The organism is Paraburkholderia phenazinium (assembly GCF_900100735.1).
Lineage (GTDB): Bacteria > Pseudomonadota > Gammaproteobacteria > Burkholderiales > Burkholderiaceae > Paraburkholderia > Paraburkholderia phenazinia.
In genome coordinates, this window is record NZ_FNCJ01000001.1 from 172,259 (window position 1) to 402,944 (window position 230,686).

Annotated in this window: 207 protein-coding genes, 3 tRNA genes and 6 pseudogenes (2 of these 216 cut by a window edge); 113 read left to right on the plus strand and 103 right to left on the minus strand. The window is 61.8% G+C overall.

What is annotated here, in order from left to right; all coding sequences use genetic code 11:
• From BLQ92_RS00770 to BLQ92_RS40500, 5 genes are all read right to left on the minus strand, one after another.
• Positions 1–160, minus strand: partial view of an NAD-dependent epimerase/dehydratase family protein gene (locus BLQ92_RS00770; protein WP_090680569.1) — the beginning only. Its footprint begins 557 nt before the window's first position; only the first 160 of its 717 coding nucleotides appear in the window; its start codon is at positions 158–160; the stop codon falls past the left edge of the window.
• Positions 157–345: a hypothetical protein gene (locus BLQ92_RS00775; RefSeq protein ID WP_090680571.1), complete on the minus strand. Its 189-nt coding sequence runs from the start codon at positions 343–345 to the stop codon at positions 157–159. The genes BLQ92_RS00770 and BLQ92_RS00775 overlap by 4 nt, the downstream gene beginning before the upstream one ends.
• 11 nt (positions 346–356) lie before the next feature.
• On the minus strand, positions 357–1,220 hold the full coding sequence (locus BLQ92_RS00780; protein ID WP_090680573.1) for an oxidoreductase: 864 nt from the start codon (positions 1,218–1,220) through the stop codon (positions 357–359).
• A gap of 57 nt (positions 1,221–1,277) precedes the next feature.
• Entirely contained in the window at positions 1,278–1,850 is a 573-nt protein-coding gene (locus BLQ92_RS00785; RefSeq protein ID WP_090680576.1) for a TetR/AcrR family transcriptional regulator, read from the minus strand.
• Positions 1,851–2,262: 412 nt separating this feature from the next.
• Positions 2,263–2,814, minus strand: a complete 552-nt coding sequence (locus BLQ92_RS40500) for a hypothetical protein (RefSeq protein WP_244896605.1) — start codon at positions 2,812–2,814, stop codon at positions 2,263–2,265.
• On the opposite strand from BLQ92_RS40500, the gene BLQ92_RS00790 reads away from it, so the two are divergent.
• Positions 2,777–4,444 carry a hypothetical protein gene (locus BLQ92_RS00790; protein ID WP_244106029.1) on the plus strand — a complete coding sequence of 556 codons (1,668 nt, stop codon included), beginning with the start codon at positions 2,777–2,779 and terminating at the stop codon, positions 4,442–4,444. The genes BLQ92_RS40500 and BLQ92_RS00790 overlap by 38 nt on opposite strands.
• Positions 4,445–4,464: 20 nt before the next feature.
• Here BLQ92_RS00790 and BLQ92_RS00795 read toward each other — a convergent pair whose 3' ends face one another.
• The 3 genes from BLQ92_RS00795 to BLQ92_RS00805 are packed head-to-tail and all read right to left on the minus strand — an operon-like array spanning position 4,465 to position 5,606.
• A complete protein-coding gene (locus BLQ92_RS00795; RefSeq protein ID WP_090680581.1) occupies positions 4,465–4,839 on the minus strand; it encodes a DUF190 domain-containing protein in 375 nt (124 codons plus the stop codon).
• A 42-nt stretch (positions 4,840–4,881) separates the two neighbouring features.
• On the minus strand, positions 4,882–5,265 hold the full coding sequence (locus BLQ92_RS00800) for a hypothetical protein (protein ID WP_090680584.1): 384 nt from the start codon (positions 5,263–5,265) through the stop codon (positions 4,882–4,884).
• Positions 5,262–5,606, minus strand: a complete 345-nt coding sequence (locus tag BLQ92_RS00805; RefSeq protein WP_090680587.1) for a DUF190 domain-containing protein — start codon at positions 5,604–5,606, stop codon at positions 5,262–5,264. Before BLQ92_RS00805 ends, BLQ92_RS00800 begins: the two co-directional genes overlap by 4 nt.
• Positions 5,607–5,903: 297 nt before the next feature.
• Between BLQ92_RS00805 and BLQ92_RS00810 the strand changes: the two genes are divergently transcribed.
• From BLQ92_RS00810 to BLQ92_RS00840, 7 genes are all read left to right on the plus strand, one after another.
• Positions 5,904–6,125: a hypothetical protein gene (locus BLQ92_RS00810; RefSeq protein ID WP_244106028.1), complete on the plus strand. Its 222-nt coding sequence runs from the start codon at positions 5,904–5,906 to the stop codon at positions 6,123–6,125.
• A 243-nt stretch (positions 6,126–6,368) separates the two neighbouring features.
• On the plus strand, positions 6,369–6,815 hold the full coding sequence (locus BLQ92_RS00815; RefSeq protein WP_090680588.1) for an SRPBCC family protein: 447 nt from the start codon (positions 6,369–6,371) through the stop codon (positions 6,813–6,815).
• Positions 6,816–6,967: 152 nt separating this feature from the next.
• The gene (locus BLQ92_RS00820; RefSeq protein ID WP_244106027.1) at positions 6,968–7,609 is read left to right on the plus strand and encodes a phospholipase D family nuclease; all 642 of its coding nucleotides are present in this window, start codon (positions 6,968–6,970) and stop codon (positions 7,607–7,609) included.
• 438 nt (positions 7,610–8,047) lie between these two features.
• Positions 8,048–9,406, plus strand: a complete 1,359-nt coding sequence (locus BLQ92_RS00825) for a tyrosine-type recombinase/integrase (RefSeq protein ID WP_090680592.1) — start codon at positions 8,048–8,050, stop codon at positions 9,404–9,406.
• Between the two features lie 1,093 nt (positions 9,407–10,499).
• Complete coding sequence (locus BLQ92_RS00830; protein ID WP_090680595.1) at positions 10,500–14,420, plus strand: NERD domain-containing protein kinase family protein; 3,921 nt, start codon at positions 10,500–10,502, stop codon at positions 14,418–14,420.
• Positions 14,417–16,252 (plus strand): methylation-associated defense system protein MAD7 family protein, encoded by a 1,836-nt coding sequence (locus tag BLQ92_RS00835; RefSeq protein WP_090680597.1) that lies wholly within the window; start codon positions 14,417–14,419, stop codon positions 16,250–16,252. The genes BLQ92_RS00830 and BLQ92_RS00835 overlap by 4 nt, the downstream gene beginning before the upstream one ends.
• A complete protein-coding gene (locus tag BLQ92_RS00840; protein ID WP_090680600.1) occupies positions 16,239–21,167 on the plus strand; it encodes an ATP-binding protein in 4,929 nt (1,642 codons plus the stop codon). Before BLQ92_RS00835 ends, BLQ92_RS00840 begins: the two co-directional genes overlap by 14 nt.
• A gap of 584 nt (positions 21,168–21,751) precedes the next feature.
• Here BLQ92_RS00840 and BLQ92_RS00850 read toward each other — a convergent pair.
• The 5 genes and pseudogenes from BLQ92_RS00850 to BLQ92_RS00870 all read right to left on the minus strand — a co-directional run.
• Positions 21,752–21,972 (minus strand): annotated as a pseudogene (locus BLQ92_RS00850) (transposase domain-containing protein); the annotation flags it as partial.
• The gene (locus BLQ92_RS00855; RefSeq protein ID WP_090680602.1) at positions 21,969–22,850 is read right to left on the minus strand and encodes a hypothetical protein; all 882 of its coding nucleotides are present in this window, start codon (positions 22,848–22,850) and stop codon (positions 21,969–21,971) included. The pseudogene BLQ92_RS00850 and the gene BLQ92_RS00855, both read right to left, overlap by 4 nt.
• Positions 22,851–22,916: 66 nt before the next feature.
• The gene (locus tag BLQ92_RS00860; protein ID WP_090680604.1) at positions 22,917–24,095 is read right to left on the minus strand and encodes a restriction endonuclease subunit S; all 1,179 of its coding nucleotides are present in this window, start codon (positions 24,093–24,095) and stop codon (positions 22,917–22,919) included.
• The gene (locus BLQ92_RS00865) at positions 24,092–25,636 is read right to left on the minus strand and encodes a class I SAM-dependent DNA methyltransferase (protein WP_218133026.1); all 1,545 of its coding nucleotides are present in this window, start codon (positions 25,634–25,636) and stop codon (positions 24,092–24,094) included. The genes BLQ92_RS00860 and BLQ92_RS00865 overlap by 4 nt, the downstream gene beginning before the upstream one ends.
• Before the next feature lie 104 nt (positions 25,637–25,740).
• The gene (locus BLQ92_RS00870; RefSeq protein WP_090680610.1) at positions 25,741–27,882 is read right to left on the minus strand and encodes a DEAD/DEAH box helicase family protein; all 2,142 of its coding nucleotides are present in this window, start codon (positions 27,880–27,882) and stop codon (positions 25,741–25,743) included.
• A 488-nt stretch (positions 27,883–28,370) separates the two neighbouring features.
• Here BLQ92_RS00870 and BLQ92_RS41035 point away from each other — a divergent pair, with 488 nt between their 5' ends.
• From BLQ92_RS41035 to BLQ92_RS00915, 10 genes are all read left to right on the plus strand, one after another.
• A complete protein-coding gene (locus BLQ92_RS41035) occupies positions 28,371–28,502 on the plus strand; it encodes a hypothetical protein (RefSeq protein WP_280517425.1) in 132 nt (43 codons plus the stop codon).
• The gene (locus BLQ92_RS00875; RefSeq protein WP_244896607.1) at positions 28,495–28,959 is read left to right on the plus strand and encodes a complement resistance protein TraT; all 465 of its coding nucleotides are present in this window, start codon (positions 28,495–28,497) and stop codon (positions 28,957–28,959) included. Before BLQ92_RS41035 ends, BLQ92_RS00875 begins: the two co-directional genes overlap by 8 nt.
• 98 nt (positions 28,960–29,057) lie before the next feature.
• Positions 29,058–30,023 carry a DUF932 domain-containing protein gene (locus tag BLQ92_RS00880; protein WP_090680613.1) on the plus strand — a complete coding sequence of 322 codons (966 nt, stop codon included), beginning with the start codon at positions 29,058–29,060 and terminating at the stop codon, positions 30,021–30,023.
• 73 nt (positions 30,024–30,096) lie between these two features.
• Positions 30,097–31,092, plus strand: a complete 996-nt coding sequence (locus BLQ92_RS00885) for a YqaJ viral recombinase family nuclease (protein ID WP_090680615.1) — start codon at positions 30,097–30,099, stop codon at positions 31,090–31,092.
• A gap of 19 nt (positions 31,093–31,111) precedes the next feature.
• Positions 31,112–32,044, plus strand: coding sequence for a recombination directionality factor (locus BLQ92_RS00890; RefSeq protein ID WP_090680617.1), 933 nt, complete (start codon positions 31,112–31,114; stop codon positions 32,042–32,044).
• Positions 32,041–33,120, plus strand: coding sequence for a hypothetical protein (locus BLQ92_RS00895; RefSeq protein WP_090680621.1), 1,080 nt, complete (start codon positions 32,041–32,043; stop codon positions 33,118–33,120). The genes BLQ92_RS00890 and BLQ92_RS00895 overlap by 4 nt, the downstream gene beginning before the upstream one ends.
• Positions 33,121–33,222: 102 nt before the next feature.
• Positions 33,223–33,531: a hypothetical protein gene (locus BLQ92_RS00900; RefSeq protein ID WP_090680624.1), complete on the plus strand. Its 309-nt coding sequence runs from the start codon at positions 33,223–33,225 to the stop codon at positions 33,529–33,531.
• A gap of 50 nt (positions 33,532–33,581) precedes the next feature.
• The gene (locus BLQ92_RS00905; RefSeq protein ID WP_090680626.1) at positions 33,582–33,965 is read left to right on the plus strand and encodes a hypothetical protein; all 384 of its coding nucleotides are present in this window, start codon (positions 33,582–33,584) and stop codon (positions 33,963–33,965) included.
• The gene (locus BLQ92_RS00910) at positions 33,962–34,255 is read left to right on the plus strand and encodes a hypothetical protein (RefSeq protein WP_090680629.1); all 294 of its coding nucleotides are present in this window, start codon (positions 33,962–33,964) and stop codon (positions 34,253–34,255) included. The genes BLQ92_RS00905 and BLQ92_RS00910 overlap by 4 nt, the downstream gene beginning before the upstream one ends.
• A gap of 1 nt (position 34,256) precedes the next feature.
• On the plus strand, positions 34,257–34,886 hold the full coding sequence (locus tag BLQ92_RS00915; RefSeq protein WP_090680631.1) for a cysteine peptidase family C39 domain-containing protein: 630 nt from the start codon (positions 34,257–34,259) through the stop codon (positions 34,884–34,886).
• Here the strand turns inward: BLQ92_RS00915 and BLQ92_RS00920 are convergent, their stop codons facing one another.
• A complete protein-coding gene (locus tag BLQ92_RS00920; protein ID WP_090681830.1) occupies positions 34,887–35,216 on the minus strand; it encodes a helix-turn-helix domain-containing protein in 330 nt (109 codons plus the stop codon). It lies immediately after the preceding gene.
• 269 nt (positions 35,217–35,485) lie between these two features.
• Here BLQ92_RS00920 and BLQ92_RS00925 point away from each other — a divergent pair, with 269 nt between their 5' ends.
• The 4 genes from BLQ92_RS00925 (at position 35,486) to BLQ92_RS00940 (ending at position 38,844) form a co-directional block, all read left to right on the plus strand.
• Entirely contained in the window at positions 35,486–35,743 is a 258-nt protein-coding gene (locus tag BLQ92_RS00925; RefSeq protein ID WP_090680633.1) for a GntR family transcriptional regulator, read from the plus strand.
• 62 nt (positions 35,744–35,805) lie between these two features.
• The gene (locus BLQ92_RS00930) at positions 35,806–37,794 is read left to right on the plus strand and encodes a cell wall anchor protein (protein WP_090680635.1); all 1,989 of its coding nucleotides are present in this window, start codon (positions 35,806–35,808) and stop codon (positions 37,792–37,794) included.
• 149 nt (positions 37,795–37,943) lie between these two features.
• Entirely contained in the window at positions 37,944–38,546 is a 603-nt protein-coding gene (locus tag BLQ92_RS00935) for a hypothetical protein (RefSeq protein ID WP_090680638.1), read from the plus strand.
• Between the two features lie 31 nt (positions 38,547–38,577).
• Positions 38,578–38,844 (plus strand): hypothetical protein, encoded by a 267-nt coding sequence (locus BLQ92_RS00940; protein ID WP_176860721.1) that lies wholly within the window; start codon positions 38,578–38,580, stop codon positions 38,842–38,844.
• Between the two features lie 331 nt (positions 38,845–39,175).
• Here BLQ92_RS00940 and BLQ92_RS00945 read toward each other — a convergent pair whose 3' ends face one another.
• The 8 genes and pseudogenes from BLQ92_RS00945 to BLQ92_RS00980 all read right to left on the minus strand — a co-directional run bounded on the left by BLQ92_RS00945 (position 39,176) and on the right by BLQ92_RS00980 (position 47,175).
• Positions 39,176–40,141 (minus strand): hypothetical protein, encoded by a 966-nt coding sequence (locus BLQ92_RS00945; protein ID WP_143016486.1) that lies wholly within the window; start codon positions 40,139–40,141, stop codon positions 39,176–39,178.
• Positions 40,129–42,033 (minus strand): ORC-CDC6 family AAA ATPase, encoded by a 1,905-nt coding sequence (locus BLQ92_RS00950; RefSeq protein ID WP_090680645.1) that lies wholly within the window; start codon positions 42,031–42,033, stop codon positions 40,129–40,131. The genes BLQ92_RS00945 and BLQ92_RS00950 overlap by 13 nt, the downstream gene beginning before the upstream one ends.
• Entirely contained in the window at positions 42,030–43,289 is a 1,260-nt protein-coding gene (locus tag BLQ92_RS00955; protein ID WP_090680648.1) for a metallophosphoesterase family protein, read from the minus strand. Before BLQ92_RS00955 ends, BLQ92_RS00950 begins: the two co-directional genes overlap by 4 nt.
• A 37-nt stretch (positions 43,290–43,326) precedes the next feature.
• Positions 43,327–44,175, minus strand: coding sequence for a DNA adenine methylase (locus tag BLQ92_RS00960; RefSeq protein ID WP_090680649.1), 849 nt, complete (start codon positions 44,173–44,175; stop codon positions 43,327–43,329).
• A 358-nt stretch (positions 44,176–44,533) separates the two neighbouring features.
• Positions 44,534–45,253, minus strand: coding sequence for a Type 1 glutamine amidotransferase-like domain-containing protein (locus BLQ92_RS00965; RefSeq protein ID WP_176860722.1), 720 nt, complete (start codon positions 45,251–45,253; stop codon positions 44,534–44,536).
• Positions 45,254–45,437: 184 nt separating this feature from the next.
• Positions 45,438–45,809 carry a VOC family protein gene (locus tag BLQ92_RS00970; protein WP_090680657.1) on the minus strand — a complete coding sequence of 124 codons (372 nt, stop codon included), beginning with the start codon at positions 45,807–45,809 and terminating at the stop codon, positions 45,438–45,440.
• Positions 45,810–46,029: 220 nt separating this feature from the next.
• Positions 46,030–46,737 (minus strand): annotated as a pseudogene (locus tag BLQ92_RS00975) (transposase); the annotation flags it as partial.
• Between the two features lie 12 nt (positions 46,738–46,749).
• Positions 46,750–47,175, minus strand: coding sequence for a DUF5677 domain-containing protein (locus BLQ92_RS00980; protein ID WP_244896615.1), 426 nt, complete (start codon positions 47,173–47,175; stop codon positions 46,750–46,752).
• A 31-nt stretch (positions 47,176–47,206) separates the two neighbouring features.
• Here BLQ92_RS00980 and BLQ92_RS00985 point away from each other — a divergent pair, with 31 nt between their 5' ends.
• The gene (locus BLQ92_RS00985; RefSeq protein ID WP_176860724.1) at positions 47,207–47,584 is read left to right on the plus strand and encodes a hypothetical protein; all 378 of its coding nucleotides are present in this window, start codon (positions 47,207–47,209) and stop codon (positions 47,582–47,584) included.
• Between the two features lie 502 nt (positions 47,585–48,086).
• Here BLQ92_RS00985 and BLQ92_RS00990 read toward each other — a convergent pair.
• From BLQ92_RS00990 to BLQ92_RS01070, 16 genes and pseudogenes are all read right to left on the minus strand, one after another.
• Positions 48,087–49,142, minus strand: coding sequence for a S1 family serine peptidase (locus BLQ92_RS00990; RefSeq protein WP_143016488.1), 1,056 nt, complete (start codon positions 49,140–49,142; stop codon positions 48,087–48,089).
• A gap of 268 nt (positions 49,143–49,410) precedes the next feature.
• A complete protein-coding gene (locus BLQ92_RS01000) occupies positions 49,411–50,175 on the minus strand; it encodes an HNH endonuclease (protein WP_143016489.1) in 765 nt (254 codons plus the stop codon).
• Positions 50,176–50,356: 181 nt separating this feature from the next.
• Positions 50,357–51,130, minus strand: a complete 774-nt coding sequence (locus BLQ92_RS01005) for a hypothetical protein (protein WP_176860725.1) — start codon at positions 51,128–51,130, stop codon at positions 50,357–50,359.
• 62 nt (positions 51,131–51,192) lie between these two features.
• Entirely contained in the window at positions 51,193–51,477 is a 285-nt protein-coding gene (locus BLQ92_RS01010; RefSeq protein ID WP_090680668.1) for a hypothetical protein, read from the minus strand.
• A gap of 161 nt (positions 51,478–51,638) precedes the next feature.
• Positions 51,639–52,868, minus strand: coding sequence for a YagK/YfjJ domain-containing protein (locus BLQ92_RS01015; protein ID WP_244896609.1), 1,230 nt, complete (start codon positions 52,866–52,868; stop codon positions 51,639–51,641).
• Positions 52,869–53,417: 549 nt separating this feature from the next.
• Positions 53,418–55,118 carry an AAA family ATPase gene (locus BLQ92_RS01020; RefSeq protein WP_090680671.1) on the minus strand — a complete coding sequence of 567 codons (1,701 nt, stop codon included), beginning with the start codon at positions 55,116–55,118 and terminating at the stop codon, positions 53,418–53,420.
• Positions 55,105–56,232, minus strand: a complete 1,128-nt coding sequence (locus BLQ92_RS01025) for a hypothetical protein (protein WP_090680674.1) — start codon at positions 56,230–56,232, stop codon at positions 55,105–55,107. Before BLQ92_RS01025 ends, BLQ92_RS01020 begins: the two co-directional genes overlap by 14 nt.
• Complete coding sequence (locus tag BLQ92_RS01030) at positions 56,233–56,517, minus strand: DNA-binding protein (RefSeq protein WP_244896611.1); 285 nt, start codon at positions 56,515–56,517, stop codon at positions 56,233–56,235. It lies immediately after the preceding gene.
• A 359-nt stretch (positions 56,518–56,876) separates the two neighbouring features.
• On the minus strand, positions 56,877–57,773 hold the full coding sequence (locus tag BLQ92_RS01035; RefSeq protein WP_143016490.1) for a hypothetical protein: 897 nt from the start codon (positions 57,771–57,773) through the stop codon (positions 56,877–56,879).
• Positions 57,774–58,085: 312 nt separating this feature from the next.
• Positions 58,086–58,220, minus strand: a pseudogene (locus BLQ92_RS40505) (preprotein translocase); the annotation flags it as partial.
• Between the two features lie 370 nt (positions 58,221–58,590).
• Positions 58,591–58,905 carry a hypothetical protein gene (locus tag BLQ92_RS01045; protein ID WP_090680680.1) on the minus strand — a complete coding sequence of 105 codons (315 nt, stop codon included), beginning with the start codon at positions 58,903–58,905 and terminating at the stop codon, positions 58,591–58,593.
• Positions 58,906–59,177: 272 nt separating this feature from the next.
• Positions 59,178–59,250, minus strand: a tRNA-Ala gene (locus tag BLQ92_RS01050).
• Positions 59,251–59,314: 64 nt separating this feature from the next.
• Positions 59,315–59,617, minus strand: a complete 303-nt coding sequence (locus BLQ92_RS01055; protein ID WP_244106056.1) for a c-type cytochrome — start codon at positions 59,615–59,617, stop codon at positions 59,315–59,317.
• Between the two features lie 65 nt (positions 59,618–59,682).
• Complete coding sequence (locus tag BLQ92_RS01060; protein WP_090680685.1) at positions 59,683–60,474, minus strand: BON domain-containing protein; 792 nt, start codon at positions 60,472–60,474, stop codon at positions 59,683–59,685.
• A 20-nt stretch (positions 60,475–60,494) separates the two neighbouring features.
• Positions 60,495–61,082 (minus strand): phosphoheptose isomerase, encoded by a 588-nt coding sequence (locus BLQ92_RS01065; protein ID WP_090680688.1) that lies wholly within the window; start codon positions 61,080–61,082, stop codon positions 60,495–60,497.
• Between the two features lie 182 nt (positions 61,083–61,264).
• Positions 61,265–61,723: a YraN family protein gene (locus BLQ92_RS01070; protein ID WP_090680690.1), complete on the minus strand. Its 459-nt coding sequence runs from the start codon at positions 61,721–61,723 to the stop codon at positions 61,265–61,267.
• Here BLQ92_RS01070 and rsmI point away from each other — a divergent pair.
• Positions 61,722–62,639: a 16S rRNA (cytidine(1402)-2'-O)-methyltransferase gene (gene rsmI / locus BLQ92_RS01075; protein ID WP_090680692.1), complete on the plus strand. Its 918-nt coding sequence runs from the start codon at positions 61,722–61,724 to the stop codon at positions 62,637–62,639. The two genes, BLQ92_RS01070 and rsmI, sit on opposite strands and share 2 nt — an antisense overlap.
• A 129-nt stretch (positions 62,640–62,768) precedes the next feature.
• Here rsmI and BLQ92_RS01080 read toward each other — a convergent pair whose 3' ends face one another.
• On the minus strand, positions 62,769–63,371 hold the full coding sequence (locus BLQ92_RS01080; RefSeq protein WP_425194885.1) for a septal ring lytic transglycosylase RlpA family protein: 603 nt from the start codon (positions 63,369–63,371) through the stop codon (positions 62,769–62,771).
• A 626-nt stretch (positions 63,372–63,997) separates the two neighbouring features.
• On the opposite strand from BLQ92_RS01080, the gene BLQ92_RS01085 reads away from it, so the two are divergent.
• The 3 genes from BLQ92_RS01085 (at position 63,998) to BLQ92_RS01095 (ending at position 65,848) form a co-directional block, all read left to right on the plus strand.
• Complete coding sequence (locus BLQ92_RS01085) at positions 63,998–64,642, plus strand: MBL fold metallo-hydrolase (protein ID WP_090680696.1); 645 nt, start codon at positions 63,998–64,000, stop codon at positions 64,640–64,642.
• Positions 64,639–65,301, plus strand: a complete 663-nt coding sequence (locus BLQ92_RS01090) for a 3'-5' exonuclease family protein (protein WP_090680699.1) — start codon at positions 64,639–64,641, stop codon at positions 65,299–65,301. The genes BLQ92_RS01085 and BLQ92_RS01090 overlap by 4 nt, the downstream gene beginning before the upstream one ends.
• A 76-nt stretch (positions 65,302–65,377) precedes the next feature.
• Positions 65,378–65,848 carry an Lrp/AsnC family transcriptional regulator gene (locus BLQ92_RS01095; RefSeq protein WP_175771998.1) on the plus strand — a complete coding sequence of 157 codons (471 nt, stop codon included), beginning with the start codon at positions 65,378–65,380 and terminating at the stop codon, positions 65,846–65,848.
• A gap of 100 nt (positions 65,849–65,948) precedes the next feature.
• Here the strand turns inward: BLQ92_RS01095 and BLQ92_RS01100 are convergent, their stop codons facing one another.
• From BLQ92_RS01100 to BLQ92_RS01110, 3 genes are all read right to left on the minus strand, one after another.
• Positions 65,949–67,160 carry a cation diffusion facilitator family transporter gene (locus tag BLQ92_RS01100; RefSeq protein WP_090680701.1) on the minus strand — a complete coding sequence of 404 codons (1,212 nt, stop codon included), beginning with the start codon at positions 67,158–67,160 and terminating at the stop codon, positions 65,949–65,951.
• A gap of 269 nt (positions 67,161–67,429) precedes the next feature.
• Entirely contained in the window at positions 67,430–67,732 is a 303-nt protein-coding gene (locus BLQ92_RS01105) for an H-NS histone family protein (protein ID WP_090680703.1), read from the minus strand.
• 389 nt (positions 67,733–68,121) lie between these two features.
• Complete coding sequence (locus BLQ92_RS01110) at positions 68,122–68,787, minus strand: HugZ family pyridoxamine 5'-phosphate oxidase (RefSeq protein WP_090680706.1); 666 nt, start codon at positions 68,785–68,787, stop codon at positions 68,122–68,124.
• Between the two features lie 216 nt (positions 68,788–69,003).
• Between BLQ92_RS01110 and BLQ92_RS01115 the strand changes: the two genes are divergently transcribed.
• Together BLQ92_RS01115 and BLQ92_RS01120 are read left to right on the plus strand one after the other, a co-directional pair.
• Positions 69,004–70,215, plus strand: a complete 1,212-nt coding sequence (locus tag BLQ92_RS01115) for an MFS transporter (RefSeq protein ID WP_090680708.1) — start codon at positions 69,004–69,006, stop codon at positions 70,213–70,215.
• Between the two features lie 256 nt (positions 70,216–70,471).
• Positions 70,472–72,124 (plus strand): collagen-like triple helix repeat-containing protein, encoded by a 1,653-nt coding sequence (locus tag BLQ92_RS01120; RefSeq protein WP_090680710.1) that lies wholly within the window; start codon positions 70,472–70,474, stop codon positions 72,122–72,124.
• A 182-nt stretch (positions 72,125–72,306) separates the two neighbouring features.
• Here the strand turns inward: BLQ92_RS01120 and BLQ92_RS01125 are convergent, their stop codons facing one another.
• From BLQ92_RS01125 to BLQ92_RS01135, 3 genes are all read right to left on the minus strand, one after another.
• Positions 72,307–73,317 carry a cupin-like domain-containing protein gene (locus BLQ92_RS01125; protein ID WP_090680713.1) on the minus strand — a complete coding sequence of 337 codons (1,011 nt, stop codon included), beginning with the start codon at positions 73,315–73,317 and terminating at the stop codon, positions 72,307–72,309.
• A 137-nt stretch (positions 73,318–73,454) separates the two neighbouring features.
• A complete protein-coding gene (locus BLQ92_RS01130; RefSeq protein WP_090680716.1) occupies positions 73,455–74,600 on the minus strand; it encodes a branched-chain amino acid ABC transporter substrate-binding protein in 1,146 nt (381 codons plus the stop codon).
• A 420-nt stretch (positions 74,601–75,020) separates the two neighbouring features.
• On the minus strand, positions 75,021–76,127 hold the full coding sequence (locus BLQ92_RS01135) for an NAD(P)H-dependent flavin oxidoreductase (RefSeq protein WP_090680719.1): 1,107 nt from the start codon (positions 76,125–76,127) through the stop codon (positions 75,021–75,023).
• A gap of 245 nt (positions 76,128–76,372) precedes the next feature.
• Here BLQ92_RS01135 and BLQ92_RS01140 point away from each other — a divergent pair, with 245 nt between their 5' ends.
• A complete protein-coding gene (locus BLQ92_RS01140; protein WP_090680721.1) occupies positions 76,373–77,071 on the plus strand; it encodes a dienelactone hydrolase family protein in 699 nt (232 codons plus the stop codon).
• Between the two features lie 15 nt (positions 77,072–77,086).
• Positions 77,087–78,577 carry an amidase gene (locus BLQ92_RS01145; RefSeq protein ID WP_090680724.1) on the plus strand — a complete coding sequence of 497 codons (1,491 nt, stop codon included), beginning with the start codon at positions 77,087–77,089 and terminating at the stop codon, positions 78,575–78,577.
• Between the two features lie 27 nt (positions 78,578–78,604).
• Here the strand turns inward: BLQ92_RS01145 and BLQ92_RS01150 are convergent, their stop codons facing one another.
• The 4 genes from BLQ92_RS01150 to BLQ92_RS01165 all read right to left on the minus strand — a co-directional run bounded on the left by BLQ92_RS01150 (position 78,605) and on the right by BLQ92_RS01165 (position 82,973).
• Positions 78,605–79,894 carry an MFS transporter gene (locus BLQ92_RS01150; RefSeq protein ID WP_175772093.1) on the minus strand — a complete coding sequence of 430 codons (1,290 nt, stop codon included), beginning with the start codon at positions 79,892–79,894 and terminating at the stop codon, positions 78,605–78,607.
• A gap of 253 nt (positions 79,895–80,147) precedes the next feature.
• Positions 80,148–80,459: a high-potential iron-sulfur protein gene (locus tag BLQ92_RS01155; RefSeq protein WP_090680727.1), complete on the minus strand. Its 312-nt coding sequence runs from the start codon at positions 80,457–80,459 to the stop codon at positions 80,148–80,150.
• 114 nt (positions 80,460–80,573) lie between these two features.
• Entirely contained in the window at positions 80,574–81,680 is a 1,107-nt protein-coding gene (locus BLQ92_RS01160; RefSeq protein WP_090680728.1) for an NAD(P)/FAD-dependent oxidoreductase, read from the minus strand.
• Positions 81,681–81,995: 315 nt separating this feature from the next.
• Positions 81,996–82,973: an AAA family ATPase gene (locus tag BLQ92_RS01165; RefSeq protein WP_090680730.1), complete on the minus strand. Its 978-nt coding sequence runs from the start codon at positions 82,971–82,973 to the stop codon at positions 81,996–81,998.
• 325 nt (positions 82,974–83,298) lie between these two features.
• Here BLQ92_RS01165 and BLQ92_RS01170 point away from each other — a divergent pair, with 325 nt between their 5' ends.
• Positions 83,299–83,790 carry a hypothetical protein gene (locus BLQ92_RS01170; protein WP_090681836.1) on the plus strand — a complete coding sequence of 164 codons (492 nt, stop codon included), beginning with the start codon at positions 83,299–83,301 and terminating at the stop codon, positions 83,788–83,790.
• 28 nt (positions 83,791–83,818) lie between these two features.
• Positions 83,819–84,616, plus strand: coding sequence for an endonuclease/exonuclease/phosphatase family protein (locus BLQ92_RS01175; protein WP_090681838.1), 798 nt, complete (start codon positions 83,819–83,821; stop codon positions 84,614–84,616).
• Between the two features lie 44 nt (positions 84,617–84,660).
• Here the strand turns inward: BLQ92_RS01175 and BLQ92_RS01180 are convergent, their stop codons facing one another.
• A complete protein-coding gene (locus BLQ92_RS01180) occupies positions 84,661–85,629 on the minus strand; it encodes an aldose 1-epimerase (RefSeq protein ID WP_090680732.1) in 969 nt (322 codons plus the stop codon).
• 296 nt (positions 85,630–85,925) lie between these two features.
• On the opposite strand from BLQ92_RS01180, the gene BLQ92_RS01185 reads away from it, so the two are divergent.
• The 6 genes from BLQ92_RS01185 (at position 85,926) to BLQ92_RS01215 (ending at position 93,371) form a co-directional block, all read left to right on the plus strand.
• Complete coding sequence (locus tag BLQ92_RS01185) at positions 85,926–86,978, plus strand: LacI family DNA-binding transcriptional regulator (protein WP_090680735.1); 1,053 nt, start codon at positions 85,926–85,928, stop codon at positions 86,976–86,978.
• Between the two features lie 115 nt (positions 86,979–87,093).
• The gene (locus BLQ92_RS01190; protein WP_090680738.1) at positions 87,094–88,116 is read left to right on the plus strand and encodes an ABC transporter substrate-binding protein; all 1,023 of its coding nucleotides are present in this window, start codon (positions 87,094–87,096) and stop codon (positions 88,114–88,116) included.
• Between the two features lie 319 nt (positions 88,117–88,435).
• The gene (locus tag BLQ92_RS01195) at positions 88,436–90,061 is read left to right on the plus strand and encodes a sugar ABC transporter ATP-binding protein (protein ID WP_090680741.1); all 1,626 of its coding nucleotides are present in this window, start codon (positions 88,436–88,438) and stop codon (positions 90,059–90,061) included.
• Complete coding sequence (locus BLQ92_RS01200) at positions 90,051–91,085, plus strand: ABC transporter permease (protein ID WP_244106025.1); 1,035 nt, start codon at positions 90,051–90,053, stop codon at positions 91,083–91,085. The genes BLQ92_RS01195 and BLQ92_RS01200 overlap by 11 nt, the downstream gene beginning before the upstream one ends.
• Positions 91,086–91,143: 58 nt before the next feature.
• Complete coding sequence (locus tag BLQ92_RS01205; protein WP_090680743.1) at positions 91,144–92,103, plus strand: ABC transporter permease; 960 nt, start codon at positions 91,144–91,146, stop codon at positions 92,101–92,103.
• 497 nt (positions 92,104–92,600) lie between these two features.
• On the plus strand, positions 92,601–93,371 hold the full coding sequence (locus BLQ92_RS01215; RefSeq protein ID WP_090680748.1) for a ferredoxin--NADP reductase: 771 nt from the start codon (positions 92,601–92,603) through the stop codon (positions 93,369–93,371).
• Positions 93,372–93,547: 176 nt separating this feature from the next.
• Here BLQ92_RS01215 and BLQ92_RS01220 read toward each other — a convergent pair whose 3' ends face one another.
• A complete protein-coding gene (locus tag BLQ92_RS01220; RefSeq protein WP_090680751.1) occupies positions 93,548–95,398 on the minus strand; it encodes an acyl-CoA dehydrogenase in 1,851 nt (616 codons plus the stop codon).
• A 587-nt stretch (positions 95,399–95,985) separates the two neighbouring features.
• On the opposite strand from BLQ92_RS01220, the gene BLQ92_RS01225 reads away from it, so the two are divergent.
• From BLQ92_RS01225 to BLQ92_RS01280, 12 genes and pseudogenes are all read left to right on the plus strand, one after another.
• Positions 95,986–96,900 carry a sensor histidine kinase gene (locus tag BLQ92_RS01225; RefSeq protein WP_090680753.1) on the plus strand — a complete coding sequence of 305 codons (915 nt, stop codon included), beginning with the start codon at positions 95,986–95,988 and terminating at the stop codon, positions 96,898–96,900.
• 10 nt (positions 96,901–96,910) lie between these two features.
• The gene (gene rqpR / locus BLQ92_RS01230; RefSeq protein WP_090680756.1) at positions 96,911–97,567 is read left to right on the plus strand and encodes a response regulator transcription factor RqpR; all 657 of its coding nucleotides are present in this window, start codon (positions 96,911–96,913) and stop codon (positions 97,565–97,567) included.
• Positions 97,568–97,860: 293 nt separating this feature from the next.
• Positions 97,861–99,300 carry a branched-chain amino acid transporter BcaP gene (gene bcaP / locus BLQ92_RS01235; protein WP_090680759.1) on the plus strand — a complete coding sequence of 480 codons (1,440 nt, stop codon included), beginning with the start codon at positions 97,861–97,863 and terminating at the stop codon, positions 99,298–99,300.
• A gap of 281 nt (positions 99,301–99,581) precedes the next feature.
• Positions 99,582–100,088 (plus strand): (2Fe-2S)-binding protein, encoded by a 507-nt coding sequence (locus BLQ92_RS01240; RefSeq protein ID WP_090680763.1) that lies wholly within the window; start codon positions 99,582–99,584, stop codon positions 100,086–100,088.
• A gap of 10 nt (positions 100,089–100,098) precedes the next feature.
• The gene (locus BLQ92_RS01245) at positions 100,099–102,480 is read left to right on the plus strand and encodes a xanthine dehydrogenase family protein molybdopterin-binding subunit (RefSeq protein ID WP_090680765.1); all 2,382 of its coding nucleotides are present in this window, start codon (positions 100,099–100,101) and stop codon (positions 102,478–102,480) included.
• 15 nt (positions 102,481–102,495) lie between these two features.
• Positions 102,496–103,293 (plus strand): FAD binding domain-containing protein, encoded by a 798-nt coding sequence (locus BLQ92_RS01250; RefSeq protein ID WP_090680767.1) that lies wholly within the window; start codon positions 102,496–102,498, stop codon positions 103,291–103,293.
• A 28-nt stretch (positions 103,294–103,321) separates the two neighbouring features.
• Entirely contained in the window at positions 103,322–104,218 is an 897-nt protein-coding gene (locus BLQ92_RS01255) for an AAA family ATPase (protein WP_090680769.1), read from the plus strand.
• On the plus strand, positions 104,215–105,498 hold the full coding sequence (locus tag BLQ92_RS01260; RefSeq protein WP_244106024.1) for a vWA domain-containing protein: 1,284 nt from the start codon (positions 104,215–104,217) through the stop codon (positions 105,496–105,498). Before BLQ92_RS01255 ends, BLQ92_RS01260 begins: the two co-directional genes overlap by 4 nt.
• The gene (locus BLQ92_RS01265; protein ID WP_090680771.1) at positions 105,489–106,064 is read left to right on the plus strand and encodes an SRPBCC family protein; all 576 of its coding nucleotides are present in this window, start codon (positions 105,489–105,491) and stop codon (positions 106,062–106,064) included. The genes BLQ92_RS01260 and BLQ92_RS01265 overlap by 10 nt, the downstream gene beginning before the upstream one ends.
• Positions 106,037–107,062, plus strand: coding sequence for an XdhC family protein (locus BLQ92_RS01270; protein ID WP_090680774.1), 1,026 nt, complete (start codon positions 106,037–106,039; stop codon positions 107,060–107,062). The genes BLQ92_RS01265 and BLQ92_RS01270 overlap by 28 nt, the downstream gene beginning before the upstream one ends.
• Positions 107,063–107,284: 222 nt before the next feature.
• Positions 107,285–107,590 (plus strand): annotated as a pseudogene (locus BLQ92_RS01275) (type II toxin-antitoxin system RelE/ParE family toxin); the annotation flags it as partial.
• Between the two features lie 52 nt (positions 107,591–107,642).
• A complete protein-coding gene (locus BLQ92_RS01280; RefSeq protein ID WP_090680776.1) occupies positions 107,643–107,975 on the plus strand; it encodes a helix-turn-helix domain-containing protein in 333 nt (110 codons plus the stop codon).
• Positions 107,976–108,038: 63 nt separating this feature from the next.
• On the opposite strand, the gene BLQ92_RS01285 is transcribed toward BLQ92_RS01280, so the two are convergent.
• Positions 108,039–108,779, minus strand: coding sequence for a PepSY-associated TM helix domain-containing protein (locus BLQ92_RS01285; RefSeq protein WP_175771995.1), 741 nt, complete (start codon positions 108,777–108,779; stop codon positions 108,039–108,041).
• Between the two features lie 240 nt (positions 108,780–109,019).
• Here BLQ92_RS01285 and BLQ92_RS01290 point away from each other — a divergent pair, with 240 nt between their 5' ends.
• On the plus strand, positions 109,020–110,930 hold the full coding sequence (locus tag BLQ92_RS01290) for a DUF3857 domain-containing transglutaminase family protein (protein WP_090680779.1): 1,911 nt from the start codon (positions 109,020–109,022) through the stop codon (positions 110,928–110,930).
• A gap of 32 nt (positions 110,931–110,962) precedes the next feature.
• On the opposite strand, the gene BLQ92_RS01295 is transcribed toward BLQ92_RS01290, so the two are convergent.
• Complete coding sequence (locus tag BLQ92_RS01295) at positions 110,963–111,991, minus strand: serine/threonine protein kinase (RefSeq protein WP_090681846.1); 1,029 nt, start codon at positions 111,989–111,991, stop codon at positions 110,963–110,965.
• A 70-nt stretch (positions 111,992–112,061) separates the two neighbouring features.
• A complete protein-coding gene (locus BLQ92_RS01300) occupies positions 112,062–112,274 on the minus strand; it encodes a hypothetical protein (RefSeq protein ID WP_090681848.1) in 213 nt (70 codons plus the stop codon).
• Between the two features lie 465 nt (positions 112,275–112,739).
• Here BLQ92_RS01300 and BLQ92_RS01305 point away from each other — a divergent pair, with 465 nt between their 5' ends.
• A complete protein-coding gene (locus tag BLQ92_RS01305) occupies positions 112,740–112,925 on the plus strand; it encodes a hypothetical protein (protein WP_090680782.1) in 186 nt (61 codons plus the stop codon).
• Here BLQ92_RS01305 and BLQ92_RS01310 read toward each other — a convergent pair.
• Together BLQ92_RS01310 and mgrA are read right to left on the minus strand one after the other, a co-directional pair.
• Positions 112,908–113,990, minus strand: coding sequence for a fatty acid desaturase family protein (locus BLQ92_RS01310; protein WP_090680785.1), 1,083 nt, complete (start codon positions 113,988–113,990; stop codon positions 112,908–112,910). The genes BLQ92_RS01305 and BLQ92_RS01310 overlap by 18 nt on opposite strands.
• A gap of 166 nt (positions 113,991–114,156) precedes the next feature.
• On the minus strand, positions 114,157–115,200 hold the full coding sequence (mgrA, locus tag BLQ92_RS01315) for an L-glyceraldehyde 3-phosphate reductase (RefSeq protein WP_090680787.1): 1,044 nt from the start codon (positions 115,198–115,200) through the stop codon (positions 114,157–114,159).
• Positions 115,201–115,472: 272 nt separating this feature from the next.
• On the opposite strand from mgrA, the gene BLQ92_RS01320 reads away from it, so the two are divergent.
• Positions 115,473–115,679: a DUF3185 family protein gene (locus BLQ92_RS01320; RefSeq protein WP_090680791.1), complete on the plus strand. Its 207-nt coding sequence runs from the start codon at positions 115,473–115,475 to the stop codon at positions 115,677–115,679.
• Between the two features lie 40 nt (positions 115,680–115,719).
• Here the strand turns inward: BLQ92_RS01320 and BLQ92_RS01325 are convergent, their stop codons facing one another.
• Positions 115,720–116,490, minus strand: coding sequence for a phytanoyl-CoA dioxygenase family protein (locus BLQ92_RS01325; protein ID WP_090680793.1), 771 nt, complete (start codon positions 116,488–116,490; stop codon positions 115,720–115,722).
• Positions 116,491–116,942: 452 nt separating this feature from the next.
• On the opposite strand from BLQ92_RS01325, the gene BLQ92_RS01330 reads away from it, so the two are divergent.
• Positions 116,943–117,296, plus strand: a complete 354-nt coding sequence (locus BLQ92_RS01330; protein ID WP_090680796.1) for a hypothetical protein — start codon at positions 116,943–116,945, stop codon at positions 117,294–117,296.
• Between the two features lie 480 nt (positions 117,297–117,776).
• A complete protein-coding gene (locus tag BLQ92_RS01335; RefSeq protein WP_208449328.1) occupies positions 117,777–119,009 on the plus strand; it encodes a Fic family protein in 1,233 nt (410 codons plus the stop codon).
• Between the two features lie 82 nt (positions 119,010–119,091).
• Here BLQ92_RS01335 and metK read toward each other — a convergent pair whose 3' ends face one another.
• Entirely contained in the window at positions 119,092–120,279 is a 1,188-nt protein-coding gene (metK, locus tag BLQ92_RS01340) for a methionine adenosyltransferase (RefSeq protein WP_090680802.1), read from the minus strand.
• A gap of 277 nt (positions 120,280–120,556) precedes the next feature.
• Between metK and BLQ92_RS01345 the strand changes: the two genes are divergently transcribed.
• The 9 genes from BLQ92_RS01345 (at position 120,557) to hslU (ending at position 130,198) form a co-directional block, all read left to right on the plus strand.
• A complete protein-coding gene (locus BLQ92_RS01345) occupies positions 120,557–121,441 on the plus strand; it encodes a lipid A biosynthesis lauroyl acyltransferase (RefSeq protein ID WP_090680805.1) in 885 nt (294 codons plus the stop codon).
• Between the two features lie 132 nt (positions 121,442–121,573).
• A complete protein-coding gene (gene dapF / locus BLQ92_RS01350) occupies positions 121,574–122,437 on the plus strand; it encodes a diaminopimelate epimerase (RefSeq protein WP_090680807.1) in 864 nt (287 codons plus the stop codon).
• A gap of 97 nt (positions 122,438–122,534) precedes the next feature.
• Entirely contained in the window at positions 122,535–123,248 is a 714-nt protein-coding gene (locus tag BLQ92_RS01355; protein ID WP_090680810.1) for a DUF484 family protein, read from the plus strand.
• 39 nt (positions 123,249–123,287) lie between these two features.
• A complete protein-coding gene (gene xerC / locus BLQ92_RS01360) occupies positions 123,288–124,211 on the plus strand; it encodes a tyrosine recombinase XerC (RefSeq protein WP_090680813.1) in 924 nt (307 codons plus the stop codon).
• Positions 124,212–124,312: 101 nt separating this feature from the next.
• Positions 124,313–125,515 carry a class I SAM-dependent rRNA methyltransferase gene (locus BLQ92_RS01365; protein ID WP_090680815.1) on the plus strand — a complete coding sequence of 401 codons (1,203 nt, stop codon included), beginning with the start codon at positions 124,313–124,315 and terminating at the stop codon, positions 125,513–125,515.
• A gap of 174 nt (positions 125,516–125,689) precedes the next feature.
• The gene (locus BLQ92_RS01370; protein WP_090680818.1) at positions 125,690–126,778 is read left to right on the plus strand and encodes a CobW family GTP-binding protein; all 1,089 of its coding nucleotides are present in this window, start codon (positions 125,690–125,692) and stop codon (positions 126,776–126,778) included.
• Between the two features lie 729 nt (positions 126,779–127,507).
• A complete protein-coding gene (gene dksA, locus BLQ92_RS01375) occupies positions 127,508–127,927 on the plus strand; it encodes an RNA polymerase-binding protein DksA (protein ID WP_090680821.1) in 420 nt (139 codons plus the stop codon).
• Positions 127,928–128,305: 378 nt separating this feature from the next.
• The gene (gene hslV, locus BLQ92_RS01380) at positions 128,306–128,842 is read left to right on the plus strand and encodes an ATP-dependent protease subunit HslV (RefSeq protein WP_074301083.1); all 537 of its coding nucleotides are present in this window, start codon (positions 128,306–128,308) and stop codon (positions 128,840–128,842) included.
• 9 nt (positions 128,843–128,851) lie between these two features.
• Positions 128,852–130,198 carry an ATP-dependent protease ATPase subunit HslU gene (gene hslU / locus BLQ92_RS01385; RefSeq protein ID WP_090680824.1) on the plus strand — a complete coding sequence of 449 codons (1,347 nt, stop codon included), beginning with the start codon at positions 128,852–128,854 and terminating at the stop codon, positions 130,196–130,198.
• A 117-nt stretch (positions 130,199–130,315) separates the two neighbouring features.
• Here hslU and BLQ92_RS01390 read toward each other — a convergent pair whose 3' ends face one another.
• Together BLQ92_RS01390 and BLQ92_RS01395 are read right to left on the minus strand one after the other, a co-directional pair.
• The gene (locus BLQ92_RS01390; RefSeq protein ID WP_090680827.1) at positions 130,316–130,858 is read right to left on the minus strand and encodes a response regulator transcription factor; all 543 of its coding nucleotides are present in this window, start codon (positions 130,856–130,858) and stop codon (positions 130,316–130,318) included.
• Complete coding sequence (locus BLQ92_RS01395; RefSeq protein ID WP_090680830.1) at positions 130,855–132,165, minus strand: ATP-binding protein; 1,311 nt, start codon at positions 132,163–132,165, stop codon at positions 130,855–130,857. The genes BLQ92_RS01390 and BLQ92_RS01395 overlap by 4 nt, the downstream gene beginning before the upstream one ends.
• A gap of 101 nt (positions 132,166–132,266) precedes the next feature.
• Here BLQ92_RS01395 and BLQ92_RS01400 point away from each other — a divergent pair, with 101 nt between their 5' ends.
• Complete coding sequence (locus tag BLQ92_RS01400; RefSeq protein WP_090680832.1) at positions 132,267–133,913, plus strand: tetratricopeptide repeat protein; 1,647 nt, start codon at positions 132,267–132,269, stop codon at positions 133,911–133,913.
• 15 nt (positions 133,914–133,928) lie between these two features.
• Here BLQ92_RS01400 and BLQ92_RS01405 read toward each other — a convergent pair whose 3' ends face one another.
• Entirely contained in the window at positions 133,929–134,159 is a 231-nt protein-coding gene (locus BLQ92_RS01405) for a cysteine-rich CWC family protein (RefSeq protein ID WP_090680835.1), read from the minus strand.
• Between the two features lie 288 nt (positions 134,160–134,447).
• Here BLQ92_RS01405 and argB point away from each other — a divergent pair, with 288 nt between their 5' ends.
• From argB to BLQ92_RS01450, 8 genes are all read left to right on the plus strand, one after another.
• On the plus strand, positions 134,448–135,347 hold the full coding sequence (gene argB, locus BLQ92_RS01410; protein ID WP_090680837.1) for an acetylglutamate kinase: 900 nt from the start codon (positions 134,448–134,450) through the stop codon (positions 135,345–135,347).
• A 225-nt stretch (positions 135,348–135,572) separates the two neighbouring features.
• The gene (locus tag BLQ92_RS01415) at positions 135,573–136,373 is read left to right on the plus strand and encodes a pyrimidine 5'-nucleotidase (RefSeq protein ID WP_090680840.1); all 801 of its coding nucleotides are present in this window, start codon (positions 135,573–135,575) and stop codon (positions 136,371–136,373) included.
• Entirely contained in the window at positions 136,340–137,029 is a 690-nt protein-coding gene (gene slmA, locus BLQ92_RS01420) for a nucleoid occlusion factor SlmA (protein ID WP_090680841.1), read from the plus strand. Before BLQ92_RS01415 ends, slmA begins: the two co-directional genes overlap by 34 nt.
• Before the next feature lie 94 nt (positions 137,030–137,123).
• The gene (locus tag BLQ92_RS01425) at positions 137,124–137,699 is read left to right on the plus strand and encodes an HdeD family acid-resistance protein (RefSeq protein ID WP_090680844.1); all 576 of its coding nucleotides are present in this window, start codon (positions 137,124–137,126) and stop codon (positions 137,697–137,699) included.
• A gap of 269 nt (positions 137,700–137,968) precedes the next feature.
• Positions 137,969–139,114, plus strand: coding sequence for a homoserine O-succinyltransferase MetX (gene metX / locus BLQ92_RS01435; protein ID WP_090680848.1), 1,146 nt, complete (start codon positions 137,969–137,971; stop codon positions 139,112–139,114).
• A complete protein-coding gene (gene metW / locus BLQ92_RS01440) occupies positions 139,111–139,719 on the plus strand; it encodes a methionine biosynthesis protein MetW (RefSeq protein ID WP_090680850.1) in 609 nt (202 codons plus the stop codon). Before metX ends, metW begins: the two co-directional genes overlap by 4 nt.
• A 14-nt stretch (positions 139,720–139,733) precedes the next feature.
• The gene (locus BLQ92_RS01445) at positions 139,734–141,128 is read left to right on the plus strand and encodes an AmpG family muropeptide MFS transporter (protein WP_090680853.1); all 1,395 of its coding nucleotides are present in this window, start codon (positions 139,734–139,736) and stop codon (positions 141,126–141,128) included.
• Positions 141,110–142,357: a M48 family metallopeptidase gene (locus BLQ92_RS01450; RefSeq protein ID WP_090680856.1), complete on the plus strand. Its 1,248-nt coding sequence runs from the start codon at positions 141,110–141,112 to the stop codon at positions 142,355–142,357. The genes BLQ92_RS01445 and BLQ92_RS01450 overlap by 19 nt, the downstream gene beginning before the upstream one ends.
• Positions 142,358–142,372: 15 nt before the next feature.
• On the opposite strand, the gene BLQ92_RS01455 is transcribed toward BLQ92_RS01450, so the two are convergent.
• The 5 genes from BLQ92_RS01455 to gatC form a co-directional block, all read right to left on the minus strand.
• Positions 142,373–143,152, minus strand: coding sequence for an exodeoxyribonuclease III (locus tag BLQ92_RS01455; RefSeq protein ID WP_090680858.1), 780 nt, complete (start codon positions 143,150–143,152; stop codon positions 142,373–142,375).
• Positions 143,153–143,228: 76 nt separating this feature from the next.
• On the minus strand, positions 143,229–144,065 hold the full coding sequence (locus BLQ92_RS01460; protein ID WP_090680861.1) for a PPK2 family polyphosphate kinase: 837 nt from the start codon (positions 144,063–144,065) through the stop codon (positions 143,229–143,231).
• Between the two features lie 180 nt (positions 144,066–144,245).
• Positions 144,246–145,721: an Asp-tRNA(Asn)/Glu-tRNA(Gln) amidotransferase subunit GatB gene (gatB, locus tag BLQ92_RS01465; protein ID WP_090680865.1), complete on the minus strand. Its 1,476-nt coding sequence runs from the start codon at positions 145,719–145,721 to the stop codon at positions 144,246–144,248.
• Between the two features lie 4 nt (positions 145,722–145,725).
• Positions 145,726–147,225, minus strand: a complete 1,500-nt coding sequence (gene gatA, locus BLQ92_RS01470; protein WP_090680868.1) for an Asp-tRNA(Asn)/Glu-tRNA(Gln) amidotransferase subunit GatA — start codon at positions 147,223–147,225, stop codon at positions 145,726–145,728.
• 59 nt (positions 147,226–147,284) lie between these two features.
• Positions 147,285–147,584: an Asp-tRNA(Asn)/Glu-tRNA(Gln) amidotransferase subunit GatC gene (gene gatC / locus BLQ92_RS01475; protein ID WP_090680870.1), complete on the minus strand. Its 300-nt coding sequence runs from the start codon at positions 147,582–147,584 to the stop codon at positions 147,285–147,287.
• Between the two features lie 375 nt (positions 147,585–147,959).
• Between gatC and BLQ92_RS01480 the strand changes: the two genes are divergently transcribed.
• From BLQ92_RS01480 to rodA, 5 genes are all read left to right on the plus strand, one after another.
• The gene (locus BLQ92_RS01480) at positions 147,960–149,003 is read left to right on the plus strand and encodes a rod shape-determining protein (protein ID WP_004189550.1); all 1,044 of its coding nucleotides are present in this window, start codon (positions 147,960–147,962) and stop codon (positions 149,001–149,003) included.
• 151 nt (positions 149,004–149,154) lie between these two features.
• Positions 149,155–150,300, plus strand: a complete 1,146-nt coding sequence (gene mreC, locus BLQ92_RS01485) for a rod shape-determining protein MreC (RefSeq protein WP_090680873.1) — start codon at positions 149,155–149,157, stop codon at positions 150,298–150,300.
• Positions 150,297–150,809, plus strand: a complete 513-nt coding sequence (gene mreD / locus BLQ92_RS01490) for a rod shape-determining protein MreD (protein ID WP_090680875.1) — start codon at positions 150,297–150,299, stop codon at positions 150,807–150,809. The genes mreC and mreD overlap by 4 nt, the downstream gene beginning before the upstream one ends.
• A 156-nt stretch (positions 150,810–150,965) precedes the next feature.
• Complete coding sequence (gene mrdA, locus BLQ92_RS01495) at positions 150,966–153,374, plus strand: penicillin-binding protein 2 (protein WP_090680878.1); 2,409 nt, start codon at positions 150,966–150,968, stop codon at positions 153,372–153,374.
• A 10-nt stretch (positions 153,375–153,384) separates the two neighbouring features.
• Positions 153,385–154,533 (plus strand): rod shape-determining protein RodA, encoded by a 1,149-nt coding sequence (gene rodA, locus BLQ92_RS01500; protein WP_090680881.1) that lies wholly within the window; start codon positions 153,385–153,387, stop codon positions 154,531–154,533.
• Positions 154,534–154,650: 117 nt separating this feature from the next.
• Here rodA and BLQ92_RS01505 read toward each other — a convergent pair whose 3' ends face one another.
• From BLQ92_RS01505 to queC, 5 genes are all read right to left on the minus strand, one after another.
• On the minus strand, positions 154,651–155,358 hold the full coding sequence (locus BLQ92_RS01505; RefSeq protein WP_090680884.1) for a tetratricopeptide repeat protein: 708 nt from the start codon (positions 155,356–155,358) through the stop codon (positions 154,651–154,653).
• A complete protein-coding gene (locus tag BLQ92_RS01510; RefSeq protein ID WP_090680886.1) occupies positions 155,355–156,137 on the minus strand; it encodes an HpcH/HpaI aldolase family protein in 783 nt (260 codons plus the stop codon). The genes BLQ92_RS01505 and BLQ92_RS01510 overlap by 4 nt, the downstream gene beginning before the upstream one ends.
• Positions 156,138–156,289: 152 nt before the next feature.
• The gene (queD, locus tag BLQ92_RS01515) at positions 156,290–156,733 is read right to left on the minus strand and encodes a 6-carboxytetrahydropterin synthase QueD (protein WP_090681849.1); all 444 of its coding nucleotides are present in this window, start codon (positions 156,731–156,733) and stop codon (positions 156,290–156,292) included.
• A 9-nt stretch (positions 156,734–156,742) separates the two neighbouring features.
• Positions 156,743–157,375 (minus strand): 7-carboxy-7-deazaguanine synthase, encoded by a 633-nt coding sequence (gene queE, locus BLQ92_RS01520; RefSeq protein WP_090680889.1) that lies wholly within the window; start codon positions 157,373–157,375, stop codon positions 156,743–156,745.
• Positions 157,376–157,460: 85 nt separating this feature from the next.
• Entirely contained in the window at positions 157,461–158,195 is a 735-nt protein-coding gene (gene queC / locus BLQ92_RS01525) for a 7-cyano-7-deazaguanine synthase QueC (RefSeq protein ID WP_090680892.1), read from the minus strand.
• Positions 158,196–158,391: 196 nt separating this feature from the next.
• Between queC and BLQ92_RS39155 the strand changes: the two genes are divergently transcribed.
• Entirely contained in the window at positions 158,392–158,583 is a 192-nt protein-coding gene (locus BLQ92_RS39155; protein ID WP_143016491.1) for a hypothetical protein, read from the plus strand.
• A gap of 4 nt (positions 158,584–158,587) precedes the next feature.
• On the opposite strand, the gene BLQ92_RS01530 is transcribed toward BLQ92_RS39155, so the two are convergent.
• The 9 genes from BLQ92_RS01530 to def all read right to left on the minus strand — a co-directional run bounded on the left by BLQ92_RS01530 (position 158,588) and on the right by def (position 167,571).
• A tRNA-Phe gene (locus BLQ92_RS01530) sits at positions 158,588–158,663 on the minus strand.
• 98 nt (positions 158,664–158,761) lie between these two features.
• Positions 158,762–159,451: a response regulator transcription factor EsaR gene (esaR, locus tag BLQ92_RS01535; RefSeq protein ID WP_090680895.1), complete on the minus strand. Its 690-nt coding sequence runs from the start codon at positions 159,449–159,451 to the stop codon at positions 158,762–158,764.
• Positions 159,452–161,869 carry a sensor histidine kinase gene (locus tag BLQ92_RS01540; RefSeq protein ID WP_090680896.1) on the minus strand — a complete coding sequence of 806 codons (2,418 nt, stop codon included), beginning with the start codon at positions 161,867–161,869 and terminating at the stop codon, positions 159,452–159,454. It lies immediately after the preceding gene.
• Complete coding sequence (locus tag BLQ92_RS01545) at positions 161,859–162,449, minus strand: DUF4390 domain-containing protein (protein WP_090680899.1); 591 nt, start codon at positions 162,447–162,449, stop codon at positions 161,859–161,861. The genes BLQ92_RS01540 and BLQ92_RS01545 overlap by 11 nt, the downstream gene beginning before the upstream one ends.
• Complete coding sequence (rsmB, locus tag BLQ92_RS01550) at positions 162,446–163,873, minus strand: 16S rRNA (cytosine(967)-C(5))-methyltransferase RsmB (protein ID WP_090681851.1); 1,428 nt, start codon at positions 163,871–163,873, stop codon at positions 162,446–162,448. Before rsmB ends, BLQ92_RS01545 begins: the two co-directional genes overlap by 4 nt.
• Before the next feature lie 375 nt (positions 163,874–164,248).
• The gene (gene htpX, locus BLQ92_RS01555; RefSeq protein WP_090680902.1) at positions 164,249–165,106 is read right to left on the minus strand and encodes a zinc metalloprotease HtpX; all 858 of its coding nucleotides are present in this window, start codon (positions 165,104–165,106) and stop codon (positions 164,249–164,251) included.
• A gap of 107 nt (positions 165,107–165,213) precedes the next feature.
• Positions 165,214–165,873 (minus strand): LysE family translocator, encoded by a 660-nt coding sequence (locus BLQ92_RS01560; RefSeq protein WP_090680905.1) that lies wholly within the window; start codon positions 165,871–165,873, stop codon positions 165,214–165,216.
• Positions 165,874–166,052: 179 nt separating this feature from the next.
• Entirely contained in the window at positions 166,053–167,036 is a 984-nt protein-coding gene (fmt, locus tag BLQ92_RS01565) for a methionyl-tRNA formyltransferase (protein ID WP_090680908.1), read from the minus strand.
• A gap of 31 nt (positions 167,037–167,067) precedes the next feature.
• Positions 167,068–167,571 carry a peptide deformylase gene (gene def, locus BLQ92_RS01570; protein WP_090681852.1) on the minus strand — a complete coding sequence of 168 codons (504 nt, stop codon included), beginning with the start codon at positions 167,569–167,571 and terminating at the stop codon, positions 167,068–167,070.
• A gap of 244 nt (positions 167,572–167,815) precedes the next feature.
• Between def and dprA the strand changes: the two genes are divergently transcribed.
• The 3 genes from dprA (at position 167,816) to BLQ92_RS01585 (ending at position 172,354) form a co-directional block, all read left to right on the plus strand.
• Positions 167,816–168,994, plus strand: a complete 1,179-nt coding sequence (gene dprA, locus BLQ92_RS01575) for a DNA-processing protein DprA (RefSeq protein ID WP_090681854.1) — start codon at positions 167,816–167,818, stop codon at positions 168,992–168,994.
• A gap of 79 nt (positions 168,995–169,073) precedes the next feature.
• Entirely contained in the window at positions 169,074–169,451 is a 378-nt protein-coding gene (locus BLQ92_RS01580) for a thioredoxin family protein (RefSeq protein WP_090680911.1), read from the plus strand.
• 230 nt (positions 169,452–169,681) lie between these two features.
• Positions 169,682–172,354, plus strand: a complete 2,673-nt coding sequence (locus BLQ92_RS01585) for a DNA topoisomerase III (protein ID WP_090680915.1) — start codon at positions 169,682–169,684, stop codon at positions 172,352–172,354.
• 128 nt (positions 172,355–172,482) lie between these two features.
• Here the strand turns inward: BLQ92_RS01585 and BLQ92_RS01590 are convergent, their stop codons facing one another.
• A complete protein-coding gene (locus tag BLQ92_RS01590) occupies positions 172,483–173,580 on the minus strand; it encodes a LysR family transcriptional regulator (protein WP_090680918.1) in 1,098 nt (365 codons plus the stop codon).
• Positions 173,581–173,932: 352 nt separating this feature from the next.
• A complete protein-coding gene (locus tag BLQ92_RS01595) occupies positions 173,933–175,789 on the minus strand; it encodes a phosphoenolpyruvate carboxykinase (GTP) (RefSeq protein ID WP_090680921.1) in 1,857 nt (618 codons plus the stop codon).
• 377 nt (positions 175,790–176,166) lie between these two features.
• Between BLQ92_RS01595 and BLQ92_RS01600 the strand changes: the two genes are divergently transcribed.
• Positions 176,167–177,180 carry a D-2-hydroxyacid dehydrogenase family protein gene (locus BLQ92_RS01600; protein ID WP_090680924.1) on the plus strand — a complete coding sequence of 338 codons (1,014 nt, stop codon included), beginning with the start codon at positions 176,167–176,169 and terminating at the stop codon, positions 177,178–177,180.
• Positions 177,181–177,244: 64 nt separating this feature from the next.
• Here BLQ92_RS01600 and BLQ92_RS01605 read toward each other — a convergent pair whose 3' ends face one another.
• Both BLQ92_RS01605 and BLQ92_RS01610 read right to left on the minus strand, forming a co-directional pair.
• Positions 177,245–178,111: a patatin-like phospholipase family protein gene (locus tag BLQ92_RS01605; RefSeq protein ID WP_090680927.1), complete on the minus strand. Its 867-nt coding sequence runs from the start codon at positions 178,109–178,111 to the stop codon at positions 177,245–177,247.
• 33 nt (positions 178,112–178,144) lie between these two features.
• Positions 178,145–178,549: a PaaI family thioesterase gene (locus BLQ92_RS01610; RefSeq protein WP_074263033.1), complete on the minus strand. Its 405-nt coding sequence runs from the start codon at positions 178,547–178,549 to the stop codon at positions 178,145–178,147.
• 200 nt (positions 178,550–178,749) lie between these two features.
• On the opposite strand from BLQ92_RS01610, the gene BLQ92_RS01615 reads away from it, so the two are divergent.
• Positions 178,750–178,825, plus strand: a tRNA-Lys gene (locus tag BLQ92_RS01615).
• Between the two features lie 198 nt (positions 178,826–179,023).
• Here the strand turns inward: BLQ92_RS01615 and BLQ92_RS01620 are convergent.
• A pseudogene (locus BLQ92_RS01620) lies at positions 179,024–179,602 on the minus strand (virulence factor); the annotation flags it as partial.
• A gap of 134 nt (positions 179,603–179,736) precedes the next feature.
• Between BLQ92_RS01620 and BLQ92_RS01625 the strand changes: the two are divergent.
• From BLQ92_RS01625 to BLQ92_RS01640, 4 genes are all read left to right on the plus strand, one after another.
• Positions 179,737–180,018, plus strand: a complete 282-nt coding sequence (locus BLQ92_RS01625) for a CppA family protein (RefSeq protein ID WP_090681855.1) — start codon at positions 179,737–179,739, stop codon at positions 180,016–180,018.
• Positions 180,019–180,056: 38 nt separating this feature from the next.
• Positions 180,057–180,464 (plus strand): DUF2471 domain-containing protein, encoded by a 408-nt coding sequence (locus BLQ92_RS01630; RefSeq protein ID WP_090680930.1) that lies wholly within the window; start codon positions 180,057–180,059, stop codon positions 180,462–180,464.
• A gap of 93 nt (positions 180,465–180,557) precedes the next feature.
• Entirely contained in the window at positions 180,558–181,217 is a 660-nt protein-coding gene (locus BLQ92_RS01635) for a PadR family transcriptional regulator (RefSeq protein WP_090680931.1), read from the plus strand.
• A complete protein-coding gene (locus BLQ92_RS01640) occupies positions 181,214–182,563 on the plus strand; it encodes an FAD-dependent oxidoreductase (protein ID WP_090680934.1) in 1,350 nt (449 codons plus the stop codon). Before BLQ92_RS01635 ends, BLQ92_RS01640 begins: the two co-directional genes overlap by 4 nt.
• A 6-nt stretch (positions 182,564–182,569) precedes the next feature.
• On the opposite strand, the gene BLQ92_RS01645 is transcribed toward BLQ92_RS01640, so the two are convergent.
• From BLQ92_RS01645 to BLQ92_RS40510, 6 genes are all read right to left on the minus strand, one after another.
• Positions 182,570–183,352 (minus strand): ABC transporter substrate-binding protein, encoded by a 783-nt coding sequence (locus BLQ92_RS01645; RefSeq protein WP_090681858.1) that lies wholly within the window; start codon positions 183,350–183,352, stop codon positions 182,570–182,572.
• Between the two features lie 76 nt (positions 183,353–183,428).
• A complete protein-coding gene (locus BLQ92_RS01650) occupies positions 183,429–184,583 on the minus strand; it encodes a pyridoxal phosphate-dependent aminotransferase (protein WP_090680937.1) in 1,155 nt (384 codons plus the stop codon).
• A 385-nt stretch (positions 184,584–184,968) separates the two neighbouring features.
• Entirely contained in the window at positions 184,969–186,369 is a 1,401-nt protein-coding gene (gene dbpA, locus BLQ92_RS01655) for an ATP-dependent RNA helicase DbpA (protein ID WP_090680940.1), read from the minus strand.
• A 33-nt stretch (positions 186,370–186,402) separates the two neighbouring features.
• The gene (locus tag BLQ92_RS01660) at positions 186,403–186,603 is read right to left on the minus strand and encodes a hypothetical protein (RefSeq protein ID WP_090680942.1); all 201 of its coding nucleotides are present in this window, start codon (positions 186,601–186,603) and stop codon (positions 186,403–186,405) included.
• Positions 186,604–186,698: 95 nt separating this feature from the next.
• A complete protein-coding gene (gene cadR, locus BLQ92_RS01665) occupies positions 186,699–187,130 on the minus strand; it encodes a Cd(II)/Pb(II)-responsive transcriptional regulator (protein ID WP_090680945.1) in 432 nt (143 codons plus the stop codon).
• A 49-nt stretch (positions 187,131–187,179) separates the two neighbouring features.
• Entirely contained in the window at positions 187,180–187,536 is a 357-nt protein-coding gene (locus BLQ92_RS40510; RefSeq protein WP_244106021.1) for a hypothetical protein, read from the minus strand.
• Positions 187,537–187,593: 57 nt separating this feature from the next.
• Between BLQ92_RS40510 and BLQ92_RS01670 the strand changes: the two genes are divergently transcribed.
• The 4 genes from BLQ92_RS01670 to BLQ92_RS01685 all read left to right on the plus strand — a co-directional run bounded on the left by BLQ92_RS01670 (position 187,594) and on the right by BLQ92_RS01685 (position 192,493).
• Positions 187,594–189,702, plus strand: a complete 2,109-nt coding sequence (locus tag BLQ92_RS01670; RefSeq protein WP_244106020.1) for a heavy metal translocating P-type ATPase — start codon at positions 187,594–187,596, stop codon at positions 189,700–189,702.
• Between the two features lie 104 nt (positions 189,703–189,806).
• Positions 189,807–190,118, plus strand: a complete 312-nt coding sequence (locus tag BLQ92_RS01675; protein ID WP_244106054.1) for a double zinc ribbon domain-containing protein — start codon at positions 189,807–189,809, stop codon at positions 190,116–190,118.
• A 396-nt stretch (positions 190,119–190,514) separates the two neighbouring features.
• On the plus strand, positions 190,515–192,035 hold the full coding sequence (gene adh, locus BLQ92_RS01680; RefSeq protein WP_090680954.1) for an aldehyde dehydrogenase: 1,521 nt from the start codon (positions 190,515–190,517) through the stop codon (positions 192,033–192,035).
• A 65-nt stretch (positions 192,036–192,100) separates the two neighbouring features.
• Positions 192,101–192,493: a DUF779 domain-containing protein gene (locus BLQ92_RS01685; RefSeq protein ID WP_090680957.1), complete on the plus strand. Its 393-nt coding sequence runs from the start codon at positions 192,101–192,103 to the stop codon at positions 192,491–192,493.
• Positions 192,494–192,499: 6 nt separating this feature from the next.
• On the opposite strand, the gene eutC is transcribed toward BLQ92_RS01685, so the two are convergent.
• From eutC to eat, 3 genes are read right to left on the minus strand one after another with little or no spacing between them, the layout of a single operon-like run.
• Positions 192,500–193,294 carry an ethanolamine ammonia-lyase subunit EutC gene (gene eutC / locus BLQ92_RS01690; protein WP_090680960.1) on the minus strand — a complete coding sequence of 265 codons (795 nt, stop codon included), beginning with the start codon at positions 193,292–193,294 and terminating at the stop codon, positions 192,500–192,502.
• Positions 193,291–194,685 carry an ethanolamine ammonia-lyase subunit EutB gene (locus BLQ92_RS01695; RefSeq protein WP_090680962.1) on the minus strand — a complete coding sequence of 465 codons (1,395 nt, stop codon included), beginning with the start codon at positions 194,683–194,685 and terminating at the stop codon, positions 193,291–193,293. The genes eutC and BLQ92_RS01695 overlap by 4 nt, the downstream gene beginning before the upstream one ends.
• A gap of 44 nt (positions 194,686–194,729) precedes the next feature.
• Positions 194,730–196,133: an ethanolamine permease gene (gene eat, locus BLQ92_RS01700; RefSeq protein ID WP_090680967.1), complete on the minus strand. Its 1,404-nt coding sequence runs from the start codon at positions 196,131–196,133 to the stop codon at positions 194,730–194,732.
• 294 nt (positions 196,134–196,427) lie between these two features.
• On the opposite strand from eat, the gene BLQ92_RS01705 reads away from it, so the two are divergent.
• Complete coding sequence (locus tag BLQ92_RS01705) at positions 196,428–197,282, plus strand: AraC family transcriptional regulator (protein WP_090680969.1); 855 nt, start codon at positions 196,428–196,430, stop codon at positions 197,280–197,282.
• Positions 197,283–197,635: 353 nt separating this feature from the next.
• On the opposite strand, the gene BLQ92_RS01710 is transcribed toward BLQ92_RS01705, so the two are convergent.
• A complete protein-coding gene (locus BLQ92_RS01710; protein WP_090680971.1) occupies positions 197,636–198,214 on the minus strand; it encodes a hypothetical protein in 579 nt (192 codons plus the stop codon).
• A gap of 406 nt (positions 198,215–198,620) precedes the next feature.
• Between BLQ92_RS01710 and BLQ92_RS01715 the strand changes: the two genes are divergently transcribed.
• From BLQ92_RS01715 to BLQ92_RS01735, 5 genes are all read left to right on the plus strand, one after another.
• Complete coding sequence (locus BLQ92_RS01715; protein WP_090680974.1) at positions 198,621–199,991, plus strand: reverse transcriptase family protein; 1,371 nt, start codon at positions 198,621–198,623, stop codon at positions 199,989–199,991.
• A gap of 192 nt (positions 199,992–200,183) precedes the next feature.
• Positions 200,184–201,638 (plus strand): DUF3375 domain-containing protein, encoded by a 1,455-nt coding sequence (locus BLQ92_RS01720; protein WP_090680976.1) that lies wholly within the window; start codon positions 200,184–200,186, stop codon positions 201,636–201,638.
• Positions 201,639–201,640: 2 nt separating this feature from the next.
• Positions 201,641–202,288 carry a DUF4194 domain-containing protein gene (locus BLQ92_RS01725; RefSeq protein ID WP_090680979.1) on the plus strand — a complete coding sequence of 216 codons (648 nt, stop codon included), beginning with the start codon at positions 201,641–201,643 and terminating at the stop codon, positions 202,286–202,288.
• Positions 202,281–205,655 carry an ATP-binding protein gene (locus tag BLQ92_RS01730; protein ID WP_090680982.1) on the plus strand — a complete coding sequence of 1,125 codons (3,375 nt, stop codon included), beginning with the start codon at positions 202,281–202,283 and terminating at the stop codon, positions 205,653–205,655. The genes BLQ92_RS01725 and BLQ92_RS01730 overlap by 8 nt, the downstream gene beginning before the upstream one ends.
• The gene (locus BLQ92_RS01735) at positions 205,652–206,830 is read left to right on the plus strand and encodes a Wadjet anti-phage system protein JetD domain-containing protein (RefSeq protein ID WP_090680985.1); all 1,179 of its coding nucleotides are present in this window, start codon (positions 205,652–205,654) and stop codon (positions 206,828–206,830) included. The genes BLQ92_RS01730 and BLQ92_RS01735 overlap by 4 nt, the downstream gene beginning before the upstream one ends.
• A gap of 43 nt (positions 206,831–206,873) precedes the next feature.
• On the opposite strand, the gene BLQ92_RS41320 is transcribed toward BLQ92_RS01735, so the two are convergent.
• Positions 206,874–206,960 carry an immunity protein Imm33 domain-containing protein gene (locus BLQ92_RS41320; RefSeq protein ID WP_425194891.1) on the minus strand — a complete coding sequence of 29 codons (87 nt, stop codon included), beginning with the start codon at positions 206,958–206,960 and terminating at the stop codon, positions 206,874–206,876.
• A gap of 128 nt (positions 206,961–207,088) precedes the next feature.
• Between BLQ92_RS41320 and BLQ92_RS01740 the strand changes: the two genes are divergently transcribed.
• Positions 207,089–207,472: a hypothetical protein gene (locus BLQ92_RS01740; protein ID WP_244106019.1), complete on the plus strand. Its 384-nt coding sequence runs from the start codon at positions 207,089–207,091 to the stop codon at positions 207,470–207,472.
• Between the two features lie 39 nt (positions 207,473–207,511).
• Here BLQ92_RS01740 and BLQ92_RS39160 read toward each other — a convergent pair whose 3' ends face one another.
• Both BLQ92_RS39160 and BLQ92_RS01750 read right to left on the minus strand, forming a co-directional pair.
• Positions 207,512–207,751: a hypothetical protein gene (locus tag BLQ92_RS39160; protein WP_143016492.1), complete on the minus strand. Its 240-nt coding sequence runs from the start codon at positions 207,749–207,751 to the stop codon at positions 207,512–207,514.
• A 14-nt stretch (positions 207,752–207,765) separates the two neighbouring features.
• The gene (locus BLQ92_RS01750; RefSeq protein ID WP_090680990.1) at positions 207,766–208,269 is read right to left on the minus strand and encodes a hypothetical protein; all 504 of its coding nucleotides are present in this window, start codon (positions 208,267–208,269) and stop codon (positions 207,766–207,768) included.
• A gap of 458 nt (positions 208,270–208,727) precedes the next feature.
• Here BLQ92_RS01750 and BLQ92_RS01755 point away from each other — a divergent pair, with 458 nt between their 5' ends.
• From BLQ92_RS01755 to BLQ92_RS01790, 8 genes are all read left to right on the plus strand, one after another.
• Positions 208,728–211,526: a type VI secretion system Vgr family protein gene (locus BLQ92_RS01755; RefSeq protein WP_425194890.1), complete on the plus strand. Its 2,799-nt coding sequence runs from the start codon at positions 208,728–208,730 to the stop codon at positions 211,524–211,526.
• Between the two features lie 22 nt (positions 211,527–211,548).
• Positions 211,549–213,738 (plus strand): T6SS effector phospholipase Tle3 domain-containing protein, encoded by a 2,190-nt coding sequence (locus BLQ92_RS01760; protein WP_090680993.1) that lies wholly within the window; start codon positions 211,549–211,551, stop codon positions 213,736–213,738.
• Positions 213,735–215,363, plus strand: a complete 1,629-nt coding sequence (locus tag BLQ92_RS01765; RefSeq protein ID WP_090680996.1) for a type VI lipase adapter Tla3 domain-containing protein — start codon at positions 213,735–213,737, stop codon at positions 215,361–215,363. Before BLQ92_RS01760 ends, BLQ92_RS01765 begins: the two co-directional genes overlap by 4 nt.
• A gap of 3 nt (positions 215,364–215,366) precedes the next feature.
• A complete protein-coding gene (locus BLQ92_RS01770; protein ID WP_143016493.1) occupies positions 215,367–215,885 on the plus strand; it encodes a hypothetical protein in 519 nt (172 codons plus the stop codon).
• 98 nt (positions 215,886–215,983) lie between these two features.
• Positions 215,984–216,244 carry a PAAR domain-containing protein gene (locus BLQ92_RS01775; RefSeq protein WP_090681001.1) on the plus strand — a complete coding sequence of 87 codons (261 nt, stop codon included), beginning with the start codon at positions 215,984–215,986 and terminating at the stop codon, positions 216,242–216,244.
• Positions 216,245–216,363: 119 nt separating this feature from the next.
• A complete protein-coding gene (gene tssF, locus BLQ92_RS01780; protein ID WP_143016494.1) occupies positions 216,364–218,214 on the plus strand; it encodes a type VI secretion system baseplate subunit TssF in 1,851 nt (616 codons plus the stop codon).
• A gap of 85 nt (positions 218,215–218,299) precedes the next feature.
• A complete protein-coding gene (locus BLQ92_RS01785) occupies positions 218,300–219,268 on the plus strand; it encodes a hypothetical protein (protein WP_175771960.1) in 969 nt (322 codons plus the stop codon).
• 61 nt (positions 219,269–219,329) lie between these two features.
• Positions 219,330–219,593, plus strand: a complete 264-nt coding sequence (locus BLQ92_RS01790; protein WP_090681008.1) for a hypothetical protein — start codon at positions 219,330–219,332, stop codon at positions 219,591–219,593.
• Positions 219,594–219,680: 87 nt separating this feature from the next.
• Here BLQ92_RS01790 and BLQ92_RS01795 read toward each other — a convergent pair.
• The 4 genes and pseudogenes from BLQ92_RS01795 to dnaA form a co-directional block, all read right to left on the minus strand.
• Positions 219,681–220,016 (minus strand): annotated as a pseudogene (locus BLQ92_RS01795) (DUF4172 domain-containing protein); the annotation flags it as partial.
• A gap of 174 nt (positions 220,017–220,190) precedes the next feature.
• Positions 220,191–222,662, minus strand: a complete 2,472-nt coding sequence (gyrB, locus tag BLQ92_RS01800) for a DNA topoisomerase (ATP-hydrolyzing) subunit B (RefSeq protein WP_090681011.1) — start codon at positions 222,660–222,662, stop codon at positions 220,191–220,193.
• Positions 222,663–222,776: 114 nt separating this feature from the next.
• Positions 222,777–223,880, minus strand: coding sequence for a DNA polymerase III subunit beta (dnaN, locus tag BLQ92_RS01805; protein WP_074301176.1), 1,104 nt, complete (start codon positions 223,878–223,880; stop codon positions 222,777–222,779).
• A 280-nt stretch (positions 223,881–224,160) separates the two neighbouring features.
• A complete protein-coding gene (gene dnaA, locus BLQ92_RS01810; protein WP_090681014.1) occupies positions 224,161–225,753 on the minus strand; it encodes a chromosomal replication initiator protein DnaA in 1,593 nt (530 codons plus the stop codon).
• Between the two features lie 382 nt (positions 225,754–226,135).
• Here dnaA and rpmH point away from each other — a divergent pair, with 382 nt between their 5' ends.
• The 4 genes from rpmH (at position 226,136) to yidC (ending at position 228,834) form a co-directional block, all read left to right on the plus strand.
• Positions 226,136–226,270: a 50S ribosomal protein L34 gene (gene rpmH, locus BLQ92_RS01815; protein ID WP_004198824.1), complete on the plus strand. Its 135-nt coding sequence runs from the start codon at positions 226,136–226,138 to the stop codon at positions 226,268–226,270.
• A 14-nt stretch (positions 226,271–226,284) separates the two neighbouring features.
• Positions 226,285–226,785, plus strand: a complete 501-nt coding sequence (gene rnpA / locus BLQ92_RS01820; RefSeq protein WP_090681017.1) for a ribonuclease P protein component — start codon at positions 226,285–226,287, stop codon at positions 226,783–226,785.
• Positions 226,786–226,914: 129 nt separating this feature from the next.
• Positions 226,915–227,145, plus strand: coding sequence for a membrane protein insertion efficiency factor YidD (gene yidD, locus BLQ92_RS01825; protein WP_074262996.1), 231 nt, complete (start codon positions 226,915–226,917; stop codon positions 227,143–227,145).
• 30 nt (positions 227,146–227,175) lie between these two features.
• Positions 227,176–228,834, plus strand: coding sequence for a membrane protein insertase YidC (yidC, locus tag BLQ92_RS01830; RefSeq protein ID WP_090681019.1), 1,659 nt, complete (start codon positions 227,176–227,178; stop codon positions 228,832–228,834).
• 141 nt (positions 228,835–228,975) lie between these two features.
• On the opposite strand, the gene BLQ92_RS01835 is transcribed toward yidC, so the two are convergent.
• Positions 228,976–229,383, minus strand: a complete 408-nt coding sequence (locus BLQ92_RS01835; RefSeq protein WP_090681022.1) for a transcriptional regulator — start codon at positions 229,381–229,383, stop codon at positions 228,976–228,978.
• Between the two features lie 352 nt (positions 229,384–229,735).
• On the opposite strand from BLQ92_RS01835, the gene mnmE reads away from it, so the two are divergent.
• Positions 229,736–230,686: the 5' portion of a tRNA uridine-5-carboxymethylaminomethyl(34) synthesis GTPase MnmE gene (gene mnmE / locus BLQ92_RS01840; protein ID WP_090681024.1), read on the plus strand. The gene runs 450 nt beyond the window's last position; 951 of the gene's 1,401 nt are visible here — the first part of the coding sequence; its start codon is at positions 229,736–229,738; the stop codon falls past the right edge of the window.

The window sequence follows — 230,686 nt, forward strand, 5'->3', positions numbered from 1 at the left end:
CGAACAGGTCGCGGTGGACGATTTCGTGCAGGCGTGGGTCCAGTTGACCGGTGGGCGAGCGTCCCACCGTCTGCACGGACTCGACGTCGCCGGCTCGCAGGCATTCGCGCAGCACGCCCTGTCCCACCATGCCGGTCGCACCAAACAACAACACTCTCATGACAGATGCTCCGTTTGGGTGCTGGGCCTACGAACCTTGGTCAGCGTTTCAGAGATGTCCCACAGGCGCGCAGCGACCGCGAGGTCCCGCGCTCGCGGCGCGATCATGGCCACGCCCGGTGAGCCCGCGATCACCGCAAGACGCCCGCTCTGGCGAGGGATGTCGTCGGTGCTCCAGTTAGCCATGTTGCTCGTCCTCAGGGTTGCGGGAACTCAGGCAGCGCCGCCGGGGCGGCAAAATCCGTCGCCAGACTGACCTGGCGCCATGTTTCGCCGCTTGCTACGCGTGCCTTGTCGGCTGCCTCGAAATACTGCAGGGCGTCGCTGCCGAGCAGCAGATGTACCGGAGGTTGCTCGTGATACGCAAGCTTCAGCACAACCTCGGCCACTTTCGCCGGGTCGCTCGTCTCGTTGCCGGCGTGCTGGCCGAGCAACTGAACGATCGCGCCAACAGAAGGAGCATAGTCCTCCAGGATGTCCGGCACCGCGCTGCCTGCTTCGATAGCCCACTCGGTTTTCATGCCGCCCGGCTCGACGGCGGTGACCTTGATGCCGAGCGGCGCCAGTTCCTGGCTCATCACCTCGGTGAAGCCGCTGACAGCCCATTTGGCCGACTGATACGCGCTGAAGCCGGGCATGCCGATGCGGCCGCCCACCGACGAAATGTGGATGATGTGGCCACTGCGCTGCTGCCGCAGGACGGGCAAGGCCGCGCGCGTGACGCTGACCACGCCGTAGAAGTTGGTGTCGATCTGGGCGCGGAAATCTTCCTCGCTGGCCTGCTCGAACGGGGCGAGGTGGCCGAAGCCTGCGTTGTTGACGACCACGTCGAGGCGCCCGAACGCGTCCACTGCCGCTTGCACGGCAACGCGCGCAGCGGCGGAATCGGTCACGTCCAGCGCGACTGCGCGCACCTGCTCGCCGAATCGCTCGACCAGATCCGCGAGGTGGCGGGGATCGCGTGCCGTTGCAACCACGCGCTCGCCCGCCGTCAACGCCGCTTCGACGATGTTGCGCCCGAGTCCGCGAGCGCTACCGGTAACCAGCCAGACTTTTGCCATGATGCATTCCTCTCCATTAGTTGAGTGCTTAATCACTCATTTACCACACAAAAACCTTCAAGTTTTGGCGACGGCATGCCAGAACGCCTCGAAGCCTGCGTCGCGGTAGCGCCCCGCCTGCGCGGGATCGCGTTCGATAAATTCCATCGTGGTGTCCGCGAGCGACCCCATGATCGCCGCCACGAAGGCCGGCGGCTGATCGCGCAGCACGCCACTGGCAATGCTCGTCTCCATCATCTCGCTGACGTCGGCAAATGCCTCCAGGCCAATCGCCCGGGTCTGCTCGCTCAGGCGGTCGGAAACCGCCAGTTGGGTGACGGCCCGGCGCTTGTCCGGAAAGGCGACGCCCCAGTCCACGTATTGCTGCCACACATACCGCGCGCGCTTCTCGACGCTCTCGGATTTCGGGTAGGCCGCCATCATGACTTCACGCATGTCGGACTTGATGTCGAGATACAACTCGTTGAGCAGCACGTCCTTGCTTTCGAAGTAGGTAAAGAGCGTGCCTTCCGCCACGCCCGCGACCTTGGCGATCCGCGCGGTGGGCGCGCCGAGCCCCTGCTCGGCGATCACCTGAGCGGCTGCGGCAAGGATGGCGTTGCGTTTGTCTTCGCTTTTCGGACGGGCCATGCGAGATACTGATTCGACGCAATAAATGAGTGACCACTCAATCTTAATCACCTGAATCGGGTTGTTCAAGGGAAATTTTGCGAGGGCGCGTTTGCGAGGGCGTGATGACGATCCGTCCTCCGATCGTTTCATCTGCTCGACGGTGCGCATGGCGCGAGATGAAAGACACTTGAAATGTCCTGATGATTCAGCGCTCGCATCCCCACAGATATTTAGGTGTGCATCACAAAAAAGTGGCACACCAATTTCTCCTCAAAACTCGAACTCACGCAGGCGATCCGTATAGCGTTTGACCCTCGTTTCACAGGCATGGTGCATCTTTTTGCCGTGAAATCGCGAAATTGTTCATACGTTACAGCTAGTTACGTCTTTTCTGCAGACCTAAAAAATTTCATTCGGTAGGATTCACCCGTCAAAAAACGAACCACCCCAAACATCGGTCAGTTCGGGCGGGCGGCGCGCCAAGCGTTCGTATCCCGCGTTTCGAGCCGCCGATATCTGCGGGCAGCGATCGCCTGAGGCTGCGCCTCGGCATCGCCTGTCTGAAGTCAAACCCGATATTGGTTCGCGCGGCCACGCATCTGATGCGAGGCGCCGCTCGTCCGGTATTCATACTTTGCTCCTTACAGATGAAATACCCTTCGTTACTGCTTTCTTCCTTGTTACTAGTATTGGCCGGCTGCGGCGGCGGTGGCGGCGGTTCCGGCAGCGGCAACAGCGCCACGGCGAACAACGGCACGGGCTCCACCGCTAACGGCAGCACGGCTGCGGGCTCCAGCACCGCGAACGGCACCACTCTGGGCACCACGTTGACCGCCAACACCCAGGCTGGCCAAACGATGACCTGCCAGGCACCCAGCAGCGCCAGCGCGGCCGCAGGCAGCGCACTGATTTCCGCCGATACGCCGAGCGCCGACGCCACCCGCATGTTCGCGTCCGGCAGCACCTTCCAGCTTGCATTCACGACCAACGCCCCCTCCGCCGACAAAGTGAACTGGACTGTCAGCGACCAGCTCGGCAATGTCGCGGCGAGCGGCAGCTTCCCGGTTGCAAGCGGCCCGGTCACCAGCACACTCAGTTGCACCTCGACGCTTGCCGGCTATTTCGCGACGGCCGCGACGCTGGCGGCTAACGGCGGCCAGTTGCCTGAGGCAGGCACCCGCCCCACCGGCATCGCCACGTTCGGCGTGCTGCCGAACCTGTCCGGCGTCGTCCCCGCGGTGACCTATGCGCATCAGGACGAGCACCGCTTCGGCATGCAGGGTGAGAACGACAACGGCCCGCTGCTCGCCGACCTCGGTATCTCGTCGACGATCGACAACCGTCAGCTCTCCACGATGGAGCCGAACGCAGCAAACACCTTCAATCCGGCCGCCAACAACCTCGACCCGTTCTATACGTCGGGCCAGGTGATGCGCCTGATCCGCCTGGACGGCATCCCCGCCTGGGCGAGCCCGACCGGCGCGTTCGAAGACGACACCAATCCGCCGACGAGCCTTTCGTACTACCAGAACTACATGAGCCGGGTGGGGACGGAATCCAATACGATTCGCACTACGTATTTCCCGAACCAGTCGAACAACTACTACCAGGTGACGTGGGAGCCGAACCAGTTCTGGAACGATACGGACGCCAATTTTGTTGCGCTGTATCAATCGGTTTATCAAGGCATCCACTCTACCGATCCGCACGCGGTCGTGATGGGTCCGACCGACGCGTTCCCGTCGCTGACGACCACGCGCCTGCAGCGCATCGCATCGCTTGGCTTCGGCAACTACATCGATGGCATCTCGACGCACGGCTACTACGACGCGGGCACCTCGCCCTCGCATCCGCCTGAGCGCCTCGCCACCGACCCGAGCCCGGCGAACGCCGCCAACGCGTTGATGAACGAGATCCGCAACCTGCGCGCGGAAATGGTGGCGGACTACAAGCCTGGGATGAAGCTGTTCCAGACCGAGGTGGGCATCAGCTATGACCTCGGCAGCTCGTACGGCCCGAATTACCCGACTGGCAACATCCTGTACGCGCAGGCAGCAGTGGTGGCGCGCACGCACATCATCCTGCTGGGTGAAGGCGTCGACCAGACCTACGTGTTCTACGGCGCGGACTATCCGGGCGAAGTGGGCTACGGCACGTTCTTCGACCTCGCCGATGCACAAGGCGCGTTCGGTGCGACCAACATCAGTCCGAAGCCGGCCGCGATGGCAGTAAGCGCGCTGACGCACGTGCTGGACGGCACCAATACGCTGGGGCCGGTCAACGGCACGCCGTCGGGCGTCTACGCGTACTCGTTCCAGCAGCTTGGCAACGGTTCTGTGATTACGGCGCTGTGGACCCACAACAATAACGTGTGGAGCGCGAGCACGGGCTTCAGCGCGACGTATAGCGTGCCTTACAGCCTCGCCGTCGATGCGCCGGGCACCAGCGGCACCGTGAAGGTCATCGACATGATGGGCAACCCGCTGTCGATGAGCTACACCAACGGCACACTGACGCTCAACCTGACGGAAGCGCCGGTGTATGTGGTGTCGAACAACGCGACGGTTGCTAAAGCGAATGTGACGACGCCGGCGGGGTACGTGGCGAACTAGGCGCGCGGCAATGCGCTGCGTCAGCCTTGTGTGGACGGAGGCTGACGTGGCGCGTGCGCGGGTTTGTCCGGGTTTGGCAGGTCGCCTGCGATCATGCCGAACTCGACCGGATAGCGTACATAGAACACATGGACCCGCTCGGTGCGGACAATCTCCAGCAACCGTTCGGCTTCCTCTGCGGTCACCGCCAGAATGATCTGTAGCGGTTGATCGGTGAGTTTGAGCACATGGGCAGCATGACGTGCGCCCGCATGACCGACGCCCTCGGCGCAATTGATCACGGTCGCGCCGCAGATGCCCAGTTCGCGAGTTTTCTGCAGCAACCATTCACAGACGGTCTGATGACCGTGTCTACGGTTCTTCTCCGTGTAGAACGTCAGTTGATAGCCGTTCATGGCTGTCTCTTTCCCCGCTTCACCGGCTCTGCTGCATCTATTTCATTCTAGTGCATGGGTACCGCTGCGCTCGATGTTGCGGTGCGGGATATGGCGTGCGTATTCGATCGCCTCGGCGAGCACGGCGGCGATTTCGGCAATGCGGTCGCGCGTGATGCGGATTTCGATCCATTCGCTCATCGGCGCCTTGCCGTATGGCTGAAACGCGAAGGCGCGGCCCGCGTCGACCAGCGCGGCGGCGCGCCTGGCCGGGAGCTTGATGCCGATGCCGCTGCCGTATACGCAAAACGCCATGTGCGCGCCGACAAAGGCCGCGGGGCAGCCGAACATCGCGCCCTCATGCACCGATGCATCGATATCCCTGACCTGGGCGAACGCAACATCGAACAAACCCCGGTCATGCAATAGTCTTGGGAGACCCTTCATGGTTGCTCTCCAAAAATCGGTTCGTCCATGCCAAGCACTTCGTATTCGACGGGACAGCGCGTGTAGAAGAGTCGCACGCCGCCGCGGCGCAGGTCATCGAGCAGCGCATCAATACGCGCATCGTCGGCCGCTACCGTCACCACGACCGGTTGATCCACCAGTTCAAAAAAGCGCTCCGCGTGGTACTTGCCGTGCACGTCGATGCTCTCGCTGACTTCGATCACAGTCGCGCCCTCGATGCCCGCTTTGGTGACCTGAGTCAGAATCCACTCGACGAGCGTCATGCGAGCCTTGCGATGGCTCTGATTGTCCGCAAACACGGTCAACTGACTGCCTTTCATGGGGACCTCCATCGCCGCCGGTTGCTGACTCGTGGCCCTGTAGATAAGGATAGGAAATGGATCGGCACTGCGCACGAAACGAACTCGCCGTTCAAAAATATTGACCACTTCGGGGAGCCGGCCAACATGGCCCGCAGTGCTTACCGTGCGGTACTTTAGAACCTCGAACCGTACTGGATTGGGGCGCTGGGTACGAAGAATGCTGGGTCTCGCTTCGTGTGTCCCACTCACTTCAGCATAGACAGGAACATATCCGCCTGAAGCACGTCAGGACATATCGCCAAGGCGTTCGCGCATATGAACGCCGACCCCACGCTTGCCCCCATGCTCAAGGCGATGGGCACATGGTCAGTGCGGGTAGTGGTATTTGTCGCTGCGCTAAGCGAGGTGGATGTCGAGTTCGCGCAACGCAAGGATGTGGATGCGGCGATTGGGGAGCTCAAGAAGCTGGTGGCGGATGAGCCTCGGGTATTGACTGGGACCACGCTGGCGCCGGTTGTTTCGGTGGCGGCGCAGTGATGAGGGTGATGGGATGCGCCGACCAGCGGTGAAGAGTGCAAATTATGCGTAACCTATAAAAAAAGCGCCAGATGTATATTTTAATTGCTTCATGGCATCTATCTCAACGCTCTGTGTACCATAAACGGCAGGAAGTTGAGGATCATGCTTCCATAGGCCAGCTTGCATGCCCACGTGTCGATTCCACTGCCCCTCACGCGTCGTATAGGATCGGAGGACTGCCCTCCGCTTCTGGAGTCAATCATGCCGGGACAAACCATCCACCTTCATCGCGTGGTCCGCTCCACGCCCGAGCGTATCTATCGCGCATTCCTCGACGCCGACGCCCTGGCCAAGTGGCTTCCACCGAATGGGTTTACCGGCAAGGTCCATCAATTGGACGCCAAGGTGGGTGGCGGCTATCGGATGTCGTTCACGAATTTCAGCAACGGCATTAGCCACTCGTTCGGCGGGGAGTATCTCGAGCTGGTGCCGCACGAGCGCATTCAGTACACGGGTAGGTTCGACGACCCTGGCTTGCCGGGAATGATGCAGACCACGGTGTCGCTGCGAGCGGTGTTTTGTGGGACTGAGCTTAGCGTCGTTCAGCAAGGGATTCCGGAGGTGATACCCACCGAGGCGTGCTATCTCGGATGGCAGGAGTCGCTTGCATTGCTGGCCGCGCTGGTGGAGGCGGAAGTTCGTCAGTGAATGCACCGGCGGGGCTCCCGGTCCTCACACACCCTCTGCAAGGCGAGCTTCAAAAATTAGGCCTGGTAGCCAACAGTGCCGAGCTAAATTGCCCGCCCCACCTTCGCGCATTCACAACGGCTACACACGCACATATCATGTGTAGCTGCTCCATGAACACTGCGGCTTTCGAGCGTCGCCAATGCACCGATGACCTTAATGCTCCCGCTTATGCGGCATCCGCAATAGCCGCATCTAGCGGTCAAATACAGTTACCGGCAATGAAAAAAATCGTAGCAGTCCTCCTTGTTTCCCTGGCGTCTACCATCGCCTTTGCTATGCAGCCGCTGCCGTCGAACGCAGCATTCGACACCGGGTTTTCCCCTGACGGTAGCGCGCTCAATGTGGTCGTGAAGGGCATCGAAAGCGCCCGCGCTTCGATCCTGGTTGCCGCCTACACCTTCACCAGCAGGCCGGTCGCCACGGCCCTGCTCGCCGCGCAGCGTCGTGGCGTGAAGGTTGCGGTAATCGCGGACCGCGCGCAAAACAGCAAGAGCTATTCGTCCGTATGGTTTCTGGCGAACCAAGGCGTCCCCGTTCGCCTCAATGATCGTTACCAGGACGAGCACAACAAGTTCATGGTGATCGACGGTCTGCATCTTGAAACCGGGAGCTTCAACTACTCGGCGGCCGCCGCGAACAAAAACGCCGAGAACGCTGTCCTGCTATGGAACGTGAAGCCTCTAGCCGAGCGCTACACGGCCGAGTGGCAACGCCTGTGGCAGGAGAGCGCCGATCTGAAACCAGCGTATTGAGAAAGTTGTAGCAAGCGCAACCGAGCCTTTGAAATGTTCGATGCGGATGAGGTAATCGAGACATATATGCCGACTGGGCCGGCTATATGCGAGGGCATGCGGCGAGTGATGATGGCAGAAATTTGGCACGCACGAAGTGCAAAAACCCCCTCCCAAATGCAAAACAACGCACTACACCTCGAGGTGTAGTGCGTTGTTTCTAAAGCGATTCTTGGTGGGAGGAGGAGGATCGAACTCCCGACCTTCGCATTGCGAATACGAACAAGTCGACATTTCTTGAGGTAGATTCGCGCTGACAAAATTCAGTAAGTCATTGTATTTTAATGACTAGTGTCTTGCCTATCTTTCCATCAATGTTGATTCACATACCTTCATTGCCGCATAATCCGGTTACATGGCGGTTACACGAGGTTGCCGCCTTACGAACAAGGGGGTTAGGTGGCGAAGGTAAACTTCACTGCGGCTCGGGTAGAGGCGCATCGCTGCGAACAGGGTAAGTCGCAGTCGTTTCTTTGGGACAGCAAGACTCCCGGGCTCGGCTTGCGAGCCACAGCTGGCGGAGCCAAGGCTTACATTTTCCAAGGGAAGATCCATGGCTCGACCGTGCGGATTACGATCGGCGATCCGAGGAGCTGGACGATCGACCAGGCTCAGGAGCGAGCGCGTAGTCTCCAGACGCTTATTGACGGCGGTGTTGATCCGCGAGAACAAGAGGCAGAGCAGAAGGCCGCACACGAAGCCCGGCAGGCAGCGAAGCGCCGTCAGGACGTAACTGTCGGCGAAGCGTGGGAGCATTACTTGGAGCATCTGCGAACAAAGATCTCGCCCAAAACGAAAAAGCCGCGGTCGGAGAGATACATCCTCGACCATATCAACCTCTCGTCGCCCGGCGGAGGTATTGCAAAACGCGGCGGCAAAGAAAAAGTGCGGGGACCATTGGCTCCGCTCATGCCGCGCAGGTTGACCGAGATCACGGCAACATCCATGTCTGAGTGGCTCGAGGTCGAAATACCCCGGGGACCAACGAATGCTGGCCATGCGTTCGGCCTTTTCAAGGCGTTCATTCGGTGGTGCGACACTCACGAGACGTACGCGGGCATCATCCCCCAAGAGGCCTATGCTTCGCCAAAGGTCAAGGGCATTCTCCCTCGCAGCGCCGCGAAGGACGACTGCCTGCAGCGCGAGCAGCTGTCTGTTTGGTTTAGCGCAGTACGTGGTATCGCAAATCCAGTCATCAGCGCATACCTGCAAGGCCTTCTGATCACCGGAGCCCGTCGGGAGGAGCTAGCCGCATTGCGCTGGGAAGACGTGGACTTCCGGTGGCGGAGCATGACGATGAACGACAAAGTGGAAGGTACCGGCGGTCGGACTATTCCGCTCACTCCGTACTTAGCAAGCCTATTGTTGAGCCTTCAACGACTGAACGAGATCCCTCCCAACAACCGTCAAATCGCGCGTCTTGCACAAAGGGGCGAGCAGTGGGAGCCGTCCGAGTGGGTGTTCGCCAGCAAGACCGCGTCGGATGGGAAGATTGCTGAGCCGCGTCATGCACATAATCGCGCGTTGGCCCCGACAGGTTTGCCTCACCTTTCGCTGCACGGCCTGCGCCGATCATTTGGCACTCTGTCGGAGTGGGTCGAGGTTCCCGTCGGCGTTGTCGCTCAAATCCAAGGGCATAAGCCGTCCGCAATTGCTGAGAAACACTATCGGCGTCGCCCTCTTGATCTGCTACGCATGTGGCATGACAAGATTGAGGTGTGGATGCTCGAGCAGGCGAAGATCAAGTTTGAGCCCTGAAGCAGTGCACGGTGTGCCTCTTCAGCCACTGTTTCCGGCGTCAAGCGGCCCTCGGATGCCACCACCCAAGGCTGCCCCAATGTTTTTTCGCGACTGCCCTCGCCATAAAAGCGGAGGATCGAACTCCCGACCGCGATACAGGTAACCGTCGCCCGAATTGAGAAGACGAAGATGCCCCCAAAAATGCCCCCAACTTTGCTTCCCTGCCCCAACTTATCCGCCACGCTCCGGGGCACATAGAACGTTTTCAGATAGCATCCGCGTTAGGGCTGTGCCCCCGCAGCAAAACTCGTAAGACTCTTAATCTGTAGGTCGAGTGTTCGATTCACTCACGCCCCGCCAAAGAAATCAAGCACTTAGCCTAGGCATTGCGACTGGTGCTTTTTGCTTCCTGGCATCCGTGTAACCGCCGTGTAACCGGATTCGGTCAATTTGTCAGCCGAGTCTCTCTACGCTATCACTCCAGCAACGCGAAGACTTTCGCCGTCGCGATGCAGTTGGCGCCCATAGCTTTTCGCGCGGTCCTCAGTCGGTTGATCTGAAGTGCTCTCGATTCCGGTATGAACGGCTTGCGACGATCCCCACCGCCGCAATCCCGCGCTCGACGAAAGAATTCTTTTGTATGGCCGATAACCACCAAGGGGGCCTGGTCAGTACATGGCCGGGGTGGTCTCCTCCATAGCCATAGATTTCTCGGCAAAAAATCCAATCGTTACAGACGTTATTATTTAGTCGCCTCCTTAATCGCACACTCTTATACTTGTCGTGCACAGAGCAACATCGCGCGGCTGAAATTCCGACCAGACGGTGACGATTTGCCCGCTGCGCTGTAAGACGCGATGTCGTTGTTGGATTGCGCACTGCACTTGGTGCTTGAACTCTTCACATTGCGCGGGTATCCGGCAAGTTGTGTTCCAAAGGGTGCCCGCTTTCGGGTTACTTGTAGGGCAGCAACGGTCGGGGGCTGCTGGTCACGACAAACAGCAAGAGGCCAGAAGCTGACGCGCGACAATCGCGGCCCGGGTTACACCGACCCAAGACAGCACATATAAAAGGGGGCAAAGAAGTGCCAGTTCGCCACATACCATGCGGGATGCCTGTCAACGAAAGTGAATGCAAAGCCATCGAGCTATTGAAATCTAAGTTGCAGTCCCATGCTGACAGCTGGGTAATGCTGTCGAATCTTCATCATCATTCTCACGCAGCACGACTGTCCGATGAGATTGATCTGGTCTTGATCGGTTCGCGGGGCGTGATCGTGTTGGAGATCAAGCACTGGGACCTTGGCTATATCAAGTCCAACGCGATAACGGCGGACGCGGAGGCTGAGCGCATTAACGATAAAGCTAAACGAATCGCGGGCAAACTTCGGAAGGGCGGCAGAGAGAGCGGTTTTGTCACGGCCAAAATGCTACTGACCGCCGGAGGCACCGGTGTCAGCGGTGGCCAACGGCAACTCATTCGTGGGGTTCCTGTATTTGGCCTTTCTGAATGGAAGGAATTGATCGAAACTCCCGGCGTGGCAGTCTTCACGCGGCAGCAGAGTGAGGAAGCGGCGCGACTCATCGAACCTCATAGCAAGCCGGCACTGACGGGGCAGCTTAGACAATTTGGCGGACTCATCAGCCTCGAAAAAATCAGCCCGACCACCGAGTCGTTTCATCGGGTTTACCGGGGACAGCACCCCAGCCGACGCGACAAGGTCGTCTTGCACCTGTTTGACCTGTCAGCCAGCAGCGAAAAGCAGCCAAAAGACCTCGCGCGGCGTGAGTTTGATGTGATCCAGCAATGGCAAAAATCCCCCTTCGTGCCCAGCCTGCTGGATTCGTTTCAGGAAGCAGAGCAATACCCCGGAGAGCTGTGTTATTTCTCCCTTGTAGATTCCGATGCGCCGACCTTGATAAAGCGAAGTGAAGATGAAGAGTGGAGCCGCGATGAACGGATCCGCTACACACAAGACGCCCTGCGCGCCGTGCATGGTTTCCATTACCCCGAGGATTCGCAGCTACCCGCACTCGTGCATCGTAATATCACTCCGGAAACACTGCGTGTTCGACACAACGGCAAGCCCTTGTTCACGGGCTTTAGCTTTTCGCGCATCGCAGATGCACAGACAATCTCGCCCACTGATGCCCAACATTCGGTAGATCAATGGGCCGCCCCCGAGGTCCGCCGTGGTGGGCTTCCATCGGCAGACGCCCGTTCGGACGTCTACTCACTCTGCAAATCTCTGAGTATTTTATTTGCTGGTGACACCAATGCCGACTGCGAGGCCAGAACTTTACTGAGTATGGGCTGTGAGGAAAATGCTCAGAAGCGTGTGTCGCCGTTGGAGCTGGCGTCGGCCCTGGAATGCCACACATCCCCAGGTCCCAAAGCCAACAGCCCGCAACTCCCCGCCGCGGAGTTTTGGGACGAAGGTACGGTAGTGCCTTTTCAAAGCACGCGCTACAAGATTGTTAGCCGTCTCGGCAAGGGTGGGATTGGACAGACCTTTAAGGTGGTGGAACTGGCAGCAAACTCCGACGAACGTTTCGGAACCTACGTCGCCAAGGTCATTCAACATGAGGCAGATGCTATCGTCGCGCTGCACGCCTACCGAAAGGTGCGTGCTTACACCATACATCGCAATCTTTCTGCGTTGCACGAAATCGCTCCCGCATGGGAAGGGAATCGCTTTGTCGCCCTGCTGAAATGGGTTGAAGGTGTGCCGCTTCATGACCTGACCGGTGTGCTTGAGATATATCGCGAGGAACTGGCAGAGCCATCGGTCGAGGCACTAGCCCTACGCTGGGTGAAAGACCTGTGCGCGGCACTTTGGCAACTGCACCAAGTACGGCTGGTGCATGGCGATGTCAGCCCACGCAATATCATCGTGGAAGGCGGCAACGTGGTGCTGACCGATTACGATACCGTTGCCGATCAGGCCAGCGTGCCGCGCACGCATCATGCCTGGTATGCCAGTGATTCAGTGGAAGCACGCGCGGCCATCACGACCAGTGATGATCTGTTCGCGCTTGCCGCGTGCTTCTTTCACGTGATTTTTGATCGCGAGCCTTTTTTGTTTGGGGCCATACGCCGCAAGAATCAGGGCCTCAACTGGGAAAACATCGAGGCTGCCGAAATACCGCAGCTGCGGAAATTTCTGGATCGGGCCACCCATCCCAACCCACAACAACGCTTCTTGGATGCGCGTGACGCGTTGTCGTTCCTGACCGCCGAGGTGAAGACCGGTGGACCCAGCTCAGTGACACCCTCGCCGCCCCTCACTACCTTGAGCGCTCAAGTCGTTGACCGGCTCAATGACTTGCTGAGCGCCTATCCAGGCTCGCGCTACGGCAATGCAGAGACACGCGGCTTGGACTCTGACTTTGCCGCGCAAACCTATGTGGAAACCGGACTGGATCAGGCACTAAAGCAGGATGTTCAGGCCGCTAACGTGGATTTGATCGTGCTCTTCGGTAACGCTGGCGACGGCAAGACCGCGTTCCTGCAAAACCTCGCGAAGGAAGTCAGCGGCGATCTTATCCCATCGCAACAGCGCCTATGCGAAAGGCGGCTTGAAGCCGGACGCATGTTCAAGGTCAATCTTGACGGCTCGGCGGCATATCAGAATCAGAGTGCTAACCAGATTCTTGAAGCGTTCTTCAAACCCTTCCACACCTTGGCCCCCACGCACAATTCCACTCATGCCATCGCCATCAACAGCGGAAAGATGTTGGAGTGGTTAGACGAGCGCGACGACGACACCCCTTTCACCGAGCAGTTACGCGACTCGCTGTTTGGCTCCGAACGCAATTTCAAGGGGTCCCCCAACCCGCGCCTGCGCCTAATTGACCTCAATCACCGCTCACTGGTTGGCGGCATCAACGAAGGGAAGATCAGCACGCAGTTTTTGGATGCGTTGCTGGATCGCTTTCTGGGCACCCAGCTCAAACAAGACCCTTGGTCGGTCTGCGCTTCGTGTTCGGCGCAACATCGGTGCAGTGCGCGAGCCTCTATTCTGGAATTGCGCGACGCCCAACATGGCGCGCGCCTGCGGCGACGACTGGCCGATGCCCTACAAGCCTGCCACCTCCGCGGTGAAATCCACATCACCGCGCGTGAACTGCGCGCGGCCCTCGTGTTTATTTTCTTCGGTGTGCATGACTGTCAGGAACTGCATGACAACCCGGAACTCACGCCGGCACCCTACTGGGATCGAGTCTTTGCGGCTGAAGGCCCCGCCAGCGCCCAGCGGCAAGGTGAGTTGCTCAAGGAACTGGCTCGCTTCGACCCCGCACTCGACGCCAACCCCATCGTAGATAGGCAATTACTCGCGCAGCATGCAGCAGCTGTGCCGGGCACAGCGGATCGTCTGGCCTCAGCCCGCCGTCGCGCCTACTTCGAGTGGAGCGAGGCGGACTTCGCGCAGTTGCAGCTCTCTTCCGATGCGCTGCCACTGCACGGCGCACAGCATTTGGATCGCTTTCGTCTCGTGCCCCTAATGAGTGAACAAGAGCAACAGACGCTTTGCCACGCGCTGTGTCAAGGCATTGCGCGCCTAGAGAATTTGCCGGATCTGGCACACACCCGCTCCGAGGGGCTTCCATTGCGCCTTACCCCGCGCACGCCCACCGACAGCGCCTTCTGGGTGTTCAAGCCCTGGGCGCGGTTCACGCTTACTGCGCCGCTGCCCCCCGCGACGCAAGGGCTCGAAGTGCTGCACACGCATCTGGTGCTCACGTATCGCTATGCCAATGGCAGCGAAGAGCACCTTCCTATCGGCCTTGAACTGTTCCATCTGCTGCTTGAACTCAAGGATGGGATGCAGCTTTCGGGCATAGGACAGGAAGGTGTATTCGCCCATCTGGAAATCTTTGTACAGCGTTTGGCGCAGGAAGACAGCCGCGAACTTTGGGGCTGGCACCCGGAGGCCGATTCAGAGGTGATGCGGCTGCGGATTAGCTTGCAAGACGGTCGGCAAACGCTGATTCGTGAGCTGGCTCCTCAACTGATCCGGGAGCGCGCATGAGCAAGACCGCAAAGACCATTGTGGAAGATGTTCTGAGCCCGGCGCGCACACGGGAGCTCTGGACAGCCAATTACCTGCCTGCGCTTCCATTCACTCCGCAGGGCTTTGAGATCGGTGCCTTGCTCCCGGCCATGCTCTACATGGCTCGCTGGGGGCACCGACGCGGCAAGGGCGCATTCCGTGAGACCTTCGGACTGTTGAAGGACGGCAATCCCCAGCCCCCCAGCACGCAGGATGTCGCCGCGGGCCTGCTGAGTAAGCATCCGCAGGGCTTCGTCGGATTTGAGGATAAAACCGGGCTGGCCCAACTAGCTGATCTGCTGCTGAGCTATTGTCTGGAAAACAAGGGGCATGAGGAAGGGCATGAATCGCCAGTGCAGCGCATCTTTGCCACCCATTACCTGTCTAGCCATGTGGACTTGCCGGAATCGGTAGCCCATCTACGTGGGGTGCCGGAATTGTTGACCGCCTTGCTCTCGTGGACCGGACACGGCGAATACATCGAGCCCGGCAATAGCGGGCTGGGCCGGTTTGTCGTAGGTGATGGCTTTCAGAGTAACCCTCTTCTGAAGCTATTTGCACGACATATGTCAGTGCGCGGCACTCGCGTCTCTGATCTGGGTTCTGACAACTTTGACGAAGCTGCTGCCGACGATCTGGGCATCGACGAACTCTTGGCAGCGCGCATTGCACAAGCCTGCGGTCATGCCCCTGAAAAAGCGAGGGGAAGGGGAGAGACGGATCGCATCCCGAACCGCTGGCCGATAGCCGATGCCGCCGCCAAGCACCTGCGCGGAGACCTGATGAGCTTCATTGAAGTGTATGGGCAGCAGATGCCGCGACAGGCGTTCTTGCCGATGCTGGAGGCGGGTATCGCGTTGGGTTTGACCAACATTCTGCTCAGCACCACGACCTGCCTGTTTGAGTGGGAACGTTGCGGGAGGGTGCCGAGAGAAAAGGACGGCAGTCAAGCGCCTTGGTCACTTTTTGTGGATGCCTCGCTTGGGCAAGACAAGGCGTTGCGCGGTGTGTCGGAGTCAGTGATGTCGGAATGCGCCGCTCGCTACGAGCGGGTGCCGGTAATTCTGATGCAAATTCGCCTACTGGACGAGCGCGCCCGCTTTGACCGTAAGCTGAAAAGCGAACTTCCGTCGCCTTTTCCGGATGCACGTCCCCGGCTGGATTTGCTCGGAGCATTGCTACACGAGCGCCATGAGCGCGCAGATTCGATCCTGAAAGACCTTGATGAAAATTGCCAACGTCTGGCCGAAGCACTCACTGCTGCGGAGGAAGCATCAGGAACGGTGGAAACACTCCAAGTCACAAGCAGCGGTGTTGTCCAGCGGCTGGCGCAGGCCTTGGTGGATTTGATTGGGGACAAACAGCAAGGTTCGAACTTCCGCAAAGCCCTCGACGATTCGCTGATGACCGACCGCCCCAACGGCCTCGCCATTAAACGTCGCGTCCAGCGCACTGAAGACGGACGCAAGAGGTCCGTGGACTTGCGCGCCATCGTGCTGACCAACCCTATGCTGGATTTCCTAGTGCATCGGCATTTACGTAAAGACGGCAAAGGCCAGCCGGAACAGGTGCTCTCACTCAAGAAGTTTCTTGAAATCCTGCGCCTTCGCTACGGCCTTTACGTTGATCGCGAGCCGCCCGGCATCTCGGTGCCGCAAGACCTATTGCGCGCTAACAAACTGTGGCTGGAACGTCGCCTGCGGGATCTCGGCCTGCTGGTCGGGGTCAACGACGCTGAATCGATGAAGCAGCTACGCCCTCGCTTTGAGGTATCGACCGTGATGGAAGGAGAAGCAGATGCCGCTGCCTAGCAATGCCACACCGCTCTTGGCGAATGCGTTCAAGAAGCTACTGGGCCGCGCGACAGCCGGGAGCATGGCGTTTGTTCGCTGCTTGCCCGCCGAAGCGGTCATTGCATTGGCGGCTGATCCGCTGTTCGATGTGGCGCCCTGGAAAGTCGCTGCCGTTACCGATCACGCCGATGCGGCAACGCGCAGAATCACTGCGGATGTGGCTGTGGAATGGCGTGAAGACAAGGCCGACCCGGTGTTGTTGCTGGTAGATACTGAGACTGCCGGCGCCGGGATGGACGGCATCTACAGTGCAGCGCGCGAACTGGCCGAACCGCAATTGTTCGACACCTGCCTTCGGCTAGCGCACGAGAGCGTGCCTTATGGTTGTAAGCGTTTTGCCGAAGCGGCGCGAAAAAAGGCGCGGCGGACTGCGCGCAACCAATCGCTTTCGCCTTGGCAGGAGTTTTCCTACCTCTGCCGAGCCCGAGCGGGGCAGCACCTGCTGGGAGAAGCCCTGCCCGAGCTGGGTCTGTGGCCTATAGATACCGAAGAACAGGTGGAGGAAGAGGACATCGACCGCGCGGCCCGACTGGTGGAGCGCTTACTGCCGCGTCAGGGCAGCCGACTCTCCCCCGACGCCCGCGTCGCCGCTTTGCAACTACCCAACGAACAGGCGGATGACGCCCGCGAATTGGTGAAGTTCTTGAGCGAAGCCGAGCGCCTCACTCGCCTGGATGCCCTGAAGTTGTTGGAATCCAAAGAAAATCTATGGATCAACCGATTGCAGCCAGGAGTGTTTGAAACCCAGTCGCTGCTAAGCATTAGCTGGGTTCCATGGCGCGGCAAGACCGGCAGACGGCTGAACTGGTCTGGGCTGACGGAGAACGCTGACCAGCGGCTGGAATTGCGCCTCAAGGCCGACTACGCCAACGGCGATGACCCCAAGGATCGCGCCCGATTGGAAGTGCGTTGGAAATCAGACCCGGCGAGCTTGCCCAAGGGTGCCGTGGATTATCAGATTGAGATTCGCGCCGGCAACGATGTGCTGGCCGAAAAAGCTATTAGCCATGCAACTAAGCCTGATCAGCGCTGCGTATTCGTGCAGGACGACTTCGTCGAGTTGGATGAGAATTCGCGTTTCGAAGCGCAGGTCCTGATCCGCGCGCTGGCGGGTGATGGTGGCGAAGCGGACGACAGCCCCTACCGTGCCGTTAGCGAGGAGTTCGTAATTTGTTTTGGCGAGCGCGAAGCTGCCACCAAAAACAGCACTGGCACGGTGTATCCCACACTGGCCTTGGCCGTTGTGCAGATCGCGCCCGATGCAGCGGCATTCGACGTTATCGCCCGGAGCATCAGCAGCGTACAGGTATTCAGTCGCGACAAAAAGGGCTTCATAACGTGTCGACATGAAGGCAAGTCGGCGCGGGTGCTGTGCCCCAATTTGCTTCTCGACTTAGCGAACGACTGGGCGACACATGGCGGTGTGCCCGGCCGCTGGAGGGTGCGGGTGCGTGCCGATGGTACCGCTGCGGCCAAGCCGGATTTTCTCAAAATTGAGTTGGGTGTAGATGCAGGTGGCGAACGGTTTTCGCAAATTTCGACCGCATTCTGTAGATGGCTGGCGCAGTCCAGCAACGGGCCGCTCGCGGTGCTCTACTCTGACCAGAAGCTAGTGACGGATTACGTGAATGCCGCCACGGCCTGGTGGGAGACAGCCGCGCCGGAGGTTGCTTTGATGCATACGCTTGAAGTGATGAACGTGGCGGACCAGCGGATTGGTTTGATCGTGTTGCCCACACATCCGCTCCGTGTGGCTTGGCAACAAGGGTTCGACATGCTTGCTTTTCAGCATTGTTACGACGGAGGCGTCAAGCCCGCGCGAGTAGCCAAGCTCTTGTCTGCGTTATCCGGTTCGCAATATCCCGCCATGCTGCCGGGCCTAGAAGGCGGGCCGCCCTTTACATATGCGGACAGCTTGGGCTTCCATGCGGTGGCGATGACCACCGTGGATGATGCTGAGCCCAAAGCAACGGTCGCCTTACTATCTCGACTCTTGGCCGACGGCGACGCGCAGGACGAAGAATGGGTGGCGCCCTCCGTGGGCAAAAGCGCGGCAGACCTCTTGGGTGGGGAAATTGCAAGCTATCTGACGCTGCACCCCGATACACGACGGGTTGCTTTGCACGCCCTGCGTCCGGGGGACGGCATGTCGGTGGCAAGGGCTTTGGGGGCGGCGCTTCGCCGTGTGGAACGGTCCGACGATGTGGAAGATCAGGAATCGCTGAACGAGCTCGGCAAACGAGCTTTCCAGCTTGATCTGTATCCCGCAGATGCAGGACGGCATTCCTGTGGTCAATTTCTTTCGACTACTGCCGCGCGTCGTCGGAGCGGAGCGGGTTCTGTCCCAGAGGCAGATCGCTGGCTGTTGGAGAGCGTCCGTCGTCCGGGTGATGTAACCCTGCCTCGATTGGCTTGGGCACGCCGCACAGTCTCGGTGCCCCAAACGCCCGCGCACTTGGCGCTTGCGTTTGATTTTTTATCAAGCCGACTCGAATGTCGACCCGTCGAGTGCCTCACTAAAGGGTTGTTAGAGGTGCACGGCCTGGCGCTAACACCCGAACGCTTGTTTGAGCCCAAGCCGATTCCGCGCTGGATTTCGGTGGTGCCGACCAACCCAGACGGCGAGAAACACCCGGCCAACAGGGTGTATTCCGAGCGTCTCGTCAAGGCGCACTCTGCGCTGATGAAGGCGGTTGCACGCAATCTGGGCGGCGGCCCAGATGATTGGCCAGTATTGGTGACGGAGGTCACTCCCGATCAGGAAGATGCGCTCGCCCGCTTGCATCACCTGTGCGATTGGGTCGTATCAGTGGACCGCCACGCTGGGGCAGAGTATTTCGATTCGCCACGCGATTTGCCACGTTCATACGACGCATACCTGATCGACTGCGTCCCAGAGCGCGACGATCTCGGGTTTCTGCAACTGATTACCTCGACCAGCTCGCTGGACGAAATCAGACGTTTGCTTGACGCCGCGCTAGGCGAGATGGGGCTTTCCAGCAGCCCAAAAAATTGCGAGCTACTGCTGAATGCCTTGAAATCGCTCAGCGGGCGCTTGGCACTGCGTCTGACCACCGCCGGCACTACGATTCCGGAGTTGGTGGCACTTGCCATGGTGCAGAATCATTGCGCCAGTGCCGATGAAGCCGACGCCACCTTCCCGTCTTTGCGCAGTGGATTTTTTGTGCCGTTGGACGATGTCCCTGAACTGCTGAAAGGCGTGGGCGAAACTCGACCTGACACTGCTCAACGCGCTGATTTGCTGTATGTGACAACTGCCAGCAAACGCGGCGGCATCCGCTTTAGCCTGGTGGAAGTGAAGTTTCGGCGTTATCTGAAGACTGCGCGCAGCACCGATGTAACCGATGCCATCACGCAACAACTCGAAGCCTCGGGCAAGCAGTGGGAGGCACTCTATGGTCAAACAACGATGCCACTGGAAAAGACCATTCAACGTGCGCGGTTGGCAAGGGTGCTGCGCTTTTACTTGCACAAGGCCAGACGCCATGATCTATCACAAGAAGCCGCTGAGCGTATAGGTGTTGAGATTGATCGCTTGAGCAAGGAGGCGGCGAGCTACGAACTGATCAGCATGGCTGAGCAAGCCCGCCCCAGCATCGGTTTCGTGCTGTGCCCCGAATACACAGCACCGGAAGCAACGCGTATCGACGCAGATGGCAAAACGGAAATTTGGCTATTCGGGCCACGAGCCTTGCAAGTGCCGTCGCGCACGCCGCCCGGCGATCAGGCGACTTCAGCTCTGCACCATACGACGCCGACTGCAGCAGGTTCCTCGCCGATGGCTGAGACTGCCGAGCCACGCACTATCCCGTCCAACGGAGCCCACATCGTTCTAGGCGAGCAACTATCGAACGAGGAAAAGGTGATCTGGCAAGTGAGCACCCAAGGCAACCCGCACCTGCTCATCGTCGGCTTGCCCGGCATGGGCAAAACCACCTGCCTGATTGAACTTTGTCGTCAGTTGGTGGAAGCAAGGATCGCTCCGATTGTGTTCTCGTACCACGAAGATATAGATGAGAAGCTTGATGCCCTGCTGCCGGGAAAACTCAAGGCGGTCAACTACGCAGGCTTGGGCTTCAACCCCCTCCAGGTAGTCGGCTCAAGCCCGCTCGCCTACATGGATAACGTCGCGACGCTGCGAGACATTTTTGCCACCATCTTTCCGGACTTGGGCGATGTGCAGCTCGGGCGTATTCGTGAAGCGCTCAAGCAAAGCTATACCGATCGAGGGTGGAGCAACTCTAGCAGTGGAACCATTCCACCATTCAGCGCCTTTTTTGACATCCTTCGGGCGGAGGTCAAACCGGATAAAGGGGTCATGTTGCGCCTGAACGAGCTAGCCGATTACGGCTTTTTTTCGTCTACCAGCGGCAACGCCAGCCTCCTCGACGCCAATGACGCCGCCATCGTCAAGATCCACGGGACGCAGAACGAACTCTTGCAAAGAGCCTTCGCCTCTTTCGTGTTGCACAACCTGTATCAAACCATGTTCAGGCGTGGCCCGCAGGACCGAATTACTCACGCCATTGTGTTCGACGAAGCACACCGGGCAGCCAAGCTCAAGCTGATCCCAACTATGGCCAAAGAGTGCAGGAAATTTGGTTTGGCTCTAGTCGTGGCTTCGCAGGAAGTAAAGGACTTCGACGATTCGATGTTTACCGCCGTGGCCAGTTATCTGGCGTTAAGAGTCAACGAATCCGATGCCAAGAAAATGGCGCGAGTGATGGCACCCTCCGACAAAATCGCGTTGTATGCGGACCGGATCAAGCAAACGGAAAAGTACACGGCGTGGTATCTAACTGAGGGAATGAAGGCACCAGTGAGTACCAAACTTTCTACGCTCAAGTCGTAGCTTGCTCGCGACTTTCTCACGGAGCCTTTGGATTCGAGTCCAAGTTTTATCCTGTGACGCCGCGCACCTAGACGTAAGCGCCTCGCTTGGACCGTTCGGTTTTTTCTGGACGAGGCGGTGCGAAGCGGGACACGCTATCTCCTTTGAGCATTTTGCGTTACCCGGTAACGAGTTCGGATATATCGTTATCGGGCAACAACGACGTGTAGAAACCCATGGCACAAACAACAGCTGAGCGGCAGGCCGCCTTCCGGGCAACGCGGACGACGGCTGGAAGCGACGGCAATGGGGAGCGGCGGCTTGATATGTGGATGACCTCTGAAGCTGGAGCCGCTGGTAGTGCGGGCGGACGCGGCGATCGTGCGCAGGCTCGATCCGGACTCAGCAGAATGGGATGCCTACTTCCAGGTTACCCGGTAACGCACCAGCGTTACCGGGTAACGAACTGCTTTCCCGGGTACGGTCGGCTGCCCGGCTCGGCGCACGTGAGCCATACCGGGTAATCGAGGGATGCTGTCTACCGCTGCCTTTCAACCAGTCGGAGTAGTAGGTTGGGATGCGTTCTGTAGGTCTGCGGCAACGCGTCAGGGCAGCAATTCGTCAACGCGGTTGATTGGATGATCGGCAATACAGGTCAGCACGTGGCATAGGTAAGCGCGCGGGTCGATGCCATTGAGTTTGCCCGACGCGATCAGCGAGTACATCGCCGCCGCCCGCTCGCCACCGCTGTCGGAGGCGGCAAAGAGGAAGTTCTTCGACCCAGGGCCACACAACGCGGCGCACTTTCGGCGATGTTGTTGTCTACGGTGCGCCCAGCAGCATGTTGTTGAGCGCCGTCTTGCTGGGGACCTCGTTCTCTGCGATCATCCGCACGAGCACCCGTTGCAGGATGTTGAACGTCTGAACGAGGTGCGTCGTGTTGTGCTTCGGTTTTCCGTGCGCCGCGGCGGACCGTTTGTCGTACAGGTCGAAAATCTCGCGTTGGAGGGCAAGCCGCGCTTCACCGGGCCGATGCACGTACGACGCGATGAGCACCGACACGCGGAACCGCAGTTCCGAGGTCGAGGGCGAGAACAGCGCCTCAAGCGCGCCCCACAGCGACACGAGCGTCAGCGCGTGATGCGGGACGAACGTGGACAGTTCAAACGCTTCCATCGCCAGGCGGAAGTCCGCGTGCGATGCCATCAGCGAAACCGCGTTCGACCAATGTTTGCGCACCCACTCGAGGTGCGCCGCGTCATTGCCGGGGTTCACCAGCGCCAGTTCGACGTATTGCTTCGTGGATTCGACGGGCGTGAGCCGGATCTCCTGATCCGGCATTGACGCAACCTCGGAAAGCGAATGGCTCGATTGAACGAGGAACCGGATGGTTGGATCGACGCAAAGCCGCAGCACGCTCGTGATCGTGCGCGCGACGTCGTACGGCGTCAGATCGCCGGGCGGTTTGTAACCGCTCGGGATGACCAGTTCCGCGTGAACGTCGAACCCGTCATGGCGGGTCATCGTCTTCCAAGGTGCCGGGTGGTGCTTGCCAGGCGCCTCGGGCGGGTTGAACGCCATCGTGTACGAACTCATCAGGTGCGCATACGTGCGACGCAGGACGAGACCCTGACCAAGGTCGACCTCGCACCGGTCGGGCGGCAGGTTCAGGCTGGTGAGCCCGGCGTAAAAGGCGGTGTTCATACTCGATGGTCGTGCGGTGTTTGTGCCGCCCGCGGTGTCATGGGTTGAACCCTTCCTAGGCAATTCCTAGGCAGGGAAACACTGTGCCATCAGAGCGCGGAACGCCGCCTCGGCTTTCTCGAGCGACCTGCGCTGCTGTGCCGCCAGATCGGCGAGCGCCTGGCATTGTTCTTCGAACGTCTTTTGCAAGTGCTCCGGCGGCACGGGAATGCGAAACGCCTTCAACTCTTTGCTATTGATGTTCGATTGGCCGATCGCGCCGCGCGCCGTCGCGAAAAGCACCCGTTTCATGTGCGCGGAGTTCATGAACGCCCACACGTAGGTCGGAGACACGATCGTCCGGTCCACACGAAGCCTGATGAAGTACGAGGCGAGGATGGCAGCGGTCGAACCGTCCCACAGCCCTGTCTTGCCTACAAGCTCTTTGCTGTTGGTACGGTTGAACAGGATGTCGCCTTCGAGCAGTTTGAACCGGTCGATTTCCTCCGGCGGAAGCGACACATATTTCAGATCACTGAGTTCGAGATCCCCTGCGTAGGTCACGTTGCCCATCCGGATCATCGGCAAGCCGACCTGCTCGCTAGACGACTTCGCGCTGCTGCCGTAGTCCGCCGCCGTGATGACGTCGCCGAGCGTGGACATCGGCCAATCCTTCGGATTGGTCGCCGGATCACCGAAGATCCCCGCAAAGGTCGCAGGTACAAGACCCGCCACAACGCGCTGCGCGTCTCTTCGCAGTCGCACAATGCCGTCCGCCCGCGAAAGCAAATCGACTATCTCGCGCTGCTTTGCTTCCGAACACATCGGGACCGGAAGGCTTTCCAGGAAGCCCGACCGCAAACTATGAACAGTCGCGCCTTTCTTGACGCCTTGCTGGATGGTGAATGTAGCGCGTGCGCGCAGGAACCAGTACACGTAGTCCGGATCGATCTTGCTAGCGTCAGGCGTCAGCGCCTTGATGTCCTGGTTGAACGCGAGGGGGCGTGCCGCCTGAGCCACGGGCAACGTGTGGGCGAGGATTCCGGAACGCACGACCACGAGAATCGTCTTCGCAGGAACGAGGCTCGTCGCCGAGTTCTCGATCGCTTCCGTCGTTATGTGGTCCGCAGCATCCTGAATCAGGCTGCTCTTCATGTCCTTTGGTGACACCCAAGGAATGTCGCCCAGCCAGAAGGCGGCGTTTGCCTTGCTTGGGGTGCCGCCGTGCCGGATGGCGCACAGGTCTCGCAACGGCTGGGTGGTCATCGAATGAACTCCGCCCACGCCGTGCTCAGTGCCTGAACCTCCTCGACGATCTCGTTTTCTAGCGCCGCCAGTTCGTCAAGCAGTTCCTTCGGATCGCGATGCGCGACGGCCGTGTGGCTCTGCGGACGGTATTGCCCCGCCGACAGTTTGAACTCATTGGCGCGGAGGGTCGCTTCGTCAGCGAACCACCACTTCGCCCCCCACTCATTCCCCTCGCCACGATTCTGCCACTCGGTGAGCTTCGCATCCCGATCGCGGAATACGTTCGCCAGGTTGGGCAGGTCGTCGGCCTCAATGGGAACGTCGTGATTCGCGTCCATTTTGTAGCCGTCGTTGTCCGCGTGCATGAACAGGACGTTCTCCGTTCGGCCGCCCTTTCGGAAGAAGAGCACAGACGTCTTCACGCCGGAATATGGCTGGAAGACACCGCCCGGCAATGACAGGACCGCATCGACACGGTTGTTCTCGACCAGTTGGCGCCGCAGTTCCTTGTGCGCGCCGGTCGAACCGAACAACACGCCTTCGGGGACGATGACACCGCACCGGCCACTGGGGCGCAGGCTGTCGATCATGTATTTCAAGAAGAGCAGTTCGGTCGCCGTGCTGCTACCAACCTTCACGTCTTCGACCACCCGGTCCTTGTCCACCCGACCGGCGAAGGGTGGGTTGGCGAGGATCACGTGATAGCCGTCCTCCGGCAGACCCAGCGCCTCCTTTTGCTCGCGCTCGATGGTCGTCGTCAGCACGTTCCGAAGCCGTACCCGCACATTGGGCAGACCGCGCAAGATCAGGTTCATCGTCGCGAGGTGGACCATCTTCGGATCGACGTCGTTTCCGTAGAAGGTGGCGTTCTGCAGAGCGGTGTTTTGCGCGATCGACAGACGGTCGCCCGCACCCCGCCGTTGCTGCTTGCCGTCCATCTCAACCGTCTCAATCGCATTGGGCGACGAGTTCGCCACACGGATGTGGTTGTAGGCGGCGACAAGGAAGCCGGCTGTCCCTGCCGCCGGATCGTAGACGGTTTCCCCGATCTTCGGATCCACCATTTCGGTGATAAGCCGGATCACGTGCCGGGGAGTGCGAAACTGACCCAGTTCGCCGGCCTGCTTGATCTGCCGCAGAACATGTTCGAAGAGGTCGCCCTTCGTGTCGGCGTCGGCCGCGTCAAGCCGCAAACCATCCACAAGGTTGATCACCTGCGTCAGGACGGTCGGGTCCGTGATGTTCAGTCGTGCGCCGTCCATGAAGTTGTGCGCCGCGCTTTCGCCCATTTCTGCGAAGAACGGAAACACCTCGTCGCGCAGGTAGCGTACGAGCGTTTCGCCGGACATTGCCTTTGCCCACACCGACCATTTGAAGCGATCGCGCGGAATGGTGTCCTTGCCTTCGTCGGCATTGAGCGGGTTCTTGACGATCCACTCGCCAGCGAACAGGCTCTGGTATTGACGTTTCAGAACGCGCGCTTTCTGCGCGTTCTCGGTGTCGATGCTTTCGATCAGGTAGAAGAAAAACAGGAACGACAGTTGTTCCGCGTTTGACACCGGATCCGGATAACCGCCACCGAATAGGTAATCTCGAATCTGGTCAATCGACCGCCGCATGTTCGGCGTTAATGGCATAGGTCCTACCTTGCGTATTGTTGAGGTTAGTGCGCGACCGGTTGGTCGCTTAGAGCGTCAGGAGCGCTCGAATCGTCGATGGGAAAAAGCGCGGCGTTGAGTGAGGCGATGAGGTTTTGTACTGCCTCGCTCGATCCGAAGACCCGCTCTGCCTCGCGCAGCCCCCCCATCTGCGAAAACGTGTGAAAAAGCGCAAAGTGTTCGGGGAACACCTCTGCGAGGCCGTCGGCGTTGGCGCGGATCTGCGCGCCGAGGATGCGCAGCCAGCGGTCCTGTTCTGCCGTCACGGTCTGCTGCAACCGCCACGCTTCGAAGCGGGCACCCAGTTCTTCGGCGCGCTGCCGCGAGGCCTCCGGGAACTGCATGTTCCCATCTTCGTCCATGGTGATCCACTCGCGCGTGGTCGGGTCGATGTGATCGTCCACGTCCAGCGACAGCAGGCGCGTCGGCTCGTACTTCTTCGTTTGCGGCGTCTTCGATACCACGATGCCGCCCTCGCCGACCGCATCCTCGTCGCCGTGGTACGCCACCACGCCCACGAAGTCGAAGATCGTGAAGACCGGCTTGTTCTTCGCCTTGCGGGTGCCGCGGCCGCGCATTTGCTGGTACAGGATCGCGGAACGCGTGAAGCGTGCGAACACTAGGTTCACTACGTCCGGGCAGTCAAAACCCGTGTCGAGCATATTGACCGACACAAGGATTTGCGGGAACTGCTCTTTCTTGAACCTCTTGATCTTCGCCATCGCGTCGACCGTATCGTCCGGCCCTGCGCCCGACACCACGTAATCGGCGATGCGCACGTCCGGCGACGGCTTTTTGTCCGCGAACTCGGCATCGAAGAGGTTCGCCAACGTCTCGGCGTGCTTCTTGTTGACGGCGAAAACAATGGTCTTGCCGATCAGTGGCATCCGCAGCACGCCCTTGTGGTCCGTGAAGCCGTTCTGCAACACGTCGCGGAACTCGCGGACGATCGCGCGGTTGCGTTCGGGAATCGTGAAACGGCGCTCGAGCGCGGCCGGGTCGATCATGATCGGGTCGCGGTTCGCAAACAGTTGCTCGAACTCGGCGGAGGTCTCGTCGTCCATCGCGGACCAGTCGAGATCCTTGCGATTCACTTCGAACCCGCCTTCCGCAGCCGTTTTCACGGTTTTCGCCGCGTAGACCTGATACGGCACGAGCCAGCCGTCCTGAATAGCGTCTTTCAGTTTGTACGAGAAGGTCGGCTTATCGACCTCGAAAAACCGCAACGTGTCCCGCACAAACTGCTTGTCTTCCTCGTCGGCCTGCGCGTCGTCGAGGTTGGCGACGCAGGGCGTGGCCGTCAGGCCGATCTGCACGCCATCGAAGTATTTGAGAATGCCGGACCACTGCCCATAGATGCTCCGGTGGCACTCGTCCGAGATGATCAGATCGAAGTAGCCGGACGAATACTCGGTGTAGACGTTGATCATGCTTTGCAACGTCGTCACGGTGATCCGCTTCTCGTCCTGGAACCGGCGGCCCGCGCGCAGGACGTACGCCGGGTAGTCCGTCAGGTGTTCCGCGAACGCGTCTTCCGTCTGTTTCGCCAACGGGATGCGGTCCACCAGGAACAGCACGCGCGTCACCGCGTTGGCCTCGAAGAGCCGTTTGATCAGGGCGGCTGCCGTCCGCGTCTTGCCGGTTCCGGTCGCCATTTCGACCAGCAACTTGCGCCGGCCCTGCTGCATTTCCTCGCAGAGCTTGTCGATGCCCTTGGTCTGATAATCCCGCTCCACGATCTTCTGGTCGATCGGCACGGACAGCAGGTCCTTGCGGACGGTCAGGCTCGCGAAGCGGCGTTCGAGATCGTCTTGCTTGAAAAACGTCTTCACCGGATGCGGGAAGGCTTGCTTCTGCCACTCCCAAAAGAGCACTTCGGCGCCGTTGGTCAGAAAGATGTACGGGACTTTCAGGTGCTCCGCGTAGCGCTTCGCCTGCGCCGCCGCGTCTGCTGGGTTCGTCGTGAAGCGCTTGGCTTCGACGACAGCCAGCGAACGCCCATGCCGGTCGCATAGAACGTAGTCGGCACGCGTGCCGTCCGGCATCACCAACTCGTACCGCACCTGCGTCGGGTCGGTGGTCTTCCAACCCTGATCCGCCAGCAGGGCGTCGATCAGCACCCGGGAAAACGCTTCGTTTGTTGTCATGTCCTTGAGCCGTTGGGACTTTTGTCTATTTTAAGGGTGCGCGTAACGGGGCGGTAAGATTTTTCCCTGTCGGCGGTCCGCCAGTGTGGATCGTCGGCAAATCCGGGACGGGTGTGCGAGTTGCGAGCGCGTGGTTTGCCGACTCTGAGGCCACTGGCGCTGCGATGCAGTCCGAGATAGGTCAGCGCGTCGCTGCCGACACCAAGAATTTCGCAACGGGAGGGGCTTTGATTCTTCGCTGCAGCCCGATCGAAGTGGCACCGGTGAGTTGGACTACCGGAGCGGCTGCAATTAATGCAAGAGCAGCCATTGGATGCTTGGGGTTCGAATGTCTGAAAAGGGAACTGAGCCGGATGCCATAGCCGCATACCGGCCACCAGTCCCGATTCAAAATAAAAATAGACCTACATCACCCCACCGAGCGCGGCTGCAGCCTGTCGCTCCGCCACTGCAATTTCTCATTGGCGAACCCCATCAGGAGTGTCGTGATGCCCACCACCTCATCCCCCTTCGAATATCTCATCGTGTTCGGCATCGTTTTCGTGGCCGGCGTACTGACATCGGTCGGCTTCCGCCACTACACCGAGAAAGTCCGCCGGGAGGCCATGAGCCATGCATAACCCGCACCTACCTCATGATTCATTTGACCCAGACGAGCCGTACCAGGCCGGGCGCGCAGACGAACCGTTCGAACAGCGCTTCGCGCCACCGCGCGACAGTTCAGCCGCGTCGTCCGGCCCTGTGCCACACTGCCCGAAATGCCAGTCCACCCGCGTCGATGCGCGCAATCTGGCACGCAAGACGGGCGGTGCGATCGGCACCCTCGCCGGAATCACGAGCGGCATCGCGTTCGCATTGTCCGGTGCGGAAGCGGGCGCCACGGTCGGTCTGCTGGCCGGTCCTGCTGGCGCTGTCTGCGGCGCGATTGCGGGAGCCGTGATTGCCGGCCTGATCGGCGGTGCAGCAGGCTGCGCCACGGGCTCCGTCTTCGGCGAAGTCGTTGACGAAAAGGTACTCGACAATTTCCACTGTCACGCCTGCGACCACACCTTCAGCCGCGGCAAACCATCTGCCTGACCTGTAGTTCTTTCCTTCCGCAATTCCGCCATTCTTTCACTTCATCCGCATCTGCCTGGCCGCGTGCCGGGCTTTATGCCGTTTACAAGGAGCTATTCATGCATCTCGTTCAATCAATGGCATTTGTCGGCGACACCCCTTGGCACGGCCTCGGCAACCAGCTCGCCCCGAACCAACCGCTGGAAGTATGGGCCAAGGCCTCTGGCATGGACTGGAAGATTGAGGAATCCGAAGTGCGCTTTGTCGCGGGCACTTCGGGCCTTGGCTCCATCCACGCTTTCCCTGAACAGAAGGTCTTATACCGCTCGGACACGAAGGCACCGTTATCGGTCGTCTCCAGCCGCTATCAAGTCGTTCAGCCCGCCGAGATCCTGGACTTTTACAAAGACCTCACAGATGTGTCGGGCTTCGAACTCGAAACAGCCGGCGTGCTCAAGGACGGCAAGAAGCTGTGGGCGCTCGCCCGCACCGGCCAGAGCACAACGCTCAAGGGCAAAGATCAGGTGAACGCGTACTTGTTATTGGCGACTGCCTGCGACGGCACATTGGCGACCACAGCGCAATTCACGTCGGTGCGCGTCGTCTGCAACAACACGCTCTCCATCGCACTCGGGAACGACAGTACCGGCGCAGTGAAGGTACCGCATCGCAGCCAATTCGACGCCCAGGCCGTCAAACGACAGCTTGGCATTGCAGTTTCTTCCTGGGACTCTTTCATGGTCCGCGTGAAGGCACTCTCGGAACGTAAGGTCAGCGACTCCGCAGCCGAAACGTTTTTCCGGCGGGTCCTCACGTATCCGGCGGGCGGACCGAACATGCCGACACCGGCCATCAACGACAGTGCGATCAAAGCAGTGCAGACGCTCTACGCCGGTCGCGGCAAGGGCGCCACGCTGCCGTCTGCATCCGGTACGGCATGGGGGTTAGTGAATTCCGTCACGGAGTTTGTAGATCACCAGCGCCGTGCACACAGCGACGATCACCGGCGTGATGCAGCATGGTTCGGCGCAGGCGCCACCATCAAGCAGCGCGCATGGGACGAGTCCATGAAGCTCGTCGCATGAGCCCGTTTGCGTTACGGCATACACGCCCGGTCGGGATTCCTCCCACCGGGCGCTTTTCTTTGTGGAGGCGTTCATGTCTCAATCTGAAACAGCTGGATCCGGCAAAAACCGTCCGCCATTGCGTCTCGTGGAAACGCGAGACCTGAACCGTGACGACTGGCTCGCCGTGCGTAGGACCGGCATAGGAGGCTCCGACGCAGCGGCTGCCGTGGGACTCAACCCGTATCAGTCGCAGCTGGAGCTGTGGCTCGACAAGACCGGGAGGGACGCCGGCCTGCTACGGCCCGATCCGACAGACACAAGTGAACCTGTCTACTGGGGTCATTTGCTCGAGCCGATCGTCGCTGCGGCCTACACGCAGCAGACAGGTCGTCGTGTCCGCAAGGTCAATGCCGTCCTTCAGCACCCGACGATCCCTTTCATGCTCGCGAACCTCGATCGCGAGATCGTCGGCGTGCCGGGAGTGCAGATCCTCGAATGCAAGACCGCAGGGGAATTCGGCGCACGGCTCTGGCGCGAGGGCGTACCGGAATACGTGCAGTTGCAGGTGCAGCATCAGCTTGCGGTGACAGGAAAGCAGGCGGCGGATGTCGCGGTGCTGCTCTGTGGTCAGGCGCTTGAAGTCCATCGCGTCGCTCGTGACGACGGGCTCATCGCCAGGTTGATCCAGCTCGAGGCGCAGTTCTGGGAATACGTGACGAGCGACACCCCGCCGCCTGCGGACGGAAGCGAATCTGCCGACCGGGCGTTACGGCACCTGTATCCGGGCAATACCGGCACGGTGGACTTTACTGACGACCGTCGCCTGTCTGCGGCCTTCGCCGATCTGGTTGCCATCCGGGCCGAGATCGAGGTGCGCGAACAGCAGGAAACGTTGCTCAAGCAAACCATCCAGCAGGCCATGGGCGACGCATCCCGGGCGCGGTTCGAGGGCGGCGACGTCTCGTTCAAACGTAGCAAAGACTCGGACGGCATCGATCTGAAACGGTTGCTGGCCGATCACCCCGAGCTTGAACCGCAATACGCCATCAAGAAACCCGGCTCACGCCGGTTCCTCATTTCCGTCTGAGATACACAGGAGAGTAATCATGCTCAAGGGTCTAGCCATCACGCCGCCAGTCATCGGGCGGATTTCCATTGGCCGCGTCGTTGAAAAGAACGGCAAACGCCTGCCGGAGAAGGACGACCAGTTCACGATCACGAGTCAGGTGCAAAACCGGGACGGCTGGGTCCTGCACCCCGTCAACGAGTCGCTACGCAAAGCCAACACCGGCAAGCTGCGCGCGATCCCGATCCGGTTCATGTTCCGCGACCCCGCTCTGAACCTGCGCGCCGAGTATTCGCTGTTTGACCGCGACACCGGCAGACCGGTCTGCGTGGGCAATGGCGAAATGTGCAAACGGACCGGTGACAACGGCATCGAAAGCTTGCCCTGTCCGTCGCCAGACGGCTGCGCATTCGGTCAGGCGGGTGGCTGCAAGCCGTACGGGCGGCTCAATGTCGTGATCGGGGATGAAGACGAGTTGGGTAGTTTCATCCTGCGCACTACCTCGTACAACTCGATCCGGTGTCTCGCCGCCCGTCTTCATTACTTCAGTGCGGTGTCGGGCAACCTGCTGGCGTGCCTGCCGCTCGAACTGAAGCTGCGCGGCAAATCCACTACGCAGAGCTTTCGCACCGCAGTCTATTACGCGGATCTCGGGGTACGGGCGGGCAGTTCGCTGGAAGACGCACTCGCGCAGGCGCAGGAACTCGATGCGCGACGGCGGGAAGCCGGGTTCGATCAGACAGCGCTCGATGCGGCGGCGCGCGCAGGCTTCGCGAACGGTGCATTCGAGGACAGCCCCGACGAGCGGGCAGCGGTCACCGAGGAGTTCTACCCCGATGCCAGGACCGATCGTCAGGGGGCAACACAGGGTGCGACGGATGCGGGCACGACCGGTACGTCCGCCCCTGCGTCCTCGACGCTGCGCGAGAAGCTGGAGCGCAAGGCGGTGCTGCTTGGCGGAGCGACGGCATGACGGTGCCAGCCCGCCTGGCGTGCGTGCTTGCAGTCGGCGCAACGGCCACCGCGCTCAGCCTGTCGGTTCTGGCAGGCTGGCAGCGTGGGGGTTCGCTACCCGAACGGGTCGTGTGGGTCGCGGTCGGCGTCGTGCTGGTCGTCAGCGCGCATCTGCTACCCGCGCTCATCCGGCACATGCCGATCTCCGTGCGCGCAACAGGTAGCCTGCTATGGGTCGCGTGTCTGGCGACTGCCTGTTATGGCCATACCGTCTTCTTCGTGCTCGCCCAGCAGCACGCCGGAGAACGGCGGGCATCGACGGCAATCGCTGCCGGCTTTCCGCAGACCGGTCGCAGTCTGACCGCGGTAATGTCGGAACGGGCAACGGTCACGCGTCAGCTTGCGTTCGCGCGGATGCAGCGCTGTGCACAGGACTGTCCGGCACTGGAAGCACGTCGCGTCACGCTGGCGGCGAAACTCGATGCGCTCGATGCGGCACGCGACGACATCCGGCGTCGTCAGGCTGAGGACGACCGGGTCACGGCGCAGCGTGACGCGTTACGGGCCGATCCGGTCACGTCGCGACTCGCGGCGTTACTCGGCACGACTACCGCTCATGTCGATCTGCTGTCGGGGCTCGCGTTCGCTGCGGTCCTGGAAGGCGTCGCGTGCCTGTTGTGGATAGTCGCGCTGCGGTCATCACCCCTGCCCGCTCCAGTTGTCACCGCGACTCCGCCAGTCGTCGCGCCGCTGCCGGAACCAGTCGTTGACGTGACTCGCGTGACCCAGCCAGCAGTAACGGCAGTCGCGGCAGTGATGTCCGGCCACACATCGTCGACCGTTAGTTGCGAAACGGTGAGTAACAGTCACGAGACGCCGGACGCCCCCCTCTCGCAGCTACCCGTCGCGGATGCTGTTGACGTTGACGTGACGCAGCTCGTCCATGACATCGCGGCTGGTCGCGTGCGCGCGACGGTCGCCGATATTCGCCGCCATCTTGGTTGCTCCCAGGCCAGGGCAACTGCACTACGTCGACAGCTCGTCGAACGCAACGTGACGGCATACCCCAACGCGCTCGCTTCGCAAGCACGGTAGTCCCCTCGGACGCGTCCGGCGTCTTTCCTCATTCCCTTGTTTCAGCGACCTCGCATCCGGCTCTGTCCGGAGGCACACCCTCGTCCTTTATCTGGAGAACCCATGTCTGAAACCCGTTTCATCCATCTCCCGCCGCGCCCTTGCCCCTTACTGACAGGGATCGGTGTCGTGGCAGGCATCACGGCGATCAGCATCGCCGCTGCCCTGTGCTACGAACAGTACCGCAAGCGCGAACTGGTGCGTTCGCTCGCGTCCATGCCGTATGTAGCGTGCATCGCACCTGCGCTGAACACCAATGCCGCAATGCTACTCGCTGAGCTTGGGCGGTCCATCCCGTCGCAAGCCGTAACACTCCACCGACCTATGCCGACGCCCTTCGTCGGCGTTCTCTCAATTAACAGAAGCACGTAGCCGGTCACAACGCCGGAGGCCCATGCCCGTCTATTTTCTGGAGATTCCACATGAATCAAACCGCACGTCTGAAGCCGCTGTTTCATCCAGGCAAGCTGCTCATCACGCCCGCTGCGCTTGCTGCATTGCGCTCGAACGGCGTTCCCGTCATTAGCGTCATGCTGCGTCACATTGCTGGCGACTGGGGCAGCGTTTCCGATAACGATAAAGAACAGAACGACCTGTCGATCGCCGCAGGCCTACGCCTGCTGTCGATATATCGCCTGCCTGATGGCAACCGGATCATCGTGACCACGGAATGGGACCGCTCAACTACCACCGTCGAGCGGCTCGACGAAGTCGTAACCGCTCAGCGCGCTCAATCGGTGTCGACAACCCGACGCAGCTATCCAGCGTGGCCAATCGCGCAATACGTCCAGGAGGCCCATTCATGAGCCTCGATACGAAGAACGGTCCACGCTTTCCGATGGGCAAACCGGTTATCACACCAGCCGCGCAGGACGTACTCGATGCAGCGGGAATCTCGGGAGTTTTACTGCTCGCGCGCCACATTCGTGGCGACTGGGGCGATCTTTCCGTGGAAGACCTCGCCTCGAACGAACTGGCCTTGCTGACCGGTAAGCGTCTGCTGTCAAGCTATGCGCTACCGGGAGGCGGGAAGGTATGGATCATCACCGAAGCGGATCGCTCGGTCACGACGATCCTGCTGCCCGACGACTACTGACATGCTGATCCAGAAATTTCATCCAGGCATCCGCCTCGGCCAGCAGCCCGCACTCATTGATTCAGGCAACCCGCTCTTCAGCCGGCAGGGACATTGGGACGGCGGCAGCACCCTGCATTGCGTCGCAATGGCGCTTGCCATGCTCGGCAAGCTGTCCGATCCGGTTCATCTGCCGTATCACAGGACCGGCAATGAGGCCGCTGTATGGGATCACGCCTGGCAGCATTACCTGCACGGACTGACGCTCCCGGAACTGGCAAGTTTTATCGCTGAGCTGAATCTCGGCATCCGCACCGCAACGTGCATAGCCAGGGGAACGGAACTGGTGCGCTTTGCCGGACGCGAACTCGGCGCAGGTCGGCCCGTCGTTATCGGCTGGGGCCAGCAGCATCCGGTGAAGTGGCATGCCGCGCTCGTGACCGGCATCGAAGGAACCCGGAAACAGCGTGCCTTCACACCCCACGCGCTGTTGCTGCTCGACCCGGCGGGCAATGCCCCGGTACTGGCAGGATACAACGCCCGTATCGACGTGCGCGGGCGTGGCCGGCCGCGCTATCTGTCGCCGGACGCTACACGCGACATCACGTTCGCAGGCGCGCTGTCGGTCCGCAACGTCACCGCGCCTCCGTAGTCAGCGCAGGCGGCTGCGTTTGATCTCGGGCGGCGTCGCCGCGTTCGCGCGGCGCGCGCCGGTCGGCTTCAGCGACACACCGTCCAGCGGCACAAACAGTTCAGCAAGCGTCACATTCAGCGCATGGCAGATGTTGGCCAGCGTCTCGACGGACGGATTCGCAATGCCGCGTTCGATCGCCGAGATGTAGGTCCGGTCGACATGCGCCTCGAAAGCGAGCGTTTCCTGCGATTTGTCGGCTTCGTGCCGGCACTCCTTGATCCGCTTGCCAAGAGCAATCGAGATCGGGGCAGGACGGGCGGCGGGAGGTGGTGAGCGCTTGACGGTCATGGCGTGCAGGATGCCCACCTGTCGACTGACTATCGACGTAATAAACACTTCATTTGTTGTAGCATTTACTCTTCAGTAATACGATTCTGGGCCGATATACAGGCGATTGGACATGTGGGCGGCACCTGCCCGCGCGCCCCACTTTGTCGAGTAAACACTACAAAACAATGATGGCCTCGGGCGTCGCAGGGCGTGACTGGACGCTTTAGTGGTCCTGTCGCTCATCGCGAATGGCGCTCCCGGGCTTCTCATCCAGAGGAAAACAATCCATGAATTCATTGCGTTACCTGAACGTAACCCCGCAGTGCGGTTCGACCTGCAGTGCCATTGTCGCCGCACTGGAAACGGCCATACGCGCCGGCCAGACCCTGGCAGGCGATGTACTGCCCTCCCAACGCCTGATGGCCGACTTCATGGGTGTCCATAACAACACCGTCAATCGCGCCATGCGGGAAGCTGCACGACGTGGTCTCGTCAGTGCACGCACCCGCCTCGGTACGACGGTTATTGCCCGGCCAAAGACGTAATACCAGCGGCACTCGCCGCTTCATCGCCGTAGTACATACCAACCATCAAGGACTAAAGAAGAATGAAAATCCGATCCAATACGGGGATCGCACGGCTCGCGCTGTGCGCATCCATGAGTGTCATTCTCGCCGCGTGCGGCGGCGGCGGCAGCAGCGCGTCATCGCCGTCTGGGGCGAGCAGCCAGCCGACGACCGCCGCGGCAACAGCCATGACCGGAACGGTCGCGATCGGCACGGCCATGATCGGGGCGACCGTCACGGTCACGGATGCGGGCGGCAAGAGCGCAACGGCTACTTCCGGAGCGAACGGCACGTACAACGTCTCGCTGTCCGGACTGACTGCGCCATTCCTGATAACCGCGACCGATCCATCAGGTGTGTCGGGTACGCTGTATTCGGTGGTCGCCAGCACCAGTACGGCCAGCGGCGCGCCGGTGACGGCGAACGTGACGCCGCTGACGACGGCTGTCGCCGCCCTCATGACCCAGTCGGGTAATCCGGCCGCGCTGGCAGGTAACGCATCGGCCATCACCCCGTCTGCCATTACCGCGGCGGAAGCCACCCTCGACGCCGCGATCGCCCCGATCCTCTCGGCCAACAGCGTGGCGGCCAGCTTCGATCCCATCGGCACGACGTTTAGCCCCAACCAGACTCGCGCAGATGCCGTGATCGATTCCGTCGCAGTCACGCCTTCGGCATCGGGTGCGGGTCTTCAGATCACGAGTCTTGCGAACCCCGATACGGCGATCCAGCTCAGCTCCAGCACGACCGTATCCACGGCACTCGCAGCGCCCACCACACCAGCAAACTATCTGGCGAGCCTGCAAACTGCACTGGCAGCCTGTGCGTCGGACGTCCAGGGCGGTGCCACTGACACATCGGACAGCAACTGCACGTCTGCAATCGATGCGACTTACCTGAACAACGGCATCGGCACGGGCGTCGCCGGCTTCGAGAAGCGTCATACGCTCTTCGTCAAGGGCACGATGCTGACCGGCATCAAGACGGTAGCTTTCCTGCCCGCCGGTACGCTCGCCGGCATCAGCAATCCAGCTGCGCTGGTCTATCTGCTGATGACCGATCCGGACGGCATGCCCGACTTCGGCATGGATTACGTGCAGCAGTTGCCCAACGGCCAATGGGACATCATCGGCAACCAGCTGCAGGACAGCACCTACATCGCGTCGTTCCTCGGCCGTGTCCAGTACACGGATTCAGCGGATGCGTCCAATGCGCACTACGAGTCGGGTCTCGACATTCAGATTCCGTCTTCGGTGACGGTCAGCAGTACGACCACGGGCGTCGGTTCTGCCGTGGTGACGGGACCAGGCCTGCCCGCCAGCGGTTTGTGGTTCCAGACCGCAGGAAACGGCACGGGAGCGGGCTATCTGGAAATTCCGACAGGTATGCTTGCCGCACCGCTCACGAGCACCGGCAATCGAGTGAATGGCGGCATGTCCACGACCTACAAGTGGGCATGGGCACCGATCTCGGGCAGCACGACTTCGTTCTCGCCCAACGGTCTGCCGGAATATGCATCATCTTCTCAGGACGTCTCGACGATCACGAATTTCGGCGTTTACACAGTCACGCTGTACGACACGACCGGCACCGAGATCCGTTCGGAACAGATCCAGAACATCGCCCACAACTATGCGGCGGCGGCAGGCAGCACGGTAGCCTGGCAGACATTAGGCACCGACGTGATCGCGAATTACCTGACGCCGGGTGGTTCCGGTACGCAAAGTGCACCGGGCACGTCCGCTTCGCTCGATTGGACGATTCCGGCCAGTTCGTTCTATCCGAACTTCTGGGCATCGATCAACTCGCTCGGCGCCGCCCAGACCAGCATACCGGCCACCACGTATGACGCGACCGTGTGGGGATCGAGCAGCGGCAACACACCTTCGCCGCTTACCTTCAATACGTCGTTCACCGATGTGCTCACTTCAACTGCAACCGCGACGGCAGAGGAGGCCGTACAGGTTCAGCTCGGCTGGCAGGCAGATGGTGAGTATTACGTTAACTCCTGGCAGTACGGCAATCCGTAAGCAGCCATCCTGTCATCTTAGTCGTCCATCTCTCAGGAGGGGTTCGCAGTCGAAAACGAATCCCTCTTTCTTCGTATCAACCCATTTAGCCGCCGGTCGCGTAAGCGCAGTCGGCTATCGCTTCATTACTTTCGCAGGAAATCAAACCCATGAAGACAATTCACACGAAATCCGCATGTCTCGCGCTGTGCGCTTCACTTGCCGTGCTGCTCGCTGCCTGCGGAAACAGCACGCCAAGCGAATCCGATGCGAAACGAGCCGTTCAATCGGCGCTTGGTGATTGCAAATATGTCGAGATGTCCGATTTCAATCGGGTTAATGGCGTCGAAGATAGCGATGATCGCCATTACCAGGTCGAGGTGCAGTACAACCTGACCCTTAAAGCCGCTAGCGACCAAAGGGACAAGCTGGAGGCGTGGACAAAGAAGACGTCTGATCGCCAGGATCTACTCAGGCAGGAAATGCAGATTCGGAAGAACGATTCAGACAACGGTAGCAATGCCGCTGACGATCCGACACTGAAGGACGATGAGCAGAAACAGGCGGCACTGTATCAGGAACTCGTCTCGGGTTACGGCCCGAGAACGTTCCGCACAGAATTCGACCAAGCCTGTCCGAATTTCCCAGGTGATGTCGCCCGTGATCTTTTCAACAAGGTCAACGGTCCTGGATTCGACGGTAAGAACACCCTTCAGTTCCACTATACGCTGGGCATGATCAAAACCGATAACGGTTGGCAGCTGGATCGCTGACGCTGGGAAGGGTATCGCTGCCGCCTTGCTCGTGCTCGCAGGCACAGTCGCGCACGCACCTGAGACGTCGCCCTGGAGCCGCGCCCGCATCAACGAACTGATCGATACGTTGCTCGCGCTTGCCGTGGTGCACGGCTTTGAGCAGTCGGATGCGTTAGGCGAAATGCTAGCCTCTGGCATCTCCAGTAAACGGATCTGGACGATCGCCGAAATCGCATTCATCGAAGTGCCGCTCTCCGAGATACTCGATGCCATCCGGCGCACCCGCCTCTATACGGATCTGCAAGACCCTACGTGAGGCAAAAATAGCGGGGGACGATCGAAGGGACGGCATAGCCAGGTGCGCGTTGCGCACCTGGCGTGCAAACTCTTCTTCTTTTTTAAGATGGCACCGGCGATTACAATAATCGCTCCAGTTTCCGCAGTCGACCCAAAGCAGAAGTTCGGATGTGCGCTCACCAACGACTGCTACGCAGCAAATCTCAGTCGGTCGGTGCCACTCATCGTGCTTACTGCGACAGACCCACTGCGGTCATTGAGGCGCGAGCCAGAATGCAGTTTCAATGACCGGTCTGTAAGCGTAGGCCGTCGGCGCACCGGCGGCTAGGTCGAAGTGTCGACCGCGACGGCTACGCCTTGGCGGCAGATTCCGAGAGGGACTCGATGCGGCAGCCCATGATCACCGCATGAAGCGATGGCTGGCTCATGTCGGAGCTGCTGGTGTTCTCGCCATCGACGAACCAGACTGCGGCCTCATCGATGACCATCGCAACCAAGAGTGACAGTCCAAAGAAGATCTTGGGGCCGAATGGCAACAAGATCGGGCGTGCCACGTTGCGCATGCCACGCACCAACGACAGCAGCGTGTGATAGGCATCGACGGGTGACAGCACCTCGTATTCCAACTGCTTGGTCTTACGTTCAAGCAGTAGCTCCTTGTTCTGGGCCTGGACCTCGCGGAGGTATTTCTCCTCCGGAGAAGTGGGCACGAAGAGCCATGTGCCGCCCGGCTCTAAATACTCCGCTGCACCGATGGCTTTGCCTTTCTCATAGCCGAGGGCGATGACCAACTCGATCGGATTGTCCGGCGCGGCTGTCCAGCCAGCGAACTCGCTGTTCACCGGGGCGATGCGCCGAACGGCCGTCGACCAGTTCACCGGCGGCTTCACGAACCGCGCGAGGCTGTAGGTGATCTGCAGCTCGACGGGACCCTCCTTGGCCAGATCCTTGACCGCAGCAAAGAGGGCGCCGATGTGCTGCCGGGCTAGGCATGACAGGTCGATAAGGATTGATGCGACGCCATTCGCATCACGCGCCAAGGTGCGGACCGTGTCACACGCTGCGGAGCAGGTCAGCTGCTCGACCTGTTGACGGCGCAGCGACTTGGTGGCGGTGGTTGCAGGAGTGTCGCAGACGGCAACGACCCGCGAGCCGCCGGCGTCGATTTCGTCCTGCAGTAGATTGAGCATGTGGCTGCGGCGCGAACCAGAGTCCGCGGCAATGACCACTAGGGACAGTGCCTCGCTCAGGCTAGCTGTAGGCCCTGTACCCTCGATTCTCTTTTGGCTCAGGTTGCGGACAGCTAGTTCGCCCATAGGTCTCCCTGGATCAACTGCCCGGCTGGATTGGCGGTCGGATCGTCTTGGCTGATCGGTGTTTCCGGCTTGGCCTCCAAGATGGTCGAGAGCGATACCGACTTCGATTTCCGCATCGGCAGTTTGAAAACCGGGGCGAGCAAATAGGTCAGACGGAACCGCAAGCCACGCAGGGTGCGGAATCCACCGACGTCGGCAGCGATTTGGTAGCAGACGATTGCACCATGGTTCACGGCGATTCTTAAGGCATGTTCCACGTCGTCGCTGACGCGCTCATCAACAACGAACGACATGGGCGGGTCTTCGACGAAAGTCGCCCTGACGAGCCGGTTGTGGAAGTAGTCACCGATCTTGGACAGCACGTCGTAGACTGGCGTGGACGTTTTGATAGAGCCAAATTGCTCGTTGGCGACGGACTGCAGCATTTCAGCGTAGCGTTGGCAGTTCCATTGCACCCCTGCAGTCTGCTGCGGCGTTGGCACCGGGAACTGGACTTGATCATTGTTTGACATGATCCGCGTGATGAGACCGATCAACCAGCGCGGATTACCCTCGCTGATCGCCGCGATGGACTCCCAGCCGGAGTAGGCCGTGTTGAATGGCTTTACGCCCCGCTTCTTCCCAACACTCTTGCCCTTGTAGGCATTGCGGAAGGCCACCAGTGGCGCGATCTTGCGCAGGGTATTGCCGTGGAGATCGCTGGGCTGCATTCCCAACTCACGCGACACGTCGATCTGCTTGCGGCGCAGGAACTCCAGAAAGGTCGGATCTTTCTCGGCCAGCGCTTGGAACTGCTCCGTCACCCGTTTCTTATCGCGGCCTGTTAGGGTAAACAGGTCGATCTGCGCGGCGTCTTCGCTATCGTCGACCACTGCGTAGGCCGAGGTGCCGAAGACCTCACTCGGCATTTTGCCGGCGAGCGCAGGGTAGATACTGCTGCGCGACAGAAACACCTGCTGGCAGAACTCGATGGCCTCGGTTTTGTCCGCATACCAGAGCTGGACCTGTTGCACGTCATTGTTCTGGCTGGGTGGGGCACTGCCCTGCTGGTCGTAGAGTAGGTCTGGGCCGCAAGGAGCTAGTGCCACCTTCAAGAGGAGCTTTTGCGCGCCACTCGCGCGCATCGCGGCCAGCACAGTCTTCTGCAGGTGCATGGGCGCCACCTCGAATTCGTCGAGCAGTAGACACCAGCGGTGATCCGGCCTGCGATAGGTCGCATCAAAGGCCTGCAGCGCCTGCGAGGCGGACTCCAGCATATCGATGCCCAAATATTCCTGAGTTGGGGTACCAGTGAGCTTAAGCTTGGCCCGTAGCCGGGTGTCGCGTTTGATATCGAGCAGCCGTTCCCTAAGGGCATCGACCAGGCTGGCCGGGGATAGCGATACCGGCTGGACTTTCCAAAGCTTCGCAATCGTCGCTATGACCCGTTCTAGGTCAGCCTGTGTCGGCTTGCCCCTTGCAGTTTCGGCGCTCGGTTCAAGGCGAAGCACGGGGTTCAGTGCCACATGCCGGTCTATGCCGATCGCCACGGAGAGCAGCACGTGTGTGACAAAAGCAGCCTCAGAGAACAAGATGCCGACGGTCTCGTCTTGGCCAGCCTCGATCAGCGATTCGAGCATCGTGCCCCAGGCGATATCCGAGGGAACGTAGACTCCGGTGTAGCCAACCGTCTGTTTGTATAGCTCGGCGGCGGAGCCGGTCCACGCTTCCTGGCCTTCCACGCTGAGCATCTTGAACAGCGTCGTCTTGCCGCCGCCTCGCGGGCCTACCAGCACCGAATTCCAAGCGCCGGCCAACTGGGTGAACTTCGTGGATGGCACAAACGTCCTTGCCACCTCGGCGTAGGACATGGCCTTGGCGTTGAAGGGTTCGAGGAAGGTTTGGCGACTCATGATGCTGCCTTTTCAAGCTTCGTCCACTGGCCGCCCTTGCTGTCGACGTGGATATGCAAGCTGTGCCGCGCGCGCAGGCGCTGGCGAACTTGGTTGCGGGCCTCAGGAGGCAGTAGGTCGGCGTCAGGCACTCTGCGAATTACTTCGCTCCAATCCATGGGCAGTGGCGACAGCGCCGCGATATCAGTGATTACGCGCCCCGCATCTCGTGCGCCGAAGGTCGCGCCGTCGTAGATGCCGTCACCGTCCGGTCTGGCCGCCTCCCAGCCACGCCCGGTGAACCAGTCCCAGGTTCGGAACCGGCCCGTCAATCCGCGAGATTCCAAGCGGACCTTGAGCAGGTAGAACTGGTTCCTCACGGTGCCCTTGACTTCCTCAATGTGGATGGCCAAGCTGGCGGCGCCGAAAACGACGGGCTGAAGGCCGCTGCCTGACGCCTGCCCCAGTCGAGCCTCATGCTTGTGACCATGCACGACCAGCCAGTCGCCCTGGTCGGCCAACAGCTTCAGCAGTTCCTGTCCATTGTCGATGAAATCGTGGGCACCGGCACCATCCTGGGTATATGACTCCGGGGGGTGATGCATGATGGCCACGCTGATCCTATTGGGATCGCACTGCGTCAGCGCGACCTTGAGTTCGTCGACGGCCGAGGGCGGAAAGGTGCCCCGCTCATGCTCGAACTCGTCGTGACCGTGCTCGCTACAACTGTTCACGATCAGTATCTGATACTTCGCTGCCGTCACTAGCAACAGGCTGGCACCGAAATAGCGGACGCGGTGATCCCGCCCCTGCTGGTGATCTATGTCGCCGCGGGTCACGGATGGATAGGGCGGGCGCAGGCACTTGAGCTGTTCGAACGGGCCGTAGCCGGCTTTGAGGTTGCGGATCACCGCCTTCTTAAACATCTCGTCTTGGCTACGTGACGTCACGTCGTGGTTGCCTGTGGCACTGACAACGTGCTCGCAGTTCATGCGCTCGCCCAAGTCGACCAGGTGCTTCCATCCGGCAGACAGCGTGGTGGCGCTGTTCTGGAAGGCAATGTCGCCCGGACACAGAATCGCGTCGGCTTCCAGTCCTTGGGCAGCGACCAACTGTTCGAGCCCTGCCCATGGGTTGGTGGTTGGAAGGTCGCTGGCCAGCTCACCGCTCTTCTTGATCTTGAGATGGGATCCGTGCTCTTCGGTGAAGTGCGGATCGCCCAAGATCGCGAAAACGGCCTCAACTGTGCCTTTCTCTTGCTCGGTAACGTTCTCCAAGACAACGCGCTCCCTTGAATATTGGTTTGTCGGGATGCTAACCGCACGGCCAGTCGTAGTTCGACAGCAGAACCTCGTCGGCCGATCTCCGGGCCGACGTGAAGCCTGCGACGTTGCGCGCAACAGTGAGATCACGGCGTCGCCACTTCCTGAGGCCTTGCAGCACGGTCGTGGCCGGGGAATAGGACAGCAGGATCTTGGCACCGCGGCGATCAGCAGACCGCAGTGCGGCAATCAGGCGACGCTCGTCCTTCTCGCGGAAGGCATCGCAGCCGTACTCGCCGCGGTCCCGTTTGTCACCCAGGGCGTAGGGCGGGTCGAGGTAGACAAAGTCACCGCTTCCAGCCTCGGACAGAATCTCTTCGAAGTCACTGCAGCGCAGCTCAGCCGCCTTCAGTCGCCCAGCGAACGCCTTGAACGCATCGAGGTCGGGCATGAAGAGGTGACCTTTGCCACGCGCCACGTTGAACTGGCCTGCGCGGTTGGTCCGATACACCCCATTGAAGCAGTAGCGGTTGAGGTAGACGAACTGTGCTGCGCGCTCGAAAGCGTTCAGGCGCGCGCGCGGGATAGCGCGGATCGCATAGTAGTCGTCCGGGGTGTCGCCCAGCATGGAGGCTCGTTCCCACACAGCGCGCGGGTAGCGCTGAACGATGCGATAGGTCTCCATCAGCGACTCGTTGAGGTCGCCAAGGATCGCGTTGTCCGCGCCCAGGCGCAAGAACAGCACGGCCGAGCCTGCGAAAGGCTCGATGTAGCGCTCAACGTCGTCGGGTGCAGCCGCGAGCAACACCGGAAGCAGCTTCTTCTTGCTGCCAGCCCAGCGAAGCAGTGGCTCGACCGCACCTGCGGCGCCAGGATTCACCACGGTGGATTTGGCTTGCATAACCCGGGATTATGTGCACGTAAATTTTGATTATGCAAGCGTCGTTTGCCGTTTCCTTCGCTGACGCCACGGTAGTGTAGAAGCGCTGGTACCTGTCTTGAGAGTGAAGCAGTTTGACGAATAGACGATCGTTGAATGACTGCTGGTCGTCGTTGCTGCTATTCGGGCCGGCGGCTGCGAGTGACTCATGGCAGTCTAAAGCGGTCAGACAAGAATAAATGCTGACCGGCAGCTTCTGGCCGCGTGCCGCCTCATGCAACTGGCATACACCACGTCACCGCCGTCTGGTTGCGATCGGCAGTACGCGACCCGAAGCGGTCCTTGGAATTTCTCCAAAACGGACACTTGATCTGTGGCATTAGCCGCCAATTTGTTTGATCGGTAATGCTGTCTCAATCACCTTATCGCCTTCGCGGTAAGCTTGATACGCAGTAGATCCTGATCGCCAAGAAAATACAGTGTCGAGAGACGTGCCGACATACAAGGCAGCCGCAAAGTCATCGATGGCAATCGAAGGCGGGATTTTTCCGGCCAGTTGGGCCGCATGTAACGTCTCACGTTTCTTTGGATCGCCGCTGTAATGAACGGCGCAGCCGCCTGGCAGCAGTCCCAGGCAGTCAAGTGGACGATAAGCAGCACCCCAGAACGAATCGGTTAGCCCCGCCTCGAACCAGCACATTGCGCCTGCACTCATACCCGCGAGCAGCACGCCACGCTCCCACGCCTCCCGCAAGACCGTATCAAGCCCCCACTGACGCCAGACGGCAAGGGCAGATTTAGTATTTCCGCCACCGACGTAAATAGCGTCCTGCTCAAGCAGCCTTGTGCGGAAGTCGGCGACGAGAATCGACCTTGAATCGGGTTGCCGAAAGAAAGCAAGATGAGATGTTTCACAGCCCATATTGCCGTAGGCAGCGTGGAATTTGTCGAGATGCGCGGGAAGGTCTCCGCTGGGCGTGGCCAGATAACAGATACGTGGTCGAGCCTTTCCTGTGAGGCTCATGACATGCTCGTCGATAGGCGATCGAGCGTCCTCCATCATAAATCCGCCGCCACCTATGGCAAGAATACGTCGCATTGATGTTCCGGTCATTGACTGTCGTTTGTCTCGTAAAACATTAGATATTCAAGGCCCGATTGTCGACAGAGTAGGTGGCCGTATCGAGCGGCTCATTGTGGCCGGCCCCCGCCTGTCGGCGATCGGCAGCACGCGATCCGCATGGGGATGGTCGAGTCGCTTGATACCAGTTCGTCATAGTCATCTAATCAGCTTGGGAAAGCTGAAAGACGTTTCCCTCGGGGTCCTCTCCGTCGCACATCAATTGGGCGAAGCCATCGTAGCGTTTCAGGTCACGCATCTGAACACCCGCACTTAACAGTTTCTCGCGCAACTCGGATAGCCGTGACTCCACCGAAAAGACGATTTTTGCGTTCGACGTGTTGGGGTGATTTGGTAGCTCGCGATAAGGCTCACCAACTCTGTGGAGAGCAATCTCAATCTCACCGGCTTTCAGCACAGCCCATTCGTTTTCGATTTCTTCGGCGACCGGAAACCCGAAATGGGTCTGATAGAAGGACTTCAGCAACTCAACATCGCGGACAAAAAGTATCAACCTGGACATGAGAACCGGCATTGGACTCTCCTATATGCTGAGATTGGCGACTCTCCCGGATTGTCGTCGATTTTGATGGAGCAGTCGACGGGCCGCTCCTGGCCCAGAGCGTGTCAAAACGCTGAGTCACCGGGAATTAACGAAACCTGTCTTGCCGCAGGTCTCGACTTTTCGATTGCGGCGATCCGAGCGTCAAATCACAGCGGAAGTACTGCGAAGGCGCAGCACCTCCCAACAGGCCTCACGCCCGCATCGCTGTCATCAACGATTCTGAACCGAGTAGCTTGATCACTCGCTTCATGTTGTACGCAAGCACGTGCAAGCTCATTTCTGTGCTCAAGCGCTCGATGGTCCGTGTCAGGAAATGAGTGGCGCCCATCCATGCCTTGATTGTCCCGAACGGATGCTCGACAGTCTGTCGCCGGATGCGCATCATCTCAGGTGCATGATCAAGTCGTGCCTGCATCTCATCGAGAACAGCTTCGTGTTCCCAGCGTGTCACGCGACGTTGAGGGCCTGGAGTGCAGTCCCCCTTTAGCGAGCATTGCTGGCAATTTGAACTCCAGTATTTACTGATCTTCAGACCGCGCTCAACAGTTGAGAATCGCCAGATTAGCCGCTGGCCCGCCGGGCACCGATATTCGTTCGTCTGTGTGTTGTAAATGAAGTCATCCTTGCCGAAGCGTCCATTAGCCGTTGCGCTCGATGTCACCGGTTTCGCAACGAACACGCTTATTCCGGCCTCATGGCATGCGAGTATTTCTTCGCTCTTGTAGTAGCCCCGATCCGCAACTGCAGTGAGCTTGTCGACGGCCATCTCTGTACGGGCAAGCTTCGCCATCGACGTCAACTGATCACGATCGATGCCATCATTGGTAACGACGTGCGCGACGATCAGGTGGTGCTTTGCGTCAACCGCAGTCTGCACGTTGTACCCGACAACGCCTGATGCACACACGCGTCATCGGGCTCCAAGCGAAACCATCCTCTCGACGAATCCGGGATCCTCGGCAAGCGCCCCCATGTAAAACGCCGTTTCAAACACATTGCGTGCGATAGTTCGCGCCTCAACGAACATGCCACGCTCCGAGAGCAAGATTACGCCTTCAAAGGAACTTATCGCCCGCAGCAAGAGGGCCGTTAACGTCAGTTCCTGATCTGATGTGGCCGCTCCGCTGGTCTCTCGTGCTAGCTCCAGCGCCAAGTCTCGTAGTCGAGCGGCGTGGTCAAACAACGCACAATTTTCCTCTTTGTTGTCCTTGATCCAGTCGTTTATGGCTGGATTCAAGAAGCCTTCGCCACGAAGGTTCATATAGTCCCCAAGGGATTTCTGACAGATGAGATCAACGCCTTGCATAGCTCCAGTATTCGTTCCGAAAGGCATCATCTGCAGCAAGGGCTCCGACCGCACCTTTTCAATGTTCTTCGAGGAGCACACGGGCCTCCACATCGACGATCAGAGGTACCGCGGGTCCGGCACCTCGAAAGCCAACCGGATGCGAGGTTTCTGGACCGTCGAACCGGATCACGTGGTCGCCAGAGTGTTGCTCGCGATGATCGCACATGCGACCGAGTATGAATGCGTTCCTGCGGACATGGACGACGCCCTATTTGCCGATGTTCACCGGATCATCGCGCGGCTCAATCAGAACCCGTCGAGCCCTGTCCCGGAGGTGGACGCTTTCACCGCGAGCGTCAACGAACTGGACTTCGAGGCGGCAGCGAAACACATCCGGACCGCGATCGAGCAGAACGAGCCAGCCACGGCCTGGATCGCCTGCACGTGTTTTCGATGAAGTTCCTGCGCACGAACTGCGAACGCCGTGGCATCGAAGTCGCCCGGGACAAACCGCTGCACAGCCTTAATCGATCAGGTAACGCAACGGCACCGCCAGTACTACAGTCACGGCCAGCAACCACGCAGGCTGACATCCGTTGATGAAACGCTTCCACAGGCCGGTAGATGAGAAGCGCGCGGTCGTGATCTTTCCGCCCACCGGGTACGAGGACTGGCTGGGATGCCGGAACCCCGACGGAGCGCCATCCTTCTCCTCGTTTTATCCGGCGGAAACGATGCGTGCCGAGCCGTACCCGCTACCGCCGCGGAACCCGCCGCCTGGACAGGCGGACAGCTCGCAACCGTCGCTACTTTGCTGACCCGCTCAAACGAGCGGCCATATGAGGACACGTTCATCAGTGGTGAACCGCTCTTCTCCCGACCGAAAAGCGCGCCGGTGGGCCGAGGCTAGCTCAACACATCAAGCGATGAAGGCGTCTGCGTCAAAGGACACATGCGGCCTAAAGGCGCTCCAGCGTTTCGCGCATTTCTTCCGCAAGGCTCGCATCCACCTGCTCTAGCACTTTCGCCACGGCCCACCAGTTTTTGGCGCGGAAAAATTCGGTGTGCAGAAAGCCCGATTGGATACCGATGACGCGCATGTTCGATTCGGCTGTCCATACCTTGTTATCGGACTCAACAAACTGCCAGACAGAGCATCCACTCGTGCCACGTAGGTCAGGCGTCTGGACCTGATTGCCTGACCGCTTTTCTGACGCTGTCTTCGCATAGTCGAAGAATAGGTCAAGCTCCTTGACTACAGGTTTCTCTGCGTGTGCGGGAGCCTGAGGCAGCATGTGTGAATATGCTTGGAGGAAGCGGCCTTTGATGTTCCCCTCTCTCACCCACGCGTGCTTCTCGTCGTCACTAGGGTACCCTGCTAGCAAGTATTCGGCGCCGGGGTTTGCCATCTCCGGTCGACCCACATTCGCCAACGACAAAAACTGCCAGCCCTTCTTCAGTTGACCGATTGTCTCTGGCGATTTGAGCTCCATCGCAGCGACGTCTATGTGTTCCTCGGTTGGAAGGCAGAGATCGAAGTTGCCGAATGTATAAAGCGCTCCTCCCCTTCGGTCACCTGGGTACGCGAGTTGCCGTCGGTATTCGTCCGACAGGGGTTCAAAAATGTGACGGGCCGTTATCAGAAAATAGCGACCTCCAATCTCGAACAGCGAGCCCGAAGCATACGTTGCGGATCCCTTTTCAGCGTGGTCGAAGATGATCGGGACGGTCACGCTTTGGGTGAACTGTTCAATTAGAGACGTCTTGTCCATATGGTCAGGAATGGGGTAGTTAATTTGATAGTGCAATCTATAGCCCACCCGCGCACGGCGCACGCCGTGAGTGGAGTAAGTTTGACTCTGGTGCTCCACCCGACAATTTGGGTTCCAGTGCGGCAGCTCCCACTTCAATGCTGAGGCGCGCGCGGGCACGAACAATACCCGTCGTCCAATGTGCTCGTAAACAGCAACTGGCGACAACGCGAGATGCGTCGGGCGATCGCTCCATCCGGTCACGAACCGACAGAACACCGTATGGGCTAAGCATTAAGCGCACGCTCCGGATCATAGCTGTGCTTGAAGTCCTAGATTGAGCTATTGTCGAGTAAGAGGTAAATCGGCCCCTCCAACTGGTAGCCGAACGCGTAGTGTTTAACAAACCGCATGGCCTGATCGAAAAAGGTCCCAAGCTCTTTGTCAGACCGACCACTCATCATTGCTGTAATCTCGTCTATCAACGCCTGCTTCGTTTGCGCTGGTGCTTCGAACCTTCCAGCAGCGGCCGTCACTTTCCTTTCTTATGCTGAGCTACCATCGGACCATGCACATCAAACAATGCACGTTTAACGCGCCGAAACGTTGAGTCGGGGAGAGATCTACCCGTTAGCTCTTGATATGCCTGAGAGACGTTTGGGGCCAGCAAGACGGTTGCCGAATCGTTTCCCACGTCGAAGCGAAGGACTCTGCGATCAAGCAGGAGATGCAAGTCCGAGCGCAACAAAATTGCATTGTCGACGAATTCGTCCCCTCCAACATCAACACCTCGAATGTGCGCGGCCTGCAACACTTCGGGTTGCTCTTCACCGGATAACACGCAGCGTCGGTCCAAGCCTAAAAGGAACTCCCGAAGCGGATCCTGCTTCGGCCTAGCCGCCCGGGATACCAACTGTACTTTCCGCCCTCCCGAATTTCCTCGGTACAGCACCTTCACTCGAAACGGGCCAATACGACGCTGGTGCGCGTTGTCATACCACTGGGCGATTCCTTGCCTCTCCGAATGCCTCCACGTTATAACTGAAGTGCCCCAAGTCTTGACTTCCTTCTTGACGCTTTCGTCTGTTTGAGCTTCTTTTCGGTAATGCAGGCGAAGCTCAACATCATCGCCCTGACGAGTGACCGTGGAGGTCGTAACGTAGGTGACGATTTTTCCTTCGACAATCCATTTCTCGAACGTTCCGTGAACGGCCGTCTCGTTAGTAACGTTTGAAGTGTCGATCTGAACGAACTCTGTTCCGTATTCCCATGAGATCTCTAATCCCTCGCCCAGCACATTCGGCTCCTTAATTTTTAAGTTTTCGATTCGCTCATTCCCGAAGACGAACGACGCTAGCTGCGCACTGGCCTCCTGAAACGCCTGTTTCCCCAACCGGAACTATGATCTGCCGAGCCTCCGCTCAGCCCTTCTTGAGACGACAGTTCGCTCGCCACGCCCCCGGACGATCCGGATCGTTCTAATCGGCAGAGTCATCGTGCTTCTTTTGTCTCCAGCACGACGCGACAAGTCCTTCGTCGCTCAGCACGTACAAACGCGACCATATGGCAAGCCAGAATTGAAACGTGACCAGCCACCGGGCACTCATGACCTTCCCGATTGACGACGTCCGTTGCCTAGGCCAACTGGAGGAGAACCGCCAGTATTCTGCGATGTTGCCTTTTGCATAGCGGATTTCGTTGCAATTCCACCAACGGCCCCATCGATAAACCCAGCAATCGTTCAAAAGCCAGTTTTGCATCAGATGTCCTTCAAGCGAATCCTCCAGTTCCCGTGACCGTCCATCGGGATAGTGAATGCTGCAATTTCTGAGCTGGTACGAATCGATGGTAAAGAACACGCCATGCTCTGATCGCTCAAGGACGTCCAGGCTTGGAACGCTGGACAGTGCGCGAACAATTGGACGGCGGTCAACGCGGTGAAGGCGGATCGGCTCTTGATAGCGGATACCGCTGCCCACTGCTTCGAATACTAGGTTTACCGCTTCAATTTCGCTATCGGTAGCTCGAAAAGCGATTCGCGAGGTTCGAGGCTCGGGGTCTGCCGGTTGCGCAAAATACAAGGAGTATTCAAGTTCGTCGCCCAGCGGGCTCCAATGAGCACCCAACCTGTGACGCTTGGCCCAGAGTTCGTGCGATAGGCGATAGGTCGAAAGTAGAAGAAACTTGGTGATCCGGTCGTAAAGCCACCTCACGACGGAGCGAAGTGGCCCGAGTGGAATATGAATAGCCATGGTTGCAGCGCTTGATCCTTGGAGTAACAGACGTTGCGACAATTGAGGCTCACATTCCCTGCTTACTTCGAGCGATACCACTTCGCGACCCGGTATCCGGCATAGCCCAGACCAGCTGCCACAACAACAGGAGCGGCAGCGGTGATGACAATTCCGGCAGCCATACCGCCGCCCACCACGCTACCAATTGCCGCGAGGCCTGAGGTAATTCCCGCAGCGCTCAAGCCCGCGGTACCTGCAGCGGACACGACGGCAACTGCACCACCCACACCAGCGGCAGCGCCGCCGACGCCACCAACCACCGCGCCCGCCGTTTCAACGACAGCGTCGTTTTCCTTTACCGACATTTCCCATCTCCCAGAAATTAAACCGTATCGCTTGATTGCGTTGACGTGGCCGGCATCGCCGAGCCACAGCTCATCATCAGCAAACCCTCTGCTAATGACCGTATACGGCGGAATTCGAAGAAACTTGAGACGGGCACAGCAGGTAGCTAATACAGGAATGTTTATATGAGCGCGGTCGGCAGCCCTTTCACGCCTTTTCGCGGCCGTCCCGGACCACCCAGGCGTTTCTTGCGGATTCTGCCCTTCGTCAACAGCTTTGACTTTACCTTGGGCTTCACCCTCACGCGCTGACCATCCTTGGTGAAATACCATCCCGCATATCGAGCGAGCGTCCTGACTTGCGACGGCTTACTGCCATTGATCCGCCCCACCGCCCATCGCCCCTGCTTTTTCAGTTCCTCTTTCTTCGGATTGATGTGGCAGTTGTGAACATAGCCACGGTCCTTCGTGATCTTCTTCCAGTACCGCTCGATGCGCCTCACCCAATACTTGATGCTCTGCACCTTCTGGCCATCGAAGAAGAAGATGCAGTGAAAGTGGTACGGACCATCATCCGAGCGTTCGAGCTTCACGATATAGCCGATCATGTGCTCGAATAGATCCTTGTCGACGCCGTACGGGTTATTGAAGAACGTCGCGCGGTCTCTCAATGCGATTTCCACATCGATTCTTGCCCTGTTCTCCGCCAGCTTCGCTCGCTCGCGCTCCGCATCTTGCGGCGCGGTCCAGGCGCTCGCATCGCCCATCTCCCAGGCCGTACGCACAAGGGTGGCGTCTTCATTCGGCGCTACCGTCAGATAGCCCATATCGACCCGTACCGCTAACATCTTCGAGTACTTCCTGGCTAATTGCACAACGTATTTCCGGATTGATTTTTTCTCATCTTTCAATACGGCCTTCCAGTCAGCCATTTTCTTTTTGACGTTACCGGCTATCGCCTCACATCGTAGAAACGCTACAAAATCGTTGAACACCTCCGCTTCGCACAATCCCTCTTCCAGATTCCATCTCGCACCTTGAAATATGCAGTGTCCGATTTTAGGATGCTTGCGAAAGCACTCAAAGAACAATTCAAGATCCGGACTGTAAGACTGGCCTTTCCAGTATAGATCCATGAACTGATGGCATTGACGGTAAAAGCTCGCGAGATGCGATGCGTCCGTCACCTTCTTTCGCTTTCCATTTTGCTCGACATCGAACGGCATCAATTTCGAGTACAGCACTGCATCCATGAACTTGATCAGCCGCTTGAACAGCCAGCCGTAGTCACCCGTTTTCCACGTCCGGTCTTCTTTGGTTCTGTGACCGAAGCATACGTCTTCTTGCTGGGCAAGCTGCTGGAATGTTTGATCAAGTATGTCCTGCTTCTTTTCTAGGATAAAGTCATTCATAGCAAATTTTCCTTTCTCTTTTACATGATTTAAAGTTTTCCCTTGTGATGAAGGTAGCATTATCGAAGAATGAATTATAAAATCAACACCTCCAGTAAATACAACCAATGATCTCACTAGTTACCTAAATTCACTACCGGATTAAACACAGGCATTCCATGCACACGTAGTCGAGAAAGTGGAAAAGATCGATCATTATTCACCACATAATGATTAAGAGTTGTCCCGACATTTTTTACCTGAAGGCATAAAACGAATTCATCGACTGGACGCCCAATCCAGTGCGATGCACCCGTGAATTCGATACATGCCAAGCTGCACCCTGACGGGCTAGATGTGCAAATGGGCTGAGGGCAATCCTGCTGGACGGCCAGAACAGCGCTGCAGACTATGGCCTGAAGCAGGTATGTTCAGATCGAAGATCGCCGCAACCGTGACGACGCGAAACTGGTTACGTTCGGCACACGTCGATCTACGAACCACAAAGCAAAGGAACCATGCCCGCCCTCCCGGATTCGAGGACGGGCATGCACCGATGGACGCCGCGCTTTACTGATTGCCGGAAATACAGTTCGGAAGTTCTGCCCAGAGCGCATTAAACAATTGTTGCCGTTCGGGCCGAGTCAGATCACCTTCGTATCGTCCGGTCACCAATTCAACGGCGTCGCCATAATAAATCACGGCTTCGTCGTCTTCGCTACCTGTAGGTGGAGGACGACGTGCGATCTCGCGTTTAACATCATCCAACGCATACCCGAGAATTGCAGCGACCATGCCGTCTTGCGCCTGCGGCTCTTGCAGCGCGCCGCGACAATCACCCACGCTCGCTTCACCAGCGATTGATGCGGTCGGCAGTGGCACACCGGCAAGCTCCCGGTACTGCCCAACTTGCCCAACTTGCTCGGGTTGTTCAACCTGCCCATGTTGCTCAAGTTGCTCACCGAATCGCGGCGTCGAGAACGCGCCATTCACCGGCATCGGGTATTGCGGCGGCATCGCCGGCGGATATTGCATATACGGCGCTTGCGGCGAGGGGTAGCCCACAGGCGGGGCATATGCGTGACCAAGCGGATAGGGCGAGTTGGGCATGAATGGAGCCACACCCGGCGTACCCAACGGGCTCAAACCGCTCGCCGGGTCGGGCTGGCCGAACGGAGCTGAAGCACGGCTATTCAACGACCAGCACCAGTGATGCATGCCGGCTGGACGGAACTTGTTCACCCCCATTTCGTCAGACGCCCGCCGAACGGTTGCCCATGACAGACCCGCATCACGAACTAGATGGGCGATCTCGTCGGTCGGCCTGGGGCCACCCGCAAGCAGGCTCGTCAGGAAAGCGGCAGCCTCCTGTTTACGGTCCTCGCGACAGGGAGCGCTACCGCCTTCGGCATCCCCAAGAATCTCCCGCGGCGAGCCCTCAAGCGGGCCATCCCAAGTGACCTTCGAGCTGTCTGCGACGAGCCCTGGGACGATCGGAACCCCAACCTGATCGATATGGTAGGCGAAGCCGCCCTCCACCGGACCGAGGTTAGACTTGGCGCGCACGAGCACACTGCGAGGGGGGCCGTCCTCACCTCCGCTCTCGTCTCGCGCCACGATCCACGCGATGCGCGACAATGCACCGATCGCCACACTGCCGTTGACGCGCTCAAGCGGATCTTTCTTTTTTGAGCCCTTGTTGACATGCGTGAGACCAAGGATCGCACAACCGGTGCGTTCGGCTAGCGCGACCACTGGATCAAGCGCCTTTCGTACGCGGCTATTGTTGTTAGATGCCGGAATCGCATGGGCGATCGAGTCGATGATGATGAGGACAACATCGCCGCGCTGGGCTACTGCGGCTTCCAGTCCCGGCAGATCGGTCTCAAAGTCGAAAGCACGATTACGGCCGCGCTCTTTCCTGCCATACAGCACCAGGACATGACGCAGATCAGCACCCGCTGCGACGAGGCGCGGCATGACCGTATCTTCCACGCCGTCCTCGCAAGTCCACATCACAACGGTCCCCAAGGGAGCAATCGTCCCGTCCGGCAAGGTGCCGCCACGTGTAAAGGCTGCGCCAATGGCGAGCGCCAGTGTGGTCTTGCCCGTCGATGGCGGCCCGGCGAGGATGTGGAACTTGCCTCGAGCGAGCCAGAACTTCCACAGCCAGAGAATCGGCAGCATCGGGATTTCGCTGGCGGGCACGAGATCGACACCGTTTCCGCCACCATTGAAGTTTCCGCCACCCATGAAATTAGCGACCTGCATGTTGCCCCCCGCTGTTCTGGATGATCACCGCACGCAGCGCCAGCAGTTCACGGCGCAGCTTGACCGCCGTCTCCTGGGCGCAACCGAGGTAGTTCCGGATATCCGCAACAGTTGCCTTGACCTTGCCTTCCGAGACGTCGCGCATCAGATGCATGAGCTGGGTATCGATCTCGTTATCCGGGCAGCAGGGCGTAATACGGTTGTCGGCATGCAAGGCCTTGTCCGCCTCAACGGGCACACGCTCCACGGTAGTGGCAGCGACGGCAGCAGCGATCACGGCGTCACCACCGCGACGGCGCACGGGCATCACCAGGTACCAGCCAAGGACACCAATACCGTCGAGCACGCCCGCGTACAAGAGGCCGAGGAGCAGGCTCACGCTCGTTTTGCCCAGTCCCGTCAGGTCCGAGAGTCGCGCCGTTACCGGATCGTCGCGCATCGTGTCACGCAGTTGTTGCGTCCGCTCGACCAGTACCGCCTGACGATCTTCGGCCGCTTCGCGCCGCTTTGCTTCGTCAGCTTCGATCGCGAGCGCATCGAGCATCGCAGTAAGCGTCGTGCGGCGCAAATGCTCGCCGGTGCAATTGCCGTGGCAGGGGTGAATCTCCAGGAGGGACAGCATCTTGCGCGCGCTCGCCTGATCCTCGGTGATGGCCATCAGGCTGCGCCCCGGCGTGTCAGGCAGCGGTACAAGCATAGCGTCTGGCACGCTTTCGGCCCTCCGCGCGCCCGCATGCTGCTGTGCCAGTTGGAAGAACGAGATCTGGCTGCTAAGCGTGACCGCCAGACCTGCCGCACACAGGACAGCCACGGCGCCACGCACCGCGAACAACTGTCCACGGCTCAGCGCAGGCAACAGATGCAGGCCAGCAACCGTCACGACCGGAAGAGCCGTGCAAGCCAGCCGTTCTGCGAGCGAACCGCCACGCTCCAGGCCCGAGAGCGCCGCGATGTAGAGCGACGTCGCCGTTGCCGTGCCCGCCAGAGTCACTTTTGCAGCTTGCAGCGAATTGCGTTTCACCAAGGAGAACGACGCACGGCTGTCGCCTGCATGGTTGCCCTCGTTATCGGCCGCGGATGCGCGATTGAAGAACGGTCGAATGAGCGCGGCCATTTAGATTACCTCGCCGCGCAGAAACATCTCGACGGCCTCTGCGTCCCACATCAAACGGCGGTTGGGCAGTTTGACGGGCCTCAGGCCGAAGTACGATCCCGTCTGTGAATAGCGTTTGCGGACCGACTGCGCGTGCAGGCCCATCGTATCGGCGAACGCTTCGGTCGTGAGGTAGCTGTTGTGCTCGGCCGGCGCCCACTGCGGTTGAGCCGGTGCGGCTGCGACGTGCCCCGTGATCTGATGCGGATTTTCGGCGATGACCGCCTTGTTTGCGTTGCTCAGCATGAACCTCTCCATAAATAGCGAAATGTCGTTTCGCGCTTTGAGGAGCCGCAGAGCCGGTCAACGTCGACGACCGTCAAGCGCTTTCGCTCCACAAATTTCAGCGCAATACGAACTTTATGGAACACTTTCGGCTCGGTCGCCTCGATGTACGCGAATGTTCGCGGTCGAGCGCCATCAGACCTGAAAGAGGCTATGGGAAAGGAAAAAAGGGATGTGGGAAGAGCTCACGCCGAAGCTGGAGGAAGTTCAGTGAGGAGGCAATCTTCAGAGTGCCGGGGTGACAATGGCTTGGCGGGATAAAATTTGGGGCAGATTTCTCCACCCCAATCCGAAAAAAGCGATGCCGGTGTGCCGGACTACTATCGTGGAGCGAAGTGTTTTGCTTTTAGTCTATTCAGTTGCACACGCAACGAGTCCCGTTTGAGGATATACAGGCTTTCGTCTTCCATCCTGACGGGCAGCGTTTTGCCGGGGACGTACTCCTTATTCAACCTGTCGATCGCGCCTCGATCAAGCAAGATGCGGATCACGCGGGGGAATACGACCTCGATAGCGTAACGGTCCTTGCCCTCGGAAACTGCTTCGCGTTGCGCCTCGACAATGTCCGCAGCCAGCGGATGCCAGCTACCATCGTCCCCGATATCGGTCAGCTTCTGAAACGACTCCACGATGCCAGTCGGAAGGATAGCCTTGTTCGACGCGATTCCGTGCAGCTTCAGGAATGCATCAAGCCAAATCCGGTCAAAGAAACGGATCTCTTCATTCCAGCATAGCTCTTCGAGCCATGCCACAAAAACCACCGGATCGAGTTCCAGCAGGTACTCGTTTTCATCCTCGCATTTAGTGTCCCAATGCTTGAGCACCCTTCTTGCATCCAGAAAGCGCGTTGACCCGGTCGTCGCAAGCATTTCACCGTCAAGTCCGCGCAAATGCTTCAGGTTACTCTCCGGGATGCTTTCCTCGCCAGCTTCGTCTATTTTCCATAGACCTTGAACCAGCTCTTCAAATTGCTTCACCCAGAACGACGGAGGTCTCTCCGAATTTTCAGAGTCGTCGGGAGCATTGGTCCAGTATTCCGTTGGAACAATTCCCGACAACAGCAAGGCCCCCATGATCGGAGTCCATTTCCCGAAGTCGTAGTAGTAGAGCTTCGCCGCGTGGTCCACCTTCAGGTTGAAATCGATCGCCTCGGATCCTGGGAGAGTTGTCGTGGTCACCATGGTCGTATTTGAGTGAATGTTTTCGATGTATCTCAATGAAATGTTCGAGACAACATACGCCTCCGCCGTAACCAGTCGCCGATCGCTCCCCCTGCTGCGCGCCGATAATCCGGTAAGGCTGATCGCTCCGAACGGTGGATTCTATCGTGCGTCTAGGCACTTTGGAGGGGCATGGGCGTGCCAATCGAATGTCGACTAAAGGAAAGGCGTAATCGGCGAGCTTTGATGACGCCGCCGTGCTGAAAAGCTCGATCGGACCGGCGCGTAGCACAATACGGATGTATCTGCTCGCGACGACAACCCTATGCCTGGCGTTTGCGAGTACTGTACGGACCAAGCCGACAATACCTCGGAAGAGATCCCGGCTTGTTCCAGCATCCACGCCTCGATCTTGTCATGCCACATACGGAGCAGGTCAAGCGGGCGACGTTTATAGTGCTTCTCGACAATGGCGGACGGTTTGTGACCCTGTAGCGTCGACAACCAAGTGCGGCTGACGTCCCGGGTGGCAAAAATTCCTGCGCCAGCCAACCGCAGAATCATTGCCGCAGGATCCACACCCGGCGAGGTTCGGCGATGAGGACGTGCCAGGACGGGTCTATCCAGGCGTTGACTGGTTGACCACGGACATCTCTACTAGTGGACCAGTCACGGCAAAACACCTGCGTGGATGAAGGACACCACCAATCGTGGCGCGTAGCTGTGAGCGCGTCGACCGCCCTAGCGGTTTGCGCTGCGCATTCGACAATCGATCGAGGAATCACGTCGACCTGATCAGCGCTCGACTTATAACCGATGAGAGACCGATAAAGCCGGAGCCAATCGGTCTCAATATCCGTGTCGTCGCACCAGATCAAGAACTTGTCCGGTCGAAGTTCGGTCGGCGTGACTTCGCCGTTTTCCTGATCGTCTTCGCAGCGCCAAAGCCACTTCCCGCAGATTCGGCGAGCGTCGGAAAGCGCTCATTGCCGGCGCTCAAGAAGATGCGGCCATCAAGGCCGACGCCGCCATTCGGAATTTCGGCGCAGTCGGGCGGTGGATGAATCCCCGACACGATCAACGTCCCATCGATGGGCGTCCAAGTCGGCTGGTTGAGGTACTCCTTCAATACGGCATAAAGCTGCCTCGCGGCAGCGATGTGTTCTGGTGGTGATTGGTCTTTCGTCATTGCCCGTCGCAGCACTCCGATTCGCGAGGCCTATCGCCTCAAGCCACGGATTCTTCGCGTACTTAGCCGGCACACGAAAGAGCTATACGTGCGCCGGTCCGGTACTGTCTAGGTCTCATTTGAATGGCTGGGCGAGACAAGAATGCGCCCGATTGACCGCATGGAACGGCATGGATCGAAGTTGACCAAAACCGGTTACACATCGGTTACATGCCCTGCAGAAACAAAAAAGGGTTACAGGCAAATCAGCCGTAACCCTTTGATTTTATTTGTGGAGGAGAGGAGGATCGAACTCCCGACCTTCGCATTGCGAACGCGACGCTCTCCCAGCTGAGCTACCCCCCCAAAGACCAAATTATTCTAGCACAAGGATTTTCGCTTTTGCCAAGCCCCCGAGTGCCTCAAAAAGTCATTTCGAAGGCGCGTTGGCCAGCACCCAATCCACCACCGTACGGATATCCGAATCGCTCATTGCCGGGTGGGCCGGCATCGGAATCGCGCCCCACACACCCGAGCCGCCGTTCTTCACCTTGAGCGCCAGCTTGACCGGCGCCTGGGCATCGCCCTTGTACTTCGCGGCGATCTGCTGGAACGACGGGCCAACCAGCTTGCGATCCACCGCGTGACAGCCCATGCATGCGTTCGACCGCGCGATGTTCAGACCGCGCGGCGCATCGTCAGCATGCGCGCTCGCAGCCAACCCGGCCAGCATCAGTGCAGCCCCCAAGCTCAACAAACTCCGCCCGCCATCGCGAGGCGCAAAAAAACCGCCCCGCTTCATTGGCTCACCTGCGGATTGCCCGGATGCACCTGGGTCGAATTCGTCACCGGCGCCGGCGGCTGCTGATCGAGCGGACGCGAACTCACCGAAGCATCCGGCACCGCGCCGACCGTCGCATCGGTCGTCGGCGGAGGCGGCGGTGCAGCCGGCGCGCTGGCTGCTGCCGCAGTCGTTGCGGAGCCGTCGGTCGGCAGGATGTACTGGAACACCTTCACCACCTGTGTCACGCCAGGCACACGGCTCGCCACGTCGGCGCCGCGCGCGCCTTCATCGCGAGTGACCAGGCCCATCAGGTACACCGAGCCGTTCTCGCACACCACCTTGAAGTTGTTCGCCGAAATGTTCTTCTCGGCAATCAGGGCCGTCTTGACCCGTGTTTCAAGGTACGAATCGTTGGTCCGCGAGGACAGCTCAGCCGCCGGCGCAATCGTCAACTCGTTGACAATCGCATTGACGTTGTTGAGCGAGCGCACAATCTGCTCGGCCTTCTGCTTCGATACGTCGTCCGGCACTTCGCCGGTCAGCAGCACGCGCCGGTTGAACACCGTCACGTTGACATGCGCCGTTTGCGGCAGATTCTGGTTGATCTGCGTGAGCGATTTCACCTGGATCTCACGATCTTCGGTTTGCGCACCGAGCGTGCGCCGATCGGTCGCCATCAGTGCGCCGCCGCCCGCCGCGCCGGCCACCAGCAGGAAACACCCCTGCAACGTCGCGGACAGCCCGGCCGCCAGCCCCACCACCAGTGTGGTTCTCACCAGTGTCGTCTTGATGCGAAATGCGCTCATCAACTAGCTCTCCTTCGGAATCAGTCTTCGCCCAGCAACATGGCATCGATGCCGTCGCACAGACAATGGATGGTCAGCAAATGCACTTCCTGAATGCGCGCAGTGCGATCGGAAGGCACGCAAATATGGATATCGGTATCGGCCAGCACCTCGTGCGCCTTGCCGCCGCCCTTGCCGGTCAACGCCACGACGATCATCTCGCGCTCGTGCGCGGCCTCGATCGCGGCCAGCACGTTCGCCGAATTGCCCGAGGTCGTGATGGCGAGCAGCACGTCGCCGGGCTGGCCGAGCGCCCAGACCTGCTTCGAGAAGACCTGCTCGAACGCGTAGTCGTTGGCGATCGCGGTGATGACGGAGGTATCCGTGGTCAGCGCAATCGCCGGCAAGCCAGGCCGTTCGCGTTCGAAGCGGCCGATCAGTTCGGCGGCGAAATGTTGTGCGTCGGCAGCGGATCCGCCGTTGCCGCACGCAAGAATGCGGTTACCGTTGGCAAGCGCCATAAACATCGTGTCGATCGCTGCGGCGATCGGCATCGACAAGGTTTCGAGGGCTTCGAGTTTGACCGCCGCGCTGTCGCGGAAGTGCTGTTGAATGCGTTCGACTGACATCGAGTCTCTATCTTTTACCGCGTATGGACCGCTCTCGCGCGGCCCTGTTGTGAAGACATGTTGTTGTAGCTGAAGGTGCAGGCAGCGCCCATGTATGACCGGGCGCGCAAATGACGCGACGCCGTGCCACCCGCACGCGAGCGCAAGTTTATCGCACTCAGGTGCAATCTCCGCGTAGCGCCTTAGACTTCGTCGGCGCGAAACGCATCGCGCAGCCACACGAGCCGCCCGCCTTCGAACGCGACCACATCGAAACGGCAGGCCGGAGCGTTGCCCACGCGAGTCGCCAGAAAATACCGCGCGGCACGCACCAGCCGTTGCCGTTTCTGCCAGCCAATGCTCGCGGCCGCACCGCCGTAGCTCTGCCGCGCCCGCGCGCGTACTTCGACGAACACCAGCACGCCGTCGCGCTCGCGCATCACCAGATCGATTTCGCCGCCACGGCACACCACGTTGCGCGCGACCAGACGCAAACGCTGACGCTGCAAAAACACCAGGGCGTGGGCCTCGAAAGCGGCTCCGACGTCTTTGGACCCGCCGCGTCCCAAAAAGTTGTGGCCGTTCGAAACGGGCGCCGGGCCCTCTGCCGCTGCGTGGCACAATGTCGGCCTTGCTCTGTCTGTCTGCGTCTTCTGCCTCATGACCCCTCTCCTCGAACTTGCGCAAGGGCAGCAATACCCTGCTGCCGCGCTCTATGTGGTGGCGACGCCGATCGGCAACGTCGCGGACATCACGTTGCGCGCACTGCACGTGCTGGGACTGGTGGACCGCATCGCCGCCGAGGACACCCGCAACACTGGCCAACTGCTGGCCCGCTACGGCATCTCGAAACCACTCCTCGCCGTGCATCAGCACAACGAGCGCGCAGCGGCGCTGCGCATCATCGAGCATCTGCAGGCGGGCGAACGGGTCGCCTACGTATCCGACGCCGGCACCCCGGGTATTTCGGACCCCGGCGCAAAGCTGGTCGACGCCGTGCGCGAAGCCGGCTTTCCGGTGATTCCGTTACCCGGCGCAAGCGCGCTTGCCACGGCCCTCTCTGCCGCAGGCGATTGGGTGGCCACCTTCTCGTTCCTCGGCTTTTTGCCGCCCAAGGCGAAGCAACGCGCGGCAACGCTGCAGCCGCTCGCGACGCATCCGTATGCCATGGTGTTCTACGAAGCGCCGCATCGCATCGTCGAGACGGTCGAGGCGCTGGGCGAAGCGTTCGGCGGCGAGCGCAAATTGCTGATCGCCCGTGAGCTGACAAAGTTACATGAGGCGCTGCATCAGTGCACCCTGGCCGAAGGGCCAACGTGGCTGGCCGAAGACGCGAACCGGCAGCGCGGCGAATTTGTCCTGGTGGTGGAAGGTGCGCAGGCAGAAACCGCAGGCGAACACGATCACGACGCGTTGCTGGGCATCCTGCTGGAAGAACTAACGGTGAGTAGCGCGGCAAAGGTTGCGGCGGCCATCACGGGTGTGTCGCGCAACGCGCTGTATACGCGTGCGCTCGCCTTGAAGAAAGACGAGGACGAAGACGACGGGGGCGACGGGGGCGAGGAAAGCGAAGGCTGAAGGGCCGCGCGAGCGGCGATCTTCAGACCCACACGCCAGCGGTGAACCGAGCCGCGTGTGGGATGTAGCGTGGGTGTAAGCAGTAAACCGAGAAGCAGAGACAGCGGCAAGCCGCGCGCCTGCGTTACGTCATTTGACGTCGTTGCCGTTCGACGCCAGCGTCTCGGCCTGTTCCGTCTTGGCTTCCTGCGGCGTCAAACCTTCGATCTCCACGCGCGCCGTACCGGCACGCTGCATATGCAACGCCGTCGCCGCGGCCATGGAAAGGTCGAGTACCCGGCCGCGCGCGAACGGGCCGCGGTCGTTGATGCGGACGATCACCGAGCGGTCGGTGGCCGGATTGGTCACGCGCACGTACGAGCCGAGCGGCAGCGTGCGGTGCGCGGCCGTGAGCGCGTGCATGTCGAAGCGCTCGCCGTTTGCGGTGCGGCGGCCGTGGAAGAACCTGCCGTACCAGGAGGCGCGGCCGGTTTCGTGGTAGCCAGCTACGCTGGGGCCAGAAGCCGTGAGGGGCTGGGCGTCGGCAAGCGGGGTACCGCTGGCCTCAGAAGCCGCTGCGGCAGGCGAACCGAAGGCTTGCGGAGCGAAGGAGCCCGCGCCGCCAGCTTGCGCGCTCTTGGTGCTGAGCGGCGGGTTACTTGCCTGATTGGCCGCGTTCGGGGGCACTGCGCACCCTGCGAGCACAAAAAAGGCAAAAAGACTCCCCATACTTCGGGATGACCGAGTTTTCATAAGACGTGCAATCACAATGTCGAGCCGCATCACGCGATAGCTGCGTGTTGCTGCGACTCCGGCGGAAAGCGGACGACTACGCGCCGCGCAACAATGCGCAGTACGCTGAAGCCCGCACGCGGCATACGCTGCCGCTCCCGCACGGTTAATTTTCACGTCTGGCGCAACCTGTCCCCGGCAGCCTGACCAGACCCCACAAGCCGCCATCGAACGTGGCAATCACGTTCTTGCACGCTCAACACGAGCGCGCAGGAACGGCGGCGTAGGCCCCACCCAGCGTCACGGCAGTAGGCCGTTGCAGGCGCGTGGCACCTGGCTGGACGAGACGTGCGCATCGGACGCATCCGATGCTGGATTTGCCGTCAACAACAACTACGACGGCACTTACTTGACGACGATCGGCGCTCCATTTCTCATGGGGACGCATCGCCCTTTGGCAGTACGCTTTCCGTACACAAGGCGCCATTATACCTAAAAGACAATTTCGAGACGCCAAGGTGCTGATAACTTTGATGAATTTTCACTATTGCTGCAAAAATGGGCATTGCCGACCACCCATTCGGCATATCGGCGAGGGCCTTGCAGCGCCGGTACAATCAACGTTTTTGCTGCGGCCTACCGTCCTCATGAAAGTCACTCTGATCCCTGTCACGCCGTTCCAGCAGAACTGCTCGCTGCTCGTTTGCGAGGCAACGGGACGCGCCGCCGTCGTCGATCCGGGTGGCGACCTCGAGATCATCCAGGGCGAAGTTGCGCGCCAGAATGTATCGGTAGAAAAGGTCTTCCTGACGCACGGCCATATCGACCACTGTGCCGGCGCGAAGAGCTTGGCCATGCATTACGGTGTCCCAATCGACGGCCCGCATCCCGACGAACGCTTCTGGCTCGACAAGCTGCCCGACCAGAGCACGCGCTTTGGCTTCCCGGCCGCGCAGGCCTTCGAACCGGACCGCTGGCTGCAAGACGGCGAGACCGTGCAGTTCGGCAATGAAACGCTGGAGGTCTATCACTGCCCCGGCCATACGCCCGGCCACGTGATCTTCTTTAGCCGCGCGCACCGGCTCGCGCTGGTAGGCGACGTGCTGTTCGCCGGCTCGATCGGCCGCACCGATTTTCCGCGCGGCAATCATGCCGACCTGATCCGCTCGATCCGCGAAAAGCTCTGGCCGCTTGGCGACGACGTCACCTTCGTGCCCGGCCACGGGCCTACGTCGACGTTCGGCGCCGAGCGCCGCACGAACCCGCATGTCGCAGATGGAGTGAGTGCATGAGCGCCGAAATCTATGTGAGCACCGATGTCGAAGCGGACGGCCCGATCCCCGGCCCGCACTCCATGCTCAGTTTCGCCTCGGCCGCCTATACGGAAGACAAGCAACTGATCGGCACCTTCTCGGCGAACCTCGAACTGCTGGAGGGCGCGAGCCCCCATCCGGTCCAGGAAGCCTGGTGGAAGACCCAGCCCGATGCATGGGCGGCCTGCCGCGTGGATCTGCAGAAACCGGCCAAGGCGCTGGAGGCGTACGTGACGTGGGTTGAGGCGCTGCCCGGCAAGCCGGTCTTCGTGGCGATGCCGGCTGGCTTCGATTTCACCTTCATGTTCTGGTACATGATGCGCTTCACCGGCCGCTGCCCGTTTTCATGGTCGGCGCTCGACATCAAGACGCTGGCCTTTGCGATGACCGGCCTGCCCTATCGCAAATGCATCAAGCCGCGCTTGCCACAGCGGTGGTTCGATGAACACCCCCACACCCACGTCGCGCTCGACGATGCGATCGAACAGGGCGCCCTGTTCTGCAATATGCTCGCCGAGTTGCGCGGCAACCAGGCCGCGCTGGCTGACCATACCAGCGCTATAGCGGCAGCGGCTAAGGCAGCAGCGAAAGATGGGGACGGCACAGGGCAAAATGTCGCCGTCAAACCGGCAAATTAGGTAATCTCCCTCGTCAGAGCCGTTTTACATTGCGTTTCGTTTTCACCGCCTCTACTATTAGGAACATGGCACGCCAATGGAGGCGCAGTTGACACTCGATACGTTCTCTCAAAAGATCCTGCGCCTGCTGCAGCTCGACGCTCGCCGCTCGGTGCAGGAGATCTCCGACCAGGTCGGCCTGTCCAGCACACCGTGCTGGCGGCGGATCAAGGATATGGAGCAATCGGGGGTGATCCAGCGCTATACGGCCTTGCTGGATCGCGAAAAGCTCGGACTGCATGTGTGCGCACTCGCCCACATCCATCTGACGCGCCACACGGAAGGTGGGGTCGAGCAGTTCGAGCGGGAAATCGCCACCTGTCCCGAAGTGACCGAGTGCTACAGCACCACAGGCGAGTCCGATTACATCCTCAAGATCGTCGCGCCGGACATCAAGGCCTACGATGCGTTTCTGCACGAGCGCATCTTCAAGATTCCGGCGGTCGCGCAAGTGCGCACGAGCGTCGTGCTGCGTGAAATCAAGTTCGACACGCAGCTGCCGCTTTAAGAGGCCGGGTTCCGTGGGGCCAGGCTAGGACCTGGCTAGTAGCGATGGGTCTGCTGCGGCAGCCCGCGATAGCCCGGCCGGTGCGCCGGACTGCCCTGCTCTATACGATGTCGTGACGTTCCGTAGCCGGTTGCGTGGCCGCCGCGCCGGGCAAACCTTCGTCCATGACCCGCGATATGCTCAGACGGCGTACGCCTAGCCGGTTCTTCAGTCCTGTCAGATCCAGTTGCGCCAGGCGCTGCGCGTCGCTCTCGCCGGCGCTGGGTGCGCTGGCGGGCAGTGTCACGTCGACGTCGAGACCCGTACTCAAGTAGTGAATATTCACCGCCGCGGCGTGCTCGCCCTGCGCAGCCAAGGCCGCCTCGACTTCCGCGACGACGCGCTCGCGGGGCGGCAAATTGACCGGCGGCCGCGCCAGCGCATCGTTTTCCGGATCGACGTGGATCAGCGCATCGAGCACGCGGCTGTCGGTCAGCACACGCGAGCGCGCCGACTCGGCAATATAGTGTCCTTCCGAGACGGAGATCAGCGGATCGACCAGGATGTGTGCGTCGACCAGCGCGAAGTCGCCCATCTTGCGCGTGCGCAGTTCATGCACGTCTCGCACGCCGGGTGTCGACATCAGCAGTTTGCGGACGTCGTCGGTGGCGGCATCGTCGAGTGCCCGGTCCGACAGATCCTGCAGCGCATCCCAGCCGAAGGTCCAGCCCATTCGCGCGACCATAAAACCGACAATCGCGGCCGCAATCGGATCGAGAAGCCGCACGCCAGCCAGACTGCCGATAATGCCGATTGCGACCACCAGCGATGAAGCCGCATCGGAACGCGCATGCCAGGCATTGGCAATCAACATGGCGGAACGCACGCGTTGCGCTTCACGCAGCATGTAACGAAACAAAGCCTCTTTCGAAACGAGCACCAATACGGCAACCGCGAGGGCACTCAGGTGTACCGCGGGAATATCCTGCAAATGCGCAAGGCGCGTACCGGCGCGCCACAGCATGCCGACGCCGACTGCAATAAGCAGTGCACCAAGAAACAGCGAAGCGACTGTCTCGTAGCGGCTGTGGCCGTAATTGTGATCGGCGTCCGGCTTCGCGCCGCTATGGCGATTGGCGACAAGTACGACAAAATCCGAAACCAGGTCGGCGAGCGAGTGCACGCCGTCGGCGACGAGTGCCTGCGAATGGGCAATCACGCCGATGACGATTTGCAGTGCCATCAACACCGTATTGAGCGCAATACTGACAAAGGTACTTTTGCGCGCGACGTCGTGTTTTTCTGCTGATTGTGCGTCGAGAGTGGAGAGCATGGGTGCGGACCGGATTCTGAATGCCCGGATTCTAACCGCCGCATCGTGACAAATCCCGCAATCCCCTAAAATTCTCTTTTAAATCAGATGCTTATCTAAACGGGAAGCATTCGTGTTTCGCGCAAGCCGGAATGGGCACACTGAGCATAGGAAACCATGCCCGGCCAATGAGTGGCATCGGCAGCAGAAGACGAAAAAAAACCGCGCACCTGAAGGTTGCGCGGTTCTTTGGCCGGTAGAGCAATAAACCGCCCACCCGGTTAGTGCGATTAACGTTGGATCAGAAACTTCTCACGATCCTGACCGGCGATCCAACGCGGCGGTTTGCCGCGGCCGGACCACGTGCTGCCGCTATCCGGGTCGCGATATTTCGGCGCGACGCCGGCACGAGGACGGCCTACTTTCGCATTCTTACCACGGCCGCCGCCCAACTCAGCGAGCGTAATGCCGTAGTCAGCCATCTTCTGCTTGATCTCGTTCAACACTTCCGCGTATTCACGCGACTTTGCTTCTTCGATCTGCTTTTCCAGCTTTTCTCGCTGCGCGAGTAGTTCCTTGTAGGAGGAAGACATAGGTTCCCTTGTGGTTTGGATAAATGACTACCAGTCTGAGCCGGTTTGCCCTTTGAAGGTGTTCATGCCTCGGAATTTGCAGGCGAGATTAACACAAAATAGAAAGTGTGGAAAAGTCGAATTCTTAAATTAATTATGTTTCATTTCGTAAAATTTCATCTTGCGACGACGTTAGCAAGCCTTTCATTTACTTCTTTTTTCGCAGGTTATGGAAAAACAGGCCATCGCGGGAGTAAATGCCGAAGTTAATTCGCAAATTATGGAAATTAATATGTGAATTGCACCAAAACATTTCATGGGATGAGAGCTTCCCCAGAGATTGGTACAAAAATATGAGATAAATAGTCGAGATGCATCAACGACTCAGTGTTTTCCCGCAATAGTAGCCATCATGAATCGCTCATATCTCGCGCCATGCAATCTTCTAGTGCCGCATGCAAGGAATGGGTATCTTTGGCGACAGTCTCGAATACGAAGCGGCTTCGTAAAACCCCTTTCTTGAGATCCGCGCCATAGCGGTCGATGCCCAGCAGTTCCAGGTCGCATGGCCGCTGAGGGTGAGCGTCGAACCACGCCCACAAGGCGCACTCGTCGTCGAACGACACGGGGGCGAGCGGATCGAGCTCGTCGCCGTCGAGCCAGCCCATGGCGCCAAAGCCACCTATATAGCGCAGCCGCTTGAGGGTCATCGCCCAGAAGCTGAAGTCGCCCAGCGCGAGGTAGCGCTCGGCATCCGGGTGATAGCGCAAGTAACGGCGTACCACGGCAGCCGGGTCGATCATCTCGAACGAACCCAGCAGCGTGACCCGCTGACCATTGAGCACGTCGCCATCCGGGGCGTGGGCCACCAGAAACCCGGCACGCGCATCAGCCTGCAGGTTGCGCGTGTGTTCGGCAAGCCGGCTCACGAGGATGGTCGGACGATGCCGTGCGTCGGGCGCAAACGGCAGAATCGACGGATACGGAAAACCCTCGGGCTGGCGCGAGTGAGTCGCAAGCGTGCCGGTTGCAGCCTGATGCAGCAGGTGGAGCGGAGCATGAGCAGGAATATTCAAGTGCGCGTCCTCGATAGATGGCGTGTCCTCAAGCGCCTGTTGTGAAGCAGCGCGGTCTTGAGGCCGGATAGAAAGAGATATTAATTCACACGGCATCTGCAGGACTGCGGTTGCTTCGTTAGAATCTGAAGTTCGCTTTCAGGCGGCTTTCTTGGCGCTGCCCGTTGCCTCACCGCTGTTCCTGTTCCTCTTAGCGTCCCCGCCAACGAGATTTCCGTGTCCGACCGTCCATCCGATTACAGCGCGCTTCCCGCCGCGCACCGCGACCTGCCGGCCGCTTCGCTCAAGCGTGCCCGCCTCGCTACCATGGCGCTCTTCTTTATCGCCGGGATGATGTACGCGTCGTGGGGGGTGCATGTGCCGACCGTTCGCGACCGTTTCCACCTGAATCCGGCGCTGCTGTCCTTCGCGTTGCTGGCGGTGGCAGGTGGCTCGATCACCGCAATGGCGACCAACGCGTCGTGGATAGCCCGTGTCGGCACCCGTCGCGCGTGTCTCGCCGGCGGCCTTACGATGGCGCTCTGTGCCGCGCTGATCCTCGTCGTGCCGTCTTACTGGCTGTTGCTGGTGGTGCTGGCCATGTTCGGCGCCGGCATGGCGACGCTGGACGTCGCGATGAACGCCGAGGCGAGCGCGGTCGAGCAGACGCTTGGACGGCCCATCATGTCCGCGCTGCACGGCATGTTCAGCGTCGGCGGGATGGTGGGCGCGGCCGTCGGCGGAGCGCTGCTGGCGCGCGGCATGGCGCCCGCCGTGCACCTGGCGCTGGCCGCAGTGTTGAGCGCGCTGGTCCTGCTGATAGCTTGCCCCGCGGTCTTGCCACACGTGCCGCACGCCGACCATCCGGATGCCGCAACGCCACGCGCCAACCGCTGGCGCTCCCCGGCGCTATGGGCGCTCGGGGCGACCGCGCTGGTCGCGCTGATCGCCGAAGGGGCGATGTACGACTGGGCCACGGTCTATATGCGCGACGTCGTGCTCGCGACACCCGCGCTAGCGAGTGCGGCCTACGCGGCATTTTCCGGTGGCATGGCGGCGGCCCGCTTTGCCGGCGATGCCGTGCGCGCCCGCTTCGGCGCGCCGCAGCTGGTGATGGCGAGCGCATCGCTCGCCTGCGCGGGGATGATCGGCGCACTGCTGCTGCCGTTTTCGTTCACCGCTCTGCTCGGCTTCACGTTGATGGGCCTCGGGCTGGCGAACATGATGCCGGTGCTGTTCGCGGCGGCCGCGCGGGTCGAAGGCATTCATGCGGCCGAGGGGCTAGCGCATGTCGCGGGGCTCGCCTATTTCGGCATGTTGCTTGGGCCGGTGATCATTGGCGGCGTGGCACAGGTCACCAATCTGTCGATCGGGCTGTCGGTGGTTGCGGTGTGTTCGGCACTCATCGCGTTCGCCGGACCGAAGGTCCTGCGGCGTTTGAAAATTTGATGCGGATTGGCTTAATACGCCTCTGAGCGGCATGTGACCTTGCTGGAAACACGCGTCATTGCGTTACGTTACACGCCCGCGGCGCAAAGCCGTGTTCCGTGACACATGGTTGCCCACGACGTCCGCCGCAGTGCTCGCCTTTTCTTCCATTTCCTTGATTTTTAAGGGTTTGTTGTTCCCGCCCGATCTTGACGCAAGAATGGCATAGGCCTTGCAGTTAGCTCCCCCACTGATTCAATACCGGGGGAGCAAAAACATGAATCGCAATTTCAAAATGACGGCCATCGCCATGTGCGTGTCGTCACTGATGGTTCTTCAAGGTTGTGGATCGACGCTGACCAAGCCGTCGGTCAGCCTTGGCAGTGGAGCCGGCAGCGGGGTCACCGGCACGGGCGGCGGGTCCGGCAGTGGTTCGGGAGTCGGCGCGGGGTCTGGTTCCGGATCGGGGTCCGGGTCCGGTTCTGGCTCGGGTAGCGGCACGCCTACGCCTACGCCTACGCCTACGCCTACGCCCACGCCTACTCCGACGCCCACTCCGACGCCAACGCCAACGCCAACGCCAACGCCAACGCCAACGCCAACGCCAACGCCGACGCCCACACCGACCCCGAGCGCCAACGCCATCGGCCAGGTCGTCCAGAACACGGGCAACGTCGTCACAGCGACCGGTCAGACGGTCTCCGCACTGGGCAGCCAGATCGGACTCACTCCGATCCCCGGCGGCAACCCGGCAACCACCACAGCGCTCGGCAACGTCGTCTCGAATCTCGGCAACGGCGTCACCGCAGTTGGCACAGGCGCCACGAACGGCCTGGGCCAACTGGGCATCTCGACCAATCCGCTCGGCGTGACGCTGTCGAGCAGCGGCAACCTCATCTATGACGCAGGCCAGGCCGTCAACAGCACCGGCCAGCTCGTGACCAGCCTCGGCAGCGGTCCGACGGCGCCGCTCAGCCCGTTGACTACACCACTCGGCACCACCGTCTCGGCGGTCGGCAACGCCGTCAGCGGACTCGGCACCACGCTCGGCACGACGGTATCCACCGGCCCTATCGAGCAGGTCACCCAATCGCTGAGCACGGCCATTACGCCGATCACCACCACGCTCGCCCAGACCACACAAACCGTCGGCGACGCCACGGGTCTCGGCGCACCGCTTAACGGCCTGCTGTCGACCATCGGCCACGGGCTGGACAGCGCGGGCAGCCAGATCAGTGGCGCGACCACCACCCCGATCGGTCAGAACCTCGGCAGTGTCGTCACCAATCTCGGCAACACCGTCACATCGGCGGGCGGCCTGCTGACGAGCGGCGCGGGCGGCGGCAACCCGTTGGCGCCCATTACCGGCATCCTCAATGGCACGAGCAACCCGCTCGCCGGAACGCCGCTGGCGCCGATCACCAACATCCTGACGGCCTTGCCGGGCACGCTGAGCGGCGGTCTCTCGGGCGGCGGCTCCGGCAATCCGCTCGCGCCGATCACCGGCGTGCTGACTTCGGTCACCTCGTCGTTGACGGGCGGCCTAGGCGGCGCCAGCGGCTCGGGCAATCCGCTCGCGCCGTTGACAGGCGTCCTCAGCTCGGTAACCGGCGCGCTCAGCGGCGCGGCAGGCGGCGCAGGGGGAACAGGTGGGTTGGGCAATCCGTTGGCACCGGTTACGTCGGCGGTCACGTCGCTCACCGGCGCCTTGGGCTCGGCGAGTGGGGGCGCGAGCGTATCCGGTTCGACTAGCGGAAACGGCTCGGTCAACGGTAGTGGCAGCGCCAGCACCAGCCTGCTCGCGCCGGTCACCGGTCTGGTCAGCTCGCTGACCAGTGGCCTGAGCGGTGCGACCTCAGGCGGCGCGTCCAGCGGCAACTCCGGCAGCGGCTCGGGCGGCCTGCTGAACGGGCTGTTGCCGAAAAAATAAAGGCAGCAAAAAAAAGAAGAAAAAGCAGTACCAGGGGGGCGGCGGACCGGGCAACCGGTCCGCCGTTTTTTATGGCGCGCTCGTCGAACGTCGAGCAGGGTCGCGAAGCGTAATACACGCAAAGCACGGCAAATCACGGCATAGCGCACGCCACGCCGCGAAACGGAAGGCGCATTGCACGCCTATAGCTCGTGATAAGTGTCGTAGGAATTGCAGAAGTCGTTGCGTACGACGAAATTCGTATAGGTCATCGTCACGGATGCCTCGAGTCCTTCCACGTAATGCCACCAGCCGATCGGCAGGAACAGCAGATCACCCGGTCCAATCGTGCATTCAATCAGGTTCGCCTGCTGCAAAGCCGGAAAACGCGCCACATCGATTGCGCTGCCGTCCACCTGCGAATAACAGTGCAAGTGGTTATACATATACGGCGTATCCGACATCGGAATCAGCTTGACCCGTTTGCGCCCGATCACCTGCGCCATAAAGTTGTTGGTCAGGTCGTGATGAAACGGCGTCTTCGTACCGGCCGGACCGAACCAGAAAAAGCCGGTATCGGGCGAAGCGGGATCGAGATACTCGCGAATGGTCGGCACGTCCTGCCACAGCGCCGCGAGCGAAGCCCGATTAACCGACGTGTTGTTCGCCGTCATATAAAAGTCATTGGTCGCGCCGCTGCGCTCGACCAGATCGACATACTCGCGAAACGGCATTGTCCGCTTCAGATTCGGCTGGTTGACCTCGTAGTTCGGATCCGAATTCCGGCCAAACTGCACTTCAACCTCGCAATCGCCACAGCGCGCCCGGAAGTAATCGAAGCTCCATTGAGTGCGCGCCGGCCATGTGTCGAATGCGCCGGTGATAATCACCGGACGGTTCTGAAAGTAGTACTGCTCAAAGAATTCGTCACGCGAAAGGCGCTCGCGCCGCTCGACTGCGGCACCGCTCGCACGCATCCGGTTCAACTGACCGTACACGGATAAGGTCCAGTCGCGCTTGCGCAAACGATTGCATAGACGCGCGCTACCCTGCAGATACGGGCTCGCGATGGCGGCATTGATTTCCTGGGCTGCTTCCTCAGCAACGAAACCCTGGTTGACCATGGCCGCGTGCAGCGCAGGCGCAGGGGCGCCTAGCAACAGATTTTCAGCAATCCAGCGGCGCACGTCGTCGTTCATGCGGGTCACAGTCATCTCCCTGTGTTGATTCGTCCGAACGTTAGACTCTCACGCAGCCGCCCAAAAGAAAAGGCGCGCATTCCTAAAGGAATGCACGCCTTGCATCATCCTACAGACGGTAGGCAAAACGCCCACCGTCACGTAGTGAAAACTTACATCTTGACCACGTCCAGCAGCGTCTTCTTGCCGGCCTTGTAGTCATACAGCGAGATCACGCCGTGCTGCAGGTCGCCGTGCGAATCGAACGTCGTTTCGCCAATCACGCCCTTGTAGTCGGTGCTCGGCATTGCTGCCAGGATCTTTGCCGGATCGGTCGAGTTAGCACGTTTCATAGCGTCGACGATGATGTACACAGCGTCATACGTGAACGGAGCGTAAATCTGGATCGGTTGGCCAAAACGCTTTTCGTACTTGGCTTCGAACGCCTTGCCGCCAGCCATCTTCTCGAGCGCCATACCGGCTTCCGAGCAGACGATGTTGTCGGTTGCGTCGCCAGCCAGGTCCGACAGCTTGTCGGTACACACGCCGTCGCCAGCCAGAACCTTCGCACGCAGGCCGAGCTGCTTGGCTTGCTTGGCGAAGGGGCCGCCGGTGGCGTCCATGCCGCCGTACATGATCGCGTCAGGGTTTTCGCCCTTGATCTTCGTCAGAATGGCGCGGAAGTCGACAGCCTTGTCGTTGGTCGCATCATGCGACATCACGTTCATGCCGAGCGACTTGGCGGTCTTCTCGAACTCGTTTGCCAGACCTTGGCCGTAAGCGGTCGAGTCGTCGACGATCGCGACGCTCTTCACTTTCATGTCCTTGGCGGCGTAGTTAGCCAGTGCCGGGCCTTGTTGCGCATCGGTTGCCACAACACGGTACGTCGTCTTGAAGCCCTGTTGCGTGTAAGCCGGGTTGGTTGCCGACGGCGAGATCTGCACGATGCCTGCATCGCTATAGATCTTCGAAGCCGGGATCGACGTGCCCGAGTTCAAGTGGCCGACCACTGCGACGACCTTGTCGTCAACCAGCTTCTGTGCAACTTGAGTAGCGGTACGCGGGTCAGCCGCGTCGTCTTGTGCATCCAGTTGCAGCGTGATTTTCTGGCCACCAATCGTCAGACCCTTGGCGTTGATTTCCTCAATTGCCAGACGAGCGCCGTTTTCGTTGTCTTTACCCAGGTGAGCGATACCGCCGGTAAGCGGTGCGACGTGGCCGATCTTGACGACCTCGTCCGCCACCGCGCCCGTTGCCAACGACGCAAACAACATGGCAGCAGCGCTGATCGGCAACAGCTTTTGAATCTTGATGTTCATGTAAGTCTCCAGTTTCGGTCCCAAAAACAACGTAATCGCCCTGTGCCCCCGCTTCCTTCTCGTGTCGCTCAGTCCCGTGGACGATCACGCCGGTTGCATCGTTTTATGCACTTGGCCAGTACGCCAGATAGCTTGTTTGTGGCAAGCGGCTATGCGTACTTGCGCGCAAGTGTAGGCCATCAAATTAATTTGTGGGATTTTTTTGAGTAAGTGGGATGAACACCAATAGCGTTTATCCCACAAGCTTGACTGGGGAGCCGGCGAGCCCCCCGGAGAGCACCAGCCCATGCGGGTTTCCGCCAGGCTGGAGGGTGTGCGGCCACGGCAGCCTAATGGTTTTTGAGGTCTATGCCGTTAATTGGCTGAATAAGCATTAAGCGCCGGAAACCGTCCAACAAGGCGGCTGGCGCAGAGAACTTTTCAGTCTGCGAGGCGGGCGATATCGGCGGCGGCCGCGCGCCATTCGGCGTGCAGCTGTTCGACCAGTTCCGCAGCCGGCAGCCCCTCGCGGCGCTTGCGTCCGAGCGGCGCGCCCTGCCCCGACCACAAGGACAGATAGTCGCCGTTGTCGGCCCGCCCCGCGGTCTGGCGCAATTCCTGGGTGAGCGCGTTCTGCACCGGGTAGGGTGCCACGGCATCCAGATGCTCGCTCAGTTGCTGCATGAGTGGATTACGTATGCCGCGGGCATGCCGGCCGGTGATCGCCCGGGTCACGGCGGTCGCATTATCCGGGGCCGAGCGCACGCGCGCCTTCCAGTCCGCCGGGATCGTGCTCTCCGCACAGGTCAGGAACGCCGTGCCCATCTGCGCTGCCTGGGCGCCGAGGGCAAGCGCGGCGACAATGCCGCGTCCATCCATAATGCCGCCGGCGGCCAGCACCGGCAGTCCGGTCGCGTCCACCAGTTGCGGCACCAGCGCCATGGTGCCCACCAGGGCGTCTTCAAACCGGCCGATGAAAGTGCCGCGATGCGCGCCCGCTTCGGCGCCTTGCGCGGCAATCGCGTCGGCGCCGAGCTCGCGCCAGGCGAGGCCTTCGGCCACATGCGTCGCGGTACCGATTACATAACTGCCGGCCGCGTGCAACCGCTCGATATCCTCGCGCGAGATCAAGCCGAAGGTGAAACTCACCACCGGCACGCGCAACTCGATCAGCATCTCGAGTTGCGCGCGGAAGTCAGGCGCGTAGCGTTCGAGCGGCTTGCCGGGCGGCAAGCCGAACTCGGCACGCAGCGGGTCGATGGCCTCGAGCGCGCGGCGCACGATGGTGTCGTCCGGCGCATAAGGCTCCAGCACGAACAGGTTCACGCCGAACGGCCGCGCGGTCAGCGCACGGATCGCGGCCACCTCGCTAGCGAGCTTTTCCGCAGTAAAGGGCGCGGCGGCGAGAAAGCCCAGCGCACCGGCATTCGATACACCCGCCACCATCGCAGGCGAAGTCGGTCCACCCGCCATTGGCGCCTGCACGACCGGCACGCGCAGATCGAAACGTTCGGCAAAAGGTGAAGCGAAGCTGCGTGTATTCGTCATGATTGACTCCTTCCTGATCCGACACCCGCGCGACTGGCGGGTCAACCCAGCCGACTCTACTGGAGCGCCGGGCTCACGAAAAATGAATTATCGAGAACGTTTCGATCCCAGGACGAGAAAGCAGCCCTGCGTGCGGCGCGCAGGCCGCCCCTGGCCTCGCTGCGCAGCCTTTCTTTTAGTGGCACACTGACCGGCCTACAGCGGGCCTTGCCCGCCTGCACCACCGTAATTTGAAGGAGAGCAACGTGAGCGTGACTTCCCGATGGATCGACATTCCGGCCGGCACTGACAGTTTCGAAGGCTATCTGGCCCTGCCCAAGAGCGGCAAAGGTCCAGCCGTCATCATCGTTCAGGAAATCTTCGGCGTGAACAGCCATATTCGCGCGGTCGCCGACCAGTACGCCCAGGACGGCTATGTGGCGCTCGCACCGGACCTCTTCTGGCGCACCCAGCCGCGCGTCGAACTGACCTACGCCGGCGCCGATCGCGACAAGGGCATTGAAATCATGAAGAAGACCGACGTGGGCCTCGCCGTGGCCGACATCGGCGCAACGGCCGCCGCCCTGCGCGCGATGCCGGAAGTGACCGGCAAGGTGGCGGCAATCGGCTACTGCTTCGGCGGCCGCCTTGTGTACCTGGCCGCTGCGCAAAACACCATCGACCTCGGCGTGAGCTACTACGGCGGCGGTATCCAGAACCTGCTCGACGAAGCCGCGAAGATCAAGGTGCCGATGCAGTTCCACTATGGCGAACTCGACCACGGCATTCCTCTCGAAGCCGTGGGCCAGGTGCAGGAGCGTTTCGCCGGCCGTGGCGATGCGCAATTCCATATCTATGCGAACGCCGACCACGGCTTTAACTGCACCGACCGCGCTTCCTACAACCAGCACGCCGCAGCGCTGGCGCACGGCCGCACGCTGACCTTCCTCGGCGAACGGCTGTAACGGGCGCAGCAGCCAGTGCTATCCGACTACCTTGCCCATGACGCGATCGGTCTTGCCGAGCTGGTCCGCACGCGCGAAGCCAGTGCGCGCGAGCTGCTCGATATGGCCATCGCGCGCGCCGAGGCGGCCAATCCCGCGATCAATGCGATCGTCCTCAAGGACTACGAGGCGGCCCGGCAACGGGCCTCGCGCGATCATGCGCATACGCTCGGCGACGGGCCGCTCGCGGGTGTGCCCTATCTGATCAAGGATCTGGGCGCGCCGGTGGCGGGCTTGCGGATGTCGATGGGCAGCCGCCATTACCGGCACTTCGTGCCCAGCGAAGATGCACCGGTGGTCGCGCTGGCGCGCGCAGCCGGCCTCAACATCTTCGCCAAGACCAGCACCTCGGAGCTGGGGCAAATGCCCTATACCGAGCCCGAACTGTTCGGCCCCTGCCGCAACCCGTGGAGCCTCGACCACACGCCGGGCGGTTCGAGCGGCGGCGCCGGGGCCGCCGTGGCGGCGGGCATCGTGCCGCTCGCGCACGCCTCCGATGGCGGCGGTTCGATCCGCATCCCGGCCTCCTGCTGCGGCCTGTTCGGCCTCAAACCGTCGCGCGGACGCATTCCCAGTTTGTACGCGCCCGCCGCCGGCGAGCTCGGCGTCGATCATGCGGTCTCGCGCAGCGTCCGCGACAGCGCGCTGCTGCTCGACCTCATGACTGGGCAAGCGCAGTACAAGCCGCCCGGCGCACCGGGCACGTTTCTGGGTGCGGTCAGCGAGCCGTGCCGGCCATTGAGCATCGCCTATGTGACCGAGGGGATGCTCGCGCCCACGTTGTCGGCCGACGCCCGCGCGGCGCTCGACGACGCGGCGAAACTCGCGGCCTCGCTCGGACACCATGTCGAACCGGTCTCGCTCGGGATCGATTTCGAGGCGGTGCGCCATGCCTACCTGATGTTGTGTTCGTTGACAGCGCGCGACATGGTGCTGAACGCGGAGCGCATCACCGGCCGCAAGCCGATGCGCGACGAGTTCGAAATCGCCACGTGGGCGATGGCGCAGATCGGCCGCAAGCTTGGCGAGCGCGCCTTGCCGTCCGCGCTGGAGGAACAGCGCCGGATTACCGTGAAGCTCACCGATCTGCTGTCACGCTACGACGTGGTCCTGTGCGCCACCCTGGCCGCGGCGCCGATCAAGATCGGCGAGATGCAGCCCACCGCGAGCGAGCGTCTGCAGATGCGCGCGGTCGTCACGATGCCGATCGAGTTGCTGTTAAAGAAGATGCTCGCGGAAGCTGCCGACAAGGCGTTCGCCTGGGCTGGCTGTACGGAGGTGTTCAACCTGAGCGGCCAGCCGGCGATGTCGGTGCCGCTTTACTGGAATGCCCGCGGCCTGCCGGTCGGCGTGCAGTTCGCGGCGCGCGAGGGTGGCGAGGCCACGCTGTTCCGGCTCGCTGCGCAACTCGAAGCGGCGCGGCCCTGGTTTGCCAAACGTCCCCCCTTGATACCGGCGCGCAGCTAGGCAGTAGCGGCGCACCGAACCGCACGCTCAGGCGGGACGGCGGCGCGCGTCCAGATCGACATGGCGCAGGCCGGGAATATAGGCGAGCGATACGATCGACAAGGCAAGACCACCCATCACGTAGTAGGTCGGCGCGAGCGGCGAGCCGGTCGTTTCGATGAGCCACGTGACGATCAACTGCCCGAACGCGCCGAACAGCATCACCGCCAGGTTGTACGCAAGCGAGAGTCCGGTTGAACGCACGTTGGCGGGAAACAGCTCGGCGATCATCGCGCCGAATGGGCCGTAGTAACCGGACAGCGTAATCGACAGAATCGCTTGCACCAGGATCAACTTCGACACGCTCGGCGCCGCCGCGAGCGAAGCGAACAGCGGGTAGATCAAGACGAGTGTCAGCACCAACGACCACATCGCCAGCCGCTTGCGGCCAATCCTGTCCGACCATGCGCCGGTCAGCGGCGAGAGCACCATCAACAGCAGGTTGCCGGCAATCAGTGCGTAGAAGGATTGCGCATACGGCAGCTTCAGTTGCTTGACCGCGAAGGTGGGCAGATAGCTGATCAGCACATAGAGGGTGACCGTCACTGCGATCACTGTGCCGAGTGCGCACAGTACCTCACGGCTGTGGCTCGCGAGAACTTCGCGCAGCGTCGCGCGACGCGCCGTTTGTTGCGCGTGCAGAAACGCTTCGGAGTCGGCGAGGTGACGGCGGACATAAAAGCCGATCGGCCCGATCACGAGGCCGAGCAGGAATGGCACGCGCCAGCCCCATGATTTCAGCGCCTCAGGCGAGAGACCGCGCGTGATCGCCGCGCCGAGCGCGGCGCCAAGCAGCAACGCGGCCGCCTGGCTGGCCATCTGCCAGCCGCCATAGAGACCGCGCTTCGAGAACGGCGCCGCTTCGATCAGCAGCGCGGTGGAACTGCCGAACGCGCCGCCCGCAGAAAAGCCTTGCAGCAAACGCCCCAGCACGATCATCAGCGGCGCGCCGATGCCAATGGCCGAATACGGCGGCGCGATCGCCACCAGCAGCACACCGAGCGTCATCAGGGCCATCACCAGCGACAACGCCGCCTGGCGCCCTGCCCGGTCCGCGTAAAGTCCGAGCACGATGGCGCCGAGCGCCCGCATGACAAACGCGGCGCCGAAACTGGCGGTGGTGAGAAGCAGTGCGGAATATTGACTACTGGCTGGGAAAAACGGTTCGGCAATCACCACCGTCATCAAGCCGAAGACCGAGAAGTCGTACCACTCGAGTGCGTTGCCGATCACGGCTGCCGCTACCGCTCGGGTATTGAGGCTCTTTGACGCTGCCATCAGGATCTCCAGCCTTCGAAAGGTGTCGCGTGCTGCCTTGAAGATGAGCCGCTCGACGAGACGCGCTGCCGCCATGCCAAAAGCATTGCGAGTGTAAAGACCGCTGTAAAGGTTTTCAAGCTGCAAAAAGGGGGCTGGCGCACGCTGCGACAGCCCCCTCGGGGAAGCAAGCCGGTAGCCGCGCCGGCAAAGACGCACTTATGCTGCAGCGCGTCCGGCGCGGCATGTCCGGTGCACGGCCCTCACCGGGATCTCAGGCCTTCTTGTTATATGCGCTGCACCAACCCTTGGCCGAGACCTGCTTGCCGCCGAACATCGGGCAGCCGCCCCAAGGGTCGGTGGCCTTGCCTTGATAGAAGCTGCAGTTACCGCAATCCTGGCCAGCCGCGTACTTGGCGTACTTGGCCTTGTCGACCTTGCTGGCGTCTTCCTTGTAGCCGAGCGCCTGAGCGGTCGGATCGGTTTCGGTGACTTTGGGGGCGTCGGCGAAGGCCTGGCGCGACAATGCGAGCGTCGAGGCGACGCCAATGCTCGTAATGAGGAAGCTACGACGGGATGACTTCATGGGGACTCACTCCATTTTGTATTGGACTAAACGCCGTTCTAACGACAGCGGTCCCCAAGCATAACAACGAAGCCGTCACGCGTGACGGCTCAAATGATAGACATAAGCGAATTGTTAAGCTCGCCCAACCAGCTCGCATACGCGCTGCGCAATCGCGAGGCACGCGGTCAAGCCCGGCGATTCGATCCCGAACAGATTGACCAGTCCGCGCACGCCATGCGCGGCCGGCCCCTGAATCACGAAGTCGGCCGCGGGTTCGCCGGGACCGGAGAGTTTGGGACGAATGCCCGCATACGCTGGCTGCAACGCGCCGTCGGGTAGCGCGGGCCAATAGGCGCGGATCGCGGCATAGAAGGAATCCGCACGATGCGGGTCCACGTCGTAGTTGATTGCATCGACCCATTCGACATCGGGACCGAAGCGCGCCTGGCCGCCGAGGTCGATGGTCAGGTGCACGCCAAGACCGGCCTCGTTCGGCATCGGATAGATCAGGCGGCTAAACGGCGCGCGCCCCGAGATGCTGAAGTAGTTGCCGCGCGCCAGATAAAGCGGCGGCACATGCCGTGCATCGAGTCCGCGAATCTGCCGGGCCAGCGCATTGGCCTGCAGGCCTGCGCTATTGATCACACACGCCGCGCTGATCGTGGTGGGCGCGGCCCCGCCGACCTTCACCACGAAGCGCCCGTTGCTCGACTCGATCGCCTCGACCGGGGCATGGAACGCGCACACGGCGCCGTCGCGTTCGGCATCGCCTTGAAGCGCCAGCATCAGTTGATGACTGTCGACGATCCCCGTGCGCGGCGAAAACACCGCCTCCACGCATTCGAGCGCCGGCTCCAGCGCCTGCGCTTCCGCGCCGCCAATGCGCAGCAGATCGAGCACGCCGTTTTCCTTGCCGCGCGCCATGATGCTTTCCAGTTGCGGAACCTGGTTGCGCGAGGTCGCCACGAGCAGCTTGCCGCACCGCGAATGCGGCACGCCGTGCTCCTCGCAGTAGTCGTACAGCATCTCGCGGCCGCGCACGCACAGCGTCGCCTTCACCGAACCGCGCGGATAGTAGATGCCCGCGTGAATCACTTCGCTATTGCGCGAACTGGTACCGACGCCAATCGCTTCGGCCGCCTCCAGCACAATCACTTCGCGACCGCGTGCCGCCAGGGCACGCGCTACCGCCAGGCCCACGACACCGGCGCCGATCACTACACATTCGATCTGATCCATGTCTCTTGACGCGGCCAACCGCACCGCGCGACCCCTCGTCCATCTGATGAAGATGAAGAGCGGCGGCGGCTGTCTCGTGCCGCCCACCACTCGCTGTCGAACGCGTCCTGCCCACACGACAAATTCTACGACGCCGTACAGAAACGAATGCCCGCAGTCGCAACAACTGCGGGCATCGGATCGATAACCGGGTTCTTGAATCCGTGTGACGGACAGCTTCAGTGTACGCCGTCGCCGCCCGCTGCGCTCGTTTGATATGCGCGCAGCGTGTGACACGGCCGTGACGCCGCCGTGACGCAACGCCCGCCGCGCGACTCAAAATCCGATCGGTTTGCGCCGGTTGCCGTGGTCGAGCCGGATGTCGCCCGCGTCGATCCAGTCTCGTCCGTCGATGCGCGCCGCCCCGAAGCCGTTCAGGATCGCGCGGCGCATTTCCCGCGGCGACGCATGCTTGAGCGCATCGAGCGCAGGCTCGCCCAGCTCGGCTGGAAAGCGCTGGCCCCAGCCGTGGGCGGAGCGGATTTCATCGTAGATCGACTGGGCGATGCGGCGCGCGCCTTCGTGATCCGGCGGCGGAATTTCGTAGACGTTCATCCGGTTCAGCAGCGGCTCCGGAATGCCACGCTCATCGTTGGCGGTCGCGATCCAGATCACATGACCCGCGTTGATCGGAATCTCCGCGAATTCGTCGATGAAGGTTTCGGCGGTGTCATGCTCCAGCAGCGCATACAGCGCGCCGAGCGGATCGTATTGCGAGTCGCCGGTGGCCTTGTCGATCTCGTCGACGGCGATCACCGGATTCGCGTAGCTGCCGTGCACGAGCGCCTCGAAGACCTTGCCCGGCTTGGCGTTCTTCCATTGCGACGAGGCACCCGAGAGAATCCAGCCCGCGGTCAGCGAACTCATCGCGACATAGTGATACGAGGTGCCCAGCAGCCGCGCAAGCTGCTTCGCAAAATGCGTCTTGCCGATGCCGGGGTCGCCGAGCAACAGGATCGGCATCAGTTCGAGGCGGTCCTCGGTTTCGAGGCACAGCGCGACCTGCTTGCGCACGTCGTCGAGCGGCTCGCTGAAGTTCGGCAGCGCCTCGACCAGATCGTCGATCGATGGCATCCGGTTCGGCTTCACGCAAAAGCGCAGATTGCCGGTCTTCAGCATCTTCTCGTAGGTCGCGCGCAGTGCCTCGCTCGACCCTTCGCTCAGATCGTTCAGCGCGGTTTCGACCCGCTCGAGGTCGTAGACCTTGCTAAACGATGCCACCGCGATTTCTTGTTTGACCATTGCTGTTGTCATAGCTCACCCCGTCGTGCTGGTCTTGCGGCTACGGCGCCGGCCAGGCGCCGTTTCAAGTCCAGTGTAACGATGCAATATTCATGCGCAAGCGAGCAGCCGAGCGGGTCTGCTGCTAACACCCGGACTACAGCCCGACCTCAGCCGGGCTCCGCCGTCCCGCCAGGCAGCCAGGGTTCTGGTTGAAGCGGCCGATCATGTCCCCATCTGCAATGCATTGTTGCTGAACCCGGCCCCCGCACGGGTGTCAGAAAGACGTTACGACCTTCAGGCGTAAGATGAGCGCCTGTCATCCCGCCGGATACAGTGCACCGGAGAGCCGTCAATGATGTGGAAAACCAGTCTCGTCGCCGTGCTGTTCGGCACGTCCGTACTCGCTCAGGCGCAGCAGCCAGCGGCCCCGCAGGTCGTGCAATGGCAGTTGCAGGTGATGCGCGACGGCCAGCAGATCGACTCGTTCGAGGGCAACACGACGGTCGGCCAGGCGCGCACCGATACGCATCATCAGGTGGTGCAGCACAACGTCGGCTGCAAGGATGCGCCCGGCGGTAGTATCGATCTGTCGCGCACGCTGACCGTCTCGCCGCTGCAGGCCGACGCAAATCAGGTCACACTGGCCATTGACGCGCAGGAAACCTTCGAGGACGACAACGCGCAGCAAACCGACACGGGCTGCAAGCTGCCGCCGCAGCCGCGTCAGGTGAGCGCGAATCATCCGGGTCTGAAGGTGCCGGCCGGCCAATGGGTCACCTGGCAGATCGTCGACAAGAATCCGAGCCTTGTGTATCGAGTCCATGCCAGCCTCGCCGGCAACCCCTGATATCAACGAAGAACGTGGATCACGCGGCATGCGAAACCCCGAACAACTCATCCGCGAGAGCGTGCAGCCCAAGGATTTCATCGCCGTCAGCTGGAACCTGCACAAGGGGCGCACGCCGCTCGGCTTCCAGGCCTGGCAAGCGATGCAGCGTTGGGTGCAGTCGACCCATGCCGACGCGTATTTCCTGCAGGAAGCGATGGCACGGCGCATGCCGTCGCCGGTGTTGTCGCGCGGATTTGGCGCGCCGCTGCACGATCCGCTCGACGATGTCTGGCATTGCCAGGCCACCGAAATTGCAGAATCGCTGGAGTTGCAGATCGCCCTCGGGCCGAACGTTTTCAAACCGTCGTGGCGGCACGGCAACGCGATCCTGTCGCCGCACCCGCTCGATCTCAGCGGACGCTGGGATATCTCCGCGCACCGCTTCGAAAAGCGTGGCCTACTGGTGGCGCGCGCCACCTTCGCCGGCCATTCGGTGACGCTGTTGTGCGCGCATCTGGCGCTCACGCGTGCGGCAAGACTGCGGCAGATGAACTGGATCGCACACTGGATTTCGAAGGAAGCGCCGCAGGGCCCGCTCGTCCTCGCGGGCGACTTCAACGACTGGCGCAACGACTCGGTGCCGCTGTTCGGCGAACACGGTCTGTATGAGGTGGCCACGCTGCTCGGCGAATCCGGCCGGACCTTTCCGGCGTTTTCACCGGCGCTCGCGCTCGACAAGATGTTCGTGCGCGGCATGCAGCCGGTCGAGTGGATTCAGCCGACTCAAGAGACGGCGTGGCTGTCCGATCATTTGCCGTATATGGCGCGTTTGCGGGTGGAGTAAGCGCCGCGTTTGGGCAGCGCCGCAGCCCCGGCTGCTAACTCTCCCTACCCCCGCTGCGGCGTCCAGTTGACGCTCGCAGTCATCTCTTCATCCGGCATCAGCACGCAACCGCCGACATGCTCGCGCGGGTCGCTGGCGTTGAAGCAATCGGTGGTGTTGGTGACCGGCTCGACGCACAGCAGCGCTTGCGCGGCCGGCGCGAACACCACCAGATGATCGAACGGCGCTTGCGCCGTCAACGTCAGTTGCCGGCCTTCGTCGGGCCAGGCAATCGTCGCGCTGCGCGACCAGCCGGCAAAGTTGTTGTCGAGATCGAACGCGTCGGCGGACATGCCTTCGCGTAATGCATCGACCGCCGGGTGCGGACCAAGGTGGGTCGGCAGCACCTCGCCGTCGGCGTGCCACATGCCCTGCACCTGGGCGTGGACGCGCGTATGTTCGGTACGCGGATAATACGGGTGATGCCCCATGCCGAACGGCATCGGCTGCTCGGCCAGATTGTGTGCAGACAAGCTCACCCGCAGCGTATCCCCCGCCAATTCGATGCGTTGCAGCGCACGATAGCGAAACGGCCAGTCGCCCGGCGCCTGCGGATCGGGCACATGCTCGAAGTGCAGTTCGACCGAACTCGCCGTGCGCGCACCGACACGCCATGCGCGCCGCCAGGCGTGGCCGTGCAGCGCGTGGGCGAAGCGGTTGCCGTCGCCGGCCAGATCGACGGTGCGGCCCGCGAACACAAAGCGCGCGTCGCGGATGCGGTTGCAATACGGTAGCAGCGGAAAACTTGCCATGCGCAGCGGATCGCGTTCGTCGAGCGCGGCCTGGGTGGCCGGCCGCAACCAGTGCACCGGTCCGGCCGCGGCGAGTTCGTAATACGCCGCAAGCGAACCGCCGACGTGCGGCGCCACCAGCACGCGCATCGTGCCGCTAGCGAGCCCGATCAGTTCGGGATCGTCGAGCGCGAGCGCCTCTGCTGCGGGCAAGCGAATCGGATTCAAGGAAACATCGCGCATAGTGAAGATCGGAAGGGCCTCGGGCGGAATGCGGCCCACCTCGGCTCACAGGGCCCGCGCGACCGAGAATCGCACGCCGCAAACCCCAGGTCAATATTATTAATAATAATATCTTCACACGATAGGCGATAAAAGGTCTTGTGTGGCATCCCACATGACGGGTTTTTGCGCGTTGCCCGCCAGATATTATTAGTGGTACCGTCAGCAAGATCACGCCCCCCCCCGGCGTTCCTTGCTTTATCCGCCGCTGCCGCGCGGCCCATACAATGAAAAAATCGACCCAACGCCGCCCTACGATGACCGACATCGCCAAGCTCACCGGCGTGTCGCAATCGACGGTCTCACTTGTCCTGAACAATGCGACCGGCGCGAAGTTCTCCGAGACCACCCGCAACAAGGTCCTCAAGGCGGCACACGATCTTGGCTACCGGCTCTCGCCGCGCGAACCGGTTCTCGCCTCCAAGGACGAGCGCAACCTGATCGTCTATCTGGCCGACGAAATCTCGACGAGCCCGCATCCGGTGGTCAACATCGACGGCGCGCGCGACGCCGCCTATGCGAGCGGCAAGATGCTCGCGGTCTACTCGACCCACGGCAACGCGGATATCGAACAGCAGGTGCTCGAGACCACGCTGTCGAACCCGCACGTGTTCGGCGTGATCTACGCGACGGTCTACACGCGCAAGGTGACGCTGCCGGCCGCGCTATCGCGCGTGCCGACGGTGCTGCTCAACTGCTATACGAGCGAGGGCGGGCAATCGTCGGTGGTGCCGGCCGAAGTCGCGGGCGGCCATATCGCCACCGAGTACCTGCTCAACGCCGGCCACCGGCGCATCGGCTACATTAACGGCGAGCCGTGGCAGGACGCTTCGAAAGACCGCCTGAAGGGCTACCGCACCGCGCTTGCCACCGCCGACCTGCCGTTCGCACCCGAACTGGTGCGCGACGGCGACTGGAGCTCGGGCCTCGGCTTCGAACACACGCTCTCGCTGATGCGCGAGCCGCATCCGCCGACCGCGATCTTCTGCGCCAACGACCTGACCGCGCTCGGCGCGATCGAAGCCTTGAAGCAACTCGGCCTGCGAGTGCCCGAGGACATTTCGGTGCTCGGCTACGACGACCAGGAAATTGCCCGTCACACCCATCCGGCGCTCTCCACCGTCGTGCTGCCGAACTACGAGCTGGGCCGCTGGGCGGTCGAAACCTTGCTGCAGGAAGAACAGAACCGCGCGGCCGGTGCGCCGGTGCGGCACCGCATGGTGAAGCTCGACGGCCCGCTCGTCGAACGCGCCTCAGTGAGGGTAATTACCGAGGCAAAACAGCCAGCAACTAATATTATTAGTGATTGACTGATAATAATTCTGGGTGGAATAATCGGCACGTCCGGTCAAACGGCGCGCAGGTGCCAACCGGCAGGAGAAACACTAAAAAGCAAAGACACCTCACCAGGTACTGGAGGAAGACATGGCATCGCTCGAACGGCAATCGCGTGGGCAGCGTCGTCGGCTGACCGCATCCCCGCTGGCGGCATCGCTGGTGGTATTGGCACTCGGTTTTGGCGTCGCAACGGCCCACGCCGACGACGATGCCCTGCCCAAACTGCCCAGCAAGACACCGCTGAAGGTCGGCTTCGCGCAGACCGAAAGCAACAATCCGTGGCGTCTCGCGGAAACCAAAAGCATGAAGGACATCGCCGCGAAGTGCGGCTGGCAACTGGTGATGACCGATGCCAACGGCTCGAACTCGAAGCAGGTCTCGGACATCCAGAACATGATCGCGCAGCACGTCGATCTGCTGGTGTTCCCGCCGCGTGAAGAGAAACCGCTCGCGCCGGTCGTGCTGCAGGCGAAGAAAGCCGGCATTCCGGTGATCCTGGTGGACCGCAACGTCGATCAGTCGGTGGCCGTGGCCGGCCGCGACTACATCACCTTCATCGGCTCTGACTTCATCGACCAGGGCCACCGCGCCGCCGACTGGCTCGTCAAGGCCACCAACGGCAAAGCCAGGATCATCGAACTCGAAGGCACCACCGGCGCCTCCGCGGCCAACGACCGCAAGAAGGGCTTCGACGAAGTGATCGCCAAGCATCCGGACATGCAGATCATCGCCTCGCAGAGCGGCGATTTCGCGCGCGACAAGGGCCGTCAGGTGATGGAGACGCTGCTGCAGGCGCATCCGGACGTGACCGCGGTCTACGCGCATAACGACGAAATGGCCTTGGGCGCAATCGCCGCCATCAAGGCCGCCGGCAAGCAGCCGGGCAAGGACATCCAGATCGTGACGATCGACGGCACCAAGGGCGGCATGGATGCGATCGCCGCCGGCGAACTGGGCGCGAGCGTGCAATCGAGCCCGTTCTTTGGCCCGCTCGCCTGCGATGTGGCGCAGAAATACGCAAAGGGCGAAAAGGTCCCGACCTGGGTGAAGGTGTCGGACCGCTTCTACGACAAGAGCAACGTGCAGCAGAGCATGCAGTACGGCTATTGAGCCAGGAATGCCGGCTCGTGGGTCTGCACGCTTGATGAAGGGTGGTGACTGACGCGGCGTGTCCTCGCGCGCCGCGCAGCAAGTCTCCCGTTGCGGAGGAGGTCACCTCTGGAATGGGGGCATCCCGCAGGACGTCCCCTTTAGGTCTCCGAGGGGGACGAGAAGGGTTCGAAGCGACGCGCCCGTGCCACGACGGGCCGTCGCTTCGCTTTGTCCCGCGGACGACTACCATGGGAAAGTGGCGCGAGCCTGGCCTTGCCACACGAGAGGCCGCTCGGCGGGACGCCGCCTCACAGGACCCAGCAGGAGAAGACACGTGATGCAATCCGGCAGCCCAACGCCACCGCCTCCCAGCGCCGGAGGTTCGCCGCTGCTGAAGATGCAGGACATTCAGATCAGCTTCGGCGGCGTGCCCGCCCTGCGCAACGCCAACCTGAGCGTCGCCGCCGGCGAAGTGCATGCGCTGATCGGCCAGAACGGCGCCGGCAAATCCACCATGATCAAGATCCTCACCGGCGCGTATCGGCGCGGCGGCGGGACGGTGCGTTTCGAAGGTCGCGAGATCGATTTCCGCACGCCGAAGGAAGCGCGCGAAGCGGGCATCAGCACGATCTACCAGGAAATCAATCTGGTGCCATTCCGCTCGGTGGCTGAGAACATTTTTCTGGGCCGCGAGCCGCGCCGCTTCGGCCTGATCGACTGGCGCGCGGTGCAGCAGCGCGCCGCTGCGCTGCTCGAATCGTTCGGCTTGCAGATCGATGTGAAGAAGCCCGTACGCACCTATTCGACCGCGATCCAGCAGATGGTGGCGCTCGCGCGTGCGGTGTCGTCGGACGCGAAGATGGTGATCATGGACGAATCCACCTCGTCGCTCGACGAACGCGAAGTGGAATTGCTGTTCACGGTGGTGAGGAAGCTGCGCGACGATGGCCGTGCGGTGATTTTCGTCTCGCACCGGCTCGATGAACTCTACGCGCTGTGCGACCGCGTCACGGTGATGCGCGACGGCCAGACGGTCGCGCAAAGCACGATGGCGGAGATGGACAAACTGCAACTGGTCACTACGATGCTCGGCCGCACATTGGCCGCCGTCGTGCAGGACGACAGCACCGCGCGCGAAGCGAATCTGGCGCGCCGCGGCGCGCAGGTGATGGCGGCGCACAAGCTCGGCGCCCACCCCAAGGTGAGCGATGTCTCGCTCGAAGTGCACGCGGGCGAGGCAGTGGGACTCGCCGGCCTGCTCGGTTCGGGCCGCACTGAAACGATGCGGCTGATGTTCGGCGCTGATCCGCTCGAGCAAGGCACGCTGTCCGTGGGTGGTGAAACCGTGGCACTGAAATCGCCGCAGGATGCGATTGCGCGCGGCCTCGCTTACCTCACCGAAGATCGCAAAGGCGACGGCATCGTCCCCGAACTGTCGGTGCGCGACAACCTCACACTCGTCTGTCTGCGCACGCTCGCCAAACATGGTGTCGTGGATGTGAAAAAGCAGCAGGTCATCGTGGAGCGTTTTATCGCCTCGCTCGGCATCAAGCTGCGTTCGCCGGATCAGCCGATCCGCGAACTCTCCGGCGGCAACCAGCAAAAGGTGTTGCTCGCGCGCTGGCTCGCGGCCGAGCCGTCGTTGCTGTTGCTCGACGAGCCGACCCGCGGCATCGATGTCGGCGCCAAGGCCGATGTCGCGAAGATCGTGCGCGAACTGCGCGACGGCGGGCTCGCCGTTTTGCTGTCCGCCTCGGAGCTCGAAGAACTCACCGCTGTGGCCGATCGCGCCGTAGTGATTCGCGACGGCCGCACGGTCGCCGAACTGAACGGCGCGCAGATGAGCGAGAGCGCCATCATGGACGCCATCGCATGGGGCGGCGACGGTTCATCGCAGCTAGTCGAAGCCGCCCACTCGGCCCACATTGAAGACGCGCTGGAGGGCGACCGTCATGGCGCTTAAGTCGCTCAAGTCCTTAGGTCATGAAGTCACGCAGCCGCTTGCCGCGCAGCCCACGTTGTCCGCTCAGGATGGCGCAGCGAAGGCGCAAGCGCAGAAGCGGCACCGCATCACGATCCAGCGCGAAGTGATCGTGCTGCTGGCGATGCTGGTGTTCAACCTGCTGTTCACACAGCATTTCTGGTCGCTGCAAACCTTCAACGTCAACCTGACCCAGGTGGTGACGATCGTGATCGTCGGCATCGGCATGACGCTGGTGGTCGCGACCGGCGGCATCGACCTGTCGGTGGGGGCGTCGATGGCGATCTCCGGCGCGCTCGCGCCGATGCTGTTCATGAACATCCCGGGTGCGGGTGGCATTGCCCTCGCCTTCGTGCTGCCGGTCCTCGCCGCGGCCGCCTGCGGCGTGTTCAACGGCCTGCTGGTGACGAAGCTCTCGGTGCAGCCGATTGTCGCCACCCTCGTGCTGTTTATCGCCGGCCGCGGGATTGCCCAGGTCGTGACCGACGGCAGCCTGCAGGCCTTCGACAACCCCGCCTTCCAGTGGATCGCACTCGGCAAGGTGGGCGGCGTGCCGTTCCAGGTGCTGCTGATGTTCGCGCTGGTGGCGTTGTTCGTCTGGGTGGTGCGCAAGACGCTGTTCGGCCAGTACCTGCTCATCACCGGCGGCAACGAGAAGGCCGCCTACCTGTGCGGCGTGCCGACCGCGCGCATCAAGCTGATCGCCTACACGATCTGCGCGGCGCTGGCGGGCCTTGCGGGGCTGATTTCGATTTCGGTGAATTCGTCGTCGGACGCGAACGTGGTTGGGCTGGGCATCGAACTCGATGCGATCGCTGCGGTGGCGGTGGGCGGCACCGCGCTGACGGGCGGCAAGGCATATATCGGCGGCACGCTGATCGGCGCGCTGATCATCCAGTTGCTGCGCTTCACGCTGCTCGCGCACGGGATTCCCGACGCGGCGGCGCTGGTCGTCAAAGCCGCGATCATCGTCGCGGCAGTGTACGTGCAACGGCGCTCGCGCTGACTCGATCCATCACGCTACCCATGCCAAGCACGCTTCCCCAGACCCCGGACTCGACGCGATGAAAAAGAATCTCCCCATCCTTCTCGCGCTCGCCGCACTCGTGGTGCTCGGCCTCGTGCGCTACGACCACTTCGGCTCGGCTTACAACATCAATTCGTTCTGGCGCTACAACTCGATGTTCGCGCTGATCTCGGTCGGCATGGCGTTCGTGATCATCACGGGCGGGATCGATCTGTCGGTGGGCACGGTGGCGGCGCTCGCCAGCGTGGTGGCCGCGCTCACCAGTACCTATGGCGGCTGGGTGGCCGTACTCGCGGGCACCGCGGCGGGCCTCGCGGTCGGCGTGCTGAACGGAATCATCATCACGCGGCTGAAGATCCTGCCTTTCATCACGACGCTCGCCACCAGCCTTGGCGCGCACGGCGTGGCGCTGCTGCTCGGCAAGAACGATGCGGTGTCGATCGCCGCCGATTCGAACTTCGGCAGCTTCGGCCAGGGCGATCTGTTCGGCCTGCCGATCCCAGGTATCGTGGCGGCCGTAGCGGCGCTGGCCGGCTGGCTGGCGCTACGCAGCACGCGCTTCGGCCGCCATTCGCTTGCCATCGGCGGCAGCGAGGAAGCGGCGCGCCTGATGGGGCTCAATGTAGACCGCACGCTGGTGACCGCCTACGCGGTGAGCGGTTTGCTGGCCGGCATGGCGGGCGTGATCCTGGCGTCGCAGTTCGGCGCCGGGCAGCCAAACGAAGGGGTCGGCTGGGAGCTGTTCGCGATCTCCGCCGTGGTGCTGGGCGGCACGTTGCTGACTGGCGGCGAAGGCTCGATTGCGATGACGATTGCCGGCGTACTGCTGCTCGGCCTCGTGTTCAACCTGCTCAACTTCGAAAACGGCCTGGGGTTCATTAGCCTCTCGGCGTACTGGCAGTCGGTGATTCGCGGCGTGTTTCTGCTGCTGGTCATCGTCATGCAGGCTCGTGTGCTCAAGCAGCGCGGACGCAAGCGAACCGCCGTGGCGGGATAAACGGGCCACAGCCTCCGCTACAGCGCCGTTTAAGCCAGTTTCGCGCGGTTTCTATGCGCTTTTTCGTTGTTTTCCGCCCCTTTTGCCAGTCCCGGCAGCAGGGTCAATGCTGCGCTGCGCGACGGGTTTCGGTATCATGCCGAAAATTGTTGTCTGGACGCGCGCCTACCGGCCCGCGATCCGGTCACCGGACGGCGATCGCCCCACGCGAATTTTGCCCATCGCCGTACCGCTGCTGAACCCCGGCAGTACCTCCGTCGCGTGCCGTGCCGACGCCGAAGCCGCAAGTCCGGCAACCGCTTGAGCAGCCTCAACGCCGCGTCGCCACCTTGGGACGCCGAGCGCGGTAAAATAGCGGATTGCGCATCATTTTCCATAAGTAATCGGGCAACCGCGCAGGCATCCACGCGGTTAAGAACGGGGTTAGCGCAGCATCGCCCTTGCCGTGCCGGCCGGCTATTCGTCTGGCCGTCTTTTTTCGCACCATCCAAGAAGCCATGAGCAACCTGAATCAACAAACCGTCCTGAGCGTCCATCACTGGACCGATACGCTGTTCAGCTTCACCTGCACGCGCGACCCGTCGTTTCGCTTCGAAAACGGCCAGTTCACGATGGTGGGCCTCGAGGTCGACGGCAAGCCGCTGATCCGCGCCTACAGTCTCGCGAGCGCGAACTACGAAGAACACCTCGAATTCCTGAGCATCAAGGTCCAGGACGGCCCGCTGACGTCGCGCCTGCAGCATCTGAAGGTGGGCGACCAGGTCCTGATCGGCAAGAAGCCGGTCGGCACGCTGATGGCGGACAACCTGCTGCCGGGCAAGACGCTGTGGCTGCTGTCCACCGGCACGGGCCTCGCGCCGTTCATGTCGATCATCAAAGATCCGGACATCTACGACCGTTACGAGCGCGTGGTGCTCACGCACACCTGCCGTTTCGTCGACGAACTGGCGTACAAGGAATACATCACCGACCACCTGCCGGCGCACGAGCACCTCGGCGAACTGGTCCAGGAAAAGCTGCTGTATTACCCCACCGTCACGCGCGAACCGTTCCAGAACCGCGGCCGGATCACCGAGCTGATCGAAACCGAAAAGCTGTTCGCCGACCTCGGCGTGCCGGGCTTCTCGCTGGAAAACGATCGCGTCATGCTGTGCGGCAGCCCGCACATGCTGCGCGACACGCGCAAGCTGCTCGACGACGCGGGCTTCCAGGAAGGCAGCAATAACTCGCCGGGCCACTACGTCGTCGAAAAGGCGTTCGTCGGCTAAGCAGAGCTTGTGAACCGCCGGTTCGGCGGACGCGGCGCGCTCACCGCCCGGTGGGGCGCTGCCGGCTTGCTCGGGCGGTAACGGCAGATGGCTCGATGAAGAAAACGAGATCGCGTGGTCGCGGCCGGCGTTTTCCATCCGGCGCCTGACAGCAACCGCCTCTCAGCAGACGCCCCTCAGTACCAGGTGTCCTGCATATCCAGTGTGGTGCGGTCCAGCGAGGCCAGCAGGTCCAGTTGCGGACCGGTCTTCGGCAATTCCCAGCGGAAGAAATAGCCGGCTGCGGCCAGCTTGCCCCGATAGAAATCCTCATCCTCAGCGACGGCCTGCGGCAATGCCGCCTGCGCCACCCATGCCTGCTCCAGCCAGATCCACGCGGCCACAATATGGCCAAACGCCTCAAGGTACACGGTCGCATTAGCGAGCGTCAGGCCTAGGTCGCCACTTGACCATACGATGCGAGTGACCTCGGTTAAACGCTTCATCACGGCGGCCAGCGCTTGCGCGTAGCCGACTAGCGCAGCATCGCCGCATTCGGCGGCACGTGCGATGCTCGCGTCCACCCGTGCTGCGAATAGCCGCAAGGCTGCGCCATCTTTCACCACCACCTTGCGGCCCAGCAGGTCGAGCCCCTGAATGCCGTGTGTGCCTTCGTGGATCGGATTGAGGCGATTGTCGCGATAGAACTGCTCGACGTTGTACTCGCGCGTGTAGCCGTAGCCGCCGTGAACCTGAATGGCCAGATTGTTGGCTTCCAGGCACCACTGCGACGGCCAGCTCTTGGCCACGGGCGTGAGGAGATCGAGCAGCAGCGCCATCTGCTCCTGTTCGACAGGATCGGTGAGTGCACGCGCCTGATCGACCAGTTGAGCGCAATACAGGTTCAGCGCCAGGCCACCCTCGACGTAACTCTTCTGCGCCAGCAGCATGCGGCGGATATCGGCATGCTCGACGAGCCGAACCTGTGGCGAGGCGGGATCCTTACCACCAGCGCCGATGGGCCGGCCTTGCGGACGATTGCGCGCGTAGTCCAGCGCATGCAGATAGCCCGTATAGCCGAGCATGGTGGCGCCAAGACCGACGCCAATGCGCGCCTCGTTCATCATGTGGAACATGCAGGCCAGCCCCTGATGCGGTTCGCCCACCAGATAGCCAATTGCACCGGCTTTGCCGCCCGGCGTGTACTTCGTGCCTTCGCCGAAATTGAGCAGGCAGTTGGTGGTGCCGCGATAGCCCATCTTGTGATTCAGGCCGGCCAGCACGACGTCGTTGTGCTCTCCGATCGAACCGTCCGGGTTGACCAGATACTTGGGCACAATGAACAGCGAAATGCCTTTCACACCGGGAATCAGCTTGCCGTCCGGGCCGGGAATCTTGGCGAGCACCAGATGCACGATGTTCTCGGCGAGTTCATGCTCCCCGCCCGAAATCCACATCTTGTTGCCGCGCAGCCGGTATTGCGCGCCTAGCCTCGAATCGCCCTCAAACTCTGCCCGGGTGGCGATATCCGACAGCGACGAGCCCGCCTGCGGCTCGGACAGGCACATGGTGCCGAAGAAGCGGCCCTGCAATTCCGGCAGCACGAACGTGTCGATTTGCGCCGCGCTGCCGTGCGCGAGCAGCAGATTGAGGTTGCCAATGGTGAGGAACGGATAAGCGCTGGTGGCGACGTTCGCGCCTTTGAACCACGCGAAGCCGGCCTTCTCGACCACCAGAGGCAGTTGCATTCCGCCCAGTTCGTAGTCCTGCCCGGCCGCCATCAGGCCGGCGTCGCAGAAGGCCTTCAGCGCGGTTTTGACTTCGGGGATCAGCGTGACCGTTGCGCCGTCGAAGTGCGGCTCGTTCTGGTCGTTCTTCTTGTTGTGCGGAGCGAACAGATCGGTGGCGATCTTCTCGCACGTGTCGAGCGCGGCGTCGAAGGTCTCGCGCGAGTGATCGGCATAGCGCTCGATGCGCGTCAGTTGCTCGACCTTGAGCCACTCGTACAACACGAAATTCAGATCACGGCGGGAAAGAATCAACGACATGGTGTGCCTCTTCGCGGAGTGAGGGGATGAAGCCGGCGCCAGACATGAGCGATGAACCGCGCCCGCCGCCCGCTGCGACTCGATTGCGCAGAGCTTACATAAAATAGAACGATCGTGCTATTAAGGTTTGCGCCAGGAACAGAAGCAGAAACTGCGGGGGTCGGCCGGGTGCGCGGAAAACGTCACGCGAAAAACGTCAATTTGTCGGCAACTGATAGCGGGGTCAAGTTACAAATTCCTCGCGCCCCCTTACCTTCTGTGTCAGCATTTTTCCTACACGCAAAATGCTTGCGAGATGTCAAGCGTTGTTCAAAAAACCCACGCTAACCCTTGTCGCGTCTGCTTCTTTTCTTTTTTTTGGGATATGATCGCGACGCATCGCCGGTTGCTGTCATGCCCCACCAGGGTTACGTCCGATGTGTTACTGAATGTAAATTTCGTTACGCTACAGCGTAGCGATTTGCCCGTTGTGCTGTCGCATGCAACGGGTACATCTAGAGGCCAGAGATTCGCATGCGTTCCCTTGTCTTCGCGCAGTCGTTGCGCGCCCGGTTTGCTGTGTACGCAGCGTCCTAGGCGGGAGAGTCATGGATACGTCGATTGTCGTTCCGATCACCGCGCATGTGCCAGCCTCCATCGCCCGGGACGGGTTCGATGCGCTTAACGCTGCCGATCCAGCACCGGTAGCGGCCTGTGCCTCTGTTCACCTGCACACCCTGCCGACGCACGAAGAAAGCGCCGCCGAGCGCGAAATCGCGCGCCTGCGGGCTCGCGTGCGCGAACTCTCGGCCGAACTCGTGCATGCCCAGGAAGCCGCCTGCCAACGCGTAGCGCGCGAACTGCACGACAGCGTCGGCGCCGAACTGACCGCCACGCGCTTTGCGCTGGCCGGTGTCGAAACCTGGCTGCCCGCCGATGCCCCGCCGCAATGCGCCGCCGCGCTGCAGGTGGCGAGGCGCTCGCTCGATACCGTCTGCGAGGCCACTCGCGACGCGGTCGCCGAACTGCACGCGCCAGCACTCGAAGCCGGCATCGTCGGCGCGCTGTCGCAATGGACCGGCGAGTTCGCCGCGCGCACCCAGTTGCGCACCAGCTTTGTCTGTGCCGCCGACGTGCGGCTCACCCGCCTGCCGGCGGACGCCACGCTGGCGATTTTCCGGGTCGCCCAGGAAGCGCTGAACAATATCGCCAAGCACGCACGCGCCAGCGCGGCGGACGTTCGCATCGAAGCCAGCCGCCGCCACCTGACGCTGGTCGTCAGCGACGACGGCATCGGCCTCGCGCAGCGCGCTCGCAAGCGCCGCGGTCATTTCGGCCTCGCCGGCATGCGCGCCCGCTGCGCTGCGTTCGACGGCTCCGTCAAGATCAGCACGGGCCGTCGCGACGACGCCACGCCAGCGCGCGGCACCACGGTGCGCGCGCGTTTCACCTGGGATGCCATGCTCGGCGACGCCGTGTGCGTCGAGCCTCGCAGCGCCATCGCCCTTCCTCTTTCTTCGTGAGCGTGCCGTCATGAGCCTGCGTATCCTGCTCGCGGACGACCACGCGGTCGTGCGTCAAGGCGTGCGTCAATTGTTGCTGGACCGTGGCGTTGCGCTCGAGGTGGCCGAAGCCGAAACCGGCGCCGAAGTCCTCGCCGCGGTTGCCCAGCATGTCTACGACGTGGTCCTGCTCGACATCTCGCTACCCGACATGAACGGCGTCGAAGTCCTCAAGCGCCTGAAGCGCAAGGCGCCACGCGCAGCGGTGCTGATGTTTTCGATGTATCGCGAAGACCAGTATGCGGTGCGGGCGCTGAAGGCCGGTGCGTCGGGGTATCTGTCGAAAACCGTCGACACCGCGCAGATGATCAGCGCCATCCAGCAGGTCGCGGCGGGCCGCAAGTACGTGAGCCCCGCGATGGCCGAGGCGCTCGCCGATTACGTCTCGTTCGACGGCGAACAGTTGCCGCACGAGAAACTGTCCGACCGCGAATATCAGACCCTTTGCATGCTCGCCTCGGGCAAGCGCCTGACCGACATCGCCAATGCGTTGTCGCTCTCGGTGAAGACGGTGAGCGTGTACCGGACGCGGCTTCTCGAAAAAATGAAGCTGAGCAATAACGCCGAACTCACCTTCTATGTCATGAGCAACCGCCTCGTCGACCTGAATCCGGCCATGGCTGGATAAAGGGGCCGAAGGGGCGCCGCCGCAGGGTGCGGCGCCACGCCGCGCGATTTGTACTTGCCAACGTTTTCAGGCGAATCCCGCCCACCCGTGCCGCTCTCGCGAAAAAGCCTTGCCGCGCGGACCCGTTGACGGCAAGGTCACTGCTCAGCGCCCACCTGTTGCGCATGGTTCGTCCGCCGCATTGCACGCACACCGGCCATCCTGGAAATGCGCCGGGTCGCACATCCGCTAAAATCTCCGGTTTTCCTGACATTCGGCGCGCAAGACGCGTGCACTACTGGAGACCCACGCCAATGTCCTTGTTTCGCAAGAAAAGCGTCGAGCACATGCTCGCAGCCAGCACCCAAAGCGGCGGCTTGAAGAAGACCCTCGGCGCACTTGACCTCACTTTCCTCGGTGTCGGCGCCATCATCGGCACCGGCATTTTCGTCTTGACCGGCACCGGCGCCGTACAAGCCGGTCCAGCACTCATGTTGTCGTTCATCGTCGCGGCGATTGCCTGCGGCTTCGCGGCCCTCGCTTATGCCGAATTCGCCTCGACCATTCCCGTCGCCGGCTCGATCTACACCTATTCGTACGCCACGCTCGGCGAGCTCGCCGCGTGGATCATCGGCTGGGACCTGATGCTCGAATACGGGCTCGCCACCTCGGCCGTGTCGGTCGGCTGGTCGGGCTATCTGCAGTCGCTGCTGTCGGGCTTCGGCATTTCGCTGCCAGTCGCGCTGTCGGCCGCGCCCGGCGCGCTGCCCGGTCACATGACCCTCTTCAATCTGCCCGCCTTCCTCGTGATGATGGCGATCACCGCGCTGCTGTCTGTCGGCATCCGCGAATCCGCGCGGATCAACAACATCATGGTGGCGATCAAGGTCACGGTCGTGCTGCTGGTGATCGCGGTCGGCGTGTTCCACGTCACGCCCGCCAACTGGCATCCGTTCATGCCGAACGGCTGGAACGGCGTGTTCGGCGCGGCAGCGGTGATGTTCTTTGCGTTTATCGGCTTCGATTCCGTTTCGTCCGCGGCCGAAGAGGTGAAGAATCCGAAGCGTGATCTGCCGATCGGCATCATCGCCTCGCTCGGCGTGTGCGCCGTCCTGTATGTCGCGGTCGCGGCGGTCGTCACGGGTATCGTGCCGTCGGCGCAGTTCGCCAATATCTCGCACCCGGTGTCCTACGCGCTGCAGGTGGCCGGCCAGAAATGGGTGGCAGGCTTTATCGATCTGGGCGCCGTGCTCGGCATGCTGACCGTGATTCTGGTGATGGCCTACGGCCAGACCCGCGTGATGTTCGCGATGTCGCGCGACGGGCTGCTGCCCGCCAGGCTGTCGCGCGTGCATCCGCGTTTTGCGACGCCGTTCTTCACCACGTGGCTGGTCGGTATTGTGTTCGGCCTGATCGGCGCACTGGTGCCGCTCAACGTGCTCGCTGAGCTGATCAATATCGGCACGCTGGCGGCGTTTTCGATGGTCTCGATCGCCGTGCTGGTCCTGCGCAAGACCCATCCGGAACTGCCGCGCGCCTTCCGCTGCCCCGGCGTGCCAGTCGTGCCGGTGCTCGCCGTCGCGTCGTGCCTGTTCCTGATGGTGAACCTGAAGTTCGTCACCTGGGTCGCCTTCGTGATCTGGCTGCTGATCGGCATGGCGATCTATTTCGGCTACTCGCGCCGCCACTCGAAACTCGGCCACGCAGTGCAGCATTCGGCCACCGTTCGCAGCAGCACGGAACAATCCTTCTGAGAGAACTGAACGCCGCCCAGCGGCGCTCATCGTCCCTCACTCTCCTGAAAACGGCACGCCTGCTCACGCGGCGTGCCGTTTTTTATGTCTCGCAGCCGTGCCCTGCGCACCGTGCCAGCCAGCGGACGATTTCCCCCCATAGCAGCCCTGGCCGATTTGTGCTTTACTTTTCGGTGGAACCATAAAAACACAGCACCAGCCGAAGCGAGCCCTCATAGCAGGCAGGCGGAAGGTAGTGAAGATGGGCCCGCGCCGGTCTCGATCCCCGAAGGAGACAGTTCATGGCGATCAGCATCAGTCTGACGGTGAACGGCGCGCCCGTTACCGCCCAAATCGAACCTCACACCCTGCTTGTCCAGTTCCTGCGCGATCAACTCCGGCTCACCGGCACCCATATCGGTTGCGACACCGCCCAGTGCGGCGCCTGCACCGTTCATCTGAACGGACGCGCGATTAAATCGTGCAACATCCTCGCCGTGCAGGCTGAAGGCACGGAAATCACCACCATCGAAGGGCTCGCCAAAGACGGCGAACTGCATCCCATGCAGGCTGCGTTTCGCGCCTGCCACGGCCTGCAGTGCGGCTTCTGCACGCCGGGCATGGTGATGAGTGCGACCTCGCTGGCGCAACGCCAGCCCGATCTCACCGAAGCAGATGTACGCGCCCAGCTCGACGGCAACCTGTGCCGCTGTACGGGCTATCACAACATCGTCAAGGCCGTGCTCGAAGGCGCTGCCGGCATGAAGTCCGGCACCGCCGCTCTGGCGACCGACAAAGTCACCGCCTAAGGAGCCGACGATGAACGCACCCGACCCGCATCCGCTGATTGGCGCTTCCGTGCAGCGCAAGGAAGACTACCGGTTCCTGACCGGCAATGGTCAGTACACCGACGATGTCGTGCTGCCCCAGCAAACCTATGCCGTGTTCCTGCGCTCGCCGTACGCGCACGCGCGGATCAAGAGCATCGATACGGCCGCGGCGAAAAAGTCGCCCGGCGTCGTAGCGATTTTCACCGGCGCGGACATGGCTGCCGATAGCGTCGGCGGCCTGCCCTGCGGCTGGCTGATCCATAGCGTCGACGGCAAGCCGATGAACGAGCCGCCGCATCCGGTGATCGCGCATACCAAGGCACGCCATGTCGGCGACCAGGTGGCGCTGGTGATCGCCGATTCGGTGAAAGCCGCGAAAGACGCAGCCGAACTGATCGACGTGGATTACGACGTGCTGCCCGCTGTGGTGGATACGGCGCATGCGGCGGATGCCGGCCAGCCCGCTGTGCATGACGAAGTGCCGGACAACGTCTGCTACACATGGGGCCACGGCGACAAGGCCGCGACCGACGCCGCTTTCGCCAAAGCCGCACACGTGACGACGCTCGATATCGTCAACAACCGTCTGATCCCCAACGCGATCGAACCGCGTGCGGTCAACGCGAGCTATTCGCCGCAGGACGAGAGTTACACGGTGTATGTGGCGAACCAGAATCCGCACGTCGAGCGGCTGCTGATGGCGGCCTTCGTGCTGTCGCTGCCGGAATCGAAGCTGCGCGTGATTGCACCGGACGTCGGCGGCGGCTTTGGCTCGAAGATCTTTCTGTATGCCGAAGATGTCGCACTCACCTGGGCGTCGAAGAAAATCCGCCGGCCGGTGAAGTGGACGGCCGAACGTTCGGAGGCCTTCGTATCCGACGCACACGGCCGCGACCACGTGACGAAAGCCGAACTGGCGCTGGACGCCGATGGCAAATTCCTCGCCATGCGCGTGCATACCACCGCCAACATGGGCGCGTATCTCTCGACCTTCGCCTCGAGCGTGCCGACCATCCTCTACGCGACCCTGCTGGCGGGACAGTATGCGACGCCTGCGATCTATGCCGAGGTGAAGGCGGTCTTCACCAACACAGTCCCCGTGGATGCCTATCGCGGCGCCGGGCGGCCTGAAGCCACCTACGTGGTCGAGCGGCTGGTCGAAACCGCAGCGCGCGAGATGAAGATCGATCCGGCGGAAATTCGCCGCCGCAACTTCATTCGCTCGTTCCCGTACGCGACGCCGGTGGGTCTCACCTACGACACCGGCGATTACGAAACCACCCTCGCCCGCGCACTGGAGCTCGCCGACGTGAAGGGCTTCGCGGCCCGCAAGCAGGCCTCGGAGCAAAACGGCAAGCTACGCGGACTCGGCTACTCGTGCTACATCGAAGCCTGCGGACTCGCACCGTCGAATATCGCGGGCGCGCTCGGCGCACGGGCGGGCCTGTTCGAAGCGGGTGAAGTGCGCGTGCATCCGACCGGTTCGGTAACGGTCTTCACCGGCTCGCATAGCCACGGTCAAGGGCATGAAACGACCTTTGCCCAGGTCGTTGCAGACCGGCTTGGGATTCCTATCAGCAATGTCGAAATCGTGCACGGCGACACCGGGCGCATTCCGTTCGGCATGGGTACGTACGGTTCGCGTTCCATCGCAGTGGGCGGTTCCGCGATCATGAAGGCGCTCGACAAGATCGAAGCGAAAGCCAAGAAGATCGCCGCGCATCTGCTGGAAGCGTCGGCAGACGATATCGAGTTCAAGGATGGCGTGTTCCGCGTCGCCGGCACGGACAGAACCAAGGCCTTCGCCGATATCTCGCTCGCCGCCTACGTGCCGCACAACTATCCGCTCGACAAGCTCGAACCGGGCCTGGACGAAAGCGCGTTCTACGACCCGACCAACTTCACCTATCCGGCCGGCGCCTATATCTGCGAAGTGGAAGTGGACCCGGATACCGGCGAATCCCGCATCCAGCAGTTCACCGCCGTCGACGATTTCGGCAACGTGATCAATCCGATGATCGTCGAGGGCCAGGTACATGGGGGGCTTGGTCAAGGCATCGGCCAGGCGATGCTCGAACGCTGCGTGTACGACAACGACAGCGGCCAGTTGCTGACCGGCTCGTATATGGACTACGCCATGCCGCGCGCTTCCGACCTGCCGAGCTTCACGGTGGAAACCGCCAAGGGCACGCCGTGCACGCACAATCCGCTCGGCGTGAAGGGCTGCGGCGAAGCGGGAGCGATCGGCTCACCGCCAGCGGTGATCAACGCGATTCTCGACGCCCTCGCGCCACTCGGCGTGAAGGATCTGCAAATGCCCGCTACGCCGCATCGCGTGTGGTCCGCGATCCGCGCCGCGCAGCAACCCTGAACGGAGCAAGCCGATATGTACGCATTCGACTATCAACGCGCGGCCGATCCGAAAGCGGCGGTCGCAGCGCTCGCCGGCGACAGCGACGCCAAATTCCTCGCCGGTGGCCAGAGCCTGCTGCCGACGATGCGCTTGCGTCTTGCGCAGCCCTCCAAACTGATCGACATCACGCGCATCGCTGCGCTCAAGGAGATTCGCGTCGACGCCAACACGGTGACAGTCGGCGCCGCGGTTTGCCACGCGGATGTCGCCGAGCATGCCGACATCCGCCGGGTCTTGCCCGGCCTTGCGGCGCTGGCGGGCGGAATTGGCGATCGCCAGGTGCGCGCGCTCGGCACGATCGGCGGGTCGCTGGCAAACAACGACCCGGCCGCCTGCTACCCGGCGGCGGCGCTGGCGTTGGGCGCGACGATCGTGACGGACCGGCGCCGCATCGCCGCCGACGACTTCTTTGTCGGCATGTACGAGACCGCGCTCGCGCCGGACGAACTGATCACCGCCGTCGAGTTTCCCGTGGCCGAGCGCAGCGCCTACGAGAAGTTCAGCAATCCGGCTTCGCACTTTGCGCTGGTCGGAGTGTTTGTCGCGAAACACGCGGACGGAGTGCGGGTCGCGGTGACGGGTGCAGGGGCCTCGGTATTTCGTGCGACGGGGCTGGAGCACGCACTGACGGCGGACTTCACGCCGGCGGCGGCGCGTGCGGTGACGGTCCCGGCGGATGAGCTGAACACCGACATGCACGCGAGCGCCGAGTACCGGGCGCATCTGATTCCGGTGCTGGCAGCACGGGCGGTGGCGACCGCGAACGGTTAGTGCGAGGTCGCACGGCTTCAGGAGAATCATGCAGCCCGCTTCAATCGACGACACGCTCGCCCAACTCGCCGCCCAGGACTACTTCGCCAGCCGCGAGCTGGCGACTGCGCTGTTCCTCGCCTTGCGCATGGAACGGCCGCTGTTCGTCGAAGGCGAGCCGGGGGTCGGCAAGACCGAACTGGCCAAGGCCGCCGCCGGCATGCTCGGCACCTCGATGCTGCGGCTGCAGTGCTACGAGGGACTCGACACCGCCAGCGCGCTCTACGAGTGGGACTACCCGCGCCAGATCATGGCGCTCCGGCTTGCGGAGGCCGCCGGCGAGCGGCCCGGCAACGACACGCTGTATCGCAGCGAGTTTCTGCTCAAGCGTCCGCTGCTGCAGGCGCTGATGCCCGACGAGCAGCATCCCGGCGCGCGCCGCGTGCTGCTGATCGACGAGATCGACCGCGCCGACGAACCGTTCGAAGCGTTTCTGCTCGAACTGCTGTCGGACTTCCAGGTGTCGATTCCCGAATACGGTACCGTGCGCGCGGAGCAGCCGCCGCTCGTCGTGATGACCTCGAACCGCACACGCGAAGTGCACGACGCGTTGAAGCGGCGTTGTCTGTATCAATGGATCGGCTATCCTGAGCGCGACCGCGAGCTGGCGATTGTCGCGGCGCGCGCGCCGCAAACCAGCGCGGACCTGCAACGGCGTGCGGTCGACTTCGTGCATCGGTTGCGCGGCATGGATCTGTTCAAGGCGCCGGGGATTGCGGAAACCATCGACTGGTGCCGGGCGCTGGCCGCATTGAGCGTCACCGAGCTCGATCCGCAATCGGTGCAGGACACGCTCGGCGTGCTGCTCAAGTATCAGGACGATCTAGCGCGGATCGACGCTGCGCAGATTGCGCAGTGCCTGGCTGCGTCCGGGTCAGCGCAATGAACAGGATTCCCGATGACAGTCTGCAAGCCAAGGGCTCGGGCGTCAATGCTACTTCACCGCCCACGCTCGCCCACAACGTCGTCCACTTCGTCCGCGTGCTGCGCGGCGCGGGCCTTCCGATGTCGCCGGCGCAGGCGGTCGACGCCCTCTCGGCCTTGCACTGGATCGACCTCGGACGCCGCGACGACGTCCGCGCCGCACTCGCGGCCCTGCTCGTCTCCGCGCCCGACGAACGCGAGATCTTCAACGCCGCCTTCGACCTGTTCTGGCGGGATCCCGACTGGGAGGGCAAGCTGCGCGCGCTGCTGTTGCCGAAGGTCCGCAACGGCCTGCCGCCGCCGAAACGCAACAACCGCCTCGCCGATGCGCTGGCGGCGCGCCCGCCCGCCTCTCGCAATGCTCACGCCGCCCCCGAAACCGAACACCACGAACTGCACGCGCACGTCACCTTCAGCGCCGAGGAGCGTCTGCGCCACCGCGACTTCGACACGCTCAGCGCCGACGAATGGCGCACGCTGCGTCACGTAATCCGCGGCCAGCGCCTGCCGCTCGCCACCGAACCGACCCGGCGCCTGAAGGCCGCCTCGCGCGGCACCCACGCGGACCTGCGCGCCAGCGCCCGGCACGCGGTGCGCTCGGGCGGCGACTGGACTGTTTGGAAGTACCGCGCCGTGATCGAGCGCAAGCCGCCGCTCGTACTGCTGCTCGACATCTCCGGCTCAATGAGTGCGTACTCGCGCGCCGTGCTGTATTTCTGCCACGCCTTGTTGCAGTCGCGCGAACGGCTGCAGGTCTTCCTGTTCGGCACGCGCCTCACCAACGCGACGCGCGCGCTACGCGAGCGCGACCCCGACGTGGCGATCGCCACACTCACCGATCAGGTCGTGGACTGGTCGGGCGGCACGCGCATCGGCGCGGCGCTCGCGGAGTTCAACCGGCGCTGGGCACGCCGCGTGCTGACCGGCAGGGCAACCGTGCTGCTCGTTACAGACGGCCTCGATCACGAGGCCATCGACGTGCTCGACACCGAGATGGCCCGTCTGCGCCGCTTCGCCCACCGCATCGTCTGGCTAAACCCGCTGTTGCGGTACAGCGGCTTCTCACCGAAAGCCCGTGGTGTGCAAGCGATCCTGCCCTATGTCGATGCACACCGCCCAGTTCATAATCTCGATAGTCTGGCTGCATTTGGCCGCGACCTGGCGCAACTGACGCGCGACCCTCGCACCACGCCCACCGCTGCATCGCCCCGCCGCCGAGAAGGAGCCCCCCGATGGAACTGACCGAAAGCTACACGCTACCCGTCTCTCAGCAACGCACGTGGGAAGCATTGAACGACACCGAGATCCTGCGCGCATCGATTCCCGGCTGCGAGAGCATCGAGGCGGAGGGCGAGAACGCGTTCGCGCTCTCGATGAGCGCGGCGGTCGGTCCCGTGAAGGCCCGCTTCAAAGGGCGTATGCTGCTGACCGATATCAATGCGCCGCAGAGCTACACCATCGTCTTCGAGGGTCAAGGCGGGGTGGCCGGCTTCGGCACGGGCAACGCACGCGTCACGCTCGAACCGGAAGGCGCCGACGCCACCAGACTGACCTACACGGCGAGTGCGCAGGTAGGCGGCAAGCTGGCGCAAATCGGCTCGCGGCTTGTCGACGGCGCGGCGCGCAAACTGGCCGGTGAATTTTTCAAGCGCTTCAACGCGCAGGTGACCGGTGAGGGCGAGGCAGCGGCCGGCGCCGAAGCCGCGGTACCGGCCGAAACAGTCTCAACCGAGGGTGCGGATCGCGAATCCGGCGCCACTCAAACGAAAGGAAAGAAATCATGGACAGCGTGGATCTCGAAGTCCTGAAGTCCAGCGCACGCTGGATCGAGCAGGGACATCGCGCGCTACTGGTGACGGTAGTCAAGACGTGGGGCTCGTCGCCGCGCCCCGAAGGCGCCATGCTCGCCGTGCGCGACGACGGCCTCGTGGTCGGATCGGTCTCGGGCGGCTGCATCGAAGACGATCTGATCGAACGGGTACGGCAACGCGGCATCGAGCAGAGCGTGCCGGAAGCGGTCAAGTACGGCATCTCGGCCGAGGAAGCGCATCGCTTCGGCCTGCCCTGCGGCGGCACGATCCAGTTGGTGCTCGAGCCGCTCAGCAAGCAAAGCGGTATCGCCGAGCTGTGCGACGCGGTCGAAGACGGCCGCCTGATCGCACGGCGTGTGGATATGGTAACGGGCGCGGTGCAACTCGGCCCCGCCCTCGCCACCGACGGCGTCGACTTCGACGGCCAGCGTCTCCTGACCATCCACGGCCCGCGCTACCGGATGCTCGTGATTGGCGCGGGGCAGTTGTCGCGCTATCTCTGCCATATCGCGGTCGGCCTCGACTACCAGGTGACGGTCTGCGATCCACGCGAAGAGTACACCGACGAATGGGACGTGCCCGGCACGAAGATCGTGCGCACGATGCCAGACGACACGGTGCTCGAGATGAAGCTCGACGAACGCTGCGCGGTGATTGCGCTGACGCACGATCCGAAGCTCGATGACCTCGCGCTCATGGAGGCTTTGAAGACGCCGGCGTTCTACGTGGGCGCGCTGGGCTCACGGCGCAATAACGCGGCGCGGCGCGAACGGCTCAAGGAGTTCGATCTGAACGATGCCGAACTGGCGCGGCTGCATGGGCCGGTGGGGATTTATATCGGCAGCCGGACGCCGCCGGAGATCGCCGTGTCGATTCTGGCCGAGGTGACGGCGGCGAAGAACGGCGTTTCCTTGCCGACCTTGCTGCAGGTCGAAGGCGCAAAGGCGGCGCGGGAGATTGCCGCAAGCGGCGGGGCCGCTTGTAGCGTTTCGTGATTTTGTTTGCGTGGTTCGCATTCCTCTCGAACGTTAGCCATTCGGCTGACTGGTAACACGTCCCCAAATCCCTAGCATGGCCTCATGGACGGCTACGTCAGTAGCCGTCCGCATGGATTCCTCGCGCGAGGCGCTATGAAGCTGCCTGTGGCCTCAGCGTCTCACGCGCACGACACCGAAATTATTCCTTTGACGGAATATTCATTTGAGGCTATATTTACTATGAGTTGGGACATCGAGTACACGGATCTTTTCGGTGCGTGGTGGGAAGGTTTGACGTTGCCGGAACGAGAATCTGTCAACGTAGCCGTTAGATTGCTTGCACATGAAGGGCCGTTTTTGCGTCACCCGTATTGCAGCGGGATCAAGGGCTCGCGGTACAGCCACATGCGCGAATTACGAATCCAGCATGCTAGCCGTCCGTACCGCGTGCTCTATGCATTCGACCCGCGTCGCACCGCCTTCCTGCTGCTAGGTGGCGACAAGACAGGAGACGACCGCTGGTATGCAAAGAATGTCCCACGCGCTGATGCGTTATATCGCGCGCATCTCACAACTTTAGATATTAAAGGAGCAAGTGATGGCGAAAAAATTTTCCGAGTTGGAAGCGAAGATGCCCCCCGAAGCGCGAGCCCGAGTAGACAAGAGGGTCAACGAAATACTGGCGGAATTCGCACTCGCCGACCTGCGCCGTGCGCTTGGCTTTTCGCAGGAAGAACTTGCTGGCTTGCTAGATGTGAAGCAACCAAGTATCGCCAAACTCGAGCAACGAACGGACATGTATATCTCCACGCTGCGTGAGCATATTCACGCATTGGGCGGGGAACTGGTTCTGATAGCGCGTTTCCCCGACCGCGACGTGAAGATCAGCCCGTTGGGCGCACCGCGTCCTGCGCGGAGCACGGCAGCCTGAAGCAGCGCCGTCAGGTCTGGTGGTGAAGCGGGTCCCGCACTGCACGCCCCACGCACGCCGGCCTCACATCAACCCGCACGCCACCGCTGCCACAACGCACCCCAGCACCAGCACAACACCCACGGTGCGGCGCTTGTTGAGTTCGGTCCACAACAGCACGCCCGTCAGCGAGAGCAGGATCATGCCGCCGGCTAGCGTATCGATCAGCAGCACCCAGCCGAGGCTCATCCCCACGCCGCGGTGCAGATTGTTCAGTGTGGTGAGAAACGAGTTGTGGGTCCGCTTGACCGACACATAGCCATTGCCCACCCAATACTCGGCCTGCACATTCTGTGTAGTCCCGAAGATACCAACCTGCCAGAACTCGGGCTGCATGGCGCGGCGATCGCCCCACTCAACCGGATGCGCGGGCTCACGGCGCGCCTTGCCCGGCTTGCCGTCGATCTTCAGTTCGCCCTTGAGCCACTGCGCCATCTCGAGCGGCGACGAGAGCTTCTGCTGCGGCAGCGGCACGAGGATCTGTTCGACCTGCGGCTCGCCGGTTGGAACCTTCAACGGTCCGGCCCGGTGATTCAGCATGAAGCCGGTCACGCCGAACAGCAGCCCTAGCGATGCGCCCCATAAGCCGACCCAGCCGTGCACCTTGCGCAACCACTTGATGAAATTCGCCCGCCGCGAGCGCTGGCGCCGCGCGGCCTGTTCGGCATCGTCCAGTAATGATGTGGGGGCGCTCGCTTGCGCGCGCGTACGTGCTGTCCCGGCGTGTCCGGTGGGGTTCAATTCCATCGATTCGGGCGCGTTCACATCGAGCTCCAGGCCGGCAAGACTGACACAGTAAAAGACCTTTCAAATGATAATGAATATCATTATATATTTATGTGACATCCTCAATCGCGGCTGCCGGGGGCGGCGCTAACCGGAGCGCGCCGGTTAGTGCACGGTTAGTGCGCCACCCGCTTGACAAGCGACTTCTGCAAACCGACCCTAAGCGATGCAAGCCGAAGCAAGCCCGTCAACGTATCCGTTCGGACACCTGAGCCCGCCATGCGCCCCTTCTCATTCGCCCGGATTGCGACGGCCAGTTGGCTCGTGAGCGCCTGTGCCGCCAGCGCGAGCATCGGCGTCAAACCGGACGACCCGTACACCAACGAAGGCGAAACGCAGACGTATACCGTCAATGCCGATGGCTCGTACGCCAAGCTCGACAGCATGACGCTACACGTCAACAACGAGGCCGGCGTGGCGCGGGTGGCGCAGCAATACATCTGGTTCAACCGCAATATGGCGGATGTCCAGATTATCGAGGCCTATACGACAGGCGCCGACGGCGTGCGTCACGATGTCCAGCCCGAGCAGATCCGCGACGTGCAGGAAGCCCGCTCGTTCGATGCGCCGATGTTCCAGGACATCCAGGAAAAGGTGATCGTCTTTCCCGCGGTCGAACCGGGTTCGCGCGTTCATCTGACGTATCGCAAAACGCAGAAGGTGCCGATCGTCGCCGGCGAGTTCAGCGACTTCACGCCGCCCGATCTGGCGCCGACTCACAACTTCCGCCTGATCTACGACCTGCCGGCAGACAAACCGCTTTACGCCGACGCACGTGGCTTCACCGCCAAGGCGCCGGTCACCTCCGCGGGCCGCACGCGTTATGAATTCCGCTACGACCGGGCTCATTTCAGCCGCCTGGAGCATGGCTCGGTGGCGTATGTGTCGTACGGCGACCGGTTGATGGTGTCCACCTTCGCCAGCTACGGCGCGTTCGCCGCGACGTATCGCGCGTCGTCCGCCGATCCGAGCGCGCATGACGCCGCACTGGTTCAGCTCGCGCGCTCGGTCACGGCGCATGAAACCGCGCCGCGCGCCAAAGCCAAGGCGCTGTACGACTGGGTCCGGCGCAATGTGCGCTATGTCGCCATCAATGTCGGACGCGGCGCCGTGGTGCCGCACCCGGCCAGCGCAATCCTCGCGGACCGCTACGGCGACTGCAAGGATCACGTCGCGCTATACGGCGCATTGCTCGATGCTGTGGGGATCCGCAACGAGGCCGCACTGATCAGCAGCGGCACGATCTATACGTTGCCGAGCGTGCCGGGCTACGGCGTCATCAATCACGTGATCACCTGGCTGCCCGACTTGCAGATGTATGCGGACTCGACCGCGTCGAATGTCGAATTCGGTTTCCTGCCGTCGACCGACATGGACCGGCCCGCCCTCCTCGTCAACGAGGGCAAGCTGGCGCAGACACCCGCGACCGCGGAGATGGCGCATCACACCGATCTGTCGATCACCGTCGCAGCGGACGGCTCGGCGAGTTTCGTCTATCAGTTGGAGGCTTCCGGCTGGTCAGCCGAACAGGGTCGCGCGACGCTGCGCATGCAGACGCCGGCGCAGCGCGAAGAATCGATCCAGGCCGAGCTGCGCAGCGCCAACCTGAACGGCACGGCTACGCTCACGACGAGCGACCTCACCGCCACCGGGGGTCCGTTGACCATTACGATGAAGGGCACAGTAGAAAGCCTGGTGGTGCCGGGGACAGCGGCCTCTATTCCGGCATTGACGAGCTTTGCCGGCGGTTTCAGCGCCGATGCGCAGTACTGGTTGGGCGAACGTCAGCGCACCCAGCCGTTCGTATGCCGCAACCTCGAACTACATGAGCACGCGAGTATTTCGCTGCCACCCAATTTCCGCGTGCTCGATATGCCCGAGGCCACCCAGGCGCAGGACCGCTTCATCGATTACCACTCGCAGTACCACTTCGATCCGCTCACCAATGTCGTGACGATGACGCGCGACGGCCGCACCCACTTCGACAGCGAGGTCTGCACGCCCGACGACTTCGTGCAGATGCGCCCCGCGATCGAAGCAGTCGAGCGAGACGTACGGGCGGAGGTGATCGTCAAATCGACGCTGGTCGAGCCCTCACACGTCGCGGCGTTCTCACCGTTCGCGCCGTGATAAGCCACTGTGATAACCCGCCGTTATAACCATCAAACCGGCCAGAGCGGCCCTTCCTGCATCGCGCCAAGCTGCTCGCGCATCTCGAGGATGCGGTCTTCCCAGTAGCGCTGCGTGTTGAACCACGGAAACGCCGCGGGAAACGCCGGATCGTCCCAGCGGCGCGCGAGCCACGCCTGGTAGTGGATCAGCCGCAGCGTGCGCAACGCTTCGACCAGATGCAGTTCGCGCGGCTCGAACTCGCAGAAGTCCTCGTACCCGGCGAGCAGATCGGCCAGCGCCCGCGATGCCTCCAGCCGGTCACCCGGCAAGAGCAGCCACAGATCCTGCACCGCCGGTCCCATGCGGCTATCGTCGAAGTCGACGAAGTGCGGTCCGGCATCGGTCCACAACACGTTGCTCGGATGGCAGTCGCCGTGCATACGCAGAGCGCGAACGTCACCGGCTCGCTCGAACGCGCGCTCGACGCCTTCGAGCGCCAGGTTCACCACGGTTTCCCAGGCCGTACGCACGTCGTCAGGGACAAAGCGCTGCGACAGCAGGAAATCGCGCGGCTCGTAGCCGAAGGTCTGGATGTCGAGCGTGGGGCGCGCCGCATAGTCCTGGGTCTGGCCCACAGCGTGGATGCGGCCGATGAAGCGGCCGAGCCATTCGAGCGTATCGCGCCGGTCCAGATCGGGAGCGCGGCCGCCGCGCCGCTCGAAGATCGAGAAGCGAAAGCCGTCGAAGGTATGCAAGCTGCGGCCCTCGAAGACGCGCGCCGGCACCGCCGGGATTTCGCGGGCCGCGAGGTCGGCCACAAACGCGTGCTCTTCGAGAATCGCTTCGTCCGTCCAGCGCTCGGGCCGGTAGAACTTCGCGACGACGGGCGGACCGTCCTCGACACCGATCTGATAGACGCGGTTCTCGTAGCTGTTGAGCGGCAGCATGCGCCCATCGGTACGCACACCGACCGTGCTCAGCACGCTGTCGATTGCGTCGAGCACACATTCCGGCTTGAGCCGGGCAAAAGGCACGGCGCCGGTAGCGCCGTCCTGCAGATCGTGAGTTTCGTGGTTCATGCCCGCATTGTGCGCTGCGCCGCCGTCAAAGACGAGCGCCGCGGCCACACACGCGGGTCATGCGCCCCGTTCAATGCATCTGTGCACTGGCCGGGCGTACCAGCTCGCCCGTATCGATCAGATCTTCGAGGAAAAAGGGTTCCGTATTCAGATGCAGCGACGTGCCGGGTTCGCCGGCATACCACGCCACCATCGCCATGTCGCCCAGAATGCGCATGACGATCCCGCGCGCGCCTTGCGGCACGGCGATATGCACGGATCGCACGATAGAACCGACTTGCATGATATTTCCCCGTTCTCCCATAGCCGGCTGTCTGACGATCGTGCCGGTCGAGGTGATGATAAAAAGCGCCGCTTCGCCGAACACGTTGCGAACGCACCTGAGTTGCGGCGCATTTCCAGCCGTTGGCCCTACTGTAACGCATGACCACAGGACCATCATAAACCTTGCGGCACGTTATATCGAAAACATGGGCAGGCTGTTGCATACCGGCTTCATATGCGGCGTGGGCGCACCAGAAAGGCGCATGTAAGCAAACGCTACACGATCCGGTGCGGCGCCGGTTCATCGCGGGACGCTGTACAGCCCGGCCTGGCAAGACTTCCGCCGTCTGCGCGGTGGCGCTGCAGTGCCGCAATCGACGCAGACGCAGCCCCAACTGTCGCCTATACTCGAAACAAGCGTGGCAGCCGCATCAAGCCTAAAAATACGGCGCTGCCTCGGCGAACACATCATAAGGAGACGAGCATGACGACCTACTTTACGATCGCCGATTTCATCCTGATCATCCCGATGGCGCTAGCCGGCGCGCTGTTTGTCGGCGCCCTGCCCTGCAAGACGGAGTTCAGGCACAACCTGTTTCGGCTGATCGGCGCGCTGGTGGGGGTGGGGGTCGCGGTCCTGCTGGTGGAAGGACTACCTGCGCTCGTCTAGCCGCGCAGCAGCGGCCACGGCTACCGCAGCGCTAGAGGCCGGACGCACGCTGTAATGCGCTGTCGCATCGAGCGCGCCCGGTCCCTTGAACTGACGCAGCGCGCTGCGAAAGTAGGCGGGTTCGGTCGGCCCGCCTGCGTCGGCGCGCGTTTCCCGTTCGAGTGCATCGAGCGCGGGTAGCGCCGTCCACGGCAGCGTCGGATGCTGATGATGCAAGCGATGCAGTTGATGATTCATCAGCACACCTTGCCATGCCCGCGCCACGCGAAAGTTGCGCGAACGTCCCGGTTCGTCGAGTCCCACGCCATAGTGCGGCAGGTTGTCGGCAAGCGACAGCCATACGCCCCGTAAGTACATCGTCACGGCCAGTACCGGCCACCATGTCCCGTAGAAATAGAGAGCCAGTGCGAACAGCGCGAGCGTCAGCAGCCAGTCGCGGCGGATGCGCGCGCGCCGCGCGGGATCGGCGGTGAAGTTGCCGAACAGGCGCTGCACATCGGCGCCGAGCGGGCCTTCCGCACCGACGGCATTCGCCACGAGCGAACGCGCGAGCCGGGCCGGCGCAAACGCGAGCAGCGGCAACACCAGCTCGCCTGCATACAGGCCGCCCAATAAACGTCCGTAATAGCTGAGCCGCACGCGCCAGACAGACCGCCCTGCATCGAGCACATCCGGACGATCGAACGGCTCGCGCGTGAAGCGATGATGCATCAGGTGTCCGAAGCGTACCGCATCGAACGGCAGCGCGAAGGCAATGGCGAGTACGCGCGCAACGCCCTCGTTCAGATGGCGCCGGGCAAACAGTTGTCCGTGAATCGCCTCGTGAATCAGCCCCCAGTGCGTAGGCGTCAGCATGACCAGCGGCACGATCAGCAGCAGTGCCGGCATACCCCACGCACGCAGCAGGATGGGCAAACCAAAGAGCTGCAGCGCCGTCGCAACGGTAACGACAACCAGCAGCGTGAGATTAGCGCGTACGTCGATGGCAGGACGTTTGGGCGTAGTTCGCCCATGCGCCGTGGTTTGCGTTGCCGGGCCAGCCTGGGTGGCCGCACGTGGGTCCATCTTCCCTCCGTCGAGACGACATCGCCCGCGACCTTAGCAGCGCTGTATGACAGCGGGAAGAATGGTGCCCCTCGTGTAACCGCGCGTGATGCAACGCGTGGGCCCACAAAGAAAAGCCGCCTTACGGCGGCTTTCCTGATCAAGCGTTTGTTGCGAAGTCAGACAATCAGATGGCCTGATCCGTCGACGGCTTTTCCCACAGGTTGACGCCGCCCTCGGTCGCATAGCGGTCGATCTCCGCCAGTTCCTCCTTCGAGAACTCGAGGTTCTTCAGTGCGCCGGCGTTCTCGCGCACCTGTTCGGCCTTGCTCGCGCCGATCAGCGCCGACGTAATGCGGCCGCCGCGCAGCGTCCAGGCGAGCGCCATTTGCGCAAGACTCTGACCGCGTCGCTGGGCAATCTCGTTGAGCTTGCGCACATGCTCGATGTTCTGCGCGCTGAGGTGGTCCTGCTTCAGCGAGCCGCCACCCGGCCTGTTGACGCGTGCGTCTTCGGGCACGCCGTTCAGGTACTTGCCGGTCAAGAGGCCTTGTGCGAGCGGCGTGAAAGCGATGCTGCCCGTGCCGAGTTCCTCGAGTGTGTCGAGCAGTTCATGTTCGACCCAACGGTTGAGCATGTTGTAGGCAGGCTGGTGAATCAGCAGCGGCACCTTGTATTCGGCCAGCAGCTTCGCCATTTCGCGGGTCTTGGCGGCCGAATACGACGAAATGCCGATATAGAGCGCCTTGCCCTGTTGCACCGCACTCGCCAGTGCGCCGGCGGTTTCTTCAAGCGGCGTCTCAGCGTCGAAACGGTGCGAATAGAAGATATCCACGTAGTCGAGCCCCATGCGTTGCAGGCTCTGGTCGAGACTCGCGAGGATGTACTTGCGCGAGCCGCCGCCCTGGCCGTACGGGCCCGGCCACATGTCCCAGCCGGCCTTCGACGAGATCAGCAGTTCGTCGCGATACGGCTTGAAATCGTCCTTGAACAGGCGCCCGAAATTGGTCTCGGCGCTGCCGTACGGCGGCCCGTAGTTGTTAGCCAGATCGAAGTGCGTGATGCCGAGATCGAAGGCCGTGCGCAGAATCTCGCGCTGGGTGGAGAGCGGCGTGGTGTCGCCGAAGTTATGCCACAGGCCCAGCGAGAGCGCCGGCAGTTTGAGACCCGACTTGCCGCAAACGCGGTATTGCATGTCCGAATAGCGTGCTGAAGCTGCTTCGTAAGCCATTGCTTGAATCCTTGATGAGAACGACAGGAAAGGTCGCGGGGCCGCCGCGCAGGCCGATCGCCGATGCTGCGCGGCTGCGTGCGGTTCAGAGCGGGGTGAGACGAACTAACTATCTTAGCCAATCGTCGAAAGGCTTGCAGGCGCCCATTATGCGGGACGCAAAGCGGTCCGTCTGGAGCCACCCGGAGGCAGGCTCGGAGCAGCATGGACGCGGCCTTCGCGCTCCCCTAAACTGGGCCGGCAGATTGACAGCAACTAACCAGAGGAACTTCATGACCAAAGCGATTTCGCTCGCCTTGATTGTCGGCGGCGTGGTGCTGCTGTATTTCGGCGGCCAGGCATTCCATTCGTTCAGCAGCGAGGTGTCGCGCGTCTTCACCGGTTCGCCGACCAACAAGGCCATTATGCTGATTGTGGGTGGCGTAATCGCGACACTCGCCGGCCTGATTGGCCTCGCGACTTCGGGCGGCAAACGCTAGGGCAAGCGGGCGACGGGCAGCGCCCGTCGCTCTGCAACCATCAGAACGCCACTTCGGGCTTCGACGCGGAGCGCGAGCCCGGCAGCGGCACGTTGCTGGCGCCGTGATAGGTGTACACCAGCGAAAACTTCACTGCGTCGCTCAGATTCTTGCCGGCCGAATGCAGCGTGTTGCAGTGGAAGAACACCACATCGCCGGCCTTCAGTTCTGGAGAGACCGCGGTCTGGATCAGCGCCTGGTTCTCAGGCAGATCGGCGCGGAAAAACTTCGCTGCGTCGAAGCGCTCGGACGTGAAGGTCGCGCTATGCGACTGCGGCACGAGCCACAGCGCGCCGTTATCCACGGTTTCCGAACCAAGTGCGAGCCACACGGAAACCAGATCGTCTCGCTCGAACGACCAATAACGCGCATCGCGATGCCAGCCGGTCAGGCTGCCATAGGCAGGATGCTTGGTCATCATGCAGTTATGATGCGCGCGCGACAGGCGCGGCTCCTCACCGAAATAGGTCTCCATCCAGCCACGGATTTCCGGCGCCGTCGCCCACTCGGCAAAGCGCGGATGACGCGCATACGCGTCGAGCAGGCGCCGCACCGTATGGCCGCCTGGCGCATGCTTCGACTCCGGCGCGCCCGGATAGCGCAGATCCGCCTCGAACTCGATTGGCGCGGCCGCCTCCTCGAGTTGCCGTTGCGCTATCTGCTTCAGTTCGGCGCAGCGCTCGGGCGAGACCAGCCCCGGCACCACGACGAAGCCCCGATCCCGCAACATCTGAACCTGTTCTTTCTTGGTGTGAACTAACTGAACTGACATAGGGTATTCCGTTACCTTCTGCTGGCCGATCCTCGATTGTAAAACGTACGCGATCCGGTTGCGCGCCAATTGGCCCCGCCTTGGATCCAGCGCAATCGCGGGCACCGACGTTGGATTCGTCCAGACACACAGTGAACGAGTGCACTTTGCAGGGGCGAAACTGCACACCAATCGACCGTCAACGGTCTGATCGCCCCACGTCCAGGCAGCGATCTGCCCCGTAAAAACCCGTAGGCGCCCGGGTTAAAACCGACTTTCGGACGTCACGATTCGCGTGTAGCCTGCAGGCATGTTGATCGTCATTCCCGCTGTTTTCCTTTGCGCACGGCCAGCTCTGGCCGTTGCCGTCACACCCGGTCAGTCCTTGGGTCTGCGAGTCGCTCCCGTTGGCATGCTTGCTGCATGTTTTTGCAGCACCTCCTCCGCGCGGCCCGTCGCCCACCTTTGAAGCCATGCACACACTCCTGAGTACCCGTCTTACCCGCGCCGCGCTAAAAGCGGCACGTCCCGCGCGCCGCCATGTGGTGCGCGCACTGCGTCACCACGCCACGCGCACGCGTGCGCTCGCCGGGCAATGGCGCGAAGCCAAACCCGTGGATGGCATCCGCACCTGGTTTCAGACTTTCTTTACCGCGTTGCGCACGCAAGCCGGCTCGCGCCGCTTTTCGCTGCGCACGCTGCTGCGCAAGCCGACGCCACTGCACGCGCTGACGACGCAGGCGCCGAGCGTCCGTTATGCCGCGAGCCGACGCCCGCGCCGGATGGCCGCGAACAGCGAGGGGTGGTTTGGCTTCGCGAGTCGGTGAGATTTGCTGGTTGAGGACGCGGTAAGCGCGACGCGACCTCTCTGAAGCTCGATAGCGACAAAATCGCTTATTTGCTAGCTCATTAACGACATCAATCGCTTAAGGTAAGCAGCTTTAAGCGGGAAAGCGACAATCGAGGGACGCAGACCGTTATTAAATTTAGCTGAAAAACGACAAATCCAATACAATAAAAGCTCAATTGCGACACGCGTAAAGCGAAATGAGCGACCTAAAAGCGGAAAAGCGACAATCCGAAGAAGTCATGTTCGCAACGGGCGACGCCGCGATCTTCAGCGGCGCGCGAAGAGCGGTCAGTTAACCCGGATTGCTCCGGGCGTCTACGTCGAGGCTGGTACCGACGAGGAGATCATCGGCCGCGTTCAGCGGAATTGGCAAAAACTTGCAGCCCGTGCAGTTCCCGGTGGGGTTGTTTCGCATCTCAGCGCATTCGCGCGAGGCATCACAGATGCCAATGAGGTTGTGATATCGCATCCAACACGCTTCAACCGGCGCATTCGCTACCCCGGTCTTACGCTGGTCCTGGTCAAGGGGCCGAGCCGTCAGCCGGGAGATTTTCCGCTTGGGTCATTGGACCTGTACTGGTCCTCATTCGAACGCGCTCTACTCGAAAATCTGAGCCGCGGCTCTGCGACGACCCGCGCGCCACGCGACGATGTGGAGGAGCGCCTTATTACTTGCCTGAACGCGAACAAGGAAGGTGGGCCGAACCGAATCCGGGATCGTGCCCGGGAATTGTCTGGAGCACTGGGAACCGAAACCAGTTTTGAGGTGCTCAACGGTATGGTCGGGGCATTGTTGAGCACCCACGCGAAAGGAATGCTCAAAACAAAAGCCGGGTTAGCCATCGCCAACGGTACTCCCATCGACACGAACCGTATCAACCTCTTCAACAACCTTGCGACCGCGCTGCGGGTGGCGGTACTGCCAGGTATTGCAGAGGTCGCCGAGCAAGGCACTAGCAGAATCAATTTCGCGTTCCTGGAGTCCTACTTTTCAAACTATGTAGAGGGAACCCGATTTTCTGTGGAAGAGGCCGAAGGCATTGTTCTGCGCAACAAGATTGTTCTGCAACGGCCCAAGGACTCTCATGACATCCTCGGGGTATTTAATCTTGCCAACAAGATCGACACCCGGGCAGTCGTACCACCCACCGGTGAAGACTTCGTCGATGTTCTGCAAGACCGGCACCTGAGGATGCTCGGGCGGCGCCCCGAGGCGAATCCCGGTCAACTAAAGCTCGAAACGAACTACGCGGGGACGACACAGTTCGTCCAACCGTCGCACGTCCGTGGGACGCTGGCAGAGGGATCGCGCTTTGCACTGACGATTCCTGAGGGACTTGCGCGGGCCATCTATTATTTGTTCCTGATTGCCGAGGTCCACCCGTTCGAGGACGGCAACGGGCGATTGTCCAGACTGATCATGAACGCAGAGCTATCTAGAGTCGGGCATTGCCGTGTCATCATTCCGACGCTCTTTCACCCTCAGTTCGTGGACTGTCTCCGGGTGCTCACGCAAGGACAGCAAACGGAGCCCCTTATCAAGGCCATTTCCCGAATGAACATCTGGTCTGCCCAATTCGACTACTCGGACCTCGCCAAACTGATCCCCAAGGTAAAAGCCACCAACGCTTTCCAAGAATCGCCTGCAGAATTTCGTCTGTTGAATGCTGACGGCTCCCGCGCGACATGAGGACGATCCTCGTGCTGCCCCGAAAGAAAAACCCCGCCCGGCTCAACGCCGGGCGGGGTTTTTTTGCAGCAGTCGAACCCGCTTACGCGAGTGCAGCCACCGGTTCCGTACCTGCGGCTTCAGCCAGGGCCAGCGCCTTGTCCGTCGCTTCCCACGTGAATTCCGGCTCTTCGCGGCCGAAGTGGCCGTAAGCCGCGCTCTTCTCGTAGATCGGACGCAGCAGATCCAGCATCTGGATGATGCCCTTCGGACGCAGGTCGAAGTGCTCCTGCACGAGGCGTGTGATGGTCGCATCCGAGACGCGGCCCGTGCCGAACGTGTTGACCATCACCGAGGTCGGCTGAGCCACGCCGATTGCATACGACACCTGAATCAGGCAGCGCGACGCCAGGCCGGCGGCAACGATGTTCTTCGCGACATAGCGGCCAGCGTAAGCGGCCGAACGGTCGACCTTCGACGGATCCTTGCCCGAGAACGCGCCACCGCCGTGCGGAGCCGCGCCACCGTACGTATCGACGATGATCTTGCGGCCGGTCAGGCCACAATCGCCTTGCGGACCGCCAATCACGAAGCGACCGGTCGGGTTGACCAGGAACTTGATGTCGCCCTTGATCAGTTCTGCCGGCAGCGTCGGCTTGATGACTTCTTCGATCACGGCTTCGCGCAGCGTGGACAGTTCGATGTCCGGCGAATGCTGCGTGGACAGCACCACGGTGTCGATTGCATACGGCTTGCCGTCGACGTAGCGCACGGTGACCTGCGACTTCGCATCCGGGCGCAGCCAGGGCAGGCGGCCGTCGCGGCGCAGATTGGCCTGGCGCTCGACCAGACGGTGCGACAGGTGGATCGGCAGCGGCATCAGTTCAGGCGTTTCTTCACACGCATAGCCGAACATCAGGCCCTGGTCGCCGGCGCCTTGATCGAGGTTGTTGTCGTGTGCACGGTCGACGCCCTGGGCGATGTCCGGCGACTGCTTGTCATACGCGACCAGCACCGCGCAACCGCGGTAGTCGATACCGTAGTCCGTGTTGTCGTAACCGATGCGCTTGATCGTGTTGCGCGCGACCTGGATGTAGTCGACGTTCGCAGTGGTAGTGATTTCACCAGCCAGCACGACCAGACCCGTGTTGCACAGCGTTTCCGCAGCAACGCGCGAATATTTGTCCTGGGTCAGGATCGCGTCGAGAATCGCGTCCGAGATCTGGTCCGCGACCTTGTCCGGGTGGCCTTCGGAAACGGATTCCGAGGTGAAAAGATAGTCGTTTGCCACGTTGCAGACTCCTGTTATGTGGTTACGGTTGAGAGCTTCACGTAGCCAGCTTCGGGGTCTGAAGCGGCGACGCTTTAGCGGATTTCCTGACTGTTCGGCGCAGATCACGTGGATCGCACCTGGCAGCTTCGCCCCGCAAGTTGTCTATTAACTCGGCGAAGCCCTTATTATAGCGACTTCCTACATTTGTCACAGAGTACCCACGCGTGTTGTATTTCGACTCGTTTTCGGTTTACTTGAGCCCCGCGTCCTCAGGTGCCCGCCGCGGAGCGGCCGCATGCTGAGCCGTTTCGGAGCCAAACTCGCCATCGGACTGCTAAAACTGTTTGCGCTTTTGCCGTACGGCCTGATCGCCCGCATCGGCGACGGCCTTGGCTGGCTGCTGTATCAGATCCCTAGCCGGCGCAAGCGTATCGTCCATATCAACCTGAAGCTTTGCTTCCCCGAGTGGAGCGACGAGCGCCGTGAAGACGTCGCGCAGAAGCACTTCCGTCATGCCATCCGCAGCTATCTGGAGCGCAGCGTCCAATGGTTCGGATCGGCGAAGAAGCTGGAAAAACTGATCCAGCTCGACAGCGCGATCGACCTCACCGATCCCAATCTGCCGCCCACGCTCTTTCTCGGCTTTCACTTCGTCGGCATCGAGGCGGGTTCGATCTTCCTCAACTATTCGTTGCGGCGTCAGTGCGGCTCGCTGTATCAGCCGATGTCGAATCCGGAACTCGAGGAGGTCGCCAAAGCGGCGCGCGCCCGCTTCGGCGCGGACATGGCAAGCCGCGCCGACAGCGCACGCATCGTGTTGCGCTGGCTGCGCGACAAGAAGCCGGTGATGCTCGGCGCCGACATGGACTACGGCATGCGCAACTCGACCTTTGTGCCGTTTTTCGGCGTGCCGACCTGCACGCTGACGGCCGTCGGACGGCTCGCCAAGGTCGGCAATGCGCAGGTGGTGCCGTTCATCGGCGAAGTGCTGCCAAACTACAAGGGCTACCGCCTCAAGGTGTTCAAGCCGTGGGACAACTACCCGAGCGGCGACGACGAGGCCGACGCGCGCCGCATGAACGCGTTCCTCGAAGAGCAGATTCCGCATATGCCGGAACAATATTATTGGGTCCATAAACGCTTCAAGACGCGTCCGCCGGGCGAACCGAGCGTTTATTGACGCAACCCCGGAGGCCATCCGGAGGCCATCCGGAGGCAATCCGCGCCCGGCAAAACCGGAGAAAATCCGCAATCGCAACACAATAAAAACGCCGTTCGGCGCACCTATGCGCGCGTCCCTTACAATAGCGGTATGAGACTGAAATTCACCAAGATGCATGGCGCGGGCAACGACTTTGTCGTGCTCGACGGCTTTACGCAGCCGCTCAACCTGAGCGCTGGCCAGGTGCGCGCGCTCGCGAACCGGCATTTCGGCGTGGGCGCCGACCAGCTCCTGCTGGTCGAAAAACCCACCATTGAAGGCGTGGATTTCAGATACCGCATTTTCAATTGCGACGGCGGCGAGGTCGAACACTGCGGCAACGGCGCGCGCTGTTTCGTCAAGTTCGTGCGCGACACGCGCCTCACCGACAAGCGCAGCGTGCGCGTCCAGGTGCAGAACGGCGTCATCACGCTGACCATGCAGGACAACGGCGAAGTCACCGTGGACATGGGTTTGCCCGTGTTCGAACCAGCCCGCGTGCCGTTCGATGCAAATGGCCTCGAAGGCCGCCGCGAAGGCGGTGATACGCTCTGGCCGCTCGAAGTGAACGGCACAACGCGCTGGATCTCGGTGGTCTCGATGGGCAACCCGCATGCCGTACAGGTGGTGGACGATGTCGAGGCGTTCCCCGTGCTCGCCGACGGCCCGGTGATCGAGCATCATCCGCGCTTCCCACAACGGGTGAACGCCGGCTTCATGCAGATCGTCGCGCGCAACGAGATCAAGCTGCGCGTCTACGAACGCGGCGCCGGCGAGACCCTGGCTTGCGGCACGGGCGCCTGCGCGGCGGTCGCCACCGGCATCCGCCGCGGGCTGCTCGACGCGCCGGTGAAGGTGCACACCCATGGCGGCACGCTGACCATCTCCTGGAACGGTGAGCACGACGCCACACCGCTCCTGATGGCCGGCCCCGCTGCGACCGTCTTCGAAGGTGAGATCGAGCTGGCCGACTGAACGGCCGAATGCGTGGCCCAAGTTTGACCAGACGAGTGGCCGACCGACCCCATTGACCGATGCGCCCGCCTGAGGGCGTAGTCCTTTAGCCGAAACCATGAACGATCGCGAAGTCGCCGAATACCTGCTCGCCAACCCCGAATTTTTCGCGGAACACGCGGAAATGCTCGCGACCATCAAGCTCGCGAATCCGCATGGCAAAGCCGCAGTCTCGTTGCAGGAACGGCAGATGGAAATGCTGCGCGAGAAGAACAAGCTTCTCGAACGGCGCCTCGCCGAACTGCTGCGTTACGGACACGAGAACGACAGCATTGCCTCGAAGTTCAGCCGCTGGACCACGCGCGTGATGGCCGAACGCGATCCGTACGCGCTGCCGCGCACCATCGCCAACGGCCTGCGCGACGTGTTCGACGTGCCGCAAGCGGCGCTGCGCGTGTGGGATGTGGCCGAGCCCTACACCCAGGCGGACTTCGCGCGTCAGGTCGGTGAGGAAGTGCGCATCTTCGCCAACAGCCTCGCCACGCCGTATTGCGGCGCCAACACCGGCTTCGAGGCAGCGCAATGGCTCGTGCCGGCGCTCACCGCCGTGCCTGTCGAAGGGGCCGGCGTACAGGAAAGTGCGCACGCAACCGAATCGATCGCTTTGCTGGCGCTACGCGACCCCGAGGGCAGCGAAGACACGCCGACCTTCGGCTTGCTGGTGATGGGCTCGTCCGACCCGCGCCGCTTTCACGACGGCATGGCAACCGATTTCCTCACGCAGATCGGCGCCCTTGCCAGCGCGGCCCTGAGCCGGCTGCTGCCGCGCTGACGCGTCCGAGCACGCGCCGACCCGCCGCCGCCCGCCACCGTGACCACCGCCGATCCGATCGCCGACTACCTGTCGAATCTCGAACACGAGCGGCGGCTCTCGGCGCATACGCTGCGCGGCTACACCCATGAGCTGGAAGAACTGAAGCTGCTGGCCAAGGGCCGCCCGCTCGAAAGCCTGACCGCCATCGATATCCGCGGCGCGGTTTCAAGAGCGCACGCGGGCGGCATGACGGCGCGCTCGATCAGCCACCGGCTCTCGGCGTGGCGTGCCTTTTACCGCTGGCTGGCGGGCCGGGTGGACTTGCCGGCCAACCCGGTCGCGACCGTGCGGGCGCCGAAGCAGGCGAAAACGCTGCCCAAGGCGCTCTCGGTCGACGACGCCAACCGCCTGATGGAAGCGCCCGCCGCCGGCAGCGCCGAAGGGCTGCGCGATCACGCGATCCTGGAACTGTTCTACTCGTCGGGCTTGCGCCTCGCCGAGCTGGTCAGCCTCGACGCACGCTTTGCCGACGCCGACGGCTACCGCTCCGCCGGCTGGCTCAAGCTCGAATCCGCCGAAGTGGAAGTGCTCGGCAAGGGCAACCGGCGCCGTATCGTGCCCGTGGGCAGCAAGGCGCTCGACGCGCTCAATGCCTGGCTCGCGGTGCGCGGCGAATTCGTCAAGCACGACCCGCATCCGCTGTTTCTATCGGCGCGCGGCAACCGGATGTCGCCGAACGTGGTGCGAGACCGGGTCAAACGCATGGCGCTCACCGCCGGCATTCCCGCCAACGTGCATCCGCACGTGCTGCGCCACTCGTTTGCCACCCATGTGCTGCAATCGAGCGGCGACCTGCGCGCGGTGCAGGAACTGCTCGGGCACGCCAGCATCACCGCCACTCAGGTGTACACCGCGCTCGATTTCCAGCATCTCGCGCACGTCTACGATCAGGCGCATCCGCGCGCCAAGAAACGCAACTGAGAAAACGCAACTGAGACGGCTGTTCCAGGCTATTAGTGCCCGCCGTCGCCGGTTTCGCCGCTTTACGCGGCACATTGTTCTGCTGAATACCTCACGAAGTCATGAATACCGTTACGCTCAAACCGTCGAAAGAAAAGTCGCTGCTGCGCCGCCACCCGTGGGTCTACGCGACCGCCATCGACCGCGTGGACGGCAAGCCGGCCGCCGGCACCACCGTGCTGGTGCGCTCGCACGACGGCCGCTTTCTCGCCCGCGCCGCCTACAGTCCGCATTCGCAGATCCGCGCGCGGGTGTGGAGCTTCGACGAGGCCGAACCGATCGACCACGCATTCTTCAAGCGCCGCGTGCAGCGTGCCATCGAGCACCGCCAGGCGATGGTGCACAACACCGGCGCAGTGCGGCTGATCTTCGGCGAGGCGGACGGCCTGCCGGGGCTGATCGTCGACCACTACGTCGCCGACGACGCCGGCCAGCGCAGCCAACTGGTCTGCCAGTTCATGGCGGCAGGGGTCGAGGCATGGAAAGAGGCTATCGTCGCGGCCCTGACCGCCGCGACCGGCTGCCCGAACGTCTATGAACGCTCGGACGTGTCGATCCGCGAAAAGGAAGGCCTCGAGCAGGTCACCGGTGTGCTGGCAGGCGAGCCGCCATCGGATCCGCTGATCGCCAGCGAAAACGGCGTGCGCTACCACGTGGACGTGCGTAACGGCCACAAGACCGGCTTTTACGTCGACCAGCGCGACAACCGGGCTCTCGTGCAGGAACTGGCACGGGAGCGCGATGTGCTGAACTGCTTCTGCTACACCGGCGGGTTTTCGCTCGCAGCGCTCAAGGGCGGCGCCAAGCGGGTCGTCTCGATCGATTCGTCCGGCGAAGCGCTCGCGCTGGCGCAGCAGAACGTCGCCGCCAACGGCTTCGACGCGCAGCGCGCCACATGGCTCGACGCCGACGCCTTCAAGACGCTGCGCCGCCTCCACGAAGAAGGGGAGCGCTTCGACCTGATCGTGCTGGATCCGCCGAAATTTGCGCCGTCGCGCGAACACGTGGACCGCGCCGCCCGCGCCTACAAGGACATCAACCTGACCGGCCTCAAGCTGCTGCGCCCGGGCGGGCTGCTGTTCACCTACTCGTGCTCGGGCGCGATCGACGCCGAGCTGTTCCAGAAGATCGTCGCCGGCGCGGCGGCCGATGCGCGCGTCGACGCCCGTATCCTCAAGCGCCTCGGGGCCGGGGTCGATCACCCGCTGCTCACCGCGTTCCCGGAAGGCGAGTATCTGAAAGGCCTATTGTTGCAAATCGCCTGATCGCCCATAGTTGGGGGATATTTCCCGGCAAGGGCGGCCCGGCGGCCCGCTGCCTGCAGCGGCTCGGCAGATATGTTCCAATAACCGACCGGCGCGAACGGCGCGGCGCACCCGCCGCCGTCGCAGCAAGCATTCCGATTCACGCATAGATTCACGCACCAACAGGCGACCACCATGATTCCCGTTACGATCCTGACCGGCTTCCTCGGCAGCGGCAAAACCACCCTGCTCAAGCGCATCCTGAACGAAAAGCACGGCATGAAGATCGCCGTGATCGAAAACGAGTTCGGCGAAGAGAACATCGACAACGAGATCCTCGTGCAGGATTCGAACGAGCAGATCATCCAGATGAGCAACGGCTGCATCTGCTGCACGATCCGTGGCGATCTGGCGCGCGTGCTCGGCGATCTGGCGGCGAAAAAGCAGGCTGGCGAACTGGATTTCGACCGCGTGGTGATCGAAACCACCGGCCTGGCAAACCCCGGCCCGGTGGCGCAGACGTTCTTCATGGATAACGAGATCGCCGACGAATTCCTGCTCGACGCGATCATCACGCTGGTGGACGCGAAGCACGCCAATCACCAGTTGGACGAGCACGAAGTAGTGCAGCGCCAGGTCGGCTTCGCCGACCGCCTGTTCATCACCAAGGCCGACCTGGTGGACGAAGCCGCGGTGGACGCCCTGCGCCATCGCCTGCTGCATATGAATCCGCGCGCGGCAATCAGGATGGTGAATTTCGGCGAGGCCGACATCAAGGAGATTTTCGACCTGCGCGGCTTCAACCTGAACGCCAAGCTCGAGATCGACCCGGACTTCCTCGCCGAAGACGAGCACGCGCATGGCCACGCTCACGCGCACGACGAGCACGGTCATACCCATGACGACCACGCGAACTGCGACCACGATCATGGCCACTGTGACCATGAAGGCCACGACCATGGCCACCATCACCACGCGCATCACGACGACAAGATCAAATCGTTCGTGTTCCGCAGCGAGCGGCCGTTCGATCCGAACAAGCTCGAAGATTTCCTCGGCGGCATCCTGCAGATCTATGGCGAGCGCCTGCTGCGCTACAAGGGCGTGCTGTATATGAAGGGCGTCGACCGCAAGGTGGTGTTCCAGGGCGTGCATCAGATGATGGGCAGCGATCTGGCCGCCAAGTGGCAGCCGGTGGAGAAGAAGAACAGCAAGATGGTGTTCATCGGCATCGAACTGCCACAAGACCTGATTACCGACGGCCTCACCGCCTGCCTCGTCTGAGCGGAAACCGGGAAAGCGGCGGCAGGTGGGATCTCAGCGGACGGTCGACTGTCCGCTAGCCCGCTGTAAACGGTTCGACTGCAGGCGCCTTCAGCCCGGAAGCCGCCCCGAAGGCGACGGACAGTGGGCCGAAACAGGCCTGGCAAAGACCGGGAACGCAAAATGCGGCTGGCCCGAATGCGCTCCGGAACCAATCGAAAACCGGCTACCAGCACACCACGTGTGAAAAACGCGTGAAAACCCTTGTTGCAGGAATCGTGCGCGGCCATCGCTTTTTAGCCGTTCGCGCGTTATATTTTCAGGATATTGGGGTGCCGCGGCCCGGAATAATCACGGTTGCGGTGACGGATTGTGATTCAGTTACAATACGAGCCCACTGGAGAATGAGAACGATTGCCCGGTCAGCGCGTAACCCGCGCCGGGCCTGACACGGCGCCGGAAAATCTAGTCCGGGAAGCAGCACGCCGACAAGCCAGGTGGCCCACGTCCTTGAAAGGCGAGCCGCCGGTAAGCAATGCCTCAGGAGCATTTGAAGATCGTTTCCAGAGGAGTTCGGCCCCGCATCGACGCCAGGGCGCCCAGCGCCCTGGCGTCCGGCGCTACGGCGTCACGACAGCCCACCGTCCGTGTTCGCCAGCGCTGATTGAGCGTTTTGCAGCGCCTTTGCGGGCAACACGAAAGTGCGGGCAACATGTACGAGTTTTGCCTCACATTGAAGAAGCAAGCCAGATGACGACGAAACGACTCTTGACCGAAGCCGAAATCCTGAAGATGAGCGACAAGGATTACATGAATGAGGATCAGCTCGCTTTCTTCAAGAACAAGCTTGAACAGCTGCAGGCGGAGATTCTCCGCAATGCCGGCCAGACGACCGAAAACCTGCGCGAAACCGTGATCGTGCCGGACCCGGCCGATCGCGCGACGATCGAGGAAGAGCATGCGCTGGAACTGCGCACGCGCGACCGCGAACGCAAGCTGCTGAAGAAGGTGCAGCAATCGCTCGCGCGCATCGAATCGGGCGAATACGGCTGGTGCGAAGAAACCGGCGAACCGATCGGCATTCCGCGTATGCTGGCCCGGCCCACGGCTACCCTGTCGCTCGAAGCGCAGGAACGCCGCGAACTGCGCCAGAAGCTGTTCGGCGACTGAACGCCTGCGGCGCGGCTTACGCGCGCCCTGACACGCTGCTTCGTTGAGAGGCGCACGGTGAACTGTGCGCCTTTTTCTTTGCTATGGCGTCTGCCGCGACGCTCGCTGCGAGAGGCTCGCCGGTTTCACGGCCCTTCGTGGATCAGCATCTTTTACCGCGCCGGGCGCCCGCCCAATGCGCGCCGCGTCATTTTCTCCGCCCTGGCCCGCGCCCCTCGCGCCCTCACCCGCCCTGGCCGCACTTTTCCGGCGTTTTTCCGCCCTATGCCATCCGGCTAGCTCTTGATATGGCAGCGCACGCCCTAAAATAAACCCGACATGCGTCGCACGAGCGCGCGAGCGCCGCCGCATCTCACCCGCTTTGCAAAAGGAAGGCATATGGAGCAATTTCACGGCACGACGATCGTCTCCGTGCGCCGCGGCGACAAGGTAGCCCTCGGCGGCGACGGTCAGGTCACGCTGGGCAACATCGTCATGAAGGGCGGCGCCAAGAAAGTCCGGCGTATCTATAACGGCCAGGTGCTGGTCGGCTTCGCCGGCGGCACGGCCGATGCCTTTTCGTTGCTCGACCGCTTCGAAGCCAAGCTCGAAAAACATCAGGGCAATCTGACCCGCTCGGCCGTCGAGCTCGCCAAAGACTGGCGCACCGACCGCATGCTGCGCCGGCTCGAAGCCATGCTGATCGCGGCGGACGCGCACACCACCCTCGTCATTACAGGCAATGGCGACGTGCTGGACCCGGAAGGCGGCATCTGCGCCATCGGCTCAGGCGGCGCGTATGCCCAGGCGGCGGCCAAGGCGCTCGCCGACAACACCGAACTGTCGCCGCGCGAGATCGTCGAGAAGTCACTGCAGATTGCTGGCGACATGTGCATCTATACGAATCACAACCGCGTTATCGAGACGATCGAGTAAGGACCCACGATGAGCACCATGACCCCTGCCGAGATCGTCTCGGAACTCGACAAGCACATCATCGGCCAAGGCCGCGCCAAGAAAGCGGTCGCGGTGGCGCTGCGCAACCGCTGGCGCCGCCAGCAGGTCGGCGATCCGCTGCGCCAGGAAATCACCCCGAAGAACATCCTGATGATCGGACCGACGGGCGTCGGCAAGACGGAGATTGCCCGCCGTCTGGCCAAGCTCGCCGACGCGCCGTTCATCAAGATCGAAGCCACCAAGTTCACCGAAGTCGGTTACGTGGGCCGCGACGTGGACAGCATCGTGCGCGACCTGATCGAAATTTCGGTCAAGCAGACCCGCGAAACGGAAATGCGCAAAGTGCGCACCAAGGCTGAAGATCAAGCCGAAGACCGGATTCTCGACATCCTGCTGCCGAGCGCCAGGCCGGTCGGTTTCGGCGCCAGCTCGAGCGCCGTGGACACGGCGGACGAAGGCAGCACGACGCGTCAGACCTTCCGCAAGCGTCTGCGCGAAGGTCTGCTTGACGATAAGGAAATCGAACTGGACGTCGAACTGCCGCAAGTGGGCATGGACATCATGGGGCCGCCGGGCATGGAAGACATGACCGAACAGATCCGCTCCATGTTCGCCAACCTCGGTGGCGGCAAGAAGACGCGCCGCAAGCTGAAGGTCAAGGAAGCGCTGAAGCTGCTAACGGACGAAGAAGCGGCCAAGATGCTCAACGACGAGGAAGTGAAAGCCAAGGCGGTGCAGAACGTCGAGCAGAACGGCATTGTGTTCCTCGACGAGATCGACAAGATCGCTTCGCGCAGCGAAGCGGGCGGTGGCGAGGTGTCGCGCCAGGGCGTGCAGCGCGATTTGCTGCCGCTCGTCGAAGGCACCACGATCAACACCAAGTACGGCATGGTGAAGACCGATCACATCCTGTTCATCGCCAGCGGCGCCTTCCATCTCGCCAAGCCGAGCGACCTGATTCCTGAACTGCAGGGGCGCTTCCCGATTCGCGTCGAACTGGACTCGCTGTCGGTCAACGATTTCGAATCGATTCTGGTGTCGACCGATGCGAGCCTCGTGAAACAATATCAGGCACTGCTCGCGACCGAAGACGTGCATCTCCACTTCGGCGACGACGCGATTCGGCGCCTGGCTGAAATCGCCTTCTCGGTGAACGAGAAGACCGAAAACATCGGGGCGCGGCGCCTGTACACGGTGATCGAGAAGCTGCTCGAAGAAGTGTCGTTTTCGGCCGGCAATCATGCGGGCACCGACGTCAAGATCGACGCAGCCTATGTGGACCGCGCGCTGAACGAAGTCGCGGACGACGAAGACCTGTCGCGCTACGTTCTGTAACGGCACGCAGCACGAAAAACGGGCGGTCTCTCGCGAGGCCGCCCGTTTTTTATCGAAACCCCTGCTTCACCGCAACGCATCGCCCGCGGCCGCGCAGACCGCTGCGCGCGATGACGCTTATTGCTTCACCGGCCGCTTGGCCAGCTTGCGCTGCAGCGTGCGCCGATGCATGTTCAACGCGCGGGCGGTCGCGGAAATATTGCCGCCGTGCTCGGCCAGCACGCGCTGGATATGCTCCCATTCGAGCCGCGCCACCGACAGCGGCGTCGGGTGCTCGAGCGCCTCTTCCGCCTGCAACGCGCTCGCTTCGCTTTGCAGTGCCGAGAGAATCGTCTCCACGTTGGCCGGCTTCGCCAGATAGTTATCGGCGCCGTCCTTCACCGCCTGCACCGCCGTCGCGATGCTCGCGTAGCCAGTCAGCACCAGCATCCGCGCGTCCGGCTGCAGTTCGCGCAGCGGCGCCACCAGCGTGAGCCCTGAATCATTGCCCAAGTGCAGATCCACCGTGATCTGTCCGAACTTCTGCTGGTTCGCGAGCTTGATCGCCTCCTCCGCGTTGTGCGCTTCGGCCACTGTGTAGCCGCGCCGCGTCAGACCGCGCGCGAGGATGCCGGAGAACACTTCGTCGTCGTCGATCACCAGAAAATTCATGTCGCTCATGCCTGTTTCTCCGTATTGGATGACGCGGCGCCGCTACGGCCCGCGCCGGATGATTGACGGCCCGCCACCGGCAGCCGCAGCACCGCGCGGGTGCCGCGAGGCCGGGTCTCTTTGACGTCGGTCAGCTCGATCGAACCACGCAGCCGAGCCGCCGCCGAAAACGCCAGATACAACCCGACGCCATGACCACCCTGGGTGCTGTCGACCGGCATCGCGCCGAGCGAGCCGCGCAAGGACGCTGGAATACCGGGTCCAGCGTCACAAACCTCGAATTCAATACGATCGCCCTCGCGCGAGAGCGTGGCCGCGAGCGTCACATGATCGCGGCTCGCCCGCGCCGCATTATCGAGCAGGATCGTGAGAATCTGGCTGACCGCGACGGTATCGTCAAGGTCGAGGTCGGCAGGCGGCGTGCCGAGCCGTTCGAGCTTGACGTCCGGATGACGCAGACGCCACTGCTGGGCAAACGATTCGAGCCATTCGCCGAGCGCCTGGCGGCTGCCCGGCTCCGACGCCCGCGAGCGCAGCCGGGCAAGCGCCGAAGTACACAGCGACATCTGCTGCTCGAGCAGTTCGAGATCGGCACTGTAGGGAGCGAGGCCTTTGTCGGTGCGCGCAGCGTCGCGCAACTCTTCGGACAGCATCGCAATGGTCGACAGCGGCGTGCCGATTTCGTGCGCGACGGTCGCCGCCTGCACGCCGAGGGCCACCGCTCGCTCATCGCGCAAGAGGCGCTGCTGGGCATCGCCAAGCGCTGCGTCACGCTGGCGCAGCGCGCGCGACATGCGCGCGACGAACCACGCAATCAGGCCGACGCTCACCGTGAAGTTCACCCACATGCCTGCGCGGTAGTAGTCGAACAGGTTAGCGGGATTGTCGAGATTCAGCGGCACCGAGTCGAACCCGAGCACCGCGTAGCACGCCACCGCGAACGCCGCGAGCCATAGCATCAGATGCCACGGCAACACAGCCGCCGCGATGGCCAGCGACGGCAGGTAAAGTGAAACAAACGGATTGGTTGTGCCGCCCGAGAGAAACAATAGGGCTGACAAGGCGCCAAGGTCGACCCATAGTTGGCCGAACAGTTCGAGACTGGATTCGGGCCGCTGGCGCGAAACGCGCAGCCAGGTCAGGGCGTTGAAGATCGTTTCGAGGCCGATCACAAGCAACATGGCCGGCAGCGGCAGGTGTACGCCGACAAAGTTCTGCACGACCGCAATGGTGACCAGTTGGCCGATAATCGCGAGACAGCGCAGCCAGAACAGATGTCCCAGGTTGACCCGGCCGGTGTTGGTTATACGATGCATAGCGCCAGTTTACCTGTTCGGAGTTCTCCGAGACACTGCGTTGGGGTTTGACGATACGATCGACCGCTTGACAAAAATCACGCCACCGCCAGGACAGATTGATGCTGCCTCTGATTTCCGACCCCGGTCACCCTGCGTGGCCCGCCTTCCTGACTTTCCTGCAGCGCGCAGCGCTGGCGCAGCAGAGCGGCCAGACCGAAGCGCGCGCCATCTGGCTTGAAGCCGCCGGCCACCTGCAAGATTTCGATAACGATGCAATCGGCCGAATCACCATCGCATTGGTCGAGCAGCGCCGCCAAGACGACGCCATCGCAGTCGCCGCCATTATTGCTCAACTCCGTCCTGCTGATGCCACCGCCAGCTTCCGGCTAGGGTACGCACTGCAAATGGCGAATCGGCACCGTGACGCACTCGCGCCTTATCGCCACGCACTTGCTCTCGATCCGCATTTGCCGCAGCTGCGCACGAATCTGGCTGGCGCGATCGCGCTCTCTGGTGGCGACGTGGCGGAGCAGGTCCGGTTGCTGGAAAGCGCGCTCGCCGACGACCCGCTCGACAGCAACGGCTGGACCAATCTCGCCCAGGCAAGCCGCTTTGCGATGAATCTGCCGCGCGCGCTGGAAGCGGGCGCACGAGCGGTCGAACTGGCGCCGCAGAGCGCGCTGGCCCTGAACAACTATGCTTTGGCGCTCAAGGAAGCACAACGTTGGGACGAAGCCGTTCAGCTCACTCAGGCAGCCTGCGCACACGCGCCAGGCGACCCGGCGATGCGCTCCAATCTGGCGATGCTGCACCTCGTGCGCGGCGAGTACGCGCACGGGTGGCCCGCTCACGAAGCGCGCTGGCAAGGGTCGAGGGAACTCGGCGGCAACCGGCCCGTCATGCCGGCACCTCAATGGCAAGGCGAGCCGCTCACCAGCAAGACGCTGCTGGTGTGGGGGGAGCAAGGCATGGGCGACCTGCTGCAATGCTGCCGCTATATCCCGCTGCTGGCGCAGCGCGTCCATGCGCAAGGCGGCCGCCTCCTCTGGAACTCGTTCCCGCAGATGGGCGGGCTGCTCGCCCGCAGCCTAAGTAGTCACGTGGACGGCTACTCGGCTGGCGGCGGCGTCGACACGCTGCCCCCGTTCGACTACGAAATCCCCTTGATGAGCGTGCCGCTGGTGCTCGGCACACTCGGCGACACCCTTCCCGGCACGGTTCCCTACCTGCATGCGGATGCCGCCGCCAGCGCCGCCTGGCGCGAACGGCTCGCTGCGGACGAACGGCCTAGGAAGCGCCTCAAGGTCGGGCTGGCGTGGACCGGCAGCCTCAATCACCAGCGCAATCCGTTCCGCGCCGTGGGCTGGGAACGCTATGCAGCAGCGTTTGCCGGCATCCGCGGCGTGTCGTTCTATTCTTTGCAACCGGGCGCCGCCGCCGATGTGGCCGCCGCGCAAGCAGCCGGCCTGCCGATGATCGACTACACGGCCGAGCTGAAAAGCTTCGACGACACCGCGGCCTTCGTCAGCGCGCTCGATCTGGTGATTACCGTTTGCACCTCGGTCGCCCATCTGAGCGGGGCAATCGGTCAGCGCACCTGGGTGCTGCTCGACGTCAATCCGCACTGGACATGGCTGCTCGAACGCCGCGACAGCCCGTGGTATCCGAGCGCGACGCTGTACCGGCAACGCGAGTTCAGCGACTGGAAGCCGGTGCTGGACGAGGTGGCGCGCGATCTGGATACGCTCGCCGGCCAGCATCGGTAGAAGGCGCCCCGGCGCTCAGCCCTCCTCACCGCCCGCAAGACCGCCCGCCCGCGCGCGGGCAATTTCCGCCGCCAGACACTCGGGGCACAGGCAGCGGCCACCCGGCTCCAGCCGGTCGGCGGGCAAAGCCGGCATGGACTTGCACCAGCAGTCGAACGGTTGCCCATGCATCGCGCAGTCGAAAGCACTGCCGCAGCGCGGGCAGCGCGCACTCTGCGCACGCGCGTGGGGAGCGGGCGGATTCATGGCGACCCAGAATGAGTTACCGGACATCCGGTCAGGAAATGATGCCACGTCCGGCAAGCCGCTTGAAAGCCCCGCGCCGCTGCGCCCCCTGCAGCCGGAAATTCCGCCGCAATTCCTCCCTGAACGGCGCCGTAACCGGGGCATGAGTGGCGTCCGTACAACGTCGATTGCGCAGTGCGGAAGCGCGGCAGCGGCCGCCGCTAGAACGCATATGGAAAACCCTGTTGCAGCGCGCCAGTCCTGTACAATTCGCCGTGTTTCAACTGTCCTGTGCCTGAGCCTGCCGCCATGTCCGAGATTCCCGACCTTTCGCAGATCGCGCCCACCCTGAAGGCTGAAATTCTGGCCGAGGCGCTGCCCTACATTCGCCAGTATCACGGTAAGACCGTGGTCATCAAATACGGCGGCAACGCGATGACCGAAGAGCGTCTGAAGCAAGGCTTCGCGCGCGACGTGATTCTGCTGAAGCTGGTCGGCATCAATCCGGTCATCGTGCACGGCGGCGGTCCGCAGATCGACCAGGCACTCAAGAAGATCGGCAAGCAGGGCACCTTCATCCAGGGCATGCGCGTCACCGACGAAGAGACGATGGAAGTCGTCGAATGGGTGCTCGGCGGCGAAGTGCAGCAGGACATCGTCACGCTGATCAATCACTTCGGCGGTCACGCCGTTGGTCTGACCGGCAAGGACGGCGGCCTGATCCACGCGCGCAAGCTGCTGATGCCGGATCGCGACATGCCGGGCCAATACGTGGACATCGGCCAGGTCGGCGAAGTCGAGTCGATCAATCCGGCGGTCGTGAAGGCGCTGCAGGACGACGCGTTCATTCCGGTGATCTCGCCGATCGGCTTCGGTGAAGACGGCCTGTCGTACAACATCAACGCGGACCTGGTCGCGGGCAAGCTGGCGGTGGTGCTGAACGCCGAAAAGCTCGTGATGATGACCAACATCCCCGGCGTGATGGACAAAGAAGGCAATCTGCTGACCGATCTGTCGGCCCGCGAAATCGACGCGCTGTTCGAAGACGGCACCATCTCCGGCGGCATGCTGCCGAAGATCTCGTCGGCGCTCGACGCGGCGAAGAGCGGCGTACGCTCGGTGCACATCATCGACGGCCGCATCGAACACTCGGTTCTGCTGGAAATTCTGACCGAGCAGCCGTTCGGCACGATGATCCGCTCGCACTGAGCATGATGCATCGGCAGGCAGCCCGTCCCCCGGATGAGCTGCCTGTTTTCCTTGGGTTTTGCCTTCCCTTTGCGGCATCAGCCCCAGCATCCGGCGCCCGGCCTCGCATCTACCGCGGCGCCACACCCTTCCCTTTTTCCCGCGCCGCACGCATGATGGACTGCAGGCACCCGCTCGTTCATTTGAAGCAGCGGCGGCACGAACCCGGTCCGGTTTCCCGTCACCATGCGCACCTTCCCATCCAGACACGCTAAGCGCCGCCGGCCTCACGTTGCAGGCGGCAGCCCGGTATGGCTGTTCGATCTGGACAACACGCTGCACCACGCGTCGCACTCGATTTTTCCCGCGATTAACCGGGCGATGACGCAGTACATCATCGACACGCTCGAGGTAGACCTGGACGAGGCCAACCGCATGCGCACCGGCTACACCCAGCGCTACGGCGCGGCGCTGCTCGGTCTCGCACGCCATCATCCGGTCGACCCGCACGACTTTCTGAAAGTCGTGCACACCTTCCCCGATCTGCCTTCGATGGTGCGCAGCGAGCGCGGTCTCGCGCGCCTCGTCGCCGCCCTGCCGGGTCGCAAGATCGTCCTGACCAACGCGCCCGAAGAATATGCGCAGGCGGTACTCGCCGAGCTGGGTATCGAGCGGCTGTTCGAACGCGTGATCGCCATCGAACATATGCGCGATCGCCGCGGCTGGCGCGCCAAGCCCGACACCGGCATGCTGCGCCGGGCGATGCGCGACGCCCATGTGCCGCTCGCCGATGCAATCCTCGTCGAAGACACGCGCTCGCATCTGAAGAACTATCGCCACCTGGGGATTCGCACGGTGTGGATCGTCGGCCATCTGCCCAACCGCAAGGGCGCCGACGGCACGCCGGGTCCCTTGCCGGGCACTGGCCGACCGCACTATGTCGACCGGCGGATTCGTTCGTTAAAATCGCTGAGATTGGGCACCCGCTCAGTGCGACTGAAGGGACGACACACATGCAACCGGATCACAAGCATGACGAGGCCGTAGCCGAAGACCCGCCAGCCACGGGCAGTACCCGCGCCACTCGCCTGAAACCGGGCGAGCGCCGCGTGCATATCCTGCAGACGCTCGCCAGCATGCTGGAGGCGCCGAAGAACGAGAAGATCACCACCGCGGCGCTCGCCGCCCGGCTCGGCGTCTCGGAAGCCGCGCTGTACCGCCATTTCGCCAGCAAGGCGCAGATGTTCGAAGCGCTGATCGAATTCATCGAGCAGTCCATCTTCGGGCTCATCAACCAGATCGCGACGAAGGAGCCCAACGGCGTGCTGCAGGCCCGCACGATAGCGTTGATGCTGCTCAACTTTTCCGCGAAAAATCCCGGCATGACCCGCGTGCTCACGTGCGAGGCTTTGGTGGGCGAACATGAACGACTGACCGAGCGCGTCAACCAGTTGCTTGAGCGCGTCGCAGCCTCGCTCAAGCAGTGCCTGCGCCTCGCCCTGATGGACGCCAACGCACAGGCCGGCGCCAATCCGCAGGCGCAAGGCAGCGCCGTGCCACTGCCGGCCGGCTACGATCCCGCCGTGCGGGCCAATCTTCTGCTCAGCTATATCGTCGGCCGCTGGCACCGGTATGTGCGCAGCGGCTTTGCGCGCAATCCGGCCGAACATGCCGACGCTCAGTTAAGATTGATTCTTCAGTAGTCCGTTTGAGTCATGCGGCATCGCATGACTACCCGTTGCGCATAGCGCAAGCCGTGCACCCCGTCGAAGTCTTCATCACTGGGAGTAGAGCGCGATGAATCGTCCTGTTCTGTCTGCGTTTCCACCGGGTCTGAATAAACTCGCCGCTCATTGGGGCTGGCTCGCCATCCGTGGTGTCGCCGCCATCCTGTTCGGCATCCTCGCGTTCACCTGGCCCGGCTTCACCATTGCGACGCTGGCGCTCGTATGGGGCGCTTACGCCATCGTCGACGGCGCCTTCGCGCTGATCTACGGCGTGCGCGGCGGCGGCACGCGGCGCTGGGCCTATGCGTTTGTCGGGCTGATCGGCGTGATTGCCGGGTTGATCGCGTTCTTCTGGCCGAACGAGACGGCCATCATTCTGGTGATGATCATCGGCGCGTGGGCGCTGGCAGTCGGCATCTTCGAGATCATCTACGCCATACAGTATCGCCGCGCCAATGCGCATCCATGGGTGATCGGGCTGTCGGGGTTGTTGTCGGCCGCCGTTGGCGCCTTCATCCTCGCCTATCCGGGGGCGGGCGCCTTGTCGCTGATCTGGCTGATCGGCACCTATGCGATCTTTTACGGCTTCCTGATGCTGTTCGCAGCGATCCAGTTGCGGCGCTTCCGCCATCGTTCCGGCATCTAGACACGCTGGACACGCTACGCGCCGGCGCATCCCCCAGGGCCGCGCCTGACGTTGCCACGCCGAATTTTCCGCTATACTTTGCGCCTGACTGTTGTCACCAATGGTCGTAGACGCGCCGATTTGCTGACTCGATTGCGGGCGCGCGAACCTGCCGGAACCTGTTCCGGCGGTTCACTATAAATGCGGCTAAAGAGGTCGTCAGCCGCGCACACAGTCGCTCTCCGTGCCTTGCCGACACCATTTAGCCGCCCCTGTTGAAGGCGGAATGAATGGAATCGATCGGTATCGTCGCTCCCCAGAAAATGCATTTCTCCGAGCCGCTGCTCATGCAGAACGGCAGCTCGTTGGCCAATTTCGACCTGATGGTCGAGACCTACGGCACGCTCAACGCCGCGCGCAGCAATGCCGTGCTGGTGTGCCACGCGCTCAATGCCTCGCACCATGTGGCAGGCGTCTACGCGGACGACCCGAAGAACGTCGGCTGGTGGGACAACATGGTCGGCCCCGGCAAGCCGCTCGACACGAACAAGTTCTTCGTGATCGGCGTCAATAACCTCGGCTCGTGTTTCGGCTCGACCGGCCCGATGAGTCTCAATCCGGCCACGGGCGTTCCGTATGGCGCGAGCTTTCCGGTGGTGACCGTGGAAGACTGGGTGAACGCCCAGGCGCGTGTCGCCGACACCTTCGGCATCGAGCGTTTCGCGGCGGTGATGGGCGGCAGCCTCGGCGGCATGCAGGCGCTCGCGTGGAGCGTGATGTATCCGGAGCGCGTCGGCCATTGCATCGTGGTGGCATCCACGCCGAAGCTGTCCGCGCAGAACATTGCTTTTAACGAAGTGGCCCGCTCGGCGATCCTGTCCGACCCGGACTTTCACGGCGGCAACTACTACGCGCACAACGTAAAGCCGAAGCGCGGGCTGCGAGTGGCGCGCATGATCGGCCACATCACGTATCTCTCGGACGACGACATGGCCGAGAAATTCGGCCGCTCGCTGCGCCGGGCGGAGGGCGCCGTCGATGCGTACAACTTCAATTTCGACGTCGAATTCGAAGTGGAGTCGTATCTGCGCTATCAGGGCGACAAGTTCGCTGACTATTTCGACGCCAACACCTATCTGCTGATTACCCGCGCGCTCGACTACTTCGATCCGGCCAAGGCCTTCGACGGCGACCTGACCGCGGCGGTGGCGCACACCACGGCGAAATACCTGATTGCCAGCTTCACGACCGACTGGCGCTTCGCCCCGGCGCGCTCGCGCGAACTGGTGAAGGCGCTGCTCGACCACAAACGCACGGTCACCTACGCGGAAATCGACGCGCCGCACGGCCACGACGCCTTCCTGCTGGACGACGCGCGCTATCACAACCTGATGCGCGCCTATTACGAACGAATTGCCACCGAGGTGAACGCATGAACCAGCGCGCTCTCGATTATCTTGCGCTGCGCCCCGACTTCCGCGCCATCGCCCGCTGGGTCGAACCGCGCGCGACGGTGCTCGATCTGGGTTGCGGCGACGGCTCGCTGCTCTCGACCCTGACCGAGGAACTCGAAGTGACCGGTTACGGCATCGAGATCAACGACGCCGGCGTGCTCGCCGCCACCCAGAACGGCGTCAACGTGATCCAGCAAAATCTGGAAGACGGCCTGCGCCTGTTCGAAGACAACAGTTTCGACTTCGCGGTCCTGTCGCAAACGCTGCAGACCATCCACCAGACCGCGGCGATCCTGCGCGAGACGGTACGGGTCGGCAAGGAATGCATCGTGTCGTTCCCGAATTTCGGCTACTGGACGCACCGGCTTTCCGTGTTGCGCGGCCGCATGCCAGTGTCGAAATCGCTGCCGTATCAGTGGCACAACACGCCGAACGTGCGGGTGCTGACGATCAAGGACTTCGAGGCGCTGGCACCCGAGGTGGGCATCGAAATTCTCGACCGGGTCGTGCTGCACGGCGGCCAGGCGGTGCGGTGGGGCGTGAACTGGCGTGGTAGTCTTGCGGTCTATCGCGTCAAGAAAAGCTAACGCCACACACCCAAATGTCGAACCCGCCGCACGAGGCGCCCGCACTTACCGCTCACGTCGAACACACCGGCTGGCGTGCGTTTCTCAATACGCACATGTTGATCTGCGTCTTTCTCGGCTTTACGTCGGGATTGCCGCTGTTCACGCTCGTCTATCTGGTCCAGGCGTGGTTGCGCTCCGAGGGCGTCAATCTGAAGGAAATCGGCCTGTTTGCGCTGATCCAGTTCCCTTATACCTGGAAGTTCGTCTGGGCGCCGCTGATGGACCGCTACGTGCCGCGCCTGCCCGGCTGGCGGCCTGGCCGCCGGCGTGGCTGGATGCTGGTCACACAGATTCTGGTAGCCGGCGCGATCGCCACGCTCGGCTTTGTGTCGCCGCGTGATTCGATCTGGACGGTCGCCGCGCTTACCGCGCTGGTGGCGTTTTTCGGTGCGAGCCAGGACATCTCCATTGATGCCTACCGGCGCGAGTTGTTGAAGGATACCGAGCAGGGCCTCGGCAACGCGGTGCACGTCAATGCGTACAAGATCGCCGCGCTGGTGCCGGGCTCGCTTGCGCTGATCCTGTCGGACCATCTGCCGTGGACCACCGTGTTCATCGTCACGGCCGCCTTCATGGTGCCCGGCATGATCATGACGCTCGTTGTGCGCGAACCGGAAGTGCACGGCGCGCCGCCGAAAGACCTGCGCGCAGCGATCGTTGAGCCGTTCCGCGAATTCATCCAGCGTGACGGCTGGCGCGGTGCGCTGTTCGTGCTCAGCTTTATCTTCCTGTACAAGCTCGGCGATACGATGGCGACCAATCTGTCGACCTCGTTCTTTCTCGACATCGGCTACTCGCGTACTCAGATCGGCGTGATCGCCAAGACCACCGCGTTCGGCGCGAGCCTCGCCGGCGGGATCGTCGGCGGCATCTGGATGATGCGCATCGGCATCGGCCGCGGGCTGTGGGTGTTCGGCATCCTGCAGATGCTGTCGACGCTCGGCTTTGCGTGGCTCGCGCATCTCGGGCCGGCCTCGCCTGGGCTCACGGAGATCTACGATTTCGCCGTGTTCGCGAGCCATGCCGTGACGAAACTGCTTTCCGTGTTCGGCATCGATTGGGCGGTGCAGCTCGATCCGCGCTCGGTGGCGCTCGCGCTCGTCTACGGTCTCGAAACCTTTGCGACCGGCCTGACGATGGCGGCATTTACCGCCTATATCGCCAGCACCACCGATCCGCGCTACACCGCCACCCAGTTCGCGCTCTTCACCAGTCTCGCGTCGGTGCCGCGCACGCTCGCCTCCGCGGCAAGCGGCTATGTGGTCGCGCAGATCGGCTGGTTCGACTACTTCCTCGCCTGCACCGCACTGGCGCTGCCCGGCATGCTGCTGTTGCTGCGCATCGCACCGTGGAGGCTTCGCTCGTGAACGGGTCCGCCACGCGCTGCGCGCTGCGTGCCGCGCTTGCGCTGCTCTGCTGCACCGGCCTCAGCACGCTTGCGACGCCATCAAGCGCTTACGCCGGTGCGTTGCCGGCGGTCGCGACCAGCGCTGCCTTGCCGGCTAGCGCGCCTGCGGCGAAATCTGCGCCGAGCGCCGCGCCGCCGGAAAGTCCCTCTTCTGCGACCGCCTCCACCGCCGCGGAAAGCCCGAACACCAGCGGTCCAGGTTCCAGCAGCAGCGCTAGCGCTGTGCATGGGCCGTCGGTCACGTCAGCGGCATCGGTCACATCCGCTCCTGCTGCAACATCGGCGCCCCCGGCTTCTCCAGCTGTCGCGAAGCAAGCCGCTCGAACCGGCACCCCTGCGGCTGCCGACAACCGCCCGCCGCCATACACGCCGCCTGCCCAGCAACTGCGCTTCGGCAGCTACGCCGTGTTCCGCAATCTGATTCCGTCGCAGCAACTGGAGGCCCAGGCCGCCGACGAGTTCGACCAGATCGTCTACGGCGCCCAGCACGCCGACCGGCTCTATCCCGACACCGACGCCCGCGTGATCCGCGTGCATACCATTCTCGACAAGCTGATCCCGTATTCGCTGAAGTGGAACGAGCGGGAGAAAAACTGGAAGTGGCAGATTGCGGTGATCCGCTCGCCGGACATCCGCATGTACTGTCTGCCGGGCGGCAAAATCGTGATTTACAGCGGCATCCTCGACCGCGTGCATCTGAACGACAACGAACTCGGCATGCTGCTCGGCCACGAGATCGCACATGCGCTGCGCGAGCACGCGCGAGAGCGTCTCGGCGAGCAGCAGGCGGGGCAACTCGACTCGTCCGGCACGATCCCGCAGCTATTCGGGCTGGCCGACCTGGGCGTCGCGCCGCTTGGGATCGGCTCGCAATTGCTGGAGATGAAGTACACGCCCACCGACGAAACCGAAGCCGACGTGATCGGCAGTGATATCGCCTCGCGCGCCGGGTACGATCCGCGCGCCGCGATCACGCTGTGGGACAAACTGGCCGCGGCGACTCACAGCAATCGCAATCAGGGCTATATCTACGTGCATCCGTACACGCCCGCGCGCCGGCAGGACCTCATGAAGCGCCTGCCGGACATGCTGCAGCTCTACGCCAAGGCAACCGGCACGACGGTCGATGAACTGCCCGACTATGCTGGCATCGGCCGTCCGCGCCGCGTCCCGGTTCGCGGCGACTGACGTACTGACGGTCGGTTACTTCTTGACCTTGTGGTCGTAGTCGACCGTCAACGGCGCGTGGTCGCTGAACTTGATATCGCGGAACACATCGGTGCGCTTGGCCTTGCTGGCAATGCCGGCCGTGGCGATCTGATAGTCGATCCGCCACCCGACGTTCTTCGCATACGCCTGGCCGCGATTGCTCCACCACGTGTATTGCTCGGGACGCTGGTCGAGCGTGCGGAACACGTCCACGTAGCCCACTTCGTCGAACAGCTTCGTCAACCACTCGCGCTCTTCCGGCAGGCAACCTGAGTTCTTCTGGTTGCTCTTCCAGTTCTTGATGTCGATCTCCTTGTGGACGATATTCACGTCGCCGCACACGATCACTTCGCGCTCGCGGCTAAGTTCGGCGAGATGCGGCATGAACTCGTCCATGAAGCGGAACTTGGCCTGCTGACGATCTTCGCCACTCGAGCCCGACGGCACATACACCGAGATCACCGAGAGCTTGCCGAAGCGCAGTTCCACATAACGCCCTTCTGGGTCGAACTCTTCGCTGCCGAAGCCGATCACCACTTCGTCCGGCTCGTGGCGCGTATAGACGCCGGCGCCGCTATAGCCCTTCTTCACCGCGTGCTGGAAATAACCGGTGAAGTTGTGCGGGGCGAGAAACTCGGGCGTCATGTCGTCCTGCGAGCATTTGATTTCCTGCACACACAGCACGTCCGCTTTCTGCTCACCGAACCATTCGAAAAAACCCTTCTTCGCCGCAGAGCGGATGCCGTTCAGGTTGGCGGTAATCACACGCAACATGTCGTTCCTTTGTTGTTGGTTCGTTATTAAATCTGGTTGAATCCTGATCAAGTCGGGGCCGAGGGCAGCCCGGCGCTCATTCGACTTTCACGCCTTTGAGCTCTTCCTTCGCGGGCGGATATTCGAGCTTCATGGCTTCGAACGTGCGCAGCAGCAGTTCGGCGACCATCAGGTTGCGATGCGTCTTCGAATCGGCCGGGATGACGTACCAGGGCGCGTAGGGCGTCGAGGTTGCAGCCAGCGCGTCGTGATACGCCACCTGATACTGATCCCACTGCTTGCGCGCTTCCAGATCCGAGACGTCGAACTTCCAATGCTTGCTCGGATCGTCGATGCGCGCCTGCAATCTCGAACGCTGCTCGTCCTTCGAAATGTGCAACATACATTTGACGATGGTCGTGCCGCTGTCCGCCAGCAGCGCTTCGAAATCGCGGATGTGACGGTAGCGCCGCTCGCGCGCCGCGTCGTCAAGCTGACCGAGCACGACCGGCACCAGCACGTCCTCATAGTGGCTGCGGTTGAAGATCGTCAGTTCGCCGGCAGCGGGCGCCTGCGAATGCACGCGCCAGAGGAAATCGTGCGCCAGTTCGCTCGGGGTCGGCGCCTTGAACGGCACGATGCGCAGGCCGAGTGGATCGACCTCGTGAAACACCGCGCGGACCGTGCCGTCCTTGCCGCTCGTGTCCATGCCCTGCAACACTAGCAGTACGCGCCGTAGACGCTGCGCATGCAAGCGTTCCTGCAATCCATCGAGGCTGGCGCCGATTTCGGCAAGGCGATTACGGTCGCCGTCCTTCGAGCCCGTCGAAAACGGCTTCGCGGCTGGATCGAATTCGGCGAGCGCAAATTTCGCGATCTTCTTGTCGTCGAAGTAAGGCACGCGGAAATCGTCGAGTTCCGGCTGTTTCGCCATGCAGTGTCTCCAGAGGCGCGGAAAGGTGGCGCCAACAAAAGGAAACGGGCCGCTGCCCCACTTTCGTCCGGCAACAGCCCGTTATGACCGACGCCGCGCGCTGATCCAGATACGCACGGTTCGGCATTGGCATCTCAGGGCCTGTTCACGCTGATTTCACGCGTATAACAGGCCCCTGCTTCAGGACAGCTTTTTCTTCAGCAGCTCGTTCACCTGCTGCGGATTCGCCTTGCCCTTGGTGGCCTTCATCGCCTGACCGATCAGCGCGTTGAACGCCTTTTCCTTGCCGGCGCGGAATTCCTCGACCGACTTCTGGTTGGCCGCCAGCACCTCGTCGATGATCGCTTCGAGTTCACCGGTATCGGAAATCTGCTTGAGACCCTTCGCTTCGATGATGCGGTCGGCGGCGGCTTCGTCCGTGGCCTTCTCGTTCCAGATGGCGACGAAGATTTCCTTCGCAATCTTGTTCGAGATCGTGCCGTCGGCGATACGTTGCAGCAGCAGCGCGAGTTGCGCGGCCGAAACCGGGCTGTCGGCAATCTCGAGACCTTCGCGGTTCAACAGCGATGACACCTCGCCCATCATCCAGTTTGCAGCGACCTTGGCTTGCGCCTCGCCCACTTTCGCGACCACCGCTTCGTAGTACGCGGCCATCGCCTTGCTCGAGGTCAACACGCCCGCGTCGTAAGGCGTCAGGCCGTACTGCTCGACAAAGCGCTGCTGGATCGCGACCGGCAGTTCCGGCATCTCGGCCTTCACGCGCTCGACCCACGCTGCGTCGATCACCAGCGGCATCAAATCCGGATCGGGGAAGTAACGGTAGTCGTGCGCGTCTTCCTTGCTGCGCATCGAACGCGTTTCGCGCTTGTCCGGATCGTAGAGACGCGTTTCCTGCACCACCGTGCCGCCGTCTTCGATCAGCTCGATCTGGCGGCGCACTTCGTACTGGATCGCTTCTTCGAGGAAGCGGAACGAGTTCAGGTTCTTGATCTCGGCGCGCGTGCCGAATTCCTTTTGCCCGACCGGCCGCACCGACACGTTGGCATCGCAACGGAACGAACCTTCCTGCATGTTGCCGTCGCAGATACCAAGCCACGTGACGAGCGTATGCAGCGTCTTCGCATAGGCGACCGCTTCCGCCGCGCTGCGCATTTCCGGCTCGGTGACGATTTCGAGCAGCGGCGTGCCGGCACGGTTCAGGTCGATCCCGGTCATGCCCGCGAAGTCTTCATGCAGCGACTTGCCTGCGTCTTCTTCGAGGTGAGCGCGCGTCAGGTTGATGGTCTTCTCGTACGCTTCCTTGCCGGCTTTCTCGTTGGCGGGCACCTGAATCGTGACCTGGCCGCCTTGCACCACAGGAATCTCGTACTGGCTGATCTGATAGCCCTTCGGCAGATCGGGATAGAAGTAGTTCTTGCGCGCGAAGATACTGCGCGGCGCAATCGTCGCGCCGATCGCGAGGCCGAACTCAATCGCCCGTTGCACGGCGCCGCGGTTCATCACCGGCAGCGTGCCCGGTAAGGCGAGATCGACGGGGCAGGCTTGCGTGTTAGGTTCAGCGCCGAACTGCGTGGCGGCGCCCGAGAAAATCTTCGAGACGGTCGACAGTTGCGTGTGCGTCTCGAGACCGATGACGACTTCCCATTGTTTGGTCATGTGTTCACACTCCTGCCGGTGCCTGGCGATGCCAGTCGGTTGCGCGCTGGAACGCATCCGCAACCTGCAGCATGCGAGCTTCGTTGAAATAGTTGCCGATGATCTGCAGACCGACCGGACGCTGCGCATTGGCGCCTGCGCCGAAGCCACACGGCACGCTCATGCCGGGCAGACCGGCGAGGCTCACCGACAGCGTGTAGATATCGGCCAGATACATCTGCACCGGATCGTCGCCCTTGGCGCCGAGATCCCACGCCACCGACGGCGCGACCGGTCCCATGATCACGTCGCATTGCTTGAACGCTTCCTGGAAGTCGTTCGCGATGATGCGGCGGATCTTCTGCGCCTGCAGGTAGTAAGCGTCGTAGTAGCCGTGCGACAGTACATACGCGCCCACCAGAATGCGGCGCTTCACTTCCGGGCCGAAGCCCTCGGCGCGCGACTTCTTGTACATATCGAGCAGATCGCGATACTCCGCGGCGCGGTGGCCGTAGCGCACGCCGTCGAAACGCGACAGGTTCGACGAGGCTTCCGCCGGGGCGATCACGTAGTACACGGGGATCGACAGTTCGGTTTTCGGCAGCGTAACCTCGACCAGCGTCGCGCCGAGCGCTTCGTACTGCTTCAGTGCGGCGTCGATCGCAGCGCGCACGTCGTCGGCGAGGCCGGCGCCGAAGTATTCCTTCGGCAGGCCGATACGCAGGCCGGCGAGCGGCTTGCCGGCCGCGTCGCCCGCTGCGTCAGCCGACCATGCCTTGCCCAGATAGCGCGTGTAGTCTTCGTCGTCGCGCGCGAGGCTGGTCGAATCGCGCTCGTCGAAACCGTGCATGGCGTTGAGCAGCAGCGCGCAGTCCGTGGCGCTTTGCGCCATCGGGCCGCCCTGATCGAGCGACGAGGCGAATGCGATCATGCCGTAGCGCGACACGCGGCCGTAGGTCGGCTTGATGCCGGTGATGCCCGAGAACGAGGCCGGCTGGCGGATCGAGCCGCCGGTATCCGTGCCGGTTGCAGCGGGCGCGAGGCGCGCGGCCACGGCGGCGGCGGAGCCACCCGACGAGCCACCCGGCACCGCCTTGATGTCCCACGGGTTCTGCACCGGGCCGAAGTACGAATTCTCATTGGACGAGCCCATCGCGAACTCGTCCATGTTGGTCTTGCCGACGCACACCATGCCGGCGCGCTTCAGGCGCTCGACCACGGTCGCGTCGAACGGGCTCGCGTAATTGGCGAGCATCTTCGAGCCGGCGGTGGAGCGCCAGCCGCGCGTCACGAACACGTCCTTGTGGGCGATCGGCAGGCCGACCAGCGGCCCGGCGTGGCCGGTGTGGAGCAGCGCGTCGGCGGCTTTGGCCTGCTCGAGCGTGAGATCGGCGTCGACCTGGACAAAGGCGTTCAGGCTATTGGCTGCGTCGATCCGCTTCAGATAGAGCTGCGCCAGTTCGACTGCAGAGCATTCCTTCGCAGCGAGGGCGGCCCGCAGTTCGGTCAAGCTTTTTTCATGCATTGCGTTTTTTCCTGAATGACGCGGCGCCGCAGCAACCGCTGCGCACCGAGCCCATGTTTTTATTCAATGACCTTCGGCACCAGGTACAGCCCGTCCTGCACAGCAGGCGCGGGGCGCTGGAATTCGTCGCGCTGGACGATCTCCGTCACCGCGTCTTCGCGCAGACGCAGTGCAACATCTTCGATCTGCTCGATCGGATGGGCGAGCGGTTGAATGCCCTTGGTGTCGACGGCCTGCATCTGCTCGACGAGGCCGAAAAAATCATTGAGCTGGACGAGCGTGTGTTCAGCTTCGGTATCGGCCAGTTCGAGCCGCGCGAGATGCGCGATACGCTTAACATCGGTCAGGGTCAGAGCCATGCAGTCACCGGAAAATGTGGTGGACTGTCACAAAGCGGAAAAACAAAGCTGTGACAGCGGGTTACGACACTGGAGGGGGCCCTCGAAAAAGGGGCCAGCGGCGGCAAAAAGTGCCAACCGTTTCCTTCAAATCAAGCAAAATTATAAGGTATCATTACGCGTTCGACCCAAACCCGGACCGTCTTACCAAGGCCTTTCTGGTCATTTCCCACAAATGAATCAGAGATAGAAGCGGCCTTGTGCCAGCCTCCGGTAGATTCCCTCGAAGCTTCAAGCCGCTGTGGCGCAGTATCCGCCCGGTTGAAGCTGTTATTTTTTCCGCTGCCGCCCTGCGCATTTTTGCGAGGCCCGGCCCCCAGCGAGACAGGATTTTGAATGTTCGGTTTTTTGCGCAGCTACTTCTCCAACGATCTGGCGATTGACCTCGGCACCGCCAACACGCTCATCTACATGCGTGGCAAGGGCATCGTTCTAGACGAACCGTCGGTCGTTTCCATCCGCCAGGAAGGCGGTCCCAACGGCAAGAAAACCATCCAGGCAGTCGGCAAGGAAGCCAAGCAGATGCTTGGCAAGGTGCCGGGCAACATCGAGGCGATCCGCCCGATGAAAGACGGCGTGATCGCCGACTTCACCGTCACCGAGCAGATGATCAAGCAGTTCATCAAGACGGCTCACGAATCGCGTATGTTCTCGCCGTCGCCGCGCATCATCATCTGCGTGCCGTGCGGTTCCACCCAGGTGGAACGCCGAGCCATCAAGGAAGCGGCTCACGGCGCAGGCGCCTCGCAGGTTTATCTCATTGAAGAGCCCATGGCCGCGGCAATCGGCGCAGGCCTGCCGGTCTCGGAAGCCACCGGTTCGATGGTGGTGGACATCGGCGGCGGCACCACGGAAGTCGGCGTGATCTCGCTCGGCGGCATCGTCTACAAGGGTTCGGTGCGCGTCGGCGGCGACAAGTTCGACGAAGCCATCGTCAACTACATCCGCCGCAACTACGGCATGCTGATCGGCGAGCAAACCGCCGAAGCGATCAAGAAGGAAATCGGCTCCGCGTTCCCGGGCTCGGAAGTCAAGGAAATGGAAGTGAAGGGCCGCAACCTGTCGGAAGGCATTCCGCGCAGCTTCACCATCTCCAGCAACGAAATCCTCGAAGCCCTCACCGATCCGCTCAACCAGATCGTGTCGTCGGTGAAGATCGCGCTGGAACAAACGCCGCCGGAACTCGGCGCCGACATCGCCGAACGCGGCATGATGCTCACGGGCGGCGGCGCACTGCTGCGCGACCTGGACCGACTGCTCGCCGAAGAAACCGGCCTGCCGGTGCTGGTCGCCGAAGACCCGCTGACTTGCGTCGTGCGCGGCTCGGGCATGGCCCTCGAGCGCATGGACAAGCTCGGCAGCATCTTCTCGTACGAGTAAGCGAGAGCTTAGCTCCATGTCAGCAGCGCGGATCGGACGGCTAGCCTTAATCGGGCCGGCCTGTCTTGGGCTGGTTCATCCAGCCGCCGCGCGCTGAGCGCGCGCTTTCGCGCCGAAGTTAGACCAACCGCTCACGCCCCCGGCGCCGACCATGGAATACAGTCCGCCGCCTCTGTTCAAGCAAGGCCCCTCCGCACTCGCACGGCTGATTTTCTTCGTGCTGCTGGCGCTCGCCCTGCTGATCTCGGATGCGCGCTTCAAGACGCTCGAGATCGTCCGTGGCGTGCTGGGAGCCGGTCTTTATCCGTTGCAGCGCGCCGCGCTCGTGCCGCGCGACATCTTGATGGGCGCCGCGGATCTGGCGGTGACCAGCGCCTCGCTGCGCGGTCAGAATGACGCCCTGCACAAGAAGAACCTGCAACTCTCGCTGCAAGCCAATACCGCGGCCGAACTGGCCGCAGAGAACGGGCATCTGCGTGCGCTGCTGCAACTCTCGCAGCGCATGACCACCCAGTCGATTCCCGCCGAAATCCAGTACGACACGCGCGATCCGTTCACGCAGAAGGTCATCATTGGCCGTGGCGCGCAGCAGGGTATCCAGGACGGTTCGCCGGTCGTCAATGAAGACGGCGTGATCGGCCAGGTGACCCGCGTGTTCCCGCTGCAAGCCGAAGTGACGCTGCTGACCGACAAGGATCAGGCCGTGCCGGTGCAGGTGGTGCGTACTGGTCTGCGCAGCGTGATCTACGGCACGCCGAAAGGCGATTCGCTCGATCTGCGCTTCGTGCCGATCAGTGCGGACGTGCAGGCTGGCGATGAACTCGTGACGAGCGGCCTCGACGGCACCTATCCGCCGGGACTGCCGGTTGCGAAGGTGGTGCGGGTCGACAAGCAGGCCGATACCGCGTTTGCACGCGTGGTTTGCCTGCCAGTGGCGCCAGTACGTGGTGCGCGTCAGTTGCTTGTGCTGCATTATCAGAACACCGTGCCACCTCGTCCTGCTGACGAACCGGATGCGGCTAGCGCGGCGAAGGAAGCGAAGTTGAAGAAGGGCGCGAAGCCCGCGGACAAGAACGCCAAGGCTGCCGCGCCGGCGTCTGCCGCTACTGCCACCGCGGCTGCAGCCAAGCCGACTTCGGGCTCGGCAGCGACAGCGACAGCGGCGGAAAAGAAGGCGGCTCCCGGACGGACGGCCCCTGAGAAGAAACCCGCAGGCGAGAAAAAACCGGCTAACGAGAAGAAAGCCGACGGCCGCCCGCCAGTAGAAAAGCCAGCCACAGGGGGGATCGACGAGTGAACCGCCCTCAATACATCCTGCAGCCGGTCAACCCGTACTTCATCGCCTTCAGTCTCGCGGCAGCCTTCCTGCTGAACCTGATGCCGTGGGGACGCCTGATCGGCATTCCTGACTTCGTCGCACTCGTGCTGCTGTTCTGGAACGTGCACCAGCCGCGCAAGGTGGGCATGGGCATCGCCTTCCTGCTCGGCATCCTGATGGACGTGCATAACGCCAGCCTGCTCGGCGAGCATGCACTCGCGTATACGCTGCTGTCGTACGGCGCCATCACGATTCACCGGCGTGTATTGTGGATGCCTATGGGCGTGCAGACCTTCGCGGTGATGCCGTTGTTCGTCATCGCGCAACTTGTGCCCTTTGTAATCCGTCTACTGATGGGCGCCGCCTTTCCGGGCTGGGGCTACCTGATCGACGGATTCGTCGAAGCCGCCCTGTGGCCCATTGCAAGTGTGCTGCTGCTGATGCCGCAGCGCCGTCCGGCCGATCCGGACGACACCCGCCCCATTTAGCGCCGTGCGCGCGTCGAGCCCTTCTGTGCATCCGCTGAAGACGCTGAACCAAGCTTCGCCAGGTACGCTCGACCCGCACCGCTCCTGCCTGCCGGCCACGACCGCCGGCTGGACACCCTTACCTCACGGCCGCTGCGCGGCCTTTTGATCAAAAGCATGGCTGCCGAATTCAAGGACACTCAGCAACAGCTCTCGAAGTTCCGCCTGCGGGTCGCGGCGGCGGGCCTGTTCGTGTTCGTCTGCTTCGGGCTGATCGTTTTCCGCTTCCTGTTCCTGCAGGTCTGGCACTACAGCAAGTACTCGCTGCAGGCCGACGAGAACCGCATTTCGGTGGCGCCGATCGTTCCCAACCGCGGCATCATCACAGACCGTAACGGCGTCGTGCTGGCGAAGAATTACTCCGCCTACACGCTGGAAATCACGCCCTCGAAGCTCAACGACACGCTCGACAACGTCATCGACAACCTCGCGACCGTCATTTCCATCGACGCACGCGACCGGCGCCGCTTCAAGAAGCTGCAGGAAGACTCGAAGAACTTCGAAAGCCTGCCGATCCGCACCCGCCTGACCGACGACGAAGTCGCGCGCTTCACGGCGCAGCGCTTCCGTTTCCCGGGTGTCGAAGTGCGCGCGCGCCTGTTCCGTCAGTACCCGCTCGGGCCGACGGCGGCGCACGTGATCGGCTATATCGGGCGGATCTCGCAGCGCGATCAGGACCGCATCGACGAAGCCAGCGACCAGAACGATAGCGATCCGGACCACTACGATCCGCGCCTCGACGCCAACAACTACAAGGGCACGGACTACATCGGCAAGATCGGCGTCGAGCAGAGCTACGAGACCGAACTGCACGGCCAGACCGGCTTCGAGGAAGTCGAAGTCACCGCTGGCGGCCGGCCGGTACGCACCTTGTCGCGCACCCAGGCGACGCCGGGCAACAACCTCGTGCTCTCGCTGGATATCGGCCTGCAGCAGGTCGCCGAACAGGCGTTTGCAGGCAAGCGTGGCGCGCTGGTAGCAATCGAACCGGCGACCGGCGACGTGCTCGCGTTCGTCTCCGCGCCGAGCTTCGATCCGAATTCGTTCGTCGACGGCATCGACCAGCAAACCTGGGACGACCTGAACAACTCGCCCGATCACCCGCTCCTGAACCGGCCGCTGCACGGCACCTACCCGCCGGGCTCCACGTACAAGCCGTTCATGGCGCTCGCCGCCCTGACGCTGCACAAGCGCACGCCGAGCTGGGGCTTCCAGGATCCGGGCTACTACACGTTCGGCGGCCATACGTTCCGCAACGACGTGCGTTCGGGCCAGGGCTGGATCGACCTGAACCGTGCGATCGTGGTCTCGAACGACACGTATTTCTACATGCTGGCGCACGATCTCGGCGTCAACGCGATCGCCAACTTCATGAAACCGTGGGGCTTCGGGCAGATCACCGGCATCGACATTGCCGGCGAGGCCAAGGGCATTCTTCCTTCCACCGAATGGAAGCGCAAAGCCTACCGCAAGCCCGAGCAACAGCGCTGGTATGAGGGTGAGACGATCAGTCTCGGGATCGGCCAGGGCTACAACTCGTTCACGATTCTGCAGCTCGCTCATGCGGTCGCTACGCTCGCCAACAACGGCGTGGTGATGAAGCCTCACCTGGTGAAGGAAATCGAAAATCCGATCACCAAGGACACGCGTCTGACCGTGCCGAAGGACGATGGCCGCATCAACGTGTCGCAGGCGGATATCGATATCGTCAAGCGCGCGCTGGTCGGCGTGGTGACCAACGGGACGGCGTCCAAGATTTTCATTGGCGCACCGTATCAGGCGGCCGGCAAGACAGGTACGGCGCAGGTGTATTCGCTGCAGGGCGCGAACTACAAGGGCCATGCGGTTGCCGAGCATCTGCGCGACCACGCGCTCTTTATCGCCTTCGCACCGGCCGACAACCCGAAGATCGCCGTTGCGCTGATCGTCGAAAACGGCGGCTGGGGTGCGGAATCGGCGGGGCCGATCGCGCGCCGCGTGCTCGACTACTACCTCGTCGACCGGCAGAAGCCGGGGGCCGAAGCGGCGGCCGTCGCCGCGGCGGCTTCGGCGACGGCGGATGCATCGGGGCCGGTGATCGCCGCGGCGCCCACCACCGTCGAGATCACGCAGCCAGCCTCGGTCGCCGCGGGCTTCACCGCCCTGCCGATGCCTGGCGCCGCGTCGAACGCGGCTGGCGCCTCGGCGCCGTCTGCGGCATCCGCTGCCTCCGAGGCCGCACCTGCCGCGCCGCCTGGCCCCGTGGTCGCAGCACCGGCCGCAAAGGGCGCCACAAAGGCAGCAAATAAGGCGGCCGCCGCGCCGGCAGCCGACGCCTCCGCTCCGTTCGTCGCCACCACCGTGCAGGCGGACCCGGACCCTGCCTCGGGCCCGACGCCGACCAAGACCCTCGTGCCGCGCAAGTCCGGCCCGCACCACCCGCGCCCGGGCAGCGAACCGGTGCCAACCGCCGCTGCGCCGTCACGCGAAGACAGCATTCAGCCCACGTCACCCAGCCAGCCGGTTTCCGGCGGCATCGACGAGTAAGGAGAAAGGCATGCAATTCGACAAGCGCGCCTGGCTCGACCGCATCAAGAAGATGTTCATCGGCTTCGACCGCCCGCTCGCACTGGCGGTGTTTCTGCTGATGTGCGTCGGCATCGTCACACTGTACAGCGCCACGCTCGATATGCCGGGCAAGGTAGAAGACCAGTTGCGCAACATCATGCTCACCTTCGTGCTGATGTGGGCGCTGGCCAACGTGCCGCCCACCACGCTGATGCGCTTCGCGGTGCCGCTCTATACCTTCGGCATCGCGTTACTGGTGGCGGTGGCGCTATTCGGCCTCACGCGCAAGGGGGCCAAGCGCTGGATCAATGTCGGCGTGGTGATCCAGCCGTCCGAGATCATGAAGATCGCCACCCCGCTGATGCTCGCGTGGTACTACCAGCGCCGCGAAGGCGTGATGCGCTGGTACGACTATCTGGTGGGCCTGATCATTCTGGCGGTGCCAGTTGGCCTGATCGCCAAGCAGCCTGACCTCGGCACCGCCGTGCTGGTGTTCGCGGCGGGTCTGTTCGTCATCTATTTCGCGGGACTGAGCTTCAAGCTGATCGTGCCGGTGCTGATTGCAGCGGCAATCGCGGTCACCTCGATCGCAGTGTTTCAGGACAAGATCTGCCAGCCTGAGGTGCAGTGGCCGCTGATGCACGATTATCAGAAGCACCGTATCTGTACGCTGCTCGATCCCACCTCGGACCCGCTCGGCAAGGGCTTCCACACCATTCAGGCGGTGATTGCGATCGGCTCCGGTGGCCCGCTTGGCAAGGGCTGGCTGAAGGGTACCCAGGCGCACCTGGAATTCATTCCTGAAAAACACACCGACTTCATTTTTGCGGTGTTCTCCGAGGAGTTCGGGCTGGCGGGAGGGATCGTGCTGCTGGTGCTGTATATGGCGCTGATCGCGCGTGGGCTTTATATAGCGGCGAACGGGGCCACGCTATTCGGACGATTATTGGCCGGCTCGCTGACGATGGCCTTTTTCACCTACGCGTTCGTCAATATCGGCATGGTGAGCGGGATCTTGCCGGTGGTCGGCGTGCCGCTGCCGTTCATGAGCTATGGGGGCACCGCTCTGATTACGCTAGGGATCGCCACCGGCCTCATCATGAGCGTCGGCCGACAGAAGCGGTTGATGCAGAGCTAGAACTAAAAAGGGGCGCGGATGCGCCCCTTGTTCGTTTACCGGCCCGGAGCCTCATGCTGCAGGCCGTTGCTGCGCGGCTGGGCCAGCTCTCGCCGCAGCAGCCCCTTGCAACCCCATCTACTGCGGCTTCGCCTCGTGCTCGTCGCGCAATTCCGCACTCAATTGCTGAAATTTGAGCTTGGCCGCAGGATCGCCTTGCGCCGCAGCCGCCGCATAGTAAGCGCGCGCCACGTTCAGGTTCTTGTCCACGCCATCGCCGCCGCGCTCGTAGAACGAGCCGGCCACGTACTGCGCCGTCATGTCGCCGCCTTCCGCGGCTTTCTTGTACCAGAAGAACGCCTGGCGATTGTCGCGCGTCGTGCCGCGGCCATCGAGGAACTGGTTGGCGAGCGCGAGCTCGGCCTGTACGTGGCCTTGCTGCGCGGCCTTCAGAAACCAGCGATGCGCTTCCACCGGATCGCGGCCCACGAACTCGCCGTCGTCGTACATCTTGCCGTACACGTACTGCGCGTGCGACATGTTCGCATCGGCGGCCTTGCGCAGCCATTTCTTGCCTTCGTCGACATTGGCGGCCGTGCCTTCGCCGTTGAGCAGCATCATCGCGTAGTTGAATTCGGCAAGCCGGCTGCCGTGTTCGGCCGCCTTATGGAACTCGCTGAGCGCGGCGCTCAGGTTGCCAGCGTTGTAGTCGGCAACGGCCGTCTGCGTCCCGGGGTCTGCCTGGGACGGCTTGTCCTGCGCGTATACCGTGGCAGATGCCGCTAACGCGGCACAGGTGGCGACACCCACCGCGACGCGCACGACGCGCTGCGAAAAACCCTTCATGACCGCACCTCCTGCAGCGCCTGACGTGTCGCGCGCAGCAGCCACATGACATCGGCCGCGAGCGCGATAAAACGAAAACCGGCGTCGCGATACTGGCGTGCGCCGGCAGAATCCATGGCAAAAATGCCGGTCGCAATGCCGGCCTTGTCGGCTGCCGCGACCACGTGGGCCATGGCCGCCTGCACCTCCGGGTGCTTCGAGTCGCCCAGATGGCCGAGGCTCGCAGCGAGATCCGCAGGGCCGATGAACAGGCAATCCACACCCGGCGTGGCTGCGATCTTCTCGACTTCCTGCACGGCCCGCGCGGATTCGATCTGCACGATCGTGGCGATCTGCGCGTTGGCGCCCTGCACGTAGTCGCGCCGCATGCCGTACGAAGCAGCGCGAACGGCACCCGCGACGCCACGCCGGCCATCGAGCGCCTCGGCCGTCGGATACTGGGTCAGGCGCACGGCCTCAAGCGCTTCCTCGGCGGATTCGATGTTCGGGAACATCAGCGTACGGGCGCCCGCGTCGAGCACGCGCTTGACGAGCCAGGCTTCGCTCGCCGGCACGCGCACCACCGGTTCGCTCGGCAGATGCGCCGCCGCAATCGCCCGTAGCTGGCCGGTGACGTCGCCGCTATCGTTGGGCGCATGTTCCATGTCGATCAGCAACCAGTCGAAACCAGCGTGTGCGAGCGCCTCGGCGGCGCTTTCGCTACCGAGCGAGAGCCACAGCCCGAAGAGCGGCTCAGCTTCCGCGAGACGTAGTTTGAGGGGATTCGTAAAGGTGCTCATCGCCGTGCTCCGCGGCAGCGCACAAGGCCGCCAGAGGCACGGGAGAGGAGGCTGGCGCGGCGGGCTTGGCGCCCGCTTCGCAGTGCGGTGACCGGCATGTCTCGCTCCGAGTGGTTATCGAAACGATCATACCGTGACAATAACGGGGACGCTCAGTCGCGGACCACGTCCGCCCAGCAATTCGGCGTCTCGTAGAGACGCACCTTGTGCAGACGCAGATTCACGCCGTAGTGGGCGTCGTAGACGTTGGCCAGCAGGTCGAACGCGACCGCCGCGAGATTTTCCACCGTAGGAATGCGATCGAGCACGACGGTCTTGTGACCGGGCATCGAATCCAGAAAGCCGCGTACCTGCGCGTCGCCTTCATAGACGAGAAACGCGTGATCCCATTTGTCGACGAGATGTTCGACGGCAAGCGACTTCACATCCGCAAAGTCCATCACCATGCCGCGATCCGGCGCGCCTTCCGTTTCGACCAGATCGCCTTGCAGCGTGATTTCGAGCACATAGCGATGCCCGTGCAGATTCCGGCACTGGCTACGGTGATCGGGGATGCGGTGGCCCGCGTCGAATTCGAGTTTTCGGGTAATCGTCAGCACGGCAAATCAGGGAATGTTCAGGTACTTGTGGGTCTGCATCGACAGGCGCCATTGCGGATGGCGTTTGCACCAGTCGATCGCGAGCTTCGTATTGATGTCGCGCGACGGGCCGTCCATTGGCTGGACGAGAAAATATTCGAAGTCGAGCGCCGCGTATTCAGACAAGCGCTGGTTGTCCTGCGGGATCACGACTTTCAGTTCGTTGCCCTTGGTGACCACCAAAGGCGCATCGGCCTTCGGGCTCACGCAGATCCAGTCGATCGTCTCGAGCACCGGCAGCGAGCCGTTGGTCTCGATGGCGATCTCGAAGCCCGCGGCGTGCAGCGCATCGACGAAAGGCTGATCGATCTGCAGCATCGGCTCGCCGCCAGTACAGACGACAAAGCGCTGGCCCTCGCCTTCGGGCCACTGCGAAGCGATCATCGCTACCAGCTCGTCGGCGGTGCGGTACTTGCCGCCGTTCTCGCCGTCGGTGCCGACAAAGTCCGTATCGCAGAAACGGCACACGGCCTCCGCCCGGTCTTCCTCGCGGCCCGACCACAGATTGCAGCCGGCGAACCGGCAAAACACCGCCGGGCGTCCGGCATTCGCGCCCTCGCCCTGCAATGTGTAGAAGATTTCCTTGACCGCGTACGTCATGCTGCTTTCTGCCTGGCACCGATAGGTGCCTGATTAAGGTTGCCGCCGCCCTATGGATCACGAAGATCACCAAAGGGCGAACGGATCAAACGGGTGCTTCTGTGACCTTCTCGCCGACCAGATAAGCTTCATAGCCGCGCTTGCGCAGGCGGCACGCCGGGCATTCGCCACAGCCAAAGCCCCACGCATGCAGCTCGGCGCGCTCGCCGACGTAACACGTATGCGTCTCGACCCGGATCAGCTCGACCAGCTCGTCGCCGCCCAACTCGTGCGCGAGGCGCCAAGTATCGGCCTTGTCGAGCCACATCAGCGGCGTTTCCAGCAGGAAGCGCTGGTCCATGCCGAGATTGAGCGCCACCTGCAGCGCCTTCATCGTGTCGTCGCGGCAATCCGGGTAGCCCGAAAAGTCCGTCTCGCACATGCCGCCCACCAGCACCTGCAGGCCACGCCGATAAGCGATGGCCGCCGCAATGGTCATGAACATCAGGTTGCGGCCCGGCACGAAGGTATTCGGCAGACCGTTGGCCGCCGCTTCGATCTGGATCTCGCGCGTCATCGCCGTATCGCTGATTGAACCGAGCACCGACAGGTCGATCATGTGGTCGTCGCCGAGGCGCTCGGCCCACGCCGGAAAGGTTCGGGCAACCGCGTCACGGAAGCCTTCACGGCACTCCAGCTCGACCCGGTGCCGTTGACCGTAGTCGAAGCCGAGTGTCTCGACCGTTTCATATCGTTCGAGCGCCCAGGCGAGGCACGTGGCCGAGTCCTGACCGCCGGAAAACAGCACCAGAGCGCTACTCTTAGCGTCTTTGCGGATCACCGTGAAACTCCGTGAAAGATGAGTGCCACGTCGCGCTGCGCGGTGTGCGCCATGCAGCAACGCGGCGCGACGCGTGCCGGCGTGTTACCGGCTCATGCAGTATAGGCCGCGCCATCCGTCTCCAGAGTCGCTGGCGCTTATACCGCTGATCGTCGGGCGCAGGGGTTGGTGCGCGGTGCAGCGTGGCTGGAAAGCCGTGCCGGAAACCACCCCTGAAAAACAAAAAGGACTTGTCAGGCGAACGCGGCAAGTCCTTGAACTGGCGCGATTTTATCACGCGCCGCACATTGCCGCCGGTGACCCCGCCGAAGCGCCGCACAACGAGGTGCGCTGGGGTGTCCGTCAGAAAAGGAAAAGCCCCAGGAATCTTGCGATTTCCTGGGGCTAAATTCTGGTGGCCTGGGACGGAATCGAACCATCGACACGCGGATTTTCAATCCGCTGCTCTACCAACTGAGCTACCGGGCCAACGAAGAAGCGAGAGTATAACAAAGGGTTTTCGACTGCTCAAGCCCCCTTCTTGAAATTTTTTGCTGGGGCCGCCGTCCACCTGCCGGTGCGCCGCCCTACTCCCCTTTGTTCTTGCCGAGATCGACGCCGAGCTGCTTGAGCTTGCGATACAGGTGCGTGCGTTCGAGTCCCGTCTTTTCGGCCACGCGCGTCATGCTGCCGTTCTCGCGGGCGAGGTGGTACTCGAAGTACGCGCGCTCGAATGCGTCACGCGCGTCGCGCAGCGGGATGTCGAACGAGATCGAGGCGGTCTGCGCCGCCAGCGCGCCGCTGCCGAGTCCGTCGCTGGACAGCATCGGCAACGAGGCCGCCGAGGCCACCGCCGACGAGCTCACCGGCAGCGCCGGCTTCACCGCTGCGCCGGGCACCGCGGGTGCGGGATTGCCGCGTGCAAGGCCCTGTTCGACCGCCTTCAGCAGCTTCTGCAACGCAATCGGCTTCTCGAGGAAGTTGAGCGCGCCAATCTTGGTGGCCTCGACTGCCGTATCGATGGTCGCGTGCCCCGACATCATGATCACCGGCATCGTCAATTGCCCCTGCGCAGCCCATTCTTTGAGCAACGTGACGCCATCGGTGTCGGGCATCCAGATGTCGAGCAGCACCAGGTCGGGCGCCTGGCGCAGCCGGAACTCGCGCGCTTCCTGCGCGTTCTCCGCCGCCTCCACGACATGCCCTTCGTCGCTCAGGATCTCCGAGAGCAATTCCCGGATGCCCATTTCATCATCTACCACCAGGATGGTTGCCATTTACGCTGCCCTTGTCTGCACTGTTGCTTTTGTCGTTCCCTGCGACGCTTTGCCATGCGCCGCCTGCGGCCCTGCTCCGGGTGCCGCAACATCATCGTCTGCCAATTGAAGAAAGAGGATCGAAATCTGCGCGCCCTCGATTACATCGCCCGCCTTCAGACGGTTGCGAATGTCGATGCGTGCGCCGTGTTCGTCGACGATCTTCTTGACCATCGCGAGACCGAGCCCTGTCCCTTTGGCCTTGGTCGTCACGTAAGGTTCGAATGCGCGCGTCAGAATGCGTGCGGGGAAGCCCGGTCCGTTGTCCGATACGGTCAGACGCACCGCGACGCGCACTTTGCCTTCCGCGTCGGGATCGCCATATTCTACTGTCCTCGTCTCGAGCAGCACACGTGGATGCTCGGCCTCCGACACCGCATCCTGCGCATTCTGCAGCAGGTTGTGGATCACCTGGCGCAATTGGGTCGCGTCGCCGCGAATCACCGGTAGCGCAGCCATCTCAACGTGGATCGCGCTCTTGCCTTCTTCGATCCCGTACAGCGTGAGCACTTCGCTCACCAGTTCATTCAACTGCAGGTTGGCGAGCACCGCCGGCGGCGTGCGCGCGTAGTCGCGGAAGCTGTCCACCATCTGCTTCATCGCCGCCACCTGATTGACGATGGTGGTCGCGCCGCGCTTCAGCACATCGGCGTCGGACGGCGCGAGCTTGTCGGCCAGCTTCATCTGCAGACGCTCGGCCGACAACTGGATCGGCGTGAGCGGATTCTTGATCTCGTGCGCAAGACGCCGCGCCACTTCGCCCCAGGCGATCGAGCGCTGCGCCGAGATGACGTCGGAGATGTCGTCGAACACCACCACATAGCCGGAGGTCTGCATGTCTTCCGCGTCGCGGTCGGTGGCGGAGACGAGCCGCGCGCCGCGCACCAGCAGGGTCAGCGGTTCGGTTTCACCGGGCACCTGCACCGAGAACTGCTGCTGCCAGTGGCCACGATCGTCGTGACCGTCGCCGCTCGCGGCTTCGCGGTCGGCGAAGGCCTTGCGCACCATCGCACCGAAATCGCTCAGCACGGTAATACGGTCGAGCGCGGAGCCGAGCATCGACTGGAACTGCTGGCGGAAAATCCGTTCTGCGCCGCGATTCGCGGTGGTCAGGCGGAACTGCCGGTCAAATACAAACACACCCGCGGTCAGGTTGGCGAGAATGCTCTCCAGATAGGCCTTCGAATGCTCCAGCGCGATCCGGTTGTTTTCGACCGCCGCACGCGCCTCGGAGAGCTGCCGCGTCATCGCGTTGAACGACTGCGTCAGGAAGCCGAGTTCGTCGCGCGACTTGATTTCGCGCTTCGGCGTGTAGTCGCCCTCGGTCACTTCCTTCGTGCCCTGGGCAAGCAGGAACAGCGGCCGGGCAAGCTGATTGCCGAGCGCGAGCGCCAGCATCATCGCAATGAAGGTGGCAAGGAACAGCGCCAGCGTCAGCGTGCCAATGTACATCTTGCGCAGGCCGGTGCGGCCGAGCGCCTTCTCCTGGTACTCGCGATAGGCGCGTTGCACGGCGTCGGCATTGCGCGCTAGCGAGGGCGAGACCGGCTGTGTCAGTTGCAGGAAGCGCTCGGTTGGCTGCAGCAACGACGCGTTCGAATCCGGAATGAGCTGCACGATGCGCAGCCGCAAAACCCCCTTGCCGCCGTTGGCGTGCGGATCGCCGTCCACCTCTCCTTCAATGGCAGCAAAACCACGGCCGCGTGCCTGATCGATCATCATCGGTGTCGGCAAGTCGTTCGGCACGAGCGTCACGTAGTTACCCGAGGCCTGCGCCACCACGTGCATCTCAGGCGCTGCGCCCGACATGCTGCGCACCGGCTCGATGATGGTCGCATCCTGCACGCCGAACTGATCGCGCAGCCGCAGCAGCGTGAGGGTCGTGCCCGCCGCGTCGGCGCTGGCAAGCTGTTCGGCCATCAGACGGCCCTTGGTTTGCAGGTCCGACAGCGACGCATCGAGCATGCCGCGCCCGAGGTTCAGCCCCGAGGTGAGCGCGGTCTCGACGTTCACGTCGAACCACGACTCGATACTGCGCGAGACGAACTGATACGAGACGATGTAGATGATGCCGCCCGGCACCACACCGACCAGGGCCATGAAGAACGCGAGTTTGGCGAGCAGCCGCGTGCCGAATTTGCCCTTGCGCAAGCGGTAGATGATGATCAGGACGAGCGCCGTCACGACCATCAGGAAGATCAGCGCTACCGCAACATTGGCTGCGTACAGCCATTGATAGTAACGGTCGAAGAACTCGGTGTTGGCACTCGCCGCAGCGAGCAACACCAGCAGCAGGACGGCCGTGACCGCCACCGTCGACACCAGCACGCGCACGACGATGCTGCTGACGCTGGTGGTGCCGCGTACTTTATTTAGCACGTTCGGTCACCGTGAAAGTGAAACGCTTCCAGTCGGAAGAGAGATTCCAGTCGCGGTTGTTCACTGCGTCGATCTGGAATGGCTTGGGCATCAGTGCGATGTCGAGCTGCATGCGCACGGAGGCGGTATAGGTCTCGCCGTTTTGCACCTGATTGCGATCGATCACATGCCATGAGGTGACATGCTGGATGACCGCCAGCGCGTCTTTCAGCGTGCTGAAGCCGAGTTGCAAACCGCCCGTCGAGACCCGGTACTCGCGCGTGAGCGGCTGAAACGATAAGCGGATGCTCTGCGACACGCTCACCGGTTGCTCGTCGAACCAGTACCAGCGCGGCCGGCTCAGTTCGAAGTCGGTCGTGAAGTAGAGCGGGATGCCTTTGTTGACGGCATCCTCGAGATTGCTGTTCAACTCGAAGTCAAAACGCGCATCGAGACTCCAGCCGCCGCCATCCGACTGCAGCGACGCGCGCTGCACCGCGATCGAATCGGCATGCGCCACGCCCGGTGTGCTGAGCCAAATGGCCAGCACAATCCAGAGCACGGCCGCGAGCCGAAGCGGGAAGAAGCGTTTGATGGTCACCGTTTCTGAAAGCGCGCGTAGAAAAATCCGTCGTGGTCTGGGTTCGAGCCGGCGCCTGGTCCGGCAGGGGAACCCTCCGGGGCGTCGGCAGGCGCGCGGGCCGCTGCGGGCAACAGTTGCCCCGGCGCGTCCAATCGTACCGCATCCTGGTACTTGTCTCCAAACCACTGCGCCTGCAATTCACCCTCATCGGGAAAGATCGAGCACGTAACGTAGAGCAACTCGCCGCCTGGCTTCACGAGCGGCCAGAGCGCCGTCAGAATCCGCCGTTGTTCGGCGACGAGCGCCGGAATATCCGAGGCGCGCCGCAGCCAGCGGATGTCAGGGTGACGACGGACGATGCCCGAGGCTGAACAGGGCACGTCGGCCAGAATGCGGTCGAAGGGGCGATCGAGCGGGTCGTGCCACTTCGCCGGATTGCCCGCGTCGCCGATGCGCACTTCGGCGCTCAGGCCGAGGCGCTGCAGGTTTTCGCCGATGCGGCGCGCGCGGGTCGCGTCGCTTTCGAGTGCGATCAATTCGAGATTGGCCAGTTCGAGCAGGTGGCCGGTCTTGCCGCCGGGCGCGGCGCAGGCATCCAGCACGCGCATGCCGTCGCGCGCGCCGAGCCATTGGGCGGCGAGTTGGGCACCGGCGTCCTGCACCGAGACCACGCCCTCGTTAAAGCCCGGGATGCGGTCGACCGGCATCGGCGTGGCGAGGCGCACCGCGTCGTCGCCGGCGCGGCTGGCGTCGATATGGTGGTTGTGCAAAACCTGCAGGTAGGCGTCGACGGTCGAGTGGCGCGCGTTGACGCGCAGCGTCAGCGGCCCTTGCGTGTTGCCGGTTGCCAGCACCTCTTGCCAGTTGTCGGGCCATGCGTTTCGGACTGCATCGATCCACCAGGCCGGGTAGTTCCAGCGCGCGACCTCGTCGGCCTGGGCGGCATTCAAGAGCGTGTCGCGCTCTCGCAGGAAGGTGCGCAGTACGGCATTGACGAGGCCCTTGGCGAACGCGAACTCGCGGCGTGCAGCGATTGCGTTGACTGCCTGGTCGACGACGGTGAACGGCGCGTAAGCCGCGTCCTCTTCAGCGTCTGTCAGCAAGGCCAGCGCGCAGGCGAGCAGGTTGGCGACGTGCGGCGGCGGAGCCTTCTTGACCAGCTTGGCGATCAGCCAGTCGGCCGTGGCCAGGCGGCGCATGGTCCGGTACGAGATGTCCTGCACCGCGCCGCGTGCCGCGGCAGCGCTGCCCTCAGGAGCGGACACGAAGACCGACTGGAGCGCGGCGGGAAGGGCCGAGCCGACGCGCACCGCACCCACCGCCTGAGCCGCGCAGTCGAGCGCAAAACCCAGCGATTCGGGCGCGAGATGCAGCATCGACAGGCGTGATTCGCGCGGACGCGGCGAAGGCGGAGCAGAACGCGTGGAAGGCTTTGAAGTCATGAAGAAGGCAAAAGCAGGCCGCACGGTGCGCGCGGCGCAATCAGCTCACATTGTAGCTTGGCCGGGTCTGCGGGCCGCCGGATGGAGGACGGGATGGGTTGAGCAACAGGACGCACATGGTCTGGGCCCACTATGTCAACAACAAGGGCGAGCCCGGTGGAGTTCGCCCTTGTCGATAACTCGCTGCGTAAACGGCCGGATGCTGCGGGAATGCTGCAGGGATCTCGTCGGGAGCCGCCTGGAATTTCGCCGGGATAGTGCTGCATGTGGTCGGGAAGCGCCGGCGTACTGCTCGAATTTGGTCAGGGCGCGCCCGTGAAACGGCCAGCTTTGGCGGCCTGCAAAGCAGCCGCCAAAGCTGGCCGCCAGAACTGCTTACTCGAAGCGCCCCGTGCGCGCCATTTCCATGAGCCGCGCGATGCGTTCCTCAGTGGCGGGGTGAGTCGAAAACAGATTCGCAATGCCGCCGCTCGCGAGCGGATTCATGATCATCATCTGCGCCGTTGACGGATGCGCTTCCGCCGCCGGGAACGGAATGCCGCTGGCGTAGCGGTGGATCTTGTCGAGCGCCGAAGCCAGCGCCTGCGGGTCGCCGGAGATCTGCGCACCGCCGCGATCGGCTTCGAACTCGCGCGCGCGGGAGATCGCCATCTGGATCAGCGCACCGGCGATAGGCGCGAGCAACGCGACTGCAATGCTCGCGATCGGATTCGCCGGGCGGCCGTTCTCGTCGCGGCCGCCAAAGAACATCGCGAAGTTCGCCAGCGCGGAGATCGCACCTGCCATGGTGGCGGAGACGGTGGAGATCAGAATGTCGCGGTGCTTCACGTGCGCGAGTTCGTGCGCCATCACGCCGCGCATCTCGCGCTCGGACAGCACGCGCAGGATGCCAGTGGTCGCCGCAACCGCCGCGTTCTCGGGATTGCGGCCCGTAGCAAACGCGTTAGGCGCGTCTTCGTTGATCAGGTAGACACGCGGCATAGGCAGATTGGCGCGCGTAGCCAGCTCGCGCACCATCCGGTAGAACTGCGGCGCACTGCTCTCGTCGACTTCCTGCGCGTTGTACATGCGCAGGACCATCTTGTCCGAAAACCAGTACGAGAAGAAGTTCATACCGAGCGCGATCAGCAGCGCGATCATCATGCCGCGCGAGCCGCCGATCATGCCGCCGATAACGATGAAAAGGGCCGTGATCGCGGCCATCAACATCGCGGTTTTGACCCAGTTAAACATGTTCACCACTCCTTGCCCCGAATGCGGGTTCATATCCTGTACCGCCCGATGGCGGGATCTCCAATTGTAAGCTTATTGTTAGATATGGGCAGGCAAGAAAAATTCAATCACCGCGATGCCGTGGCGAGCTTGACGCCGAGTCCTACGAATGCGCTGCCAACGCCGCGATCCAGCCAGCGCTTCACGCCCGGCTTGCCGGAAAAACGCTGCGTGACGCTGCCCGCGATATACGCGACGAAGCTGTTCCACACCATGCTCATGAGCACGAACACGACGCCGAGCGTCAGGAAGGCCAGCGCCTTGTGATCGCTGCCCGTGGTAACGAACTGCGGGAAAAAGGACACGAAAAACAGCACCACCTTAGGGTTCAGGACGTTGGTCCAGAAGCCCTGCAAAAACAGTTGGCGCAATGACTTCGGCGCGCTGGCGGCGCGCGGGTCTGCCGCTGTCGCGGTTGCGGCTGTGTCACCCGCCTCCGCCGGCTTGGCGAAAATCAGCCGCACGCCGAGATAGATCAGGTAGAGCGCACCGACAAACTTGATCACGGTGAACGCGGTTGCCGACGCGGCGAGCAGCGCAGTCAACCCGAACGCGCAGGCGAGCGAATGCACGCAGCAGCCCGCGGAAATACCCAGCGCCGACATCAGGCCCGCGCCGCGCCCTTGGGCGACGCTGCGCCCTACGATGTACGCCGTATCCGGCCCGGGCGTGACGTTGAGCAGGAAAACGGCGACGACGAAAAATCCGAAATGGGTGATGCCGAACATCGAATCCTCACAAAAGAACACCGGTGCGCCCCAAACTTTCTTGGCCGACCGGGGCGTCGCGCAAAGCGACAGGTTTGGCGGCGCTCGAAAGTGGGCACGCAGCACGAACGATTCTAACGCGCTCCGGCATGCGGCGTGAGTCGGCCGAACGGCCTATGGCGAGCGCGCTGAAACGCCTGTTATTGTGCTTCAGCCAAGGCGAAACGTTGCCCAACGGCAAGCGTCGAGCCGGCCAGGAATTCGCGTACCGGCAAGCGCTTGCCGCCAGGCTTTTGCAGTTGCGTGAGACAGAGCGCACCTTCGCCGCAAGCCACGATCACGCCTTCGGGCGAGACGTTGACGATCGTGCCGGGTTCCGCGTGGCCCTGCGTTTGAACGGGTACAGCAGACCAGATTTTCAGCGCTGTGCCGTCGAGCGTTGCCACGCCGCCCGGGAATGGGTCGAACGCGCGTACCTGGCGCGCCAGCACGTCAGCCGGACGCCGCCAGTCGAGCGCCGCTTCGTGCTTGCCGATTTTCTCGGCGTAGGTGAAGCCCTCCGCCGGCTGCGGCGTCGCGTCGAGCTTGCCGTTGCGCTCAAGTTCCATCAGCGCCTCGACGATCAGGCGTGCGCCGGCTTCCGCCAGACGGTCGTGGAGCGTGGCGGTGGTGTCGTCGGTGTGAATCGGCGTGCGGGCTTCGGAAATCATCGCGCCCGTGTCGAGGCCCACGTCCATCTGCATCAGCGTGATGCCGGTTTCCGTATCGCCCGCTTCGATGGCGCGGTGGATCGGCGCGGCGCCGCGCCAGCGCGGCAGCAACGAAGCGTGAATGTTGATGCAGCCATGCGGCGCGATATCGAGCACTTCCTGCGGCAACAGCAAGCCGTAGGCGGCGACCACCATGACGTCGTGCGGGGTGGCGCGCAGCAAATCGATCGCGGCCGTCGCTTCGGCCGGGTATTTGCCGTTACGGCGCAGCGAAGGCGGCTGGGCGACGGTGAGACCGTGCTCTTCGGCGTAACGCTTCACCGGGCTGGCCTGCAGCTTCATGCCGCGACCGGCCGGGCGATCGGGCTGCGTCAGCACGAGCGGTACCGGGAAACCGGCCTTGTGAATAGCGGCTAGCGCCGCTGCGGCGAACTCCGGCGTACCGGCAAAGATGACGCGCAACGAATGACTCATGTACGGGGGCGGTAGTCGGAATGGACGCGCATTACATCGCGTGTGCGAGCTTCTTCATCTTGCTCTTGATGCGCGTCTGCTTGAGCGACGACAGGTACTCGACGAACACGCGGCCCATCAGGTGATCCATTTCGTGCTGGATACACACGGCGAGCAGACCTTCGCAGTCCAGCTCGAAAGTTTCGCCCTTTTCGTTGAGTGCGCGCACACGCACTTTTTCGGCCCGCTCGACGTTGTCGTAGATGCCGGGCACCGACAGGCAGCCTTCCTCGTTGACGACCTTCTCGTTGCTCGACCAGACGATCTCGGGGTTGATGAAGGCATGCAATTCGTCGTGCGCGTCCGACACGTCGATCACCACGACGCGCTCATGCACGTCGACCTGGGTGGCCGCGAGGCCCACGCCGGGTGCCGCGTACATCGTCTCGGCCATGTCTGCGACCAGTTTGCGGATGCGTTCGTCGACCACTTCGACCGGCTTGGCGATCTTGTGCAGCCGCTTGTCCGGGTAGTTGAGGATATTCAGTAAAGCCATGATCTTGAAGTTGATTTGGGCGCCGCCCACGGGCGGAAAGTCGCGCATTGGCCATCCGGCCAGCTTGTCGGGCGGTCGCGTTACGCAGAGGATAGGTGGTGTCGAACCGGTTCGATTCAACGCGCCGATCAAGCGCCAACGACGAGCCCGCGCGGGTGGGCGCGGCGCTGCAGTTATTTCGGATGATGAAAATTTTAGCATGGCGCCCGCCTGCCCGCTGGCCGTGCTCAAGGATGGATACGCAATGCAGACCCTACCGACAACCGAAAACGAACTTGCCGCCTGGCTGCGCCTTGCAATGGCGCCGGGGCTAAGGCCCGGCGCGCTGCGTGCCATGCTCAACGCCTTCGGCCTGCCGGCGGCGGTACTCGAGCAGCCGTTTGCGCTACTCGCGGCCACCACCGATGAAGCCTCCGCCCGGGCGGCGCTCGCCCCGCCCTGTGCCGAGTTCGCACGTTATCTGGACGCCGTGCTTGCCTGGCGCGAACTGCCCGGCAACGCCATCGTGACGCTCGACGACCCGGCCTATCCGCCTGCCCTGCTGACCATGCCCGACCCACCCGCGCTCCTATATATAAAGGGCAGGCTAGAGCTGTTGCATGCCAAGGGTGTCGCCGTGGTCGGCAGCCGCAGTGCCACGCCGCAAGGCGTGGAGGACGCCGAACGGTTCGCCCGCGCATTCTCGGCGGCAGGGCTGGCGGTGGTCTCTGGACTCGCCCTCGGCATCGACGGCGCGGCGCACCGTGGCGCGCTGACCGGCCGCGGCAGCACGATCGCGGTGATCGGCACTGGCGCCGATCTCGTCTACCCGGCCGCCCACCAGCCGCTCGCACGGCAGATCGCGGCCGACGGCGTAATCGTCTCGGAATGGCCGCTCGGCACGCCGGCGCGCGCCGCCAACTTCCCGCAGCGCAACCGGCTGATCGCCGGGCTGGTCGGCGGGGTGCTGATCGTCGAGGCGGCCATGCGCTCCGGCTCGCTGATCACCGCGCGCCTCGCGAATGAAATGGGGCGAGATGTTTTCGCCCTGCCCGGCTCGATCCATGCGCCACTGTCGCGTGGCTGCCACAGGATGCTCAAACAAGGCGCCAAACTGGTCGAGACGCCCGAGGAAATACTGGAAGAGCTAGGCTTCGCCGCGGCGCCGGCCGCCGGGTCCGCCAGCGCCACCCGGTGGAGCGGGGTACCGCCACGCCCAACGCCAGCGTCAGCGTCTGTGCCTGCGGTCGACGAGCCGGAACTCGCGCCGGAGGCGCAAAAGCTCCTCGCCGCCCTCGGCCACGCCCCGGCCACGCTTGAAATTCTTGCCGCGCGCACCGACATGCAGGACGCGGCATTACAAAGCACGCTGCTGCAACTCGAACTCGCCGGCCATCTGACGGTCCTGCCGGGCGGCCGTTTTGCCCGAGCGAGCCACGGCTGAGCACGGTCAATCGCGGCAGAGTACGCGCCATGCTACATTCGCGCCAAAGAGCCCCACACACAGTACGCAAGGAACCCACATGCCCGCGCTGAACCTCGACACCGACCAAGACCGGATCGCCGAGCGCGTCAACGACCACAACACGCTGTTCGTGGCCTGCCTGTGCGCGGAATGGTGCGGAACCTGCCGGGAATATCGGGATGCGTTCAACCGCCTGGCGGACAAGCATCCGGAAATCTGTTTCGCCTGGATCGATATCGAGACCCATGCGGATCGCTTCGACGACCTCGACGTAGAAAATTTTCCTACGATCCTGATCGAAGACAGTGTGACCACCCGCTTTTTCGGCACCGTACTGCCGCAGGCGGCCATTGTCGAGCGGATGTTGGCCGATTTGACCGCGTTGCCCGGCGTGACCGGCGCGCCCAAGTTACGGCCGGCACTGGCCGCCGCCTGAGAATTCCGTATTTTGACCGGCAGGCCTACGGCACGGGCGTTGCGGATAGTCTGCAGCGCGCCCGCCGCCGCTTGCTGCATATATCCACAGGCAATTATGATGAGCCGCTTTTTATGGCACTTGACACGCCCCTACGGCGGCGTGTGCTATAAAGCGGTCGTTAATGGGTCGCAAACCTAGGGGTCGCAAACCCAGGGCCTAAACCCGGATCTACCAACTCATATCCAGTCATGTCCAAAGCACTGATCATCGCCGAAAAGCCTTCCGTCGCGAACGACATCGCGCGGGCTTTGGGCGGTTTTACCAAGCATGACGAATACTACGAAAGTGACGATTACGTCCTTTCCTCGGCAGTCGGCCACTTGCTGGAAATCGCCGCGCCCGAAGAATACGAAGTCAAGCGCGGCAAGTGGAGTTTCGCCAATCTGCCCGTCATCCCCCCGCATTTCGACCTGAACCCGATCGCAAAAAGCGAATCGCGTCTCAAGGTCCTGACCAAGCTGCTCAAGCGTAAGGATGTCGAGCGCCTGATCAACGCATGTGACGCGGGGCGCGAAGGCGAGCTGATTTTCCGCCTGATCGCGCAGCACGCGAAAGCCAAGCAGCCGGTCCAGCGCCTGTGGCTGCAATCGATGACCCCGGCCGCCATCCGCGACGGCTTTGCCCGTCTGCGCAGCGACGAGGAAATGCAGCCGCTCGCCGACGCCGCACGTTGCCGCTCTGAGGCCGACTGGCTGGTCGGCATCAACGGCACGCGCGCGATGACGGCGTTCAACAGCAAGGGCGGCGGCTTCTTCCTGACCACGGTCGGGCGGGTGCAGACGCCGACGCTGTCGATCGTGGTGGAGCGCGAAGAGAAGATTCGCCGCTTCGTGCCGCGCGACTATTGGGAAGTGAAAGCAGAATTCGTCTGCGCGGCGGGCTTCTACGAAGGCCGCTGGTTCGACCCGAAATTCAAGCGCGACGAGTTCGACCCCGAAAAACGCGATTCGCGCCTGTGGGCCCTGCCCGCCGCCGAAACGATCGTCGCGGCCTGCCGCGGCCAGATTGGCACGGTCACGGAAGAATCCAAGCCGACGACGCAACTCTCGCCGGCGCTGTTCGACCTGACGAGCTTGCAGCGTGAGGCGAACGGCCGCTTCGGCTTCTCCGCGAAGAACACGCTGGGTCTGGCCCAGGCGCTGTACGAAAAGCACAAGGTGCTGACGTACCCGCGTACCGACGCGCGCGCGCTGCCCGAAGACTATATGGACACGGTCAAGCAGACGCTTGGCATGCTCAAGGAAAGCAACAACTACCTGCCGTTTGCCAAGCAGGTGCTCGACAAGGGCTGGGTCAAGCCGAACAAGCGCATCTTCGATAACTCGAAGATCAGCGACCACTTCGCAATCATCCCGACGCTGCAGGCGCCGAAGAACCTGTCCGAGCCGGAACAGAAGCTCTACGACCTGGTCGTGAAGCGCTTCCTGTCGGTGTTCTTCCCGGCCGCCGAATACCGGGTGACGACGCGGATCACGGAAGTGGTCGGCCATCACTTCAAGACCGAAGGCAAGGTGCTGGTCGAACCCGGCTGGTTGCAGATCTATGGCCGCGAAATCAGCGGTGAAGACGCCAACCTCGTGCCGGTGCAGAAGGACGAGAAGGTCAAGACCGACAAGATCGCTGCCCAGCAACTGGTCACCAAGCCGCCGGCTCGCTACAACGAAGCGACCTTGCTGTCCGCCATGGAAGGCGCGGGCAAGCTGGTGGAAGACGACGAGCTGCGCGAGGCGATGGCTGCCAAGGGCCTTGGCACGCCGGCTACGCGCGCCGCGATCATCGAAGGGTTGCTCGGCGAAAAGTATCTGATTCGCGAAGGCCGCGACCTGATTCCGACTGCGAAGGCGTTCCAGTTGATGACGCTCCTGCGCGGCCTCGGCGTCAAGGAACTGACCGCGCCTGAGCTCACTGGCGAGTGGGAATACAAGCTGTCGCAAATGGAGCGCGGCAACTTGCATCGCGACGCGTTCATGCAGGAAATCGCCCGCATGACGCAGACCATCGTCAAGCGCGCGAAGGAATACGACTCGGATACGATCCCCGGCGATTACGCGACGCTGGAAACGCCGTGTCCGAATTGCGGCGGTCAGGTGAAGGAAAACTATCGCCGCTTTGCGTGTTCGAAGTGCGAGTTCTCGATCTCGAAGATTCCGGGCGGCCGGCAGTTCGAAATTCCGGAAGTCGAAGAGCTGCTGCAGAACAAGACGATCGGACCGCTGTCTGGCTTCCGCAGCAAGATGGGCCGGCCGTTCTCCGCAATCCTGAAGCTCTCGCTGGACGACGAGATCAAGAACTACAAGCTCGAGTTCGACTTCGGTCAGGATTCGGGCGGTGAAGACGGTGAAGCGCCGGACTTCTCCGATCAGCAACCGGTGGGCGCCTGCCCGAAGTGCAAGGCGCGCGTGTTCGAGCACGGCATGAGCTATGTCTGCGAGAACTCGGTCGCCAATCCGAAGACCTGCGACTTCCGCTCGGGCAAGGTGATTCTCCAGCAGGAAATCACGCGCGAGCAGATGGGCAAGCTGCTCGAAGAAGGCCGCACCGACCTGCTGACGAACTTCAAGTCGTCACGTACCGGGCGCAACTTCAAGGCGTTCCTCGTCAAGCAGAGCGACGGCAAGATCGGCTTCGAGTTCGAGAAGAAGGAGCCGTCGGCGAAAACTGCTGCCAAGACCGCGGCGGCCAAGGCTGCAGCCAAAGCCGCGCCGGATGCGGACGGCGAAGACGGCGCGTCGGAAGAGGCTGTGCCGGCCAAGAAGGTTGCGGCGAAAAAGGTCGCAGCGAAGAAGGCCCCCGCTACGAAGACGGCTGCCGCCAAGAAAGCGCCTGCCAAAAAGGCTGCGGTGCGCAAGACGGGCTCGTAGGCAATGTCCTGAGCGCGGCGACCCAGCCGCGTAAAGAGAAAAAAGGCACAGCCCCCGCCAGGTGGCTGTGCCTTTTTTGTTATCGGCCGGCGCGAGTTGGCGACTTATCGCCAACTCACCTCACAGCATCACAGCGGCGACAACGCCGCCGGCCGGGCCCGCGAAGACGGCGTCTTGGCCGGCAGCTTTGGCGAAAGCTCGCTATCGAGCAGGCGCGACACCGGCTCCGCACCGTCGAACGCTTCCGGCGGCATGATCTCCGACGAATCCAGGTTCGACATCAAAGCAGGACGCCCTTGGCCGTCCTTGATCCATTGCTCGCCGAGCAGGCTATTCGGCGTCTGGTTGAAATGCTCGACCAGATGGTCGATAAACGTACGCACCTTGGCCGGCAGGTGACGGCGGCTCGGGTATGCAATGTTGATCTCGACCTGCGGCAGGCGGTATTCGCCCAAGAGACGCACCAGACGGCCACGCGTCATATCGCGGCCAATCAGGTAGCTCGGAAGGATCGCGATGCCCATGCCGAGCAGCGCGAACTGACGCAGCATTTCGGTGTTGTTGGCAACGATCACATTGGTCGGGCGCACCCGCACTTCGCCTTCCGGACCCGTGAAGACCCGCTCGTCGCCCCAGTATTCGGACGGCAGCGAGAGGCACGGATGCTCGAGCAGATGCTCCGGACGCGTCGGCGTTCCGTGTTTCTCCAGATAGGCCGGCGTCGCACACACGGTCATGCAGCCCGTGGTCAAACGGCGCGTGACGATGCTGGCGCTACGCATCTGCCGTGCAATCACTACCCCCACGTCGAAGCCTTCTTCGACCAGATCGACCTGACGGTCGACCAGCGTGACGTCGGGGATAACTTTCGGATAGCGCTCGGCGTAGGTCTGCAGCACCGGCGCCAGGTTGTGCAGCCCGAACACCACTGGCGCGACAATGCGCAAGGTGCCGACGGGTTCGTGATTGCGCGCCACTACCATCTGCTCGACGTCTTCCAGTTCGTCGAGAATCTGGCGAGCGCGTTCCAGATAGACCTGGCCTGACTCCGTCAGAGAAAGGCTCCGGGTTGTACGGTTGAGCAGACGGGTACCGAGACGGCCTTCGAGATCGGCTACGTGGCGGGTGGCCACTGCGTTGGAAATATCCATTGCGCTGGCCGCGCGGGCAAAACTGCCGAGATCCGCCACTCTGACGAAAACTCGCATCGACTGCAAATGATCCATGGGACAACTCCTGCCGTGTTACAGCTTCCTGACAAACCAGTTTGGCCAGTGAAGCGAACTTGGAATTCTCCTACGACTCCTTAAATCGTGCAGAAGTTGCTCAAGAACGCGGTTTTTTATTAGGTTTCATATCACCGTACTCCCCAGTGCTGTGAAAAGAGGTAGATTGTTCCTCTCCAGGAAACAATATGCTGCGCTGCAGCTTGCACTGTCTTTATTGTTGGAACAGCGAACGCTCCACAATGGCGTCACAAGATAGACTTGAACGTCAGCAGCGCACGCCGGAAATACAAAAAAAGACAAAAAAAACCGCCCGAAGGCGGCCTTTTATGCGGAGTGAGTACTCACGTGACTATGCAATGAGCCGTCCCTCGAGCGCTGTCTTGGCATCGCGCAGGGCCGACGGCAGGTTTTGCTGCAGTGTGTCGAACAGCTCCGCATGCAAAGCAAGCTCTGCGCGCCAAGCCGCATCGTCTACGGAGATCACCTGGTCGAATTGCGCCCTGGTGAAGTCGAGACCGCGCCAGTCGATATCCTCGTAATGCGGTGAGACGCCAAAGGCATGTTCTTCACCTTGGGCCACGCCTTCGATGCGGCCCACCATCCAGCTCAGCACGCGCATGTTTTCGCCGAAGCCCGGCCAGACGAACTTGCCGTCCGCGCCTTTACGGAACCAGTTCACACAGAAGATCTTCGGCAGCTTCGCGTTCAGTTGCTCGAGCCGCTCGCCGGTTTTCAGCCAGTGAGCAAAGTAGTCGCTCATGTTGTAGCCGCAGAACGGCAGCATCGCGAACGGGTCGCGCCGCACCACGCCCTGCTGGCCAGCCGCTGCGGCAGTGGTCTCCGAACCCATGGTCGCCGCCATATAGACGCCTTCGACCCAGTTGCGCGCCTCGGTGACGAGTGGCACCGTGGTCGAACGGCGGCCGCCGAAGATGAACGCGTCGATCGGCACGCCGGCTGGGTTCTCCCAATCCGCATCGATTGACGGACATTGCGACGCCGGCGCCGTAAAGCGCGCATTCGGATGGGCTGCCTTGCGGCCGGTTTCCTTGGCGATGGCCGGCGTCCAGTCCTTGCCTTGCCAGTCGGTCAGATGAGCAGGCGCCTCGTCGGTCATGCCCTCCCACCAGACGTCGCCATCGTCGGTCAGCGCCACGTTGGTGAAAATGACGTTTTCCTTGAGCGTGGCCATCGCGTTGAAGTTGGTCTTCTCGCTGGTGCCCGGCGCAACGCCGAAGTAACCGGCCTCCGGATTGATCGCGTAGAGGCGGCCGTCCTTGCCCGGCTTGATCCAGGCAATATCGTCGCCGATCGTCGAGATTTTCCAGCCGTTCAGGCCCGCTGGCGGAATCAGCATCGCAAAGTTGGTCTTGCCGCACGCGGACGGAAACGCCGCCGCCACGTGGTGCTTACGCCCTTCCGGCGAGGTCACGCCAAGAATCAGCATGTGCTCGGCGAGCCAGCCTTCAGCGCGGCCCATGGTGGATGCGATGCGCAGCGCGAAGCACTTCTTGCCGAGCAGCGCGTTGCCGCCGTAGCCCGAGCCATAGCTCCAGATCTCGCGCTGCTCGGGGAAATGCACGATGTATTTGGTGTCGTTGCAGGGCCACGACACGTCTTGCACCCCCTCGGCGAGCGGCGCCCCCACCGAATGCACGCACGGCACGAAGTCGCCGTCGGCGCCGAGCACGTCGTACACCTGACGGCCCATGCGCGTCATGATGCGCATATTGGTGACCACGTACGGGCTGTCGCTCAATTCGACGCCGATATGCGCAATCGGCGAGCCGAGCGGGCCCATCGAGAACGGCACCACGTACATGGTGCGGCCGCGCATCGCGCCGTCGAACAGGCCGTCGAGCGTTGCACGCATCTGCGCAGGGGCGATCCAGTTGTTAGTGGGGCCAGCGTCCTCACGACGCTGCGAGCAGATGAAAGTCCGGTCTTCCACACGGGCGACGTCTGACGGATCGGACCATGCCAGATAGGAATTCGGACGTTTGAGGGGATCGAGTTTTCTCAGGGTGCCGGCCGCGACCATCTGCGCGCACAGCCGATCATATTCTTCCTGCGAGCCATCGCACCAGACAATCCGATCTGGCTTGGTCAACGCGGCAACGCGCTCCACCCAGTCGATCAGTTTGCGATTTTTGACCCAGCCAGGCGCCTCAATGGCCGGGTTTCCTGCAAAAGCGGGATGATTCATCGAGCTGTCTCCGTTTCGTTTGTAAGCAAAAAAGAAAAACGGTACGAGCCCAACGACGCTGCTTGCGAGAGGCGTCAATCCAGTCGCGCCGGCCAACCGGCGCACGATTGTGCAGGTCGTGATGGGCCATCCAGCCTGTTGCGCGGCGTCGTCTGCAAGCAGCCCTCTGCAACCGTCTGTAAAGCGGCTTGCATCGACACGCAACAAACTGTTAAAAACGTTCTCAACTCTTGCCTTTGCGTGGGCATGCCGTCTATGCGGCACTTCCTACGATAAGGCATCCATCCAAACCAGCGTGTGACCTACATCACATGGTGGGACAGCAAGCTTAACACTCCGTTCCGCACCGTCATGGTGCGTCGCAAAACACCAAGACTATGAAGATTGCCATCCTCGACGATTACCAGGACGCCGTCCGCAAGCTCGACTGCTTTCAGTTGCTCGCCGACCACGACGTCAAAGTCTTCAACAACACCGTCCGTGGCCTCGGGCAACTCGCAAGCCGTTTGTCGGAAGTCGACGCGCTGGTGCTGATCCGCGAACGCACCCGCATCAACTCGCAACTGCTCGACAAACTCCCCCATCTACGCATGATCAGCCAGACCGGCAAGGTATCGAGCCATATCGATCTGGCCGCCTGTACCGAACGCGGCATCGCCGTGCTGGAAGGCAGCGGCTCGCCGATCGCGCCGGCCGAACTGACCTGGGCCCTTATCATGGCCGCGCAGCGGCGCATTCCACAATACGTAGCAAACCTTAAGCAAGGGGCCTGGCAGCAGTCCGGACTGAAGACATCCGCCCTGCCACCGAACTTCGGCCTGGGCCAGGTATTGCGTGGTCAGACCCTTGGTATCTGGGGCTACGGCAAGATCGGCCGCCTCGTCGCGGGGTATGCCAAGGCGTTCGGCATGGAGGTGCTGGTCTGGGGGCGTGGCGCTACCCTCGAAGCCGCGCGCGCCGATGGTTACGGAGTGGCTGAAAGCCGCGAGGAGCTGTTCGAACAGAGCGACGTGCTGTCCTTGCACCTGCGGCTGCACGACGACACGCGCGGCATCGTCAAACAGGAAGACCTGCTGCGGATGAAGCCGACCGCGCTGCTGGTGAACACGAGCCGGGCCGAACTGCTGGAAGAGAACGCACTGGTGAATGCGCTGGCGCGCAACCGGCCGGGGATGGTCGCCATCGACGTCTTCGAAAGCGAACCGATTCTGCAGGGCTATAGCCTGTTGCGCATGGAAAACGTGATTTGCACGCCGCACATCGGGTACGTGGAGCGTGAGAGCTACGAGCTGTATTTCACCGCGGCCTTCAAGAATATTCTGGCGTTCGACGGTGGGGATACGTCGAGCGTGGCGAATCCCGAGGCGTTGCAGGGCGGGCGGCGCCGGTAAGGGCTTATAGGCGGCCCCTAAGGCCGCCATGTACTCTTTGGCCGTTCCGTTCGTTCGTCTCGCCTCAGGCGTGAGGCGCCGCTTCGAGCAACTGCGGCATATGCTGCAGGAACTGCTCACCATCGGCGCGGCCGAGGTTGTAGGCGTGCTGCATCTGCGACGGACTCGTGTAATCCCAGCTCGAGATGGGCACCTTGCGCGACGGCTGCACATACAGCCGTTGCTGCGCGCCGTGCGGCACGACGAACATCTGCGGACGTGGATAGAGACGCGTGACCATCACGAGGACGTTGCCGGGCGTTTCATCGAGCGCGCCGACCGGCACGTTGTCGACCATCCCGCCGTCGAGCACCGGCCGGCCGTTGCGCCGCAAGACCGGCGTGAACGGCGGTGTAGAGGACGATTGCAGGATCAGGTCGGCAAGATCCTCGACGCTGGCGCAGTCCTGCGCGCGCACGAACTCGGGATGGAAGCCGATCGCCTGACCTAGCGTCGGATGCAGCGTCTTGCGCACATACTTTTCGATGTTGTATGCGATCAGCCCAGCCGCGACCGCGCTGCGTGCGCCAAGCCAGCGCGGCAAATGCGAGACGCCGATACGGATTTCCGGCGCCTGCGCGAGTGTCGCGAACTTCTCGCCATAGATATCGAGCAGCGCCTTGCGGTAGATCCGATAGTGCGGAAACACCGACTCCCCGCGCAGCAGGTTGCCCCAGTAGGCATTCCTGGTGTTATGGCGCAGCGCGTCTTCGTAATAGCGCATGACCCAGTCCGAATCGCGCGTGTAGAGCATGCACGCGGTGGCTGCGCCCGCCGAGATGCCGGTGATGACGCGCGGCCGGATCTTCAGTTCCGGCTGCACGAGATCCCAGAAGCCCGCTTGCCACCAGCAGCGATTGCCACCGCCCGCGAATACAACCTGATCGAACATTGATCCTTTCCCTTGGAATGCGACGCGCGGCGCTTACGAGAGCAGTGCGTAGGTAGTGGTGGCGTGGACCGCCATCTTGCCGTCCTCGTCGAACAATTCGACTTCGCCGAATACCAGGTTGCGGCCCATCCGCAGCACGCGCGCCGTGATCAGTACGTCGCCCTTGCGCACCGCGCGCATGAAGCTGATGTTCAGCGACACGGTGGTCATGGGCTTGAAACCGTCGAGGGCCGCGGAGATGGCGACGATCATTGCCGTGTCGGCCGCCGCCATAAAGACCTGGCCGCAGATCACGCCGCCCGAGTGGCGCAGTTCACCGGAAAACGGCAGCCGCATCGTGGCGCTCTCCTCGTCGACCTTCACCGGGGTCAGCGCAAGCGTGCGCACCCACGGCGCCAGCACGCGGTCGAGCAGCTCTGCTATCGCTTTGTCATCCATCATTCGTCCCCGTTAAGCAGCGTGAGGCTTCTCACGGCATGGTGTGGCGACATGATACCGGGACGGTAGAAATTGCGTGATTTAGCAGCCCCGTGAGCTGCCGGCAGGGGCGCGATGTCGGGGCGGCAGATTTTTTTAAGAAATCTGCGAAAGGGGGCTTGGCAAGTGAAAAAAACTTCTGCATAATTCGCAGTCTGTTGGGGGCGTTAGCTCAGTTGGTAGAGCAGCGGACTCTTAATCCGTAGGTCGAGTGTTCGAGTCACTCACGCCCCACCAAAGAATCAAACGAAAAGCCCGGTCCTTGTGACTGGGCTTTTTGCTTTGTGCGTGCCGTGCAGACTAGGCGTGGAGATCGTCGACGCGGGCACCGTGCTCGGTGATCTTCGCGCTATTTCTATCCGCTCAGTTGTGCCCCGAGGACGCGGCTTTTGCACCGCTGGCTTCATCATGGCGACGTTTGGCCGACTGCCGGACTCAGTACGAATAGCCCTGCATGCCGTAGTTCGTGTCGTAGCGCCGCCCCCACCATGGCAGGTAAGCATTGTTCTCACCGCGCGCGCGGAACCAGTCCTTGTCCGGATCGATCGGGGTGAGCTTCGACGGTGGCAGGATCACGACAGCGGTCGGATGATTCGCATCAGTGGTCCCCGCGACTAGGGCATTACCGCCGAAATGATTGATCCGGCCGATCGCGAGCGCAATGTCCGTGAGGGACGTGCCAGCGCCCATGTCGCCGAGCAGTGCAGGTGTGTTGAAAGCCTGTTTCCCGTAGTCGAATTCTGGCAGCGTTTCGGTTAGCGTCTGCGAAAGCGCTCCGAGGCGCGCTGACGCCGCTTCGCCGCCCTTGCCCGCATCGTGCACGACGAACTGAATGCTCGCGGGATCGACACTCGCGTTGCGGGCGGCCTCGGCGATCGTGGCTTTCCACGCCTGGACGGCCCGCGTGGCGCCGGCTTTCGCCTCATAGTCACTTACATTGCCCGTCGCCGCGCGGCCGATCCATGCGAGCAGCTCACGTTCGGTTTTTAGATCCGGGCCGGCGAGGAACAGCACGCCCCCCACGCCCGTGACCATTATTCGTTGGCCTGGTTGCCCGCCCCTCCCCACTTTCACCCGCCCCCTTGCATCTCCCCAAAATACTGTATAAATTCACAGTATGTATGTTCATACAGGTAGGGGGTCGGGCCATGAACCAGCTTATCCGCATCTTGAACGACGACGACCGCGAGACGCTTGCCTGGTTGTGCAAGCATGCCGGGGACGCGCGCGTGGCTGCTGCTGCGCGACATCTGGGAGGCAACGGCAAGCCGTACCTCTCCGCGGTATGCCGCTATCTAGGCGTGCGCCCACCCATGCCGCGCCAGCACATCAGGCCCATTGAGGACTGCACCGTGGGAGATAGCCATCTCGCCAAGATCCGTCAGTTGCTCGCGCAGCGAAGCCAGGCCCCATCGAAACACCACCTTTAAAGCAATGCGTCGCCCCGATCTCCAAGGAAGATAAGACCATGATCAACGCCACGGCCTTCGATGCGGATGTCCGCGACATCGATCCCATTGCCCTCGAACGCGCGCTCCGTGCCGCGTCGCTCGACCTCCAGCAGGTCATTGTCACCGTCGCCAAGCGCCACTTGGATAGCGGCCGTCGCGCTTATCCAATCGGGGGACGAGCGCCAACCTGGCGCACGCTACAAACCATCGACGAACAGGTGTTCGAGAACGCCGGCTTCCGGGCGAGGCATAAAGAGCACGTCCGGGAAATGTTTGTCCGGTTTGGCGACAGTCGTCTGTCCGCCGGAGCAGATCTTGACGAGCCGGTTGATTGGCGACGTGACGACGACGATCTGCCGGTGGTGTATCTCACCATACGCGCGCTGCTCCAGGCCGGCTCGAGCGACGCCGGCGGATCGGACTAACGGATCGAAGCGAATCGGATCGGAAACGCCCGCTTGCCAGTCGCGGGTACATAGTTATATTATGACTAGATACATCCGCACTAGTCATATCCTATGGTCCGTCACTCGCCCCTCGCCCTTGCCGTCCTCGCGATGCTCACCGAAGCGCCAATGCATCCCTACCGGATGCAGCAGCTCATCAAGGCACGCGGCAAGGACGAGGTGATCAACGTCGGCCAGCGCAACAGCCTGTACCAGACCATCGATCGTCTGCTGCGCGGCGACCTGATCGCGATCCGCGAAACCGAGCGCGATGGCACGTTCCCGGAGCGCACGGTCTACGAAATTACCGAAGCCGGCCGCGACACCGCCCGGCTTTGGCTCCGCGAACAGCTCGCACAACCGGCGCGCGAATTCCCGGCGTTCCCGGCCGCGCTCTCGTTCCTGCCGCTGCTATCGCCCGACGATGTGCGCCGCCAGCTCGAGACGCGCATCAGTGCGCTCGACCGCGAACTGGCCCGCCACGACGCCGCCACCGAGGAAGCCACCGCGATCCAGGTTCCGCGCCTGTTCCTGCTCGAAGGCGAACTGGTGCGCGCGCAGCTCGTGGTGGAACGCGACTGGGTAAGCAGCGTCGTCGCCGACCTGAAGGCCGGCACGCTGACGTGGAGCCCGGAGTGGCTCGACGAGATTGCCAAACGCTTCATCCTCCCCTCCGATGCTTCCGCCTACAAGCCGGCCAAGCCGACCGCCAAGAAGGAGCCCCAAGCATGAGCCGCGAACCTTTGAACGTCATCATCATCGGCGCCGGTACCGGCGGCCTGTGTCTCGCGCACGGTTTGAAACAGGCGGGCATCAACGTGGCGGTCTACGAGCGCGACCGCACCCGCGTCGACGGTTTGCAGGGCTACCGCGTCGGCATCAACGATCAGGGTGTCGCTGCGCTGAAGACCTGTCTGCCGCCCGAGCTGTTCGCCACCTTCCTCGCCACCTGCGCACGCACGCCGGGCCACTTCAATATCCTGACGGAGCGTATGACCGAGTTGCTGTGCGTGCCCATCGACGACGAAGCGCTGAGCGGCGGCAAATCGGTGAGCCGGATGACCCTGCGGCAGGTCTTGCTCACGGGTCTCGAGGACCACGTCCATTTCGACAAGACCTTCACCTCGTACGAGCAGCACGCCGATGGCAGCGTCACCGCGCATTTCGCCGACGGCACTCATGCCACCGCCGATCTGCTGGTCGGCGCGGATGGCGCACGCTCGAAGGTGCGTCGTCAGCTGTTGCCGGAGGCGAAGCTCGAAAACACCGGCATCGTCAGCATCGCGGCCAAGGTGCCGATGACCGAAGCATCGCGCGCGCTGCTGCCGCCCAAAGTGCTGGACGGCATTACGCTGATCAACGCGCCGAAGGGCTTCGGCGGGATCATTCATGTGATGGAATTTCCGTGGGGTGCGGAAGGCCTGAAAGAAGGCATCGGCAGCAGCGATGCTGACCTGCTCGCGCGCTGGCCCGGTCTACTCTTCGACAACAGCCGCGACTATCTGATGTGGGCGGTCTGGGGCGCGTTGCGCAATCTGCCGGCGGATCCGAAATCGCTCGGACAACCGGCATTGCTGGCCCTCGCCACCGAAATCACCGACGGCTGGCATCCCAATCTGCGTGCGCTGATTCGCGCGTCCGATCCGGGCACGACCTTTAGCGTCGACGTCCGCACGTCGGTGCCAGTCGAGGAATGGCCGACCACCAATGTGACCGTCCTCGGCGATGCCGTGCATTTGATGACGCCGGGTCGCGGCGTCGGCGCCAATACGGCCTTGCGCGATGCGGCGCTGCTGGCTGCGCGCTTAGGCGACGCTCAGAAAGGCCTGTTGTCGGGGCATGATGCCGTGGCAGGATACGAGGCCGAGATGCGCCGCTACGGCTTCGAGGCGGTGGCGGAATCGCGCAAGCAGTTCGACGATACCGGTGCGTTGCATCGTCCGGTGGTCGGACGCATGGCGCTCGGCGCGATGCGCACCGGCCTGCGCGTGGTGAACAACGTGCCCTTGCTCAAGCGCCGCCTGATCAACGCGGAAAATGCGTTTCGCAGCGCCGATCAGGTCGCGCAAAGCGACTGACACGCACTACTTCGGCGTGACGTCGATATTGCCCAAGTACTTCTGCGCCAATGTCTTCACCGTACCATCGGCCTGCACTTTGACGATCGCCGCATTGAGCTGGTCACGCAGCGCGGTGTCGCCCTTGCGCAGTCCGAACGCAATGCCACTGCCAAGGATCTTGTCGTCGCGCACCGGCTGACCGGCAAAGGAGAAGTCCTTGCCATCGGGCCGCGACAGGAAACCCGATTGTCCGGACGGCGCCAGCACGAGCGTCGCGTCGAGGCGGCCTGCACCGAGGTCCGCGTAGATCTGGTTCTGGTCCTGATACGACACCACGTTCACGCCCGCGCTTTCCCAGTGCACCTTCGCGTACGTTTCCTGAATCGAACCCTGCAGCACACCCACGCGCTTGCCTTTCAGCGATTCGGGCGTCGGTTCGAGGCCACTGCCGTTCTTCGCAATCAACTGCGTCGGCACGCGGTAGATCACGTTGGTGAAATCGATCGCCTGTCTGCGCTTCTCGGTGGCGTTCATCGCCGAATTGATCGCGTCGAACTTGCGGCCCTGAAGCGCGGGGATCAAACCGTCGAACGAGGTTTCGACCCACTTGCAGCTCAGGTGCGCCGCCGTGCAGACCGCATTGCCAATATCGACATCAAGGCCTTGCAAGTCACCGTTCGGCCCTTTCGATTCGAACGGCGGATATTGCGCTTCGAGACCGAAACGCAGCGTGCCGGTGTCGGCAGCCAATGCAGATACGGACACCAGCGCGCATGCCAACGCCAACAGGGGTTTGAGCAGTTTCATCATGGATTCTTCACCTTGAATTCGACGTCATATCAACTCTGCCGGCCGTGATGCCGGCGACGGCCAGCGGCGCTCGTCAGATCGCGCAGAGGCGTCGCGCCCCTTCGATCAGCGTGGCATCGTCCTTGGAAAAACTCAGCCGGATCAGGCCCGAATCCGTGCCGTCGGTGTAGAACGCCGACAGGGGAATCGTCGCCACGCGGGCATCGCGAATCAGGCGCAAGACGAAATCGCTATCGCGTTCGTCGGAGAAGCCGCGAAAACGCGCGAGCATGAAGAAACTGCCTTCGCTCGGCAACAATTCGAAGCGCGATTCGCGCAACGCATGCGTCAGCAAATCGCGCTTGCGCTGATAGAACGCCGACAGCCCGAGATAGGTTTGCGGATTCGCCAGCGCTTCGACGAACGCGTACTGCATCGGCGTATCGGCGGAAAACACCATGAACTGATGGACCTTGCGGATCTCGTCCATCAACTCGGCGGGCGCGAGGCAATAGCCGACGCGCCACCCGGTCACGTGATATGACTTGCCGAATGACGACACGATCACGCTGCGTTCCGCCAGTTCCGCGTGGCGCGCCATGCTCTGGTGCCGCGCGCCGTCGAACACGACGTGCTCGTAGACCTCGTCGGCCAGCACCACGATATCGGTGTTGCGCGTCACCGCTTTCAGGCGTTCGATATCGGCGTCGTTGAACACGGTCGCCGTCGGGTTGTGCGGTGTGTTGATGATGATCATGCGGGTCTTCGGCGTGATCGCCGCAGCGACCTCGTCCCAGTTCACCCGGAAATCCGCGAGCGACAGTTTGATCGGAACCGGCGTTGCGCCTTGCAGGCGCACGATCGGCGCGTAGCTGTCGAAGGACGGCTCGAAGTAGATCACCTCGTCGCCCGGATGCACGAGCGCGCTGATCGTCGAATAGAGCCCCTCGCTGGCGCTGGCGATCACCGTCACTTCGGTGGCGGGGTCATAGCGCACGCCGTACAAAGTCTCAACCTTGTCGGCGAGCGCTTGGCGCAGCGCGGCGATGCCGGCCATCGGCGCGTACTGGTTATGTCCGGCGCGCATGGCGGCGGCGACGCCTTCCACCAGTTGCGGGTCCGGCGCGAAATTCGGCGCGCCTTGTGACAGGTTCAATGCTTCGTGTTGGGCGGCCAACTGGCCGATCACGGTAAAGATTGTCGTGCCTACATCAGGCAATTTTGAGCGGGCGTGCAAGGCGCTCTGCATGGGGGCTTTCTCCATCTGACGGCAAGGCAGCGGAGCGCGTTATCCCATGCGCCCCAGCCGGTTTGACGATTAGGCATCAGCCGGTGCGCGGTCACAATCGATTGTTTGTCATGCGCGGCATGCGTTTACGTCATGGCAACCGAAACACCGCGCGGGCGGCGACTCGGGCAAGACACGCAAAAGGGTCTGGTGGAAGGCCGGGGGTGCTCGGGAGTGGTCGTGTGTGGCAAACCGAGCAATCAGGGGCCGCATAGGCGCGCGATGCCGCGGATCGTGGCCCGGTGCGGCCGTGGTGCGGTGCGTGCGGTGCGCGTACCCACTGCTGCAGGAAACGGACAGGTAACCCGTGCGGCTGCGCCCGGACGAGCGCAGCCGTTTGCGACGCTTACTCGTCCATCAAGCGGACTTTGACCTTCTTGCCCTTCACCTTGCCAGCGCTGAGCTTGCGCAGTGCGTCGCGGGCGACGCTACGCTCGACGGCAACATACGTCGAGAATTCGGTCACGTTGATCTTGCCGATCTGCGAGCCGGCGAAACCCGCTTCGCCGGTGAGCGCGCCCAGCACGTCGCCGGGGCGGATCTTTTCCTTGCGGCCACCGAGAATCTGCAGCGTTTCCATCGGCGGCAGCAGGCGCTCGTTGCTGGTCGAAGTCAGTTCGGACAGCGGATGCCATTCGACCTCACGCCCCTGCGCCTGTTCGAGACCGCCAACGCGGCCCATCTCGTTCATGCTCGCGAGACTCAGCGCCCAACCTTCCTGATCGGCACGGCCAGTGCGGCCGATCCGGTGCACGTGCACCTCAGGATCCGGCGTCACGTCGACGTTAATCACCGCTTCGAGTTGCGCGATGTCCAGACCGCGCGCCGCGACATCGGTCGCCACCAGCACTGAACAACTACGGTTCGCGAACTGGATCAGCACCTGATCGCGCTCGCGCTGATCGAGTTCACCGTGCAGCGCGAGCGCATGAAAACCTTGCGCGCGCAGCACGTCGAGCAGATCGCGGCATTGCTGCTTGGTATTGCAGAACGCCAGCGTGCTCACCGGACGATAGTGATTCAGTAGCAGGCCGACCGCATGCAGCCGGCCGTCTTCCGTCACTTCGTAGAAGCGTTGGCGGATCTTGCTGTTGTCGTGCCGTTCTTCGAGCTTCACTTCCTTCGGGCTACGGAGGAACTGCTGGCTCAGCTTGACGATGCCATCCGGATACGTCGCGGAAAACAGCAGCGTCTGACGCTCTTTCGGACATTGACGGACCACAGTGGCGATATCGTCGAAGAAGCCCATATCGAGCATGCGGTCGGCTTCGTCGAGCACCAGCGTGTTCAGCGTGCCCAGCGCGAGACTGCCGCGCTCGAGGTGATCCATGATGCGGCCAGGCGTGCCAACCACGATATGTGCACCTTGCTCGAGGCTGGTGGTCTGCGGACGCATCGGGGTGCCGCCGCAAAGCGTCAGCACCTTGACGTTCTGTTCGGCGCGCGCGAGGCGGCGAATTTCCTGGGTGACCTGGTCGGCCAGTTCGCGCGTCGGGCACAGCACCATTGCCTGCACGTCGAAGTTGCGTGCGTCGAGGCGCGCCAGCAGCGCGAGCGAAAACGCCGCGGTCTTGCCGCTGCCGGTTTTCGCCTGGGCGATCAGATCGTGGCCGGCCAGCGCGATCGGCAGGCTGGCGGCCTGGATCGGCGTCATGTCGACGTAGCCGAGCTGCGTCAGGTTGGCGAGCACGGCAGGCGCCAACGGCAACTGGCTGAACGGCGCGCCAGCTTGAGTGGGACTATTCATAGGGATGGCTCGCTATCGGCTGAAGGCTAGGGACTATTCGGCCATCGGGCCAAGGGACGGACGGCCGTCGATCTGCTCGTAGACCACCGAGCCATCGTCCGCGTCGAAGCGCTCGACGTAATTGCGCGCGCCGCACATCGGGCAGCGGAACAGGAGCCCTTGGCCCTCGTTCTTGATGACGACGTCCGCTTGCTCCCACTGCGCTTCGCAGGACTGGTTTCTACACTTGAACACGTTGATTCTCCAACTTCGATTCGTTGATTGATTCGGCCCTGCCGCTGGCATCGCGCGTGCAGCAGGGCGACAGGTTCGACCGGGTCAAGGCCCGCTCAACCCAGATGGGTATGCCGGGAACGGGGGGCGCTCACTTCCATGTCGGTGAGCCCGTGGACGATGCCGCAATCCTCGACCGACTGTTCGATCTGGCATTGCTCGCGCAACGCCGTCAATTGCGCCTTGAGCTGCTTGAGCTCGTCGATCCGCGTATCGACGTGCGCAATATGCTCGTCGATCAGCGCGTTGATCGCGCCGCAGCCATCGGCCGGGGCGTCGGTCAGGCGCAGCAGGGCGCGGATCTCGTCGTGAGTCATGTCGAGCGCGCGGCAGTTGCGGATGAAACGCAGGCGTTCGACGTGCCGCGCCGTATAGCTGCGGTAATTCGCTTCGGTGCGGTCCGCTTCGGGCAACAGGCCCTCTTTTTCGTAGAAACGGATGGTTTCGGTGGTGCAGTGGGCAATCTTCGCGAGTTCGCCGATTTTCATGGAGCCTCCGGATTGCGGCCTTGACCTTGTAGTGGCTTCAAGGTGTTTACTAGACCACAAATCTAGCCAGGAAGCCACCATGCCTAACGACAGCCACGCCGAAACACACCGTCACGAACCCGGTGAATCGTGCGCTCACGCCCACCCGGAGCGGGTTCTGAAGGATACGGACGACCATCAACACGGTCATGCCGGCCATCGGCCGCACGCTCATGCGCACGCGGAACACCATGACCATGCGCACGCTGGCGGGAGCTGCGGGCACGATCATGCTGCCGATGTTGCGGTTGTCGAAGAGGATGGGCACGCGCATTCGCACGAGCACGGCCACAAACACGACCACGCGCACGCGCACGCCAGCGGCCATAGCCACGACGCCCACGGCCACGAACACGCCCACAGCCACGCCGACTCCTGCTGCTCCGCCGCCCCCGCCGTACTGGCGAAGCTCTCCGGACCGGAAATGATCGGCGACAACGTACGCACCTCCATCCGCATCATGCAGATGGACTGCCCGACCGAAGAGGCGCTGATCCGCAAGAAGCTCGGCCGCATGCCCTACGTGCGCAGCCTCGACTTCAACCTGATGCAGCGCGTGCTCACCGTCGTGCATGCACCGGACGCGCTCGGTTCGATCCTGGCAAGCCTGCGCTCGCTCGATTTCGACCCGCAACTGGCCGACCCCGCCGCCCCGCTGGAAAACGTCGCCGCGGCGCCGCCCAAGCCCTGGTGGCCGCTGGCGCTCGCCGGCGCGGCAGCCGTGGGCTCGGAAGCAGCTAGCTGGCTCGGCGCACCCACGTGGCTCGCAGCGGCGCTGGCAATCGTCGCGGTGCTCTCCTGCGGCCTGACCACCTACAAGAAAGGCTGGCTCGCGATCCGCAACGGCAACCTCAACATCAATGCACTGATGAGCATCGCCGTCACCGGCGCGTTCGTCCTGCGCCAATGGCCGGAAGCGGCGATGGTGATGGTGCTGTTCACGATTGCCGAACTGATCGAAGCCAAGTCGCTCGATCGCGCCCGCAATGCCATCAAGGGCCTGATGCAACTGACGCCCGAAGAAGCCACGGTCAAGCAGCCCGACGGCAGCTGGCGCGCCGTGGATATCAAATCGGTCACGCCGGGCAGCATCGTGCGCGTGAAACCGGGTGAGCGCATCGGGCTGGACGGCGAGATCGTCACGGGCCGCTCGAGCGTGAACCAGGCGCCGATCACCGGCGAAAGCCTGCCGGTCGACAAGACCGAGGGCGACGCCGTGTTCGCCGGCACCATCAACCAGGCCGGTTCGTTCGACTACCGCGTGACCGCCGCCGCCAGCAACACCACGCTCGCGCGCATCATCCACGCCGTCGAAGAAGCCCAAGGCTCCAAGGCACCGACGCAGCGCTTCGTCGACCAGTTCGCCCGCGTCTACACACCGATCGTCTTCGCGGTGGCGTTGGCTGTGGCAGTGGTCCCGCCGCTGCTGTTCGGCGGCGTATGGCATGACTGGGTCTACAAGGCGCTGGTGATGCTGGTGATCGCCTGCCCGTGCGCACTGGTGATTTCGACGCCGGTGACGATCGTCAGCGGCCTCGCTGCCGCCGCCCGCCAAGGCATCCTGATCAAGGGTGGTACGTATCTCGAGCAGGGTCGCAAGCTGAAGTGGCTCGCACTCGACAAGACCGGCACGATCACCCACGGCAAGCCGGTGCAGACCGACTTCGAACTGCGCGCGGATCTGGACCTCGCGCGCTGCCGCAGCCTCGCGGCAAGCCTGGCTGGCCGCTCGGACCATCCGGTGTCGCAAGCCATTGCGAGCGCGGCGAAAGCCGATGGCATCGCGACGTTGAAGGTCGATGGCTTCGAAGCGATTCTGGGACGCGGCGTAAGCGGCACGATCGACGGCGTCTCGTATCTGCTCGGCAATCACCGCCTCGTGCACGAACTCGACCGCTGTTCGGCGGCTCTCGAAGCGCGGCTCGACACGCTCGAACGCCAGGGCAAGACCGTCGTGATGCTGATGGATGACAAGCGCGTGCTGGCCCTCTTCGCGGTCGCCGACACGGTGAAGGAGAGCAGCCGCGCAGCAATTGCCGACCTGCACAAGCTGGGCGTGCAGACTGCCATGCTGACCGGCGACAACCCGCATACGGCCGAAGCGATCGCCCAGCAGGTCGGCATCGATCAGGCGCGCGGCGATCAGTTGCCGGAGGACAAGCTCAAGGCAGTGGAAGGGCTCGCGGCAAATGGCGCCACGGTCGGGATGGTCGGCGACGGCATCAACGATGCCCCGGCGCTCGCTCGTGCCGACATCGGCTTCGCGATGGGCGCAATGGGCACCGACACCGCCATCGAAACGGCGGACGTCGCCCTGATGGACGACGATCTGCGCAAGATTCCGCTGTTCATTCGGCTCTCGCAGGCGACGCACTCGGTCCTGGTGCAGAACATTGCGCTGGCGCTTGGCGTGAAGGCGGTGTTTCTGACGCTCACGCTGATGGGCTACGGCACGATGTGGATGGCCGTCTTCGCCGATGCAGGCGCCAGCCTGCTGGTGGTGGGCAATGGCTTGAGACTGCTGCGCAAGTGAGCGCACCGTAGCGGATCGAGTGGCGCGTCGGGTCGATTACAGGTCTGTAGCGAACGGCTCAGCCAGGCTGGGCAAAGGAAATTGCCATGGGATTCTGGGGAAAAATGCTGGGTGGCCATCATGGTGGCGGTCATCATGGAAGCGGACGAAGCAACCACGGCGGCAGCAGCAGCCACCATGCTTCAAGCAACGGCTTGAATAGCTTGCCGCCGTACCGAAGCGGCCAACCGCTGCCGGCGAGCGCCAGTACAGCAGCCTGTCCGAAGTGTCGTGCGTTCGGCGCACCCGGCGACCACTTCTGTCAGCAGTGCGGTACCGCGCTGGTTCCGTTGGCGTGCGGTACGTGCCGGTCCGAGGTCCCCATCGGCGCCCGGTTCTGCCAGCAGTGCGGAACGCCAGTGACGGCACTGGGTTAGCAAGCCACTCGACGATCCTCCACGGTATAAAGAACGGGCAGCCTCGCGCTGCCCGTTTCCATTTCCGGCCTCTGCTTCAGCCCGATCTTCAGTAAGCCGCTCAGAGCCCCGAGCCCGCTAAGCGAACCTCATTCACAACTTGTTCGTTACGTAGTTCGCCCCGGCCCGCCCGCCATTTGCTCAATTATTGAACAGCCTGCGCACACGCTGTTCAGAATCGGTACGTTCCGCGCTGAACACCTTGAACAGTTTCTGCACAGAGATGTTCCGACCGTGCCCATTGGACCCGTCCGGCTCACCAATCCCCCGCATTGGCACGCTTCTGGCGTATGCGACGGGCGGCAAGCGGAACACCGCGCCGGGTACCGACCATTCGAACATGTGAGGAGCACACAGATGAATCACGCAGAGATGCAGTTTCTGACCACCGAATTCCCGTACAAAAAGCAGTATGCGAACTTTATCGGCGGTGAATGGGTGAAGCCGGTTGGCGGCGAGTATTTCGACAACATCTCGCCCATCACAGGTGAACCGTTCACATCGATCCCGCGTTCGCGCGAGGCCGATATCGAACTCGCGCTGGACGCCGCACATCGCGCCAAGGTCGCATGGGGCAAAACCTCGACGACGGAGCGCGCCAACATCCTCAACCGCATCGCCGACCGGATGGAAGCGAACCTGCAGCGTATCGCCGTCGCGGAGACGATCGACAACGGCAAGCCGCTGCGCGAAACCATGGCCGCGGACATCCCGCTTGCAATCGATCACTTCCGTTATTTCGCAGGCTGCGTGCGGGCCCAGGAAGGTTCGATCTCGCAGATCGACGAAGACACCGTCGCTTATCACTTCCACGAACCGCTCGGCGTCGTGGGGCAGATCATTCCGTGGAACTTCCCGATCCTGATGGCGGTGTGGAAGCTCGCTCCGGCACTCGCGGCAGGCAATTGCGTGGTGCTGAAGCCGGCGGAGCAAACGCCCGCTTCAATCCTCGTGCTGCTCGAACTGATTCAGGATCTGCTGCCGCCCGGCGTGGTCAACGTCGTGAACGGCTTCGGCCTTGAAGCGGGCAAGCCGCTCGCCTCGAACAAACGTATTGCGAAAATCGCCTTTACCGGCGAAACGACGACGGGCCGCCTGATCATGCAGTACGCGAGCCAGAACATCATTCCGGTGACGTTGGAACTGGGCGGCAAGAGCCCGAACATTTTCTTCGCTGATGTGATGGATCATGACGACAGCTACTTCGACAAGGCGCTCGAAGGCTTCGCGATGTTCGCGCTGAATCAGGGTGAAGTGTGTACCTGCCCATCGCGCGTGCTGATCGACGAGAAGATTTACGACCGCTTCATGGAACGTGCGCTCAAGCGCGTCGGCGCGATCACGCAAGGCCATCCGCTCGACAGCAAGACGATGATCGGCGCGCAGGCCTCGCAGGAACAGCTCGAAAAAATCCTCTCGTATATCGATCTCGGCAAGCAGGAAGGCGCGCAATGCCTGATCGGCGGCGAGCGCAACGGGCTCGACGGTGAGCTGAGCAAGGGCTACTACATCAAACCTACGGTGTTCCGCGGCCACAACAAGATGCGCATTTTCCAGGAGGAAATCTTCGGGCCGGTGGTGTCGGTCACGACCTTCAAGAACGAAGACGAAGCGCTGGAAATCGCCAATGACACGCTGTACGGTCTCGGCGCCGGCGTGTGGACGCGCGACGGTTCGCGCGCCTATCGCATGGGACGCGGCATTCAGGCGGGTCGCGTGTGGACCAATTGCTATCACGCGTATCCGGCGCATGCGGCGTTCGGCGGCTACAAGCAATCGGGCATCGGCCGTGAGAATCACAAGATGATGCTCGATCACTATCAGCAGACCAAGAACCTGCTCGTCAGCTACAGCCAGAAGCCGCTCGGCTTCTTCTAAACCAGGCACTCCTTGTGTGCGGGCCGTGCGGTGCGGCCCGCTCTCTCTTTCAGCGAGGAGTCGTAATGGCAGGCAAGGAAGTGGAACGCGTGATCGTGACGCCTGCAGCGGCGGAGTTGATCGGAAAGCTACAGGCAGAACATGGGCCGGTGCTGTTTCATCAGTCGGGAGGGTGCTGCGACGGCAGCGCGCCGATGTGTTTTCCGGCCGGAGAGTTTATGGTCGGCTCGTCCGATGTGAAACTCGGCACGATTGCGGGCGTGCCGTTTTATATGAGCGAATCGCAATTCGAGTACTGGCAGCACACGCAATTGATCATCGATGTAGTGCCGGGCAATGGTGGGATGTTTTCGTTGGAGCGACCCACAGGGCTGAGATTTCTGACCCGCTCGCGGCTCTTTGAAGACGATGAAAACGCGTGGCTCGAAACGCATCCGGTTGAACGGGCGGATGCGTAAGCACGGCTATTTCGGCGGCGCGGTGACGGCTGGCGTTTCCGGCGCCGCTGCAAGCAACGCATCGCTATCGTCTTTCAGCCCCACCCCAGTCAGACCCAGACGGCGCGCATGCGTGAGCAGATAGTGCAACTTGTGCGCCGCTCCCGCGTAACTCAGCCCCTCGGGTCTCACGTTCGAGATGCAATTGCGCTGCGCATCGCTGCAGCCCACTTTAGGCGCATACGTCAGATAGATGCCGAGACTATCCGGCGAGCTCAACCCCGGACGCTCGCCGATCAGCATCACCACCAGTTTCGTGCGCAGCAACTCGCCGATCTCGTCGCCAAGCGCCACGCGTCCTTGCCGCGCGACCACGACCGGGCCGACTTTCCAATCCGTGAGTTTCGCGCACACCGCCTGCAAGAGCGGGATTGACTGCTTCGAGGCGGCAAACGCCGATAATCCGTCTGCGATCACGAACAGCACGTCAGGCGGCTCGATGGCTGCCTGCTCTAGCTCGAGTGCGTCGCGGCTATCGTCGGCCAAACGCCGGCCCAGATCCGGACGCCGCAAATAATGCTCGCGGTCCGGCGCCGCACTATGCACATCGAGCGTCGTGAAGCCAATGGCGCGTAACTGCTCGTGCAGCGTCTCGACATCCAGCGGCTGATGCACCGCATCCCGAGCTTGCGCATGCGACAGATTGAAGGCAAGCAGCGGCGCGGTCGGCAGACTGTTGCCCGCGCGGCCCAAGGCAATACGCGCATTGGTGAACTGACGCAATGCGCTCCATGGATTCTTCTCGAGGAAATCCTTGCTCATACAATGCCCATCCACTCACGCGCGCCTTCCAGCAATGGTTGCTGTGTCACGCCGTTGAGCAAGACGCCACGCGTATCGGCGATCTGCATCGACTCCAGCCATTCTTCGAATTCGGGTGCGCGTCTGAGTCCCAATACATCTCGCACATATAGCGCGTCGTGAAATGAGGTGCTCTGATAGTTCAGCATCACGTCGTCCGCACCCGGCACGCCCATGATGAAGTTGATGCCCGCGACGCCGAGCAGCGTCAACAGGTTGTCCATATCGTCCTGATCGGCTTCCGCGTGATTCGTATAGCAGATGTCGCAACCCATCGGCACGCCGAGCAGCTTGCCGCAGAAGTGATCTTCGAGACCGGCACGCGTGATCTGCTTGCCGTCGTAGAGATACTCTGGGCCGATAAAACCGACCACTGTATTGACAAGAAATGGATTGAACTTGCGGGCCACCGCATAGGCGCGCACTTCGCAGGTTTGCTGGTCGACGCCATGATGCGCGTTCGCCGAGAGCGCGCTGCCCTGCCCGGTTTCGAAATACATCACGTTGTTGCCGACGGTGCCGCGATTCAACGACAACGCGGCCTCATAAGCTTCCCGCAGCAGCGCGAGCGAAATGCCGAAACCCGCGTTCGCTTTCTCCGTGCCGGCAATCGACTGGAACACCAGGTCGACCGGCGCGCCCTTCTCGATTGCGGCGATCGTGTTGGTCACGTGAGTCAGCACGCACGATTGCGTCGGCACCTGATAGCGCTGCCGGAACTCGTCGATCATCAGCAATAGCGTGGTGATTGCAGCGAGGCTGTCGGTGGCGGGGTTGATGCCAATCATCGCGTCGCCGCAGCCGTACATCAGACCGTCGAGCATCGAGGCGGCAATGCCTTTGACGTCGTCCGTGGGATGATTCGGTTGCAGCCGCACCGACATATGACCCGGCAGGCCCACCGTGTTGCGAAAACGTGTGATCACCGGACGCTTGCGGGCCGCGGCAATCAGGTCCTGATTACGCATCAGCTTCGAAACTGCCGCGACCATCTCCGGCGTCAGTCCTGCGGCAATACGCGTGAGCGCCGCGGCATCGGTCTCGCTGCTGAGCAGCCAGTTACGAAAATCGCCCACCGTCAGATGGGCGATTTCGGCGAAGGCCTCAGGCGAATGCTCGTCGATCACGAGGCGTGTGACTTCGTCGCTCTCGTACGGAATCAACGCCTCGTTGAGGAAGGTGCGCAGCGGCACCTGCGCGAGCGCCATCTTGGCCGCAACGCGCTCTTCCTCGCTGGCCGCCGCGACGCCCGCGAGCTGGTCGCCCGAGCGCAGCGGGCTCGCCTTCGCCATCAGCGTTTTCAGATCGGCAAACCGGTAGCTGCGGCTGCCGATGATCTCTGTAAAGCTCATTCTCTACCACTCCGTCGCCGCTGCTTGCGCAGCGGCTTGATGCTTCATTCTTCGAGCAACGCGTCCGCTGGAGCGACTTCGCGCTGGTGACGCGTCAACAGGAAGTACACATACCCCAGCACCAGAAAGATCGCGAAGATAAACGCCACCAGAAGGTTGAAGTAGACCATCGCCGCCAGCGAAATCACTGCGGCCACCAACGCGAACGCCGGAAAGAACGGGAACAGCGGCGCGCGGAACGGCCGCTCCATATCAGGCTCCGAGCGGCGCAGCTTGAACAGCGCCAACATGCTGATGATGTACATCACGATAGCCCCAAACACGGACATCGTCACGATGTTCGCCGTCAACGTCTGGCCGGCGAACTGGATCAGCTCGTCGCTGTAGATCGCGGCGATGCCGATTACGCCACCCGCGAGAATCGCGCGATGCGGCGTCTTGAAGCGCGGATGCACCTTGGAGAGCCACTCGGGCAGATAGCCGGCCCGCGCCAGCGCGAAGATCTGCCGCGAATAACCAAGGATGATGCCGTGGAACGACGCAATGAGACCGAACAGGCCGAGCCACACAAGCATATGCATCCAGCCGCTGTGCTCGCCGACAATGTATTTCATCGCTTGCGGCAGCGGGTCGTTGATATTCGACAGCTTGGTCCAGTCGCCTGCGGCGCCCGCGAACACCATCACACCGATTGCCAGCGCAACGAGGGTCAGGATGCCGGTCACGTAGGCAATCGGAATCGAGCGCTTCGGGTTTTTCGCTTCTTCAGCGGCCATCGCCACGCCTTCGATAGCGAGGAAGAACCAGATGGCAAACGGAATCGCCGCAAACATGCCGTGAAACGAGCCCATGGTGAAGGTATCCGCACCCGCCCAGCCGCCCTTCGTGAAGTTGGCCCACTGGAAGCCTGGCGACACGACGCCCATAAACACTAGCAGTTCAAAAATCGCGAGGACAGTGACAAACAATTCGAAGGCCGCCGCAATCTGCACGCCGACGATATTCAGCGCCATAAAGACCAGATACGCGCCCATGGCGGCGTGCTTCGGTTCGAGCCCGGGGAACTGGACATGCAAATAAGCACCGATGGCAAGCGCAATAGCCGGCGGCGCGAACACGAATTCAACCAGGGTCGCAGCGCCTGCTATATAGCCGCCCGTCGGGCCGAAGGCGCGGCGCGCATACGCAAACGGGCCGCCCGCTTGCGGAATCGAGGTGGTGAGTTCCGTGAAGCTAAAAATGAAGGTGGTGTACATCGCGGCGATGAACAGCGCCGTGAACACGAAACCAAGCGTGCCCGCGCTCGCCCAGCCGTAGCTCCAGCCGAAGTACTCGCCGGAAATGACGAGCCCGACTGCAATCCCCCACAACTGCCATGTGCCGAGCGTCTGCTTCAACTCGTGATGCGTGACCTTCCCGACGTGCTGGCTTTTCGACTCTGATTTCATTGAAAGCTCCCAGGATTGGCCGCTTGTTGTGCTGAGCGCCGCAAGGTGCGGCGCGTGAGCGGTCAGGCTTGAGCCGATAGTAGTGAGCCATTAATCGAGGCGTTATCGAAAATCGGCAAAGAGGATTAAGCGGAGAGATGTTGCGGTTTTGTACCGACGGAGAGGATTTTGTTGCAGTGCGGCAGCGATTCGGTCGAATTATCCTTGAGCGGCGGTAGCAAACTCCGCAGGATTTGGTAAAGCTGGACGTGCTACTTTGCTTCCTGCACAACGCCTGCTCTCTTCGCCACCACCATGAACGACCTTAGTCACCGGGCACGCTACGAAGCGCGTTTGAACCGCGTGCTCGACCATATTCACGATCACCTTGACGAGCCGCTCGATATCGACCGGCTCGCGGAGATTGCTTGCCTGTCGCCGTATCACTGGCACCGCATTTATCAGGCGATGCATGGCGAAACGGTGGCCGCGACCGTGCGCAGGTTGCGCTTGCATCGCGCGGCGGGATATCTCGCGAACGGTTCGATGCCGCTTGCGCAGATTGCCGAACGCTCGGGGTATAGCAGCTTGCAGTCGTTTTCGAGGACGTTTCGGGCGATGTTCGGCATGCCGCCAGCGCAATATCGCAAGCGGGGCACACATAGCCGGTTTCGGCCGGCGCGATCAGGAGACCATGAAATGGTGATGCGTGAGGTAGTGATTCGGGATGTGCCGGCCATGCAGGTAGTGACCGTCGATCATGTCGGTTCGTATATGCAGATCGGCAAGGCCTTCGATGCGCTGATGGGATGGCTTGCTGCGCGAGACCTGCTTTGTCCTGAGATGCGGATGGTCGGAATTTACTACGACGATCCGGGGGCCGTGGCTGAAGCGGCACTGCGATCGAAGGCCGGTGTGGTACTGCCGCGTGCGGTTGAGGTGGCTGCGCCGGTTTCGGTGACGCCCTTGCGCGGTGGACGGTACGCGGTATTGCGGCACACGGGGCCGTATGCGGATATGGCTGCGGCGTATCAATGGCTGTATGGGGAATGGCTGGTGCAGTCGGGACATGAGGCGGCGGATGCGCCTGCTTTTGAGGAGTATCTAAACAACCCTAAAGATACGGCGCCGTCCGATCTGGTGACGGAGATTTGTTTGCCGTTGGTCTGAGCCTGACGCTTTGGGCGTGGTCGAGCATGCTCTTGCTACGCTTTTGCGCGGAGTGAATGCAGCAAACGCGCGCCTTGTCTTTGTCTTTCACTGTATACATATATATACGTAGTAATAGTTAACAAGGGCGGGGGCTTTCTGTGGATAACTCCAATCTTCGTTGGTAGATCAAGGCTCTACGGATTCCATAACCCTTAGGGCGGATCGTGAACAGCCCACCTGAGCCAGGGACAACTTTTGAGGCGCGGCAACGCCGCGGCGGGTTATCAAAGTTCCGCCCACAGGAAGTTAGGGGGCTTATCCTTGGGTTGTCCAGAGGAGGGTGTGGATAACTCGCGGGTACAGGTTCGTCATCACGTCGTGGTCTTGCGCGCTCTGGACTCCCGGATTCGTGTTCTGCCTAGCATCGACTTTCCGGGTTGGGGTTGCCGGGGAAACAGCGACCACCCGACCGCACAAAGTAGCAAACCGCCAAGAACCGCGAACAGTCCGAAGCCGAGGTCACGCTTCCAGTCACCCGCGTCGACGGCTTCGCTTCTGCGCGCCAGCGACGGATGTGCAGCCGACACGCGCAAGGTGGCGATGGCTTGTGCGTCGCAAAGGCGCCGCATGATGCCTGACGCTTCGCTGGCCCCGAGGGAGTCCGCTGCCGAGCGAGTGTATGTGGGAGCGTCAGCGGGCGTCCAGGTGTCTTCGTAGTGCTGCGTGAATCCCGGTCCGTAACTGAATGCGGCTGTGAGCTCCCATCGTGCGCCCGATTTGTCGTAGCGCATATGGGCGTCGCATTGGTCCAGATGGGCTGCTACAACAGGCCAATTTCGCGCCTGCAGGAGCATGGCAGCGTCAATGAAGCCTGAACATCCTGTGGCCACAAACATCAGCCCGAACAGAAAGAGAATCGCGGAGCGCAGGCAAGCGAAGACGAATTTCATGGATCTCGATTTCGTAACGGATCAGGTTTAGCGAACGCACGAGACACGTCCGCACGTGGCCTCGCGACAGCTCGGCCATTCTAATGGCGATCGTTATTTGCGCTTCATGTTCCGTTCCGGGCAGCGCTGCTGTATGCGTGAAGCATGACGCCAATCCGCATTTTTCTCGAAAGTGCTCAAAGGACTCGAGCGTTGACAGAGGTCTGGCCCTCGACTATTGTCATCTCGCGGGACGGCGGGTCAAGCTTGCCAAGGACCGGGCAGTCAACGTTCCAGGCACTACGGGGCTACCCCGTGGATCAGCATGATCTCCGCAGTTCGTCGCATGAGCCCGCTTTGCGTGCTACGCAAGACCGCTCACGCAGCACTAGACGCGTTGACTCGCCGGCCCGCCTCATTTCACGCTATGCGCCTATCTCCTCTGCAGCGGATCACCTACGCCATCGCCGACGCCATGCTCGCAGGGCCGGCCGAGCCCGACTCGATGGTTGAGCGCATGAGCGATTCGTTAGGTGTCCCGTCGGATTGGATGCTGGGCTTGGCGCGCAGAGTGGCCAAGCGCTTCGGGGCACGCTGGGATAGCGTCGACAGTAAAGAAGTGGCGCTGGTGGTGGCAAAGACGGCGGGGTTTGTTGCGGCCTGGCGTAGCGAGGCGCGACCTTTCGTCGTGCGTGTGCTGCGGCGTCCACCGGTGCAACAACTGCCTCCGCCGCGGTTGAGGGAGATTGCGCTGCCGAAGTTGGCGACGCTCGGCGATCTGGCTGCGTGGCTGGAAGTCGAGGTTGCTGAACTCGATTGGTTTGCGGATCGGTGGCGCGTGCTGCCGCAAGGTGCGGATACGCCGCTTCATCACTATACGTATAAGGCGATCGAGAAACGCGATGGCCGGTGCCGGTTGATCGAGATTCCGAAGTCGCGCTTGCGGAGTTTGCAGCGGAAGATTCTGCATGGTCTGCTGGATCGGGTTCCGCCACATGATTGCGTGCATGGGTTTCGCAAGGGTCGCAATACCGTGACTTATGCGGCGCCGCATGCTGGGAAGGCCGTGGTGGTTCGCTTTGATCTGGCGGATTTCTTTGCGTCTGTTCATGCTCCGCGTGTTCATGCGGTGATGCGGACGTTGGGGTATCCGCTGGAGGTCGCGCGGATGCTGACTGCGCTTTGTACTAATCGGGTTCCGAGTGCCCGTTTGCTTGCTGCAGATGTGCGGGGCAAGTTTGACTGGCTGGAGCGGCAGCGGTATCGGACCCGGCATCTGCCGCAAGGTGCACCGACGTCGCCGGCGCTCGCCAATCTGTGTGCCTATCGGCTTGATTTGCGGCTTGAGGGTCTGGCTCGGGCGGTTGGGGCGACCTATACGCGGTATGCGGATGATCTGGCGTTTTCAGGGGATGAAGATCTGGCGCGGGTGGTTGAGAGGCTTAAGGTTCGCGTGGCGGCGATTGCGCTCGAGGAGGGATTCTCGATTCAGTTGCGCAAGACTCGGGTGATGCGGCGCGGGGTTAGGCAGCACTTGGCTGGGGTGGTGGTTAATCAGCATCCTAATCTCGCGCGGAGCGAGTTCGATGCGCTTAAGGCGATTTTGATGAATTGTGTCCGGCATGGCGCCGCTTCGCAGAATCGCGAGGGGCATGCGGATTTTCGTGCTCATCTGCAGGGGCGGGTGGCGCAGGCGGTTATGTTGAATGCCGCGCGGGGGGCGAAGTTGAAGGGGATTTTTGAGCGGATTGGGTGGGAGGACATCGCGAACGATAGCAGGTTAGACAGCGAGGCATGAGGCTACGTCCGACTTGACGCTGACGGCCCGCACAACCGGGTCGCCTTCCCTATCAAGCGTTGCGAGTGCGTTAGAGATCCGGCACTTAAGGCAAGCTGCCCGAAGCGCTGCGTGATCTATCATGTCTATTGCAAACCACACCCCACTGGCACCTTCGGTTTCAAATCGCCTCCGTTGCCGGACTTTTCCGCCATGAATTTCGACTACTCCACACTCGACCAATTGCGTCAGAACCACCCCGCATGGCGCTTGCTACGCTCGGATCACGCGCCGCTGGTGGCAAGCTTCCTGCAACGGACATTTACTGCACCCAATGTGCGCGTGATGCCGCAAGCGGATCTGGCCGAATTGCTGGAGGACGAACTGTTTGCTCTGCGCGAACAGCTCGGCCCGTCGGCCTTCCCGAAGCGCGCGACGGACTATCTAAACGACTGGGCCGCCAACGACAAGGGTTGGCTGCGCAAGTTCTACCGTCAGGATTCCGATGAGCCCCATTTCGATTTGACGCCAGCCACCGAAAAGGCGATTGCCTGGCTCGGCACGCTCACCGAACGCAGCTTCATCGGTACAGAGTCCCGTTTGCTCACGCTGTTTACCTTGCTCAAGCAAATGAGCGAAGGTAGCGAGAGCGATCCGCAGGCGCGCCTCGTCGATCTGTACAAGCGTCGCGAGGAAGTCGACGCCGAGATCGCCCGCGCGTTGGACGGTGACGTCGCATTGCTCGACGATACCGCGCTAAAAGACCGCTTCCAGCAATTCACCACGCTCGCACGCGAACTGCTGACCGACTTTCGGGAGGTCGAGCACAATTTCCGCGGACTCGATCGACGCGTACGCGAGCGCATCGCGCTTTGGGACGGCGCTAAGGGAGAGTTGCTGGAAGAGATCATGGGCGAACGCGACGCGATTGCCGACTCTGACCAAGGTCGCAGCTTCCGGGCGTTCTGGGACTTTCTCATGTCCACTAGCCGTCAAGAAGAATTAACGGCGCTGCTCGAGCGAGTGCTAGCCTTGCCTCCCGTTGCCGAACTCAAGCCCGATGCCCGCACGCGCCGGGTGCATTACGACTGGCTCGAAGCCGGCGAGCACACCCAGCGCACGGTGGCCTATCTGTCGCAGCAATTGCGGCGCTTTCTCGACGATCAGGCATGGCTAGAGAATCGTCGCATCATGGACATTTTGCGCGGCATAGAAGCAAAGGCGCTGGCGGTGCGCGATTCACCCCCCACCGGCGAGGTAATGACCATCGCCGATACCACCGCCGATATCGAATTGCCAATGGAACGCCCGCTTTACGCGCCGGCACTCAAGCCTCGAATCACGTCGATGGTCCTGGAATCCGGCGATGCCGACATCGACGCCACCGCGCTTTACACGCAAGTGGTCGTCGACAAGGCGAGGTTAATCTGGCACGTGCGACACGTCCTGCAAGATCGTTCTCAGGTCACGCTGCGCGAACTGTGCGAGAGCCAGCCGCTGCATCAGGGCCTCGCCGAGTTAGTGGCCTACTTGCAGCTTGCTGGCGACACCTTCAGTACGGTGGTGGATGAAAAGGTTAGCGAAACAATCGTCTGGCGCAGCAGAGCGGCGGATGGAGAAGAACATACGAAGCGGGCCACCCTGCCACGTGTCATTTTCGTGAGGTAGTTATGTTGGAACAAGACGCTGAAAGCGCAACGGGCACGCACGATCTGTCGAGCCTAGTGATCCCTTTGCTCAAAGGTGTCGTTTACCGGGAAAGTGATGCGAGTCTCTGGAGCGCGCTGCTCGAATTGCAGGCCCGAGTGCGCGATTACGTCGCGGTGCTGAACCTCGAACTCGTGCTGGACGAAGCCGAGGGTTATGCCTTCTTGCGGTCGCGCCCCGGTAGAGACGATGAAAGCGCGCCGACGCTTCCCCGCCTGGTAGCGAGGCGTCCCCTGTCGTTTCCAGTCAGTCTGTTGCTTGCGTTGCTGCGCAAGAAACTGGCCGAATCGGACGCTGGCGGCGGCGACACGCGGCTCATTCTTACGCGCGAACAGATCGTCGAGTTGGTCCGCGTATTCCTGCCTGCGGGGAGCAACGAAACCAAGCTGATCGATCAGATAGAAACCCACGTGAACAAGATCGTCGAACTTGGTTTTCTGCGCAAGTTGAAGCCAGTGGCCGGCAAAGGTGACGGACAGGTCGCAGCGTTCGAGGTCCAGCGTATTCTCAAGGCGTTCGTCGACGCGCAGTGGCTGGCCGATTTTGACGCCCAACTCGCCGCTTATCAGGCTCAGTTGGCTCCGGCTGCGGAAAGGGATACAGATGACTGATATGCAATTACCGAGTTTGGACTTCGTGGCAGACGATGCACTGTCCGGGTTCCGCCTGCATCAACTGGAGGTGTTTAACTGGGGTACGTTCGATGGGCGGGTGTGGACGCTGAGTCCCGACGGCATGAACGCCTTGCTGACAGGCGACATCGGTTCCGGCAAGTCGACCCTGGTCGATGCAGTCACGACGCTGCTGGTTCCCGCACACCGCATTGCTTATAACAAGGCCGCCGGTGCCGATACGAAGGAACGAACCCTGCGCTCCTATGTGCTCGGCCACTACAAGTCCGAACGCAACGAGACAAGCGGCGTAGCCAAACCGGTCGCCCTGCGCGATCACAACAGCTACTCGGTGATCCTGGGCAGATTCCACAATGCCGGCTACGACCAGACCGTGACGCTCGCGCAAGTATTCTGGATGAAGGATGCCCATGGCCAGCCCGCGCGCCTCTTCATCGGTGCGGAGCGCGCACTGTCGATCGCGGCCGATTTTTCGAATTTCGGACCGGACATCGCCAACTTGCGTAAGAAACTGCGCAGCCTTGGCGCTGAGGTTTTCGATAGCTTTCCGCCATATGGCGCCTGGTTCCGTCGACGCTTTGGCATCGACAACGAACAGGCGTTGGAACTGTTCCACCAGACCGTATCGATGAAATCGGTGGGCAACCTCACCGACTTCGTACGCAGTCACATGCTGGAGCCTTTCGATGTCGCGCCGCGCATTGCCGCATTGATCGGGCACTTCGACGATCTCAACCGGGCCCATGAGGCGGTCTTGAAAGCCAAGCGGCAAATGGAACGTCTGACACCGCTGATCGACGACTGCGAGCGGCATGCGTCGCTGGTGCTGCAGGTCGAGGCACTGCGCGAGTACCGCGAAGCACTCAGATATTACGCGGCAGACTTGAAGCACGGCATGCTGGAGAAACGCATCGCAAGTCTTTCGGCCGACTGGGAACGTCAGGACGCCCACGTAAGGCGTCTAGAAGCAGAGCGCGACGCTCAGCGGGGCCAGGAAAGCGAACTCAGACGCAATATTGCCGACAATGGCGGCGACCGCATCGAACGGCTCGACGCCGAGATCCGGAAGAAGGATCAAGATTGCGAAACCCGTAAGCGCAAAGCGCAGCGCTATGCCGAACTGGTTCAAGAGATTGGGGAGAATCCGGCAGACGATGAGCCCGCTTTTCTCGCACAACGGCGGCGTCTTTCAGTACTCGTCGAGGCAGCTCATTCGGACGACGCGCGCTTGCAGAACGATCTCACTGAACACGGCGTGAGTTTGCGGCAAGGCAAACAGGAGCACGACGCCCTGACAGCCGAGATCGACAGTCTGAAGACTCGCCGCAACAACATTCCCGCGGAACAGATCGCGATGCGCACGGCACTGTGCAAGGCGCTCGCGTTGCCCGAGGCAGATCTGTGCTTTGCCGGCGAACTGATGCAGGTGCGTGATGACGAGCGCGATTGGGAAGGCGCCGCCGAGCGGCTATTGCGCAATTTTGGTCTGTCGTTGCTGGTTTCCGACGAACACTATGCCGCAGTCACAGAGTGGGTCGACAAAACGCATCTGAAAGGACGACTGGTTTATTTTCGGGTGCGACCTGGCGCTCGTCGGGAGCGTCCCGAACTGCATCGGGATTCACTTGCCCGCAAGCTTTCGGTGAAACCGGACTCGCCGTTCTATGACTGGCTCGAACTCGAACTGGCAAATCGCTTTAATGTGGTCTGCTGCGTCACGCAAGAGCAGTTCCGCCGCGAGACGCGTGCCATCACGCGTGCCGGCCAGATCAAGGCGCCCGGGGAGCGTCATGAAAAGGATGACCGTCACCGGCTGGATGACCGAAGTCGTTATGTGCTGGGCTGGACCAACACGGCGAAGATTCGGGCACTTGAAGCCCAGGCGACGCTGCTGGCCAACCGTTTGAGCGAGCTGGCCTCGTTGATCGGCAAGATCCAGGCGGAACAAGGCCGCCTCAAAGTTCGCCTGAGCGCGTTATCGAAACTGGACGAGCATATCGATTTCGCCGAACTCGACTGGCATTCGCTGGCAGTAGAGGTGGCGAAACTGCGCGACGAGAAGCAACAGCTGGAGTCCGCTTCGGACATGCTGCAGCAACTCACTGTGCGGTTGAACGAGGTGACTGCGACGCTCGCCGGAACGGAACGACAGCTGGATGAACATAAGGCCGAGCGCACTCGCATCGAGGAACGGCAAACCATTGCAGAAGGCTTGCGGGTTCAAACCCAGGCGATACGGGACGACGCGCAATATGCGATCCACGCGCCCTGCTTCGAACGACTTGCTGCAATGTGGTCCGAAGTGCTGGGCAAGCACCAGCTCACCGTCGAATCTTGTGACAATCGCGAGAGCGATATGCGCAGGTGGCTGCAGGAGAACATCGACGCAGAAGACAAGAAGGTCTCGCGCCAGCGCGACAAAATCATCGACGCCATGCGAGCCTATTGCACGGCCTTTCCGCTGGAAACGCAGGAAGTGGACGTCGCCATCGAAGCGGCTGGCGAATACCGCGCGATGCTCGACACGCTAAAGGCAGATGACTTGCCACGCTTCGAGGCACGCTTCAAGGAGTTGCTCAACGAGAACACTATCCGCGAAGTAGCGAATTTTCAGTCGCAGTTGGCTCGCGAGCGGGAAACGATCAAAGAGCGCATCCAGCGCATCAACGAGTCGCTCACGCAGATCGATTACAACGCTGGGCGCTATATCGTGCTGGAAGCGCAGCCCAGCCCGGATGCTGAGATTCGGGACTTTCAGGCTGACCTACGATCATGGACCGAGGGCGCGTTGACCGGCTCAGAAGACGTCCAATATTCGGAAGCCAAGTTCTTGCAAGTCAAGCAGATCATCGAACGCTTTCGCGGACGCGAAGGTTTGACGGAGCAGGACCGTCGCTGGTCCGCCAAAGTCACCGACGTGCGCAACTGGTTCATGTTTGCCGCCAGCGAGCGCTGGCGGGAAGACGATAGCGAACACGAGCACTACTCCGATTCGGGTGGCAAGTCGGGTGGCCAAAAGGAGAAGCTGGCTTATACCATCCTGGCCGCCAGTCTGGCGTATCAGTTTGGCCTTGAATGGGGCGCTGTCCGGTCGCGCTCGTTCCGCTTCGTCGTGATTGATGAAGCCTTCGGGCGCGGATCGGACGAGTCTGCGCAGTACGGCCTGCGGCTGTTTGCTCAGCTCAACCTGCAACTGCTGATCGTGACACCTTTGCAGAAGATCTACATCATCGAGCCGTTTGTTTCGAGCGTCGGTTTCGTCGACAACAAGGAAGGCCGCGAATCGAGACTGCGCAATCTTTCGATTGAAGAATATCGTGAGGAAAAGGGCAGGACCGAAACATGAGCTGGACCACGCCGGACGAGCTACGTACGCAAGTAAAGAAGCTTTGGGAGCGAGGCGATCTGCTGGGCAGCCTCGCAGCGGGGGAGTCGCTGTTTCCTAAGCGCCTGATGCTCAAGGGACCGACGTCGGCAGAGATTGCGGGGCACTTTGACGATATCCGCCAATGGATCAGCGAGCTGCGCGCCATGACTCACTGCCGCGTGGAGATGCGGGAGTTCAGACATCGCGTGTTCGGCGCCAATGCACTGCCTGAGGCGGTATGGATCGATACGATCGAGGACGCGGTGGCTTTTGTTGGCAAGCAACGCGACGCGGCCCGCTTCACGACATTGCTGGAAACGACGCGCAGGCGGGAAGCGCGCCTCGTGCCGTGGATCGCCAGACGGCCGCTACGTGCGCTTGAGCTTGGCGACGTATGGAACCAGTTGCTGGACGTCTGCGCCTGGTTTGAGGCCCATCCCCGCCCTAATGTGTATCTCAGGCAGATCGACATCCCGGACGTGCATAGCAAATTCATCGAAAGCTATCGCGGTGTGCTCGCAGAGTTGCTGGATTGTGTCCTGCCGCAGGAGGCGATCGACCTCTCATGCTCAGGTGTGAATCAATTCGCCACGAGGTATGGCCTTCGCGACAAACCGTTGCGAATTAGATTTCGCATGCTCGACGCGGACAAGGCATTGCTCGCGCCAGGCAGCACGGAACAGGACGTTACGCTCGACGCTGCAAGCTTCGCGCGGCTCGATCCAGACGTACAACGGATTTTTATCACCGAGAACGAGATCAATTTCCTGGCCTTTCCGTCGGTCAAAGACAGCATGGTTATCTTTGGTGCGGGATACGGCTTCGAGATGCTGGCCAATGCGAAATGGCTTTCGCGTCGGCGGATTCATTACTGGGGTGATATAGATACGCACGGCTTCGCGATCCTCGATCAACTGCGTAGCCTGTTCGAGCATGTGGAATCGTTTCTGATGAATCGCGAGACGTTGCTGGCGTTCAGGTCGCAATGGGATCGGGAGGAGAAGCAGACCGTGCGCGATCTGCCGAGGCTCAATCGTGAAGAACAGGCGCTTTATGATGACTTGCGGGATAACCGGCTACGTTCGAATCTGCGCCTTGAGCAGGAGAAGGTTGGGTTTGGGTGGGTTGAGGTGGCGTTGGGGGGATTGAGGTAGGGACGTTTGCTGGAGCCGATGCCAACCCTGCGCAAATCGTCGCCTACTCAGCCAGCCATACGTCTTCATACCCTTGGTCGTCGATGATGAATTTTGCGCCGGGGGCAAGCCGAAGATATTTGAGAACCAATGGCAGCGCTCATTGCGCCGCGTTCTCTTACCGCCGACGTGATCGACGACGATCCTGTTCTACCAACGTGTACGGTATAGTTCTGGCTCGATTTTTCTCGCTCCCAGCCCACGTATATATCATACAAAATGTTTGTCTTCGGCGCTATCGCTTACGCACTGGGGGCGACCGCTGTTCATGCGCAGCTTGCCAATGTCGCGTTCGTATGTGATACAGACAAGCATCATGTCGTCATCGATCACGCCGCCGATGTTACGCTCAGTTATCAAGCTTGGAACAAGCCGCATACCGTCAATCAGAAACCGGACATCGAGCTACACGCTGGCACGGAAGAGACGATAGGCACGGACCCGTGCGTCAGCACCAACTGGACGTTCAAGCGAGGCAATGTCGAGTATTGGGTATCGGATAGCGCGACCTGCACTGACGGCAAACCGCCGCGCGGTGCATACGGCAATATTGTCGTGGAGATCAACAAGCAGTTTGTGTCGCGGTATTGGTGCGTCAAGTAATTGCTCGTCGGCTCGACGAGTTGGCCACTCGCCCGACTGTTAAACCTGTTGGCGCAGGCGGGAATTGAGCAGGCGAGCGAAGAAGATCCTCCGTCGTGCTTCCTGAAGCGCGGTGGCATTGTCCAACTCGAAACGAACGGCGCGTTCTCGCTCGACTTTTCTGACCTCGCGGATACCGACACTGTAGACGACGAGGTATCGCAGCAGAAAGAATGGTGCCGCCATGAACCCTGCAATAACGACCAGAAGCAGCAGTTCTTTTCCTCTTGCACCGAACACCGCACGGACCGTACTTAGCGCGGCGACACCGAGACCGGCTCCGATGTTTGCGACACGGCTTGACTAGGCACTGCTCCCGTTACCTTACGTGCGCGTACGATTCTTCGGACTTTCCCATTGTCGATGACGAGTGTGGGACTTTCGAGTGTCTGAGCGAAGTCGTGCCAGTTGTCCCGTCGTTCCCTTCGATAGTTAAAGAAGTAGACCGTACTGAGCAGGAAGAAGTAGATGCAAACTAGCAGCGCCGGACCTAGCCCGGGGAGCCAGGGCTCAAGAGCGATCTGAACCGCCATCACCATGAAAAAACAATAGAACAGCATGAACTGATTGTTCACCGTCCGATGATACGCTGTATATCGGGTTGTGAAGAATGCAGCGACGACGCTGGAGACAAGCGCCACGGCAAGCACCGGCACGATGAGCCAGCCAAGCATCGGGAAACAGGCTGAGGTCAGGCCGCCCGTTACGGTGCAAAGAAAAAACGACAGCAGGGGTACACGGATCAACTCACGTTCCATACGTTCCTTCATCAATGTGCGGACGATCTAGCTTACCTAGGTGACGCGGCACGTTGTCAAGAAACAGAACTGGCGTTGTCATAGTTACTCTATCTAGCAACTCGTCCAGAGCGTTGCTTGTCACCGTGATACGGTGTCGTGTAGGGCATCACTCGAATGGGGAAATTCTTAGACTCTATTGAAGCTGCCGCGTAATACCGGGCTTTCAGGTCCGGAGCCTGAAGCGACGGCGGTGCCAGAAAACCCGAATCGGCATTATTTCCTCATTTATTTCGGATGAGGAAATAATTGCTACGCGCCACTCCGACATATCGCACGATTGACAGTGCGGTAACAGCCTGATATTTTCGCGCATCTTTTATCAGGCGGATGTTGAACAGACCGCCCGCGCCATTTCATGTGGGTATTTTGCGGTCTATTCATTTCGCATAAACAAATGCTCAAAACCCGGGGAAAAGATCGTGAGCTATTCCGCCATCCAGCGCGTTTTTATCGGGGCTCTGCCGTCGCAGGATAGCCGGCCGTTTCGCCTGTACTGGCGCAGTTCCCAGAAGGACCTTGCAGGCCTGCTGCTGATACAGCGGCTTGATATCCGCGAAGATCTGTGCGGCGGAATCGAAGGCCGTCTTTCCTGTATCTCCACGAGTGTTGGCGTGCCACTCCAGACGTTCCTCGGCCAGCCGCTCACCGTCCAGCTGGTGACCGATCAGGGCGCGCTGCATTCGATCTGCGCGATCGTCACCGATGCCCATGAGGGTGAATCGGACGGATCGGTCGCTACTTACCAGTTGGTTATCCGCGATGCGCTCTTGATCATGGAGCGGCGTATCAATACGCGGATTTTCCGTACGAAGAGTGTCGTCGATATTATCCAGACACTCGTGCGCGAATGGCGCCGTAAAAGCACGACGCTCGGAGGCACGTTTGACCTCGATGTTTCGAATCTCGATATCTCAAAATATCCGGTGCGCGAGCAAACGCTCCAGTTCGATGAATCGGATGCGGATTTTATCCGTCGATTATGCCGTCGTGACGGCATTGCATGGTTCGTGCGGGCTGGCGGCGGTCAGGGCAATACCGACGCTACCACGCAACCATTCCATACGCTGGTGCTGTTCGACAATGTGATCAAGCTCGGACAGGCGGACGCAGGTACGGTCCGGTACCATGCAGACGCGACCGTCGGTGCGCGCGACTCGATCACGCTGCTCTCGACGGGGCGGCAGCTCGTGGCGGGTTCCATCCGACGGGCAAGCTGGGATCTCAAGCCCAGCCGGGTCGACCAGGTGCAGGCGCCCACACGCGTTGACCAGGGGTCAGCCGGAAATGACCTCGCAACGCTGCTGTCCGACGCGCGCATCGACTCGCCGCATATGGCGGATTCATGGGGCGACTACGACCGGATCGGCATCGCCCGGCTGATGGCGCACGGCGCGCGTTCGGCACGCATCGACGGGGCAAGCGGTGTGCGCAATCTCCAGGTCGGCTTCTGGATCGGAGTGTCGGGCCATCCGGAACTGGACCAGTTGCCGGCGCAGCAACGCCGCATTGTGATCACCGCACTGCATCACACCGGCGAGAACAATCTGCCGAAGGATCTAAACGAGCGCGCGCAGGCGCTCTTCACCGCGAGCCGCTGGCAGTTTGCCACGCCGCCGGTGTCGGTCGATACGAGTACGCGTCCAACCGCATTCGATGGTTCGTCGCAGAGCCGTTACGAGAACACTTTCAGTGCAGTAGCGCAAGGCACGCCGCTTACGCCATCCTACGATCCCCGTATCGACCTGCCGCGCGTGTATCCCATCACGGGCAAGGTAACGGCGACCGAAGGCGAAGAGGTGTATTGCGATCAGTACGGTCGCATCAACGTACAGCTTCAGGGACTCGATCCCGCTGACCATGAACATGCCAACGGCGCCGGCACTGCCGGCACGCCTGCCGACAGCGCTGCGGTGCGAGTGCTATCCGGATGGTCCGGCGACAACTTTGGGTCGCACGCGATACCGCGTGCAGGCATGGAAGTGCTGCTGGATTTTGCCAATGGGGATCCCGATCGCATGTATGTGGCGGGGGTCTTCAGCAATGGCGACAACATGCCGGCGACGTTCAGCCGCACGGGATCTCTGCCGGGCAACCGTTACCTGTCCGGGCTACGCTCGCGCGAGATCAAGGGCGAGCGGTACAACCAGTTGAGACTGGACGATACCCCATCGCAGATCAGTGCCCAACTGACGAGCGAACATGCGTTTTCCGAACTCAACCTAGGGTATCTGACCAAGCCACGCGAGAACGGTCAAGGCGCAAACCGCGGCGAAGGCGCGGAGCTGCGCACGGACGCGGCGGCTGCGCTGCGGGCCGCGCAGGGCATCCTGCTCACCACCTACGCGCGCACGCAGGCAAGCGGCAACCAGCTCGACCGTGACGAGCTGGTCCAACTGCTCGGCGAGTGCACGGAGCTGTTCAAGTCATTGGGCGATTACGCTGGACAGCATGGCGGTCAATCGACCGACGCTGTTGGGCAAAGCGCCGTCGCATCCGCGTTCAAAAGTTGGTCCACAGGCGGTGACTCAGCGGGAACCGGAAACAGCACGGCGACGGGTTCGCACGCACTCATGGCAATTGGTGCGCAGGCCGGATCTGTCAATGTCACGCCGAAGACGCACGTCACTTATGCCGGTGAGAACATCGATCAGGTTGCCCAGCAGCACCTACAACTCGTTAGCGGCCAGCGATGGGTGGGCCTCGCAGGTCAGGGCATGCAACTGTTTGCAATGGCCAATGGCATCAGTGCCATCGCTAATCAGGGAGATCTGCAGCTCCAGGCACAGGCGGGAGATGTGGTAATCCAGGCGCAGAAGGATTTGCATCTATCTGCCACCAAGGACGTTTATATCAGTGGGCAGAAAATTCATATCGTCTCCGCGGACGGCAGCTATTACACCATCGGTGGTGGTCATGAGATCGGTTCCAATGGTCGCCTCACTGTAAAGACGGCAGGGCACTCCTTTAACGGGCCTTCAACGCAACAATCGACGCCACCGAACTTCGGCAAGGACGGCACGAAACAGCGTTATCAACTGCACTATCCGGGTCACACCGAGGATTCCCCGATGCTGGCCGCGAATCAGGCCTACAAGATCACCATGAATGACGGGCGTGTGATTCAGGGCACCTCAGACTCAAAAGGCCTGACTGATCTTTTGCAGGATGACGTGATGCGTATCGCCAGGATCGACGTTTTGAAACCTCAACTCTGAGTCTCTGACAGGATGTACCGGTATGACGGACACCAAACAACACGTCACCGCCAGCGCTACAGCGGTCACCAACCCGAACTACAAGGATCAGCCGCGACTCGTCGAGGTTCCTCCGGATCGTCCAGGCGTCGTGATCTTCCTGCACGGCGTGAACGACCCAGGGGCGACCTATGAGAACGTCGAGCGCGGCATTTGCGAGGGACTGAACTGGCGATTGAACCGCACTGATCTTAGCGCCGGCGAGTACGGCGCGGATTGGCGTGACGCCAAACAGAAGCAGGCAGAGGCCAACAAGAATGGCGCGAAGCTGACGGACGATGTTAAGGCCATCGTTTACGATCCGGATACGCAACTATATGGACGCAAGGAGACAGATAAGACCAACAGCGTCTTCATTCCGTTCTATTGGGGTTATAGAGCCGCGGACGGTGAAATTGCCAAGGATCGCAAGGGAAATCCCATCAAGCTGCGCAGTCAAAATCAAGATGCCAAAGGCAATCGGCTGGATGCTCACTTTGCGAAGGAAGGTGGGTACTTCGACAACGCGACCAACAACATTCCCGACATGTACGGCAAGGGTTTCGAAGTCGGCCTCAAAGAACACGCGGCCAGGGCGGCTGCCGATCAATATACCTACATCGGGGAAAGCCCGATGCGGCTCTATTTCGTACTGGCCGCGCATCGACTTGCCATGCTGATTCGGCAAATTCGCGAAGTGAGCGCGGAGCAAGGCACCGCTGACGAAACCATAACGGTGATCGGTCATAGCCAGGGAACCATCATAACCTTGCTCGCCCAGGCTATCCTGGCAAAAGAGAACGCCCGTCTCGTAGACAATATGATCATGGTCGACAGCCCGTACGCAGTATGGGAGAACGACAGCGAAAACCAGACGTCACAGGCTAAGATCAAGACGCTCGCGAACATCGTTGAGGCCGTTACCAGCGCCCGGCATCAGCAACCCGCTTTGACCGAACTCGCCTGTATCGACCAGAACCCGAAACATCGGGGGCGGACAGGTTCCAAGTGGTCGCCGACTCAAGGTGTGCGCCCGCTCGGCGCCGGCGGCGCAGATATTCAATTCAACGAGCGAGATAATCGCGGCAAGGTCTATTTGTACTTCTGTACGGACGACACCGTGGTCGCTCTGGACAATATCCGTGGTATTGGAACCTATGGCCTCCCCAACAGCGTGACCGCCGTGGGGTTGGGGTCCACCGCGAGCGCCTACGCACAGTACGTCCAATTGGCTGCGATGGACGCCTTCAAGAAAACTCCTGGCCGCTTTGCGTTCTATCAACGCCTGTGGACCAAATTGAAGCGCGATGGAAAGCCCGTTCCGGTCGGCCTTGCGCCACAAACGATTTCCGCACGGACACCGAAGGAGCCGCGCTTCCCTGGGGGCTCCGGTATAACAGAGGCGGCTACCCAGCACCCCTACCGGGCGGCTTGGTCGGGCAACCCGGTGGATGGAAGTCTTGATCGTTGGATCAATGGTGAGCAGATCGAACCACCCTATTCGCCCAATCTGTTCGGTGGAGAGACGCACGGCAAAGGAGGTAGCCCGTCGGGTCAACTTCCGGTGGACGCTGTGGGCGTGGACGTAGCGCTAGGGAATCCGAACGCAGGTTACGAATGGAAGGTAGTCGAGCATATTCCGTCTTCTGTTTTGGTTCTGGCCAGCCAACAGAAAACTGACGCGACTTCGGGGGCTGTGGTAAAGCAATGGTACAACGGTCAGCAAGAGGACGAAAACGACCAGACAAGCGACGTGGTACCGCTTGACGGAGCCAATTTTCTACGCCGCGAAACGCCCAACGAAGTGCGGGCGCGTTTGACCGGAAAGGATGCTACGGACAACAACTACCACTCTGGCATCTTGAACGATGCGGCAAACGTGCGCGCGATCGCCGCCGTCGACGTTGCCATTGGTCAGGCGAAGACGCTGGACGATCCGGATTGCCGCGCGACGCTGATCGCGTTTGCCAATTGGCGCACGAATTGGACGAAGGCTCCAAAAAACGTCAAAGATTACTATAACGGTAAGCTTAGCGACGATGCCAAGAAACTCGCGGATGCGACGTACACGTATTACTCTACCGGTCGATTCCCTGACGACACGGTGGTGCCGCGGACTTGGCCGCCTCTTGTGAAAAGCCAAACTCACGATGAACGCGCGAGTGGGAAAAGCGATCCGGGAGTTGTGGCATGAAGGCGGCGAAACGCCCGCAGCCACGCGGTTATCTGGCGTTGTTTGCAGCCTGGTCGGCGGGGTGGACGGGATACAACATGCTCAGGTATTACGATGCCTGGTCGAAAACGCAAATCGAGGCAGTAGGAATGGCGAGAAATGTCATGTGGGGAATATTGGCGGGGGCGGCTTGTTTGGCGATTTTGTTCGTTGGTGCATGGCGGCTTCGCGCTGGATCTGCCTCAGCAGCAACTGGTACCGCGGCCGATAGCTCCCTAGGTGCAGTGTCAGCATCCGCGAGCGCATTACCCGTAGCTGCAGTCGCGGACCCGCGCCCGGATCTGTTGGAGTTGCGTGGCGTTGGCATGCGAGTGGATGTGTGGGCGCAGACCGATCTGTGGCAATTCTTGAAAGAGCAGAAAGACGCGTATCGAAGCGTGCTTTCGAATAATCCCAAGGACTACCCGAGCGACCGCGATTCCGTCCAGAACAAGGCCTCGAGAGCGCTTAGCTCGTCCTTCAAGTACAGCGCTGGCGAGGGCGTTGAGCGTTGGCCGATCCCTGTGATCATCTTCGGGCCGCCTAAGGCAAAGGACGCTAACAACGACATAGCCAACCTCATCACGACGACTCGTCAGGACGCAAGTCTGGCCTTCCAAATGTTCCTGACCGCGCAGGCAGTTTACGTCGACAATCCACAGGCCCAGATTGACTATGTGTTCAATTTTTTCGATCGGAACCCGACCGTTCCGGAAGTATTGATCTATGGCATGGACGGTCAGGCAGTTCGTAGCTGGTTTACAGACAACGACGTGCGTGCGGGACAGCATGTACCCTCGCAATTTGATGCGATGGTAGGACTGTTGGTTTCCCGATCGGACCGGGTGAACCAATACATGCGTCCGTACGTCAATGACGATCCTGAAGGTGCGGGCGCTGATGACAGGCAGTACGACACGATCAAGCTGGCGAATTTCTTCTGGAACGTAAACTCGGAGCCCAAGCAGGGCCTTGACGTCTCGCCTCCGTCGGTGGAGCACTGGCAGTCGAAATTGCCACTATTGTGGCAATCGCTGAGCAACAAGGGACCGGGCACGTTCAAACCCGATGACTGGTTTCCGGCCCGTTGGGCACGCTGGCAACTGAAGGAGTTCGATGATGCGCCAATGCTCGGGTACCTGCATCGTCCTGTTGCCGTGAGTCTGAAAGACGCTGACGGTCATCCGCTCCGCGGTGGGGCTCAGGCCGATGCGTTGCGCGCGGGTTGGCAGAAGGTGCAGACCCAACTCCCGAACGGCGGCAAGGTTGCACGGCTGTTCTTCGACAGCGTCGCGACGCCGTCGGTCCTCCCGCTGCTGCACACCCTGGACGCCGATGATCGTCTTGATCCAACAAATCTCGCGGAGGGTTTCGACGTCGGTCATCGCCTGGGCAACCTCGGCATCATGGGGCCAATGGTTGGGCTCGGGCTGTCGACGATGGCGAGCTACGATGCGGGAAATGGCAGCGTTACCGTCAACGTGACGCCTGATGGTGACTTGCATTTCATGCTCGTGACACCGCCCGATGCTGCCGAAAAGACCGCCAATACCCAGGCCCGGAACCTGCCGGCTGATCCGTTCGTTCATCTGGTCCCTGGGGGTTAATCAATGTGGCTATTTAAATCGCGGTTACTCGTGCTTGCTGCTCTCACGGCTGGTAGCTTCCTGTGTTCGACGGCCTATGGTGAAGGGTTAGCGGGTACGTATCAAATATGTCGAACTAAACTCGACGAGATGAGTTGGAACGCAGAGAAGCTCGACTTCCGGGTCCGGATCGATGAACAAGCGGGAAAGTACTCAGTCTTCGCGCAACGTCAGGCTAATGCTCCGTGGGAGCCGCTTTCAGGCGGCTCGTTTGAAGCGGCCCCAGCGTCGCAATTCAAGGAAATAGCAGGTACTCCATATCTTTCGCGAGAGTCCGGCGCCGTTCCGGATGGCGTCAGACCATCGAAAGACGTGCCTCTGAAGACGCTGGTCGTCCCGGAGACGGGAGTGTTTCTGCTGATGCCGTCTGACTGGTTTCAACGTAACAAGCTGTCGGATGTCTCCTACAACTCCGATGTAATTGCGCTTTTTACTGCGAACTATGGTGGCACCGCAAAGCCGGTATTGCTTTGCCGGGTTTAGTCTTAGTGCTGCTCCCTGATGTTTTGTCGTGTCGGCAGGCAACCGCATCGCGCCGGGACGAACTGAATCGCGACGCTTTCGCTGAAGAAGGATGAGATATGACCCGTCGTTTCATTTGCGTAGGTGATAAACATAGTCACGGCGGCAATGTTGTCAGCGGTGCGTCACAATCTGACATCGACGGCAAGGCGATAGCTCGTGTTGGCGACAGCGCAATATGCAAGATCCACGGTTCTGTCGTCATTGTCTCGGGAGACGAAAATGTCACCTTTGACGGGAAGGCTGCAGCGCGCGAAGGCGACAGGCTAAGTTGCGATGCCATCTTGATCGCCCAGCAGCAATCGACAGCGAGCGAGTAACGCTGTGGCGTGCGGCCCCGCCTGCGGGAACGCCGCCGCTCACATGGGCCTCTTCACATGGCGCGGCCCGCGTGTTTGGGTATGCTCCGTATGTCTTCTTTTACTCAAGCCCGCTGCCGATGGATGACCTGATTTCCAGCTATGAGCGTGAACTCGCGCTGCTGCGAGCCTCGCTCGCGGAATTCGCCACACGTTTTCCGAAGATCGCAGCCCGTCTGTCGATTCTGGGCCAGCATTCCGAAGATCTCCACGTCGAGCGGCTCCTCCAGTCAAACGCGATGCTCAACGCGCGCATAAGTGCGCATCTTGAGGACGACGTTCCTGAATTCACAAAACCGCTGCTCGAGATTCAGTACCCGGAATACCTGCGTCCGTTCCCGTCGTGCACCATCGCATGTTTTGAAGGAAGCGAGGCGGTCGCGCGGTTGACGAGGCCAGCAGTTATCAAACGCCGCGCCGGACTGAAAACACGGACTGGCGAATATGCTTTTGAGACCGCATACGACGTCACACTCGCGCCATTGCGGATCGAGGACGCGGCCTATCGCCCTCTCGCTGCCGTCCCTTCCAGCGTGCAACTGCCACAGGAAACGAGCGGGTTCATTTCCATTACCTTCGCCGCATTGATGGCCGGAACCGGCCTGAACGGTGTCGCGCCAAACAGCATCCGTGTCTTTGTGGACGGTGACCAGCTGACTGTCGCCGCGGTTATGGACACGCTACTGCAACTGGCATTGACTGCGTTCGTCGAGGTCGATGGCAGCGGTAAATGGATCGCGCTGCCGGCAGTTCCGGTGTCGGCCGCAGGCTTCGATAGCGAAGATGCGCTGATCGAACGTGATGACGGTCGCGGTTCAGCGTTCCGTCTTCTGCTCGAATATTTTGCGTTCCCGCAGAAGTTCGACTTCATCGACATCGATCTGGCTGCGCTGCTGCGCGGCACCGCCGCACGACGCGTCAGCCTTCATGTGCCCGTGAGCGCTCTGCATCCGGACTCTTCAACGTCGCGCGCGATGCGCGAGCTCAGTGCTGCCAACTTCAGGCTGTCGTGCACGCCGGTAATCAATCTCTTCCGGTGTCCGGCCGAGCCGGTTGCGCTCAAGGCCATCACGATGCCGTTTTTTCCACTCGTGGCTCAGACCCTGGCGCCGGAGAAGGCCGCGGTCTGGTCGGTTGACGCCGTCCGCCTGACGATGCAAAGCGAAGCAAACACGACGGTGGTCCCCATCACCCCTTTCCAATCACTAGCTCACCACAACGGCACGGCGCTGCACGGCGCGCAGCGTGAGCCCCTCTTCTGGATGATGGAGCGCGACACAGCGGTTTCGCAGTTCACTACGGGGCAGGACACTTTCATCTCATTCGTCAGTCTGGACGGCCGCATCGCAGAGCCCGTTGGTGCGGAACAGATCGACGCCGACCTTAGATGCACGAACCACAATCTAGTCGAGTCTCTGTCATGGGGCAATCCCGAAGGTGATTTTGTCTACGCGGACAAGACGCTCGCACGTCGCATCGTGATGTTGCGGGCACCGGGCATGAGCCTGCCGCGCCCCGAAAAGCCGGGCCGCTACTGGAATGTAGTGACGATGCTGTCGGCTAGCCCGTTCAGCCTGGACCAGTCGGGGCTGCCGGCATTGAAGGAATTGCTGTCGAACCATGCTTCATCGGGTTCCCAACTGGTGGCCCGGCATATCGACGCGATCGTCGGGCTCGCACGCGAATCCGCGATGGAGTGGATTGTCGAAAAGCCGCTATCGAGGATGGTTCGAGGCCTGCGTGTGCGCTTGACTGTGGATGAGCTAGCACTCGCTGGCTGCACGCTCAGCACGTTCGTACGTGTGCTCGAGAGTGTGTTCGTCCGGTATGCGCCGGCGCACAGCTTCACGCAACTCTTGCTACTGTCTGCGCACAATGGTGCAGAGTTGGCACGCGGCCGGCTGCTGCCCGGTGAGATAACGCCGGTCTGACTGTCGAAATAATGTCTGGATGGTCGACAAACGGTGACCGTCCACTGGTTTCCCTTCCCTGCACCGCCTCAAGCCCAACACGCCAATGACATCACAACCCTCGTCGCCTGACTCCGGACCGCTCACATGGCGCGCAGCTTCGAAACGTTCGCCGCTCCGCTGGCCAGCCATTGTTGGCTTCGCTGGATTGATCGTTGCGGCGATCAATCGCTCGCTCGACCTTGCCTGCATTTTCGGCTGCCTGTTCTTCGCCACCTTTCCCGTCTGGTACTTCGTCACGGGACGAGTCTTCCGGGGTCAGCAGAAGCCCTCGGTAGGAAGACAGATGCTAGCGTGCCTCGCGCTTCTGATCGTGGCGCTGCTCTTGAGCCCCACCTTCCGTGTGAGTCATCAGGTGTTCGATGCGAACCACGACACCACCGTCACATTGGTCAAGCGCTCGCTGCTAGACACGATCCGGCAGCCGTTCTACAGCCAGGACGAACTGGTCTGGGGGCAGAGCAACTACGACGTGCGCTACGTGCCGTCGACGGTCTTCTGCCCGAAGTACAGCACGAGGCGCTATCCGCTTTTCGCCGTCGAGCGCAATGACGACTTGCTGAACGTACTGGCGCGTTCGGTCGACGACTGGACCAGCGCAGATGCCGCGCCGCCGCCGGACGTTCTCCAGAGCTTTCTTTCCCGTTGCGCAACGGAAGGCACCGCCATGCTCGACGCGGGGCTAACCAAGGAATCGGCGCTCATGCAGGGCAACGTCGATCTTTTCTTCGCACGCGCCGAGCAGGAGCACACCGACGCGAGCGGCGACGTCGTTCTGGAAGATGCGCAGCTTCCTCGCGACATCATGAAGAAGGTCGAGACGTTCCTTGCGAATGATCCAGACCATGGCTTCCATTACGTCGATTTCAATCTGGATGGCATAGAGCCCGTGTCGCGCGGGGAGAAGCCGGCCGCGCCGGGGCAGCCGGATGCCGTGCGGCGATTGAGAACGAGCGCCATTGCAGCGGCCTTGAAGCGTAGCGAAGATCTGGCGCGACTGGAAGCAAGAGAATAATGCAACGAACTTGACACTAGGGACGATGATGGCGGAATTGTGAAGCGATAGGATCGACGCTGTGAAATTCGAGGATTGTTTTGTTTCAGCCGAACATCGGTTTGCTATTGGCAGAGAGATCGACTCAGGAAGGTACTATCCTTCCATTCCGGTCAGCAATCGTCTCGTTGACTACGATGAGTATTACGAAATAACGGAGTCGGACACGGAGCGCTTTCGAAACGACCCGGGTCTGGCGTGGCAGTTTGCAGAGAAATGCCGGAACAGAATGATGGATGATGCTTTGATCATCAAACCCGGTCCCGATCGAGGCGTCGCGAATTAGGCATAGGAAGGCCTGTGGCCGCTGTGGGCAACGTCACAGGCGGACCTCAATATGCTCAATCGAGTCTCAATCGATTAACCCGCCACGTCAGCTACCCAGCTCATAGGACGTGCTCCGCCCACCCGCCGCGGACTTGCGCAATATCCCGAGCGCAACCAGTTCACTGATATCTCGCAACGCTGTATCAGGCGAACACTTCGCAATCGACGCCCACTTGCTGCTGGTCAGTTTGCCGTCGAATCCATCAAGGAGACGATTAAGCAGTTTGGCCTGGCGCTCATTCAACGGCGTGGTGGCCCAACGTTGCCAGAAGCGCGTCTTGGCGAGCACGGCGTCGAGGGTATGTTGGGCGCTGTCCACTGCGCAGTGGAGCGCGTCGAGGAACCAGGCGAGCCAGGACGTCACGTCGAGCGTACAATTTTGGCGATGCAGTGGAAATCGCCGATATCCCGTCAAATACGAATAGCCCCAAAAAAATAAGCCCGGACGACATAGGCAGTCGACCGGGCTACAGCAGTGATCTTATTTTTCACGAACGCTGAGAATTTTTTTTCATTTCAGCGACACGTTTTTCACGATCTCTGACAACCTACATGATCAAACATCAATATTCCCCGCCCTCAACGCATTCGACTCAATGAACGCCCTACGCGGCTCGACGTCGTCGCCCATAAGCGTAGTAAAGATCCCATCAGCCGCAATAGCATCCTCAATCTGCACACGGAGGAGCCGTCGAACAGCCGGATCCATCGTAGTCTCCCAAAGCTGCTCAGGATTCATCTCGCCCAAGCCTTTGTAGCGCTGCTTGGAAACATTGCGCTCAGCATCCGCAATCAACCACTTCATAGCACTCTTGAAGTCGTTCACCGCCATACTCCGCTCACCGCGCTTGATCACAGCCCCAGCCCCAATAAGCCCCTTGAAAGTAAGCGCCGTAGTCACAAGCTGCTGATAGTCCGCAGTAAGCTGAAACTCCTCATCAAGAACAGAAACCTTCTGATTCCCATGATGCGTCCGCGACACACGCAACGACCTTAGCTCACGCACCTGGTCATACATAGTGGTAACGCGAACTTCAGGCTTCAAAGGATCATCCCTAAGCTTCTCCTCAAGCGCCTTAGCCGAGGCCTCAGCGGCCTCTTCACTGGAGAGGTCAATCAGAACGCCATCCATGACAGCCTCAAGCGCCCCAGCGTCATACAACCGGCTCAACCGATCAACCACAGCCTGCGCAAGCAAGTAAGACCGAGCCAGCTCACCCAAAGCATCCCCAGCAATAGCCGTAGCATTCTCCGCCGGCACAAGCTCCGACCCATTAAGCGCAAGCTTGAGCATATGAGCATTAAGCTCAGCCGCATCCTTCAGATACCGCTCATCCTTCCCAGCCTTGATCTTATAGAGCGGCGGTTGAGCGATATAAATAAACCCACGCTCGATCATGTCCGGCATCTGCCGATAGAAGAACGTCAGCAGCAGCGTCCGAATGTGCGCACCGTCCACGTCAGCATCGGTCATGATGATGATGCGGTGATAGCGCAGCTTCTCGAGGTTGTAGTCTTCCTTGCCGATCCCGCAACCCAACGCGGTGATCAACGTGACAATCTGCTCGGACGAAAGCAGCTTGTCATACCGAGCCTTCTCAACGTTCAGCACCTTGCCACGCAGCGGCAAAATAGCCTGAAACTTCCGATCCCGCCCTTGCTTAGCCGACCCACCTGCCGAGTCACCCTCGACGATATAGATTTCGGACTTAGCCGGATCCTTCTCCTGGCAATCCGCCAGCTTCCCAGGCAAGCCCACACCATCAAGCACCCCCTTCCGCCGCGTCATCTCCCGCGCCTTCCGAGCCGCATCCCGCGCCCGCGCCGCATCCACAATCTTGCTGCAGATGATCTTGGCGTCGTTCGGCGTTTCCAGCAGGAATTCCTCAAGCGCCTTGGCGACGACATCTTCCACCGGCGCCCGCACTTCCGAAGAAACCAGCTTGTCCTTGGTCTGCGCAGAGAACTTCGGCTCCGGCACCTTCACGGAGAGCACGCACGACAACCCTTCGCGCATGTCATCGCCGGAGGTCTCAACCTTCGCCTTCTTCGCAACTTCGTGATCGGCAATGTACTTGTTCAACACCCGCGTCATCGCCGCACGCAAGCCGGTCAAGTGCGTCCCACCATCGCGCTGCGGAATGTTGTTGGTAAAGCACAGCACGTTCTCGTTGTAGCTATCGTTCCACTGCATAGCCACTTCCACGCCCACGCCGTCCTTCTCACCGCTGATGTGGAAAATATTCGGGTGCAGCACGGCCTTGTTCTTGTTGATGTACTCAACAAAGCCCTTCACGCCGCCCACAAACGCAAAATCTTCTTCCTTGCCGGTGCGCTGATCCAGCAAGCGGATCCGCACGCCGTTATTCAGGAACGACAGCTCACGAATCCGCTTCGCCAGAATGTCGTAGTGATATTCGATGTTGCCGAAAATCGACTCATCAGCTAGGAAGTGCACTTCCGTACCACGATTTTCCGTATCGCCCGTCACCTGAATCGGCGACACAGCCACACCATCGACCTCTTCGATGATGCGGTTCTGCGGCACGCCACGGTGGAACTCCATGAAGTGCTTCTTGCCATCACGGCGAATCGTCAAACGCAGCCATGCCGACAGCGCATTCACGCACGACACACCCACGCCGTGCAGGCCACCAGACACCTTATAGCTGTTCTGGTCGAACTTGCCGCCAGCATGCAACTCAGTCATCACGATTTCCGCAGCGCTGCGCTTCGGGTCGTGCTTATCGTCCATCTTCAGGCCGGTCGGCACGCCGCGGCCGTTATCGGTCACCGAGATCGAGTTGTCCGCGTGGATGATCACCTGGATATCGTTGCAGTGCCCGGCCAACGCTTCGTCGATCGAGTTGTCCAGCACTTCGAATACGAGGTGGTGCAAACCGGTGCCGTCCGATGTATCCCCGATGTACATACCCGGTCGCTTGCGGACCGCCTCCAGACCCTCGAGGATCTGAATCGAAGAGGCGCCGTAGCTGTTATCGGGTTGCGAATTGTTCAGTTCAGTCATGGATTTTTTCCGGTTCTGCGTTGCTGCTTGGTTGCTGCTCGGGACTTTTCAAAACACCATAAAAACGCCAAAGGGGCACTGCGCCCCTTGGTGTTCTTCTCGATGTTGGACGCATTAGATGCGCATCGGCATCACCACGTATTTGAATTCGTCGTTCTCAGGAATCGTGATCAAAGCGCTGGAGCTGGCATCACCCAGGCTCACTTGCAGCATGTCGACCTTCAGGTTCGCCAGCACGTCGAGCAGATACGTGACGTTAAACCCGATATCGACGCTGTCGCCGGTGTACGCAATTTCCAGTTCTTCCTGCGCTTCTTCCTGGTCGGCGTTGGTCGACATGATCTTCAACTGGCCCGGCTCGATGATGCAGCGCACGCCCTTGAATTTGTCCGATGTCAGAATTGCCGCGCGTTGCAGCGAACGCTGCAGTTCTTCGCGGCCAATCAGGAACTGGTTCTTGTGCGACTTCGGAATCACGCGCTGGAAGTCCGGGAATTTCCCTTCCACCAGCTTCGACACCAGTTCGACCTGGCCGAAGGTGAACTTCACCTGGCTCGGCGCAATGTCGATCTTCAGCGTGTCGTCGATGTCTTCCAGCAAACGCTGCAGTTCAAGAATCGTCTTGCGCGGAATAATCACTTCCTGGCGCGCAAACGAGCCTTCGATCTTCATGGACGAGAACGCCAGACGGTGTCCGTCCGTTGCCACCGCCATCAACTGGTCGCCGTCCACCACCAGCAGCATGCCGTTCAGGTAGTAGCGAATGTCCTGCTGGGCCATGGAGAAATGGACCATGCCGAGCAGTTGACGGAACGTCTTCTGGGGAACCACCAGGTTCGCGCCGAAGTCTTTAGCTTGAGCGACGGTCGGGAATTCGTCCGCGGCCAGCGTCTGCAGCGCAAAGCGGCTCTTGCCGGATTGCACGGTGAGGCGCTTGTCGTTTAGCGTCAGCGTGACCTGGCCGTCGGGCATGGCACGCAGAATGTCGAGCAGCTTACGCGCCGCTACCGTTGTCGCGACCGAATCGCCGCCCACGCCGAAGTCGCCGTGCGTGGTGATCTGCAGTTCGAGGTCGGTGGACAGGAACGACACGTCGGGGCCGTTCTTGGTAATCAGCAAGTTGGCGAGGATCGGCAACGTATGGCGGCGTTCGACGATGCCGCTCACGGTTTGCAGCGGCCTGAGGAGGTTATCGCGTTCGGTCTTGACCAGTTGCATAGAGTTCCTTCGTTGATGTGACGGCCTGCGCGCCTCGCCAGCAATCCTGCACGCGGCCCCGGCCCCCGCCGGCGCTACGCTGCGCCAGTCACGGCGTACATCCGCCCTCAGCCGCCGGGCGGTTAAACCTGTATTGTGCCTGAAAACAGAACCGCTCCCCTAAAATGGGGGCGAGTTCCGAAATAAACAGGTCGATTTTTCCTGCTTTTTGCCCAAATTTTGAGCAGCCCCGCGGCGACTCCGGAGTTATCCCCAGAGCCGCTCTCAGATCAGCCCGGCTTTAGCCCTTCAGGGTCTGCTCGAGCACGTGCAGTTCGTGATTCAACTGCGCGTCTTTGCTGCGCTCGTCGGCAATCTTGCGCACCGCGTGCAACACGGTCGTGTGGTCGCGCCCGCCGAACAGTTCGCCGATTTCCGGCAAGCTCTTCTGCGTCAGTTCCTTCGCCAGGTACATCGCAATCTGGCGCGGCCGCGCAATGTTCGCCGGCCGCTTCTTCGAATACATGTCGGCGACCTTGATGCTGTAGAAGTCCGCCACCGTCTTCTGGATGTTTTCCACCGAAATCTGCCGGTTCTGCACCGTCAACAGGTCTTTCAGCGCTTCTTTGGTCAGCTCGATGGAAATCTCGCGGCCGTGGAACTTCGAGTACGCGAGGATCTTGCGCAGCGCGCCTTCCAGCTCACGGACGTTCGAGCGCAGGTGCTTGGCGACGAAGAACGCCACGTCCTCATTCAGGCTCACGCCTTCGGACTGCGCCTTGCGCATCAGAATCGCCACACGCATTTCCAGTTCGGGCGGCTCGATCGCTACCGTCAGGCCGGAGTCGAAGCGCGAGATCAGGCGGTCGTCGATGCCCGAAATTTCCTTCGGGTACGTATCGCTGGTGATGATCACCTGGGCCTTGTTGGCCACCAGCGCTTCGAACGCGTAGAAGAACTCTTCCTGCGTACGCGACTTGCCCGAGAAGAACTGAATATCGTCGATCAACAGCAAGTCGAGCGAGTGGTAGTAGCGCTTGAAGTCGTCGAACGCCTTGCGCTGGTACGCCTTCACCACGTCGGACACATACTGTTCCGCGTGGATATAACGAATCCGCGCGCCGGCCTTGTCCATCAACAACTGATTGCCGATCGCATGAATCAGGTGGGTCTTGCCGAGGCCCACGCCGCCGTACAGAAACAGCGGGTTGTACGAGATGCCGGGGTTGTCCGCCACCTGGATTGCGGCGGCGCGCGCCAGCTGGTTGGCCTTACCGGTCACGAAATTGTCGAAGGTCAGCACCGGGTTGAGCTTCGAGCGCTCGTACATCGAGTCGCTCTCGGCGTTGCCTTGCTGAGCGGCGCTCTGGCCCGGGCGCCACGTGCGGCGCGCCGCAGCGGCTTCGTTGGCGTCGAGGCTCGGAAGATCGAGGTCGCCGCCGTCGTCATTGTTGTGGTGTTGCCCGCTGTTGGCGCCATTGCCGGCGTTCGAACCGTGCGCGCCACCGCCAACGCCGTTGCTACGGGCAGCCTGCGCTGCCTGCACCGCGCCGACGGCCGCATCCACGGCAGCCGTGTTGCTGTTGCCGGCAAATTGCGACGGACGGGCCGGCGCCGGCGCAGCAGCGCCCGCGCCGCGCATGCCGGCTTTGGGATCGAGGACAAACTGGACATCGACCGGCGCGTGCCAAAAATCACGTGCCATATCGGAAATGCGGCCGGAAAACTGGCTTTTGACCCAGTCAAGCTTGAAGCGGTTGGGTGCTGCGATGCTCAACGTGTTCGCTGCCGCATCGAAGGCAACCGGGGCCAACGGTTTGATCCACGTCACGTACTGCTGGGGCGTTAGCTCACGCTCTAGCAGTGCGGAACAGTGTTGCCAGAAATCGTTCATCGAGTTGCTGTCGTTATGTTTGCACGGCGGCCCGCCGGCGCCCCTGTTGCAGATACACAACAAGGCCCTGAGCGGCCAGGCGGAACGGCTCCAGGCGCTTGTGCCACAAGGGTTTGCGGGGCAAGCGAGCCGGAGCGGCGTGCAGGATTTTTGGGAAGTAGGACGAGATTCTACCGCCAAAACAACCAGGAAAGGGAGTTATCCACAGGGACGGATCATTCCCCGCTTAGGTGCCCAGCCTGTGGAATACGTCGCTAAACTATTGACGACCAAAAGAAAACCGGTTTAAATAGCGGGTTCCGCGAAAACCAATTTTTGAACCACCGGCCATTGCACTTTCCGCGATGCTCGCGCGGTTATTTCTCTGCCAAGTGAGAGCAACATGAAACGTACTTACCAACCTTCCGTTACCCGTCGCAAGCGCACCCACGGCTTCCGCGTTCGCATGAAGACTGCTGGTGGCCGCAAGGTCATCAACGCACGTCGCGCGAAGGGCCGCAAGCGCCTCGCCATCTAAGGCTGGCGAGAGGATTGCGCGCTCCGTCTGTGCAACCCGACACCCGCGGCAGCGCGGGAACGGCTGGAGCGGCGCAGCAACAGGGCTCGGTTCCGTTGCGAGCGCAAGCCGCCTTCCCCAAAGCCGCAAGGCTGCTAAAAACGGATGAGTTTTCATCCGTTTTTCGTTTGCGCCCGTGGCGCCGCACCGCACACTTCGTTGTGTACGCCCGGCCCACCGGCAATGACGCGCGCCTCGGACTTGTCATCGGCAAGAAGTATGCTCCGCGCGCAGTTACGCGTAATCTGGTACGCCGTCTCGCGCGCGAGGCCTTCCGGCTGCGCCGCGCGGAGTTCGGCGGTTGGGACGTGCTGCTGCGTTTGCACACGCGCTTCGACAAGAAGGCAATGCCTGCCGCCTCGTCGCCGCCGTTAAAGGCGCTGTGCCGTAGCGAAATAGAGGAGCTGCTCAACAAGGCAGCGCGCGAAATTGCCCGTCGTGAGGCGCCACCCGCGGATGCGCCTGCGACGCAATGACGCTCATGGAGATGCTCGTGCGACCCTTGGGTCGCTGATCTGGCCGCTCAGGTGGTCGATCAGGCGGTTCGGCCGCCAGAGCATCCCCCGGTATCCCTTCTTGGGCGGCGCCGTCTGGCCGCACTAGGCATGCAAACGGTACTTTTCGCTTTATTGCGTTTCTACAAGGTTGCCGTGAGCCCCCTGCTCGGCAACCGGTGCCGTTTTTACCCTTCCTGCTCTGATTACGCGCGCGAAGCAATCCAGTATCATGGCGCCGCGCGCGGGACTTATCTCGCCGCCAGGCGTATTTGCCGTTGTCACCCGTTTTCGGCGGGCGGCATCGATCTTGTCCCGCCTCCCACTTCTGAAAAGCGCTGACGCGCCGTTCCATCGACACTGAGACAACGCATGGATATCAAACGCACCGTCCTATGGGTCATCTTCTTCATGTCAGCTGTCATGCTGTTCGACAACTGGCAACGCGACCATGGACGCCAGTCGATGTTCTTCCCGAGCGCCACGCCGACGCAAACCGCGGCCAGCGCAGCGCCGGGCACCACGACGCCGGGAACCCAGTCCGCGGATTTGCCGCAGACGAACACTTCCGCTCCGGGCACTGTCGCGCCGGCAGCCCAGGCCCAACTGATCCCGTTTACGACTGACGTCTACAGCGGCGAAATCGACACGCGCGGCGGTACGCTGTCCAAGCTGTCGCTGATCAACAAGGGCAACGGCACGCAGCCGGATCTCGTCATCACCCTGTTCGACCACACCGCCGATCACACGTATCTGGCGCGCACGGGTCTCTTGGGCGGCGATTTCCCGAACCACACTGACATCTACACGCCGGCCGCCGGCCAGCCGCACGATCTGACGGGCGACGCCAAGTCGTTCTCGCTCAGCTTCGAGTCGCCGGTCAAGGGTGGCGTGAAGGTCGTGAAGACGTACACGTTCACGCGCGGTAGCTACGTGATCGGCGTCGATACGAAGATCGTCAACGTCGGTTCGACCCCGGTTACGCCGACCGTCTATATGGAACTGGTGCGCGACAGCCAGCCGGTGGAAACGCCGCGCTTCTCGCATACGTTCATTGGACCGGCTGTCTACACGGACCAGCACCACTTCCAGAAGATGACGTTCAGCGACATCGACAAGAACAAGGAAGACTATGCGACTCAGGCCGACAACGGCTGGATCGCCATGGTGCAGCATTACTTCGCGACGGCATGGATTCCGCAGCAAGGCGTCAAGCGCGATATCTACGTCAACAAGATCGATCCGGCGCTGTATCGTGTCGGCGTGAAGGAGGCGGTTCCGACCATTGCGCCGGGCCAATCGGCTGACGTGTCGGCGCGCCTGTTCGCCGGTCCGGAAGAAGAGCGCATGCTGGAAGGCATCGCTCCGGGTCTGGAACTGGTGAAGGACTATGGCTGGGTGACGATCATCGCCAAGCCGCTGTTCTGGCTGCTGGAAAAGATCCACAGCTATGTCGGCAACTGGGGCTGGTCGATCGTCCTGCTCACGCTGCTGATCAAGGCCGTGTTCTTCCCGCTGTCTGCCGCCAGCTACAAGTCGATGGCGCGCATGAAGGCGATCACGCCGCGCATGCAAGCCCTGCGTGAACGCTTCAAGGGCGATCCGCAGAAGATGAACGCCGCGTTGATGGAGCTGTACAAGACCGAGAAGGTCAATCCGTTCGGCGGCTGTCTGCCGGTCGTGATCCAGATCCCGGTGTTCATCTCGCTGTACTGGGTGCTGCTGTCGTCGGTGGAAATGCGCGGCGCGCCGTGGATTCTGTGGATTCACGATCTGTCGCAGCAAGACCCGTTCTTCATCCTGCCGGTGCTGATGGCGGTCTCGATGTTCCTGCAGACGCGTCTGAACCCGACGCCGCCGGACCCGGTTCAAGCCAAGATGATGATGTTCATGCCGATCGCGTTCTCGGTCATGTTCTTCTTCTTCCCGGCCGGTCTGGTGCTGTACTACGTGGTCAACAACGTGCTGTCGATCGCCCAGCAGTACTACATCACGCGGATGATGGGGCAGTCGAAGACCAAGGCGGCTTAAGCTGCCTACCGCCCCGGCGGCCGGAAGCGAATCCAGTGGGTTCGCCTCCCCCGCCCGGCGGCAAGCAAACAAGCTGCAAAAAAAGCCGCCCGGTGCGAAACCGGGCGGCTTTTTTATTGGGGTGCGCGGTTCGCGCGGGATTCACTCTTTGCCTGCGTCGTACAGGCGGTCGACAAATTCTTCGAGGAAATGACGGTCCTTCGGGTCCAGCGCCTCGATCTTCGTGGCAAGCTCAAGCGCTTCGGGCGTCAGCGGGTATTTCTCGCCAGGCGCAAGGGGCTTGGGCTTCGCCCCCGCTGGCGGTGGCGGACCATAATGAAGCCAGTGCATGCCTACGCCCAGCCAGTCGGCGAGCGTCTGCAGTTTATCCGGCGTCGGAATGGTTCGGCCCGTCAGCCACTTGTGTGCGGTCTGCGGCGAGACAGGCGCCTCGCCACGATGCAGCAGATTGAATTGTCTGGCGAGCTGAGTCCCGCCCTTGACGTTCTTCCGGGCAATCTGATCTTGCAGCCTTTTGGCGAACGCTAGTTTTTCTTTGGAGGTCGGCATGGGCCAGATTGTGCAATCCGGCGCTCCATCAGTGGACAACCAGTTAGGCTATAAATTCACGTAGTTAGGCTATTTTTAGCCCGAGATGAGCGCCAGATAAAGCGTCTGGCAATTTCAACGAGCGGGCGCTTTTTCCCTCTACGGCGGACGTCTTGCGGTACCGTACCCGTCCGGCCGTCCTATTTTACTGACGGACTTATCTTAACTTACGTGAGATAAATCTTTATTTGTCTGATGAAGCGCCAACGAGTCCCATTCGCCGCTCTCGCCCGGAGTCGCGCGAACCGGCCGCGTTACAATGCCTCGCGCCCCTTCCGGGGTCTCCCGTTCCTCTGTTTTCGCTCCTGATCCCATGCTCGCCACCGACTCCGATCCCATCGTCGCCATTGCCACCGCGCCCGGTCGTGGCGGAATTGGTGTAGTCCGGATTTCGTTCGGGCGGGCCGGTGCGGCAGCGGCCGAACCGCTGATGCTTGCACTCACCGGCCAGTCTCTGGCTCCGCGCCACGCGAGCTACGTGCCGTTCCTCGACGCCAACGGCAATGCGCTGGACCGAGGCATCGCGCTGTACTTTCCGGCGCCGCACTCCTATACCGGCGAGCATGTGCTCGAGCTTCAAGGCCACGGCGGCCCAATCGTGCTGCAACTGGTCCTGCAGCGCTGCATCGACGCCGGGCGCGAGGTTGGGTTGCGCCTCGCGGAGCCCGGCGAATTCACCCGCCGCGCCTTCCTCAACGACAAGCTCGATCTGGCCCAGGCCGAGGCGGTCGCAGACCTGATCGAGGCGAGCACGGAGGCGGCGGCGCGCTCGGCCGGCCGCTCGCTCGAAGGCGCGTTCTCGCGCGACATCCACGCCATGGTCGAAGAGGTGATCACGCTGCGGATGCTGGTCGAGGCAACGCTGGATTTCCCCGAAGAAGAGATCGACTTCCTCGAAGCTGCGGATGCGCGCGGCAAGCTCGCACGGATCCGCGAGCAACTGGCTCATGTGCTGAACGAAGCGCGCCAGGGCGCGCTGCTGCGCGAGGGGCTGTCGGTGGTGCTGGCGGGGCAGCCGAATGTCGGCAAGTCATCGCTGCTGAATGCGCTGGCAGGCGCCGAGCTGGCCATCGTCACGCCGATCGCCGGCACGACGCGCGACAAGGTCGCGCAGACCATCCAGATTGAAGGCATTCCGCTGCATGTGATCGACACGGCCGGCCTGCGCGAGACCGAGGACGAGGTGGAGAAGATCGGCATCGAGCGCACGTGGAACGAGATCGAACGCGCGGACGTCGTGCTGCATCTGCTCGATGCGCGGATT

Bases quoted from the DNA above. Each gene is read 5' to 3' on its own strand.
- BLQ92_RS00775 (WP_090680571.1), bottom strand. From the start codon at position 345: ATGGCTAACTGGAGCACCGACGACATCCCTCGCCAGAGCGGGCGTCTT.
- BLQ92_RS00780 (WP_090680573.1), bottom strand. From the start codon at position 1,220: ATGGCAAAAGTCTGGCTGGTTACCGGTAGCGCTCGCGGACTCGGGCGC.
- BLQ92_RS00785 (WP_090680576.1), bottom strand. From the start codon at position 1,850: ATGGCCCGTCCGAAAAGCGAAGACAAACGCAACGCCATCCTTGCCGCA.
- BLQ92_RS00790 (WP_244106029.1), top strand. From the start codon at position 2,777: ATGTTCGCGTCCGGCAGCACCTTCCAGCTTGCATTCACGACCAACGCC.
- BLQ92_RS00795 (WP_090680581.1), bottom strand. From the start codon at position 4,839: ATGAACGGCTATCAACTGACGTTCTACACGGAGAAGAACCGTAGACAC.
- BLQ92_RS00800 (WP_090680584.1), bottom strand. From the start codon at position 5,265: ATGAAGGGTCTCCCAAGACTATTGCATGACCGGGGTTTGTTCGATGTT.
- BLQ92_RS00805 (WP_090680587.1), bottom strand. From the start codon at position 5,606: ATGAAAGGCAGTCAGTTGACCGTGTTTGCGGACAATCAGAGCCATCGC.
- BLQ92_RS00810 (WP_244106028.1), top strand. From the start codon at position 5,904: ATGAACGCCGACCCCACGCTTGCCCCCATGCTCAAGGCGATGGGCACA.
- BLQ92_RS00815 (WP_090680588.1), top strand. From the start codon at position 6,369: ATGCCGGGACAAACCATCCACCTTCATCGCGTGGTCCGCTCCACGCCC.
- BLQ92_RS00820 (WP_244106027.1), top strand. From the start codon at position 6,968: ATGAACACTGCGGCTTTCGAGCGTCGCCAATGCACCGATGACCTTAAT.
- BLQ92_RS00830 (WP_090680595.1), top strand. From the start codon at position 10,500: ATGCCTGTCAACGAAAGTGAATGCAAAGCCATCGAGCTATTGAAATCT.
- BLQ92_RS00835 (WP_090680597.1), top strand. From the start codon at position 14,417: ATGAGCAAGACCGCAAAGACCATTGTGGAAGATGTTCTGAGCCCGGCG.
- BLQ92_RS00840 (WP_090680600.1), top strand. From the start codon at position 16,239: ATGCCGCTGCCTAGCAATGCCACACCGCTCTTGGCGAATGCGTTCAAG.
- BLQ92_RS00855 (WP_090680602.1), bottom strand. From the start codon at position 22,850: ATGAACACCGCCTTTTACGCCGGGCTCACCAGCCTGAACCTGCCGCCC.
- BLQ92_RS00860 (WP_090680604.1), bottom strand. From the start codon at position 24,095: ATGACCACCCAGCCGTTGCGAGACCTGTGCGCCATCCGGCACGGCGGC.
- BLQ92_RS00870 (WP_090680610.1), bottom strand. From the start codon at position 27,882: ATGACAACAAACGAAGCGTTTTCCCGGGTGCTGATCGACGCCCTGCTG.
- BLQ92_RS41035 (WP_280517425.1), top strand. From the start codon at position 28,371: ATGCCCACCACCTCATCCCCCTTCGAATATCTCATCGTGTTCGGCATC.
- BLQ92_RS00875 (WP_244896607.1), top strand. From the start codon at position 28,495: ATGCATAACCCGCACCTACCTCATGATTCATTTGACCCAGACGAGCCG.
- BLQ92_RS00880 (WP_090680613.1), top strand. From the start codon at position 29,058: ATGCATCTCGTTCAATCAATGGCATTTGTCGGCGACACCCCTTGGCAC.
- BLQ92_RS00885 (WP_090680615.1), top strand. From the start codon at position 30,097: ATGTCTCAATCTGAAACAGCTGGATCCGGCAAAAACCGTCCGCCATTG.
- BLQ92_RS00890 (WP_090680617.1), top strand. From the start codon at position 31,112: ATGCTCAAGGGTCTAGCCATCACGCCGCCAGTCATCGGGCGGATTTCC.
- BLQ92_RS00895 (WP_090680621.1), top strand. From the start codon at position 32,041: ATGACGGTGCCAGCCCGCCTGGCGTGCGTGCTTGCAGTCGGCGCAACG.
- BLQ92_RS00900 (WP_090680624.1), top strand. From the start codon at position 33,223: ATGTCTGAAACCCGTTTCATCCATCTCCCGCCGCGCCCTTGCCCCTTA.
- BLQ92_RS00905 (WP_090680626.1), top strand. From the start codon at position 33,582: ATGAATCAAACCGCACGTCTGAAGCCGCTGTTTCATCCAGGCAAGCTG.
- BLQ92_RS00910 (WP_090680629.1), top strand. From the start codon at position 33,962: ATGAGCCTCGATACGAAGAACGGTCCACGCTTTCCGATGGGCAAACCG.
- BLQ92_RS00915 (WP_090680631.1), top strand. From the start codon at position 34,257: ATGCTGATCCAGAAATTTCATCCAGGCATCCGCCTCGGCCAGCAGCCC.
- BLQ92_RS00920 (WP_090681830.1), bottom strand. From the start codon at position 35,216: ATGACCGTCAAGCGCTCACCACCTCCCGCCGCCCGTCCTGCCCCGATC.
- BLQ92_RS00925 (WP_090680633.1), top strand. From the start codon at position 35,486: ATGAATTCATTGCGTTACCTGAACGTAACCCCGCAGTGCGGTTCGACC.
- BLQ92_RS00930 (WP_090680635.1), top strand. From the start codon at position 35,806: ATGAAAATCCGATCCAATACGGGGATCGCACGGCTCGCGCTGTGCGCA.
- BLQ92_RS00935 (WP_090680638.1), top strand. From the start codon at position 37,944: ATGAAGACAATTCACACGAAATCCGCATGTCTCGCGCTGTGCGCTTCA.
- BLQ92_RS00945 (WP_143016486.1), bottom strand. From the start codon at position 40,141: ATGGGCGAACTAGCTGTCCGCAACCTGAGCCAAAAGAGAATCGAGGGT.
- BLQ92_RS00950 (WP_090680645.1), bottom strand. From the start codon at position 42,033: ATGAGTCGCCAAACCTTCCTCGAACCCTTCAACGCCAAGGCCATGTCC.
- BLQ92_RS00960 (WP_090680649.1), bottom strand. From the start codon at position 44,175: ATGCAAGCCAAATCCACCGTGGTGAATCCTGGCGCCGCAGGTGCGGTC.
- BLQ92_RS00965 (WP_176860722.1), bottom strand. From the start codon at position 45,253: ATGCGACGTATTCTTGCCATAGGTGGCGGCGGATTTATGATGGAGGAC.
- BLQ92_RS00970 (WP_090680657.1), bottom strand. From the start codon at position 45,809: ATGCCGGTTCTCATGTCCAGGTTGATACTTTTTGTCCGCGATGTTGAG.
- BLQ92_RS00980 (WP_244896615.1), bottom strand. From the start codon at position 47,175: ATGATGCCTTTCGGAACGAATACTGGAGCTATGCAAGGCGTTGATCTC.
- BLQ92_RS00985 (WP_176860724.1), top strand. From the start codon at position 47,207: ATGTTCTTCGAGGAGCACACGGGCCTCCACATCGACGATCAGAGGTAC.
- BLQ92_RS01005 (WP_176860725.1), bottom strand. From the start codon at position 51,130: ATGGCTATTCATATTCCACTCGGGCCACTTCGCTCCGTCGTGAGGTGG.
- BLQ92_RS01010 (WP_090680668.1), bottom strand. From the start codon at position 51,477: ATGTCGGTAAAGGAAAACGACGCTGTCGTTGAAACGGCGGGCGCGGTG.
- BLQ92_RS01015 (WP_244896609.1), bottom strand. From the start codon at position 52,868: ATGAATGACTTTATCCTAGAAAAGAAGCAGGACATACTTGATCAAACA.
- BLQ92_RS01020 (WP_090680671.1), bottom strand. From the start codon at position 55,118: ATGCAGGTCGCTAATTTCATGGGTGGCGGAAACTTCAATGGTGGCGGA.
- BLQ92_RS01025 (WP_090680674.1), bottom strand. From the start codon at position 56,232: ATGGCCGCGCTCATTCGACCGTTCTTCAATCGCGCATCCGCGGCCGAT.
- BLQ92_RS01030 (WP_244896611.1), bottom strand. From the start codon at position 56,517: ATGCTGAGCAACGCAAACAAGGCGGTCATCGCCGAAAATCCGCATCAG.
- BLQ92_RS01045 (WP_090680680.1), bottom strand. From the start codon at position 58,905: ATGACGAAAGACCAATCACCACCAGAACACATCGCTGCCGCGAGGCAG.
- BLQ92_RS01055 (WP_244106056.1), bottom strand. From the start codon at position 59,617: ATGCTGGCCGGGTTGGCTGCGAGCGCGCATGCTGACGATGCGCCGCGC.
- BLQ92_RS01060 (WP_090680685.1), bottom strand. From the start codon at position 60,474: ATGAGCGCATTTCGCATCAAGACGACACTGGTGAGAACCACACTGGTG.
- BLQ92_RS01065 (WP_090680688.1), bottom strand. From the start codon at position 61,082: ATGTCAGTCGAACGCATTCAACAGCACTTCCGCGACAGCGCGGCGGTC.
- rsmI (WP_090680692.1), top strand. From the start codon at position 61,722: ATGACCCCTCTCCTCGAACTTGCGCAAGGGCAGCAATACCCTGCTGCC.
- BLQ92_RS01070 (WP_090680690.1), bottom strand. From the start codon at position 61,723: ATGAGGCAGAAGACGCAGACAGACAGAGCAAGGCCGACATTGTGCCAC.
- BLQ92_RS01080 (WP_425194885.1), bottom strand. From the start codon at position 63,371: ATGAAAACTCGGTCATCCCGAAGTATGGGGAGTCTTTTTGCCTTTTTT.
- BLQ92_RS01085 (WP_090680696.1), top strand. From the start codon at position 63,998: ATGAAAGTCACTCTGATCCCTGTCACGCCGTTCCAGCAGAACTGCTCG.
- BLQ92_RS01090 (WP_090680699.1), top strand. From the start codon at position 64,639: ATGAGCGCCGAAATCTATGTGAGCACCGATGTCGAAGCGGACGGCCCG.
- BLQ92_RS01095 (WP_175771998.1), top strand. From the start codon at position 65,378: ATGGAGGCGCAGTTGACACTCGATACGTTCTCTCAAAAGATCCTGCGC.
- BLQ92_RS01100 (WP_090680701.1), bottom strand. From the start codon at position 67,160: ATGCTCTCCACTCTCGACGCACAATCAGCAGAAAAACACGACGTCGCG.
- BLQ92_RS01105 (WP_090680703.1), bottom strand. From the start codon at position 67,732: ATGTCTTCCTCCTACAAGGAACTACTCGCGCAGCGAGAAAAGCTGGAA.
- BLQ92_RS01120 (WP_090680710.1), top strand. From the start codon at position 70,472: ATGAATCGCAATTTCAAAATGACGGCCATCGCCATGTGCGTGTCGTCA.
- BLQ92_RS01125 (WP_090680713.1), bottom strand. From the start codon at position 73,317: ATGACTGTGACCCGCATGAACGACGACGTGCGCCGCTGGATTGCTGAA.
- BLQ92_RS01130 (WP_090680716.1), bottom strand. From the start codon at position 74,600: ATGAACATCAAGATTCAAAAGCTGTTGCCGATCAGCGCTGCTGCCATG.
- BLQ92_RS01135 (WP_090680719.1), bottom strand. From the start codon at position 76,127: ATGACGAATACACGCAGCTTCGCTTCACCTTTTGCCGAACGTTTCGAT.
- BLQ92_RS01150 (WP_175772093.1), bottom strand. From the start codon at position 79,894: ATGGCAGCGTCAAAGAGCCTCAATACCCGAGCGGTAGCGGCAGCCGTG.
- BLQ92_RS01155 (WP_090680727.1), bottom strand. From the start codon at position 80,459: ATGAAGTCATCCCGTCGTAGCTTCCTCATTACGAGCATTGGCGTCGCC.
- BLQ92_RS01160 (WP_090680728.1), bottom strand. From the start codon at position 81,680: ATGGATCAGATCGAATGTGTAGTGATCGGCGCCGGTGTCGTGGGCCTG.
- BLQ92_RS01165 (WP_090680730.1), bottom strand. From the start codon at position 82,973: ATGACAACAGCAATGGTCAAACAAGAAATCGCGGTGGCATCGTTTAGC.
- BLQ92_RS01170 (WP_090681836.1), top strand. From the start codon at position 83,299: ATGTGGAAAACCAGTCTCGTCGCCGTGCTGTTCGGCACGTCCGTACTC.
- BLQ92_RS01175 (WP_090681838.1), top strand. From the start codon at position 83,819: ATGCGAAACCCCGAACAACTCATCCGCGAGAGCGTGCAGCCCAAGGAT.
- BLQ92_RS01180 (WP_090680732.1), bottom strand. From the start codon at position 85,629: ATGCGCGATGTTTCCTTGAATCCGATTCGCTTGCCCGCAGCAGAGGCG.
- BLQ92_RS01185 (WP_090680735.1), top strand. From the start codon at position 85,926: ATGACCGACATCGCCAAGCTCACCGGCGTGTCGCAATCGACGGTCTCA.
- BLQ92_RS01190 (WP_090680738.1), top strand. From the start codon at position 87,094: ATGGCATCGCTCGAACGGCAATCGCGTGGGCAGCGTCGTCGGCTGACC.
- BLQ92_RS01195 (WP_090680741.1), top strand. From the start codon at position 88,436: ATGCAATCCGGCAGCCCAACGCCACCGCCTCCCAGCGCCGGAGGTTCG.
- BLQ92_RS01200 (WP_244106025.1), top strand. From the start codon at position 90,051: ATGGCGCTTAAGTCGCTCAAGTCCTTAGGTCATGAAGTCACGCAGCCG.
- BLQ92_RS01205 (WP_090680743.1), top strand. From the start codon at position 91,144: ATGAAAAAGAATCTCCCCATCCTTCTCGCGCTCGCCGCACTCGTGGTG.
- BLQ92_RS01215 (WP_090680748.1), top strand. From the start codon at position 92,601: ATGAGCAACCTGAATCAACAAACCGTCCTGAGCGTCCATCACTGGACC.
- BLQ92_RS01220 (WP_090680751.1), bottom strand. From the start codon at position 95,398: ATGTCGTTGATTCTTTCCCGCCGTGATCTGAATTTCGTGTTGTACGAG.
- BLQ92_RS01225 (WP_090680753.1), top strand. From the start codon at position 95,986: ATGGATACGTCGATTGTCGTTCCGATCACCGCGCATGTGCCAGCCTCC.
- rqpR (WP_090680756.1), top strand. From the start codon at position 96,911: ATGAGCCTGCGTATCCTGCTCGCGGACGACCACGCGGTCGTGCGTCAA.
- bcaP (WP_090680759.1), top strand. From the start codon at position 97,861: ATGTCCTTGTTTCGCAAGAAAAGCGTCGAGCACATGCTCGCAGCCAGC.
- BLQ92_RS01240 (WP_090680763.1), top strand. From the start codon at position 99,582: ATGGCGATCAGCATCAGTCTGACGGTGAACGGCGCGCCCGTTACCGCC.
- BLQ92_RS01245 (WP_090680765.1), top strand. From the start codon at position 100,099: ATGAACGCACCCGACCCGCATCCGCTGATTGGCGCTTCCGTGCAGCGC.
- BLQ92_RS01250 (WP_090680767.1), top strand. From the start codon at position 102,496: ATGTACGCATTCGACTATCAACGCGCGGCCGATCCGAAAGCGGCGGTC.
- BLQ92_RS01255 (WP_090680769.1), top strand. From the start codon at position 103,322: ATGCAGCCCGCTTCAATCGACGACACGCTCGCCCAACTCGCCGCCCAG.
- BLQ92_RS01260 (WP_244106024.1), top strand. From the start codon at position 104,215: ATGAACAGGATTCCCGATGACAGTCTGCAAGCCAAGGGCTCGGGCGTC.
- BLQ92_RS01265 (WP_090680771.1), top strand. From the start codon at position 105,489: ATGGAACTGACCGAAAGCTACACGCTACCCGTCTCTCAGCAACGCACG.
- BLQ92_RS01270 (WP_090680774.1), top strand. From the start codon at position 106,037: ATGGACAGCGTGGATCTCGAAGTCCTGAAGTCCAGCGCACGCTGGATC.
- BLQ92_RS01280 (WP_090680776.1), top strand. From the start codon at position 107,643: ATGGCGAAAAAATTTTCCGAGTTGGAAGCGAAGATGCCCCCCGAAGCG.
- BLQ92_RS01290 (WP_090680779.1), top strand. From the start codon at position 109,020: ATGCGCCCCTTCTCATTCGCCCGGATTGCGACGGCCAGTTGGCTCGTG.
- BLQ92_RS01295 (WP_090681846.1), bottom strand. From the start codon at position 111,991: ATGAACCACGAAACTCACGATCTGCAGGACGGCGCTACCGGCGCCGTG.
- BLQ92_RS01300 (WP_090681848.1), bottom strand. From the start codon at position 112,274: ATGCAAGTCGGTTCTATCGTGCGATCCGTGCATATCGCCGTGCCGCAA.
- BLQ92_RS01305 (WP_090680782.1), top strand. From the start codon at position 112,740: ATGACGACCTACTTTACGATCGCCGATTTCATCCTGATCATCCCGATG.
- BLQ92_RS01310 (WP_090680785.1), bottom strand. From the start codon at position 113,990: ATGGACCCACGTGCGGCCACCCAGGCTGGCCCGGCAACGCAAACCACG.
- mgrA (WP_090680787.1), bottom strand. From the start codon at position 115,200: ATGGCTTACGAAGCAGCTTCAGCACGCTATTCGGACATGCAATACCGC.
- BLQ92_RS01320 (WP_090680791.1), top strand. From the start codon at position 115,473: ATGACCAAAGCGATTTCGCTCGCCTTGATTGTCGGCGGCGTGGTGCTG.
- BLQ92_RS01325 (WP_090680793.1), bottom strand. From the start codon at position 116,490: ATGTCAGTTCAGTTAGTTCACACCAAGAAAGAACAGGTTCAGATGTTG.
- BLQ92_RS01330 (WP_090680796.1), top strand. From the start codon at position 116,943: ATGCACACACTCCTGAGTACCCGTCTTACCCGCGCCGCGCTAAAAGCG.
- BLQ92_RS01345 (WP_090680805.1), top strand. From the start codon at position 120,557: ATGCTGAGCCGTTTCGGAGCCAAACTCGCCATCGGACTGCTAAAACTG.
- dapF (WP_090680807.1), top strand. From the start codon at position 121,574: ATGAGACTGAAATTCACCAAGATGCATGGCGCGGGCAACGACTTTGTC.
- BLQ92_RS01355 (WP_090680810.1), top strand. From the start codon at position 122,535: ATGAACGATCGCGAAGTCGCCGAATACCTGCTCGCCAACCCCGAATTT.
- BLQ92_RS01365 (WP_090680815.1), top strand. From the start codon at position 124,313: ATGAATACCGTTACGCTCAAACCGTCGAAAGAAAAGTCGCTGCTGCGC.
- BLQ92_RS01370 (WP_090680818.1), top strand. From the start codon at position 125,690: ATGATTCCCGTTACGATCCTGACCGGCTTCCTCGGCAGCGGCAAAACC.
- dksA (WP_090680821.1), top strand. From the start codon at position 127,508: ATGACGACGAAACGACTCTTGACCGAAGCCGAAATCCTGAAGATGAGC.
- hslV (WP_074301083.1), top strand. From the start codon at position 128,306: ATGGAGCAATTTCACGGCACGACGATCGTCTCCGTGCGCCGCGGCGAC.
- hslU (WP_090680824.1), top strand. From the start codon at position 128,852: ATGAGCACCATGACCCCTGCCGAGATCGTCTCGGAACTCGACAAGCAC.
- BLQ92_RS01390 (WP_090680827.1), bottom strand. From the start codon at position 130,858: ATGAGCGACATGAATTTTCTGGTGATCGACGACGACGAAGTGTTCTCC.
- BLQ92_RS01395 (WP_090680830.1), bottom strand. From the start codon at position 132,165: ATGCATCGTATAACCAACACCGGCCGGGTCAACCTGGGACATCTGTTC.
- BLQ92_RS01400 (WP_090680832.1), top strand. From the start codon at position 132,267: ATGCTGCCTCTGATTTCCGACCCCGGTCACCCTGCGTGGCCCGCCTTC.
- BLQ92_RS01405 (WP_090680835.1), bottom strand. From the start codon at position 134,159: ATGAATCCGCCCGCTCCCCACGCGCGTGCGCAGAGTGCGCGCTGCCCG.
- argB (WP_090680837.1), top strand. From the start codon at position 134,448: ATGTCCGAGATTCCCGACCTTTCGCAGATCGCGCCCACCCTGAAGGCT.
- BLQ92_RS01415 (WP_090680840.1), top strand. From the start codon at position 135,573: ATGCGCACCTTCCCATCCAGACACGCTAAGCGCCGCCGGCCTCACGTT.
- slmA (WP_090680841.1), top strand. From the start codon at position 136,340: ATGCAACCGGATCACAAGCATGACGAGGCCGTAGCCGAAGACCCGCCA.
- BLQ92_RS01425 (WP_090680844.1), top strand. From the start codon at position 137,124: ATGAATCGTCCTGTTCTGTCTGCGTTTCCACCGGGTCTGAATAAACTC.
- metX (WP_090680848.1), top strand. From the start codon at position 137,969: ATGGAATCGATCGGTATCGTCGCTCCCCAGAAAATGCATTTCTCCGAG.
- metW (WP_090680850.1), top strand. From the start codon at position 139,111: ATGAACCAGCGCGCTCTCGATTATCTTGCGCTGCGCCCCGACTTCCGC.
- BLQ92_RS01445 (WP_090680853.1), top strand. From the start codon at position 139,734: ATGTCGAACCCGCCGCACGAGGCGCCCGCACTTACCGCTCACGTCGAA.
- BLQ92_RS01455 (WP_090680858.1), bottom strand. From the start codon at position 143,152: ATGTTGCGTGTGATTACCGCCAACCTGAACGGCATCCGCTCTGCGGCG.
- BLQ92_RS01460 (WP_090680861.1), bottom strand. From the start codon at position 144,065: ATGGCGAAACAGCCGGAACTCGACGATTTCCGCGTGCCTTACTTCGAC.
- gatB (WP_090680865.1), bottom strand. From the start codon at position 145,721: ATGACCAAACAATGGGAAGTCGTCATCGGTCTCGAGACGCACACGCAA.
- gatA (WP_090680868.1), bottom strand. From the start codon at position 147,225: ATGCATGAAAAAAGCTTGACCGAACTGCGGGCCGCCCTCGCTGCGAAG.
- gatC (WP_090680870.1), bottom strand. From the start codon at position 147,584: ATGGCTCTGACCCTGACCGATGTTAAGCGTATCGCGCATCTCGCGCGG.
- BLQ92_RS01480 (WP_004189550.1), top strand. From the start codon at position 147,960: ATGTTCGGTTTTTTGCGCAGCTACTTCTCCAACGATCTGGCGATTGAC.
- mreC (WP_090680873.1), top strand. From the start codon at position 149,155: ATGGAATACAGTCCGCCGCCTCTGTTCAAGCAAGGCCCCTCCGCACTC.
- mrdA (WP_090680878.1), top strand. From the start codon at position 150,966: ATGGCTGCCGAATTCAAGGACACTCAGCAACAGCTCTCGAAGTTCCGC.
- rodA (WP_090680881.1), top strand. From the start codon at position 153,385: ATGCAATTCGACAAGCGCGCCTGGCTCGACCGCATCAAGAAGATGTTC.
- BLQ92_RS01505 (WP_090680884.1), bottom strand. From the start codon at position 155,358: ATGAAGGGTTTTTCGCAGCGCGTCGTGCGCGTCGCGGTGGGTGTCGCC.
- BLQ92_RS01510 (WP_090680886.1), bottom strand. From the start codon at position 156,137: ATGAGCACCTTTACGAATCCCCTCAAACTACGTCTCGCGGAAGCTGAG.
- queE (WP_090680889.1), bottom strand. From the start codon at position 157,375: ATGACGTACGCGGTCAAGGAAATCTTCTACACATTGCAGGGCGAGGGC.
- esaR (WP_090680895.1), bottom strand. From the start codon at position 159,451: ATGGCAACCATCCTGGTGGTAGATGATGAAATGGGCATCCGGGAATTG.
- rsmB (WP_090681851.1), bottom strand. From the start codon at position 163,873: ATGACTTCAAAGCCTTCCACGCGTTCTGCTCCGCCTTCGCCGCGTCCG.
- htpX (WP_090680902.1), bottom strand. From the start codon at position 165,106: ATGTTTAACTGGGTCAAAACCGCGATGTTGATGGCCGCGATCACGGCC.
- BLQ92_RS01560 (WP_090680905.1), bottom strand. From the start codon at position 165,873: ATGTTCGGCATCACCCATTTCGGATTTTTCGTCGTCGCCGTTTTCCTG.
- fmt (WP_090680908.1), bottom strand. From the start codon at position 167,036: ATGAGTCATTCGTTGCGCGTCATCTTTGCCGGTACGCCGGAGTTCGCC.
- def (WP_090681852.1), bottom strand. From the start codon at position 167,571: ATGGCTTTACTGAATATCCTCAACTACCCGGACAAGCGGCTGCACAAG.
- dprA (WP_090681854.1), top strand. From the start codon at position 167,816: ATGCAGACCCTACCGACAACCGAAAACGAACTTGCCGCCTGGCTGCGC.
- BLQ92_RS01580 (WP_090680911.1), top strand. From the start codon at position 169,074: ATGCCCGCGCTGAACCTCGACACCGACCAAGACCGGATCGCCGAGCGC.
- BLQ92_RS01585 (WP_090680915.1), top strand. From the start codon at position 169,682: ATGTCCAAAGCACTGATCATCGCCGAAAAGCCTTCCGTCGCGAACGAC.
- BLQ92_RS01590 (WP_090680918.1), bottom strand. From the start codon at position 173,580: ATGGATCATTTGCAGTCGATGCGAGTTTTCGTCAGAGTGGCGGATCTC.
- BLQ92_RS01595 (WP_090680921.1), bottom strand. From the start codon at position 175,789: ATGAATCATCCCGCTTTTGCAGGAAACCCGGCCATTGAGGCGCCTGGC.
- BLQ92_RS01600 (WP_090680924.1), top strand. From the start codon at position 176,167: ATGAAGATTGCCATCCTCGACGATTACCAGGACGCCGTCCGCAAGCTC.
- BLQ92_RS01605 (WP_090680927.1), bottom strand. From the start codon at position 178,111: ATGTTCGATCAGGTTGTATTCGCGGGCGGTGGCAATCGCTGCTGGTGG.
- BLQ92_RS01610 (WP_074263033.1), bottom strand. From the start codon at position 178,549: ATGGATGACAAAGCGATAGCAGAGCTGCTCGACCGCGTGCTGGCGCCG.
- BLQ92_RS01625 (WP_090681855.1), top strand. From the start codon at position 179,737: ATGAACCAGCTTATCCGCATCTTGAACGACGACGACCGCGAGACGCTT.
- BLQ92_RS01630 (WP_090680930.1), top strand. From the start codon at position 180,057: ATGATCAACGCCACGGCCTTCGATGCGGATGTCCGCGACATCGATCCC.
- BLQ92_RS01635 (WP_090680931.1), top strand. From the start codon at position 180,558: ATGGTCCGTCACTCGCCCCTCGCCCTTGCCGTCCTCGCGATGCTCACC.
- BLQ92_RS01640 (WP_090680934.1), top strand. From the start codon at position 181,214: ATGAGCCGCGAACCTTTGAACGTCATCATCATCGGCGCCGGTACCGGC.
- BLQ92_RS01645 (WP_090681858.1), bottom strand. From the start codon at position 183,352: ATGAAACTGCTCAAACCCCTGTTGGCGTTGGCATGCGCGCTGGTGTCC.
- BLQ92_RS01650 (WP_090680937.1), bottom strand. From the start codon at position 184,583: ATGCAGAGCGCCTTGCACGCCCGCTCAAAATTGCCTGATGTAGGCACG.
- dbpA (WP_090680940.1), bottom strand. From the start codon at position 186,369: ATGAATAGTCCCACTCAAGCTGGCGCGCCGTTCAGCCAGTTGCCGTTG.
- cadR (WP_090680945.1), bottom strand. From the start codon at position 187,130: ATGAAAATCGGCGAACTCGCGAAGATTGCCCACTGCACCACCGAAACC.
- BLQ92_RS01670 (WP_244106020.1), top strand. From the start codon at position 187,594: ATGATCGGCGACAACGTACGCACCTCCATCCGCATCATGCAGATGGAC.
- BLQ92_RS01675 (WP_244106054.1), top strand. From the start codon at position 189,807: ATGCTGGGTGGCCATCATGGTGGCGGTCATCATGGAAGCGGACGAAGC.
- adh (WP_090680954.1), top strand. From the start codon at position 190,515: ATGAATCACGCAGAGATGCAGTTTCTGACCACCGAATTCCCGTACAAA.
- BLQ92_RS01685 (WP_090680957.1), top strand. From the start codon at position 192,101: ATGGCAGGCAAGGAAGTGGAACGCGTGATCGTGACGCCTGCAGCGGCG.
- eutC (WP_090680960.1), bottom strand. From the start codon at position 193,294: ATGAGCAAGGATTTCCTCGAGAAGAATCCATGGAGCGCATTGCGTCAG.
- BLQ92_RS01695 (WP_090680962.1), bottom strand. From the start codon at position 194,685: ATGAGCTTTACAGAGATCATCGGCAGCCGCAGCTACCGGTTTGCCGAT.
- eat (WP_090680967.1), bottom strand. From the start codon at position 196,133: ATGAAATCAGAGTCGAAAAGCCAGCACGTCGGGAAGGTCACGCATCAC.
- BLQ92_RS01705 (WP_090680969.1), top strand. From the start codon at position 196,428: ATGAACGACCTTAGTCACCGGGCACGCTACGAAGCGCGTTTGAACCGC.
- BLQ92_RS01710 (WP_090680971.1), bottom strand. From the start codon at position 198,214: ATGAAATTCGTCTTCGCTTGCCTGCGCTCCGCGATTCTCTTTCTGTTC.
- BLQ92_RS01715 (WP_090680974.1), top strand. From the start codon at position 198,621: ATGCGCCTATCTCCTCTGCAGCGGATCACCTACGCCATCGCCGACGCC.
- BLQ92_RS01720 (WP_090680976.1), top strand. From the start codon at position 200,184: ATGAATTTCGACTACTCCACACTCGACCAATTGCGTCAGAACCACCCC.
- BLQ92_RS01725 (WP_090680979.1), top strand. From the start codon at position 201,641: ATGTTGGAACAAGACGCTGAAAGCGCAACGGGCACGCACGATCTGTCG.
- BLQ92_RS01730 (WP_090680982.1), top strand. From the start codon at position 202,281: ATGACTGATATGCAATTACCGAGTTTGGACTTCGTGGCAGACGATGCA.
- BLQ92_RS01735 (WP_090680985.1), top strand. From the start codon at position 205,652: ATGAGCTGGACCACGCCGGACGAGCTACGTACGCAAGTAAAGAAGCTT.
- BLQ92_RS01740 (WP_244106019.1), top strand. From the start codon at position 207,089: ATGTTTGTCTTCGGCGCTATCGCTTACGCACTGGGGGCGACCGCTGTT.
- BLQ92_RS01750 (WP_090680990.1), bottom strand. From the start codon at position 208,269: ATGGAACGTGAGTTGATCCGTGTACCCCTGCTGTCGTTTTTTCTTTGC.
- BLQ92_RS01760 (WP_090680993.1), top strand. From the start codon at position 211,549: ATGACGGACACCAAACAACACGTCACCGCCAGCGCTACAGCGGTCACC.
- BLQ92_RS01765 (WP_090680996.1), top strand. From the start codon at position 213,735: ATGAAGGCGGCGAAACGCCCGCAGCCACGCGGTTATCTGGCGTTGTTT.
- BLQ92_RS01770 (WP_143016493.1), top strand. From the start codon at position 215,367: ATGTGGCTATTTAAATCGCGGTTACTCGTGCTTGCTGCTCTCACGGCT.
- BLQ92_RS01775 (WP_090681001.1), top strand. From the start codon at position 215,984: ATGACCCGTCGTTTCATTTGCGTAGGTGATAAACATAGTCACGGCGGC.
- tssF (WP_143016494.1), top strand. From the start codon at position 216,364: ATGGATGACCTGATTTCCAGCTATGAGCGTGAACTCGCGCTGCTGCGA.
- BLQ92_RS01785 (WP_175771960.1), top strand. From the start codon at position 218,300: ATGACATCACAACCCTCGTCGCCTGACTCCGGACCGCTCACATGGCGC.
- gyrB (WP_090681011.1), bottom strand. From the start codon at position 222,662: ATGACTGAACTGAACAATTCGCAACCCGATAACAGCTACGGCGCCTCT.
- dnaN (WP_074301176.1), bottom strand. From the start codon at position 223,880: ATGCAACTGGTCAAGACCGAACGCGATAACCTCCTCAGGCCGCTGCAA.
- dnaA (WP_090681014.1), bottom strand. From the start codon at position 225,753: ATGAACGATTTCTGGCAACACTGTTCCGCACTGCTAGAGCGTGAGCTA.
- rpmH (WP_004198824.1), top strand. From the start codon at position 226,136: ATGAAACGTACTTACCAACCTTCCGTTACCCGTCGCAAGCGCACCCAC.
- yidD (WP_074262996.1), top strand. From the start codon at position 226,915: ATGCAAACGGTACTTTTCGCTTTATTGCGTTTCTACAAGGTTGCCGTG.
- yidC (WP_090681019.1), top strand. From the start codon at position 227,176: ATGGATATCAAACGCACCGTCCTATGGGTCATCTTCTTCATGTCAGCT.
- BLQ92_RS01835 (WP_090681022.1), bottom strand. From the start codon at position 229,383: ATGCCGACCTCCAAAGAAAAACTAGCGTTCGCCAAAAGGCTGCAAGAT.